Below are 225673 nucleotides of genomic sequence, written 5' to 3'. Positions count from 1 at the left end.
TCGGTGGTGCGGTCGAGCGTCCCCTGCCCGGCCACGAGCGCGGCGTCGACGTTGACCTCGCTCATGTCGTTGACCACCACCGCCACCCTGCGCTGCTCGCGGTTGGCGAGCACGTGGTTGAGCAACGTCGTCTTGCCGGCGCCGAGGAACCCCGACAGCACCGTCACGGGCGTGCGCATCAGAGCTCCGCCTCCTCGTGCCACTCGCCGAACGGGTCCACGAAGTCGAGCTCGTCCGCCAGCGCGAGCTCCTCGTCCGTGACCACCGCGGCCGTCAGCGCGGCGGTGATCCGCACCGGGTCCTTCGTGGTGATCACGACGAGTTCCTGACCCCTGTCCCGCGGCCAGGCCCCGAGGTTCCCCACCCGCAACCCGCCACCGGCCGACTCCAGCCACAGCGCCTCGTCGGGCTGGCTCACCACCCACACCCGCCCGCGCGTGCGCACCACCCCGTCGAGCAGCACGTCCACCGCCTTGTGCAACCGCATCGGGTGGAACGGCCGCGCCTCGCTGAAGCACACCACCGACACCCCGTGCGCGGCGTGCAGCGGCGGCGCCCCGTAGAGCAACGACCCGAACCCGTCGTCGAACCCACCCCGCCGCGCCGTCGCGGGAATGGCGGCGAGCAACGCCGGCACGTCAATCCCGTCGAGCTGCTGCCGCGGCGCCAACGGGTTGAGCCGCTCCAGCACCGCCGCCGTCGCCGGGTCTGGTGCCGCGGTGAGCACCAGCGCGTCGGCGAACTCCGCCTGCCCGACGACGACCTGCGCCACCGTCCGCTCGTCCTCCGCCGCCGCACCCATGCCGCGCTCGGCCAGCGTGTCACCGCCGGTGGCGTCGGCCAGCCACCGCGCCGGGTCGACGACGGTGAGCACCGCCTCCACCTCGACCTCGGTCGCGCTGAGGGCGAAGCACACCGCCTCCGGCTCCAACGCCGGGTCGAGGTGCACGACCACACGGGCGTCGAGCCCCTCCAGCAACGGGACCAGGTCCAGCCGCAACGTGCACGACACGCACCCGTGCGCCAGCTCCAGCACCGTCAACCGGCCGTCGACCCACCTGCGCACCACCCCGTCGGCCAGGCGGCTGAGGTCGTGCCGGACCAGCACCGAGTCCGGCGACGCCCGCCACACCTCGTCCGCCACGTCGTGCTGCGTGAACCCGGCTACCAATACGACCCTCGCTGCCATGGGTGGCAGCGTACATGACAATGATTATCGTTAGCACGAATGGGTGGGGTGGGAGAGTGGTTGGGGCCGACGTGGGGTGGTTGGCTGCGCGGGCGAGTTGGGTGGTGTGGGGTGGGCGATGCGGTGGGCTGGGCGGTGCGGGTCGGCTGAGGAAGGCGAGCTGGTCTGGGAGGCGCGGGCCTGCCGGGGAGCGCAGGCCAGCGCAAGCCGCCTGGCAGCGCAGGTCGGTCTGGCGGCGCGTGCCAGCTGGGCAGGGCAGCCGGACGGCGGATCGGCTGGGCGGCGCATGCCAGCGGGCGTCACGGTCGATTGGGCAGCGCGGGTCGGCTGGGCAGCGCGGGTCGGCTGGGCAGCGCGGGTCGGCTGGGCAGCGCGGGTCGGCTGGGCAGCGCGGGTCGGCTGGGCAGCGCAGGCCCGCTGGGCAGCGCGGGTCGGGGGCGACGCAGGTTCGCTGGACGGCGCGGGTCGGCGCGTGCCAACTAGGCAACGTGAGCCCACGATCCGACGCGCGTCGGATCGGCGAGGCGGCGCGGGTCCGGCGGACACCATGAGCCCGCAGGGCAACACAGGCCGCTTGGCCAGCGCGACCGCGCAGACCAAAGCCGACCGGGCTCAGCCCAGCCGCATGATCGTCTCCTCCACCTCCTCACGCCGCCCGGTGGCGTACTCGACGTCGGTCCCCACCACCTCGAAGCCCACCTTCTCCAGCACCCGCCTCGACCCGGCGTTGTCGCTCGCCGCCCGCCCGTACACCGGCCGGACGGGCACGAGCTCCAGCAGCAGCGTTAACGCACGGCTGGCCACGCCCTGCCCCCAGAGGCTGCGGTCGATCCAGTACGTGACCTCGGTGTCGCCCTCCAGCACGAAACTCGCGACGGTGCCCGCGAACCGGCCGTCGGCCAGCACGGCGCGGTTCGTGACGTCGGGGCGCGCCAGGATGCGCTGCCAGTGCGCGTCGAAGGCCGCGCGGTCGTCCGGGTCGTCGGCGACGAAAGCGGCCATGCGCACCGACTCGGGATCGCGCATCAGCTCGAACAGCGCGTCCAGGTCGGACTCTTCGATCTCTCGCAACGTGACGTGGGGCATGGGATGACCGTAGCGACGAGCACCGACGAAAAACTCACGGCACGACCAGCACCGGCCAGTGGCCCGTGCGGATCAGCCTGGTCGCCACCGAGCCCGCGAAGCGGTGTCCCGCCTGCTGCGAGGCGCCGACCACCACCATGTCCGCCTGGCAGCGGTCGGCGCAGTCGCGCAGGGTGGTGAACGGGTCGCCGAAGGTCTTCACGAACGTCACCGGCACGTCCAGCTCCTCGGCGGCCGCCCGCACCTGGCCGCGCAGTTCGGCGTACAGGCCGGCCGTGGCCTCGTGTTCGAACACCGATGCCGCGCCAGGGCTCAGCGAGGCCAGCGTCGAGTGGCAGGCGACGAACGTGACGACCAGGCGGGCGCACTGGCGGCGGGCCGAGCCGAAGGCGAAGGCGGCGGCCCGCATGGCCGTGTCGGAGCCGTCCACGCCGACGAGGATGGTCCGCGCGGACGGCACCGGGCGGGGGCCGAAGTCGTCCTTGGTGGCTTCGAAGGTGTTGAGCGAACGGTCCACGATGTCACCTCACGACAGCGGTGTCGGCGTCCTTCTTCTCGAGGTCGATGGTCGTGCGCAAGGTGATCGGCTTCAGCAGCAGCGCCGCGACCACACCGACCACGGCCACGGCCGCGGAGATCAGGAAGATGTGGGCGGTCGCGTCGCCGTACACGGTGTGCACGACGGTCTGCACCTGCGGCGGCAGCGCCTGCAGGTTCAGGGCGCTGGTCTCGCCGGTCGACTGGCCCGCGGGCACGTGCAGCGCGGCGGACAGGTCGGCGGTGACCCGGTTGGCCAGCACGGCGCCCAGCACGGACACGCCGATCGTGCCGCCCAGCGAGCGGAAGAACGTGACCGTGGCGCTCGCGGCGCCCAGCTCCCGCAGCGGTACGGTGTTCTGCACCGCCAGCACGAGGTTCTGCATGGTCATGCCGACACCGATGCCGACCACGGCCATCGCGGTGCCGACGATCCACAGCGCGGTCGCGTGGTCGACGAACCCGAGGCCCAGGAAGCCGAGCACCAGGATGACCGTGCCGGACACGATGTACGGCTTGACCTTGCCGGATCGGCTGATCATGCGGCCGGAGACGGTCGAGGAGACGAGCACGCCCGCCATCATCGGAATGGTCAGCAGGCCGGCCTCCGTGGGGGAGTAGCCGCGGCCGATCTGGAAGTACTGGCCGAGGAACACCGCGCCGCCGAACATCGCCATGCCGACCGCGAGGCTCGCGATGATCGCCAGCGCCGGGGTGCGCTGGGTGACGATGTGCAGCGGCACCACGGGTTCGGGCACGCGCAGCTCCACGGCCACGGCGGCACCGAGCAGCACCAGCCCGCCGCCCACCATCGCCGCGGTCTGCCAGGACAGCCAGTCGAACGAGTTGCCGACGAACGACACCCAGATCAGCAGCACGCTGACACCGGCGGCGATCAGGGCGGCGCCGAGGTAGTCGATCTTCACGTTCTGCCTGCGCACGGTCTCCAGCTTCAGCGTGGCCTGCAGCACGACGAACGCGAGCGCGGCGATCGGCACGGCCACCCAGAAGCACCAGCGCCAGCCCAGCCACGACACGTCCACGATCAGGCCGCCGAGCAGCGGGCCGCCGACCGTGGCGACCGCCATGACCGCGCCGAGGTAGCCGTTGTACCGGCCGCGCTCGCGGGGCGGGATGATCGCGGCGATCACGACCTGGACCAGCGCCTGCAGACCGCCGACGCCGAGGCCCTGGAACGCGCGGGCGGCGATCAGCTGACCGGTGTCCTGTGCGAAGCCGGACAGCAGCGACCCGATCACGAAGATCACGATCGCGGCCTGGACCAGCGTCTTCTTGTTGAACAGGTCAGCGAGCTTGCCCCAGACCGGGGTCGTGGCCGTCGCGGTGAGCAGGGTGGCGGTGACCACCCACGTGTACTGGGTCTGCGTGCCGTTCAGCGAGCCGATGATCCGCGGCAGCGCGGTGGACACCACCGTGGAGCTGACCATGGCCACGAACAGCGCGAGCAGCAGTCCGGACAACGACTCGAGCACCTGCCGGTGCCCCATCGCGCCGCTCTCTTGCGTCTTCACCCCGAGTCCCTTCGTCCCCTCAATTCTTGCGCGTCGTGCAAATTTGCACAATGGGCAACTTACTCCACGGCTAGTCTGGGTGCATGGAGACCCTCACCACGCTCCGCGCGCAGAAGAAGGCGGTGACGAGGCGGTCGCTGGCCGCGGCGGCGTTGCGGCTGGCCATGGAGCGCGGTCTGGACGGTGTGACGGTCGAGGACATCGCGGACGCGGCGGGGGTCTCCCGGCGCACCTTCTCGAACTACTTCGCCGGCAAGGAAGACGCCGTCCTGGAGGCCGAGCGCGAACGGACCAGGGCACTGGTCGCCCTGGTCGCGGCACGGCCGGCGGAGGAGGAGCCGTGGCCGGCCCTGCGCGCGGCGACGGCCCGGCTGTACGCCACGTGGCCCGTGCCCGACCTGGAGTGGATGGCCCAGCTGCGGATGCTGCGCAGGCACCCGTCGCTGCTCGCGCGGCAGGTGGGCGACCAGGTGGCGGTCGAACGGGACCTGACGGAGGTGCTGGTGGCGCGCGGCCCCGACCCGGAGCTGGCGCGGCTGACGGCGGCGACGTTCTTCGCGGTCCTGCGCACCGGCGTCGCGCTGTGGCTGGAGGGCGCGGACGAACCGCTGCCCGACCTGGTGGACCGGCTGCTCGGTCGGTGCGGGATCAGCTGCTGAGCGGGAGGCCGCAGGCCGGAACGGCAGCGCTGGACGGGCCCGAACCGGCGCTGCCGTGCCTGCCGGTCATCTGGATGGCGAAGACCCGCATTCGACTGAACCGCCGGTGGGACGGACGGGACAGGGGGCGATCCCGTCCGTCCCACCGGCGGTCACGGCATCAGTCGAGGTCCAGTTCGTACAGCTCGCTCAGAGAAGTGGCCCATGCGCCGGCGTCGCCGCCGTTGCCGCCGTGGCCGGTGTCGCCGCCGTTCGTGACGCTCGTGTTGACCGCGTCGCCGGTGTCACCGGTGGTGGTGTTGCCGGAGTGGCCGGAGCTCACGTCGGCGATGCAGTTCGCCTTGTGGCACATCACGATCGCGCTGTTGTCGCCGGTGTCACCGGAGTCACCGGAGTGCCCGGAGTTGCCCGAGACGGCGATGTTCTGGCTCTCGGCGTCGCCGCCCTCACCGGACGGGGCGCCGTGACCGCCCACGGCAACCGCGGTGGCGTCCGAGTCGTTCGCCGAGCCGTGGTCGTCGTCCTCCGACCCGGTCGCGGTCGCGCTCTCCGCGATGGCCCCGGCGTCGCCGCCGTTGCCGCCGTTGCCCGTGTCGCCGCCGTTGGTGGCGCTGAGGTTCACGGCGTCGCCGGTGTCACCGCTGCCGGTGTCGCCCGAGTCGCCGGAGGACACGTCCGCCGCGCAGTCGGCCTGCACGCACATGATGATCGCGCTGTTGTCGCCGGTGTCACCGGAGTCGCCGGAGTCACCGGAGTGACCGGAGAGGGCGATGTTCTGGCTCTCGGCGTCGCCGCCCTCACCGGACGGGGCGCCGTGACCGCCCACGGCGAGCGCGGTGGCGTCCGAGTCGGCCTGGCCGGTGTGGTGGTGACCGTGGCCGTGCGGGTGGTGCCCGTCCTCGTCCTCGGCGTCCTCGTCGTCCTCAGCGGCCACAGTGGACGGTGAAGCGTGGTGCAGCAGCATCTCCCCGGCCAGCGGGTGTGCGCCGCCGCCGAACCAGTACGGGTGGAACGCGGCGACGTCCGCGGAGGCGGGCCCGCTCGCGAGCACGAGCCCACCGGCCACGGCGGCGGCCAGCAGACCGCCCTTGAGTTTCTTGCGCATTGTCTTCCTTCCTTGACGACAACTGCCTTGGAACGTGATGTCGTTTCGGATGTGCGGGACACAGCATGGGAACCACGTCCGCGCAGAGCCCTCCTCTCGACGGAGCACCGTGACTCCCGGGGTGGGAATAACCGTGCCGGAGGGCGGAAAACATGCTGGTCAAGCGATAGCTGAACGGGCGACACGCGCTGATCGTGCGTTGATGTACCGGCCACCTGAAGGGGTGTTAGACCTCGTGCGGGGTAACTGGATCGGCTGACCGCGTCACCAGCCGTCCTCGTCGTTGCGCTCGCCGGGTGCGTGCACCCGCCACCGCACGCTGGTGACCGACGGCTCCAGCGACAGGCGGCTGACCGCCGACTCCATCTGCTTGTCGTCGCGCTGTTCGGCGCTCAACGCCGCCCGCACCTCGACCAGGCCGTCGCGGCCGGCGTTGGTGCTCTCGATCGACTGCAGCGCGAAGTCGGTGCGCGACAGGGCCTGCACGAGCAGCGTGCGCACGTGGGCCTCGTCGTCGTCCCTCGTGACCGCGAGGAAGGTGTAGGTGGCCGGTGTCTCCTCACCGGTGTCCGGGCGCCGGTCCAGCACCCGGCCGAGCGGGCGGAACACCAGGTGGACGGCGACCACGGCAACGGTTCCGGCCACCGCCATGAGGTGCAGGCCGGCACCCGCGAGCGCTCCGACCGCGGCCGAGCACCAGAGCGTGGCGGCGGTGTTCAGTCCGCGCACGGTGAGGCCCTCGCGCAGGATGACACCGCCGCCGAGGAACCCGATGCCGGACACGATCTGCGCGGCGACCCTGGTGGGGTCGGCGGTGCCGCCGGTGAAGCCGTGCGCGGACAGCAGCACGAACAACGTCGCACCGGCGGCGACGAGCGCATTGGTGCGCAGCCCGGCCATGCGGGCGCGGTACTGGCGCTCGATGCCGATCAGCGCACCCAGCCCCACACCCGTGCCCAGGCGCAGCAGCATTTCCGCGGTGGTCATCGTGCGGCCTTCCTCCGGTCGCGGCCAAGGCCACCGGAGTATCCGATGTGGACGCTCCACGCGGCCACCCCTCCTGCCCGATGCGCCACCAAGGGATGATCTTGAACGCCGCCGGGAACTTTCCGGCGGCCCGCGGGTCCCGTGCGGTGGGACCGCTACCGGTGCAGCGCCGGCAACGCCTCCGCGAGCTGTCGCAGGGCTTCCGGCTCGGACGCGGCGAGGACGTGCAGCACCTCTGTCCAGTTCGGAGCGGTGAGCAGGGCGGCGAGCTCGCGGCGGGACGGGGGAGCGGGCACGTCCGGGGTGCCGGTCAACGCGTGCCGCAGGACATCGAGCGCGGCGGGCACACCGTTACGAGGATGCCAACCGCCGCAGGACCTCCGCCAGGGTGTCCGGGCTCGTCGCGAAGTTCAGCCGCACGAACGCCGAGGTGTCCACGCCGGTGCCCGCGCTGAACTCCGCGCCCTCGCTGAGCTTCACCCCCGGCGCGGCCGTGCCCTCGAACCACGCCAGGTAGGTGGCCTCCGGCGGGTGGTAGCGCCGGTCGGGCCCCAGCCACGCGGTCACGGTGTCCCGGTTGCGCCGCAACGTCTCCAGCAGCTCCGCGAGCCACGGGTCGCCGTCCTGCCACGCCGCCACGGTGGCCGCCCGCCCCAGCGTGTTCGGCGTGCCGAAGTAGTCGAGCGGTGCCGCGTCGAGCGCCCTGCGCAGGGCCGGAACGCCGATGTGCGCCACCGCGCAGCGCAGGGCGGCGATGTTGAACGCCTTGGTGGCCGACGTGGCGGTCACCGTGCGCCGGGCCGTCTCCGCGCTCAGCGACGCGAACGGGAGGTGCCGGTGGCCGGGGTGGGTGAGGTCGGCGTGGATCTCGTCGGACAGCACGACGAGGTCCAGTTCCTCTGCCAGTGCGGCGATCCCGATCAGCTCCGCGCGGGTGAAGACCCGGCCGGTCGGGTTCTGCGGGTTGACGAGCACGAGCAACCGGCACCCCGTCCCGCGCAGCACCTCCGCGTCGAACCGCCACCCGTCCCCGGTGTGCCGCAGGGGGATCGGCACGACCCGGCGACCGGCGCGCCGGATGCTCGCGAGGAACGGCGGGTACGTCGGCACGTGCAGCGCGACGCCGTCACCGGGTGCGGTGGTGTGCTCGATGACGACCTGCAGCACCTGGATGAGGTCGCTGAACACCCTGGTGTGGCCCGCCGACGGCGTCCAGCCGTAGCGCGTGTGCATCCGCTGTTCGAACGCCGCGACCACCGGGTCGCCGGTGGGCCAGTGCGGGTAGCCGAAGTCCTCGCGCTCGACCTCGTGCCACAGCCGGGCCTTCACCGCGGGCGGGAGGCCGAAGTCCATGTCCGCGACCCACGCGCCGATCGTGCCCGTGGGCAGTGAACCCCACTTCACGCCCGAACCCGACCGCAGCCGGGACTCGTCGATCCGGTCGAAGCTCACGCGGTGCCCCGTTCGACAACGGCCCGCAGCATGTCCACGTGACCGCGGTGCTGGGCGAGCTCCTCGTACACGTGCAGCAGGGCGGCGCCCTGGTCGAGCGGGAGGCCGGGGCCGAGGAAGTTCGAGTCGGGCTCGGCCTTCAGCGGCGCGCGGAAGTCGGCCTGCCGCACAGCGCGTTCCAGCGCGGCCTTCGTGCGGCCGACGCGGGCGAGCAGCGGCTCGACCGGTCCGGTGGCGACGAACTCGGAGTCGCGGTCGCGGTGCGCCGGTCGGCCGGTGACGAGCTCACCCGCCCAGTAGTCGACCACGCCGCAGCAGTGCGTGAGCAGGGCGTACGGGCTGCTCACGCCGGGAATGGGCGTGCGGTTCGCGCGCTCGGCTCCGAGGTCGCGCACGGTCGCGGCCATGTCGTCGAGGGCCTGGCCGGTGAAGTGGAGGTACTGCTCGACAGTGATCATCAGTTCGCGTCACCTTCTCAGATGGTGACGCGAACGTTGCCGGGCACCCGCGTCACCTGTCAAGATGGTGACGTGAGTTTCGCGTTCGTCAGCGGCAACCTGGCACTGGACTTCCTGGGCACCCTGAAGTGGCGCGGCGGCGACGACGAGGAGCTGCTGACCGGCCCGCGGGACGTGGGTGCGTGGGCGGTGGCGGCCGGGCTGGTCACGGAGCAGCCGGAGGTGACCGCGGCCCAGCTCACCGCGCTCGTCGACCTGCGGGAGTCGGTGTACCGGCTGGTCAGGGCCACGCTCGCGGGCAGCGGCCGGCCGGAGGACGACCTGCTGCGGGTGAACTCCTACGCGGACGCCCCGGCGCCGTCGTTCACGCTGACGGAAACCGGGGTGCGCAGGCACGGCACCGCGCGTGCGGTGGGCGGCGAGATCGCGCGTGCGGCAGCGGCCCTGCTGGAGCGCGCGGACGAGCTGGTGATCAGGGAGTGCGGGCGCGCCGAGTGCACGCGGATCTTCATCGACCGCTCGCGCACCGGCAACCGGCGCTGGTGCGACATGGAGGAGTGCGGCAACCGGATCAAGGCGGCCCAGTACCGCGCCCGCCGCAGGAGCGGCTAGGACTCCAGCTGCCGGTACTGCTCCCGGTCCATGTCGTAGACCTCCAGCGTCACCTGCGTGGGCAGGCCCTCCACCGGCTTGAGGTGCTCACTGGCGAGCCCGACGACCGTGCGGCCGACCTCCTGCTTCAGCTCGGCCGGACGGCCGGAGAGCAGGCCGACCCGGACGTGGACCATCGCGGCCGGCGCACCCTCGCCGATCACCGACTCCTCGATCTGCCGGAACCGCGTCTTGAACGCGGCCACCTCGGAGGAGACCAGCGGTGACACGGCCCGGTGCAGTGCGAGGGCGAACCCGCGGCGGTCGAACGCGCCGGCCAGTTCGGCGGAGTACTCGACGGTGATCTGTGGCATGAGGTCAACCTACTGGGTGCTCAGGTGAGCTCGGCCGAGTCGGTGAGCTGCAGCTTGCGCCGTGCCCGCTGGTAGAACGTGGTCATCCCCAGCCGCACCACCTTCGCGGCGGCGGGCCGCCCGCGCAACGACACCCGCTCACCCGGCTCGACGTAGCCCGCGACCTGCCCGTCCACCTCGACGGCCAGCCGCCCGCTCGACGGCAGCAGGTCGAGGTCCACCTCGTCGGCCACCGACAGCACCACCCCGCGGCTGTAGGCCGAGTGCGGCGCGGCCGGCGTGACCAGCAACGCCTCCACCGACGGGCTGGTGATCGGGCCACCGGCCGAGAAGCTGTACGCGGTCGACCCGGTCGGCGTCGCGACGATCACCGCGTCCGCCGCGTAGCTCACGAACGGCTGCCGCGCGACCCGCACCGCCACCCGCGCACTGCCCTGACCGGGCGTGCGCACGACCGCGACGTCGTTGAACGCGGTCACCTCCTGATCGCCGAACGTCGCGTCGACCGCCAGCCGCGGCTCGACGGTGAACTCGTGCGCGTCGATGGCCGACAGAGCAGCGGGCAGGTCCGGCACGTCGACCTCGGCGAGGAACCCGAGCTTGCCCAGGTTCACGCCCAGCACCGGCGCCTTCTCCCCGTCGGCCAGCCGCATCGCGCGCAGCATCGTGCCGTCACCGCCCAGGCTCACCACCAGGTCGGCCCGCCGCCCCAGCTCCACCGCCGACACCGGGGTGGCGGCGCAGCGCAGGCGTTGGATCTCGTCGTCGATGCCGAGGATCTCGACACCGCGGTTGGCCGCCCAGCCGAGCACGGCCTCGACCGCGGCGGCGGAGTCACGGCGCGGGTGCAGCACCAGTCCTGCGGCGTGCACGTCAGCGGGTCCTCACGTCTTGGGTCACGGACGCCAGTCTGCCCTCGTCCGGCGGGAAGCGTGCGGTACGGGGGACGTACCGGGCCTCCCGCCACGGCCGGCACCCCGTTCGGGGAAGGTCACGATCCGCAGAGCGGGGTGTGCCCGACGCCGGGGAAGTGCCGGTCGTGCTCCTGCGGTGACAACGGTGGTGACGCGGTGGCGCAGACCCGTTGCGCGGCATGCTCTTCGTCGGCCTCCCAGGTCCGGACGGTGTGGTCGCCGCTCGCGCTGAGCACCGTGTGCGCGTCCGGGTGGGCCAGCCCGTACACCCGTTCGGTGTGCCCGCTGAGCACCGCGAACGGGGTGTGGTCGGACAGGCGCCACAACCGCACGTCGTGGTCGGCGCTCGCACTGGCCAACGTCGTGCCGTCCGGGGAGAACGCGACGGCGTGGACGGTGTCGGTGTGCCCGGTCAGCTCCGCCGTGCGGGCGCCGGTCGCCGCGTCCCAGACGCGGACGGCGAAGTCGGTGGTCCCGGTGGCGATCCGGGTGCCGTCGGGGCTGAACGCGACCGACTTCACCACGTGCCCCTGGCCGGGCAGGTGGGTCGTGACCCGGTGGGTGTCCACGTCCCAGATCCGCACGCCGAAGTCGCCGCCGCCGCTCGCGAGCCTGCGGCTGTCCGGGCTGAACGCCAGTGCCTGCACCGACTCCGCGTGCCCGGTCAGGGTGCCCAGGGACGTGCCGGTGGCGGTGTCCCACAGCACGATCGTGCGGTCGGTGCTGCCGGTGGCGAGCACCTTGCCGTCCGGGCTGACGGCCATGGCGTTCACCGCGTCGGTGTGCCCGGTCAGCGGCGGCAGCGGTTGTGGCTGCCGGGGATCGCCGATGTCCCAGCGGTGCACGCGCTGGTCGGCGCTCGCGGCGTAGAGGGTGCGGCGGTCGGCGGAGAACGCCACCGAGTTCACCGCGCCGGCCGGTCCGGTGAGCACCGCGGCCGTCCGGCCGTTCGCCAGCAGCCGGACCGTGCGGTCGTAGCCGCCGGAGGCGACGAGGGGGCCGGAGGAGGCCACCGAGTACACCGAGTCGTTGTGGCTCAACGGCAACGGCAGGTCCCACAGCCGGACGGTGTGGTCGTCGCTCGCGGTCACCAGCGTGCCGCCCGCGACCACCGTGCCGACGACCGCGGCGGTGTGGCCGGTCAGCACCAGCGGGTCACCGGGGTGGTCGAGGTCCCAGACGCGGGCCGTGCGGTCGACGCCGGTGCTCACCAGCCGGGAGCCCTCGAAGGCCAGCCCGCGCACGGCGTCCGTGTGCCCGGTCAGCACGCGCGGCTCGCCGCCCTCGACCGGCCAGACCCGGACCACCCGGTCCTGGCCCGCCGTGGCGACCAGGGCGCCGTCCCGGCTGACCGCGACCGCCTGGACCGCGCCGGTGTGCCCGGTCAACGGCCGTGCCCGGCGGGTGCCGAGGTCCCAGAGCAGCGCCGAGCCGTCCCACGACCCCGTCACGAGGTGCCGGTCGCCCAGGTCGAGCGCCACCACCGGTGCCGGGTGCGGGAGAACGGCGACCTCGCGGGGTGAGCGCAGGTCCGTGAGGTCCCACAACCGCACGGAGTTGTCCGATCCGGCGGTCGCGAGCAGGCGGTCGTCACGGCTGAACGCGACGGCGTTGACCGGCCCGGTGTGACCGGTCAGCGTCGCGAGAACGGCGCCGGAGCTGGTCTCCCACAAGCGTGCCGTGCGGTCCCAACCGGCCGTGGCGAGCACGTTGCCCGTGGAGTTGAACGCGACGTGCGGGACGTTGTCGGTGTGGGCGGTCAGCGTGCGCACCTCACGGGGGTGGTGCGGGTCGGCGATGTCGGTGAGCCGCACCGTGCGGTCGTGGCTCGCACTGGCCAGCAGGTGCCGCGCCGGGCTGTGGGCGACCGCGTTGACGGCGTCGGTGTGGCCGGTCAGCAGGGTGGCGTAGGACGGGGTGAACGAGCCCAGCAACGCGCTGCGCGCCTCGACGGTGGGGGACAGGCGGAACGCGGCCAGCGCGAGCTGGGCGGCGAGCGCGGGGTCGGTGCCGCGCAGGCGGTGCACGTCCTGGGCGACCTTCTGCGAAAGCGCGTTGTTGCGTTGCCGGGTGGCCTCGGAACCCGCGTCGACCGCCGTGACGGCACCGATGGCCGTGGCCACGAGCAGCACCGACAGCAGCGCGGTGAGCAGGCCGAGCCGGCGCCGGTCGGAGCGGGCCTTCGCGAGCTCCGCGGACTCGGCGGCCAGGCTCGCGGTGAGGAAGTCGCGTTCACGGGCGGTCAGCGGGTGCGGCGGCTCGTCGAGCCACGACCGGAACGCCGCGAGCCGCGCACCCCGCACCAGCGCGCCGGGGTCGCGGTCGAGCGACTCCCAGACACCGGCGGACTCGGTGAGGTCGCGGTGGGCGCGCAGGCCGTCGCGGTCGGCGGTGAGCCACTCGCGCAGCCGGGGCCAGCAGCGGATCAGCGCCTCGTGGGTGAGCTCCACCCGGTCGTGGTCCACCGTGACCAGCCGCTGCGCGGTGAACGCCTCCAGCACCAGCCGCGTGTCCGGTTCGTCGTCCAGCTCGGCGCGGGCGACCCGGCGCCGGGTGTCCTCGGTGCCGTCGCCGACCGCGGTGAGCCGGAGGAACAACGACCGCGCGCGCTCCCGCTGTGCCCCGGTCAGCTCGCCGAACACCGACTCCGCCGTCCTGGACAGCGCGCCCTCGAACCCGCCGGCGGCCTGGAACCCCTGCAACGTCAGCGTGTTGCCCTTGCGGCGGTGCCACGTCTCCAGCAGCGCGTGCGACAGCAGCGGCAGCGCGCCCGCGTGGCCGGTCCCGTTCGCGACCAGCTCGGCGACCAGCGCGGTCTCGACGGCGCACCCGACGCCGCGGGCGGGCTGGACGATCGCGGCGCGCAGCTCGTCGGTGCTCATCGGCCCGACGGTGACCTGGCCGGACCCCATCGCCTCGACCAGCACCGGGAAGTCGGCACAGTGGCCGTAGAAGTCGGCGCGCACCCCCAGCACGACCCGGTGAGCGGTGATCTTCTCGACGAACCGGCGCCGGGTCTCGCGGTCGGCGCAGAGGGTGAAGACCTCCTCGAACTGGTCGACCACCAGGACGGCGTTCTCACGTGCGTGTGCTCGGTACTCCTCCAGCGGCTGCGCACCGGGCGTGAACAGCACGGCGTTGCCCAGGCGCGGCAGCAGCCCGGCCCGCAGCAGCGACGACTTGCCCGCACCGGACGCCCCGACGACCACGACGACGCGCTGCTCCTCCGTGCGTTCGACCAGCTGCTCGACGAGCCGGTCGCGGCCGAAGAACCGGTCGGCGTCCTCCGCCTGGAAGGCCGCGAGCCCCGCGTACGGCGCGCTCCGGTCGTCGACGTCGGCGGGCCGCTGGCCTGCGGACGTCTCCTGCCAGCGCTGCCGCCACTCGTCCTCGTCACCGCCGCACGCCCGCACGTACGCCAGCGCGACCTGCAGCGTCGGCAGCTTGCGCCCGGCCGCGGCCTGCGACAACGCCGCCTCCGAGTAGTGCGTGCGCGCACTCAGCTCGCGGTAGGTCGGGCTCCCCGCCCGCTCCCGCAACGCCCTCAGCTCGCGCGCGAACGCGAGCACCGCGCCGTCGCCCGCGTCGAGCGGTCGTTCCCTGCGTGGCATCCCCGAATCCCCCTGCCCTCGCGTACCGAGCAAGGTAGCGGGCGCCGCTCAGCCGCAGAACCGGATGATCATCGCCGTCAGCCGGTCGCTCCTCGCGGGTTGGCGCTCGTGCCCTCGGTGCCGAGCAGGACGACGACGGACGTGGAGTCGAGCCCGAGGTCCCCGTGTGGTGCCGCCCGCAGCCCGGCAAGCGGGGCGGCACCACACGGTCCGGAGTGGACGTTGCGCGCGTGCAGATCCGCTGCTGCCTTGGTGCATTCGGCGTCGGAGACGGTGACGGCGGCGTCCAGGCCGTTGCGCAGGAACGGCCACGCGGTGGTCGACGGCGTCCCGCAGTTCAGCCCGGCCATGACGGTGTCGCTCGTGCCGATGGTGACCGGTTCGCCGGCGATGAGGCTGGCCGTGACGCACGCGGCGGTCTCCGGTTCCACGGCGAGGACGCAGGGCGCGGCCGTCGTGCTGCGGTAGTGCGTGATCACGGCCTGCGCGAGCGACCCCACCCCGACCGGCACCACGACCAGGTCCGGTGCCCGCCCGAGCTGCTCGTCGACCTCGGCGCACAGCGTGGCGTACCCCTCGACGACCCACGTCGGCACCTCCTCGTAACCGGGCCACCCCACGTCCTGCACCAGAACCCCGTCGGCCTCCGCGGCCGCACGGACCGCGTCGCCGTACGACCCGCGCACGACCGTGACCCGCGCACCCTCGCCGGCGATCGCCCGCACCACCTGCGGGTGCACGGCCTCCGGCACGAACACGTGCGCCGCCCGCCCCCGCAGCCGAGCCATCCGCGCCACCGCCCGCCCGTGGTTGCCCTCGGTGGCGGCGACGAGAGTGACCGGCGCGGTGACCCGTTCGAGGAGGCGGTGCACGGCCCACGACGCCCCGAGCGCCTTGAACGCGGGCAGCCCCAGCCGGTCCGACTCGTCCTTCACCAGCAACCGCCCGACCCCGAGCTCCGCCGCGAGGTCCGGCAGCTCGACGAGCGGCGTCGGCGCGTAACCCGGCAGCCCCGCGTGGAAGGCGCGCACCTCGCGCGGCGCCGGTGCACACCGCCACTGCCGGGCACCCGGCCGCGTGAACCACATCATGGTGCCCAGCCTGGGGCCTGGCCGAGCCGTCGGTCCAGCGCGCGTTCGCGACGCCTGCTCGTCAGGTTCGCCCACCGGTTCTCCACTAGGCTGGACCGCGGTGGGAGGAGGCGCCGTGACCGATGACGAGCTGGTCGTCGAGTTCGCCCTGACCCGCCTCGACCACCCCGGCCTCGACCTGGAGGAGGTCGCCGCGCTCGTGGTCCGCCGCGTGGGACCCGACCGGATGGTGGAGTTCGCCGGCCAGACCCTGGCCCACCGCGACGAGCTGCGCGGGGCGGTGTTCCCGGCTGCTGTGGAGCACGTGCTGCGGGTGGTGCTGACGTTGCGCGGTCCTCGGGACTAGCACCGGGGCGGTCGCCGTTCGTGATGCCGCGGCGCAGGTGCTGTAACACGCGGGGCGAATCGTCGATGATCTTTCGTGGCGACTCGTGCGTGGCCGGTCGGGCCTCGACCCGACCAGGAAGAGGAGCGGTCCGTGCCTGAAGACCGGCTCGCGTGGAGCCGTGCCGACGGTGCCGCTGCGGAGCAGCTGTGGGAGACGCTGAACGACAGCGCCAAAGCCCTCTTCTCGGAGTTGATGACAGAGCCGGGGAGGAAGTTCAGCGGTGACGAGCTGAGCCGACTGCTCGACCTGCCCAAGGGCAAGAGCAGTGTGGCGGGCGTCCTCGGCACGGCAGGCAAGCGCTGCTACCAGCTCGGCCGCGCGTTGGTGTGGTGTTGGGGGTATCCCGGTGGCAAGACCGCCCACTACTGGATGACCGAAGAGGTCGCCGCTCTCTTCAAGCGGACGAGTGCGCGCTGACCCGCGCTGAGGGCGGGCATCAGGTCAGAGCAGGACGCCGTTCCAGCGCCGTCAATCGCACCGTCGCCGGCGCCTCCTCACCGCCCGGCGCGCGCAGCTCCCGTGCGATCGTCAGCGACTCCCGGCCCCGCCCGACCTGGCTCAGCAGCGCCGAACAGGTCTTGAGCGCGCACCGCAGGTCGGCCGCCACCGCCGGTGAGGTCCGGCCGAGGTCGCGGTAGATGCGGACGGCGGCCTCGGCGGCGCGGACGGCGTCGTCCAGTTCGAGGCTGGAGTGCATGCGGACCCAGGCGAAGGCGTGCAGTGCCGCGGCGACCTGGGGGGTGCGGCCGGTGCCGATGCCGGCGACGGCCCAGCGGGTTGCCTTGAGGGCCTGGTCGCGGCGGCCGTACTCGGCGAGGCGGGTGCCGAGCGAGGCCAGGCACGTCGCGAAGTCGGCGCGGTGGGCGTGGTCGAGGTCGGCCAGGCGCTGGTAGGAGTCGGCGGCCTGCTCGGCCGCGGTGAGGGCCTCCGCCTGCTTGCCGAGGTCGGCGTGGCGGGCGCTGAGGTTGCCCAGCGACCGGGCGAGCAGGGCCTCCATCGTCACCAGCGCGGCGGCGGACGGGGTGAGGTGGTCCGACCAGCGCGGGTGCACGGCGCACACGGCGGCGGTGAGGCGGTGGGCGATGGCCGAGCGGGCCGCGAGGTTGTCGGTGGACTGCATGAAACCGGGGCGCGGGAAGTTGAAGATCTCGTCCACCCGCCGTTGCAGGTCGCTGTCGGACGACGCGCGCGGGGTGCCGGGCAGCGCGATGCCGAGCTGCGTCAGCACGGAGTTGAGGCGCAGCTCGTGGGCGTGCAGGTGGACCTCGAACACGCTCGACCTGATCACCACGGCCTTGCGGGTCGCGGCCAGCGCGCCGACCTGCTCACCGGCGCGGGCCAGGTGCACGCCGTGGTTGTGCAGGGACGTGGCCAGCTCGGCGTCGTAGACCGCCGGGTTCACGGTCGCGAGCGTGCGGTGCAGGTCGACGGCCTGCGCGCTCCACTCCCGCCCCTCGGGCGCGCGGCCCAGCTCCAGGCAGATCGCGGCCAGCTCCCGCAACGACAGCGCGAGACCGGGCTCGAACAGCGCCGGGTTCGTGATCGCCAGCCGGCGGCGGATCGCGACGGCCTGCTCGGTGGCCCGCAGCGCCTCCTCCCAGCCGCCGAGGTGGGAGCAGTGCAGGCCGAAGTTGTGCAGCGCGCCCGCGAGGTCCGGGTCGAACACGGCCGGGTTGACCGCGGCGAGCCTGCGGTGCAGGTCGACCGAGTGCCGGGCCGCCTCCAGCGCCTCGTGCCGGCGGCCCACGCCCGCGAGGTGCATGCCGAGGTTGTTCAGCGCCACCGCGAGCAGCGGTTCCTGCGGCTGGCGCAGGCGGCGCAGGATCGCCACGCACGTGCGGGTCGCGCCGAGCGCCTGGCCGCGCAGGCCCAGCGCCGACAGGTCCATCGCGAGGTTGTTCAACGACGACGCGAGCTCCGCCGACGCCGGTGTGAGCCGCTGGCGCAGCTCCACCGCGCGGGCCGTGGCGTCCAGCGCCCGCTGGCCGAGTCCCGCGCCGGACAGGTGCGTGCCCAGGTGGTGCAGCGCCTCGGCCAGCACGAGCGGGTACCTGTCCGGCTGCCGCTGCGCCAGGCCCTCGTAGATCTGCACCGCGGGCTCGCTCGCCTTCACCGCCTCGTCGAACGCGCCCGCGTTGGCCAGCCTGCGGGCGAGCACCATCAGCAGCCGTGCGCGTTCGGCGGGGTGGTGGGTCTGCTCCAGCCGGTGCTCGGTCAGCCGCTGGGTCAGCCGGGCTGCGGGGAAGTCCAGGTCCACGTGCCGTTCCGGCAGCTGCGGCTCGATCGCGGCCAGCAGGTCCGTCCCCGCTGTGTCGACGACCGCCATCAACGCGCTGCCACCCGCGGCGATCACGCGGCACGGGTCCTCGCGCACCACCGCGTCGAGGTGCTCGCCGACGTGCGGCCACCGCTTGCCCGTCTCGGCGAGGACCGTGATCACCTGGCTGAGCGCGCCCGTCGTCAGCAGCGCGCGCACCATGTCCCGGCAGCGCGGATCGGTCTTCAGGCCCCGTGCGACGAGGTCCTCGCCCAACCGGTCGGGTGCGAGCGGGGCCAGCACGGTGCCGTCGTCGGCGGGCGGGTAGCAGGCCTGGTGGTCGTCGAGCAGTCGGTCGGCCTCCTCCCGCGACCGCGCGAGCCCGGTGACCCGCAGCGCCAGGCAGCCCTCGCGGTAGGACATCGGGCCGGTCAGCGTCGCGAGGAACACCACCCGCCCCAGCACGTCCGTGCTCGCCCCGACGCTGCCACCGGCCCGCATCCCGGCCCAGTGGTCGGTCTCCCGGTCGAGCAGGTAGCAGGCGAGCGCGCCGGGGTGACCGGGCGGCACCCGGTTGCGGTCGCACGCGTCCACGGCGGCGAGCGCGGCCATGAGGATCGTCAGCACGGACTGGTAGGCGGGGTCGGCCAACGACCCCGCGGGCGTCGCGTCCCGCGCGTCCGTGCCCAGCACGGTGCTGAAGCTGTCCCGCGCGGAGTCGAACACCGCCTGCCGCGCGTCCACGTCGGCGGCGAGGTCGGTCAGCCGTTCCGACTCGGCCGCCACACCGCGCTTGAGCAGCGGGTAGCGCAGCAGGTCCCACCACCGCGCGCCCGAGCGGGCGAGCAGCAGCACCCTGGTGGGACCGGCGTGGTGGATCAGCCGGTCCTCGAACAACGCCAGCAGATCGGCACGCGGCCACCTTTCCGCGTAGTCCACTATGACGAGAATTCCCGTGTTCGGCTCGGTGACCGTGAGCTGTTCGGCGAAGGCCTCCGAAGAATCGCCGCCGTGGTGCGCGACCAGCACCGAGTAGCCCGCCCACATCGATTCCGCCGCGAATTCCGTGGCCAGTCTGGTCTTGCCCTGGCCGCCCGGACCGTGCACGAGCATCGCGCTGATCCGGCCCTCGCCGCGCCGCCACTCGTCGAGCCGGGCGAGCTCGTTCTCCCGGCCGGTGAAGGGCACGACCTGGTTGCCGGCGAGCAGCAGTTGGCTGGGCTGTCTGCGCAGCTCAGCGGGGTCCGGTGGGACGGGGCTGGTGAACGGGCGCAGGTCGTAGCGGCGTCTGCGGGAATGGATGTTGACGTTTCCACCAATGTGCCCGACCTGCACGACCGGACCGGTCGCGAGCCCGGTGAAGTCGTTGCGCACGTCGGATTCGAGACCGTCTCGTCTCCGGTTTTCGTGGGCCCGCATCCGTTCCGCTCCTGAACGCCCTGGGGAAAGCGGAAAGCGTAGCGGCACGAGCAAGTCCGTGATCGCCTGGCCAGCATTTGTCCACTTTTCCGGGGAGTTCGCCGAATCAATTGATCTTGGCAAGACCGAACACGTTCGGTGCGGACGGCGTCGCGGCCACGACCCTCGGCGGTGACGGGCCTGGAGATGCTCACGCACGGGCTGTTCGCCGACGACAGGTTCCTGCGGGCGTTCACGGAGGTCCGGAGTGGACACCGCTGAGCACGTGGCGCCGGCACGCGAACCAGTATCCGGAGTCGCATGTGGATCGGGTGGCCGCGGGAGCGGGCTCGACGAGGACTCAAGCGGGCCTCCACCAGGAACGAGCCGATGTTGTCGGTCCCCCCGAGTAACGTCTGGCCCATGAACGCTGGGGACCGGATTCAGGAGCTCGCCGCCCGCCTCTTCGAGCTGCGCGACGCGTACTACCAGGGCGCGCCACTGGTGGCCGACGCCGAGTACGACGCACTGGAGGACGAGTTCCGGGCGCTGCTCACCGAGCACCCCGAGCTGACGCCGGAGGACAACCCGCTCGACTCGGTGGGGGCGCCCACCGTGCTGCACGCCCCGGTGCGGCACTCGCGGCCGATGCTGTCGCTGGAGAAGGCGAACCGGCCCGAGCAGGTCGAGGCGTTCTTCGGGCGGTTCCCCGGCCAGCAGGTGGTGGTGATGCCGAAGCTCGACGGGCTGTCGCTGGCGCTGGTGTACGAGAACGGCAGGCTGGCGCGCGCGGTCACGCGGGGCGACGGCACGACGGGCGACGACGTCACGTACCTGACGCGCGCGCTGACCGACGGCGTGCCCGACCGGGTGGACGCGCCGGGGCGGGTCGAGGTGCGCGGCGAGTGCGTGATGCTGCGGTCCACCTTCGACGCTTACAACAGGAAGAACCCGGACAAGCCGCTGATCAACCCGCGCAACGCGGCGGCGGGCACGTTGCGCGCCAAGGACCCCAAGGCGGTCGAGGGCCGGCGCATGCAGTTCTTCGCGTTCGACCTGACGACCGAGCCGGAGAGCGCGGACTCCGACCTGGACGCCGGTCTGCGCAAGCTCGGCTTCAGCGTTGCCGAGATGCGGCACTGCGGCACCGCGGCGGAGGCGCAGGAGGTCATCGCTTCGATCGAGGAGCAGCGCAACTCCCTCGACTACGACCTCGACGGCGCCGTGCTGCGCCTGGCCGACCGCGACGCGTTCGCCGCCGCCGGCACCCGGTCCAGCTCACCGCGCGGCGCGATCGCCTACAAGTTCGCCGCCGAGGAGAAGACGACGGTGCTCGCCGACGTGGTGTGGGACGTCGGCAAGACCGGCAAGATCGCCCCCGTCGCGTGGCTGGAGCCGGTGTTCGTGGGCGGCACGACCGTGACCCGCGCGACCCTGGCCAACCAGGAGGTCATCCGCGCCCGCAACATCAAGATCGGTGACACGGTCCTGATCCGCCGCGCCGGCGACGTGATCCCGTTCGTGGCGGGCGTGCTCGACGCCTCGAAGCGCACCGGCGAGGAGCGCGAGATCGTGCCCCCGACCGAGTGCCCCTCGTGCGCGCAGCCGCTGACCGAGCAGGGCAACAGCCGGGAACTGTTCTGCACCAACGCCGCCTGCCCCGCGCAGACCGTGCGCCGCCTCATCCACTGGTCCTCCCGCGCGGCGGCGGACATCGACGCCATCGGCCAGGTGTGGATCGAACGCCTCGCCGAGACCGGCGACCTGGTGAACCCGTCCGACTTCTACACCCTCACCAAGGAACGCCTGCTGGAGTTCGACCGCGTCGGCGAGGTCTCCGCGACCCGCATGATCGAGTCGATCGACCGCAGTCGCGCCGTCGGCCTGCGCCGCGCCCTCATCGGCCTCGCCATCCCGATGGCCTCCGAGGGCACCGCCGCCCGCCTGTGCCGCGCCGGCTTCGGCTCCCTCGAAGAGGTGGCCGACGCGGGCGTCGAGGCCCTGGTCGCCGTCGACGACATCGGCGCGAAGGTCGCCGAGTCCCTCATCCACCACCTCACCCGCCTGCGCCCCGAGATCGAACGCCTCCGCGCCCGCGGCGTGAACCTCGACGTCCGCGACGAGGACCTCCCACCCGTGGTCGCCGCCGGCGCCCCGCTCGAAGGCAAGTCCGTCGTCATCACCGGCTCCATCAGCGACCCCCGCTCCGGCGAGAAGGTCGCCCGCCCCACCTTCCAGCGCATGTGCGAGAAAGCCGGCGCCACCGCCGCCTCCTCGGTCTCGGCGACCACGGACATGCTCATCACGGGCGCGGACGTCGGCGCGAGCAAGCTGACCAAGGCGGAGAAGCTCGGCGTCGAGGTGGTGGACCAGGGCGAGATCTGGTCGAAGCTGATCGCGGCGGGCATCGCCTGACCGGCGCCCGCCTCCGGTGCCGCCTCCGCGGCGGCCGCCCTCACCCACAGCGTCGTCATCTGCCCTGCCGCGTCTCCACGCGCAACCGCTTGCCCTGCAACGGCGAGCGGCACCCGTTGTGGCAACGGGCTGAAGTCGGCGAGCAGGGTCCGCGTCACGGGCGCTGCGGCGTGACGAGGCCCGACTCGTAGGCGAGGACCACGAGCTGGGCGCGGTCGCGGGCGTGCAGCTTGGTCATGGCGCGGTTGACGTGGGTCTTGGCGGTGAGCGGGCTGATCACCATGCGGGCGGCGACCTCGTCGTTCGACAGGCCCTGGGCCACGAGCACGACGGCTTCCTGTTCGCGGTTGGTCAGCTCGCTCAGGCCGTGCCGGTTGAGCTGCGGCTGGCTCACGTACCGGTCGATGAGCCTGCGGGTGATCGACGGCGCGAGCAGGGCGTCGCCGCGGGCCGCCACCCGCACCGAGTGCAGGAAGTCCTCCGGGTGCACGTCCTTGACGAGGAACCCGGCCGCGCCCGCCCGCAACGCCTCGAACACGTACTCGTCCAGGCCGTAGTTGGTGAGGATGACGACGTGCACGCCCGCCAGCGCCGGGTCGGCGGCGATCCGGCGGGTGGCCTCGATGCCGTCGACCTCGGGCATCTGGACGTCGACGAGCGCGATGTCCGGCAGGTGGGCACGGGCCTGCTCGACGCACTCGGCGCCGTTCGCCGCCTCCGCCACGACCGCGATGTCGTCCTCGGCCTGCAGCAGCGCGCGGAACCCGCTGCGGATCAACGGCTGGTCGTCGGCCAGCAGCACCCGGATCACGGCTGTGCCACCGGCAGCTCGGCGTGGACGCGGAAGCCGCCCCCGGTGCGCGGCGCGGCGTCCAGGCGCCCGCCGAGCGCGGTGACCCGTTCGCGCATCCCCCGCAGGCCGACACCGGGAGTGCCGTTCGGGGTGGCGGTGCCGTCGTCGTCGACCCGGATGACGAGCGCGTCCTCGCGGTGGTCGATGTGGACGCTGGCGGACGCGGCCCGCGCGTGCCGCGCGATGTTGGTGAGCGACTCCTGCACGATCCGGTACGCGGTCCGGTCGACGGCCGCGGGGAGGTCCGCGCGGTCGCCCTCGATCGTGAGCCGGGCGTCGAGGCCGGTGGTCCGCGCGCGGTCGACGAGGTCGGGCACGTCGCCCAGGCCGTGGTACTCGGTGTCGTCGCGCAGGGCCTCCAGCGTGGCGCGGAGCTCCCTGGTCGCCTCGCGGCTGGCGTCGCGGATGGCGATGAGCGCGTCCGGAACGTCCTCCCGCCGCTTCCGCGCGAGGTGGACGGCGACCTCGGCCTGCAGCTTGATCACCGAGATCTGGTGGGTGAGCGAGTCGTGCAGCTCGCGGGCGATGTGGAGGCGTTCCTCGTTCGCCCGGCGCAGCGCGGTCTCCTCGCGGGTGCGCTCGGCCTCGTCCGCCCTCCTCTCCGCCTGCCGCAACGCTTCTCCCGCCGCCGCGGCCGCGACGAGCCAGGCGATCTGGAGCACGTCCCGGCTCTGCGTGAACGCCTCGGCGGTGGTCAGGTCGCGCGGCGACAGCACGACGGCGAGCGGCAGCGCGGCCAGCATCAGCACCGACCCGGCGACCGTGACGACGTGGTGACCGGCGCGCATCGCGGCGTAGACGGCGAACAGGAACGCGATCACCGGCACGTCGAACCCGGCGGCCTGGTAGCCGAGCGCGGTGAGCCCGGTGGCGGCGAGGACGGCACGCGGGTGGCTGCGCCGCGCGACCAACGCCAGTCCGCTCGCCGCCAGCAGTGCGAAACCGAGCGGTTCGAGCGTCGTGACCGGCCGGGAGGCACCGGCGACCACGAGGCTCGCCGCCACCCCGGCCGCGATCGCCCAGTCCGTCCACCGCCTGCTCATGCGTGCACCCTAACCGGATGTTCACGCTGGTAGATCCTGCACGGGGAGGACCTTCCGGCTACCGCGGACGCAGTAGACGGGTGTCTGTGCGCGCACGACGACGCGGACGGTCTGCGCGGCCACGCTGGGGCCATCCGTTGAAAGGGGAAAGTCGTGGTTCTCGCACAGATCGCCGACACGTACGGGATGACGGCGGGCCGCACGTGGTCGCTCGTCGGTGCCGCACTCGGCCTGGCCGGGCTGGTGCTCGCGTTCGCCGGGCGCCGGTTCGCGGTGGTCGCTCTCGCCGCGGGTGCCGCCGGCGCGGTGGCCGGGGTGCTGGTGGTGGCGTTCGCGAAGGGCGGTCCCGGTACCGGCCACGGCATCGTCGGCGGCTACGTGTCACTGGTCGTGGGCCTGGCCGCGGTGGTCACCGCCGTGCTCAGGCGTAGAGGCGCTCGGGCTGCTGGACCGTCCGCCGGGTGATGAGCCCCGCCGCACCCCGCACGACCGCGAACTCGCCGAGCGGCGACGCGACCAGCCGCGTGTGCCGCTCACCGCCCGCCAGCACCCGGTTGTCCATTTCGGACCGGATCGCGGCGCTCAAGTGGTCGTGCAGGACGGCATAGCTGCCGCCGAGCACGACGGTCGGCACGTCGAAGAGGTTCATCAACGTCGCCAGCCCCACTCCGAGCGCCCGTCCGGCCTCGCTGACGGCGTGCCGTGCGCGTTCATCGGTCTTCAGGGCTTCCGTGAGCTCGTCGAGGTGCTTGCGTCCCGCATCCCGCAGCATGACGTCAAGCCCCGCATACCGTTCCACGCACCCACGGCTGCCACACGTGCACTGCACACCATCGCGCTCGATGACCACGTGCCCGAGCTCGCCGGCGAACCCGCTCACCCCGCGGTACACCTCGCCGCCGAGCACCACCCCAGCGCCGATGCCGACGTCCGCCGAGACGTGCACGAAGTCCTCGCCCGCCAGGTGCTTCGGCCACAGGTGGGCGAGGGCGGCGAGGTTGGCCTCGTTGTCGAGCTCGACGTCCAGCCCGAGCCGCGCGGTCAGGTGCGCGGTGAGGTCGTGGCCGACGAGGTGCGGCAGGTTCGGCGCACGGACGACCGTTCCGTTGTGGACCACGCCGGGCACCGCGAGCCCGACACCGAGGACGGTTCTCGTGGTCTTCGCACTCTCGACGAGGTCGGCGACGCGGGCGAGCACCTGCTCGGCGGTGGCGTGCCGGTTGTCGGCGGGCACCCGGTGCCGGTGCACGGTCTCGCCGTCGAGCCCCAGCACCTCGACGGCGAGGTGCTCGACGTTGACCTCCACGCCGATCGAGACCGGCCCCTCCGGGTGGAACCGGAGCGGCTTCGACGGCCGTCCGACCCCGGTCAGGGTCGCGGGCTCCTCGACCAGGACACCGTTGGCCAGCAACGGTTCGGTCAGGTTCGACAGGGTCGCCTTGGTGAGACCGGTGCGGGCGGCCAGTTCGGCGCGCGAGCCGGGTTTGTCGACCAGGGCGAGCAGGACTGTGCGCAGGTTGCCGAGGCGTACCTGCCGCAGGTGGTCGACGGTGGTCATCGCCATCAGTATCGCCGTGCGGGGGCGGAGGGGTGCGCGTGGATGCCGGTTGGTGGGCCGACGCGGGTGGGCGGGGGAGCGGCGAGTCGCGTGGTGGTGGCACATGCGCCCACACCGCACCCCACACACAACCCGGCCGGCGTGCGCACGACTCCCACCGCGCGCACGCCGCCCAAGCCCACTCCCAAGCCCCCGGTCACACCATCACCGGCTCAGGTACTTCTGTGCCGCCTCGCCATACCGGGCCCGGACCTCCGCAACAGCGGCGGCCTCGAACACCTCCGCCGCCCCGCGCGACCACACGGGCGGCTGCGCACCACCGGCGAGCACCCACGCGGCTTGCCGGGCCGCACCGTCGGCCACGTACTCGCCGGGCGACGGCACGGTCACCGGCACGCCGAACACGGTCGGCGCGATCCGGCGGACCGCGGGTGAGGCAGCCGCGCCGCCGACCAGTTGCACGCCGGTCACGTCGGCGCCCTGGGCGGCGAGTGCGTCGAGGCCGACGGCCAGGCCGCACAGCATGCCCTCGACGGCGGCCCTGGCGATGTTCGCCGGGGTGGCGTTCGACAGGGTCAGGCCGTGCAGGGCGCCGGTCGCGTCCGGGAGGTTCGGGGTGCGTTCGCCCTCCAGGTACGGCACCAGCACCACGCCCTCCGCGCCGGCCGGGGCCGACAGGGCGAGCGTGCTCAGCCGGTCGAGGTCCACGCCCAGCATGCGGGCGGTCGCGTCCAGCACGCGGGCGGCGTTCAGGGTGCACGCGAGTGGCAGGTAGCGGCCGGTGGCGTCGGCGAAGCCCGCCACGATGCCGGACGGGTCCGTCGCGCGGACCTCGCTCGTCGCGGTCACCACGCCGGAGGTGCCCAGGGACACCACGACGTCGTTGCCCGACGAGACGCCCAGCATCGCCGCCGCGTTGTCGCCGGCGCCGGGACCGAGGCGCAGGTGGCCCGCGGTGACCGACTCGGCAGGGCCGAGCACGCGGGGGAGCTGCACGTCGGCGCGGCCGAGGCCGCGTTCGAGCAGGCTCGGGACGTACTCGTCGGCCACCGAGTCGAAGTAGCCGGTGCCGGAGGCGTCCGAGCGGTCCGTCACCAGGTCGGCGAGGTCGCCGGTGCCGCGCAGCCGCCACGTCAGCCAGTCGTGCGGCAGGCAGACGGCGGCGGTGCGCTTGGCGTTCTCCGGTTCGTGCTGCTGCAGCCAGCGCAGCTTGGTGATCGTGAACGACGCGACCGGCACCAGGCCGATCCGCGCCGCCCACACGTCCGCGCCGAGCTCGGCGGTCAGGTCCGCGGCGGCTGCCGCGGACCTGGTGTCGTTCCACAGCAGGGCGTCCCGCACGACCTCGCCGTCGTCGTCGAGGCACACCATGCCGTGCTGCTGCCCCGCGACGCTGAGCGCGGCCACGTCGTCGAGCCCGCCCGCCTGGGCGGCGGCCTCCTCGTACGCCCGCCACCAGTGCGACGGGTGCACCGACGTGCCGTCGGGGTGCGCGGCCCGGCCCTCGCGCACGAGCTCGCCGGTGTCCGCGTCCCTGATGACGACCTTGCACGACTGCGTAGACGAGTCGACCCCCGCCACGAGCGTCATGTCAGCGCGCTCCCATGAGGTGCTCGAGGGCCAGCTGGTTGAGGCGAACGAACCCGAACCCGCGCTCGGCGGCCTTGTCCGGGTCGAACGACTCGGCCAGCAGCTCGTCGTAGCCCTCGCCGTCGTTCAGCGTCGGCTGGCTCAGCTCCGGCACACCGGCGGTGGCCAGCGCCTCCTGCACCTCGGGGTCGGCCCTGAACGCCGCCGCACGCTCCTTGAGCAGCAGGTACGTCCGCATGTTCGCCTTGACCGACTCCCACACGCCGGTGAAGTCCTCGGTGCGCGACGGCTTGTAGTCGAAGTGCCGCGGCCCCTCGTAGCCCGCCGTCTCCAGCAGGTCGACCAGCGCGAACGCGTTCATCAGGTCGCCGTGGCCGAACACCAGGTCCTGGTCGTACTTGATGCTGCGCTGACCGTTGAGGTCGATGTGGAACAGCTTGCCGTGCCACAACGCCTGCGCGATGCCGTGCACGAAGTTGAGGCCCGCCATCTGCTCGTGCCCGACCTCGGGGTTGAGGCCGACCAGCTCCGGCTTGTCCAGCGAGGTGATGAACGCCAGCGCGTGACCGATCGTGGGCAGCAGGATGTCGCCCCGCGGCTCGTTCGGCTTGGGCTCGATGGCGAACTTGATGTCGTAACCGCGGTCGGTGACGAACTGCGTGAGCAGGTTCAGGCCCTCGCGGTAGCGGTCCAGTGCCGCCCGCACGTCCTTCGCGGTGTCGTACTCGGAGCCCTCGCGGCCGCCCCACAGCACGTACGTCTTCGCACCGAGCTCGGCCGCGAGCTCGACGTTGCGCAGCACCTTGTGCAGCGCGTACCGGCGCACGCCCCGGTCGTTGCTGGTGAAACCGCCGTCCTTGAACACCGGGTGGGTGAACAGGTTCGTGGTGACCATCGGGATGGTCAGCCCGGTCTCCTCCAGCGCCCCCTTCAACCGCCCGACCTGCTGGTCGCGGTTGGAGGAGTCGAAGAGGTCGTCGTCGTGGAACGACATGCCCCACGCGCCGAGCTCGGCCAGCTTGTGCACGGCCTCGACCACGTCCAGTGCGGGTCGCGTGGCCTCGCCGAACGGGTCACGACCCGGCCAGCCGATGGTCCACAGGCCGAAGGAGAACTTGTCCGCCGGAGTGGGCGCGCTCATGATCCACCCTTTCGTTCAAAGCTTGAACTTAGTGCAGACCGTACGACGCCGAGCCCGTGATCGCAATAATCCGGTTCCACGTCCGCAACGCGCCTCGTAGACTTCTGATCACCATCACCGAGCGAGGGGAGTACGGCCGTGCGCGTCCGCACCGCTCCCCGCTTCGACGTGATCCTCGTGTCCTCGCACCCCGGCTGCCCGCTGCGCGCCGGGCACCGGTAGTCCGCGAAGACCCCTCTTCTCCCGGCACGTGACCTGTCGTGCCGTCCGGGTCTCGTCGGCCGCATCGCGCCGACCGCACCACCAGAGACCACCCGAAAGGCACCGCGCCATGCGCGCCATCCGCAACATCGGCATCCTCGCCCACGTCGACGCCGGCAAGACCACCCTCACCGAACGCGTCCTCTTCGTCACCGGCACCACCCACCGGCGCGGCGAGGTCCACGACGGCACGACCGTCACCGACTTCGACCCGCAGGAGCGCGACCGCGGCATCACGATCTTCGCCGCCGCCGTGAGCTGCACGTGGGACGACCACCGCATCAACCTCATCGACACGCCGGGCCACGTCGACTTCGCCGACGAGGTCGAACGGGCGCTGCGCGTGCTCGACGGCGCGGTCGTGGCGTTCGACGGGGTGGCCGGGGTCGAGCCGCAGAGCGAGTCGGTGTGGCGGCAGGCCGACCGGTACGGCGTGCCGCGGATCGCGTTCGTCAACAAGCTCGACCGGGCCGGCGCCGACCTCGACCGGGCCGTCGAGTCGATCAGGACCCGGCTGCGCACCACGCCGCTGGTCGTCCAGCTGCCCATCGGCCGGGAGGACGGCTTCCGCGGGGTCGTCGACCTGGTCGCGATGCGCGCGTACGTCTGGACCGACGAATGCGCGGAAACCGCTGTGCCGCAAGAAGCACACGCCCGCAGGAGAAGGCTGGAGGAAGCGGTCGCCGAGCTGCACCCCGGTGCGCTGGAGGAGTTCTGCGCGAAGGACGAGCTCACCGACGACACGCTCAGGAACGCCTTGCGCGACCTCACGCACGCGAACAAGGCGACAGTCGTTCTGTGCGGCAGCGCGTACCGCAACCGCGGCGTCGAACCGTTGCTGGACGCGGTCGTGGCGTACCTGCCGTCCCCTGTGGACGTACGGCCGATCGAGAGCGTGGACGGGCAACGACGACGGGCGGATCCGGAGGAACCGTTCGCCGCGCTGGCGTTCAAGGTGAACTCGACCGCGACGGGCCGGGTGACCTCCGTGCGCGTCTACTCGGGCACCCTCCACAAGGGAGACACGGTGCTCGTGAACGGCCGAACGGAACGCGTCGCGCGGATCCTGCGGGTCCAGGCCGACCGGCACACGCCGGTCGACACCGCGACGGCCGGTGACATCGTGGCCGTGGTGGGGCTGAAGAACACGCGCACCGGGGCGACCCTGTGCGCGCCCGACGCCCCGCTGCTGCTCGAAGAACCGGTCACGCAGGACCCGGTCGTCTCGGTGGCGGTGGAGGCCAGGTCCGCCGCCGACACCGAACGGCTGGTCCAGGCGCTGGCCCACCTCACAGAGGAGGACCCGTCGCTGAAGGTCACGACCGACCGGGAGACCGATCAGCTGCTGCTCGCCGGCCTCGGTGAGCTGCACCTGGAGGTGGCGGTGGAGAAGGTGCGCCAGACCCACCGCGTCGAGGTCGTGACGGGACGGCCGAGGGTCGCCTACCGCGAGACGGTCGAACGGGGTGTGTCCGGATTCGTCTACCGGCACGTGAAGCAGGACGGAGGTGCGGGGCAGTTCGCCCACGTGGTGATCGACACCGAACCGGCCGACGCCTTCGAGTTCCGCTCGGCGGTCACCGGCGGGCGGGTGCCGCAGGAGTTCGTCAGGGCGGTCGAACAGGGCTGCCGCGACGCGCTCGCCGAGGGCCCGCTCGGGTTCCCGGTGGCCGGTGTGCGGGTGACGCTCACCGACGGCTCCACGCACGTCAAGGACTCCAGTGAGATGGCCTTCCGGACGGCGGGCCGCCTCGGGCTCCGCGACGCGCTGCGCCAGGGCGTCATGACCAGGCTCGAACCGGTGACCGAGGTCACGGTCACCGTGCCGGAGGAGTTCGCCGGCGGCGTGTTCGGCGACCTGGCGGCCCGGCGTGGCCGCATCCTCGGCTCCACCACCAGGGCGGACGTGGCGGTGGTGACGGCGAGCGTGCCGCTGGCGGAGATGTTCGGCTACGTGACGAGGTTGCGCAGCCGGACGCAGGGCCGCGGCACGTTCACCAGCCGCCCCACCGGTTATGCGCCCGCATAGCACGGAACGGGCCCGCCCGCGCACCGGCGCGGGCGGGCCTATGCTCGATCGAATGGTGATCGGACCGGCTCCCCACGACCGACTGCACGTGATGTCGTTCAACCTGCGCTTCGCCTCGAACGTGGAGCCGAACTCCTGGGCCACGAGACGACCGGTGGTGGCCCGGCTGCTCAACGCGGAGCAACCCACCGTCCTGGGCACTCAAGAAGGCCTGTACGGACAGGTCAAGGACGTCGCGACCGACCTGCCGGACCGCTACGACTGGATCGGCGTCGGCCGCGCGGGCGGCAGCCACGACGAGTTCGTCGCCGTCTTCTTCGACACCGCGCGGCTCGACCCGCTCGCGTTCGACCACCACTGGCTCTCCGACACCCCGAACGTGATCGGCTCGCGGACGTGGGGCAACAACGTGGTCCGGATCGTCACGTGGGTCCGCTTCGCCGACAAGCACACCGGTGCCCAGTTCGTCTTCGTGAACACCCACTTCGACCACGAGTCGGAGCTCGCGCGGCTGCGCAGCGCCGAGGCCATCCGCGACCGCCTCAACGCCCAGACGCTGCCGGTCGTGCTCACCGGCGACTTCAACGACGTGCCGGGGTCGAAGGCCTACCGCGTCCTCGGCCTGGAGGACACCTGGAACGGCTCCCGCCTCACGCCCGCGTACGGCACGTTCCACGGCTACGCGCCGCTGGTGCCGGACGGCCCGCGGATCGACTGGATCATGACCCGCGGCGCCACCACCGAGGCCGCCGCGATCAACACCTACGCCGAGGGCACCCAGTACCCGTCCGACCACCTCCCGATCCAGGCGCTGCTCCGGCTCCACTGATCCATCGGTACCGGAACCCGTCTCAGCTCGACCGCGCAGTGGTCTGAACCATTAGGTTGGCTGCATGCGCCTGAAAACAGTGATCGCGTCCGTGCTGGTGGCGGTCTCGCTCGGCTCCGGAGCGGCGGCGGCGGCCGCTCCGGCCCGCCACGAGTGCGCCACCCCGTCCATCGACCGCTACCAGCAGTGGCTGGCCAGCGGTGAGGGCACCACCGAGCCCGCGACCGGCAGCACCCTCGTCCCCGACGGGCGGCACCGGTACGCGGCGAAGATCAAGTTCCTCAACCCCGAGTGGCACGTCATGGTGCTCTGGCTCGGGAACCGGTTCGAGGCAGAGGCGGACCTGTCGCGCTCGCGCGGGTTCCTGATGACCTACAGCGCCACCGACGACCTGTACGTCCAGCTGCGGCCCGCGTCCGACTGGAGCGGCGGGGCCAAGTGGGTCACCAAGATCCCGTCGACCCGCGGCAAGGTCGTCTCGCGGTTCTTCAGCTTCGCGCCGGACAAGTGGACGACCTTGGCGGAGCTCGGTGCGCCGAACTACCCCTTGGCGGACGCGCTCGACGACGCCCGCGGCCTGGTCTTCGTCGGCAAGACGCCCAACGACCTGACGTTCAAGGGGCTGAAGGTGGACGGGTACCGGCCACCCTGCGTTTACTGACAGCGTTGTCGCGACCGGGTACGTTCCGGCGCGTGAGAGCGCTCTCGATCACCCTGGTCGCTGTCCTCACCGCCGCGCTGGCGGCTCCCGCGAGCGCGGCGGTGCGGGACGACACGTCCTCCGTCGACCCGCTGATCGGCTCGGCGGGTGGTGGCAACACCTATCCGGGCGCGGTGCGGCCGTTCGGGATGATCTCCTGGAGCCCGACGTCGACCCGTGGCGACCAGACGAACACCGGTGCCGCCAACGGGTACGCCTACGACGCCACGCGGGTGCGCGGGTTCAGCCTGACACACGTCAACGGCGCCGGCTGCCACCCCGGCGCGGCGGGGGACGTGCCGATCATGCCGCACGTCGGCGCCATCACCACGTCACCGACCGCGGACATCGGGGACCAGGTCTTCGCGAGCGACTTCTCCCACGCCGACGAGGTCGCCGAACCCGGCCGGTACCGGGTGGGGCTCAAGTCCGGTGCGAGCGCCGACCTCTCCGTGACGACCCGCGCGGGCATCGGCGAGTTCGGCTTCCCCGCCGACCAGCCGGCGTCGCTGCTGTTCCGCGTCTCGAACTCGTTGAACGGCAGCGAGGACGCCGAGGTCACCATCGACCCGGCCGCGCGGACGGTCTCCGGTTCCGTGCTGACCGGCGCCTTCTGCGGCCGGCGGGCGAACGGCGGCACGAACAACCAGAGGTCCTACTACCGCCTGTACTTCACCGCCTCCTTCGACCAGGCGTTCAGCGGTTTCGGCACGTGGGTCGACGCTTCGCTCAAGCCCGGTGCCACCACCGCGACCGGCGGCGAGGGCTACCTGACCGGCAACGCCCGTGCCGGCAGGGGTTCCGGCGGCTACGTGTCCTTCGCGGACACCAAGGTGCGCATGCGCGTCGGCATCTCCTACACCAGCCTCGAAGCCGCACAGCGCAACCTGAAGGCCGAGATCTCGAAGCGGGACACCGTCGAGTCGGTGGCCGGGGACGCCCGGCGCGAGTGGGCGGGGCAGCTGCGCGCCGTGGAGGTCGACGGCGGCACCGCTGACCGGCGCACGGTCTTCTACACCGCGCTCTACCACGCCTTCCTGCAGCCGAACGTGGCCAGCGACGTCGACGGCACCTACCTCGGCAGCGACCGCCTCGTGCACCGCCTGGCACCCGGCCAGCGGGTCCAGTACGGCAACTTCTCCGGCTGGGACCAGTACCGCGCCCACACCCAGCTGCTGGCGCTGCTCGAACCGCGCGTCGCCGGTGACTACGCCCAGTCCCTGCTGAACCTGGCACGGCAGAACGGCGGGGTGTGGGACCGCTGGGTGCACGTCAACGGCCCCACCCACGTGATGACCGGCGACCCGTCCGCGCCCGCTGTCGCCGGCATGCACGCCATGGGGGCCAAGAACTTCGACGTCCGCGGCGCGTTCGACTCGTTGCTGCGCCAGGCCACCGTCCCGCACCCGGACGGCCTGTCCGACAAGGGCTGTCCCGGCCAGTGCGAGGGCCAGCGCCCCAACCTCGCCGAGCACCTGCGCCTCGGCTACGCCCCGCAGGACACCTGCCACTGCTGGGGCGGTGCCGCCGAGACCCTGGAGGACGCGGTCGCCGACCAGGCGCTCGCGGACCTCGCCGACCGCCTCGGCCGCCCGTCCGCCGAGCTGCGCGCCCGCGCGGGCTGGTGGCGCAACACCTTCAACCCGGCCACCGGGTACCAGCAGGCCCGCCGCGCCGACGGGTCGTGGGTGACGCCGTTCAGCCCGTCCTCCGACCTCGGGTTCGCGCAGGGGTCCAGCGCCACCTACACGTGGATGGTCCCGCACGACGCCGCCGGTCTGGCCGCCGCGATGGGCGGTGACGACGCCGCGGTGGCCCGCCTCGACGCGTTCTTCCACCGCGCCGACGGCTCGTGGGCCACCGGCGGCGACCCGGCGCGCTACGACCCGACCAACGAGCCCGGCATCCACACCCCGTGGCTCTACAGCGAGTTCGGCCGCCCCGACAAGGCGCAGGAGACCGTGCGCTCCCTGGCGTCGCTGGTCTACCGCACCGGCCCGGCCGGCCTGCCCGGCAACGACGACCTCGGCACCATGTCCGCCTGGTACGTCTTCGCCGCGCTCGGCCTGTACCCGCGCACGCCCAGCAGCGCGGAGCTGCACGTGACCAACCCGATGTTCGCGAAGGCCCGCATCGCCGGCCGCGGCATCACGGTGCTGGCGCCGCGGTCGGCGCTGACCCACGTCGACGGCGTGCGGTGGAACGGCCGGCGGGTGGAGCAGCCGTGGCTGCCGGAGTCGTTCGTGCGGCGCGGCGGAGTCCTCGTGGTCACCGGACGCTGACCCGCACCGGCTCACCACCCCAGGTGCTGCCGGATGGCCTGCTCTTTGACCAGTTCGGCGTAGGCCGCCTGTCCCGCCGCGTTGGGGTGGTAGCTGCTGCCCAGCTCCGGGACCTGCGGTCCGTAGAAGTAGGGCCAGTCGCGGGTGGAGCACAGCTCGTGGCCCTCGAACAGCGGTGCGGGGTCGAGGTAGTGGAACTTCGTGCCGCGCGCGCCGACCCGGTCGCGGATGGTGTCGTTGAGCGCGGTCACCAATGTGCGGGCGCCGGCCTGGTCGGTCTCGTCGATGTCGACGTCGAGGGGGCCCAGGTACCGGCACGGGGTGAAGTCGGCGTCGCCGGCGATCAGCTGGGGGTAGCCCAGCACCCACACCTCCGCGTCCCGGGCCCTCAGGGCGATCTTGGCGTAGAGGTCGTCGAGCAGACCGGGCAGCACGAAGTCCACGAGCGCCTTGGACTCGCGGTACCGCGCGGAGTCGACACCGCACGACCCGGACACGCAGGCCTTGGCGAAGTCGGAGAACTTCACGTCGTTGCCGCCGATGGTCAGCGTGACGAGCCGGGTGTCGTCGCCCAGCGCGCTCAGCTGCGCCGGTTCTCCGTTCGCGGGCACCTGCACGGTGGCGGTCGTGGCGCCGGAGCAGGCCCGGAAGTCGGTGGTGAAGTCCAGGGTCCGGTCCTGGTCGACCAGCTCGGCGTAGGCGAGCGCGCTGCGGTGGCAGCCGTTGGCGTCCGAGGGCGCGGTGTAGGGCTTGACCGCTTCGCCGGAGGAGAACGAGTCGCCCAGCGCGACGTGCCGCAACGGCCCGGTGCCGCGGCCGGACTGGCCGAGCAGGTCTCCGCGCGGGTAGTCGATGCTCGCGCCCTTGAACGGCAACCGCCACAGCGTCAGCGGCGGCGTGGGGCCGTTGTTCATGCGCCCGAGGTTGCAGTGCTCGGGTTGCACGCAGGTGACCAGCAGGACCGCGTCCTGGGTCAGCGCGAGGCCTTCGCCGTGGTGCGGGGTGCCGATCGTGTCGCGTGCGACCGTGGGCTGGGCGCCGGTGTTGTGGACGGCGAGGAGCCGACCGCGCCGGTCGGTCTGCCGCACCTCGACGTGCTCGTCACCGGACCCGGTGTAGGTGAGGAACCGGGCGACGTAGACGTTGCCGTCGAGGTCGACCTGCGGCGCCGTCACGTGCTGGACCACCGCACCGGTCACCGGCGCGAACGCGGAGGAAGTCTCACCCGACGCGGACACGGTGATCATCGGGTCGGTGTGGCGGCCGTAGGTGCTCAGCACCACGCCGCCGTCCGGGGTGGCGCGCATCCCCCGCGTGGCGGTGCACCAGCCGACCGCGTTCGTCAGGCCGTGCACGCGGCTCGTGCCGTCGAGGTCGACCCGCTGGACGTGCCGCACGCAGCTCGAACCCTGGTTGTCGAGCTGGTCGACCGCGACGAACGCGTCACCGGCGGCATTGACGGAGAACCCGGTGATGACGGTGTCGTAGCCGCGCACGACCTCCGCGGCGTCCGGCCGGACGGTGCCGTCGTGGTCGACGTGGCGCACGGAGCTGCCGTCCAGCACGGTCACACCGGTGCGGTGCGGCGACATCAGCGGGAACGACCCGAGGTAGCCGTACTGCGAGACCGCGGCGTTGGCGGACAGCGGGCGGTCGAACCGCACGGCGCCCGTGGTGCGGTCGAGGCTGAGCAGCCGGACGTTCTCCGAACGGCAGTCGTGGTTGTAGACCAGCGCGTACAGGTTCCCGTCCGCGCCGATCGCGAGCGAGTGCACCTGCGTCCAGTAGCGGTAGCTGGAGCAGGACGTCCGGACCGGCGTGTGCCACAGCCGCGTGCCGGTGGGGTCGAACCCGCCGATCTGCACGACGTCATCGGTGTTGTGGTCGACGTACGGGGCGAAGTACCGGTTCTGCCCGTCGACGGCGGTGTTCGTCGAACATCCGCTCAGCGCACGCCACCCCTGCGCGGGAGCGCTGATGCGCATCCGCTCGGTGCCACCGGGCGCGAGACCGACCGCGCTGACCGGGGCGCGCTCGGAGTTGCACGTCGTGACGGCCCCGCCGTCCACGGTCCCCAGCACTCCGGCGGCCCACACGCCGCTGAGGTCGGCCGGCATGGAGTACGGGTAGCCGGACGCTGCCCAGGCCGCACCGGGCGGCACGAGGCCCTGGGTCAGCAGCACCACGACGACCAGCAGAAGCGCCCGAGCGGGACGCTGAACGGTGAACGGCACGACAGCTACATCGCGCCCGCACGTCCCGGATTACGCATTCCTCCCTGATGCACTCGAAGGAACTAGTTCGCTGCCGCGATCAACGCCTGCGGTGCCGCCTGCTTGATCCGCGTCGTCAGCCACGACAGCTGCCGCTTGGTCTCCTTCTCGCAGGAGCTCACGACGTCGAGCAGCTCGCGGTCCCGCAGCCCCTGCGCGGCCTGCCCGACGACGGTCCACGTGATGTCCGTGAACGACGCCAGCGCGTACAGGTCCTGCAGGTCGCGCAACAGCCCGACGCCACCGCCGCGGGTCTCGGTGACCTCGGCCGCGTGCAGGCGTTCCGGTTCGTCCTCGCGGTGCTCGCCGTAGCGCTGCACGAACGGCCAGAGGTGGCCGGCCTGGCTGTCGGTCCGGCCGGCCAGCACCTCGCACATGTGCTGCACGTCGGGTTCGTCGCCGTGCCCGGCGGCGATCTCGCGGAACGCGGCGGCGAGCGTGCCCAGCGAGGTGTGCAGGAGACCGAGGTAAGTCGAGAGGTGCACCGGTCACACCTTCCTGATCCGCACGGCACTGATCTTGAACGTCGGTTGCTTCGAGACCGGGTCCCACTGGGTGCGGGTGAGCTCGTTCGCGGCCTGGAAACCGTAGTGGAACGGCACGAACACCACCCCCGGCCGGCACCGCCCGATGCGGACCGGGACCTCGATCGCGCCGCGCGGCGACTCCACGCGCACCAGGTCGCCGTGGGCCAGGCCCAGCTCTTCGGCGTCGGTGGGGGAGACCTCCACCCACGGGTTGGGCGCGGCCTGCTGCAGCTCCGGTGCGCGGGCGGTCTTGGTGCGGGTGTGGAAGTGGTAGACCGACCGCCCGGTCGTGCACAGCAGCGGGTAGTCCTCGCTCGGCTGCTCCGGCGGCGGGGTGTGCTCGACGGCCTTGAGGAACGCGCGGCCGTCGGGGCGCCGCGCCTTGTACTCGGTCGGAGTGACCGACGCGCCGGTCAGCAGGTCGTGGCCGAAGTCCTCGCAGTAGTCGGCTGCGGTGGGGAAGTGGCCGTCGGCGTAGAGCCGTTCCGCGCCGCCCCAGGGGATTCCGCCGCCGCGCAGCTTCTCGTAGGACAGGTCGGTGTAGTCGCACGGCCGGCCACGGCTGCACTCACGCCACGCGTCGAACGCGCCCTCGGCGTCCTTCCACTTGATCAGCGGGGCGCCGTCGCGGTCGCGCAGGTCCATGCGGCGCGCGTAGTCCAGGAAGATGTCCAGGTCGCTGCGGGCCTCGCCGGGCGGCTGCACGGCCTGCTCGGACAGGTGCACGACACGGGTGGCGTTGGTGAACGTGCCCTGCTTCTCGCCCCACAGCGCGGCGGGCAGCACGACGTCGGCCAGCTCGGTCGTCTCGGTCGGAAAACCGTCCTGCACCACGACGAACAGGTCCTCGCGCCGCAGGACGTCCCTGATCCTCGCCAGGTCCGGCAGCGACACCGCCGGGTTCGTCGCGGAGATCCACAGGAACCGGATCGTGCCCTGCTCGGCGTACCGCCAGATCTGCATCGCGTGCGTCGGCGGCGCCCAGTGCGGGATGGTCAGCGGGTCGACGTTCCACAGCCGCGCGAGCTCGTCGACGTGGTCGGGGTTGTCCCAGTTGCGGAAACCGGGCAGGTCGCCGTTCGCGCCGGACTCGCGGGTGTTCTGCGCGGTCGGCTGGCCGTTCATCTGCAGCACGCCGCTGCCCGGCCGCCCGATCAGGCCGCGCAGCAGGTGCAGGTTGTTGACCTGGCAGGACGCCGCGGTGGCCTGGTGGGACTGGTAGAAGCCCTGCAACACCGTCGACAGCACGCGCCCGGTGGTGCCGAAGATCTCCGCGGCCCTGAGCAGGTCGACGGGGGAGATGCGGCAGATCTCGGCGACGTGCTCGGGCGTGTACGGCTCGACGACCGCCTTGAGGTCCTCGAACCCGAGGGTGTGCGCGGCGACGTAGTCGTGGTCGACCCAGTCGTTCGCGATCACCGCGCGCACCAGGCCGTTCATCAGCGCCTGGTTGGTACCGGGCAACGGCGCCAGGTGCACGTCCGCGCGTTCGGCCACGGGCGTGCGGCGCGGGTCCACGACGACGAGCCGCGGCCGGTCGGGGCCCTCCAGCCGGTCCAGCACCCGCGCCCACAGCACGGTCTGCGTCGCGGCCATGTTGTGCCCGTAGAGGAACATCGCGTCGGTCAGGTCCACGTCGGCGTGGCACGCGGGCTGCCCGTCGGCCCCGAAGGTCTCCTTGAGCGCCGCCGCGGCCGTCGCCGTGCACAACCGGGTGTTGCCGTCCATGTGCGGTGTGCCGAGACCGGCCTTCCCGATCACGCCGAGCGTGTAGTACTCCTCCAGGAACAGCTGCCCGCTCGTGTAGAACCCGTGCGACAACGGCCCGTGCTCGGCCAGCAGCGCCTTCGACCGGCGCACGACCTCGCCCATCGCGGTGTCCCAGTCGGTCTCGACCAGCTCGCCACCGCGGCGGACGCGCGGCTTGGTGAGGCGGTCGGTGCGATGGGCCTGCCAGGAGCCGTAGAGCCCCTTGGGGCCGAGCCGGCCATGGTTGACCATGTCGCCGGAGCGACCGCGGACGCCCACCATCCTGCCGTCCTTGACGGCGATGTCGCAGCCGCAGCCGTTGCTGCACAGCACGCAGGCCGACGGCACCCACCGGTCCACATTGGACTCGGTGACGCCGTCCGCGAGCTCGAGGTCCACCCGTACCGGCCAGCGCGCGTCGCGAGCGTGCGGAGTGCGCGGTCCCCAGATGTCGTCGATGCGGTTCACCAGGAAGCGGTACCCCCCGCTGACCTGCTGAAACTGCGGACATCGCGCGCAAATCGGACGAGCCTTACCCGGGGTGCGCCCGCCGCAAACACCCGTCCGGGCGTGTTTGTGCCGCTCCGGCACGGGAACCAGCCTGGAAACGAGGAGGGCCGATGAAGGCTGTTGTGTGGCACGGCGTGGGCGACATCCGCTTGGACGACGTGGATGCCCCGCGCATCCAGGAACCGACCGACGCGGTCATCCGGATCACCCGCAGCGCGATCTGCGGCACCGACCTGCACATGGTCCGCGGCACGATGCCGGGCATGGTGGAGGGCACGGTCCTCGGCCACGAGGCCGTCGGCGTCGTCGAGGAGGTCGGGTCCGCGGTGCGCGGGTTCACGCCCGGTGACCGGGTGGTGGTGACCTCGACGGTCGGCTGCGGCACCTGCTCCTACTGCCGGGCCGGGTACTTCGCCCAGTGCGACACCGCCAACCCGAACGGCCCGGAAGCCGGCACCTGCTTCTTCGGTGGCCCCCAGCCGACCGGACCGGTGGACGGGCTGCAGGCCGAGTACGCCCGCATCCCGTACGCCATGACGACGCTGGTGCGCATACCCGACGCGGTGAGCGACGACCAGGCGATCCTGCTCTCCGACATCTTCCCCACGGCGTGGTTCGGCGCCCGGCTGGCCGAGGTCGGCTCCGGTGACACCGTGCTCGTGCTGGGCGCGGGCGTGGTCGGTCAGTTCGCGGTCGCGTCGGCCAAGCGGCAGGGCGCGGGACGGGTGATCGTCGTCGACGGCATCGAGTCCCGGCTGGACAAGGCCCGCGAGCAGAACGCCGAGACGGTGAACTTCAACGTTGAAGACCCCGCCGAGGTGGTGAAGGAGCTGACCGGCGGCATCGGCGTCGACCGGGTGATCGAGGCGGTCGGTGTCGACGCCGAGAAGCCCGGTGGCGAGAGGGGGGAGCAGTGGAAGCCCGGTGACGCGCCGGACCTCGCGCTCAAGTGGGCGGTGGAGATGGTCGCGAAGGCCGGTTCCATCGGGATCATCGGCGTCTACCCGCCGGGCTTCGAGCAGTTCCCGATCGGCGAGGCGATGAACAAGAACCTCACCCTGCGCATGGGCAACTGCAACCACCGCCGCTACCTCCCGCGGCTGCTCGACCTCGTCGTCTCCGGTGTCGTGGACCCGACGGCGTTCATCACGAAGCACGAGGAGCCCGCCGCCGCGATCGACGCGTACAAGTCGTTCGACCTGCGCGAGGACGGCTGGTTGAAGACGGTCCTCGATGTCGCCTGAAAGGGTCGTCGTCACCGGGGGTGCGGGGTTCCTCGGCTCGCACGTGTGCGAAGCGCTGCTGCGGGACGGTGCGCAGGTCGTGTGCATCGACGACTTCCGCACCGGCTCGCGGGCCAACGTGCCGGAAGGCGTCGGCGTGGTCACCGCGGACGTGTCCCGTCCGCTCGACCTGCTCGGCCCGGTCGACCTGGTGCTGCACCTGGCGTGCCCGGCCTCGCCCGCGGACTACCTGCGGATGCCCGTGGACACGTTGCGCGCCGGTGGTTTCGGCACCTACCACGCGCTGGAGCTGGCCCGCCGCAAGGGGGCCAGGGTCGTCGTGGCCTCCACGAGCGAGGTGTACGGCGACCCGCTGGAACACCCGCAGCGCGAGTCCTACTGGGGCCACGTCAACCCGATCGGGCCGCGCAGCGTCTACGACGAGGCCAAGCGCTTCGGCGAGGCGATGACGATGGCGTTCCGGCAGGAGCACGGCGTGGACGCGGGCATCGTGCGGATCTTCAACACCTACGGCCCGCGGATGCGCGCGCACGACGGTCGGATGATCCCCACGTTCCTGCGGCAGGCGCTGGCCGGAGAACCGCTGACCGTGCACGGCGACGGCCGGCAGACCCGGTCGCTGTGCTATGTCTCTGACCTCGTGCGCGGGCTGCTCGCGATGGCCCGCACCGACCAGGCAGGCCCGATCAACCTCGGCAACCCGGCCGAGGTGACCGTGTTGGACGTGGCGCACAAGACGATCGAGGTCACCGGCAGCTCGTCGGAGATCCGCCACGTCGAGCCGATGACCGACGACCCGCGCCGCCGCCGCCCCGACATCGCGCTGGCACGGCAGGTGCTCGGCTGGCAGCCACGCGTTCCGCTGGAAGAGGGGCTGCGCTCGTTTGCCCGGCACTTCGCCGGGTAGCCGCTGACCATGCGAGTCCTCGGGATCAACGCGGTGTTCCACGACCCGGCCGCCGCTCTCGTGATCGACGGCAAGACCGTTGCGGCAGCGGAGGAAGAACGCTTCTCCCGCCGCAAGCACGGCAAGCGCCCGGTGCCGTTCTCCGCGTGGGAGCAGCCGGAGCTGGCCGCGCGCTGGTGCCTGGAGCAGGCGGGGCTGACGGCGGCGGACCTCGACGCCGTCGCCTACTCCTACGACCCGGACCTGGTCGACGCGCAGTACGCGCCGTGGGAGGACCTGCGCACGCAGTACGTGCGGCGCGCGCCGCAGTTCCTCTCCACCGTCCTGCCGGGGCTGGACCCCGACATCGTCCAGTTCGTACCGCACCACGTCGCCCACGCCGCCTCCACCGGCCTGGCCGCACCGTTCGCGGGCAACTGCGCCGTGCTGGTCGCCGACGGGCGCGGCGAGTGCGGGTCGCACCTGGCCGGCCGGTACGTCGACCAGGAGCTGACCACGCTGGCGGCGCAGCGGTTGCCGCACTCGCTCGGGTTGTTCTACGAGGACCTGACCGAGCACCTGGGGTTCCTGCGGTCCAGCGACGAGTACAAGGTCATGGCGCTGGCCTCGCACGCGAAGCCGGTGCACCTGGACCTGATGCGCGAGCACGTGGTGGTCCGCGACGGCGGCTTCGAGATCACGCCGTTCGACTGGAACACCCTGGCCAAGCAGCGGGCCGACGACGAGGAGCTGACCTCCGAGCACGCGGAGCTGGCCGCGTCCGTGCAGGTCCGCGTCGAGGAGGTGCTGCTGGAGCTGGCCGGGTGGCTGCACGAGCACACCGGCGAACGGCGGCTCGCGATGGCCGGTGGCGTGGCGCTGAACTGCGTGGCGAACAGCCGGATCTTCGCCGAGGGGCCGTTCGACGAGGTGTGGGTCCAGCCCGCCGCCGGTGACGCCGGGACCGCTCTCGGCGCCGCGCTGCACGCGAGCACCGACGTGGTCGAGCCGATGCCGACCGCGGCGCTGGGCCGGGGTTTCTCCGACGCCGAGATCGAGTCGGTGCTCAAGACCGCGGCCGTGCCCTACGAACGCCCCGCCGACGTGGCCGCCGAGGTCGCGCGGGCGTTGGCGGACAACAAGATCGTGGCCTGGTTCCAGGGCCGCAGCGAGTACGGCCCGCGCGCACTCGGCCGCAGGTCGCTGCTCGCGAACCCGTGCTTCCCGGAGAACCTGAACCGGTTGAACGACGTGAAGGGCCGGGAGCAGTTCCGCCCGGTGGCGCCGATGGTGCTGCTCGAACGGGCCGCCACGATCTTCACCCGCGGCCCGATCCCCAGCCCCTACATGCTGTTCGTGCACGACGTCCGTCCGGAGTGGAGGGACCGCATCCCGGCCGTGGTGCACGTCGACGGCACCGCGCGGGCCCAGACCGTGGCCGGTGACCCGCTGCTCGAACGGATGCTGCGCGGCTTCGAGGAGCTCACCGGCGTGCCGGTCGTGGTCAACACGAGCCTCAACACCGCGGGCCGCCCGATGGTCGACACCCCGCGCGACGCGCTGGAGTGCTTCGGCTCGTCCCCGGTGGACCTGCTCGCCATCGGCCCCTTCGTGGTGCGCCGATGAAGTACTCCGTCGTGATCCCCACCGTCGGCCGCGCGTCCCTGGACGCGCTGCTCGACGTGCTCGAGAACGGCCCCGGCCCGGAGCCGCTGGAGGTCGTCGTCGTCGACGACAGCGAGACCCGCCTGGGCCCGGCCGCCGCCCGCAACACCGGCTGGCGCACCGCGTCCGGCGACTGGGTGGCCTTCGTCGACGACGACGTGGTGCTGCCGCGGGACTGGAAGACCCAGCTGGCCGCGGACCTGGAAGGCCTCGCGGACGACGTGGCCGCCACCCAGGCGCGGATCGTGGTGCCGCTGCCACACGACCGCAGGCCGACCGACGCCGAACGCGGCACCGCCGGCCTCGCCGACGCCCTGTGGATCACCGCCGACATGGCCTACCGCCGTTCCGCGCTGGCGGAGTGCGGCGGGTTCGACGAACGGTTCCCGCGCGCCTACCGCGAGGACGCCGAGCTCGCGCTGCGCGTGCAGGACCGCGGGTACCGGATCGTGCGCGGGGAACGGGTCACGACACACCCGGTCAAGCCCGCGACGTTCTTCACCAGCGTGCAGCAGCAACGCGGCAACGCCGACGACGCCCTGATGCGCCGCCTGCTCGGCCCCGGCTGGCGGTCGCGCATCGGTGGCCGGCGGGGGCGGTTGAGGGTGCACGCCCTGACCACCGCTGCCGGGGTGGGCGCGGTGCTGTGCGGGCTGACGGGCCGGCGGCGGGCCGGTGCGGTGCTGGCGGCGGTGTGGGCGGGGCTGACCGGGTGGTTCGCCTGGGCGCGGATCGCGCCGGGGCCGCGTGACGTGCGGGAGGTCGCCGAGATGGTGGTGACCAGTGCGGCGATCCCGCCGGTGGCGTGCTGGCACCGGGTGCGCGGGGAGTGGCGGCACCGGCGGGTCGCTCGGGTGCCGCAGGAGGGCGGCGAGGTGCCGGTTCCGCAGGGTGGCCGGCCGCGGAGCGGTGGAGTGGGCGAGCCGCAGGCTGTGCCGCCGAATGGGCAGCGCTCTGGCGAGGTGGGCGATCGGCTGGCTGCCGGGCTGAGCGACCGTCGGACAGCCGACTTGGACGACCGTCAGGCCACCGACCTGGACGACCGTCAGGCCACCCACCCAGGCGACCGTCAGGCCACCCACCCAGGCGACCGTCAGGCCACCAACCTGGGCGACCGCCAGGCCACCGACCTGGGCGACCGCCGGGACGTTCAGCCCGACCGGCTGCCGGCCGACGAGCTGCGACCGCGGCGGGCCGGCCGATGAGGGTCCTCGTCCTGCGCGCCCTCGGCCTCGGCGACCTCCTGACCGCCGTACCGGCCCTGCGCGGCCTGAGAGCCGCTTTCCCGGACGCGGAGATCACCCTGGCGGCTCCGGAGTGGCTGCGGGACGTCGTGGACCGGATCGACGCGGTCGACCGCCTGCTGCCCACCGAGGAGCTGGCGCCGATCGCGTTCGACCGGCCCGACCTCGCCGTGAACCTGCACGGTCGCGGGCCGCAGAGCGTGGAGCTGCTGCGGGCGACCCGGCCGCAGCGGCTGATCACGCACGAGTACTGGCGCGAGGACCACCACGAGGTGGTCCGGTGGTGCGACCTGCTGGAGCGCAACGGCATCCCGTGCGACCCGGCCGACCTGCACCTGCCGCCGGTCGGGCCGCGCACGAACCGGATGGTGGTCCACCCCGGCGCCAGCACCGGGGCGCGGCGCTGGCCGGCTGACCGGTACGCGACGGTGGTGCGCGCGCTGGGCAGCGATGTCGTCGTCACCGCCGGGCCCGGTGAACGCGAGCTCGCCCGCAGGGTCTCGCCGACGCCGTTCTCGGGCAGCCTGGCCGAGCTGCTGGACCTCGTCGCCACCGCGCGGCTGGTCATCTGCGGCGACACCGGCGTCGCGCACGTCGCCACCGCCTACGGCACCCCGTCGGTGCTGTTGTTCGGGCCGGTGCCGCCTCAGCTCTGGGGGCCGCGGCACGGGCCGCACCTCGTGCTCTGGCACGGCTCCACCGGCGACACGTTCGCCGCCGAACCCGACCCCGGCCTGCTGCGGATCACCGTGGACGAGGTCCTCGAAGCTGCAGGAGGTGTGCTGTGCGACCCCAGCGGATCGGTGTTGTCGGCGCGGGTTACGTCGGCCTGACCACGGCCGCGTGCTTCGCGCACCTCGGCCACGACGTGGTGTGCGCGGACGTCGACGAGGCCAAGGTCGCCGCCCTCGCCGCGGGTGAGGTCGGGCTGCACGAGCCGGGGTTGCGCGAGCTCGTCGTGCGCAACGCCGAGCGGTTGCGGTTCGTGGCCGGCAACCGGGAGGCGCTGTCCGACGTGGACTTCACGTTCGTCTGCGTGCCGACCCCCACCGGACCCGACGGCGCGGCCGACCTCACGGCGGTGGAGGCGGTCATCGCCGAGGCACCGCGGGGGTGCCGGCTGGTGCTGAAGTCCACCGTGCCGGTGGGAACGGCCGCGCGGTACCCGGGGGTGGTGTCGAACCCCGAGTTCCTGCGCGAGGGCCACGCGGTCGAGGACTTCCTGCGGCCGCAACGGGTCGTCGTCGGCGCCCGCGACGAGCGGCACGCGCTGGAGGTGGCCGCGCTGTACGAACCGACCGGCGCGCCCACCGTCATCACCGACAACACGAGCGCGGAGCTGGTGAAGTACGCCAGCAACTGCTTCCTGGCGCTGAAGCTCTCCTACGTCAACACCCTGGCAGAGCTGTGCGAGCAGGTCGACGCCGACATCGACGGCGTCACCGAGGGCATGCGGCTCGACGACCGGATCGGCGCGTCCTGCCTGGAACCCGGACCGGGCTGGGGTGGTTCGTGCCTGCCCAAGGACACCCTCGCGCTGCTGGCCACCGCACGGCAGGCCGGCGTCGACTTCCCCACGCTGGAGGGGGCCGTCACGACCAACCGGCACCAGCCGCACCGCGTCGTCGACCGCATCCGCGCGGAGACCGGTCCGCTGCGGGACAAGAGGATCGGCCTGCTCGGGCTCACGTTCAAGGCAGGCACCAACGACCTGCGCGACTCGCCGGCACTCGCCGTCGCGGAGCTGCTCACCCGGGAGGGTGCCCGGCTGACCGGCTACGACCCGTGCGTCACCGGCGACCTCGACGGCATCGCCGTGCACGCCACCCCCGCCGACGCGGCGCGGGACGTGGACATGCTGGTGGTGCTCACGGAGTGGCCGGAGTTCGCCGAGCTGGACTGGCCGGAGCTCGCCCGCCACACGGCCACCCCGCGCATCCTCGACACCCGCAACGTGGTGCCGCGCGACAAGGTGGCCGAGGCGGGCTTCCTGCTGGTCACGACCGGCCGCTGACCCCGAGGTGCACCACCTTCACGGTGGTCATCTCGTCCAGCAGCTCCGGCCCGTACCCGAACCCGGTGCCCGACGCCCCGCGCGGCTGGGCCGCACCGCCGGGGGCACCGCCGAAGACGTTGTTCACCTTCACCGTGCCCACCGGCAACGCACGCCACGCGCGGGTGGCGTGCTCCATCGACCCGGTCAGCACGGTCGCCGCGAGCCCGTAGTCGCCGGAGCACGCCTCGGCCAGCCCGTCGTCGAACGTCGGCACCGCCTGCACCGGGGCGACCGGGCCGAACGTCTCCTCGCACATGACCTGCATCGCCGAGGTGCAGTCGGCCAGCACGGTCGCGGGGTAGAAGGCGCCGCGACCGGGCGGGACCTCCCCGCCGACGAGGGCCCGCGCCCCGGCGGTGACGGCCGCGGCGACCTGGCCGTGCACGAACTCCCGGTGCCGCACGTCGACCAGCGGCTGCGGCTGCTCGTTCCACCGGCGGGCCAGCGCGCACAGCTCCTCCAGGAACGGTGCGGCGATCGTCTTGTGCACGTAGATCCGCTCGACCGACACGCAGAGCTGGCCCGCGTTCGTGAACGCGCCCAGCGCCGCCTGCGCCGCCGCCCACCTCGGGTCGACGTCGTCGTCGATGAGCAACGGGTCGTTGCCCCCGTTCTCCAGCAACACCTTCGCGCGGGTGGACGCGGCGATGGCGCGTCCGGTCGCGGTGCTGCCGACGTGCGCGACGACGTCCACGTCACCGCTCACCAGCGCCGCACCGACCGGGCCCGCGCCGGTGAGCGTCTGCAGCACGCCGGAGGGGAAGAACGGGCGCAGGACCGCGTCGAGCAGCAGACCGGTGTGCGGGCAGCGCTCGCTCGGCTTGTGCACCACGGTGTTCCCGGTGACCAGTGCCGCCCCCAGCAGCCCGCACGCCACCGCCACCGGGTCGTTCCACGGCGTCAGCGCCACGACCACCCCGCGCGGCTGCGGGATCATGAAGTCGACCGCGGTGCCGTGCAACGACCGTCCACGGTGGACCGGACCGAGCTCGGAGTACTGCACCAGCGTCGAGGCGCCCGCGAGCACGCCCTCCCGCGCGGAGGCGAGCGGCCGCCCGGTCTCGGTCTCGATCACCGCGGCCAGGTCGCCGGCCCGCGCCCTGAGCTCGGCCGCCGCCGCGGCGACCGCCGCTCCGCGTTCCGCCGCCGGTGTCGCCGCCCACTCCGCCTGAGCGGTCCGCGCGGTGGCCAGCGCGGCGGTCACGTCGTCCTCGCCGGCTACGGGGAGCAAGCCGACCGGCTGGTCGTCCAGGGGGCTGCGGACGTCGATGGCGTGCATGGTGGTCATGTCCGCCGGGTAGCCCTTCTGAGCAGGGAGAAACACCTGGGAGGAGAACCATGCCCGGACGCGAGGAACTGCCCAGCACGGTGGCCCGGTCGTCGAAGAAGGCCCAGCGCACGTGGATCAAGGCGCACGACTCGGCCGTCGAGTCCTACGGCGAGGGGGAGCGGGCGCACCGCACCGCGTTCTCCGCGCTCAAGCACAGCTTCGAGAAGGTGGGCGACCACTGGGAGGCCAAGGACGAGAAGGGGCCGTCGGACCCGCAGGCCGAGCGCAGCACCCCGCAGCAGGGCGAGACCGCCGGCGGCGTGGACGCGAACGCGACCAAGCAGCACCTCTACGACCTGGCCAAGCGGCTGGGCGTCGAGGGCAGGTCGCAGATGACCAAGGACGAGCTGGTCGACGCGATCGACAGGGCCAACACCCGCGCGACGGCTCGGGCGCGCTCGTGAAGGTCGTCGTCACCGGCGCGACCGGCAACGTCGGCACCGCCCTGCTGCGCAGGCTCGCCGACGAGCCCGACATCGAGGTGCACGGCATCTCCCGCCGCCGTCCCGCGAACGCCGCGCCCTACCAGGGGATCACCTGGACGCCCGTCGACATCGGCCGGCCGGGCGCGGAGGAGGTGCTGGCCACCGCGTTCGAGAACGCCGACGCCGTCGTGCACCTGGCGTGGCTGATCCAGCCGTCGCACGACGAACGCGCGCTGTACCGCACGAACATCGCCGGTTCGGCACGCGTGTTCACCGCCGCGGTCGACGCGGGCGTGGGGCACCTGGTGCACATGTCGTCGGTCGGCGCGTACTCGCCGGCAACGAAGGACCGCAGGGTGGACGAGTCGTGGCCGGTCAAGGGCGTGCGGTCGTCGTTCTACAGCAGGCACAAGGCCGCGGTGGAGCACCTGCTGGGCCAGTTCGAGTCGCAGCTGCTCATCTCCCGCCCGCGACCGGGCCTGATCCTGCAGTCCGACGCCGGGTCCGAGATCCGCGACTACTTCCTCGGCAGCCTCGTGCCGAAGTGGCTGTTCCGGCACCGCATCCCGGTGCTGCCGCTGCCGCGCCACCTGGTGCTGCAGTTCGTCCACGCCGACGACGTGGCCGACGGTCTGGTGCGCATCCTGCGGCACCGCCCGCACGGCGCGGTGAACCTCGTCGCCGAACCCGTCGTCACTCCCCGTGTTCTCGCCGACGTCCTCGGTGGCCGCCACGTTCCCGTGCCGGCGCGGCTGATGCGGTTCTTGGCGCACGCGTCCTGGTTGTTGCGGCTTCAACCGACTCCGCCGGGCTGGGTGGACCTCGCACTGGCATCGCCGCTGCTCAGCGCGTCGCGGGCGCGGTCGGAACTGGGCTGGGAGCCCACTTTCGGGTCACAGGAAGCTCTTCGTGCTCTTGTTCGGGGCATCGGCGCCGGTCAGGAGGTCGACGCCAGCCCGGTGCTGTGAGACGGGGAGAACCGCTTCGCCGAGTAGCGTTTCAAGCCGCTTTTCTCGGCTAAATCTCCTCTATGGACGGGACTTTCGACGCGGTCCTCTTCGACCGCGACGGCACGCTCATCCGGGACGTCCCGTACAACGGCGACCCGAGTGCCGTGACACCCATGCCGGGCGCCCGCGAGGTGTTGCACGGCCTGCGTGCCCACGGCCTGCTCACCGGCGTGGTGACCAACCAGTCGGGGATCGGCCGTGGCCTGCTCACGAAGACGCAGGTCACGGCCGTGAACGCACGGGTCGACGAGCTGCTCGGCCGGTTCGGCACCTGGCAGATCTGCCCGCACGCGCCCGAGGACGGCTGCGCGTGCCGCAAACCGGCTCCCGGGATGGTCCTGGCCGCGTGCGAAGCCCTCGGGGTGAGTCCGCACCGCACGCTCTTCGTGGGGGACATCGGCTCCGACGTCGAGGCCGCGCAGGCCGCGGGCGCGGTGCCGTTGCTCGTGCCGACCGAGGTGACCAGGCCGGACGAGGTCGCCGGTGCACCGCACACCGCACCCGACCTGTTCGGCGTGCTGGAGATGGTCCGATGAGGACGTTGGTCGCCCGCCTCGACAGCGACGGTGACGTGCTGCTGGCCGGTCCGGCGGTGCGCGCGGCCGCGACGGCGGGCGAGGTCGTGCTGTTGTGCGGCCCCAACGGTGTCCGCGCCGCCGAGCTGCTGCCGGGCGTCAGCCGGATCGTCGAGTGGGAGTGCCCGTGGATCGTCAACCCGGCCTCCGACGTGCGCCCGGTCGACATCGAGGCCGTCATCGCGCTGGTGCACGGGATTCGCGCCGACGTGGCATTGGTGCTGACGTCGTTCCACCAGAGCCCGCTGCCCACGGCGTTGCTGCTGCGGCTGGCGGGCGTGCCCAAGATCGTGGCTCGCTCGACCGACTACCCGGGGTCGCTGCTGGACGTGCGGCTGCGCGACGACCCGGACATCCCCGAGGCGGAGCGGGCCCTGCAGGTCGCGCGCGCCGCGGGGTTCGAGCTGCCGGAGGGCGACGACGGCCGGCTCGCCGTCACCGACCCGCCGGAGGCGGACCTGAGCGGTCCGTACGTGGTGGTGCACCCCGGTGCGACGGCGCCCGCCCGCACCTGGTCGCCGGACCGCTGGGCGAAGGCGGTGGTCGCGCTGACCTCCGCCGGGCACCGGGTGGTCGTGACCGGCGGACCGGCCGAGGCCGAGCTGACCGGGCACGTTGCCGGCGCGTGCGGGCTCGACCTGGGCGGGCGCACCGGCTTCCGCGAGCTGGCCGGGGTGCTGAAGGGTGCTGCCGCGGTCGTCGTCGGCAACACCGGGCCCGCCCACCTCGCGGTCGCGGTCGGCACCCCGGTCGTGTCGCTGTTCGCGCCGGTGGTGCCCGCCGTCCGGTGGGCGCCGTACGGCAGGCACGTGCTGCTCGGTGACCAGAACGCGCCGTGCCGGGGCAGCAGGGCGCGCGAGTGCCCGGTGCCCGGACATCCGTGTCTCGACCTGGTGGACCCGGCCGCGGTCGTCGCGGCGGTCGCGGAGGTGACAGCGTGAGGATCCTGTTGTGGCACGTCCACGGTTCGTGGACGCACTCGTTCGTCCAAGGTGGACACGAGTACCTGGTGCCCGGTCCGCCGGACGGCATCGGGCTCGCCGGGCGGCCGTGGCCCGCGGCGCGCGAGATCAAACTGTCCGATGTGGACCCCGACGTGGCCGTGGTGCAACGGGTCGAGGAGCTGTCGCTGGTACCGCGCGGCATCCCGGTCGTGTACCTGGAGCACAACACGCCCGCCGCGCCCGGCCAGCGGCACCCGATGGCGGACTGGGACGGGACCCTGGTCCACGTCACGCACTTCAACGACCTGATGTGGGACTGCGGCAGGACCCGCACGATCGTCGTCGAGCACGGGGTCGTCGACCCCGGCCCGCTCTACACCGGTGAGCTGCCCAGGGCGGCGGCAGTGATCAACGAACCGGTGCGGCGCGGCCGGATCGTGGGCACCGACCTGCTGCCGCGGTTCGACCCGGTCGACGTGTTCGGCATGGGCACCGAGCAGATCGGCGGCATGGGGGACCACGACCTGGAGTCGTTGCACCGCGAGCTCGCGCGCCGCCGCGTCTACGTGCACACACCGCGCTGGACGTCGCTCGGGCTGTCGTTGCTGGAGGCCATGCACATCGGGATGCCCGTGGTCGCGCTGGCGTGCACGGAGGCCATGCGCGCGGTGCCACCCGAGGCCGGTGCGATCTCGACGGACGTGGAGGAGCTGGTGTCGGCGGTGCGGGAGCTGATCGCAGATCCGGCTCTCGCACAAGAGAAAGGGAAACGGGCGCGTGAGTTCGCGTTGGCCCGCTACGGGCTCGAAGCGTTCCTGCGGAGCTGGGACGTGGTGCTGAAGGAGGTGTGGGTCGGATGAGGATCGCAATGGTGTCGGAGCACGCAAGTCCGCTTGCCGTGCTGGGCGGCGCGGACGCGGGCGGTCAGAACGTGCACGTCGCGTCGCTCGCGGCCGCACTGGTGCGGCGCGGTCACGACGTCGTGGTCCACACCCGCCGCGACGGCGAGGCACTGCCCGGCCGCGTGACGACGCCCGACGGGTACGAGGTCGTCCACGTGCCGGCCGGGCCGCCCGCGGAGGTGCCGAAGGACGAGCTGCTGCCGCACATGGCCGAGTTCGGCCGGTTCCTGCACGAGCAGTGGCAGGAGAAGGCACCCGACGTCGTGCACAGCCACTTCTGGATGTCCGGTCTCGCCTCCGTGCTGGCCGCCCGCCGCTCCCGCGTGCCGATCGTGCACACCTACCACGCGCTCGGCACCGTGAAGCGCCGCCACCAGGGCGCGGACGACACCAGCCCGCCGCAGCGCGTCGCGGTCGAGCGCCTGGTCGGGCAGGAGGCGACCGTCATCGCCGCGACCTGCGCCGACGAGGTGCGGGAGCTGGTCGCCATGGGCCTGCGGCGGGACAAGACCGTCGTCGTGCCCTGCGGCGTGGACACCGACCTGTTCGGCGTGGCCGGCCCGGTGGTGCCGCGGTCGGCGCCCCGGCGGATCGTGTCGGTGGGCAGGTTGTTGCCGCGCAAGGGGTTCGCCGACCTCATCGCCGCGTTGCCGATGGTGCCCGACACCGAGCTGGTGATCGTGGGCGGACCACCGGACCTCACCGCGGACCCGGAGGCACGACGGCTGCTGGCCGTGGCGCAGTCGCTCGGCGTCGCCGACCGCGTGCAGCTCGCCGGCCAGGTCGCGCGCACGGACATGCCCGCGTTGCTGCGTTCCGCGGACGTCGTGGCGTGCGTGCCCTGGTACGAACCGTTCGGCATCGTGCCGCTGGAGGCCATGGCCTGCGGCGTGCCCGTCGTGGCGTCCGAGGTGGGCGGCCTGACCGACACCGTGGTCGACGGTGTGACCGGTGTGCTGACCGCACCCCGCGACCCGCGTGCCCTCGGCCGGGCGCTGCGCACGCTGCTGGCCGACCCGTCCCGCGGCACGGCCTACGGCATCGCCGGCCGCGACCGCGTCGAGGCCATGTACTCGTGGGACGAGGTGGCGGCCCGCACCGAGCTGGTCTACCGCGGCCTCGCGGCCGGCCGCCTCGTACCGACCGACCGGCTGGCGGTGGCCCGGTGACCCTCGAAAGCCACCTCGAAGGCCTGAACCACACGCTGTCCGGCCTGCAGTCCCAGGCCTCCCTCGTGCACCGCTGGGGTGCCCGCCTGGCCCACCTGCTCTCCACGGGCGGCCGCCTGCTCGCCGCGGGCAACGGCGGTTCCGCCGCCGAGGCCCAGCACCTCACCGCGGAGCTCGTCGGCCGCTACCGCCACGACCGCCGTCCGTTCGCGGCGCTGGCGCTGAACGCCGAGACCTCCAGCATCACCGCCATCGCCAACGACTACGGCTACGACCAGGTGTTCGCCCGCCAAGTCCTCGCCCACGCCCGCCCCGACGACGTGGTGCTGCTCATCTCGACCAGCGGCTCCAGCCCCAACCTCCTGGAGGCCGCACGGGCCGGTCGGGTGGCGGAGGCGAGCGTGTGGGCCCTGACCGGCGCCCTGCCGAACCCGCTGGCCGCGCTGGCCGACGACGTGCTCGCGCTGCCGGGCGATCCGTGCCACGTGCAGGAGGCGCAGCTGGTCGTGGTGCACGCGCTGTGCGAGGCGTTCGAGGCCGCGCTGCCGGTCGTGGGGCGGAGGGTGTCGTGACCGCGGCCGGGACGTCGCGGGCTGCGGTGCGGGATGGGCGACGCGGTACGGCGCGTGCGCGGTGCGACGTGGCAGTGCCGACAGCCTGGCGTGCGGCGCCCGCCCGCCCACCGCACGCAGCAGAGCGGAGGTCGGCATGAAGCTCGTCGTCGTCGGTGACGCGCTGCTCGACATCGACATCTGCGGCACCGTCACCCGCGTGTGCCCGGACGCGCCCGCCCCCGTCCTGGACGTCGCCGACGAGCACGCCCGTGCCGGCGGTGCCGCGCTGGCCGCCACCATGGCGGCGCGGGACGGTCTTGACGTCACGCTGGTGACCGCCCTGTCCGATGACGAGGCCGGACAGCGGCTGCGCGGGTTGTTCGAGGTGCCCGCCGTCGTGGGGCAGTCGGGACCGGTGCCGGTGAAGACCCGGCTGCGCAGCGGCGGCACGTCGCTGGCACGGGTGGACCGCGGCGGGGGCGGCCCGGCACCGCAGGTCACCGACGAGATGCTCGACGCGGTGCTGACCGCGGACTTCGTGCTGGCGTCGGACTACGGGCGTGGGCTGCTGGCCGACGAACGGCTGCGGTCGGTGCTCACGCGCGTCCCGGTCGTGTGGGACCCGCACCCGCGCGGACCGCGACCGGTGCCCGGCGCGCGGCTCGTCACGCCCAACCTGTCCGAGGCCACCGCGTTCAGCGGCACCGCCGACCCGGAGGAAGCGGCGCGCACACTGAGGGAGACCTGGCAGGCGCGTGCCGTCGTGGTCACGATGGGCAAGTCCGGTGCGTTGCTCCACTGTGGAGGGACACCCGTCGCCGTTCCGGCGCCCGTCATCCCGGCCGTGGACCCGTGCGGTGCCGGCGACCGGTTCGCCGTCGCCGTCACCGCGAGGCTGGCCCGGGGCGCGGCACCGGACGACGCCGTGGCCGACGCGGTCGCGCGCGCGGCGGAGTTCCTGCAGCAGGGCGGTGTCTCCGGCATGCGGGCGGAGCCCGGCTCCACCGTGGACGAGGTGCGCAGGCGCGGCGGGGTCGTGGTCGCCACCGGCGGTTGCTTCGACGTGCTGCACCCCGGGCACGTGCGGATGCTCGCGGCGGCACGGGCGCTGGGCGACTGCCTCGTCGTGTGCCTGAACTCCGACCATTCGGTGCGCCGGCTCAAGGGCGAGCACCGGCCGGTCAACGGGCAGGCCGAGCGGATCGAGGTGCTCAAGGCGCTGGAGTCCGTGGACGACGTGGTCGTGTTCGGCGAGGACACCCCCGAGCACGTCCTGGGCCGGCTGCGGCCGGACATCTGGGTGAAGGGCGGCGACTACACCGCCGAGCTGCTGCCGGAGACCGCGGTGGTCCGGCGGTGGGGCGGGCGCACCGTCGTGGTGCCGTACCACCGCGGGCATTCGACGACCGAGATCCTGTCGAGGAGGGCTTGATGAAGGTGCTGGTGACCGGTGGCGCGTCCGGGTTGGGCGCGGCCGTCGCGGACGCGGTGCGCGAAGCGGGCGGAATCCCGCTGGTGCTGGACAAGTCGGCGCCGGAGGGCGTGCACGACTTCGAGCTGGTCGACCTCGCGGACGGACGGGCCGCCGAGCAGGCGGTGCGCACGCTCGCCGAGCGCAACGAAGGACTCGACGCGGTGGTGACCGCGGCGGGCATCGACCGGTGCGGCACGCTCGCGGAGGTGCCCGCCGACGAGTGGGAGAACGTCGTGCGGGTCAACCTGTTCGGCACCGCGGCCGTCGTCCGGGCGGCACTGCCGTACCTGGAGGGCGGCCGGGTGGTCACCGTCGCGTCCACCCTCGGGCTCAAGGCCGTCAGCGACGCCACAGCGTACTGCGCGTCGAAGTTCGGCGTCGTCGGCTTCACCCGCGCACTGGCGGCCGAGACCGCGGGCCGCACCGGTGTCACGCTGGTCGTGCCCGGCGGCATGCGGACGAAGTTCTTCGACGACCGCACCGAGCAGTACCGGCCGAAGGACCTCGACCAGCTCAACCCGCCGGACCGGGTGGCGGCCGCGATCCTGTTCGCGCTCAACCAACCCGAGGGGTGCGAGGTCCGCGAGCTCGTGATCGCCCACGCACAGGAGCCGTCCTGGCCGTGAACGAACTCGACGAGGACTCCCAGTTCGACAGCGGTTTCCTGCCGGCCAGACGACCACACCCGGTGATCGTCGCGGCCGGCCTGAGCGCGCGCGGTGGCCTGCTGTGGTTGCCGGTGGCGGGTGTCATCGCCGCGACGGGCAGGAAGCGGACCGCCCGGCACGCGCTGCTCGCGGCCGTGGCCGCCATGCCGCTGGGCCACCTGGTGAGCCTGGTGGTGCACCGGCGCAGACCGCACTCGGTGCTGCCCGCGCGCAAGGCGTTGCCGGAGCACCCGGACTCGTCGTCGTTCCCCTCCAAGCACGCGGTGACGGCCGCTGCCTTCGGCACCGTCACCGCGGTGGAGGACCCGGTGGCCGGCGCGTTCGTCACGCCGCTGGTCCTGCTCGTCGCCTACAGCCGGCTGCGCACCCGCGTGCACTGGCCGACCGACGTCATCGGCGGTCTGGCGCTCGGTGCGGTGATCGGCTTGGCCGTGCGCGCCGGGACCAGGCGCTGATCCCGGCGCGCACGCGGGTCAGGGCCGCCTCCACCCCTCGTCGCCGAGGAGCGGGCTCGCCTGCGGTCCCATCAGCGACATCCCGCCGTCCACGACGAACGACGCGCCCGTCACGTACCCGGCGGCGGGGGTCGTCAGGAACGCCACGACCGCGGCGACCTCGGCGGCGTGACCGGGCCGTCCGAGCGGGACGCCTGGCCGCGGCTCCGTGCGCGGGTCCACGTCCTCCTGGCCGGTCATCGGCGTCGAGATCTCGCCGGGGGCAACGGAGTTCACGGTGATGTCATGTTCGGACAGCTCCAGCGCGAGGACCTGGGTCAGCGCACCGAGTCCGGCCTTGGCGGCGCAGTACGGTGCGGCACCGACGCGGGGGAGGTGCTCGTGGACGGACGTGATGTTCACGATCCGGCCGCCGCGACCACCGGCGATCATGTGCCGCGCGGCCCGCTGGCAGCACAGGAACGCGCCGTCGAGGTCGACCGAGAGCACCTCCCGCCACTTCTCGTACGACATCTCCAGCGCCTTCTCGCTGCTGCCGGTGCCCGCGCAGTTCACCAGCACGTCGAGGCCGCCCAGCTCCTCGGCCAGCTCGTCGACGACGGAGGCGGCACCGGGCAGGTCGGTGAGGTCGAGGCGGCGCACGGCACACCGGCCGCCCGCCGTGCGGACCTCCTCGGCGGTGCGTTCGGCGCCGTCGGCGTCGTCGTGGAACGTGATGCCCACGTCGACGCCGCCGCCGGCCAGTGCGACCGCGACGGCCTTGCCGATGCCGGAGTCGGCGCCGGTCACGACGGCGCGCAGCGGCGCGCCGGCGCGGTCCTGGGGCAGGGGTGCGGTGGTCATGGGACGCGAGTACCCGCCGCGGTCGCGGGCATGCGGAGGGTGAAGTGGTTCAACGTCCTGGGCAGCGGCTCACCCAGCACACCGGAGAACGCCAGGTGTTCGCTGAGCGCGTCGAGCACCGCCCCGGCCGTGACCAGCACCAGATCGCGGCCGGGGCACTCGCCGGGACCGCCGCTGAACGGCACGATCGCCGGGTCGCGCGGCCCGTCCCACAGCTCCGGCGCGTACCGGTCGGCGAACGGCAACCGGTCCGGGTCGCGGTGGAAGAACGGCGTGAACACCACGAACTCGGTGTTCTCCGGCAGCCACGTGCCGTGCCAGCGGGTCGCGATCGTGCTCTCCCGCAGGATGATCGGCGTCGTCGGCCACAGCCGCGCCGACTCCAGCACACCGCGCACACCGGTGCCGCCCACCGCCAGCGCCCGCATCGTGACGATCCCGGCCGCGTCGAACGCGAAGAGCCAGTGCGGCACCTGGCCGGACAGGTCGCCGGGGAACGCGGCGAGGCTGCCGGGCTCGCGCCGTGCGAGGTGCTCGTCGAGCCGGTGCTGGAAGCGTTCGCGCAGACTCTCCTGCCGCGGGTGCAGGAACGCCCAGTTCGCGTTCTGCCGCAACGCCTTCAGGTCGTCGGTGAGCTGGTCGTCGTCACGTGCGCCGTTGCCGAGCACGATCCTGCGCACGATGCGCCACCACACCTGGCTGAACCCCTGCCAGGTCAGCTCGCCGTTGCTCATCACGTGCCGCACCAGCAGGTCCACCTCGTCGCGCACGACGTCCTCGACCGGCACGTTCTCCGGCCGCAGCGCGCGTTCGTTGAGCTCGCGCAGCCGGTCGCGCTCCGGTTCGTCCGAGATGAGCACGCCGTGCGGCTGGAAGTGCCGCAGCGCCGCTTTCTTCTCCCTGGTTGCCAACGCGAACGGCTCCGGCGACTCGCGCAGCAACCGTCCCACATCGGCCGGGTCGACCAGCACGGCGACGCTGCGGCCGGTGACGCGCAGGCGGACCGGTTCGGGCCCGTACCGGTCCCGCAGGTGCCGCATCGTGTCGATGGCGGTGGAGTCGGACTGGACCTTGTCGGCGAGCGCCATCACGCCCGGCCTGCGGACGATGACGCCTTTCGCCAGCGTGGGCAGCAACACCGTCGCGAAGACACGCGTGGTGTCGAGTCGTGAAGAGATGGCCATGCACCGGACTACCCGCTCGTGTGCGTGTGAACCGGCACGACCGGGGGTATTCGGCCAGCGGGAGGTCATCATGCCACGCGGATCGAACGCCAAACGTGAACGCCAGTACGAGCACATCGAGGACTCGGCCCGCAGCCGTGGTGAGTCACCCGCGCGGGCGAAGGAGATCGCCGCGCGCACGGTGAACAAGAACCGCGCCCAGGCCGGTGAGTCCAAGACCGCCAGCCGATCGTCCACGAAGGACAAGTCGCCGCAGCAGCGCGGCGGGCAGCGGTCCCACAGCGGCGCCCAGGGCCCCACGCGCGACCAGCTCTACAACGAGGCCAGGCAGCGCGGGATCAAGGGCCGCTCGTCCATGACGAAGAAGGAGCTCGCCCACGCCCTCGGACGCTGACGTGCCACCCACCACCACTGTCGAGGACAAGGGCTCCACGCTCACGATCCTCACCACCGAGCACTACACGCTGCAGATGGTGCGCAGCGCGACGATCGCCGACGCGTCCAGCCGGGCGGGCCACCTGCTCACCACGATCTCCGCGTCGATGATCGCGCTGGGGTTCGTGGCCCAGGTCGTGCCGCTGCCGGTGCTGCTGACGCTGATGCTGGTGATCTTCACAGGCCTGTTCCTGATCGGCCTCGCCACGCTCTTCCGCACGGTCGAGCTCGGCGTCGAGGACGTCCAGGCCGGCCTGGGGATCAACCGCATCCGGCACATGTACGGCGACATCGAACCCTGCACCAGGGACGTGTTCGTCCGGCAGGTGCACGACGACACGGTCGGCGTCGAGGTCGACTCCGGCCAGACCGCCTGGCGCAACGCCCGGCGGCCGCGGCTCATCGGCACCGCGCTGAGCGTGGCCGGTCTGGTGAACCTCGTGAACGGCCTCGTCGCCGGCGCCATCGCGGGCGCAGCGGCCGGACTGCTGCACGCCGGCCTCACCTGGTCGATCGTCATCGGCCTCTGCGTGGCCACCGTCGTGATCACCGCCTTCGGGGTGGCGCTCGGCCGCATCGGCCGCCGCGGCGTCGCACCGATCAACACCCGCTTTCCCAGGAACTGACCAACGAGGAGAACCACCGTGCAGTACGACGTCGTCGACCTGATCATGCAGGACCACCGCGAGGTCGAGCGCCTGTTCGACGAGCTGAAGAACCACCCGGAGAAGCGACCGCTGCTCACGCCCGTCCTGTGTGGACTGCTCGTCGCGCACAGCCGGGCCGAGGAAGCCGAGGTGTACCCCGTGGCCCAGCAGGAAGCCGGCGAGTCCGACGAGGTCGAGCACAGCCAGGAGGAGCACGCCGAGGCGGAGCAGCTCCTCGCGAAGCTGCTCGACGCCGAGATGGACTCCCCGCAGTACGAGCAGATGCTGCAGAAGGTCATCGACTCCATCACCCACCACGTGGAGGAGGAGGAGAAGACCGTGCTGCCCGGCATGCGCAAGCGCCTCAGCGCCGAGCGCCGCTACGAGCTGGGGGAGAAGTTCGCGCGCAGCCGCGCCGACCACCTTGGTGAGATGCCCGGCCAGGCCACCCGCGAGGAGCTGCTGCTGCAGGCGAAGAACATGGGTGTTCCCAACGCCTCCAGCATGAGCAAGGAGCAGCTGAAGAAGGAGCTGCAGAAGGCCGCCTCCTGATCGCCGTCGTCCGGCCGGGAAGTTCACCCGACCGGACGACAACCCGGCCCCCGTCCGCTTCCGTCTTCATCGGCGGAACCAGACGGGGGCCGGAATGTGAAGAAGGCGCTGCTGCTCGTTGCGTTGACCGTGGCCGTGGCCTCGTGCGGCCAGAACAGCTCGGGTGAGCTCCGCTCGGCGCAGCCCACCACCGCGGTGAACGACCCGGTGGTGTCGGCCGCCGCGGACGTCGTCCAACCGGTGCTGGCATCGAGGTACGCCACCACCTACGCGGGTCTGGAGGTCCGCGGCGACACGCTGGTGGTCCACCGCAAGCCTGATCCGGCGCTCGACGCCGAGATCGCGGGACTCGCACCGCATGCGCGCATCCTGTTCCAGGACGCCCGGTACACCAAGTCGGAGATGCAGGCCGCGGTCACGCGGGTGATGGACGACCGCGAGCACTGGAAGAGCCGGGGCGCGGACGTGAACGTCGCCGGCCCGAAGACGGACGGGTCCGGTGTCGAGGTGGGCACGGCCGAGGAACCACCGGCGGACCTCGCGGCACAGCTGCAGGACCGCTATCCGGGCATGACCTTCAGCGTGCGCAGGCAGGGCACGGTCGTGTTCCCGGTGTACACGGGACCGGTGCCCGTGCTGCCGAGCTCACCGGTGCGGAGCAGGTGAACGGCTAGGCCGACCTGCGCGAAGGGTGCGCCCCGGCGCCCGCGACCGCACGGCGGCGACTCGGCCGGCGCAGCGGGACCACAACCCCGCGGCAGAGCACCCGACCCGCCGCCTCACGACCGGCCACAGTGGACTGCGGCAGCGGCTCCGGCGTCGGCGGGATGGGGTCGGGGTCCGGGCCCGCCGGACGCGGCTGGTCGGGGCCGGGCTGCGGCGGCTCCGGCTGCGGCGGAACGGGCTGGCTCGCGGCAGGCTGGCGCGCAGAGGGCTCGATCATGACCGCCGTATACCCACAACTCCCGTGTTTTCACACCCCTGAGCTCATCGCGTGGATTCGTGGTCGGCACGAATTCCGTCGTTCCGGCTAATGAGCACCTCCCTTGACCCGACAATCCGCTGGGTGCCGGTCCCGTTTGGGACCAGCGGAACGGGAGGGCGCCGATGGTGACGGCCAAGGACTGGTTCGTCGGGGAGGACCAGGCCGACGGACTGCACTTCCTGGGTGCGGTCGAGCTCGTCGCGTTGCTGGACCGGCTCTCGCGGCGGCCGCGCTGGCCCGCGCGGGACGTGCCGCTGCCGATCGTGTTCCTGCGCAGGCCTCCCGGCGCGGCCGGTCCGCTCGAACCGCTCGCGAGCAGGCCGGAGACCGCGCGCGGCAAGCGGATCGCGTGCGCGCGGGTCGACGGCACCGACCCGGTGACGCCCGAGTCGCGGCGGGCGGTCCTCGACGACGCGATCGGCCAGCTCGCCGGCAAGGTGCCCGGCGCGGCGCGGCTGCGGTTCCCGCACTACGCGCTCGTCGGGTGGTTGCTGGCGCTGACCCTGCCCGAGGACGGCGACGCCGAGGACGAGGAACGGCACATCGCCCGCGCGTTCCGCGCCCACGTCCGCGGCCGGATGCGGATGAACATCGGGCCCGACGGGTCGCAGGACCTGGCCCAGGACTTCCCGTGGTGGATCCGGCTCGTCATCACCCTGGCGCCGCGGCTCGGACTGGCGCTGACGGCGCTGCTGTGGCGCCCGGCGACGTGGGTGGGGGAGCAGCCGGTCGGCGGCCGGTCGCGGGGCGGGCTCTACCGGCTGGCCCGCGCGTTCGTGAAGGAACACCTCGCCGAGCGGCACGCGGACGAGGTCGGCGACCTGCTGGTGCGCGCGTTCCTGGAGGACCTGCGGCGCTCGCACCGGCGGTGGTCGCTGTGGGGGACGGGACGGCGGCGCACCGGCTACCCGTGGCTGCTGGTGGAGAACGCCGGTCCCGCCGGTGGCGACAGCACCGGCCGGTGGCTGCTCGACTCGATCGGCCGCGCCCGCAACACCGTCACGGTCCACAAGGGACAGTCCTGGCGGGCGAACTCGCTGAGCCGGCCCGATCCGCTGCTGGTGATCGCTGCGGGCGAGTCCGCGCAGGCGCCGGCGAGGCACGCGGCCGACGCGTCGGCGGGCTACCGCAGGTGGCTCGTGCAGCTGGCCCGGTCGGACAACTGGCTGCTGGAGCTGCAGACCGACGCCTCCGAACCGGCACCGGGCGTCAGCGGCGCGTTGTCGGACATGGGGCCCATGCGGCTCCGCCGTGCCGTGGCCGCACCGCTGGCGATGGTGGTGCTCGCCGCTCTCGTGGCCGCCGTGCCGTTCGTCAACCACGCCCGGTGCGAGCCGTGGTGGTCCCCGTCGGTGCGCGCGCCGCTGGAGCGGGTCGGCGAGGAGTGCATCGGCGTGTCCGCTGACCCGTTGCGCCACTTCATGCCGCCGTCCGTGCCGGAGGAGGTGCGGCCCTCGCTGCAGGACGTCTACGGCCGGATCATGGCCGAGAACGACAAGGCCGCCACCCGGCCGGACGCCATCACGATCGTGTTCCTGAGCGTGCTGACCCCGAGCACCGCCAACAGCTACACGGCCCTCGTCGAGGAGCTGCGCGGCGTGTGGGTGGCGCAGAAGACCAGTGACGTGCCCATCCGGATGCTGCTGGCCAACGGCGGCGAGGGACCGGGTGGCCGCGGTCTGGCGTCGGGCGACCTGGCGGCGGACAAGATCATCGAGCTGGCGGCGCGCGATCGCAGCGTGGTCGCGGTGACCGGGTTGTCGATCAGCACCGACACGGCCAAGTCGGTGGTGAAGCGGCTGGGCAGCAGCGCGTTGCCGGTGATCGGTTCGCTGACCTCGGCCGACGACATGGCGACGATCAACGAGTACTACTACCAGATCGGACCCAACAACCTGCGCGAGGCGGCCGTGGCGGCGTTCTACGCCAAGTGGCGGCTGGGCGTGTCGAACGTGGCGATCTTCTACTCCGGCGATCCCACCGACCGCTACAGCCAGAACCTCGCCGACGACGCGAAGACCGCGTTCGCGCTGCTCGGCATCGCGGTCGACCAGTACAAGTCCTACCGGGTCGCCAACGACGACGAAGGCCTCGCACCAGCGAGCCTCGGCCAGGGCGCCTGCCCGTCCGCCGGGAAACCGGGCTACGCGGTGTTCTACGCGGGCCGGGCCCAGTTCCTCGCGGAGTTCCTGCGCGGCATGAACAGCAGGTGCCAGGGCAGCACACCGCCGGTGCTCGCGAGCGACTCGTCGACCCGGTTCATCCTCGAGGGCACGATGGCGCAGTTCCCCAACGTGCGGCTGGACTACCTGTCGTTCGCGAGCCCCGCGGCGTGGTCGGACTGCGCGATGGTGCCGTTCTACAAGAACTACCTCGACGTGTTCCGCCAGACGTGCCAGCAGCTCGGCGACGGCCGGTCCGCCGCCTCCTACGACGCCATGCAGGTGCTGGCGGAGGGCATCCGGCAGGTGCGCCGCACGGATCCGGGCGCGCGGGTGCGGGAGGGACTGCTCGCGGGCATCGGCAGCATCCGGCCGGACAACGCGATCCAGGGCGCCACCGGCAAGATCGGGTTCGGTGCCGCGACCCGCCTGCCGGTGGACAAGGCCGTGCTCGTGCTGCGCGCCAACACCGACACGACCTCGACACCGCTGCTGCTGTGCGGCGAACTGCCGTTCCGCGGCGGGCTGGCCGCAGGCCTGGAACCGGACGAGGGCTGCCCCCGCGACCCCTGACCCCCTGCCGGCATCTGCAAGTACCACCAACTCTTGCAGATGCCCGGGCAGCAAGGAGGGGAGGAGGTGGTCAGCGTTCGTCGGTCAGGACCGGCTTCACGTCGACCACCGGTGTGCCGTCGAGTGCCTCCAGGCCGCTCACCCGGAACTTCTGGCCCTCGACGCCGGTGACCAGCACCCGGTGCAGGCCGATCGGGTTCGGCCGGTCCGGCGACCGGGTGCTGAACACGCCGGTCTCCGGCCGGTCCTCGTCACCGCGCGGGTGCACGGCGAGCACCGCGCGGTCTGCCCGGTCCAGCCAGGTCAGCAGCAGGACCTCCTGGCCTGCCTGCAGTTCCGCCATCGCCCGCGCGTACTGGGGCACGACGACGACCCACGCCTCCGGTGCGCCCTCGTCACCCTGGCGGGGTGCGGAAGCGCGGTCGGTGAGCGGTGACTCGACGTGCCCGATCGGGAACAGGTTCATGTGCCACAGAATGTCTGGTAGCTCTCGCTGAAGTCGCGCGGGGCCGGTTCCGCGTACCGCTCCAGCCCCTCGCGCTCGTCGTAGGGCCGGCGCACCGCGTCCAGCAGCCGCTCGAACGGCCCCAGGTCACCCCCGGTCGCCGCCGCGAGCGCCTCCTCGACCAGGTGGTTGCGCGGCACGTAGACCGGGTTGACCGCCGTCATCGCCGCCGTGTCCGGGCCCTCCGCACGCCACCGCGCGAGCCACGCGTCGACGCCGGCCAGGTCCAGGACGAGGTCGCGCGGGTTGCCCCTGGTCAGGTGGTGGAAGAACGACGTGTGGTCCACGTGGTTCTCGTGCAGCAGCTTGAGCAGGTCCCCGATCAGCTGGTCGTCACCGGCACCGCCCAGCTTGGCCCGCATGCCCTCCTGCCACGCCGTCAGGTACCGGCCCTCGAACTCCTCCAGCACACCGACGGCCTTCTTGACCGCCGCGTCCTCGTCCTCGTCGAAGAGCGGCAGCAACGCCTCCGCGAGCCGTGCGAGGTTCCACTGCCCGATGCCCGGCTGGTTGCCGTACGCGTACCGGCCGCGGTGGTCGATCGAGCTGTACACCGTCGCCGGGTCGTACGCCTCCATGAACGCGCACGGCCCGTAGTCGATCGTCTCGCCCGAGATCGTCATGTTGTCGGTGTTCATCACGCCGTGGATGAACCCGAGGTGCATCCACTGGGCGATGAGCCTCGCCTGCCTGCCGACCACCTCGCGGAAGAACTCCAGGTAGGAACGGCCGGGGTAGTGGCGTGCGATCGCGTGGTCCGCCAGCCGCCGCAGCAGGTCCAGGTCACCGGTGTTGCGCGCGTACTGGAAGCTCCCGACCCGCAGGTGGCTCGCCGCCACCCGTGCCAGCACCGCACCCGGCAACGGCGTCTCGCGGTGCACGGTGGCGCCCGTGCCCACGACCGCGAGCGACCGGGTGGTCGGCACGCCCAGCGCGTGCATCGCCTCGCTGACGACGAACTCGCGCAGCATCGGCCCGACCGCCGCCAGCCCGTCACCACCGCGGGCGAACGGCGTCCGGCCAGAGCCCTTGAGGTGCAGGTCCCGCAGCTGCCCGTCGACCTCGATCTCGCCGAGCAGCAGCGCACGGCCGTCACCCAGCCTGGGGGAGTAGCCGCCGAACTGGTGGCCCGCGTAGGCCTGGGCGACGCCCTCCGCCGCGTTGCCGGTGAGGAACCGCAGGCCGTCGCCGGTGCGCAGCCAGGCGGGGTCGAGGCCGAGCTCGCCGGCCAGCGGCTCGTTGAGGGCCAGCAGGGTCGGGTCCCCGACCTCCGCCGCCTCCCAGGCGACGGCCATCTCCGGGACGGCGGTGGCGAACTGGGTGCCGAGAGTGGTGCTCACGTCCTTCACGGTACGGGGGTGCCCGTCACGACAGCGCCCATGCCCGTTCCACCCCCGGCGCGATCCTCACCAGGGTGACCGTTACGCGCGTTCCGGCGGCGACCCGCTCGGAACCGGCCGAGACGCGCGCCACGGGTCGTCGGCGGGCAGCCACACGCCGGGCCGGTGCAGCCCCAGGTCGCCCACGCCCCGCGTGATCGCCTCGGCCGCGGCCAGCACGGTCGGCCGCACCTCGTCGGCCCGCCGCACCAGCGACCACGTCCACAGCACCTCCGGCTCGACGACCGGGCGCGCCACCAGGTCCGGCGGCAGCGGCGTGGTCTGGCCCTTGGGCGAGTTCAGCACCGGTGTGACGCAGCGCCGCACGTGGTCGAAGAACGCGGGCCCGGTGATCGCGCCGTTGTCGATCCGCACGACCCTCCCGCCGGAGAACTCCGCGAGCTCCTCGGCGTACTCGTTCCACGACCGCCACGAGGTCACGTCGTCGTCGACCAGCACCGCCAGGTCCCGCGCGCGCACCGGGCTCGTGTCGGTGCCGGGGGAGACCGCGTAGAGCCGGTCGGCGCCGAGCAGGTCGGCGGCGAGCCCGAGCCGGTCGAGGTCGGCCGCCCGCACCCAGCACACCGCGAGGTCGAGGCTGCCGTCGGCGACCCGCGCGGCCTGCGCGTGCGACGGCACCACCCAGGCGTCGACGTAGAGCGGTGCAACCCCGGCGGTGCGCAGCGACAGGTCCGGCGGCACCCAGTTCACGTAGCCGATCCGCACCGGCGACGACCCGGACAGCTGCTGCGCCTGCTTGCGCAGCTCGTCGGCCCGGTCGAGCAGCGCCCGCACCTCGGGCAGCAACGCCGCCCCGGCCGCCGTCAGCGCCACCGTGCGGCGGTCCCGGTCGAACAGCGCCACGCCCAGCGACCGTTCCAGCGCCTTGACCTGTTGCGACAACGACGGCCCCGCGATCAGCAGCCGCGCGGCCGCCCGGCCGAAGTGCAGCTCCTCGGCGACGGTCACGAAGTACCTGAGTTGACGCAGCTCCACGGTCTCATCGTAGGAGGCTGCGCCTTCCACCAGAGAGATGGACGGTCGTGGAGATCACGGGTGTGCGAACGCACGATGGGAGCATGGAAGTCGAACTCGTCGTGCAGTCCGAAGTGGACCCTTTGTGGCGTCGGGTGGTCCGACGGTGAGTGCCCGCGCCGCCGTTGCCCTCGCGGCGGGCATGGGCCTCGGCCGGTTCGCCTACACGCCGATCCTGCCGCTGATGACCGCCCAGGCCGGGCTCACCGCGTCGGCAGGCGCCGGTCTGGCCACGGCCAACTACCTCGGCTACTTCGCGGGGGCGGTGGCCGCGACGGCCGCGCGGCTGCACACGCGGGCGGTGCACCGGGCGGCGCTGGTGGTGCTCACGCTGTCGCTGGCGGGCATGCCGCTGACCCACGGCGTCGTGGCGTGGTCCGCGCTGCGGTTCATCGCGGGAGCGGCCAGCGCGCTGGTCTTCGTGCTCGCCGTCAGCACCCGGCCCGGCTGGGGGATGAGCGGTGTCGGCGCCGGCATCGCGCTGTCCGGGGTGGTCGTCCTCGCCGACAGCCGCTGGCAGGTCTCGTGGTGGCTGGTCGCGGGCCTGTCCGCGCTGTTCACCGCCCTGGCCTGGCAGTTGCGCCCGGTCCCGCGCCCTCGTGCCGCGACCGCGCGCGGCGGCCCGTTCGCCCGGCTGTTCGCGGGGTACGCGCTCGAAGGCGTCGGCTACATCATCGCCGGGACGTTCCTGGTCGCCGCCGCCGGTCCGCTGGGCAGCGGCGCGTGGGTCCTGACCGGCCTGGCCGCCGCCGCGTCACCGTTCCTGCTCGCCCGCCTCGACCAGCGGCGCGCGTTGACCGGCGCCCTCGTGGTGCAGGCCGCCGGCATCGCACTGCCCGCGCTGAGCACGGACCCGGTCGTCGTGGTCCTGGCCTTCGTCCTGTTCGGCGCCACGTTCCTCGGCATCGCCCTCACCGCGCTGAACCTCGGCGCCGGCCTGCACCCGAACTCCGCCGCCCTGCTGACAGCCGGCTACTCCGCGGGCCAGGTCGCGGGCCCGCTGCTGGCGTCCCCGCTGCTCAGCCGCGGCTACCAGCCGGCCCTGCTGCTCGGCGCGGCCGTCGTGCTCACCGCCGCCGGGGTGATCGCGCTTCCACGCCCAGATCCGCCGCGCCCGTCCAGGAGGAGGAGCAGTGAAAAGTCAGTCACAGCAACAGGAAGCACCGGCTGATGAGCAGTCCTGCGTCCACGCCTGACCCTCCGGTACCGGCACCCCGGGTGTATCCGCGGTGTATCGGCCGTGGATGGGATGCGGCAAGGCTCCTGACCGCGACACAGCAGGTCATGCGAAGAGGGGATTCTCCGATGCGTTTCACCACAGTGACGGCCGCGGTCGTCGGCGTACTGGGCGCGGCTCTGATCAGCACCGCCGCCCCCGCCAACGCCACCGAGCAGTACACCGGCACCAGCGCGGTCGAGGTCGCGGCGCCGTGGCTCGAGGACACCGCGTCCGTGCCGGCGGCCGAGGGCGACTTCACGATCCAGCAGACGGCGGCCGGTGCCGTCAACTGGATGTCCAGCCGCCGCGGCAGCACCGCCTACGAGGGCTACTGCGAACGCGCCGTGCGGCTCGCGTGGGACCGCGCCACGCACCACGCCTCGGCGATCGACCACTGGCGGTCCTCCGACGGCACCCGCCGCACCACGGGCACGCCGCCCAAGGGCGCGTTCGTCTTCTGGAACATCAGCCAGTACGGCCACGTGGGCATCGCCGACGGCAACGGCGGCTTCTGGTCGACCAGCGTCGGCGGCAAGATCGGCCACGCCGGCTCGGTCGGCTACTTCAGCAACTACCTCGGCTGGAAGCCCGGCAACAGCAACTGACCGAGTGCACCCGCCGCGCGCGCCAGCGTGCGCAGCGCGGCGGGTTCGCCCTCCCGGTTGCCGGTGCGGCGGTAGGTCTCCAGCGCCTGCTGCACCAGGTCGTGCGCGGCCTCCGGGCAGCCGTTCGACAGCAGCGCCTCGGCCAGCTCCACCTGCGCGAACGCCGTGCACCGCTCGTCGGTGAGGTCCTGCAGGATCGACACGGCCCTGCGCGCGGAGACGAGCTCGGCGTCGTGCTCGCCCAGGGAGCGGTGCAGGGCGGAGAGCCGGACCAGCACCAACGCCTCCCGGTGCGCGTCACCGAGGTCCGCCGCGAGCCTGCGGCCGCTCATCAGCCACACGCGCGCCGACTCCTGGTCGCCCAGCGAACCGTGCACCCCGCCGACCGACGCCCGCAGGTGGGCGACGGAGTGCAGGTCACCGGCCGTCTCCAGCAGCTCCAGCGCCTCGGTGTAGCAGGCCATCGCCCGCTCGTGCTCGCCGCGCAGCCGCCAGACCGTGCCCACGCCCGCGATCGAGATGCCCTGGCCGCGCGGGTCGCCGGCCACGCGGTAGAGGTCCCGCGCCGCGAGCATGCCGCGTTCGGCGTCGTCGAACTCGTCGCGGTAGATGTGCACCTGCGCGATGCCCCGCAGCAACGCCGCCCTGCCCTCGGCGGACCTCGTGACCGCCAGCGCCCGCCGGTGGGTGCGCGCCCAGTCGTCGTAATGGCTGTGCAGGTCGAAGTACGGCACGCACGCCGCCGCCAGCTGCCACGCCACGTCGTCGAGCCCGGCCGCCGCGGCCAGCTCGACCGCGCCGCACAGCGTGCGCCGTTCCGCCTCGAACCACCCGACCGGTTCGGCCAGCAGGTGCTCGGGCGCCCGCACCGCGGCGACCGGGGCGATGGTCGTGCCGAACGTGACCGGCAGCCGCCGTGCCGCCGTGACGGCGAGCCACAACCACGTGCGCAGCGTGCGGTCGAGCGTCTCCGCCCGGTCCGGGAGCGCGTCGGCCAGCTCCAGGGCGTGGCACCGCAGCAGGTCGTGCAACCGGTAGCGGGGCTGCCCGAGGCGGTCGGTCCCGCACGCCTCCAGCAGGTGCGCGTCGACCAGCCCGTCGAGCAGGTGCTCGCTGCCCGGCCGGTCCAGCAGCGCGTCCACGACCCAGCCGGGGAAGTCGTGCGGCCCCAGCAGCGCCAGCCGCACGAACGCGGCCGCCTCGTCGGCAGGCAGCTGCCGCACGCTCAGGTCGAAGCTCGCCCGCACCGCCAGCTCACCGGAGGACAGCTCGCGCAGCCGCGTCGACTCGTCCACCAGCCGCGCCCGCAGCACCCGCAACGGCCACCCGCCCCGACCGGCCAGCCGCGCGCCCGCGACCCTGATCGCGAGCGGCAGGTGCCCGCAGGCCGCCGTGATCGCCGCCGCCTCGTCCGGCTCGGCTTCCACCCGATCGCGTCCGGCGATCCCGGTCAGCAGCTCCGCTGCCTCCGCCGGTGCGAACGGCAGCAGCTCCACCTGCCGCGCACCGGGCAGCTCCGACAGCCGCCGCCTGCTCGTGAAGAGCACCCCGCACCCCGCCGCACCCGGCAGCAACGGCTGCACCTGCCGCACCGACGCCGCGTCGTCGAGCACCACCAGCACCCGCCGCCCCGCGAGCTTCGAGCGGAACAACGCCGCCCGCCCCGCCTCCCGCGACGGCAGCCCCGCACCGGTGACCCCCAGCGCGTGCAGCAGTTCGGTGAGCACGTCGGCCGGGTCGCGCGGTCGTTCGGCCGTGCCGCCGAGGTCGACGTAGAGCTGCCCGTCCGGGAAGTGCGCGGCGACCTCGTGCGCCACCCTGACCGCGAGCGTCGACTTGCCCACGCCCGGAGCACCGGTCACGCCCGCGACCGCCACCTTGCCGCTGTCGCGCAACGCTTCGGCGAGCTCGGCGATCTCCGTGGCGCGTCCGCAGAAGTCGGCGACCGACGGCGGTAGCTGCCGGATCGGCGGTGCGTTGTCTTCTTCTTCGCCGCGCAGCACGGCGAGGTGCGCCTCTTTCAGCACAGGGCCGGGTTCGAGTCCCAGGTCGTCCGCGAGCCGTGCGCGCATGTCCGTGTAGACCTTCAACGCCTCGACGCGCTGGTTCGTGCGCTTCAACGCGATCATCAGCTGATAGCAGATGCTCTCGCGATAGGGGTGCACTTCGAGGAGCGCGCGCATCTCCGCGATGACCTCGTCGCCCTGTCCTCGTGCCACCTGCAACGCCAGCCGCTGCTCGGTCGCCGTCAGCCGCGCTTCCTCCAACCGGGTGATCACGGGCTGCCACGCGTCGTTCTCCGGCAGGTCCTCGACCGGCCGGCCGCGCCACAACCCCTCCGCGGTCCGCAGCAGGTCGAGTGCGTCGCCGCTGGTGCGCGCCTCGGTGACCAGGTGCTCGAACCGCAGCGCGTCGAGCTCGTCGGGCGTCAACGCCAGCACGTAACCCGTGCCGTTCGTGCGCAGGCATTCGCCGAGGACCTGCCGCAACTGCCACACGTACGTGCGGACGTTCGCGACCACGGACCGCGGCTTGCTCTTCGGCCAGAGGACCTCGACGATCTGGTCGAGGGACACGGCGCTGTTCGCGTTCAACGCGAGATGAGCGAGCAACGCCCGCTGCTTCACCCCGCCCAGGCCCATCCGGCTGCCGTCCCGCCACACCTCCAGCGGCCCCAGCACGTTCACCCTGGTGATGGCCCCTCCTCTGGCGTGTTCCCGCTGACAGCAGCCCGCGCACGCGGCAGGATAGCGGCGGCAGCCCGCCGCCAAGACCCATTCGCCAGAAGATGTGGTAGCTCGTCAACCATGCACAAGCGTCACCTCGTCGCACTCGCGCTGCTGCTGAGCGCCTGCGGCTCCGAGACGTCGGTTCCCGCGATCGCGCCGACGTCCGCCCCCGAGCAGACCGTCTCGCCGCTGGCCGACCAGCACGCCCGCCTCGACGCCATCGGCACCCTCCTCACCTCCTGCGTCACCCGCCTGCGCGGCGAGCCCGTCGACCCCGCCGACAACTGCGCGAAGGTCATGCCGGACGTGTCCGAGGTGATCGACGAGGTGGAGAAGAAGGGCGACCGGCTCTCGCCCACGACCCGCAGCGCCGTCGCGGACGTGCGCAAGCAGCTCGGGGAGATCCAGTCGTGCGAACCGTGGTTCGCCGCGGGCGGTCAGACCGCCGATCCCCGGTTGGACCAGCGGTGCCGTGACGCGTGGGACGCACTCTTCAGGAGCTACTCCGCCATCCGCAACGCCGCCTAGGGCTGCTCGAACCGCGTCGTGAGCACCGACGAGATCTCGTGGTGCCGCAACAGGAACGCCTTCTCGTCCAGCTTCTTGCGCCGCAACCACCCGGTGACCTCGGCATTGCACTTGCTGGCGTTGCACGACCCGCACGCGGGCACGACGTTGCCCAGCGTGTACCGGCCACCGCGCGACAACGCCTGCACGCAGTCCTTCTGCAACGAGCCGGCCGCGGAACCGCAGTAGGCGCAGCCGCCCCACGAGGACTTCAGCGCGTCCCACTGCGCGTCGGAGAGGTCGTGGGCGACGCGCGCCATCCGCTTGCGGCGTTTGCGTGCCGCGCGCACCTGTTTGCTACCGCCGGTCGCCACAGGGTGGAAGCGTACGCATCGCGATGGTCAACAGGTCGGAGGCGGGGCCGCGGGGTGCCCTGCCCCTGGTCCACACGGCGCGCAGCGCGCGGTCGAGGTTGAGGTCGGTCACCTCGACGCGGACCAGCGCGCGGGTCGCCAGGTCGGTGGCGACCGCGTGGGCGCTGAGCACGGCCGGGCCGATGCCGCCGGTGGCCGCCGCCTTGATCGCGGTGGTCGAGGACATCTCCAGCAACGGGTCCGCGGTGATCTCCAGGTCGATCCCGCGCAGCGCCGACCGCAGCGCCTGCCGGGTGCCGGAGCCCTGTTCGCGCGACACCAGCGGCGTGGCGGCCAGCGTGGCAGCGGTGATCCTGCGGCGGCGGGCCCACGGGTGGCCGGGCGCGACGACCAGCACCAGCTCGTCGTGGCCGACGACGCGGCTGTCGAGACCGGCGGGCACGTCGGTGCTCTCGATGAAACCCAGGTCGGCGCGGTCGGCGAGCACCTGGTCGGCGACGTGCGCGGAGTTGCCCGCCGTCAGGACGGTCGCGGTGTCCGGGCTGACCGTGCGCAACGCGATCAGCCACGCCGGCAGCAGGTACTCGGCCACGGTCAGGCTCGCGGCGACCTTCAGGTGGCTCTGCCGGTCGGCGCGCAGGCTCGTCAGACCGGCGTCGAGGTCCGCCGCCTTCGCGAGCACCGGTGCCGCCCAACCGGCGACGAGCTGCCCCGCCGTGGTGAGCGTCGCGCCGCGCGAGGTGCGTTCGAGCAGCGCCACGCCGACGCGGGCCTCCAGCACCCGGAGGCGTTCGCTCGCCGACGGCTGGGACATGCCGTGGGCCTTCGCGGCACGGCCGATGCTGCCGAGCTCCGCGACGCTCAGCAGCAGCTCGTAGCTGACGAGGTCGGTGACGCGTCCCGGCAAAGGCATAGGGGCAGCCTATGTCGTCATCGGAGATCGGTGCCTACCGAGGTGGGCGCGCGCAGGGCACCTTGGTGTCGTGACCGCTCTCGCACCTCACCCACACACCGTGCCCCATGAGGTGCGACGAGCGGCGCCCTTCGGCCCCAACCTGTTCGCGTCCGTGATGGGCACCGGCATCGTCGCCACGGCGGCCGCCTCGCTCCCGCTGCACGTCCCCGGTCTGCGCACCGCGGCGACGTTCGTGTGGCTGCTGGACGCGGCACTGCTGGTGTTCCTCACGGTTGCCGCAGTGCGCAGCTGGACGTGGGCGACCGTGCGCGCGCAGCTGCGCGACCCGGTGATGGCGCACTTCTGGGGCGCGCCCGCGATGGGGTTGATGACGGTCGGCACCGGCGCGCTGCTGCTGGGCGCCGACCTCGTCGGCCTGACCGCGGCGCTCGCGATCGACTGGACGCTGTGGACGCTCGGCACCGTGCTGGGCCTGGTGACGTCGGTCGTGGTGCCGCTGCGGATGTTCGGCAGCGGTGAGCTGCCGTTCGCCGGCTGGCTGATGCCGGTCGTGCCGCCGATGGTGTCCGCGGCGTCCGGCGCGCTGCTCGCCGCGCACCTGCCGCCCGGCCAGTTCCAGCAGACGATGGTCCTGCTCTGCTACGCGTTGTTCGGCGTGAGCCTCTTCGCGACGGTCTGCCTGGTGCCGCAGATCTGGCACCGGCTGGTGCAGCACGGCCCCGGCGGTGCGGTGCCGACGCTGTGGATCGTGCTCGGCCCGCTCGGCCAGTCGATCACCGCCGCGAACCTGCTCGCCGGCGTCGCGGTGCTGCCCGGCCAGACCGCGTTCGCCGTGCTGTACGGCGCGACCACGTGGGGCTTCGCCCTGCTGTGGGTGGCCATCGCGACCGCGGCGACCGTGCGCGCGGCACGGGCCGGGATGTCGTTCGCGTTGACGTGGTGGAGCTTCGTCTTCCCGCTCGGCACGCTGGTGACCGGCACGAGCGCGCTGGCCGCGAAGGTCCACTCGCCGATGTTCGTCGTCGCGGCCGTCGTGCTCTACGTGGCCCTGGTGCTGTCGTGGGCGACCGTGGCGGTGCGCACGATCACCAGTTTCGTGAGTCCCCGCGTGCGTTAGGCGCGGCTGGACCACGTCGAGCCGCGGTGCGGCGGAGGCGGTCTGCGCGGCGTGCGCGACCACCTGCGCGTCGCGTGGAGCAAGTCAGCGGCGACAGATCGAAGTTGGTCGTCGTGATGCATGAAGTGCGGGAATCAGCTCGGTGAGGACGTAGCGCTGCCGTGCAGTGGCAACCATTCGAGACTTGCTGACGGACGTCATACCGCTGGGCAGACAGATCGCGCGGGCGTACCGATTGAGCCTTCCTCCCCGCCCTCTCGGGACGTCCGATCCCTCAACGATCTTGTCCGGGCGGACTCGCCTTTCTAGTCCCTTGGCAGCTGCACGATGAGTACCGGTGTCCCGGTGACCGTGAGGCTGTCGCCTGCGTGCACTGGCCGGCTGGTGCCGTCGAGGGTGCGCACCTCTGTGGCGTCTGGTGGGAGGGCTGTCGTCGCGGTGTGCTCGTGGGTCCAGCGGATCGTGAGCAGCTGACCGTCGTCCGCGGTGAACTCGCATTGCCACACGGTGGCAGGCAGGCCGACGGCGAGCCCTTGACCGCATCCCCGGGTCCTGGTGCGGGTCAGCCACCGTTGCAGCTCCTCCACCGCGAGTGCGGCGCTCGTGGGTGGGCTGCCGACGGTCTGCAGCGTGATGGGCAGGCCGCCACCGCCCCAGTTGTAGAAGTAGGTTCGTTCGAGGTTGAAGCGGGAGCCGTGGATCGCGACCAGGTAGAAGCGTGCGGCGTAGTCGATCGCACGCTGCTCGTCCAGCCGTTCGTCGCGCACGTATTCATAGGTGACACCGGTGTTCCACAGGCGTGGGTGCACGCCCGCGTCGTGCAGGGCACCGTCGATCTGTTGCAGGAGGTCGATCATGGTTTCCGGCGGGTCAGCCGCGCGTTGCTGATGCAGTTTGAGTCCTGCGACGTCGCAGTGGTCGTAGCCGCGCAGCTCGGTGAATTCGCGCAGTACGGAGCGGCCCTCGTCCGTCCACAGCCGATCGATCGAGGGGCACACCACGACCGCTTGCGGGTCGGCGGCCTTGATGGCGCGCCCGGCAAGCTTGGTCATCTCGACCAGAGTGGCCGTCGTACCGGAGAAGTAGCGCTGGTCGTTGGCGTGGACCCAGACCTCATAGGCGTCGATCCGGCCGTGGTAACGGGTTGCCACTGCGCTGACGAACTGTTCCCACACGGTCAGGTCGTCGGGCGGCGCGCTACGCGAACCGTCTCCGTACGGTGCCTTCGGCCCGGCGGGCGCGGCCCACTCCGGTGTGCCGCCGAACACCAGCGTGGCCGGCAGATCTGCCTTCCGCGCGCCGACGACGAGGCGGTCGAGGACGGTCCAGTCATAGGTGTCGCGCCGCGGCTGCAGCCTCGCCCACCGCGTACCACTGTCCCAGAACCGCAGACTGCCGACCCGGAACGACGGCATCACCCCGCTCGACGAGGATGCCGTCACGCCGAACAGCGACGGAGCCAGCGGCTGCTCGCGCTGCCAGGACGGACCGGTGATCTGCCGCTGCGCGGCAACGGGTCCGACGTCCGTGCCGCTGGCTGCCAGCGACACCAGGACGAGCGCGAGCATGAGCACGACGCACACCCGGGACAGGGCGCGCGTGCGCGGCAGAGACCGAGGAAGTGCACGAGGTTCCGGTGCTCGATCCGCGGTGTGCGGCATCACCGGTCGGCCTGTCGCCGCCCTCCACTGCGCGAGCAGTTCGACCAGTTCCACGTCATCGGCTGAACAGGCCGTGGCAATTCCGACTACGGTCTGGTAGTCGGGCGGGACTGTTTTTCCAGAGCAATACCTGTGCAGGGTGGAACTGCTGACGTGTGCTTTTCTGCCCAACTCGGAATAGCTCAGTCCGCTCCGCTGCTTGAGCTTCGCAAGGTGGCACGCGAGTTCTTCGTTCCCTTCCGGCACACCTACCGCCCTCCCCAAGCTCAGGTGTCACGGGCCAGTATGGCAGTCATCCCATGCTCGGAGGTAGAGCCTGGTCAGGGCATGTCGCGCCATGTCGGGATGGTGGCGTGTTGTCCGGGTGCAGGTGCGTCGGCATCGTGTGGCGTGGCCGTGCGGTCACGAACATCGCGCGAAAACACAGGAAGTCCATTCACAGCCCAAGGGGATGATTTGTTAAACCGAAGTATGCTGTGCCGTCGTTCGGTGAACGCCGCAGTGGTTGCGCTGATGCTGCTTTCCGGCAGTGTCGTCGCGGTTGCGCCGACTCCGGCAGAGGCCGCCGCAGTACTGACTGCAGGCATGACCGGTCCTCGCCCATCGGCGACCCGGATTCCATTCTCGATCTCCGACAAGGTGTCCGCGTCGGTCGACGTCGGTACCGGCAATCTGCTGGTCACGACCTCCGACCTGGCGCTGCCCGGCATCCAGGGCGATCTTCAGCTGGGTCTGACCTACAACAGCCTGCGTCTGGGCACGGGCGCCGCGCTGCCGTCCGGATCGGCCGGCGCAGGATGGGCGATGAGGGTCGGCCAGGACACCAAGGTGGTCCTGAACTCCGACAACTCCGTGCTCTACCTCGCGCCCGAAGGCCGCGAGGGCCTGTTCCAGCCCTCCGGTGCGACGGCGTACACGGCACCTGCCGGTTTCAAGGTCGCGATGGTGAAGACCGCCTCGGGCTGGACGATCACCGACCACGACAGCAACTCGGTGTCGGCGTTCGACTCGACCGGACGGCTGGTGTCGATCAGGGACCGCAACGCCCAGACCTCCACGTTCACCTACACCTCCGGCAAGCTGACCCAGATCGTGTCGACCCGCGGCGGTACCGGTGCCCGGACGGCGAACCTCACCTGGTCGGGCAACCTCACCACCATCGCCCAGACCGGCGACGAAGGCACTCCCCGCAGCGTCGTCTACACCTACACCTCAGGCAAGCTGACCAAGATCACTGACCCGACCTCGCGGGACACCCGCTTCGGCTACGACGCGACCACCGGCGATCTGACCACGATCACCAACGGCGCCGGCAAGCAGACGGCCATCCAGTACGACACCTCGCACCGGGTCAAGAAAGTGACCCAGGAGAACCCGGCCGGCGGCGCGGCAACCCGATTCACCTACTACTCCGCCGGGGAGACGCTGGTCGCGAGCCCGAACAACACCGAGGCCACTCCCGCCAACGGCCCGCAGACCGACTACTTCCTCAACGCCCAGGAACTCGTGACGTCCGTGACCGACCCGCTCGGCCGGGGACGGGCCAAGACCTACACCCCGTTCCACGACGTCGCGACCTCGACCAGCGGCACCGGAGGCGTCACCGTCTTCGGGCACGACCCGGCCGTGAACGCCGGTGAGTCGCTGACCAGCATCACGTCGCCGACCGGGGCGAAGTCCACCGCCACCTACGCCAACACCGGAGCGGCGAGGTACCTGCCGTCCGGCGGTACCGATGAACAGGGCAACAACAAGCTGCTCACCTACGACGGCGCCGGCAACCCGCTCAGTTCGACCAACGCCACCGCGAGCGCGACTTCGAAGGTCGACTACAACGCCGACGGCACCCTCAACACCTCCACCGACCCGCGCGACAACCTCACCGACTACACCGCCAACACCGATCACCAGGTCACCGACATCACCCCGCCGGCCGGCTCGAGCCTGGCACCGACGGTGATCTCCTACGACGGGTTCGGACGGCTGCACGCAGTCCGCGACGGTCGCGGACTGCGCACGATCTACGCCTACGACCGCGCCGATCGGGTCAAGACCATCCAGTACTCCGACACCACGCCCGACGTGGCCTTCACCTACGACGATGCCGGGAACGTGCTCACCCGGACCGACGCCTCGGGCACGACGACGTTCACCTACGACGCTCAGAACCGGGTCACCTCGCGCACCGCGACCTCCGGCGGCGGCACACTGTCCTACGGCTACGACAAGGCAGGCAACCTGACGTCGAAGACCGACGCCCGCGGTACCACCGGCTACGTGTACGACGCGGCCAACCAAGTCACCGAGATGACCCTGCCGAACGGGCAGAAGACCGCTTTCGCCTATGACGACAACGGCAAGCGCACCGACACCTGGTTCAACGCCAACGCCTCCCGAACCACCTTCGCAGCCCACACGAAAACCGTCTTCGACAAGGCCGGTCGGATCTCACGGACCTGGACCTCACGCGCGTCCAACGACGCGACCAAGACGTTCGACACGGGGTTCTGCTACTCGCCCCACGTCGCCGGGCAAGCGTGCCCGTCGGCATCGGCCGGCACCGACACAGGTCTGATCAAGTGGTCGACCGACAACTTGAACTCCGCGCTGTCTCTCTACAGCTATGACACCTCCAACCGGCTCACCGCGGTCTCGAACCTCGGCGGTCACGACTACGCCTACACCTACGACAAGGCCGGCAACAGGCTCACTGCGAAGGTCGACGGCACCACCGCGCAGACCCTGACCTACAACACGGGCAACCAGATCTCGAACACCGGCTACAGCCATGACGCCGCCGGGAACCGCACCGCCGACCCGACCCGGGGCAACTTCACCTACAACGCGGCAGGCCAAACCACCGCCCGTACTCAAGGATCGTCTTCGAGCACCTACACATGGGGCGGTGGCGACCAGAACGAGCTCGTCTCCTCCACCACCGGGGGGAGCACAACGAGCTACGTCTACGGACGCAACGACACCAACGGTGTCCCGATGCTGCAGTCGATCACCAAAGACGGTCAAACCAGCTACATCGACACCGACCCCACCGGTTCCCCCATCGCCTTGCACACCCCTGCCGGAGTCCACTACTACGCGCTCGACAACCAGGGCAGCCCGGTCAACCTGATCACCAACGCCGGAGCCGTGTCCGCCACCTACACCTACGACCCCGCCGGAAAACAGCTCAGCGCCACCGGAACCGCAGCCTCGTCCAACCCCATTCGTCACACCCGAGGTCTGCTCGACGAGAACACCGGTTGGCTCAAACACGGCGTCCGCTGGCACGACTCGGCCACCGGCAACTGGACTGCTCTCGACCCCATCAGCCTGATCCTCGAGCCCGACATCGCCAGCCGGTACGCCTACGTCGGCGGCAACCCCGTCAACCGCGTCGACCCCACTGGCCTGTACGCCGATACCTCAAGGGCGTGTCTCGCCGGCGCCGTGGGTGCTGCCATCTACGCGTGGCCCGCCGGCCCTGGAGCTGTGACCGCCGCTGCTGCCGGAGCGTGCTTGACCGGCGTCATCACGAACTGGATATCGAACGGGCTCGGCGATTGATCCCACAACGAGGCCGTCCCTCAACACGCCGTATCGACAGGTGCTGAGGAAGTAGCCGCGGCACCCGCACAAATATCAGGGGTCATCGCGAGAAAGGTGGTCACCTGGTTTCGGCCAGGAGCGTGGTCGGGCGCTCGGCTGGGGTGTCCCAGTCGAGCGCTTTGCGTGGGCGGTGGTCCGGTTGTGCGGCATGACTTCCGGCAGACCTGCAAGAACCGCCATCACATGTGTCTTCGATGCGACCGCGGTGATGCGCCGCCGCCGCAGGCAGGCTCGGTCGGCTTTGGAGGAGTGGGCCTTGTCCGCGGCCACCGCACGGGAACGAGTCCGGAGTTGACCAGCTTGTTCGTCCCAGCCCCCGAGGAGAAGCTGCCTGCGCACGGACGGCTGCGGGTTCCGAGCCCCACTTCGGCACGAAGGTGTCGGGACACACCGCGAGACGCCGCCGCAGAGCGGGCAAACTGCGTCGGGCAAGCGTGCCGAGCCGGTATGCCTGTTCATGGCCGAAATCGCGGTTGCCGAGCAGGTAGGTCACGTGATCCTGGCCCGGAACCCATCTCCTTCAGCAGAAGCGCCGAGGAGGATTCCCGGTTCGCCAGGACGATGGCCGCATCGAGGGGTGTCGAGCGAATCAACGTCGTAGGCCCGCACGTTGAGCCGGCGCTTCTCCTGGCGTCGTGCTACCTCCCGTTCGGGAGCCTTCGGCCACGCGGCCAGAACGACCTGAACGCAGATGATCTCTCCTGGGGCCTCGCCGTTCGGACCGGTGAGCCTCTTCGGGTACTCGCTGTCGCCCTTGCCCTGGGTGGTCTTTTACGCCGAAAGCTCCCGTGCGCTCGTGCCGGCCGGCACGAAGGTGGTCTGCTCCTCGGCGACAACGACGCCGTCGAACCCGCCGGTGGACGTTCCGGAACCACCGGGCATGTGCAAGCGTGGTCGTGCCCAGCCCAGGTCGCGTGTCGGCTGCGGTGGACCGGAACACGTGACGAATCCCGCGTTGTCAGGTGGCCCGCTGTTACCGCGTTCACGATCTTGATGGTCGCGCTCTCACTGGCGAACATAGGCCGGTTGGCGGTAATTGGGGTGATCTGACAACGTTGTCATTCGCCTGTAACTGCAACCAACTCAGTGTGGTGGCAGCGTGAGAGCGTTTCTGCGCGCCGACGACGCGCAGCGCTTTCGCGACAGCGCCCTGACCTGCCAAAACAGGTTGGAAAAGGCTCGCTGCTCCCGCGATCATGACTTCCTGTGTTCAGATGAACACGGGATCAGTCCCGGGTTTGCGTGTTGGAGTTCCCCTTCCAGAGTGACCCAGTCGACTGCGCCGCCGAACACCGGGCTGCCGGGTTCGAGCAGTCGTCCTGCTGCAAGAGCGCCTACCGGCACCGGGTCGAACCCGATGTCCGCCAGGAACTCCGCCACCAGCGCGAGAGCGGCCGGGTCGTCGCCGGCGACGCCGAGTGCGCGGTCGGCGGGTGGTCAGTGGTTCATCGCGTCCACGACGACCTTGCCTGCGAACGGCGCCGGGTCGAGCTCGCCGAACCGGTGCCACGGGATCGCGAGGATCACGAGCCCGACGTCCGTGACCGATCGGTCCGCTCGCATGTGCGGACTGCGTGGAGATAGTCCACGGACGGGGGTGTTTGGATCGCGACCAGAATGGTGAGGTGAATGCGGCCGCAGCATGTATCCGCAGCTCAACGCCCGGTTCCGGGTCATTGTCGAATCCCGAAAGGGAAGGCTAGCCTAATTATCGTTCGAATTGCGGGCCGTGGTGAGCGGTGGCATCGTCCGAATCACCGGACCACATTCCCACCACGGATCACAGGAGCGGACATGACCACCCTCGAGAACCCGGCGATGCCCGCCGTCCACGAGTGCACCGTGAGCGGCTGCTCCTACAACCACGACGGCTGCCACGCCTTCGCGATCACCGTGCGCGGTGACAACGGGGCTGCCGACTGCGGCACGTTCATCCCGCTGAGCACCAAGGGCGGCCTGGACAAGGTGATGGCCCAGGTGGGCGCCTGCACCCGGACCGACTGCGTGCACAACGCGTCGCTGGAGTGCACCGCGCAGAGCGTGCGGGTCGGGCAGGGCGAAGGCGACCACATGGCCAACTGCCTGACCTACCAGCCGCGTTGAGCTCGTAGCGCTCGAACAGCACCGCGGTCACGCATCCGGCGTGGCCGCGGTGCCGTCGTTCAAGCAGGGGCAGACGGCGTGCCGCGCACCGCCGCTAGTGCTCCAGGCCGAGGGCCAGCGTCAGCTCCAGCACCCGCTGCGGTGACCCGAGGTCCGGGAACAGGTCCCGCAGCTGCTGCATCCGGTACCGCACCGTCTGCGGGTGCACGAACAACGCCGTCGCCACCTCTTCCCGCCGCCCCTGGTGCAGCAGCCACGCCCGCAACGTCTCCTCCAGCCGGCGCGCCGAGTTCTCCGGCAGCGCGCGCAAGGGGGCCAACGCGCGTGCGCGCAGGTCGGCGTACGCGTCGGCATCGGCGGTCAGCACCAGTTCGACCAAGTGCTGCTCGGTGTCACGGATGTCCGCCGACACCGCACGCGCGCGCAACGCCCGTGCGTATGAGGCTGACGCACGCACCCAAGGTCGCGCGGGACCGACAACGGCGCTGCGGTCGGTCAGCTGGCGCAACAGGTGCGCGCGGTCGGCGTCGGGCACCAGCAGGACGCCGGTCGCGTCCGGCAGGTCGTCCAGCACCAGCGTGCCGGGGTCGAGCGCGCGGAACGCCGGGCGGGCCTGCGCGGCGGGCAGCAGCACCACGGTCACCGTCGTGGGCGGTGGCCAGCCGGCCCGGTTCGCCGAGGCCAGCAGCGCCTCGGCGCCCGCGCCGGTCAGCAGGTCGCGGGCGAGCTGTTCCAGGTGCCGCTCGTGGGCCATGCCGCGTGCGGCCAGCTCGTCGGCGTGACCGGCGGCCGACGCGGCGGACAGCTCGTCGATGTAGGCGAAGGTCAGCTCCGCGAACTTCGCCACCTCCTCGGCGGGCAGACCGGCCGCCACGGCGCCTTCGGCGAGCCCGCGCCAGGCCACGCGCGCACCGACGCGGTAGGCGCTGAGCAGGGCGTCCATCGAACGGCCGTCGCGGACCTCGCCGCGGCCGAGCTCGTAGGCGGCGTCGCTCGCGTCCCCACCGGTGGCCACGCCACCCGCGAGGTCCAGGTAATGTCCGAGCGCCGTGCGCACCGCACGCCGTATCGTGCCGCCCATCCGGCCCGACAGGGCACCGGCGTAGCTCGGCACCTCGTCGATGATGGCCTGCACCACCTCGTCGGCCGTGGTCTTCAGGGCCGCCCGCAGCGCGGTGACCGTCGTCTCGTCCAGGGCCAATTCGGTGGCCCGCCGCATTGCCTGAGTCACGATTTGTTCCCTGCGAACAATCTGGTCGAGCAAATTCACGTCCTGCGGACAGGACTTTACGCCCTGTGGCGCATCAAGCTGGAGTCATGACGAGTGCCGCCCTACGCAGCAGGGCGTGGAAACTGCTTGAGCTGGTCACGACGCCACTGCTGCCGTCCGACTACCTCGACCTGGTGAGCCCGCTGCGCGCGGGCGCTGACCTGCGTGGTCGCATCGAGGCCGTCCACCCCGAGACGGGGGACGCCGCGACCATCGTGATCAGGCCGGGCAGAGGCTGGCGCGGTCACGTCGCCGGCCAGTACATCCGCGTCGGTGTCGACGTCGACGGCGTGCGCCTGTGGCGCGCGTACTCGGTGACGTCACCGACGAACCGCGCCGACGGCCGCATCACGATCACCGTCAAGGCCATCCCGGACGGCAAGGTGAGCAACCACCTGGTCCGCAAGGCCAAGCCGGGCATGGTGATCCACCTCGACCAGGCCACCGGCGAGTTCGTGCTGCCCGCCGCGAAGCCCGCCAAGGTCCTCTACCTCACCGCCGGCAGCGGCATCACGCCCGCGATGGGCATGCTGCGCGACACCCGGCTCGACGACGTGGTGATGATCCACTCCGCGCCACGCGAAGAGGACGTCATCTTCCGCAACGACCTGCACGACCTCGTCGCCGACAAGGCGCTGCGGCTGCTGGAGCTGCACACCGACACCCACGGCATGCTCGACGTCGCCCGGCTCGAGGACCTCGTGCCCGACTGGGCCGAGCGCGAGACCTGGGCCTGCGGTCCCGCGGGCCTGCTCGACGCCGCCGAAGCGCACTGGGCCCGGCACGGCATCCCCGAGCGCCTGCACACCGAGCGGTTCCGCCCGACCGTCGTCGTCGCCGGCGAGGGTGGCGAGGTCACGTTCGGCACCACGGGCAAGACCGTCGAGGCCGACGGCGCCACCCCGCTGCTGGACGTCGGCGAGAGCGCCGGCGTGCTGATGCCCTCCGGGTGCCGCATGGGCATCTGCTTCGGCTGCGTCACGCCGCTCAAGTCCGGTGCCGTCCGCGACCTGCGCACCGGCGAGATCACCGAGGCAGAGCCGGGCGTGCTCGTGCAGACCTGCGTGTCCGCTGCCGCGGGTCCGTGCGAGCTCGAACGCTGACCCGCACCCCACCACAGACATCCTTCCCCCGCGAAGCGGCCCACCTCCAGCCGCCGAACCCCTCGAAAGCGAGCTCCATGACCGCCATCGACCCCACCGCCCACCTCACCGACGAGCAGATCGAGGAGCTCGGCCGCGAGCTCGACGCCATCCGCGACGAGGTGATCGCGAGCCGCGGTGAGAAGGACGCCGCCTACATCCGCAAGGTGATCTCGGTGCAGCGCAAGCTGGAGCTGACCAGCCGCGGCATCCTGCTGTTCTCGATCTTCCCGCCCGCGTGGCTCATCGGCACCGCCGGCCTGTCCGTGGCGAAGATCCTGGAGAACATGGAGATCGGTCACAACGTCCTGCACGGGCAGTGGGACTGGATGCGCGACCCGAAGATCCACTCCACCACCTGGGAGTGGGACCACGTCTCGCCGGCCGACCAGTGGAAGCACTCGCACAACGAGCTGCACCACACGTACACCAACGTGATCGGCAAGGACAACGACCTCGGCTACGGCATCATGCGCGTCGACGAGGACCAGAAGTGGCACCCGATGCACCTGGGCCAGCCGCTGTGGAACTTCATCAACGCCTGCTTCTTCGAGTACGGCATCGCCGCCTACGACCTGGAGCTCGGCAAGAACCTGCACAAGCGCCGCCGCAACAACCCCGAGTTCCGCGCCCGCGCCAAGGCGGTCGGCCGCAAGATCCGCAAGCAGGTGCTCAAGGACTACGTGATCCACCCGCTGCTGTCGGGTCCGTCGTTCCTCACCACGCTCGCCGCGACGTTCACCGCGAACCTGGTCCGCAACCTGTGGTCGCACTCGGTGATCATGTGCGGTCACTTCCCCGAGGGCGTGCAGGTCTTCGAGCGCCGCTCGATCAGGGGCGAGACCCGCGGCCAGTGGTACCTGCGCCAGATGATGGGCTCGGCGAACATCAGCGGCAGCAAGGCCATGCACATCATGACCGGCAACCTGTCGCACCAGATCGAGCACCACCTGTTCCCGGACCTGCCGAGCAACCGGTACGCCGAGGTCGCGGTCAAGGTGAAGGCCCTGTTCGAGAAGTACGAGCTGGACTACGTCAGCGGACCGCTGCCCAAGCAGGTGTTCTCCGCGTGGCACAAGGTCTTCCGGCTCTCGCTGCCGAACAAGAAGGTCAAGCAGACGACGAAGAAGTCCGAGAAGGAACTGGTCGCCGCCTGAGCACCTGGCCAAAAGCTTTGTCCGCCCCCTCGTTGCTGCTCAGGCGTCTGCAAGTACGACTTGGGGCGTCAAAGGCACGACAGCTGGCAACCTGCTCAGAAGGTGCCGTGTCTTCCGGCGCCGTCCGTGAACCGGGCGGCGCCGGCCGCACCCTCACGGGCCACGACCGGCACACCGGCCGCGCCTTCCGCGCGCAACGCCTCCGCGAGCGGCAGGTCGAGCCCCGCGTAGGTGGACGCCCGGTCCGCGAGCACGCACTCGAGCGGGAACCCGGCGATCTGCTCGGCCAGCTCCAGCGCCGCCGCGACCGCCTGACCGGGTTCGACGACCCGGTTGGCCAGTCCCATCGCGAGCGCCTCGTCGGCGGCGACCGGGCGGCCGGTGAGGATCAGGTCCAGCGCCCGGCCCAGGCCGACGACCCTGGGCAGCCGGACCGTGCCGCCGTCGATCAGCGGCACGCCCCAGCGCCGGCAGAACACCCCGAACACCGCGTCGCTCTCCACGACCCGCAGGTCCGCGAGCAGCGCCAGCTCCAGCCCGCCCGCCACGGCGTGCCCGCTGACGGCCGCGATCAGCGGCTTGCTCAGCCGCAACCGGGTCGGCCCCATCGGACCGCCACCGCCGCCCGCGGGGTCGAGCTCGTTGCGCCGCGCGGGATCGCCGACCGACGTCAGGTCCGCGCCCGCGCAGAACGTGCCGCCCGCACCGGCCAGCACCGCCACCCGTTGCGCGGGGTCGGCCTCGAACGCCCGGAACGCCTCCAGCAGCTGCGCGGCCATCGGGCCGTCGACCGCGTTGCGCCGGTCCGGGCGGTCCAGCCAGATCAGCGTGGTGGTGCCGGACACCTCGACGCGGACGTCCTCCACGAACCCTCCCTCAGCGCGGAACGGACTGGGTGAAGGCGAACACCCCGTCCGGGTCGTACCTGCGCGCGACGTCCCGCAACCGGGCCAGGTTGTCGCCGTAGTACGCCTCGGCCCATCGTGGCAGCTGCGGGTCGATGTAGTTGACGTAACCGGAGTCGCCGACCAGCTCGCCGAGCCCGTCGCGCACCTGGCCCATCGCCTGCGCGGTCGCGGTGGCGTCGGTCGGCGGTGTCTTGAAGTAGACCTGCGCGCAGGCCAGCGCGGTGCGGTGGGGGAACGCGGTGGCGGCCGGCGCGACATCGGACACCGCGCCTCCCAGGCCGTCGAAGATCAGGTACGACTCGCTGGACTGGCCGTTCATCAGCGCCACGGCCCGCGCGGGGTCGCTGATCGGCTTCTGCACGATCCGCGACGACGCCACGAACGACTCGTGCTGGATCCCGGTGCCCGCGAAGTACTGCGTGGCCTCGGGGTAGCTCTGCGGCTGGACGAACCGGGACGCGGGCGCGGGCAGCGCCGCCAGCAGCGAGGTCAGCTCGCCGGGGGTGCCGACGAAGCAGCCGCCGACCCGGCAGGTCGGCTCGGCGGCACCGCGCACCACGACGTTGGACCACAGCTCGTTCGGCGCCTGCGCGATCCAGCCCTGCCACGCGCCGAGCACGTCGGCGACACCGGCGTTGTACTGCAACGAGAAGACGGTGACCTGCGGCGCGGGCACCGTGCCGAACACGAGCTCGGTGACGATCGCGAAGTTCCCGCCGCCACCGCCGCGCAACGCCCAGAACAGGTCTGGCTCCTGCTCGGCCGAGGCGGTGACGACCCGGCCGTCGGCGGTGACCGCCGTGGCCGAGACCAGGTGGTCGCAGGTCAGCCCGTACTTGCGGGCGAGGACGCCGATCCCGCCGCCGAGCGTGAGACCGGCGACGCCGACGGTCGGGCACGTGCCGGTGGGCAGGCACCGGCCGGACGCGGCGAGCACCCGCGCCACCTCGCCGAGCTGGGCGCCGGCCCCGACGCGGACCCGGTCACCGGGCAGCACCTCCACCGCGGCGAGCTCGCGCAGGTCGACCTGCAGGCCGTCCTCCGGCGAGGAGTAACCCGCGTAGCTGTGGCCACCGCCGTGGGCGGCGATCGGCACCCGCCGCCGGGCCGCCTCGACGCACGCCCGCACGTCGTCGGCCGACGCACAGCGCGCGACGGCGGCGGGGGTGCGCTGGTTCCACACCGGGTTGAAACCCTGGTAGGTGAACCCCTCCTGGTCGGGCAGCAGCAGCTGACCGGACAGCCGCGCCCGCAGCGCCGCCCAGTCCGGCGGTCCACTCGGAACGGACGAACTGGACGGTGCGGCCGCTGCCGGCGTCGGGGTCGAGGTCGGCGTCGGGGGAGGGGCGCCGGTGCAGGCGGCCAGCGCGGTGGCGGCGCCCGTCAGCCCGGCGGCCAGGAGGAAGCTGCGTCGATCGACTGCCACGCGGCCATCGTGGCACGACGTGATCATCACGGCATGTCGTGATCACCCGTGGCGTTCGGCGAGCGGGTGTCGTCTACTTGTGCCCATGGCAATCGTCTCTCCTGGCTTCTCCGGGCGGCGCCGGTCCTCCGACGTGCAGCTCCCGCCAGGGCAGTACCTGGCAGAGGACTTCCCGGTCCTCACCGCGGGCCCGACGCCGCGGGTGCCGACCGACCGGTGGGAGCTGACCATCAGCACCGAGGCCGGGCACAGGCACGTCTGGTCGTGGCAGCAGCTGATGGAGCTGCCGGCCGAGAAGATCACGACGGACATCCACTGCGTCACCAAGTGGTCGAAGCTCGGCACGCGGTGGAAGGGCGTCTCGCTCGACGTGCTGCTGGAGGAGGTCGAGACGGCGGCGGACTTCGCGCTCGTCCAGTCCTACGGCGGCTACACGACGAACCTGCCGCTGGAGGACCTGCTCGACGGGCAGGCCTGGATCGCCTACCGCTACGACGGCGACGAGATCACGCCCGAGCACGGCGGTCCGGCCCGGTTGCTGGTGCCGCACCTGTACTTCTGGAAGTCGGCGAAGTGGGTCCGCGGGATCCAGTTGCTGCTGGAGGACGAACCGGGGTTCTGGGAAACCGCCGGTTATCACGACTACGGAGATCCATGGCGCGAACAGCGGTATCAGGGCGACTGACCTGGCGGGTGGCCTCGGTCGCCGAGAACAGGGCCATCACCGCGAGCGCGCGCAGCCTCGTGCTCGACGTGCCGGACTGGCCGGGTCACCTGGCCGGCCAGCACGTCGACGTGCGGCTGACCGCCGAGGACGGCTACTCGGTGCAGCGCAGCTACTCCATCGCCTCCGCACCCGACGGCAACCGGGTCGAGCTGGCCGTGCAGCGGGTGGCCGACGGCGAGGTCTCGCCGTACCTGTGCGACGTGCTCTCCCCAGGCGACCAGGTGGAGCTGCGCGGCCCGGTGGGCGGCTGGTTCGTCTGGCGCGCGACCGATCCGGCACCGGTGCTGCTCGTCGCGGGCGGCTCCGGCATCGCGCCGCTGATGGCGATGGTCCGCGCGCGGGCCGAGCAGGGCAGCCGCGTGCCGTTCCGGCTGGTGTACTCGGTGCGCACGCCCGAGGACGTGTACTTCGCCGACGAGCTGCGCCGGCGTGCCCGCGAGGACGCCGGTCTGGACGTGCACCTCGTGCACACGCGGCGGGTCCCGGACGGCGCGCCGGAACCGAAGCGGATCGGCGTGGCCACGTTGAACACGCACGGCTGGCCACCGGACTTCACCCCGAACTGCTTCGTGTGCGGGCCCACCGGCTTCGTCGAGACGGTGGCCGACATCCTGGTGGCACTGGGCCACGACCCCCGACGTGTGCGCACCGAGCGCTTCGGCTGACAGGAGACCACCGATGAGCGACGACCACGTCGACGGCAACGCGCTCGCGGGCGACCTGCGGGAGATCTTCGCCGTGGACCTGACCGCGGCGACCGGCCGGTGCGCCGGCTGCGGCCACCGGGGCTCGGTGGCGGCGCTGCGGGTCTACCGCAACGCGCCGGGCCTGGTGGCGCGCTGCCCCGAGTGCGAGGAGGTCGTGCTGCGGCTGGTGCGCGGGCCGGACCGGGCGTGGCTGGACCTGCGCGGCACGGTGAGCCTGGAGATCCCGCTGGGCTCGTGACCCGCGGCTTCGGCCGGGGCCTGCGGCCGGCCTGTGACTGCGGCTTCGGCCGTGACCCGTGGCTCAGCCCGGAGGTGCCCCGGCCTTGTCGCGGGACGCGTGGCTTAGGCGCGTGACCGGTTCGCGACGACCGCGGCGAGGCCGAGGAACGCCGCGAACATCCCGTACGCGAACACGAGGTCGCCGGCCGACACGAGGGCACCGCCGACGGCACGGCCGAGCAGACCGCCGAACGCCTCGGCGGTGATCACCGCGGTGGCCAGCTCGGTCGCGCCGAACCGCGCACCGGTCGTGCACCGCAGGTACAGGCCGGGGTAGGCCAGGCCGACCCCGGCGCCACCCAGCGTCCACGCCACCACAGCCGTGGTGAAGACCGGTGCTCCCACCGCGAGCACGCCCACCCCCGCGGCGGTGAGCGCGAGGCCGAGTGCCGGGGGTGGCTCCCGGCCGGCGCGGCGCAGCCGGGGCACGGTCAGGCTGGTCAACGCCCACGCCAGCGGAGCCGCGCTGAGGACCACGGCCGCGCGCGCCATCGTCGAGCCGTAGCCGTCGGTCAGCAGGATGGTGACCAGGCTGTCCGCGCCGAAGTAGCCGACCGCGAACAACGTCATCGCCACCAGCGCCGCCGGTGCGCCCCGGCGTGCGCGCAGCGTGCCCGCGGGCATGATCGACGCGACACCGGCCAGGGCGACCGCGATGCCGGCGGCCCCGAGCCACCACCGGTTGCCGAACACGACCACGCCCACCCCGAGCGGGACGAGCAGGGTGCGCCACAGCGGCCGGTCCGCGCCGCGGTCGACCGGGCCGGACGCCGCCCGCAGGACCAGCACCCGCCCGGCGACCACGACCGGTACCGGCGCGAGCAACGTCCACCGCCACCCGACCAGGTGCTCCAGCGCGAGGGTGGCCGCCGGCCCGGCGAGCGCGGGCAGGACCCACATCGCCGACGACGCCGCGATCACCCGCACCCGCCACTGGTCGTCGAGGTGCTGGATGGCGGCGCTGATGCCGAACACCGCCAGCAGCCCGCTCGCGCACCCGGCGGCGAACTGCCCCGCCGCGAACACCCAGGCCGACATCGCGGTCGCCGCCGTCGCGGTGCCGGCGGGGTAGGCGAGCACGCCGATGGCGAGCGTGCCGCGCGCGCCCGTCAGGCCGAGGACGCGGGTGGCCAGCGGCAGCGCCACGAACAGGCCCAGCGTGGCACCCGAGATCAGCAGCTCCACCGAGGTGCGCGCGTCGAGGTCGCGCACGACCGCCGGCAGCAGCGTGGAGGACACGAAGGTCGCCACGGCGGCCGCGAACTCCAGCGAGACGATGCCGATGGCCAGCGTCAGCGCAGGCGTCCGTGGCGTCGTCACGTGCAGAGCTCGCGGTCCAGCGCGTTGACCTGCACCCACACCCCGTCCGGATCGCGCACCCGCAGCGACCGCCCGTGGCTCTCGTCCAGCACCGGCCCCGGCGCGAACCCCGCCAGCCGCAGCCGCCGCGCCACGTCCTCCAGCGGCTCGTCGGTCTCGAACGCCAGCTCGCACGTTCCCGCCGCGACGTCCTTCGCGTCGTGCAGCGCGACCATCCCGGAGGCGGCCGGCAGCTCGACCCAGGCGCCCGGCCGGGACTCCGCACCCGGTCGCAGGCCCAGTGCCAGGTAGAAGCGCCGTGCCGCGGCGACGTCCGCCGTGTAGCGGATGGGCACCACTCTCATCGCCGTCCTCCCTCGTCCAGCTGGCGCAGGTAGCTCTCCAGTGCCAGCTCCACGAACGCCGACAGCGACACGTCCGCGTCGACCGAGGCGTGCTTGACCCGTCTCACCAGTGCGGCGGGGAGGTAGATGTTGAACTGCTGCTTCTCTCCGGCCATGGCTACTATGCTAGCAAACTAGCTCCACCGGTGTCACTCGTCGTCTCTTTCTGTCCACATTGGACTGTCTCAACGCGACACATCCTCTGCGGCTGAAGAAGACCTGGGGGTCCGTCACAGGTTTGGGATCGGCGATCTGCGGGCAACCGCGCTTTGCGCTAGGTTCGAAATCGGGTTCAGCATGCAGCCCTTTGCGTACGGTCTATTCCGTTCGGAAAGGATGGCTTCACGCCATGAGGATTGCGATGCTCACCGTCCAGGACGCGCCTGGCTGGCGCGAGGTGCACGTCACCGGGTTGTCCGGGGCGTTGACCGCGCTGGGGCACGACGTGACCGTCCACCACCAGCCGCCCGACCTGCCGGAGACCCAGCTGGGCCGGTACGTCGACGAGCTGCGGTCCGAATGGGAGAGCGCACGGCCCGAGGTCGTGCACGCGCACTTCTGGCGCCCTGGTCTGGCGGCCGTGCTGGCCGCACAACCCTCCGGTGTGCCCGTCGTCCAGTCCTTCCACGGCCTCGGCGGCGGTCGCGATCAGCGCGCCGGAGTCGAACGGCTGGTGGGCAGGGAGGCGGCGCTGGTCGTCGCTACCTGCGAGCAGGAGATGCTCGACCTGGCCGCCGCGGGAATTCCACGCCGGCGGATCGCGCTCGCGTCCCGCGGTGTCGACGTCGGCCTGTTCGAGTCGCACGGCACCACCGCGGAACGATCGGAGCTGCAGCGGATCGTCACCGTCGCGGACCCGCTGGCGGACAACGGGCTGACCGACCTGGTCACGGCGTTGCCGCGGCTGCCGCGGGTCGAGCTGGTGATCGCGGGTGCGCTGTCGGCAGGGGAGGCCGACCGGGTGCGGCGGTGGGCGCACCGGCTGGGAGTCGAGAAGCGGGTACAGCTGGCCGGGTCGGTCGGCCGCGCGGAGCTGCCCGCGTTGTTGCGGTCGGCGGACGTCGTGGCGTGCGTGCCGGCGCAGGCGACGTGGGACGCGCTGCCGTTGGAGGCGATGGCCTGCGGTGTGCCCGTGGTGGCGACCGCGGTCGGCGGGCTCACCGATGCCGTGATCGACGGCGTCACCGGCGTCCTGGTGCCACCGCACGACGTGAAGCAGCTGGTCAGAAAGCTGCGGATGGTCCTGGACGACGAGACGTTCCGCATCACCTGCGGCATCGCCGGTGTGGACCGGGTCCACGCCCGCCACACCTGGCCGGACGCCGCACGCGGCGTCGAACGGCTCTACCGGCAGCTGCTCGCCACTCCCGTGCCGAGCCGCCGCTGACCTCGCAGCGGGGGTGACCCGCCGTGCGACCCGAGGAGACCGGGCACGACGTCACCGGTGCCGCCGATGCCGTCCGGCGGGTGTTCGAGTTGTTGCCGTTCGTCGCCCACCGCGGTGAGCTGGGCCCGCGACGATCACCCTGACGAGTTGTCCCGCCCGTTGTGCAGACCTCCGACCAGCCCCATACGGTCGTCCACAGGGAGGCGGACGGATGCGAAGCCAGTACGAGTACCTCGCGGTGCTGGGGGTGTGCCTGCTGATCACCCTGCCGCTGGAGTGGATGGGCCGCGGTGTCTACCGCCGGTGGCCGGAGCTGGCCCGCGCGGTCGCTCCGGTGCTGCTCGTCCTCGCCGCCTGGGACGTCGTGGCGATCTTGCGCGGTCACTGGAGCTTCCACCCGCGGGCGACCACGGGGATCGAGCTGGCCGGGGTCCTGCCGATCGAGGAGGTGCTCTTCTTCGTCGTCATCCCGACCTGCGCGGTGCTGACCTACGAGGCGGTGCGCGGCCTGGCCGGCCGGTGGTTGCCCGATGGTTGAGGAGTACCTGCTCGCCGCGGTCGCCGCGGCGGTGCTCGTGGTGCTGCTGGAGCTGCTCGTGCTGCGGACGGGGCTGTTCGCCCTGCCGGCGTACTGGGTGACGATGGCGATCGTGCTGGGGTTCCAGGTCCCGGTGGACGGGTGGCTGACGAAGCTGGACGCACCGGTGGTGCTGTACGCGGACTGGGCGATCAGCGGGATCAGGGTGCCGTGGGACATCCCGGTGGAGGACTTCCTCTACGGCTTCGCGATGGTGACGGCGGTGCTGATGGTGTGGGAACGGGGAAGGCAGGCACGTGAACAAGCTTGAGGTGCCGGGGAAGTTCGACCGGGCGGCCCGCGGGTACGACCTGCTGGTGGGGCTGAACCCGGGCTACCACCAGGCGTTGCGCCGCTCGGCCCGCGCGCTCGGGCTGCGGCCGGGCATGCGCGTGCTCGACCTCGGCTGCGGCACGGGCGCCTCGACCGCGGCACTGGTCACCGCGGCGCCGGGCGTGGAGGTCGTCGCCGTGGACGCGTCGGCCGGGATGCTCGCGCAGGCGCGGCGGAAGCGCTGGCCGAGCACCGTGCGGTTCGTGCACAGCCGTGCCGAGGACGTCGACGAGGGCGAGTTCGACGCGGTGTTCGCCGCGTACCTGCTGCGCAACCTGCCCGACCCGGACTCCACGTTGCGGCACATCGGAAAGTTGTTGCGGCCCGGCGGCCGGCTGGTGCTGCACGAGTACTCGGTGCGCGACTCGCTGGTGAGCCGCGCGGTGTGGACGGCGCTGTGCGGCGTCGTCGTCCCGGCCGGCTGGCTGGTCACCGGCGACCGGTCGCTCTACACCTACCTGTGGCGCAGCGTGGTCGACTTCGACGGCGCCACCGCCCTGCGGGACCGGTTGCGGCGCAACGGGTACACCGGCGTGTGCAGCTCGCCGGTGCCCGGTCTGCAGCTCGGTGTCGTGCACACCTTCCTCGGTCACGCGCCGGGAGGGCAGCGGTGAGGGACCGCAGGGCCGTGCGGGTCCCGGCACCGGCCGGGCGCCCGCAGTTCGACGGCGACGCACCCGTCGTGGCCGTGGTGGGCGGCGGCATCGCGGGACTCGCCGCGTCGACGCTGCTCGCCGAACGGGGCGCGCGGGTCGTGCTGTGCGAACGGGAGGACTACCTCGGTGGCCGCGTCGGCGGGTGGAGCACGCGGCTCGCCGACGGCAGCGAGGCCACCATGACCCGCGGCTTCCACGCGTTCTTCCGGCAGTACTACAACCTGCGGGCGCTGTTGAAGCGCGTCGACCCGGCGGGCTGCGCGCTCACCGCCCTGCCGGACTACCCGCTGCAGCACGCCTCCGGGCACCGCGACAGCTTCGCGGGGCTGCCGACGACCGTGCCGTGGAACGCGCTGGCGTTCCTGCGCAGCAGCCCCACGTTCCGCTGGCGCGATCTGCCCGGCATCAACGCACGGGCGGCGCTGTCGCTGCTGGACGTGTCGGTGCCGCGTGTCTACGAGGAGCTCGACGGCCTCGACGCCGCGACCTACCTGGAGCGCATCCGGTTCCCCCGCGCCGCGCACGCGCTGGCGTTCGAGGTGTTCTCCCGCAGCTTCTTCGCCCACCCGACCCGGATGTCGGCCGCGGAGCTCGCGGTCATGTTCCACATCTACTTCCTCGGCTCCGACGAGGGCCTGCTGTTCGACGTGGCCGCCGACCCGTTCCCGCACGGCCTGTGGGACCCGCTGGGCCGGCACCTGGCGTCGCTGGGCGCCACCCTGTGCACGGGCGCCGAGGTGCGGTCGGTGCAGCCGGGTGAGAACCGGCGGTACTCCGTGACCATCGGCGGCGGCGCGATCGAAGCGGACGCCGTGGTGCTCGCCGCCGACGTCCCCGGCCTGCGCTCGGTCGTCGAGGCGTCGCCCTCCCTCGGTGACGCGGCCTGGCGCGAACGGGTCGCCGGCCTGCGCACCGCACCGCGGTTCCTGGTCTCCCGCTACTGGCTGGACCGCCCGGTGGACGCCGACCGGCCGGGCTTCCTCGGCACCGGCGGGCACGACCTGCTCGACAACATCAGCGTGCTCGACCACTACGAGCACGAGGCACGGGCGTGGGCCGCCCGCACCGGCGGGTCGGTCGTGGAGCTGCACGGCTACGCACTTCCGTCCGACGTGGACGAAGCCGACGCCAGGAAGCGGTTGTGGGACCAGCTGACCGAGGTGTACCCGGAGACGAAGAGCGCCGTCGTGGTGGACGAACGGCACGAGCTGCGCGAGGACTGCCCGCTGTTCCCCGCAGGCGGCTACGCGCGCCGGCCGGGAGTGCGGACCCCCGACGAGTTCCTGGTCCTCGCCGGTGACCTGGTGCGGATCGACCTGCCGGTGGCGCTCATGGAACGCGCGGCCACCACCGGGTTCGCGGCGGCCAACCGGCTGCTGAGCCGGTGGGGGGTGGCCGGGACGGAGCTGTGGACGGTACCGCGGGAAGGGCGGGTTCCGCTGCTGCGCGGTGCGGCGCGCCGGTGGAGGACGGCGTGACCGTGCCCGCTGTGCCGGTACTGGCTGGAACCGCACCGACGCCCGTTGCCCGTTCTCGGACGCCCGTCGTCCGTTCCCCTTGGAGGCCATCGTGATCGTCGTCGTGGGCGCCGGCCTGGCCGGTCTGAGCGCCGCACTGGAGCTGACCGCCGCCGGTCACGAGGTCACCGTCCTGGAGGCCGGCGACGAGGTCGGCGGGCGGGTGCGCACGGACGTCGTGGACGGTGTGCGGTTCGACCGGGGCTTCCAGATCATGCTGCCCGCCTACCCGGAGCTCGAACGGCTCGACCTCGGGCCGTTCCCGCTGCGGCACCTGCGGCCCGGTGTGTTCGTGCACGACGAGGGCCGGCACGACCTGCTCGCCGACCCGCGCAGCGGTGCGTCGGCGTTCGACGGCTTGCTGCGCCAGCACGTGCTCGGTGCGCGGGACCTCGCGGCGCTGGCCCGGTTCTCCGCACCGGACGCGTTCGGGCCCGTGCGGCCGTTGCTCGCCGCACCGGACCGCACGACGTACGACGAGCTGCGGCGGCTCGGGGTGACCGAACGGGGGGTGGAGGCGGTGTTCCGGCCGTTCCTGTCCGGGGTGTTCCTGGAGCGGGAGCTGCGGACCTCGTCGCGGTTCTTCCACCTGGTGTGGCGCAGCTTCGCACGCGGGGGAGCAGCGGTGCCGGCGCTCGGCATGGGGGAGCTGCCCAGGGCGCTGGCGGCCCGGTTGCCCGAGGGGACCGTGCAGCTGGAGACCGCGGTGCGGGCCGTGCACGACGACCGGGTCGACCTGGCCGAGGGCGGTCGGGTCCCGGCGGACGCGGTGGTCGTGGCCACGGACGGCTCGACGGCGGCGCGGTTGCTGCCGGGGCTGGTCGAACCGCGCTGGAACGGTGTCACCACCTGGTACTTCGGCCCGCCGCGGTCGCCGTTGCGCGACGGGTGCCTGGTGGTCGACGCGAACGGCGGGCCGGTCGTGAACACGGCGGTGATGTCGGAGGTGTCGCGGCCGTACTCGCCGCGGACCCCGCTGGTGCAGGCCACCGTGCTCGGCGCAGCGTCCGAACAGGACGTCCGCCACCACCTGAACCGCCTGTACGACACCGACACCCGCGACTGGGAGGTGCTGCGCCGCTACGACATCCCGCGGGCGCTGCCGTCGATGGCCGCACCGCACCGGCTCAAGCAGTCCGTGCGGGCGGGCGAACGCCGGTACGTCTGCGGCGACCACCGCGACACCAGCTCGATCCAGGGCGCGCTGCACTCCGGCCGCAGGGCCGCGCACGCCGTGCTGGCCGACCTGCGCGGTGGCCGGTGACCGGCGAGAAGGCGCTGCTGCTGTTCGGTGACCAGCTCGGTCCGCACTGCCGTCGTGGTGGTCGGAGCTGCGGCCGGCCAGCGTGCGGGCGGTCTGCCTGCGCGCCGCGCTGAAGGGCGTGCGCGACCACGGCTGAACTTCGCCGGCGTCTGCAAGTACCACCAACTCAACATCAACAGGCACTTTTCTACTGCCAACAGCGCCGCCGGCCGTCCGCGGACCTGGAACCTGGTTCGACAGGTGGTGACCGTGTTGGTGGTAGTCAGCGACGGTTTGATCATGTGTTGGTGGTACTTGCAGACGCCTGGGCAGCAAGGAGGGGAGAGGGCGGACAAGACTTCCTAGCCCGCGTCCTGGCCGCGGTGAGAGGGACGCGGGTCAGCCGCGGACGCGGTGGAGCACCAGGTCGATGGCCTCGCTCAACGTGCCGGGCGCCCGCACGAACGATGGCAGCGCCACCTCGGCCCAGCCGGGCCCGGCGACCGCGACCAGGGCGCTCGACCGCTCGGCGAGCTTCGCAAGCGGCACCTGCCGGGCGAGGTCGGGGCGGTGCGCCCACACCAGCACGACGGCCGGGCGCAGGCGCACCACCGCGTCGTACAGCGCCTGGGCGGGTACGCGGGCGCCGAGGTTGCGCCACAGCACGTCCTCCTCGGACAGCGCGGCACCGAGGGCCTCCAGCGCCAGGCCGTGCTGTTCCTCCGGGGCGCACGAGAGCAGCGCGGCCAGCACGCCGGGGCTGCTCGCCACCGGGACGCCGCGCAGCGCGTGCAGCAGGCTGGAGCTCGCCAGGTGCTCGACCTCCACGCCCCGGCCGCGTTCGGTGACCATGTGGCCCAGTTCCACCAGGCACGGCGCGAAGACCTGCTCCCACGCGGCCACCACGCCGTGGGCGGTGAGGAGCTTGCCGGCGAGGTCGAGCATCAGCGGTTCGTCGAGGCGTTTCGCGGCGGTGATGAAACCGCGGCGGACCGACTCGGCCTCGTCGGCGCCGAGCAGGGCGCGCGGGGTGCCGCGCCGGTCAGCCGGTCCGCGTTGCGCCAGCTCGGCCGCGGCCGCGGGGGTGACGCCCTGGCCGGTCAGCGCGACCATCCGGCGCAGCACCTCGACGTCGGCCTCCTCGTACCGCCGGTGGCCGCCCTCGGTGCGCCCGGAGGGGCCCAGCCCGTAGCGCTGGTCCCACGTCCTCAACGTGACAGGGGAGACGCCGAGCATCGCGGCGACAGCGCGGGGTGCGTAGGTCACCGCCGGCGGGAGCGCTCGGAGAGGATCGCCCTCAGCTCGCTCTCGCCGAGGCCGCCCCAGATGCCGAACGTCTCCTGCACCTCCAACGCGTGCGACCGGCACTTCTCCATCACCGGGCAGCGCTGGCAGATCGCCTTGGCCGCGGCTTCGCGCTGGTCGCGCGCGGAGCCGCGCTCGTTGGGCGTGTGGAAGAAGTAGGCGCTGTCCATGCCGCGGCACAGGCCGGAGAGCTGCCAGTCCCACGAGTCGGTGACAGGCCTGGGCAAACGAGACAGTTCGGGCATGGCGCACGTCCTCTTCGGGGTCTGACCGTGCTGACGCCTCCTAGCCTAAATTCGATTCAAAATCGGTGCAAGTCGACTCGCTCAGTCGGGGAACCGCCCGTTTCGCCGAAGGGCGTACCGGCGTTCGGCGTAGGCCAGGTCGTCGCGCCACAACCGGGCCGCCGCCCAGCGCATCATCGGGCGCAGCGCACCGGCCACCGGCCGCGCCAGCGCGAAACCGGGCCGGTCGGAGTGCGCGATGGTCGCCTCCACGACCGCGGTGCGGCCCTCGCGGATCGGGGTCGCGTGCGTCTCGACGACGCTGCCCTCGCCCTCGCCCTCGACGATGTGCATCACCACCGTCCGCGGCTCCGGGCAGGTGAACGCCGCGACCACCGGCACCCCGACACGGCCGGCGAGCCGGAATGTCACCTCGACGAGGAACCTGTCGTCCTCCTCGGTCGGCGTCTCGACGACCTTGAGGTTCGCGAACGAGTACGGGTGGAACCACGCGCCGTGCCACGGGTCGAGCCGGTTCGCGACCACGTCCTCCGGGTCGCAGCGGCCGATCAGCGTGGCCACGGCGTCGATCGCACCGGCCGGCGGGCGCTGCGGCAGCACCGGCGCCGGCAGCGGCTCCTCGCCACCGGCCTCGTCCAGCCGCACCCACACCAGCACGCCGTCGTCGTGCGCCGGGTAGGGCGTCCACGCGCCGAACTTCTTGCCCTCCAGCGCGAGACCGTGCCAGCGGCAGATCAGCCTGCCCTCGGCCACGGCACCGTCGCACAGCGGCGCACCCAGGTGCGGGCACGACCCGGAACCCGCCATCAGCACGCCCCGCGGCCCGCGCCAGAGCACGACCTCCTGCCCGGCGATCGTGCGGCCACAGGCCTTGCCGCGCTCGACGTCCCCGCTCGCCCCCGCGACGAACCAGTTGCCCGACGGGCGGGCGGTGGCGCGCTTGAGCGCCGCCTCGATCAGCGCGGGCTTGGCGTCCTGCCACGTCGGGCGCTGCTCGCGCCACGGCGGGCTCGAGTAAACGCGCAGTGGAATCCGGTCGCGCATGGCTTTCCCTCCATCAGGCCGCACGGGCGAACACCGCCCTGGCCAGCGCCGGGAGCGCGACGGCGAGCCGCCTGCCGTTGGACACCACGACGCGCCGGGACAGCACGTCGCAGTCCGCCTCCTCCACCAGGTCGAGGATGCGGCCGTAGAGCCGATACGCCGTCAACACACACGGGCGCGAACGCGGCGCGAGCATCGCAATACCCGGCCACGCCTCCGTGTACACCCGCTTCGCCCGCTGCACCTGGTCGCGCAACGCCGCCCGCACCTGCTCGTCGGCCTTGCCGGTCTTGCGCGCGTGCACCAGCCGCTCGCGGTCGACGCCGAACGCCGCGAGCTCGTCCGCGGGCAGGTAGACCCGGCCGCGGTCGAGGTCCTCGCCGACGTCGCGGATGAAGTTCGTCAGCTGGAACGCGACGCCGAGCGCGGCGGCGGCGGGTTCCGCCTCCGCGCGCGGCACGCTCGTGCCGAGCACCGGCAGCACCTGCAGGCCGATCACCGCGGCGGAACCGTGCACGTACGTCTTTAGATCGGAGAAGGTGGGGTAGTCGGTGGTGGTCAGGTCCATGCGCATGGACGTCATGAAGTCGCGGAAGTGGACGTGCGGGATCTCGTAGCGGTGTGCGGTGTCGAGCAGGGCGGACATCACCGGGTCAGTGGAGGCGCCGTCGCGCAGGGCGGCCTCCAGGTTCCGCTCGGCCTCGGCGAGGGCGGCCTGCTTCCGGTCGAGTCCACTGTGGAGGTCGTCGACGATGTCGTCGACCCAGCGTGCGAACCCGTACAGCGCGTGGACGGCGGGGCGTTGCTCCGGACTGAGCAACCGTGTTGCGAGGTAGTAGGTGCGGCCGTGTTCCGCGTTCAGCGCACGGCAACGCCGGTACGCCTCACGCAGGGCAGGTGTGGTGATGCCGGCGGCGTCGAGCTCCCGGTCTGCGGACATGTGCCCACGCTAGAACCGGCTGTGTCGCCGTGCACAACGACCACGCTCATCATGCGAAGCCGCTGCGGCGCTGATTAGCTCCATTCACCTGACCAGGACCGACCGCCGAGAGGGGCGACGATGTCGCTGCTGACCAGCGTGGACACCCGCATGTCGCGGGTGGACGACTTCGCCGCCCTGTTCGACGCGGCTTTGCACGACTTCCTCGCCGACCGCCCGGACGTGGTGCCGGAGCTCGCCGGCGAGCTGCACGCGATGCTCGCCGCGGGAGGGAAGAGGATCCGGCCGCGGTTCGCCTGGGAGGGCTGGCGCGCCGCGGGGGGAGGGGAGCGGGACGCCGTCGTGCGCGCCCTGGTTTGCCTGGAGTTGCTGCAATGTTGCGCTCTGGCGCACGACGACGTGATGGACCGCTCCACGATGCGACGCGGCCGGCCGTCGGTGCACGAGCTGTTCGCACTGCGGCACCGCCGGTCGCGCTGGGCCGGAAGTGCCCGCCAGTACGGCGACTCGGCCGCGGTGCTCGTGGGCGACCTCGCCCTCGCCTGGGCCGACGACGCGCTCGTGACCGCGGGGCTCTCCCCGGCGGCGCTGCAGCGCGCGTGGGTGCCGTGGCAGGCGATGCGCACCGAGATGATGGCGGGCCAGCACCTCGACCTGCTCGGTGTCGCGCGCCGGGAGGAGTCGCTGGAGCAGGCGCTGCGGGTCGCGGCGCTCAAGACCGCCGCCTACACCGTGGAACGGCCGCTGCAGCTCGGTGCGGCGATCGCCGGCGCCGGTCCGGACACCGTGGCGTGCCTGCGCGAGTTCGGCCGCGACATCGGCATCGCGTTCCAGCTGCGTGACGACCTCATCGGCGTGTTCGGCGACCCGGCGGTCACCGGCAAGCCGGTGGGCGAGGACCTGCGCGAGGGCAAGCGGACGGCGTTGATGGCGATCGCGCTGTCCCGTGCCACGAACGGGTCGGCGGCGGTGCTGCGGCGCAGCCTCACCGGGCCGGTGAACGACACTTTGGTGGAACGGGTGTGCGAGCTGCTGGTCGAGCTCGGTGCCGTCGACGCGGTGGAGGAGCACATCGACGTGCTGTCGGCGAACGCGCTGATGGCGCTCGACCGGGCGGGCATCGACCCCGATGCGAAACGCGAGTTGATCAGGCTGGCCGGCAAGGCCACCGTGCGGAAGGCGTGACCGGGCAGTGGTGAACGTGGTGAAGGGCCGCACCGACCGGGTGGTCGTGGTCGGTGCCGGGCTCTCCGGGTTGTCGGCAGCGCTGCACCTGCGCGGTGCGGGGCACGAGGTGACGGTCCTGGAACGCCTGCCGCACCCCGGCGGGCTCGCGGGGCGGCTCGACGTGGACGGGCACCGGATCGACACCGGGCCGACGGTGCTGACGATGCCGGAGCTGCTCGACGACGCGTTCGCCGCCGTGGGCCAGCGGCGGGAGGACCACCTCGAACTGCTGCCGCTGCACCCGGCCTACCGGGCGTCGTTCTCCGACGGGTCGGCGCTGGACGTGCACACCGACGGCGAGCAGATGGAGCAGGCGGTCCGCGACTTCGCGGGCGGCCGCGAGGCGCAGGGCTACCGCGACCTGCGGGCGTGGCTCAAGGAGCTGTACGAGGTCGAGCGGGACAACTTCATCGGTTCGAGCTTCGACTCCCCGCTCGACCTGGTGGGGCCGGAGCTGCTGCGGCTCACCCGGCTCGGTGGCTTCGGGTCGCTCGACCGGGCGGTGGGCAAGTTCCTGCACGACGAACGGCTGAAGCGGGTCTTCACGTTCCAGGCGCTCTACGCCGGTGTCGCGCCCAAGGACGCCTTGGCCGCGTACGCCGTCATCGCCTACATGGACACCATCGCCGGCGTGTGGTTCCCGAAGGGCGGCATGCGCGCCATGCCCCAGGCGCTCGCGGACGCCGCGGCACGCGCGGGCGTGGAGTTCCACTACGGCGTCGAGGTGACGCAGCTCGACCGCACCGGTCACCGGGTGCAGGCGGTGCGCACGGCCGACGCGCGGTTCCCGTGCGACGCGGTGGTGCTCGCGACCGGCCCGGCGCAGAGCACGCGCCTGCTGCGCGGCGAACCGCGCCGGGTGGTGCCGTTGCGCTGGTCGCCGTCGGCGGTCGTGGTGCACCTGAGCGCCCGCCGCATCGCCGACGACCTCGCCCACCACACGATCTCGTTCGGCGACCGGTGGAACGAGACGTTCGACGAGATCATCCGGCGCGGCCGGCTGATGAGCGACCCGTCGCTGCTGCTGACCACCCCGTCGCTGACCGACCCGGACCTCGCACCGCAGGGGCGGCACCTGCAGTACCTGCTGGCGCCGTGCCCGAACCTCGACGCGGCGCCGATCCGCTGGGACGCGATGGCCGAGCGCTACGCCGAGGAGCTGGTCGCCGAGATGACCGCGCGCAAGCTCGTCGTGGACGCCGAACCGCTCGCCGTCATCACGCCGGACGACTGGGCCAGGGACGGCCAGGCGGCGGGCACGCCGTTCTCCGCCGCTCACACGTTCGGGCAGACCGGCCCGTTCCGGCCGAGCAACCTGCCGTTCCGCGACGGCAACGTGGTGCTCGCCGGCAGCGGCACCACGCCCGGCGTCGGCATCCCGCCGGTGCTGATCTCCGGCCGGCTCGCGGCTCAGCGGCTGTCGGCGTAGCGGAACCGGGGACTGAGGTAGAACGCCGGGGTGGTCGCGGCGAGCACGGCGAGCAGCAGCATCGCCGGGGTGAGCCCGACCGCCCCGGCGAGCGCCGTCCCGAGCACGGCACCCAGCGGCACCGTGGCGACGGTGACGGCGCCGACCAGCGAGCCCACCCGGCCGAGCAGCTCCGGCGCGGTCCGGCGTTGCCGCAGGGTCAGCAGGATGACCGCCCACGCGGTCGCGGCGGCGCCGAAGACGAACTGGTAGACCGTCAGCACCGGGAACGCCAGGCCCAGCGCCGCGGCCGGGATCAGGAAGAGCGCGGCCGCCGCGACGGCCGCGCACACCGCGCAGGCGAGACCGGCGGTCAGCCTGCGCGTCACCCACGCCGACCCGGTCGCGCCCAGCACGGCGCCGAGGCTGAACGCGGACATCGTCAGGCCGACCTCGTCCGGGCCGAGCCGCAGCTGCTGGTAGGCGTACACGAAGAACAGCGCGCCGATGCCGCTGCCCGCGAGGTTCATGGTCGCCGTGCCGAGGACCGCCCGGCGCAGCACCAGGTCGCCGCGCAGGTACCGGACGCCGTCGCGCAGCTGGTCGGCCAGGGACGGACCGTCCGCCGCGGGCGAGCGCCGGGTCAGCAGCGTCGCGGAGGTGGCTCCGACGAGCACCACCGCCGAGGCGAAGAACGTGCCGGCGGTGACGAGCAGGGCGAGCTCGGAGGCGGCCACCGCGATGATCAGGCCGCCCAGTCCGGGACCGGCGACGCGGACCAGGTTGAGCAGCCCCGACCGGGTGGCGTTCGCGCGGTCCAGCCGGTCGGGCGCCACCAGACCGGGGATCGCGGCCTCGGCGGCGGCGTCGAACACCGCGCCCGCCACACCCAGGACCGCGGCCAGCACGTACAGCACCCAGATGTCCCGCAGCCCGGACGCGACGACCAGCGCGACCACGGCCGGGGCGGCGGTGCGGACGAGGTCCATGGCCACGAGCACGGTGCGCGGCCTCAGCCGGTCGATCAGCACGCCCGCGAACGGCCCGAGCAGCGCCGCCGGCAGGAACTCGGCGACCAGCAGCAGCGTCGCCGAGCCGATGCCGGAGCCGAACGCGAGGATGGCGACGGCGGGGATCAGCACGACGGTGACCTGCGTGCCCGTCGTGCTGATGCCCTGCGCGACGAGCAGCAGCCACCAGTCGCGCTCGACCTTCCCCCGCACGGTCACAGCCTTCCCGCGTTCTCGTGCAACGCGCGCACGGCGGGGGTGAACGCCGCTCCGCTCAGGTCCGTCGTGACGCCGTCGACGTTCATCGTGCCCCTGCTGGTGACCGCGAAGACCGTCCCCTGCCCGGTCGCCGCGTCGAAGTCGCGCAACCACGGCCCACCGCTCGTCCCCCGGCCAGGTCGCAGTCCGTCCGCCACTCCGCCATGACGGAGTTGACCCGCAACGACGCCGGTCGCACGCACTCGACCAGCGCCTCGCCCCGGTTCAGCGCCGAGACCGGGTAGCCCAGCAGCGTGGCGCCGACCGGTGAGCCGGCCTCGTCGAACGACACCCGCTGCGCACCCGCCACGTCCCGGACGTGCCGGCCGCCCACCGGGTCGAGCGCGACCACGGCGTAGTCGTCCTCTGCGCTCGACGGCCCGCGGTAGGTGTCCGGCCAGGCGAACGCGCGTGCCGCGAACACCGGGCCCGCTCCGTGGTCGTAGCCGGGGACGAACACCACGGCGCCGATCGTGATCGGCCGGTCCAGCCGGTCCGTGCCGCCGTGGACGCAGTGCCCGGCCGTGAGCACGACGTCCTCGCTCGCGCTCGGCACGACCGTCGCCGAGCAGGAGCGGTCCTCACCCCGGGAGCTCGACGTGAACAACCGCCCCACCCCCGCGGGCGCCGTCCCCGCGTACGGCCTGCCGATCGTCTCGGCCGGTGGGACCTCGCCCTCTCCGACGGCCTTCATGCGCTCCGGTGTCCAGTGCTCCAGCGCGGCTGTCCGGTCGGCTTCCGGTACCCGCGTGACCACCTGGCCGGCGGCGTGGGCGGGGGTCACGAGGGTCGCGCAGAGGACCGCGGTCGCGCCGAGTGCTTTCCACGTCATGATCGGCTGACGTGCGGCGGTGGCGCGGCGTTGCTCCCGGCACGTCCGGATCAGACCAGGGGATGACCTCAGGCGGGTTCCCAGGCGGCCAGCCGGTCGAAGATCCGCGCGTCGCCCTCCAACTCCAGCGCCTGCGCCGGGACACGGCCGTAGAACGCCAGCACCAGCTCGCTCGCCGTGCCCGTCGCGGTCAGGTCGGCCGGGCCCTCGCCGGTGATCACGCGGGCCCCTTCCGCGGAGAGCCGCACCCGCCACGACCGGCCCTCGGTGGCGCGGTAGTCGACCACCGCGGGCTCGTGGGGCCACGGGCTCGTCGTCGCCACGCAGGTGCGCTGGAACTCGTCGACACCGTCGAGCGCCACGTCGGAGGGCAACGGCTGCGGTGCGCCGATGGTGAGCTGCGCGTCGTAGGTGTGCACGGCGAGCTGCTGGAGCTGGTGCCGCGCAACGGCTCCGCAGGTCGCCGGCGACTGCGAGCCGGTCCACCACACCCAGCACCCGCGGTCGGGACCCGCTTCCCGCAGCGCGGCCAGCAGCAGCTCGGTCGACTCGGCGAGCCACGCGTCCAGCTCGGCGCGGTCCCGCGGCGCCACCCCGTCCGCGGGTGACCTCCCCGCAGCACCGGGGCCCGCGGCGACGGTGGCGGCCCAGGCGCGCCGGCCCTCGCCGATGTGCTGGGCCAGGTCGTGCAGTGTCCACTCAGGACAGCTCGGTACCTGCGCGTCGAGGTCGGGTGCGGCGGCGACCGCGGAGCGGAAGGCGGTGGAGCGTTCGTCCATCGACCGCAGCAGTTCGGGGAACGCCGGAGGATTCTGCACGGCGGCTGTCTACCACCGCGCCACGCCACGCGACAGCGAATTTCACGAGCGCCGCACGAGCCCGTTCATGTGCGCGTAGGCGACGGCGTGCACGCGGTCCCGCAGCCCCAGCTTTGCCAGCACCCGCGACACGTGCGTCTTCACCGTCTCGTCGCCGACGTGCAGCCGGGCCGCGATCTCGGCGTTGCTGTGCGCCGCCGCGACGAGTTGCAGCACCTCGCGTTCCCGCGCGGTCAGCAGCGCCAGCTCCGGCGGCGTCGGGGGAGGGGCGAGGCTCACGGCGAACCGCGCGATCAGCCGCTGCGTCACCGACGGGTCGATCAACGCGTCCCCGCGCGCCGCCACCCGCACCGCGGAGATCAGCTCCTCCGGCGGCAGCGACTTCAGCAAGAAACCGCTCGCACCGGCGTTCAGCGCCCGGTAGACGTACTCGTCGGAGTCGTAGGTGGTCAGCAGCAGCACCTTCGTGCGGTTGCCGGGGTCGGCCAGGATCTGCTCGGTCGCGCCGAGGCCGTCGAGCTTCGGCATGCGGATGTCGAGCACGGCCACGTCCGGGCGCAGCCGCGCCACCTCGGCCACCGCAGCCCTGCCGTCGGCGACCTCGCCGACGCACCGCAGGTCGGCCTGCGTCTCGAAGATCGCGCGCATGCCGGAGCGCAGCATCGCGTGGTCGTCGGCGACCAGCACCGACAGGGTCATGACGCCTCCAGGGGGAACGTGACGGCGGTGCGCCAGGTCCGGCCGTCCGGTTCCAGACCTGACTGGGTGGTGCCCGCGAACATGCCCGCGCGGTTGCGGATGCCGACCAGGCCGCGGCGCACGGAGCCGGAGTGGCCGGTGCCGAAGCCGGCGGTGTTCTCGGCGGTCACGGTCAGCGCGCGCGGCGCGTACTCCAGGGTCACCGTCACCCCGGACGCGTCGCCGTGCCGCAGCGCGTTGGTGAGCATCTCCTGGATGATCCGGTACACGGTGACGTCCAACGACTCCGGGATCTCCCGGTGCTGGCCGCGCACCAGCAACCGCGCGGGCGTGCCGGCCGCGCGCACGCCGTCGAACAGCTCGTCGAGGTTGTCCAGCCCCGGCTGGCGCGCGCCCTCCGCGTTGGTGCCGTGTAAAAGGTCGAGCAGGTGGCGCAGGTCCACCATGGCCGCGCGGCTGGCCGTCTCGACCGAGAGCAGCGACGTGGCGAGCTTCGGGTTGCTGCCGACGGTGCCCAGCCGGGCGGCGCCCGCGTGCAGGTTGATGGCGCTGACGTGGTGCACGATCACGTCGTGCAGGTCGCGGGCGATCGCGCTGCGCTCCTCGGTGATCGCCTTCGTCACCGCCGCCTGCGCGTCCAGCTCCTCCACCTCGCGCTGCTTCTCCAGCTCGGCCAGGTAGGCGCGCCGGGCCGTGGTGTAGCGGCCGACGAGCCACGGCAGCACCGCCGCCTTGGTCGCGACCAGCACCGCGATCGTCACGCCGTACTCGTTCACCAGCGGGGCCGTCATGAGACTGGCCGACAGCACGCCGAGCGACGCCCACGCCGGTGCGCCGCGCAGCCACGCCCCCGCGCGGTACCCGGCGATCAGCATGCCCGCGTCGTTGTGGTCGATGCCCCTGCCCATGGTGAGGAGGATGACCACCGGAACCGCCGCCTGCGCCAGCGCCACCCAGCCGGACAGCCGCGCGGGGCCGGCCAGCATCGCGTCCACGGCCAGGGTCATGGCGAGCACCACGGCCAGCTGCCCGGCAGAGCAGGCGTCGTACACCACGAACCCGGCATCCGCGACCATGCAGACGAGCGCGACCAGTCGCGACTGGTGCTTCAGGGGCAGTTTGATCGAGTCCATCGCAGTGGATCCTGCCGCATCGCCGCCCTGAGCTCCTCCCGCTGTGCAGGGGTCGGAAATCCCCCGTGCGGGGGACCCGGTTTCCGACCCCGCAGTGACGCGGCCCGCGGGTCATGATCGCTATCTTCGGTCACGATGAAGCGAAGTGGTGCGATCCTGCTGCTGGTGCTGGGGGCGGTCTTCTCGGTCGCGGCCCCCGCGCTGGCCGACGGTGCCCAGTCGGGCAGCGACCTGCACGTCGCGCAGAGCCTGGGCGACCGCGAGCTGACCGTGATCATCCGGCGGGTCGCGGAGGTGCCCGGACCGGTGCACGTCGACGTGGTCACCCACGCCGGCACACCGCCGGGCGAGCTCACGCTGACCGCGCGGGCCGCCGGTGCCCGGTCGAGCACGGCGAAGGTGGTCCTCGGTGCCACGCCTGGCTTCCACTCCGGTGTCGTGGAGGTCGACCGGCCCGGCCCGTGGGAGCTGGTGGTCGACGAGGCGACGATCCCGTTCGTCGTGCCGGCCAACGTCGCACCACCGTGGGAGAACGCGACCTACGGCGGGTTCATCGCGGCCGGCGTGCTGCTGTTCGCCGCGCTGGTGCTGGCGGTGCTGGGAATGCCCTCGCTGGCCCTCGTACCGGCCGGCGGGATGGTCGCGGCCGTGGCCGTCGCGGTGACGGCGGCGCTGCTCGCACCGAGCATCCCCCCGGCACCGGCACCCGGCGCGCAGCTCGACCCCACCTACGACACCGTGCTCGACCCGTGGCAACGAACGTCCACAACGGACTTCTCCCGGCCGCCGGTGAACCTGGTGCCGCGCATGGACGGCGCGGACCTCGTGCTGGACCTGACCGACGGCTCGTCCGGCCGGCCGGTGGACGACCTGCTGGTGCACGACAACGCGTTCGTGCACCTCGTCGTGGTGTCGCCCACCGGGGCGCTGCGGCACCTGCACCCGGTCCGCACCGGGCCGGGCGAGTACCGCACCCGGCTGTCCGGCGCGGAACGGGGCGTGCACGCGCTCGCCGCGGAGATCGCCCGGCGCGGCGGGGGAGTGCAGCTGCTGCGCTCCCGCATCGACGTCGCCGGCACCGGTTCTCCCGTTGCCCACGACGGGAAGGCCGACGTGGCGGCGGACCTCCGGGAAGCGGGCCGGCCCAGCACGCTCACCGCCCGCTTCGGCGAGCGCGACCTGCAACCGTGGCTGGGCATGCTCGGCCACATGATCGTCGTCGGTCCGGTCGGCGACGGTCCCGTCACCGGTGGTGTGGCCGAGGCACCGATCTGGGCGCACGTGCACTCGATGATCCCGCCGGTGCCGGGCATGCCGGACCAGCCCGACGAGAGCGTCGCGGCCTACGGACCGGACGTGCCGTTCACCTACTCGTTCCCGTTGCCCGGCCGCTACCTCGTGTGGATCCAGGTCGAACGGGACTACTCGATCGTCACCGTGCCGAAGGTCGTGGACGTGCCCGCGGCGAAGGGGGTCGCCACCAAGTGAAACGCACCAGGGGCACCTACGTCGTGGCCGTGCTGGCCGGAGTCGCCGCACTGGTGGGCGTGCTCGTCGTGCTGTGGCCGCGCACCGTCGAGGCGCAGTCGCACCTCGCCGAGACCGACCGGCTGCGGTTCGTCCTCACGCCCACGAGCACGCGGACCGGCACCAACTCGTTCGACCTGCGCATCACCGACCGGTCCGGCAGCCCCGCCCACGGCGAGGTGGTGGTCGAGCCGGCGATGCCGCAGATGGGCCACGCGGTCGCCCCGGTCACCGCGGCCCCGCTCGAACCCGGCCACTACCGGGTCGGCGCCGTCGACCTGTTCATGGCCGGGCAGTGGGAGATCACCGTGTCACTCAGCGAGCAGCGGGTCGTCATCCCGCTGCTGCTCACCTGAAGGGGGAGGAACGATGGACATCACGGCGTCGACGGTGGCCGCACCGTCAGCCAGGACCGTCCCGAAGGGGGTGGTGCCGGCGGGTCTCGTGGTCGGCGGCACCCTGATCTCGTTGATCGGCTTGACCTGGGACATCCAGTGGCACACCGACGTCGGGCCCGACACGTTCTTCACGATGCCGCACCTGTTCCTGTACGCGGGCAGCGCGATCTCGGGCCTGGCGAGCCTCGCCGTCGTGCTGATGACGACGGCCGCCGCGAAGCGCGACCGGCACGTCGACCCGATCGTCGGCGGCCGCGCTGTCGGCGTCTTCGGCCGCACGTTCTCCGCACCCGTCGGCTACCTGATCTCCGGCATCGGCGCGGCGCTGTTCCTCGTCTACGGGCTGTGGGACCAGTGGTGGCACAGCCTGTACGGCTTCGACGCGGTGATCGCCTCGCCGCCGCACATCGGCCTGCTGCTGTCGATCTCGATCACGATGGTCGGCGCGGTGATGGTGTTCGCCGTCGCCCGTGACCGGCCGTGGGGCGCCTACGGCGTGGTCGGCGCCTCGGCGGTGCTGCTCGCGTTCAGCATGGTGACCGTCATCGGCCTGCAGGCGCTGCCGAACGGGGTCGTGAACTCGATCAACGTCGGCGCCGCGTTCTTCTCCGTGCTGATCCTGTTCATGGCGGGCAACGCGCTGAACCGCCGCGGTGGGGCGCTCGCCGTCGCGGTGGTGGTCGCGGCGCTGCAGGCGGTGTTCTGGTGGTTCTCGCCGTGGGCGACCGAGGTCTACGCCTCCGCCACCGGGCTGCCGCTGCGCGACTACACCGACGGCGTTCCCGCGCTGCCCAACATGATCCCGATGGCGCTGGTCCTCGTCGGGGTCGCCGCCGAGCTGCTGCACCGGCTGCCCGCGTGGGTCCCCGGCGCGCTCGGCGGCGTGCTCATCACGGCCTGCGCGCCGGTGCAGCGCATCCTCGTCTTCGGCGACGGCCGGTTCCCCGCGACCGACCGCTACCTCGCCACCATCGCCGCCGGCGCGGTCTTCGGCGCCCTCGCCGGCCTGGCCGGCCGCCGCTTCGGCCGCACGCTGCGCCACCTGGCGCCGGCAAAGGAGAACAGCCATGCGTAAGACGGTGCTGGGACTGGCCGGTGCGGCCGCCCTGCTGTTCGGTCTCGCCGCCCCGGCGCTGGCCTTCGAACCGGTGAACGTCGTGCACACCGAGAAGGTCAAGGCCGGCCCGTACGACCTGACCGTCGGGTTCAGCACCTGGCCGCTCAAGGCCATGCAGTCGCTGGACTTCACGTTCGCGCCCGAGGACGGCATCACCGGCAAGCAGGGCACGCTGACGCTGGTGCACGCCGACAAGGTGGTCGGCGACGACCCGCTGGCCCGCCACCCCCGCAAGCGCGAGGTGTGGGGACTGGACGTGCAGGCGCTGCCCGTGCCGGGGACGTGGGCGATGCGGTTCGACATCACCGGACCGGCCGGCACCGGCACCGGTGAGCTGAAGAACCTCCAGGTGATGGAACAGCCCGGCCCGCCGATGGGCCTGTCCTGGGCGATCAGCACGATCCCCCTGTTCGGCCTGATCGCGTTGATCGTGGTCGCGGTCCGGCGCACCAGGGACACCGCCGCCTGACTGCCGCGGCGCACGAGAGCTGACCTGGCACAATGCCGGGCGTGCTGCTGGAGGCGAGGCTCCTCGCGACGGTGTCCCGCCTCGCGGGTCCCGTCCGCGGCGCCGGTGTCGTCCTGATCAGCCTCTTCGGCGCGCTGTCCGCGGGCTCCGCGGCGGGCTGGACGCTGTTCGCGTTCGTCGTGCTCACCTCCGCCGCCGACTTCCGCCTGCCCGGTGTGGCCCTGCCGGTGGCGTTCGCGCGGGTGGTGGTGCTGTTCGTCGTGCTGGGCGGCACCGCCGAGCAGTGGACGCTCACCGTCCTCACCACCACCCTGATCACCTGGCAGTGGCAGCACCCGCCGCGGGTCACCGTGCCCGCGACGGCGTTGCTGCTGGTCGTGGCGGTGACGGCGGCCGGACCGGACGTCCTGGTGCGCGCGGTGCTGGAGTCGGTGCTGGCCCGGCTCGCCTACGAGCTCCTGCGCCGCTCCAGCCGCCGCGTCGACGTTCTGCGCGAACGCGCCGCCTCGCAGAACCGGGCGGCGGCCGTGGCGCTGGACCGCAGCCGGCGGGAACGCGAGTACCTGGCGTTGCTGCACGACACGGCGGCGGCGACCTTCCTCATGGCGGCGCATGGCGGTGAGCCCTCGGCCGTGGCCGCGCAGGCCCGGCGGGACCTGGTGGTGCTGGCCGAGCGGGACAACGCCCAGGGGACGGTCGACCTCGGTGCGGCGCTCGTGGCGGTGGGGCGGGACCGGGCCGGGGTGCGGGTTGCGGCCGGGTCGGCGGTGGCCGGGGGCCAGGTCGACGCGCGGGTCGCGGTTGCGCCGGTGGAGGCCGTGCCGGTGCCCGCCGTGGTGGCGCTGGCGTTCGTGCGGTCCGTGCGGGAGCTGCTGACGAACGTGGCCCGGCACGCACCCGGCGCGACCGCGGACGTGGTCGTGTCGCGGGTGGACGGTGGCGCCACCGTGGTGGTGCGCGACGACGGCCCGGGGTTCGTGCCGGCGGACGTCGCGCCGCACCGGCGCGGGGTGCGGGAGTCCGTCGTGGAACGGGTGCGCGCCGTCGGCGGGTCGGTGGAGATCGACTCGGTGCCGGGAGCGGGGACGACGGTTCGGCTGGCGTGGACCGCCGGCAAAAGCCCGGCCGACCACGCGGCAGCCCTCGACCGCCCCGCAACCCTCGACCCGCCCGGAACCCCCGACCACTCCGCAGCCCCCGACCGGGCCGGTGGGCGATGACCGATCTCGCCGTCGTCACCACCACCCGCCAGGTCCTGCTGGTCGTCGTCACCGCCATCCAACTGGTCCTCACCCTTCCGTCCCTGGCCATCGGCCCCGGCTCCACCACCGCGTGGACCGCGTACACCCTCCTGACCGCGGTCCTCGCGATCGTCGCCGGCCACGTCGCCGCCGGTCGCGCCCAGCTCGGCACCGCGGTGGCCGCGGGGCTCACCGCCGTGGTCCTGGTGGCGTCGGTCCTCGCCACCACCGCCCAGGCCGCCGGCACGCCGCTCGGGTCGCGGGACTGGGCGTTCGGGCTCATCGGCTGGTACCTGCTGCTCGTCCTCGTCGAACGGCCCCGGCCCCTCGTCGCCGCCCTCGGCGCCCACCTCGCCCTGTCGGTCGGGTGGTTCCTGCACGCCGGCAACGGCGACGGGGGTACCGCGGGGGTCGTCATCCTCAGCGGCACGAGCTTCCAGGTCGGCGTCATGGTGATCACGAGGGTGCTCCTGCGGGACGGGCGGCTCGCCGCGGAGGCGGCCGCCGAGCACGACGCGGCGCGCACGCGGGAGGAGTTGGCGCGGCAGCGGGAGCAGGACCTGCGGGCCGGGTTCGAGGGGCAGCTGGGGGCGGTGCTGCCGCTGCTGGCGGACCTCGCCGACGAGGTCGTGAGCGTCGCGGACGAGCCGACGCGGGTGCGGTGCTCGGTGGCGGCGGTGCAGCTGCGGCGGTTGTTCGCGGAGAACGACGACGTGCCGGACCCGTTGCTGCACGAGCTGACGGCCTGTGTGGACGTCGCGGAACGGCGCGGGGTGGTGGTGTCGCTCGCGGTCAGCGGCACGGCCACGCCGGTGCCCACGGAGGTGCGGCGGGAGCTGGTCGCGCCGATGGCCCGTGCGCTCGCCGTGGCCGGTGGGCGTGCGAAGGTGAGTCTGCTCCGGACGGCCACGGAGGTGCGGGTGGCGGTGGTGGCGGACGCGCCGGGAGAGCTGCCGCACCACGACGGCGTGCCGGAGGTGGTCGCGGTCGAGACGAGCGTCCACAGCGGACTGGTGAGGAGCGAGGCGCGATGGCGGGCGACGTGACGGCGGTCGTGGTGGACGACCACCCCGTGGTGCGGGCGGGGGTCGCGCACTGGCTGTCCACAGCGGAGCCACCGATCGTGCTCGTGGGCAGCGGGGAGGACGTCGAGGTCGCCTGGGCCGCGCCGCAGGACGCCGTGGTCGTGCTCGACCTGCACCTGGGCGGTGTCACGCCCGCGACGGCGGAGCTGCGCAGGCTGGCCGAGGACGGTCGCCGGGTCGTCGTGTATTCCATGCGCGCCGACGACGAGATCGCCCTGCAGTGCCTGGAGCTCGGCGCGCTCAGCTACCTGACGAAGGCCGAGGGCGCCGAGCACCTCGTGCAGGCCGTGCGCGCGGCGGCGGACGGGCAGTCCTACACTCCGCCGGCACTCGCGGGCGCGCTGGCGGGGGACCGGTCGGAGACGCGGCCCGCGCTGTCGCCGCGCGAGACCGAGGTGCTGGTCGAGTGGTTCCAGTCGGAGTCGAAGGAGTTCGTGGCGCAACGGCTCAACATCGCGCTCAGCACGGTGAACTCGCACCTGGAGCGGATCAGGGTGAAGTACGCGGCGATCGGCCGGCAGGCGCCCACGAAGGCGGCGCTCGTGGCACGGGCCATCCAGGACGGTCTGATCGGGCTCGACGACCTGTGAGTCGCGTGTGGTGCGAACGACCGATACCGGACCGTCCACCCGCGACCTAGCCTGCTGGGCAGCCCCAGGTTCCGCAGCGAGGAGTTCCGCAGTGACGCACGCCCGACGTTCCCTGATCATCGTCGCCGCGGCGGGCTTGCTCCTGTCGGCGTGCGGCTCCGAGACCAGCGGCTCTCCCACGCCCGCCGAGACCACGACCGCGGCGGAGACGACGAGCAGCACCACCTCGAAGCCCAGCTCCACCTCGAACGCCCCGATCGCCGCCGGCGGCGAGGTCACCGCGCCCGGTTCGAAGCTCAAGGTCGGCTCCCGCGCGGTCATCCCCTTCACGCTCGGCGACAAGAGCGGCACCGTGGCCGTCACCCTCACCGCCATCGAGCAGGGCGCGAAGGAGGACCTCGCGAAGTTCGGCGACAAGGCCAAGGGCATCACGCCGTTCTACCTGCGGGTGAAGGTCGAGAACCTGAGCGGTACCGACCTGCGCTACATCTCGATCTCCCTGCGCGGTCTCGGCGCCGACGGCAAGGGCACCGGCGTGATCATCAGCGGCGACACCCCGAACTGCGACTCCACCAGCGCCCCGAAGACGTTCACCGCCGCCGGCGAGACGTACGAGACCTGCGTGCTGACCGCGGCCACGGACGGCTCCAAGGTCGTCGCGGGCGAGTACAACCGCGGCGACGACTACGTGAAGTCGCCGATCGTCTGGGAGAGCTGACACCCGTCGTGATCACGACCATGGCTCTGCTCAAGGCACACCGCGGGTTCACCCGAGCCGAGTTCGTCGACTACTACGAGCACCACCACGTGCCGCTCGTCCTCAGCGTCGCGCCACCGCCGGACTACTACGCCCGCAACTACCTGCCGGAGTCCGCCGACGTGGAGTTCGACGTCCTCACCCACATGAGGTTCGCCGACGAGCCCACCCGGCAGCGGTGGCTCGCGCTCGTGCTCGCCGAGGGGTCCGGGGTGGCCGCCGACGAGGCGTTGTTCCTGGACCGGTCGCGGACGCGGTCGTGGGTCGTGGAGGAGCACGTCAGCTAGAGCGGCCGAACCCCGGCCCCACCCGATGAGGGCGAAGGCCGGGGTGGCGCGGGTCGCGGCGCTGCGACCCATGACCGGGTTACGAGTGCGGGCAGGTGTCGCGGTACTCCTCGATCAGGGTGCTGCGGCCCGGTGCCGGGCAGAGGAACTGCTCGTAGCGGGTGTCGTTGTCGATGAACCGCTTGAGCCACGAGATGCTGTACTTCGCGATCGTCGTGTTGTTCGAGTTCGGCGCGAAGTGGTTCGCGTTGTTGAGCTCCAGGTACGCCTTGTCGAGCGTGGACGGCAGCGACGTGTAGAACGGCTCCGAGTGCGACGCGACCGGTGCGATCGAGTCGTCCTCCGCGCCGACCACGAGCGTCGGCACGCGCACCGACGACCAGTTCTTCGTGGTGTGCCAGCCGGTCAGCGGGATCGCCGCCTGCAGGGCGGGGCGCTGGCTGGCGGCGCGCAACGTGCCGCCGCCGCCCATCGAGTGGCCCATGACACCGAGCCGGGTGGTGTCGATGCGGGACCGGACGCTGCTCTGCTGGGTCAGGTAGTCCAGCGCGGCGAGCAGCTGGGAGGCGCGGCTGTCGGGCTGGTCGTAGATCGTGTTCGTGTCGATGGTGAACACCACGAAGCCCTGGGACGCGAGGCGCGGGCCCAGCCACGAGATGCTGGACTGCGTGCCGGTGTAGCCGGGGGAGATCGCGACGGCGCCGAACGTGCCGGAGGCGGTGCTCGTCGGGTAGTAGATCGTGCCGCCGCCGAAACCGCCGACCAGGGAGGACACCGAGGTCTCCGACACGGCGAACGGCCCGCGGAGCGCCTCGATGCTCGCGTTCGTCGGGGCGGGACCGCGTTCGTAGGGGTTGGCCGCGTGTGCGGTACCGGTGCCGGTGACGAGCACCAGCGTGAGCGCCAGGGGGAGCAGGGAGCGGAGTTGCACGGCGTTGTACACCTCATTCGGCAGGGGAAGTGCGAGGACCTCTCGACCCTGCAACCGCCGCGCACGGGTCCGCATCGGTGCAACCACCGGTCTCGCGAAGAACTTCAGCGGTAAAACTAACGCTGGTAGTTGAATTTGTCCCAGACCCCTTCCGCTGGGCCTCCACCGCGGTGAAACTGGCCCGATGTTGCGTGGCCGTGACCGGCAGCGCGTCGCCGTGGACGCGTTGCTCCGACGTGCGCGAGCCGGCCACGGCGGGGTGCTCGTCGTGTGCGGCGAACCGGGCAGTGGCCGGACCGCCCTGCTCGACCACGCCCGCCGTTCGCACGAGGCGGTGCTGTGCCTCGACGACGTGCGCGAGCTCGACGACGACCTGCGCCGGCTCGCCGCCGACGTGACCGGGACGCGGGCGGCGCTGCTCATCGCCACCGAGGGGGAGGCGTTCGGGCTGCCGCACGTGGTGCTCGACCCGCTGGACCGGGCCGAGAGCCTGCTCGTGCTGCACGACCTGCTGCCGGGCCTCCCACCCGCGCTGGCGGTCGACCTCGCCGACCTGGCGTGCGGCAACCCGCTCGCGCTGGTGGAGCTGGCGGGGGCGCTCACGTCGGACCAGCTCGGCGGCATCGCGCCGCCACCGGACGGGTTGCCGCAGGCCAGCTCGTTGCGGGCGCGGCTGCTGGCGCGGTTCGCGGGGCTGTCGGAACGAGCGCGGACCGCGGTGGCGCTGGCCGCCGTGGACGAGGAGCTGACCGCGGACGACCTGGCGCGGCTCACCGGGGACTTGGAGGCGGTGACGGAGGCGGGAACGCTGCTGGACCCGCGGCGGCTGGTGCGGTCGACGCTGGCCGCGGGCCTGTCGCCGGCCGCGCGGTTCCGGGCGCACGCGGAACTGGCCGAGCTGCTGCCCGCGGGCCCGCGGCGCACGTGGCACGCCGCCCGCGCCGGCCGGGCCGGTGACGACGGGCCCGCCGACCTGCTCACCGCCAGCGCCGAGCACGCCCGCCGGTGCGGCGACTTCGCCACCGCCGCCCGCGACCACGACCGCGCCGCCCAGCTCACCGCGGACACCGAGCAGAAGGCCCGCCGCCTCCTCAACGCCGCCGCCGACCACTGGGCCCGCGGCGCACCGCACCAGGCGCGGGCGGTGCTGCGCTGCGCGGTCCGGCTCACCGACACCCCCGAGCTCAAGGCGCTGATGGACCTCGTCGCCGGCGGCATCGACCTGGGCGAGAGCCTCCCGGACGTCGCCGCCGACCGGCTCATGCGGGCCGCGCGCAGCCTCGTCGGCACCCGGCGCGGACTGGCCGTCGCGGCACTCGGGTTCGCGGGCGAGGCGGCGAGCATCGCGGGTGACCACCGCCGCTACAGCGCCGTCGCCGAGTTCGCCAGGGAGATCCGGCTGCCCGACGAACCACCGGCCACCCGGCTCACGCTCGGCCACCTGGCCGGGATGGCCGCCACCTTCGACGGCCGCCACGACGAGGCGCTGCCCGCGTTGCGCGAGGTCGTCGAGCTCGCCCACCGGGTGCCGGGCGCGCAGCCGCGGATCTGGGCCAGCCAGGCCGCCTACGTGCTCGGTGACGCCGTCGGGTCGCACGAGATGGCCACCAGCGCGGTGACCGCGGCGCGCGAGAGCGGGTACACCGCGCTGGTGCCGTGGGCGCTGGTCTACCGCGCGTTGTCGGCGCTCCTGCTCGACCAGCACGCGGCCGCCCTCACCGCGGCCACCGAGGGCGTGCACGCGGCGACGGCGGTCGGGCAGCACAACGCCGTGGTCGACCACCTGACGATCCTCGCCCTGCTGGCGGCGTTGCGCGGGGACTCGGACACGGCACTGCACCGCATCGACACCGCCACCGAGCACATCACGCAGCGCGGGCTCACCCGGCCGGGCACGTTCGGCGCGTGGGCGTTCGCGTGCGTCGACCTGGCCAGGGACCGGCCCGCCGACGCGCTCGACCGGCTGCGCCTGCACCCCGGCCACGCCGGCATCAAGGTCATGGCCGCACCGCAGGTCGTGGAGGCGGCCGTCGCGTGCGGGCAGCCCGGTGCGGGGGACCGGGCGCTGCGGCGGTTCGAACGCTGGGCGGAGGCGACGGGCAGCTCGGCCCGCCTCGCGCTGAGCCACCGCTGCCGCGGGCTGCTCGGAGGCGGCAGCGGCGCCGCCGACGAGCACTTCGAGGAGGCCATCCGCCTGCACCGGGCCAGCGGCACCGCGATGGAGCTCGCGAAGACCGAGCTGCTGTACGGCACCCGGCTGCGCAGGAGCCGCAAACCCAAGCTGGCGCGCGACCACCTGCGCGACGCGGTGCGGATCTTCCAGTCCTACCAGGCCGACCACTGGGTCGCCCGCGCCAGCGCGGAGCTGCGCGCCGCCGGCGACAGCACCGGTGAACCCGGTGACCGGCCCGAGCTGACGCCGCAGCAGGCGCAGATCGCGCGGCTGGTCGCCGAGGGCGCCACGAACCGCGAGATCGCCGCGCGGTTGTTCCTGAGCCACCGCACCGTCGAGCACCACCTGCGCAACATCTTCGCGCGGCTCGGCGTGCGGTCGAGGGTCGAGCTGACCAGGAGGCTCGACTGACAGTGCCAGAACCAGAGCAAAGTCCGAACAGAGCAAAGGTGGTCGTGTGCGCGAGCAGTACCGGCACTGGCAGCGGATTCCGACCCGATGGGCGGACAACGACGTCTACGGACACGTGAACAACGTCGTCCACTACGCGTTCATGGACACCGTGATCAACACGTGGCTGATCGCGGCGGGCCTCGACATCCACGAGGGCGCCGAGATCGGCCTGTGCGTGGAGTCCCACTGCAACTACCGCGCCTCGGTGGCGTTCCCGGACGCGCTGGACGCGGGCCTGCGCGTCGGGCACCTCGGCCGGTCGAGCGTGCGCTACGAGGTCGGGTTCTTCCTCGAAGGCAGCGCGGACGTCGTGGCGGAGGGCCACTTCGTGCACGTGTTCGTCGACCGCACGACCCGCAAGCCCGTCGAGATCCCCGCGGGCCTGCGCACCCGGATGGAAGGGCTGGTGGTCGCGTGAAGACGCGCGGCGCGGTGCTCACGGCCGTCGGCGGCCCGCTGGAGGTCGTCGACCTCGACCTCGACCCGCCCGGTCCCGGCGAGCTGCTGGTGCGCGTGCGCGCCACCGGCCTGTGCCACTCCGACCTGTCCGTGATCGACGGTTCCCGCCTGCGGCCGTTGCCGATGGTGCTCGGCCACGAGGCGGCGGGCGAGGTCGTCGAGGCGGGCCCGAGCTCCGAGTTCGCGCCCGGCGACCACGTCGTGCTGTCGTTCGTGCCCGCCTGCGGTGCGTGCCGCCGGTGCGCGTCCGGCCGCCAGGCGCTGTGCGAACCGGGTGCCGCCGCCAACCGCGAGGGCACCCTGCTGAGCGGTCACCGCCGGTGGACCCTCCCGGACGGCACCCGGCCGCACCACCACCTCGGCGTGTCCGGGTTCGCCGAGTACACCGTGGTCTCCGACCGGTCGGCCACACGCGTGCCTTCCGACCTGCCACCCGAGATCGCTGCGCTCTTCGGGTGCGCGGTGCTCACCGGCGCGGGGGCCGCGTTCTACAGCGCCGAGGTCGTGCCGGGGGACCGGGTCGCCGTGTTCGGTCTGGGCGGTGTCGGTCTCGCGGCCGTCCTGGCGGCGGTCACGGCCGGTGCCACGCAGGTCGTCGCGGTGGACGTCGTCGAGCACAAGCGGCAGCTGGCCCGCACCCTCGGCGCCACGCACGACGTGGCGGGCGGCCCGGACGTCGTGGCGCACCTGCGCGACCTCACCGGCGGCGGCGCGGACAAGGTCATCGACACCACCGGCGTCGCGGCCGTGCTGGAGCAGGCCTACGCCGCCACCGCGATCGGCGGCACCACCGTCACCGTCGGCCTGCCGCACCCCGACCGGACCGTCACCCTGCCCGCGCTGAACCTGGTCGCCGAGGAGCGCACGCTCAAGGGCAGCTACCTCGGTTCGTGCGTGCCGCGCCGGGACGTGCCGCGCTTCGTCGACCTCTACCGCGCCGGTCGGCTGCCGGTCGACGGCCTGCTCTCCGGCCGGCTGACGCTGCCGGAGATCAACGACGGCTTCGCGCGGCTGGCGTCCGGCGAGGCGGTGCGCCAGGTGGTGATGATGACCTGATTGCCCGGTTGGGACCGTTCGGTCAGGAATCGGGCAGGACAGGAGCTTTGTCAGCGGTTGACCGGCCGGTGTCGGCTGCGTCACTGTGAGAGCGCTCTCATGTTCGCGCCTTCCGCAACGGGGCGGGAGGCGACCCCTGACGGACAAGGAGAAGAGCGTGCGTCTCAGCGTGTCCAGAATCGTGCCCGCGCTGGCCCTCGTGCTGGTCGGGTCCACCTTCACCGCTCCCGCCCAGGCCTCGGCGCAGGAGCTGTCGCCCGGCCTGCTGTCGGCGATGAGCTCGGCGTTCGGGCTGACCGAACAGCAGGCGCGGCTGCGCCTGGAGAAGGAACACCGCGCGTCGGTGCTCGCACCGCGCGCCGAGGCCGAGGCCGGCACCGCCCACGCGGGCAGCTGGTTCGAGGACAACCGCCTCGTCGTCGCCGTCACCGACCGGGCGGCGGCCGGCCGGGTCGAGGCCACCGGCGCCGTGGCGAAGCTCGTCACCCGGTCCGCCGGGTCGATGAACGCCCACAAGAACCGGCTCGACGCCCTGTCCGCGACCGGTGCCGTGCCGGCCGCGGTCGCGAGCTGGCACCCGGACCCCAGGACCGGCACGGTCGTCGTCAACGTTGAAGCCGGCAAGCAGACCGCCGAGGTCGCCGCGTTCCTCGACAGGGCCAGGCAGTTCGGCGCCATCAGCGTCAACACCGACGGCGTGCGGCAGCCGCAGCCGTTCGCGGCCGGCACCGTCGGCGGCGACCCGTACTACACCGGCAACGTCCGCTGCTCCATCGGCTTCTCGGTGCACGGCGGCTACGTCACCGCCGGCCACTGCGGCGGCAACGGCGCGGCGGTGTACGGCTGGGACCGCTCCTTCCAGGGCAACTTCGCCGGCTCCTCCTTCCCCGGCAACGACTACGCCTGGGTCCGCACCGGCGGCGGCTGGTGGACCGTGCCCGTCGTGCTCGGCTGGGGCCGGGTGAGCGACGTGCTGGTCCGCGGCTCGTGGGAGGCGCCGGTCGGCACCTCCGTGTGCCGCTCGGGCTCGACGACGAAGTGGCACTGCGGCGCGATCCAGAGCCGCAACGAGACGATCCGGTACGCCCAGGGCGACGTGCACCAGATGGCGGGCACCAGCGTGTGCGCCGAGGGCGGCGACTCCGGCGGCTCGTTCATCACCGGTGACCAGGCCCAGGGCGTGACGTCCGGCGGCTACGGCAACTGCTCCAGCGGTGGCCGCACCTGGTTCCAGCCGATCAACGAGATCCTGAACGTCTACGGGCTGCGGCTGCACACCGCCTGATCCCGTGCCGACCGGCTGCCCACCGCGAGTCAGCGGTGGGCAGCCGGTCCCGGCGACAGCACGCGGACGGGTCCACGCACATGTGGCACGGCCTATTCAGCAGGGCTGAAAGTAGCGACCAGCTTCGCCAGGCCGTGCTCGAACCGCTCGTCGAACGACTCCTCGGTCAGGAACGGGAGCACGCGCCGCAACGCGGGCCGTTCACCCAGCACCAGACCATCCGCGGAGCGTCCCGGCAGTGCCTGCTCCTCCTGCGTGAGCCCGAGGACGAAGTAGATGACGTCCCACAACGTCCACGCGGCGTCCCGTTCGGACAGCCCGCCCTCCAGCAGTGCCGCGCACAGCGCCTCCGCGACGTCCAAAGTGGCCGGTTCGGCGGCGTAGGTGCCGGCCACGACCACGGCCCCGTCGCGGTGGGCGAGCAGGGCCCGGCGGTAGCGGCGCGCGATCTCGGCGGCCCGCTCGCGCCAGTCGGCCGGCAGGCCGGTGAGCGACACGCCCGCCACGATCGCGTCGGCCATCAGCTCCTCCAGCCGGGCCTTGGTCTTCACGTGCCACAGGACGGTGTTCATCCGCACGTCCAGGCGCTGGGCGATGGCGCGCAGCGAGACCGCGCCCGCGCCGTGCTCGTCGAGGATCTCCAGGGCGGTGCGCACCACGTCCGCTTGACTCTTGGTCACTGACCTAGTCTACTCACGGCACCGAGTGTTGGTCAGTGACCAAGAGGAGTGGGTTGATGCTGGACGTCGTCATCGTCGGCGCGGGGCCGACCGGGTTGTGGCTGGCGGGGGAGCTGAGGCTGGGCGGTGCCTCGGTCGTGGTGCTGGAGGCGCGGCTGGAGCGGGACCGGAACTCGAAGGCGCTCACGATCCACCCGCGCACGGTCGAGGTGCTCGACTGCCGCGGGGTGGTGGAGCCGTTCCTGGCCGAGGGCCTGCGCATCCCGAACGGGCACTTCGGCGGGCTGCCGGACCGGCTGGACTTCGCCGTCCTCGACACGCCCTACCCGTTCACGCTGGCGTTGCCGCAGGTCAGGACGGAGGAGCTGCTCGAAGAGCGAGCGGTCGGGCTGGGGGCGGTGGTGCGGCGCGGCTGCCGGGTCACCGGGCTGACCGAGGGCGGTGTGGTGCTGGACGACGGCGAGGTCGTCGGCGCGCGCTACGTGGTGGGGTGCGACGGGACCCGCAGCACCGTCCGCGCCGCCGCGGGCGTCGACTTCCCCGGCACCGACGCCACGACCTGGGGCTGGCTGGGCGACGTGGTGCTCGACGACCCGCCCTCGCGCGGGTTCACCAGCGCCACCGGGGCCGACGGCGGCCTGATGGTCGTGCCGTTGCCGGGTGGGGTGCACCGGATCGTGGGCGGTGATCCCGCGAGCAACCGGCCGGAGTGGCCCGGCGAGCTCACCCTCGACGAGCTGCGCGCGGTGGTGAAGGCCATCGCGGGCACCGACTTCGGGATGCGCGACCCGCGGTGGCTGTCCCGGTTCGGCAACGCCACCCGGCAGGCCGCCGCCTACCGCGCGGGCACGGTGCTGCTCGCCGGCGACGCCGCCCACATGCACTTCCCGACCGGCGGGGTCGGAATGAACGTCGGCATCCAGGACGCCCACAACCTCGGCTGGAAGCTCGCGGCCGTCGTCACCGGGCGCGCGGACGAGGCGTTGCTCGACACCTACCACGAGGAACGCCACCCCGTCGGCGCCGCGCTGCTCACCCACACCAGGGCGCAGACCGCGTTGATGACGGCCTACACGCCGGAGGGGCAGGCGCTGCGGGCGTTGCTGAGCGGCCTGATCGCGTCGGCGCCGGACATGTCCCGCGAGCTGGCGGAACGGCTGTCCGGCCTGGACGTGGCGTACGCGACCGGCCGCAGGGTGTCGGACCAGGTGCTACCCGACGGCGGGCGGTTGTTCGAACGGCTGCGCGGGGGTGGGCACGTGCGAACGGCGGCCGGGGTGGTGCGGCCGGACGGGCACCTCGCCTGAACGCGGTGCACGCCGGGCGGTGTCAGCCTTTGCCGGGCCCGCCCTTGCCCTTGCGGTCCTCCCGCTTGCGCTCGTCGCCCTTGCGGTCCTCCGGCTTGCGGTCGGCCGGCTTCACGTCCTCGCGCTCGGGACGGTCGACCTTCCCGCCGGCCTGGACGGGCACGGCCGGAGCGGTCGTGGTGGTCGCCGGCGGCACCGAGGCGGCTACGGGTACGGCCGACGTCGCCGGAGCAGTGGTGGTGGTCGGCGGCGCGGACTCGGCCGGCGGTGTGGACGCGGTCAGCGCCGCGGTGACACCGGCCGTGGCGACCGCTGCGAACGCCCCCGCGGCCAGGAGCATCCGCACCGGGTGGCGGGCCTGCAGCGGGATGCCGGGCCTGGTCGCCGGCTGGACGTGCCGCAACGCCCGCGCGCACTCCGCGGCGGTGGGGCGGCGCCGGGGCGTCAGCGAGGTCATCGTGTCGAGCAGGCGGCGCAGGTCGGTGGGCAGGTGGCGCGGGATCTCCGGGCGGCGGTGCAGGCGGGCGACGGCGGCCTCGACCTCGCTGCCCTGGTACTCGCGCCGCCCGGTGAGGCACTCCAGCAGCAGGAGCCCGAGCGAGTAGATGTCGACCGCGCAGGTGAGGGCCTCGCCGCGGACCTGCTCCGGCGAGAGGTAGGCGGCGGTGCCCACCAGCTGGTCGGGCCGGGTGAGCCGGGTCGCGTCGACCAGCGTGGCCAGGCCGAAGTCGGCGAGGTGGGCGTTGCCGTCGCGGTCGAGCAGGATGTTCGACGGCTTGATGTCGCGGTGCATCACACCCCTGGCGTGCACGTAGTCCAGCACGTCGGCGAGCTCCGCGCCCAGCCGCCGCACCTCGCCGACCTCCAGCGGCCCGTCGGCGATGCGCTCGAACAGCGTCTGCCCGTCGACCATCTGCAACACGACGAACGGCGTGCCGCCGGTGGTCCCGGCGTCGTGCACCTGGACGAGGCCGGGGTGCGACAACGCGGCCAGGGTCTTGACCTCGTTGTCGAACCGGACCGCGTCCGCGAGGTCGGAGCCGACGCGGAAGAGCTTCACCGCGACGTGGCGGTGCAGCCGGGTGTCCCACGCGCGGTGCACGTCGGCCATGCCGCCCGAGCCCAGCAGGTCGTCGAGCTCGTAGCGGTCAGCGAGCAACCGCTCGTGCGCGGACACGGACATGGCGGCCTTCCCCTCGGCGATCAGCTCCCACCCGTATTCCCGCTCGTGGCGATCACCAACCCTCAGCGGGCCAGCAGATCGCGCACCGCGCCCACGACGACCCCCGGTGCCTCCTCGGCCATGAAATGTCCACAGGAGACGGTGCGGTGGTCGAGGTCGGAGGCCCAGGCCCGCCACAGCTTCTCAGCCTCGAACCCGAGCGCGGAACCCCAGTCCTGCTGCAGCACGGTGACGGGCATCCCCAGCCGGTTGCCCGCGCGGAGGTCGGCGGTGTCGTGCTCGACGTCGACCGTCGCCATCGCCCGGTAGTCGGCGACGATCGACGTGACCGCCTCGCGGGAGGCGCGCAGGTACTCGGCGCGGACCTCCGCCGGGAACGACGACCCGCCCCAGACGTCGAGGAAGTGGCCGAAGAACGCGTCCGGGCGGGCCCCGATCAGCTCCTCGGCCAGACCGGGCGGCTGCGCCATCAGGAACAGGTGGAAGCCGACGACGCCGGACGTCCCGCGCATGACGTCCCACGTGTCCAGCGTGGGCAGGACGTCGAGCGAGGCCAGGTGCGTGACGTGCGCGGGGTGGTCGAGCCCGGCGCGGAACGCGACGTGCGCGCCCCGGTCGTGGCCGACGAGCGCGAACCGGTCGTGGCCCAGGTGCCGTGCGACGGCCACGACGTCAGCGGCCATGGCGCGCTTCGAGTAGGTGGAACCGGTGTCGGCGGGCTTGTCGCTGTCGCCGTAGCCGCGCAGGTCGGGCATGATCACGGTGTGGTCGGCGGCCAGGTCGGCGGCGACGTGCCGCCACATCAGATGCGTCTGCGGGAAGCCGTGCAGCAGCACGACCGGGGTGCCGGAGCCGGTGGTGGCGACGTGCAGCTCGACGCCGTCGGAGACCTGGACGCGCTGGTGGTCGAAGTTCGTGAGGTTCACGCCGACACCTTGCGCGCGCCCGATCAGCAACCGATCAGTGCCGGGGTCAGCGGGTGGTGACGTTCGGGGTGCTCGGCCCGCTGACCGCGGGCGCGGCCCGGCTCGGCGGCCCGAAGCAACGCGCCGTGCTCGCCCGGCTGCTGGTGGCGCGGCGGCGTGTCGTGCCGGTGCGCACGCTCGTCGCGGACCTGTGGGAAGACCCGCCGGACGGGGCGGTCGGCACCGTGCAGACGTTCGTGGGCGCGCTGCGCAAGGCGCTCGAACCGGACCGTCCACCCCGGACCCCGTCGACCCTGCTCGTCACCGAGGGCGCCGGGTACGTCCTGCGCGCGCAGGACGTGGACGCGTGGCGGTTCGAGAAGATGCTGGGCGGCGACCTGCCGGTGCTGGACGCGGCGCTGGCGTTGTGGCGCGGCCCCGCCTACGCCGAGTTCGCCGACGAGCACTGGGCGCGCGCGGAGGTCGACCGGCTGGAGGAGCTGCGCCTGGTCGCCGTCGAACGCCGGGCCGAGGCGGCGCTGGCGGCCGGTCGTGCCGCGGAGGTCGTGGCCGACCTGCGCGCGCAGGTCACCGCGCACCCGTGGCGGGAGAAGGCGTGGAGCCTGCTCGCGCTGGCGCTGTACCGGGAGGGCCGGCAGGGCGACGCGCTGGCGGCGGTGCGCTCGGCCCGCACCGCCCTGGCGGAGCACCTGGGCGTCGACCCCGGCCCGGAGCTGCGGGCGCTGGAGTCGGACGTCCTCGCGCAGTCGCCCCGCCTGACGCCGTCGCCGCCGATCGGCCTGGTCGGGAGGTCCGCAGAGCTGGCCGTGCTGGCGGACGCCGTGCCCGCGGCGGGCCTGGGGATCGCGGTGGTGACGGGCGAGGCGGGCGTGGGCAAGACGGCGCTGGCGGAGGCGTTCAGCGCGGTGCTCGCCGGCCGCGGCTGGCGGACGGTGTGGGCCCGGTGCCCGGAGGACGCGCCGGTGGCGTGGCCGTGGCAGCAGGTGGTGGAGGCGCTGGGCCTGGAGCTGGCGGCGGACGACCGCTTCCGGCTGCGCCGGTCCGTGGTGGCGGCGGTGTCGTCGGCGGCACCGGTGCTGGTCGTGCTGGACGACCTGCACCAGGCCGACGAGGAGACGCTGGCGGTGCTGGCGGCGTTCACGGTGGCGCCGCTGCCCGGCCGGGTGCTGGTGGTGGCGACGTCACGGGTGCCGGTGGCCTCCGAGGCGCTGGCCCGCGCGGAACCGGTCCGCGTGGAGCTCACCGGCCTGGGCGAGGAGGCGGTCGGCGCGCTCGTGCGGTCGATCGCGGCCGGCGCCGACGTGCGGCTCATCGCCGAACGCAGCGGCGGGAACCCGTTCTACGTCAAGGAACTGGCCCGGCTGAGCGCGGCGGGCGGTGATCCGGGCGCGGTGCCGGCGGGGGTGCGGGACGTGCTGCGGCACCGGTTGGCGGGGCTGCCCGCCGGGGTGCGCACGGTGCTGCGGCAGGCGTCGGTGCTCGGCCGTGAGGTGGACGTGGACCTGCTGGCCGCGGTGGCGGGCGGGGACGTGCTCGACGCGCTGGACGTGGCGTTGGACGCGGGGTTCGTGGTGGACGTGGCGCCGGGGCGGGCGCGGTTCACGCACGTGCTGGTGCGGGACACGCTGTACGAGGAGGTGTCGCTGACGCGGCGGGCGCGGTGGCACGGGGTGGTGGCGCAGGCCCTGGAGTCCCGGATGGGTGACGCGGTGGCGGGGGCGAGCGGTGCGGCACGGCCGGGCGAGGTGGAGTTGCTGGCGCACCACTACCTTGCGGCCGGTGCGCGCGGGGAGGCGGCGATCAGGGCGTTGGCCACGGCGGCGGGGGTGACGCGGTCGCCGCGGGACGCCGTGCGGTTGTGGCGGGCGGCCATCGCGGCGGCGGACGGGGTGCGGGTGGACCTGCTGACCGGACTGGCGCGGGCGCTGGCGGTGAGCGGGGACCTGGAGGGCGCGCGGGAGCAGCGGTCGGTGGCGTTGCGCGCGGCAGGCGGGGGAGGACCGCAGCGGCTTGCGGACCCGCCGACTGCCCCTCCACTGGTGCCCGCGGACCCGCCACCCGCCGATCCGCAAGCCGTGGCCGACGTCATCGGCTCCTTCGACGTCCCCGGGATCTGGACCACCAACGACGACCCGGCCCACTCCGCCGAGCTCGTCGCGGCCGCCGAACGCGTCCTGCCCGCGTTCCCCGGCCCGACCGCCACCCGCGCCCGCCTGCTCGCCACCATCGCCATGGAGGACCGCGGCACCGGCGCACGCCTGCCGGAAGCGGAGGAGGCCGAGGCCATCGCCCGCGAACTGGACGATCCGGGGCTGCGGGCGTTCGCGCTCAACGCCCGGTTCATGCACACCTTCCACCGCACCGGGCTGGCCCCGCACCGCGCCGCGATCGGTGCGGAGATCGTCGCCCACGCCGCCGAGCACCGCCTGGTCACCCACGAGGTCCTCGGCCACCTGGTCCTGGTCCAGGCGCACGCCGCACTCGACCGGCTCGGCACCGCCGACCGGCACGCCGAGGAGGCCGACGACCTCGCCCGCCGGTACGACCTGCCGCTGGTCGGGGTGTTCACCGGCTGGTACGCGGCGCTCAAGCTCGCCGCCGCCGGAGACGTACCCGCCGCCGACCGCGCCTACCGGGCCGCCGCCGCCCGTGTGGAGGGCACCGGCATGTGGGGCATGGAGCGCGGGCTCCTGCCGCTGGCGCTGCTGAGCCTGCACGGTCCGTCGGTGGTGGACCTGGACGACGACTGGGGCCCGCACCGCGACTGGGTGCGCCCCCTCGTGCTGCCGCACGACGAGGCGCTCGCCGCGGCGAGGGACCTCCCGGCCGGGCCCGCGGACCTGCTCACCGAGACGCGGGCCTGCCTGCTCGCGATGGCGGCGATCCGCCTGGGCGACCGGGGGCTGGGAGAACGGGCCCGCACGACACTGGCACCGGCGAAGGACGAACAGGCCGCCGGCACCGGCCTGTTCACCTTCGGACCGATCAGCCGCTTTCTGGCCGCGCTGAGCTGACCAGCGGCATCCGGCGCAACGCCGGTTTGAGCACCTTCCCCGAACCCGTGCGCGGCAGCTCGGCGACCACCTCGACGTGCACCGGGATCTTGTACTTCGCCAGGCGCGGAAGCAGGAACTCGCGCAGTGACGGTGCGTCCAGCGAAGCACCGTCGCGGGGCCGCACGAACGCGCGGCCCACCTCACCCCACCGGTCGTCCGGCACGCCGACCACCGCCACCTCGGCGACGTCCGGGTGGTCGGCGATCGCGTTCTCCACCTCCGCCGGGTACACGTTCTCCCCGCCGGAGATGTACATGTCCTTCAGGCGGTCGACGACGTGCAGGTGGCCGTCGGTGTCCAGGCGGCCGATGTCGCCGGTGCGGAACCAGCCGTCCGGGGTGAACGCGGCCGCGGTGGCGACCGGGTCGTTCCAGTAGCCGGGCGTCACGTTCGGGCCCTGCACCTCGATCTCGCCGGTATCGGCCAGCCGCAGGTCGCCGAGGAACACCGGCGGGCCGGCCGAGCCCGCCTTGCGCACGCTGTCGGCCGCCTCCAGGAACGTGGCGCCCGGCGCGGTCTCGGTGAGGCCGTAGCCCTGGCAGAACACCAGCCCGCGATCCTGGTAGGTGTGGATCAGCGCGTCCGGTATCGCCGCACCGCCGCAGAGCAGCACCCGCACCGACGACAGGTCCGCCGTGTGCCAGTGCGGTGACGCGGCCAGGTCGGCGTACATCGTGGACACGCCGAACAGCCACGTCACACCGTGCCGCTCGATCAGCGACACGCACTCGTCGACGTCCCAGCGCGGGGTCAGCACGCTGTGGCCGCCCTTGACGAACGTGGGCAGCAGCGTCTGCGTCAGCGCGGCGACGTGGAACAGCGGCGCGGCCACCAGCGCCACCTCGTCGGCGGCGATGTCGACGCCGACCATCAGGTTGAACGTGTTCCACAGCAGGTTGGCGTGGGTGAGCACCGCGCCCTTGGGCCGCCCGGTCGTGCCGGAGGTGTAGAGGATCAACGCGGGGTCGTCGACCGCCACCGGCACGTCGAGCGGGTCCGCCGAGCCCCCGGCCAGCCATTCCTCGTAGCCGTCCAGCGAGATGGCGTGTTCGTGCGTGACGCGGTGCGAGGCCGCGTGCACGAGCACGCGGGCCCCGCTGTCGTCGAGCTGGTAGTCGACCTCCGCCGGGGTGAGCCGGAAGTTCAGCGGCACGAACACCGCGCCGAGCAGGTGCGCGGCGAACATCGTCTCGGCGAACGACGGGTGGTTGGGCCCGAGGTAGGCGACCCGGTCGCCGTGCCGCACCCCGAGCTCCTCCAGCCGCCGCGCGAGCCTCGTCGTGCGCTCGTCCAGCTCTCCGTAGGTCGTGGTGATCCCCTGGTGGGTCAGCGCGTCACGCTTCGGCGCCATGCGCGCGCGGCGGTGCGGCCAGCTGCCCAGACCCGAGTTCCGCATCCCTGTCTCCCGTCAGGCTGGTGTGGCTGGTCTCCCGCAACACGACCGTGCAGACCACGGTCAGCAGGCAGAAGGCCGCGAGGATGAACGGGATCGCGCCCGTCCCCGCGCTGTTCTGCACCTGCGCGAACAGCAGCGGGGCGAGGCCCGCGCCGAGTCCGGCGAGCTGGTAGCCCAGCGACGCGCCGGTGTAGCGGCTGCCGGTGGTGAACAGCTCGCTGTAGAGCGCGGCGAGCGGCCCGTACATCATCGGGTGGACCACCGCCTGGCCGAGCACCAGCGCGAGGACGACGTACCCGTTGTCCACCAACGGGAACAGCACGAACCCGAACACGGCCATCAGCACGGCCCCGGCGAGCACCACCGGCCGGCGCCCGAACCGGTCCGAGGCCGCGGACCAGCCGAGGATGCCCAGCACTGCGAGCGCCGACGACAGCGTGAGCGCGTTGAGGATCGCCTGCCGACTGTTCCCGGCCTGCACGCCGTACGCGAGGATGAACGTCGTCAGCGTCGACTGCGCGACGAACGCCGACAGGCCGACCCCGACACTCAGCAGCAGCGTGCGCGGGTGGTTGCGCAGCACGTCGACCAGCGGCGTGGACGTCTTCTTGCGCTCGGCCCGGAACACCGGCGTCTCCTCGACCCGCATCCGCACGAACAGGCCGACCGCCAGCAGCGCGAGGCTCAGCAGGAACGGCACCCGCCAGCCCCACGACAGGAACGCCTGCTCGCCCACCAGCGCCGCGGTACCGGTCAGCGCGGCGGTCGACAGGACCATGCCGCACGGCGCACCCGCGTTGGTGAAGCTCGCCCACAGCCCGCGCCGCGAGGTGGCGTGCTCGGCGGACATGAGCACCGCGCCGCCCCACTCGCCGCCAACGGAGATGCCCTGCACGACCCGCAGCAGCACCAGCCCGGCCGGTGCCAGCCAGCCGATCTGCGCGTAGGTGGGCAGCAGGCCGATCAGGAAGCTCGCCACACCCATCAGCGTCATGGTCAGCACGAGCATCTTCTTGCGGCCCAGCAGGTCGCCGTAATGTCCGAAGAGGACACCACCGAGCGGGCGGGCCAGGTAGCCGGTGGCGAACGTGCCGAAGCTCGCGATCGTGCCGACCAGCGGGTCGAGCGAGGAGAAGAAGACCTTGTTGAACACGACCGCGGAGGCCGTGGCGTAGAGCAGGAAGTCGTAGTACTCGATCACACTGCCGAGGAAGCTGGACGAGACCGCACGGCGTAACTGCGTTGTTGTCGCCATGACCTCACCTCACGCGTAGTGGCGGTAGACGGCGCGTGCGACGCACGCGGGCTTTTCGGAGCCCTCGATCTCGACGGTGAAGTCGACGGTCAGCTGCACGCCGTCGCCCGTGACGTCCTCGACGGACGCGACGCGGCCGGCCAGCCGGATCTTGGCGCCGACCGGGACGGGTGCGGGGAAGCGGACCTTCTCCAGCCCGTAGTTGAGGCTCATCCGCACGCCGGAGACGGTCAGCAGCTGCCCCATGAGCGGGATGAGCAGTGCCAGCGTCAGGTAGCCGTGCGCGATCGTGGTGCCGAACGGGCCGGTCGCGGCGCGTTCGGGGTCGACGTGGATCCACTGGTGGTCGTCGGTGGCGTCGGCGAAGGTGTCGACGCGCTCCTGGGTGACCTGCAGCCAGTCGGTGTGGCCGAGGTCGGCCCCCGCCAGCGCCTTGAGCTCGGAGATCCCTTGCACGGCGGTGGTCATGCGTCCTCCTTGACGAGTCCGAGCAGGCGTGCGGCGTTGTGCTTGAGGATCTTCGGGCGGACCTCGTCCTTGATCTCCAGCGCGGCGAAGTCGGCGAGCCAGCGGTCCGGGGTGATCACCGGGTGGTCCGAGCCGAACAGCACCTTGTCCTGCAGCACGGTGTTGGCATACCGCACCAGCTGTGGCGGGAAGTACTTCGGTGACCAGCCGGACAGGTCGATGTGCACGAACGGCTTGTGCGTCGCGACCGCGAGCGCCTCGTCCTGCCAGGGGAACGACGGGTGCGCGAGGATGATCCGCAGGTGCGGGAAGTCGACGGCGACGTCGTCGACGAGCATCGGGTTGGAGTGCTTCAACCGGATTCCGCCGCCACCGGGCACGCCGGCGCCGATCCCGGTCTGCCCGCTGTGGAACAGGGCGGGGACGCCGAGCTCCTCGATCGCCTCGTAGAGCGGGTAGGCCATCCGGTCGTCGGGGGAGAAGTCCTGCAGGCTCGGGTGGAACTTGAACCCGCGCACGCCGTGCTCCTCCACGAGCCGGCGCGCCTCGCGGACCGCGGCCCTGCCCTTCCACGGGTCGACGCTCGCGAACGGGATGAGCACGTCGGCGTGCTCGGCGCAGGACGCCGCGACCTCCTCGTTGGCGATGCGCGGGTGGCCGGTGGCGTGCTCGGCGTCCACGGTGAAGATCACCGCGGCCATCCTGCGCTCGCGGTAGATCGCGGCGGTCTCGGCGATGGTGGGCTGGCGGTGAGCGGCCTTGAAGTACTTGGCGGACGCCTCGACCAGATCGGGGCTGAGCGAGCTGTGGCCGTCCTTCGAGATCTCCGCGTGCGTGTGGACGTCGATGGCGACGATCTCGTCCAGGTCGATGCCGGTCATGGTGCCACCGGAGCCGGGATGCCGTAGGTCTCGGGTTCGAGCTCGCCGAACCGCTCGGCGATCGCGGCCGCCGACCAGCCGCCGTCGGCGAACAGCACCTGCTTCTCCGCGGGGTGCGCCCACAGCGCGAGCCGGTCGCCGCCGATGCCGATGGCCTGTCCGGTGATGCCCTTCGCGGCGTCGCTCGCCAGGAACACGACCAGCTCGGCGGCGTCCTCGACGGTGCCCATGCCCTCGTCGCGGCGCACCCAGTCCGGCAGCGGCGTGCCGGTGCGTTCGGACTCCTCGATCAACGGCGCGAACGCGGGGATCGTCCTGGTCATCTCGGTGGCCGCGACCGGCACGACAGCGTTGACCGCGACGTCGGCCCTGGCGAGCTCCAGCGCCCAGGTCCGCGCCATGGCGGCGATCCCGGCCTTGGCGGCGGCGTAGTTGGTCTGCCCGAAGTTGCCGCGCTGCCCTGCCGGTGACGACACCAGCACGAGCCGGCCGCCGGTGCCCTGCTCCCGCATCCGGACCGCCGCCGCGCGAGCGCACGTGAAGGTGCCGCGCAGGTGCACGTCGATGACGGCGTCGAACTCGTCGTCGGTCATCTTCCACAGCACCCGGTCGCGGAGGATGCCCGCGTTGGTGACCAGCACGTCGAGCCGCCCGAACGCGGCCACGGCGGTGTCGACGAGCCGTTGCGCGGTCTCCGCCGGCCCCACCGGTGCGACGACCGCCGTGCCGCCGATGGCCGCGGCGACCTCCTCCGCGCTCTCGTCCACGTCGTTCACCACGACCGCGGCCCCGTTGCGCGCCAGGGCTTCCGCGTAGGCCCGTCCCAGTCCGCGACCGGCGCCGGTGACGATCGCGACCTTGCCAGACAGCTCCATCCGACGAGTCCTCTCCGTTGGGATCGCGACCAAAAGTAAGGCATATTCGTGACGCTCGTCTAGATGTTGCCCAACATGTATCGTGAGCAGCGTGACGCCCCAGTCCTTGCTGCTCAACTTCCTCGGCCTGTACGTGCTGGGCCGGGACATCGCGGTCTACTCGGGCAGCGTGATCGACGTCTTCGCGCGCGTGGACGTCTCCGAGGAGGCCGTGCGGTCGACGCTGACCCGGATGACCTCCCGCGGCCTGCTCACCAAGCACCGCAACGGCCGCAAGGTCTACTTCGGACTCACCCCGCGCGCGAACGACGTGCTGCACGACGGTGAGCGCCGCATCTGGCAGCGCGGCGCCGTGAACAGGGACTGGGACGGCACCTGGACGCTCGTCGGGTTCTCCCTGCCGGAGGGCCGCCGTTCCACCCGCCACGACCTGCGCACGCAGCTGCAGTGGGCGGGCTTCGGCCCGGTGCAGAACGGCCTGTGGATCACGCCGGGCACCCACGACGTGACCGAGATCGTCGCGGGCCTGGGCCTGGCCGACCACATCACCGTGTTCACCGCCCAGCACGCCAAGCCGACGGAGGCCGCCGACCTGGCCGCGCGCGCCTTCGACATGGCCGCGATCGCCGCGCGTTACCAGGACTTCCTGGCCCGGTGGCGCACGCCGGACGACACGTTGCCCGACGACCTGGCCCGGCAGCTGGTGCTGCACGGCGACTGGCTCGACCTCGTGCGGCAGGACCCGCACCTGCCGGCGGAGCTGCTGGCGCACGACTGGCCGGCGATCGCGGCGGAGCAGCTGTTCCGCAAGCTCGCCACCCGGTACGCCCAGACGGCGGCCCCACTGGCAGCCGCGGCAATCGAGTCACTCGCTCTCTAACCCCTGCTGCTCCCGCATCTGCAAGTACCACCAACTCAAGGTCACCCAGCACTTTTCTACTGCCAACTGCCTCGGGGGCGGCCCGCAGCCGGACGCGCGCTTCGGCGTGCGGCGAAGCGGTTGGTGGTGGTCAGCGGCGGTTTGATCAAGGGTTGGTGGTACTTGCAGATGCCTGGGCAGCAGGGGGCGTGGTCAACTGGGGGCGTGCGGGTGGTTGTCGTTTCCGGTGGCGATCCGGGGCATGTCGTTCCGGCGATCGCGTTGTGCCTGCGGTTCAGGGAGGCCGGGGACGCCCCGGTCTTGCTGACCGGCGACCGTTGGGTGGACGCGGCGGTGCGGGAGGGCGTGCCGGCCGCGCGGGTCACCGGGCTGGCGTTGCGCGACCTGCGCGACGAGGCCGACCTCGGGAAGGCGTTGCACGACCAGGCGGCGGAGCTGGCCCTCGCGCTCGGGCCCCAGCTCGCCGAGTCAGAGCCTGACCTGGTCGTGTGCGACGTCCTGGCGCTGGGTGCGGGCATGGCCGCGGAACGGGCAGGCGTCCCGTGGGTGCAGCTGTCGCCGCACCCGCTCTACGCGCCGTCGAAGCACCTGCCGCCGATGGGCAGCGGACTGGCGGCCGGGGTCGGGGTACGCGGGAAGCTGCGGGACGCGGTGCTGCGCGCGCTGACCGCCCGTTCGCTGAAGCAGGGCGAACGGCAGCTGGTCGCGGCACGGCGGCGGGTCGGGCTGAGCGGCAGGGGAGCGGGCCCGGTCGCACGGCTGGTCGCGACGTTGCCCGCGCTGGAGGTGCCGCGACCGGACTGGCCGGCCGACGCGCACGTGGTCGGGCCGCTGCTGTGGGAGGCGAGCCGGGAGCTCATGACCCCGCCACCGGGCACCGCGCCGCTCGTCCTGATCGCTCCGTCGACGGCGTGGACCGGGGCGGCCGGCATGGCCGAGATGACGCTGGCGGCGCTGGACGGCCTGGGCGTGAGGGCCGTGGTGTCCACGTTCGCGCCGCCGCCCGGGACGTTGCCGGACTGGGCCAGGTCAGGACCGGGACGGCAGGACGAGCTGCTGCACGACGCGGCGGTCCTGGTCTGCGGCGGCGGGCACGGGATGCTGGTCAAGGCGCTGCGGGCGGCCGTTCCGGTGGTCGTGGTGCCCGGCGGCGGTGACCAGTGGGAGATGGCGAACCGGGTCGCGCGGCAGGGCAGCGGAGTGCTCGTGCGGCCGTCCACCGTGGACTCGCTGCGGGCAGCCGTCACGCGCGTGCTGGACGATCCGTCGTTCGCCGCCGCGGCGGCCTTGGCGGCGGCGGGTGTGCACGAGGTCCGCGATCCCGTCGAGGTGTGCCGCACCGCCCTGGCGTGACGGGAGCGGTCCGGTCAGCCGGAGGTCGCGCTCACCCTCGCCCGCCTGCGGCGGTCGACCAGGGAGGTGCCCAGCAGCACCACCGCGAACAGCGCCCAGCACAGCCACATCGGCGGTCCCGCGAGCAGCGTCACGAGCAGCACGGTCACCCCGCACAACGCCGTGACGACACGCGCGCGCACCCCGTCCGCCAGCTTGGCGAACGCCGCCGCGCCCACGCCGTAGAGCACGAAGTAGATCCCGCCCGACACCACGAAGAGCGCCTCGAACGACACCAGCCCCAGTGCGCCGAGCACCGCGATCACGGTCAGCACCAGCCCGACCACGACCACGGACGTCACCGGGTTCGCGTCACGGGTCCGCACCCGGCTCAGCGCGGCGGGCAGGTAGCCGCTGCGGGCCATGCCGAACACCAGACGGGACAGGGCGAGCACCGAGGCGCAGACGTTCGCCGTGATCGTGACGATCACCAGCAGCAGCGTCATCGGCCGGCCGACGCCGCCGAGCGCCCGTTCGGCGAGGAGCAGCAGCGGTGCCGAGTTCAGCGCCGGGTCGCCGGAGTCGACCACGGCGAAGATCCCCAGCAGCAGCAACGCGTACAGCGCCACCACGACGAGGTAGGAGGTGACGAAGATGCGCGGGATCGCGTCCGAGCTCTTGTGCTCCTCGAACGTGAAGGCGACCGTCTCCCAGCCGGTGAACGCCACGTAGACCGCGGTGAGCGCGGTGCCGAGCGCGGAGAACTCCGGCAGGCGCGTGCTCGGGACGGCCGGGCCGTGCGAGCCGATCGCGATCACCGCCGTGACCACGACGAGGGCGAACAACGCCAGCAGCAGGGTGACCTGCAGCCGGCCCGAGACGTTCGCGCCCAGCAGCGCCACGGCGGTCGCGGCCGCGAGCACGACCACGGGGAACGCCCAGGTCAGCGCGGCGGCACCGGAGAACTCGGCGAGGTAGCGGCCACCGGTGATCGCGGTCGCGGGAATGCCGGTGACCAGCGCGAACGTGGCGAGCATGCCGGAGGTGCGGCCGGTCGACCGGCCGAGCGCGACCTCGGCGTAGTGGGCGACACCGGACGCGGCCGGGTACCGCCGGCCCAGCCAGGCGTAGCAGTACAGCAGCGGCACCACCGACAACGCCGCGACCGCCCACGGCATCCACGCCGACAGGCCGAGCTGGTAGTAGCTCGTGCCGGGCAGCACCATCATGCCCGCGCCCAGGATCGTGGACAGCGCCACGAAGGTGCCGACGAAGACGCCCGTCGACTTGCGGAGCTCGCTCATTCAGGGGTTCCTCAACGCCGACACGACCGAATCGACCGCCTCGCGGAGCACCTCCGGCGGGGTTCCGTCGAGCATGTGACCCCCTTCGGCTTCGACGAGGCGGAATTGACCTGATACCCGATCACGCCAGCGGGCACACATCTCCGTTCCGATGAAATTGTCGCCCCGGGTCGCCACCACGTGCAATTGGTCGATGTCCGCTTCCTGGTTCACCCATTCGGCGAGCCGATCGGCGACCTCTGCATCGGCGCGGACACCGGCGGCGATCTCGGCCAGCAATTCCGGGTCCTCGAGAACGTCCGGCGGAAATCCGTCGGCGGCCAGCACGTCCGCTATCTCGGCGTCCGTCGAGTGCGACATCGTCGGGATGCGGCCGGCGGCGTCCGGGTACGGCGTGTTCACCAGCAGCACCCCCACGGGCACCCCCAGCGCGGAGCGCAGCGCACCGCGCAACCGGAGTGCGGACAGCCCGCCCATGCTGTGCCCGACCAGCACGACGTGCTCCGCGGCGGACTGCCGGGCCGCCCGCACGACCTCGGCGACCGTGTCGTGCTCCCACCGGCCCGACAGCAGCTCGCCGACCCCCGCCGCGTTGCCGCACGCGACGTGGTCCGCGCCGGACAGCCAGCGCAGCCCGCGACCGGCACCGGCGGCGGGGAACGACACGATCATGCGCCCGGCTTCCCCGCCTCGACGACCTCGACCTGCAGCTCGGTGAGGCCCAGCATGAAGTTCGACCGCAGCCGCTGCGGCGGGGCGACCACGGCGAACGCCTTGTCCCACGCGGCCAGCTCCTCGACGAACATCTGGACCTCCAGCGTCGCCACGGGAGCACCGATGCAGCGGTGCACGCCCGCGCCGAACGCGATCTGCCGGTTGTCCTGGCGGTCGACCAGGAACTCGTCCGGGCGGTCGAAGACGGCCCGGTCCCGGTTGGCCGACATGTTCCACAGCGTCACGAAGCTGCCTTCGGGAACGACCTCGTCACCGACGGGGAAGTCCTGCACCGCGAGGCGTTGCACGTAGCTGTTCGTCGAGGTCCAGCGCAGGAGCTCGGCGGTGGCGACAGCGGAGGACACCTCTCCGGCGGTGACCCTGGCCCACTGCGCGGGCTCGCGGTTGATCGTGTCGATGGTCAGGCTGGCGGTGTGCGGGGTCGTCTCGTTGCCGCCCACGGCGACGTTCAACCCGTTGAGCAGCGCGACGTCGCGCGGCATCTCCCCGGACGCGACGAGCTGCGCGAGCACGCCGATCATGTCGTCGGCCGCGCCGTCGGCGATGCGCTTGTCCACCAGCTCGTTCATGAAGTCGAGCACCTCGATCTGCGCGTCGACCAGCGCGTCGAGCGGTGCGGTGCCGGTGTAGGCCTGGTCGCGGTAGCCGATCATGATCCGGGTGGCCTCCAGCAACGAGGCCGCGTCCTGCCGGCCGATGCCGAAGAGGATCTCCAGCACGCCCTTGGGCAGTTCGGGCGCGACGACCGTCGTGAAGTCGACCCGGTCGCCGACGGACAGCGAGCCGAACACCTCGCGGACGTTGCGGCGGACCGTCTCGCCGATCCGCGCGACCATCTCCCTGCTGAACCCGCTGGTCTTGATCGGCCTCTTGAGCGCGCCGTGCGCGGGCTCGTCCGCGACGATCAGCATGCGGCCCGACGCCGAGTCCTTCTCCGGCCGGTACGAGCCGTCGATCATCGTGCCGTAGGCCGAGCTCAGGCGGTCGTGGTCGACGTAGGCCGCGTACACGTCGTCGTAGCGCGTCAGCGCGTAGAACTCGTAGCCGTCGGAGCGGCGGTGGCGGGACACGGGGTTGTTCTCCCGCAAGTCGGCCAGGTAGGCCCACGGGTCGTCCTCGGCGAAGAAGTCGGCCGAGTAGAGCGGGCTGTTCTCAACGACCAGCATCGCCGGCTCCGATCAGGTCGGCGATCCCCGCGGGGGTGCGCCCGCCGAAGAAGACGTGTCCGGGCACCTTGACCCCGGTCTGCTCCTTGAGCAGCGCCCGGCACCGCAGCACGGCCAGCGAGTCGAACCCGGCCGCGAAGATGTCGGTGTCCGCCGCTATGTCCTTGTTCGAAATCGTCCGCACGCACTCGACGATCATGGCGGTCGTGATCTCACTCATTCAGACTCCCGTTGTGCGCAGGTGGCGGCCCAGCAGCGCGGCGGTGTCGACCTTCCCGCCGGGCTTGACCGGAAAGCTGTCCACGAGGTCCACGGCGATCGCCGCGGAGCAGCCGCGGACCAGTGCCTCGACCGGGGCGCGCACCTCGTCGCCGGGCACACCGGGTTCGAGCTGGACGAACGCGATCGTGTGCCGTTCGTGCTGGGCGACCCGGCAGGCCGTGACACCGGGCAGCCCGGCCACCGCGTGCTCCAGCGCGGCGGCGTCGACCCGCGTCCCGTTGACCTTGATCCGGCTGTCCGAGCGCCCGGCGAAGACCAGGTCGCCGCCGCCGTCGGTCCACACGAGGTCGCCCGTGCGGTACCGGCCGTCGAACCGGGTCGCGAGCACGCCCCGGTCGAGGTAGCCCAGGCAGACGAACGGGCCCTCCACGACCAGCTCCTGCCGGTCGCCGGCGGCCTGCAACCGCTCCACGCACCCGTCGAGCGGCCGGCCGATCGGGACGGTGTCGCGGTCGAAGCGGTCGGGCAGCACGTACCGGTGGGTGGCGAACGTGGCCTCGGTCGGCCCGTAGAGGTTGACGAACCGGCTCGTGAGGCCGGCCTCCCTCGCACGCCGGTAGGTCGAGACGTGGAACTGCTCGCCGCCGCTGAACAGCCACGGCACACCGGCGATCGCCTCGGGCAGCACGTCGAGCAGCGTGGCGACCACGGCGGCGGGCAGCAGCAGCCGGTCGACGCCGTGCCGGCGCACGAGGTCCGGCCACTCGAACACGTCCTCGTTGACGTCCGGCAGGCACACCACCTTGCCGCCCGCGGCGACCGCGCACCACGTGTCGAACCACCAGCCGTCGAACGCCGGGGTGGCGAAGCTGCCCGCGGTCAGCCGGTGGTCCACCGGCACCCGCAGGCCGCGGCAGGCGAACAGCGCCAGCAGGTTGCCCCTCGACACGGCGACGGCCTTGCGGCTGCCCGTGCTGCCGGAGGTGAAGTTGACCGACACCATGTCCTCCGGCAGCGCGCCGTCCGGTGCCGCGGTGTCCGTGTTCGCAGTCACCGTCACGTCGCCGTGGACCGACAACGTCAGGCCGGGGCGCACGCGGTCGAGCTCGTCCGGGCTCAGCGTGCCGTCGTCGGTGACGGCGGCGCACCCGGCCCGCCACACCCCGAGCTGGCCCGCGAAGAAACCGAGCTTGCTGCCGGCGCGGATCAGCACGACCCGCGCTGTGCCGTGCGCTCGGACCGCCCGTTCGACCGAGGCGGCGAGGGCGTCGACCTCGCGCCGGCTGTGTTCCTCGTCGTCCTCCACCCACACCGGGTCGTCCGACCGCCAGTGGTCGCCGTGGATCAGGTCGTGCCAGGTCCTGTTCATCACCGAAGCCCCAGTCCGTCCATCGCCCTGCCGCTTTTCCGGTCCCGACGAGGAATCAACCCGAATACCGCCCAGTCACGCATCGCTGGTTATCCAGCTCTATCTCGGGGCAATCCGACAAAACGACCGACCACTCGGATGGCGCAACGGTTAACACTTTTTCGAATGGTGAATTCCCAGCTCGTGAGACCGGAAGTTGCGTGCAGATGAATCGCGGAAACTTATGCGCACTCGCACGGAATCAACCGGTCGCGTGAATTGCCCGGCCCCTCAGGGGCGGACGGTCACGAGCCCCGGCTCTGCGAGGTCCTCCGGCAGTCGCTGGGGCGCGTGCAACGGCACCAGCTCGGACTGCAGCACCATGGCCGCGGCGCCGATCGCGGGCGCGGTGGCCGCGGTGTGGGAGAGGCGGACGTCCACGGGGTGCGCGCCGCGCGCGTAGAAGCTCCTGGCCAGCTCCTCGCGCACGACCGGCAGGTACACCGAGCCCGCGATGGCGAAGCTCGGGCCGGTGAGCACGACGAACTCGACGTCCATGACGTTGGCCAGCGTCCGCGCGGCCACGGCGATGTAGCGGGCGGAGCGTTCGAGCAGGGCGAGGGCGGCGGGGTCGCCACGCCGGGCCGCACGGCCGACGGCCGCGAAGCCGGCTGCGGGAGAAGCCGGCGCCCGGTCGCCGTCCGCGCCGGGATCGCCGGTCAACCCGATCCGTTCCGCCAGGGCCCGATCGGCCCGCGCCGCGGCCACCACGGCCTCGGGCCCGGCGAGCACCTCCACGCACCCCCGCGCGCCGCACCAGCACTCCGGCCCGTCCACGTCCAGGCACACGTGCCCGATCTCCCCGGCGTTGCCGCTGGTCCCGCGGTAGGTGATGCCGCCGATCACCAGGCCGGCGCCGATGCCGGTGCCCATGTAGAGCGCGGCCGAGGTGGAGGCGCTGCCCATGCCGCGCGACCAGTGCTCGCCCAGCGCCGCGGCGGTGGCGTCGTTGTCGACCACCACCGGCAGGCCCGCGGCGGCGGCGAGCTCGCGGTCGACCGGGTAGCCCGCCCAGCGGCGCATCACGGGCGGGGCGATGGCCGCCGTGGTCCTGGCGCCCAGCGGGCCGGGGGAGACGAGACCCAGGCCCAGGACCCGGTCGTGGTCGACGCCGACGCTCGCGATCAGGGTCTTCGCCTCGGCCGCCATGCGGTCGACGACCTCGGCCGGTGCCCGGGTGCCCGCGCCGGGTTTGGTGATCCGCGCGACCACGCCGCCGGCCAGGTCGGTCAGCACGTAGGTGATGCCGCTGTGGTCGAGGTGCACGCCCAGCGCGAACCGGGACGTGGGGTTGAGCTGCAGCAGCACCCTGCGCTTGCCGCCGGTGGACTCGGCGTGGCCGGTCTCGGCGACCAGGCCCTCGTCGAGGAGCTTGCGCACGGCGGTCGAGATCGTGGCGCCGGTGAGGCCGGTGGCGTTGATCAGGCCGACGCGGCTGATCGTGCCCGCGGCGCGGATGACGTCCAGCACCGCTGCCTTGCTGCTCGCGTGGGGGGTGCCCCGGACAGGGCCGCTCACGGGGCCTCCTCTCGCCGCACGAAGGTTAGCCGTCGGAGTAACGGCGGTGCTACGCGCAGATGTTGACTTACTTTCTTAAGTTACTTAAGAATGTCCTCCGTTGGTGTGATCCAGCCCACTGAAGGCCTGCGAGAGGATCCACGATGAACCCGAAGTCCCTGCGCGTCGCCGCCGCGGTCGCGGCGTTAGCCCTGACGGCCACCGCCTGCGGACCGTCCGGCGGGAGCTCGGCCGACGCGGCCACGCTGGTCGCCTTCACCGGCCAGAACGGTGACTACCAGGGCAACTTCAACCCCTACTCGCCCACGGCGAACGAGGGCATCGGCACCATCTTCGAGCCGCTGTTCTTCTTCAACGCCATGCAGCGCGACGCCAAGCCCCGGCCCCGGCTGGGCAGGGAGTTCTCCTGGAACGCCGACGGCACCGAGCTGTCGGTCGTCCTGCGCGACGACGTGAAGTGGTCCGACGGGAAGGAGTTCACCGCCCGCGACGTCGTCTTCACCTTCGACATGGTGCGCAAGAACGGCACGATGAACTCGACCGGCTTCAAGGGCACGACAACCGCTGTCGACAACACCCACGTGGTGGTGAAGTTCGACGAGCCGTCGTTCATGGAGGGCCCGCAGGTGCTCGGCCGGCTGTGGATCGTGCCCGAACACCTCTGGAAGGACCTCGCCACCCCGGCGACCGACCCGGTGAAGAACCCGGTCGGCACCGGGCCGTTCCAGTTGGAGGAGTTCAAGCCGCAGGCGATCACGCTCAAGGCCAACCCCGGCTACCACGGCGGCGAGCCCGCGGTGAAGAAGGTCCGCTACCTGTCGCTCGCGGGCAACCAGGGCGGTGCCGACGCGCTCAAGGCCGGCAAGGTCGACTGGCAGACCGGTCCGGTGCCCGACATCAAGAACGTCGAGAAGACCTACCCCGGCTACCGCGCGGTCACCGTGCCGCAGAACCAGATCGCGCTGTTCACCTGCTCCAGCGCCGAGCTCGGCTGCACCGGTCCGCAGACCGACCCCGCCGTGCGCAAGGCGATCCACCACGCCATGAACCGCTCACAGCTCAACGCGCTCGCGTTCCAGGACACCGGCAGCCCGATCTCGCCCGGGTTTGCCCTGCTCCAGCGCGACGAGCCGTACATCGCGGGCACGCTCGAGGAGAAGTCCGCTGCGATGAGCCCGGACACCGCGAAGGCGGCCCAGCTGCTGGAGGCCGCCGGGTACCGCAAGGGCGCCGACGGCATCTACGCCAAGGACGGCAAGCCGTTGTCGCTCACCGTCAAGGTGGTGACCGGGTGGACCGACTACATCACCGCCGTGAACACCCTGGCCCAGCAGCTCCAGCAGGCGGGCATCAAGGTCACGCCGCAGCAGCTGTCGTGGAACGAGTGGGCCGACGCGCGCAGCCAGGGCGGGTACGAGCTGCTGATCGACTCGGTCTACCAGGGCCCGGCGGCCGACCCGTACTACACGTTCAGCTACTTCTTCGCCGGTTACACCACCGCACCGGTCGGGCAGGCCGCGAACCCGAACTTCGGCCGCATGAAGGACCCGCAGGTCGACGCCGCACTCGCCGCGCTCAAGCGGATCAACCCGGAGGACGCCGCGGCCCGCAAGCCGCACTTCGACGTGATCCAGCAGCGGGTGGAGGAGGTCATGCCGTACATCCCGGTGCTCACCGGCGGCACGACGAGCGAGTACAACGCGAAGAAGTTCACCGGCTGGCCCACCACCGACGACCTCTACGCGTTCCCCGCCGTCTGGTCGCGGCCGGAGAGCTCCGAGGTCCTCATGAAGCTCAAGCCCGCGGGCAGCTGATGCGGTACTACGCGCGCAAGATCGCCTTCTACCTGGTCGCGCTGTGGGCGGCGGTGACGCTGAACTTCGTGATCCCGCGGCTCATGCCGGGCAACCCGGTCGACGTGCTGATCGCCCGGCTGCAGCAGCGCGGCGGCTCGGTCGACCCGGCCGTGCGCCGCTCCTACGAGCTGCTGCTCGGCACCGGCGGCGACCGGTCGGTGCTCGGCGAGTACTTCTCCTACCTGGGCAACCTCGCCCGCGGCGACCTCGGCGTCTCGGTCAGCGCGTTCCCGGCGCCGGTGTCGGAGGTGATCACGGCGTCGCTGTGGTGGACGATCGTGCTGGTCGGCATCGCGACGCTGGTGTCGTTCCTGCTCGGCGTCGCACTCGGTGCCGTGGTCGGCTGGCGGCGCGGCACCTGGCTCGACACGCTGGTGCCCTCGACGACCGTCCTCGCCGCGGTGCCGTACTTCTGGCTCGCACTGCTGCTCGTGGCACTGCTGTCGTCGGCGCTGGGCTGGTTCCCGTTGCTCGGCGGCTACGACGTGGTCCTGTCGCCGGGTTGGAACGCCGAGTTCATCGGCTCCGCGCTCTACCACGGCACGCTGCCCGCGCTGACGATCGTGATCTCGTCGGTCGGCGGCTGGCTGCTGGGCATGCGCAACATGATGGTGTCGGCGATGTCCGAGGACTACGTGCTCACCGCCCGCGCCAAGGGACTGCGCGACAGCCGGGTCATGATCCGCTACGCCGCGCGCAACGCCGTGCTGCCGTCGGTGGCCGGGTTCGCCATCTCGCTCGGGTTCGTGGTGGCCGGCTCGATCGTCACCGAGCAGGTCTTCTCCTACCCCGGCATCGGCGGCCGGCTGCTGCAAGCGGTGCAGAACAACGACTACGCGCTCATGCAGGGGATCTTCCTGGTGATCACCACCGCGGTGCTCGGGGCCAACCTCGCGGTCGACCTGCTGCACGCGATCGTCGACCCGCGCACCCGCGCGACCGGCTGAGAGGAGCAGACCATGAGCAACTCCGGCACGGGCTGGGGCGCGCTGTTGCCGCGCTGGTCGCCGAAGCTCGGCTTCGGCCTCGGCCTGATCGCGGTCATCACGTTGTTCGGCCTGGTGGGGCCGTTGCTGACCGGCGACCCGAACGCGGTGCGCGACATCGGCCTGACCCCGCCCGGCGGCGAGCACCTGCTGGGCACCACGCAGACCGGGGAGGACGTGCTGGCCCAGCTCACGCACGCCACCCGCGGGTCGTTGCGGATCGGGCTGCTGGTGGGCGTGCTCGCCACCGCGCTGTCCGCGTTCTTCGGCGTGCTCGGCGCGTACGCCGGCGGTGTCACCGACGAGCTGTTCTCGTTGTTCTCCAACGTGGTGCTGGTGATCCCCGGCCTGCCGCTGGTGATCGTCGTGGCCGGGTTCGTGCCGGCCGACCAGCGCGGCGCGTGGACGATCGCGGTGGTGCTGGCGCTGACCGGCTGGGCGGCCTCGGCACGGGTGCTGCGCGCGCAGACGCTGTCGGTGCGCAACCGCGACTACGTGGCGGCGGCGCGGGTCGCGGGTGAGAAGCCGTGGCGGGTGATCACCGTGGAGATCCTGCCGAACCTGCTGCCGCTGGTGGCCTCGCAGTTCGTGTTCGCGGTCATCGCGGCGATCCTCGGCGAGGCCGGGCTGTCGTTCCTCGGCCTGGGCGCGTCGAACTCGCTCACGCTCGGCACGATGCTGTTCTACGCGCAGAACGGGTTCGCGCTGCAACTCGACGCGTGGTGGTGGTTCGTCCCGCCGGGGCTGGTGATCGCGTTGTTCGGGTGCGGGCTCGCGCTGGTGAACTTCAGCATCGACGAGATCATCAACCCGAAGCTGCGCAGCGAACCGCGCCGTGCGCCCGACGCCGTGGTGCCGCGGGCCGAGGCCGTCGAACGGCCGGACGCGGACGCGGTGCTGACGGTGCGGGACCTCTCCGTCGTGTACCAGGGCGCCGAGCCGGTGCTCGCGGTGGACGACGTGTCTTTCACGCTGCGGCGCGGCGAGGTGCTCGGCATCGCGGGGGAGTCCGGGTGCGGCAAGACCACGCTGGCCCACGCGGTCAACCGGCTGCACCGCCCACCCGCGCAGGTGACGTCCGGCTCGGTCGTGTTCCACGACGCCGACGGCACCGACGTGGACGTGCTGGCGCTGGGACCGGAGGAGCTGCGGGCGTTCCGCTGGACCAAGCTGTCCATGGTGTTCCAGGGCGCGATGAACGCGCTGAACCCGGTGACCACCATCGGCGCGCAGCTCGACGACGTGCTCACCACCCACCGTCCCGCCATGGCGAGGGAGGACCGGCGGCAGCGGTGCGCCGAGGTGCTGGAGCTGGTCGGGGTCGACCCGCGCCGGCTGGGGTCGTTCGCGCACGAGCTGTCCGGTGGCATGCGGCAACGCGTGATGATCGCGATGGCGCTGCTGCTCGAACCGCAGGTCATGATCATGGACGAACCGACGACGGCGCTCGACGTGGTGGTGCAGCGCGGCATCCTCCAGGAGATCCTGCGGTTCCGCGACGAGCTCGGGTTCGCGGTCGTGCTGATCACCCACGACCTGCCGCTGCTGCTGGAGATCAGCGACCGGGTGGCCGTGATGCGGGGCGGCCGGGTCGTGGAGCACGGCACCGCCGAGCAGGTCCACCGGGCCGCCACCCACCCGTACACCCGCGAGCTGCTCGGGTCGTTCCCGAGCCTGGAGGGCGAACGCGGCGCGTTCGGCCGGGAAGGGGCGCTGCGATGACCACCCTGCGCGCTGACGAGCTCGTGAAGGACTTCCCGGTGCGGACCGGGCTGCGACGCACGTCGTTCCGCGCGGTCGACCGGGTCTCGTTCACCCTCGACCCCGGCCGCACCGTGGCGCTCGTCGGCGAGTCCGGCTCGGGCAAGTCGACGATCGCGCGGATGATCGCGCGGCTCGAGAAACCCAGCGGCGGCACCATCACCGTCACCGGACCGACCGGCGCGCCGGTGCCGGACCGGGAGTACCGCAACCGGGTGCAGATGGTGTTCCAGGACCCGTTCGCCTCGCTCAACCCGTTCCACACCGTCGAGCACCACCTGACCCGCCCGCTGCTGCTGCACGGCAAGGCCCGCGACCAGGACGAGGCGGTGGAGCTGGCACGGGAGCTGCTCGACCGCGTGACCCTGCCGCGCGACTTCGCCCGGCGCCGGCCGCACGAGCTGTCCGGCGGCCAGCGGCAACGCGTCGCGATCGCCCGCGCCCTCGCACCGGGAGCTCAGGTCGTGGTGGCCGACGAACCGGTGTCCATGCTCGACGTGTCGATCCGGCTCGGCGTCCTGAGGCTGCTGGCACGCTTGCAGGCCGAGGAACGGCTGGCCGTCCTCTACATCACGCACGACCTCGCGACGGCCCGGCACTTCTCCGACGAGATCCTCGTGCTGCACCGCGGCCGGGTGGTGGAACGGGGACCGTCCGACGCGGTCATCCTCGACGCCCACCACCCGTACACGAAGCTGCTCGCCGCCGCCTCGCCGAACCCCGACGCCCGCGGCCGCGTGCTCGACGTGCGCCGCGACGTCGTGGCGCGGGCGGGTGCGGCCGCGGCGTACGACCACCACACCGGGCAATGGGCCGACGCGGCACCGGTTTCCGGCTGACGCTGGGGAATGGGGACATGATGGAGCGCCAGACGTTGCACGACGGGTGGCAGCTGAGCGTGGTCGCGGGACCCGCGCCCGACTCGTTGCGGGGCGTGCGGGTGCCGGCCGCCGTGCCCGGCAGCACGCACCTCGACCTGCTCGCCGCCGGGCTGATCGAGGACCCGTTCCTCGACCGCGCCGAGGAGTCGCTGCGGTGGATGCACCGCACAGAATGGCGCTACGACACCGAGTTCGAGGCGTCGGCCGTCGCCGGCGAACGCGCCGACCTGGTGTTCGAGGGCCTCGACACGATCGCCGCTGTGCAGCTCAACGGCGTCCTGGTCGGCACCGCCGCGAACATGCACCGCACGCACCGGTTCGACGTGCGGCCGTTCCTCGCCGACGGCACCAACGAGCTGGTGGTGACGTTCTCCTCCGCGCTGACGCGGGCGGAGGAGGTGGAGGGCCGGCTGGGACGGCGCGACCACGCCTACCCGCACCCGTTCAACATGATCCGCAAGATGGCCTGCTCCTTCGGCTGGGACTGGGGACCGGACCTGCAGACCGCGGGCATCTGGAAGCCGGTGCGGCTGGAGCGCTGGCACACCGCGCGGCTGGCGTCGGTCCGTCCACTCGTGACGGTCGACGCCGACGGCACCGGCCGGGTCGAGGTGCACGCCGACGTCGAGCACGCGGACCCCGCGGCACCGAAGGCCCTGCGGCTGCGCGTCGAGGTGAACGGCGAGACGTTCGAGGCGAACTGCGAGGGCGACCGGGGCGTGGTCACCGCGCTGGTGCCGGACGCCGAGCTGTGGTGGCCGGTCGGGTACGGCGAGCAGCCGCGCTACGACGTGACCGTGTCGCTGCTGGGCCCGGACGGGCTCCTCGACGGGGGGCAGCACCGGGTCGGGTTCCGTACGGTCACCGTGGACGTCGAACCGGACGAGGTGGGCACGCCGTTCACGTTCGTCGTCAACGGCCGGCGGGTGTTCGCCAAGGGCGCCAACTGGATTCCCGACGACCACTTCCTCACCCGCGTCACCCGCGACCGGCTCGCGCGCCGGGTGGACCAGGCCGTCGAGGCGAACCTGAACATGCTGCGGGTCTGGGGTGGCGGCATCTACGAGTCCGACGACTTCTACGACGTCTGCGACGAGCGCGGTGTGCTGGTGTGGCAGGACTTCCTGTTCGCCTGCGGCGCCTACCCGGAGGAGGAGCCGCTGTGGAGCGAGGTGGAGGCCGAGGCGCGCGAGCAGGTCGCGCGGCTGGCCGGGCGCCCGTCGCTCGCGCTGTGGAACGGCAACAACGAGAACCAGTGGGGTTTCGCCGACTGGGGCTGGCCGGAGCAGCTCGGCGGCCGGACCTGGGGCCTGCGCTACTACACCGAGCTGCTGCCCGCGGTCGTCGCCGAGCTCGACCCGACCCGGCACTACTCACCCGGCAGCCCGCACAGCCCCGGTGAGCGCCACCCCAACGACGCCGACCACGGCACCCGGCACGAGTGGGAGGTGTGGAACCGGGTCGACTACACCCGCTACCGCGACCACGTGCCGCGGTTCTGCTCGGAGTTCGGCTTCCAGGGACCGCCGACGTGGACGACGCTGACCCACTGGGTTCACGACGAACCGCTGACGTCCACCTCGCCCGCGTTCCTCGCGCACCAGAAGGCGGAGGACGGCAACGGCAAGCTGGACCGCGGTCTCGCGCCGCACCTGCCGGTGCCCGAGGAGTTCGCGGACTGGCACTGGGCCACGCAGCTCAACCAGGCCCGCGCGGTGGCGTTCGGGATCGAGCACTTCCGGTCGTGGTGGCCGCGCACGACCGGTGCGCTGGTGTGGCAGCTCAACGACTGCTGGCCCGCCACGTCGTGGGCCGCGGTCGACAGCGGGGAGCGCCGCAAACCGCTCTGGTACGCGTTGCGGAGGGCGTTCGCGCCGCGATTGCTCACCGTGCAGCCCCGCGACGGCCGGTCGGCGCTGGTCGTGGTGAACGACCACGACGAGCCGTGGAGCGGTGAGCTGCGGGTGGAGCGGCAGGCGGTCGGGGGAGCGGTGCTGGAGAAGGTGTCGCTGCCGTTCGCCGTCGCCGCCCGGTCCGCCGCGGCGGTCGAGCTGCCCGATTCCGTTGTGGTGCCGGGAGATCCGGTGCGGGAGGTGCTCGTGGCGACCGCCGACGCCGAACGGGTCGTGCGGCCGTTCGCCGAGGACGTGGACCTCGACCTCGACCCGGCACCGCTCACCGCGGAGGTGGTGGCGGTCGAGGGCGGATACCGTGTCGACGTGCGCGCCCGTTCCTACGCCGGGGACGTGGTGCTGCTGGCCGACCGGGTCGCCCCGGACGCCGTCGTGGAGGAGATGCTGGTGCCGATGCTCGCCGGGGAGACGCGCTCGTTCGTGGTGCGGACCGCGGTCCGGCTGCCCGACCCGGACGCGCTGACCGGTCCCGCGGTGCTGCGCTGCGCCAACGACCTCGGCCGGGCGGGGGCCTGATGGGCACCCCGTCCTCGGGTGCGGTCGGGCTGGTGCTCGCCCGCCCGGCCCGGCTGCTCGGCACCGAGCCGTTCTTCATGGAGTTCATCGCGGGCATCGAGGAACGCCTCACGCCGCACGACCTGTCGTTGCTGCTGCACGTCGTGCCCGCGCACGACGCCGAGATCACCGCCTACCGCCGGTGGGCGAGCGGTGGCCTGGTCGACGCCGTGCTGCTGGTGAACCGGACCGTCGTCGACCCCAGACCCGCCGTGCTGCGGGAGATCGGGCTGCCGACCGTGGTCGTCGGCGAACCGGCGCCGGAGCTCGCCGCACCCGCCGTGCGCACCGACGACGCCGGCCCGATCGAGCAGGTGCTCGCCCACCTGCTCGCGCTCGGCCACACCCGGATCGCCCGGATCACCGGTCCCGCCGGCCTGCTGCACACCGCGGCCAGGACGACGGCGCTGGTCGACGGCTGCCGCGCGGCCGGTCTGGTCCCGACGATCGTGGAGGGCGACTACTCCGAGGAGGCGGGCGCCAAGCTGACCGCGGCGCTGCTGAACCGGCAGGAGCCGCCGACCGCGATCCTCTACGACAACGACGTGATGGCCGTCGCCGGGCTGACCACCGCGAAGGAGCTGGGCGTCGCGGTGCCCGGCGAGCTGAGCCTGGTCGCCTGGGACGACTCCACGCTGTGCCGGCTCGCGACGCCCGCGCTCACCACGATGAGCGTCGACGTGCACCAGTTCGGCGTCTCGGTCGCGGAGTCGGTGCTGGAGCTGATCGGCGGCGGCCCGGTCACCCCGCGCTGGTCGCCCACCGCCGTGCTCGTCCCGCGCGACAGCTCGGCGGCCGCTCACTGATCTCCCGTCGCCCTGCACGGGTTGTTTCGGCGCGCCCATTTCTGGGAGCGCTCCCAGTCGGACCGCAAGAGAGGACCGCACCGTGAAACGACTGTTGTCGCTGATGAGCACAGTGCTCGTCGGCCTGTCCCTGCTCACCACACCCGCGGTCGCGCAGGCCGCCACCGGCTTCCACGTCAGCGGTGGCCGCCTGTACGACGCCACCGGCGCGGAGTTCGTCATGCGCGGGGTGAACCACGCGCACACCTGGTACACCTCGCGCACCACGCGGGCGCTCGCCGACCTGAAGGCGTTGCGCTCCAACACCGTTCGCGTCGTGCTCTCCAGCGGCGACCGGTGGACCCGCAACGACGCGGCCGACGTCGCGAACGTCATCGGCCAGTGCAAGGCCAACCGGCTCATCTGCGTGCTGGAGGTGCACGACACCACCGGCTACGGCGAGCAGAGCGGTGCCGTGAGCCTCGCCAAGGCCGTCGACTACTGGATCAGCGTGCAGAGCGCGATGACCGGTCAGGAGGCCTACGTCATCCTCAACATCGGCAACGAGCCGTGGGGCAACACCGGTGCCTCCGGCTGGACCGCCGACACGAAGTCCGCGATCAGCAGGCTGCGCGCCGCCGGCTTCACCCACACGATCATGGTGGACGCCCCGAACTGGGGCCAGGACTGGTCGTTCACGATGAGGGACAACGCGGCGTCGGTCTTCGCCGCCGACCCGCAGCGCAACACCGTGTTCTCCGTCCACATGTACGGCGTGTTCGACACGGCGGCCGAGATCACCGACTACCTGGGCCGCTTCGTGGCCGCCGGGCTGCCGATCGTGGTGGGGGAGTTCGGCCACAACCACTCCGACGGCGACCCGGACGAGAACACGATCTTCTCCTACACCCAGTCCCAGCGCCTGGGGTACCTCGGCTGGTCGTGGAGCGGCAACGGCGGCGGCGTCGAGTACCTCGACATGGCCACCGACTTCGACGCCTCCCGGCTCACCGCCTGGGGCCAGCGGATCTTCACCGGCGCGGGCGGGATCGCGGCGACCTCGCGGGAGGCGGCGGTGTTCGGCGGCGGCCAGGACACCACGGCACCCACGACCCCCGGCGCCCCCGCGGCCTCCAACATCACCGGAACCGGTGCGGCACTGGCGTGGGCGGCGTCGACCGACGCGGTCGGCGTCACCTCCTACCAGGTCGTGCGCGTCGTCGACGGCACCGAGTCCCCGTTGACGTCCACCACCGGCCCGTCGGCGACGCTGACCGGCCTCACGCCCGCCACGGCCTACGCGATCGCGGTCTACGCCCTTGACGCGGCCGGCAACCGTTCGTCCCGGTCGCCGGTCACGACGTTCACCACCGGCACCGCGCCCACCGGCTCGTGCGCGGTCGCGTACCGCGTGACCGGCCAGTGGCAGAGCGGGTTCCAGGGCGAGGTGAAGGTGCAGAACACCGGCACGGCCGCCGTGAACGGCTGGGCGCTGCGCTGGACGTTCGGCAACGGCCAGACGGTGACCCAGATGTGGAACGCCGTCGCCGCCCAGTCCGGTGCGGCGGTGACCGCGACCAACGCCTCCTACAACGCGGCGATCCCCGGCGGCGGGTCGGTGAGCCTCGGGTTCACCGGCACGTGGACCGGGTCCAACTCGGTGCCGGGCGCGTTCACGCTGAACGGGGCGGCCTGCTCGGTGGTGTGAGCGGATCGTGCCGGGCGCCCTCAGGTGCCCGGCACGAGCTCCCGGTGGAAGACCAGGAAGTCGCACGGGCAGGCCAGTTCCGGCACCAGGTGCGGGTGGTCGTCGGTCAGGTCGCCCCTGTGCACGACCTCGTAGCCCATGCGGGTGTACCAGCTCCGCAGGAACTCCTTCACCGGGTGCTCCCAGTTCTGCGGCACCAGGAGCTCCAGCTGCATGCGGGAGAGGCCCTCGTCCCGCGCCCACTCCTCGGCGTGGGCGACGAGGTCGCGGCCGAGCCCGGTGCCGCGCACCTCCGGCGCGGCGACGAGCATGCCGAACTCGCCGGTGCGGTCGTCGAGCTGCCGCAGCCGCACCGCGCCGATCACGCGGTCCTCGTGCAGCGCGACCACCACCTGTCCGGCCTCGACGAGCCCCGCGACCTCGGCCTCGCTGGTGCGGGTGGCGCCGTCGCGCCACAACCCGGCCTCCGCCTCGGCGTAGACGCGGTTGACCAGGGCGGTGATGTCCGCGACCTGCGCGGGAACGGCTGCGGTCAGGACCTGCGCCTTCCGGGTCCTGAGCTGGCCCGATGCGGCCTCGTGGCCGGTGCTGAGGCTGGCCTCTTCCGTGCTCACCCAGGGGTCTCCGTCCGTTGCGCGACGCGCGGAACCCTACCCGGCCACGCCGGGTGGACCTCATCAGGTTTTTTCATTGACACTGTCATCGTGACAGTGTCACTATCATGGGGTGTGGACGCTTGACGAGCTGCTGGAACGTGTCTCCGCCGCGCTGACGGCGGAATACCAGGGCGCGCCCAACGGCCGGGTCCGCGACGTGCCCGACCGGCGGGCGGTCCGCTGGTACGCGACGACGGGGCTGGTCGACCGGCCCTCGGCGATGCGCGGCCGCACCGCGCTGTACGACCGGCGCCACCTGCTCCAGCTGGTGGCGGTCAAGAGGCTGCAGTCGGAGGGGAGGACGCTGGCCGACATCCAGGCCGAGCTCGCCGGTGCGACCGACCAGGCGCTGCTGGCGATCGCCCGCGTGCCCGACGGGTTGCTGGAGGTGGCGGAGGACGCGCCGGCGGGGGAGGTGCGGCCGCGGTTCTGGGCCGTGCCGGCAGCACCACCGGCACCACCCGCGCCACCGCCGCTGCCCGCACCGCCGCCCACGCCTCCGCCGCCGCCAGCGGGCACGCCTTGGCCAGCGGTCGCACCGCTGGCTGCGCTGCCCGCGGGTGTCGTGCCGCCGTCCGCGCCCGCGCCGCCTGCGGGTGCTGCGCCGCCGCCGTCGCCCATGCCGCCTGCGGGTGCCGTGCCGCAGCCCTCGCCCGTGTCGCCCGCGGGTGCCGCTCCTCCGCCCGTACCCGCCACACCACCGAGCCCGCCCGAACCCGCCGCCCGATCCGGCCCACCCGCCCCGCCCGCCCCCGACGCACCGGCACCACCCGCACTCCTCACCGGCATCCCCCTCACCGGCGGCGCCGTCCTCCTCACCCCCGGCACCCCGACCCCCGCCGACCTCGCCGACATCGCGGCCGCCGCGCGGCCACTGCTCGACCTGCTCGCCGCCCGCGGCCTGCTCACCGACGAAAGGGAAACGCCATGACCATCACCGTCACCCCGTTGCAGCCGGCCGAGGTGGACCGCGTCGGCCGGACGACCGAGGACGCGGGGGTCGGCGCGCTGCTCACCGAGCGCGGAAACCTGCCGTTGGAGAGCGTCGACGTGCGGGCGGTGGTCACCGGGCTCCTGGGTCGCGTGGTGTTCACGACCGGGTTCGTGAACACGCACGACGCCGCTCTCGAAGCCACCTACGTCTTCCCGTTGCCCGACCGCGCCGCCGTCACCGGCATGAAGATGACCGCAGGCGACCGGACCGTCGTGGCCGACCTGCAAGAGCGCGGTCAGGCACGCGAGGCCTACGACCAGGCGATCGCGGCGGGGCGAAGAGCGTCCATCGTGGAGGAGGAACGGCCGGACGTGTTCACCATGCGGGTGGGCAACATCCCCGCGGGCGAACGGGTCACCGTCGAGCTGAGCGTCGTCGGGCCGCTGGTGTTCGAGGACGGCGCGGCCACGTTCCGGTTCCCGCTCGTCGTGGCGCCGCGGTACGTGCCGGGTGCGCCGCTCGACGGTCCGTCGGTCGGGGACGGGCACGCGCAGGACACCGACCTCGTGCCCGACGCCTCCCGGATCACGCCGCCGGTGCTGCTGCCCGGCTTCCCGAACCCGGTGCGCCTGGGCATCAGCGTGCAGGTCGACCCGGCCGGGCTGGAGCTCGGGGAGGTGCGGTCGAGCCTGCACGCCGTCACCGCCGAGGGCAACACCGTCACGGTCGTTCCCGGTGAACGCGTCGACCGCGACTTCGTGCTGCGGCTGGCTTACACGGGCACCAGCTCCGCGGTGGTGTGCGTGCCCGACGCCGACGGCGAGGAGGGCACCTACCAGCTCACGGTCCTGCCACCGCAGCCGCGGGCGGCGGTGCGGCCGCGTGACGTCGTGCTGCTGCTCGACCGGTCCGGCAGCATGTCGGGCTGGAAGATGGTCGCGGCACGGCGTGCGGCGGCGCGGATCGTCGACACGTTGACGGCGGACGACAGGTTCGCGGTGCTCACGTTCGACGACCGCGTGGAACACCCCGCCGAGCTCGGCACCGGCCTGGTCGCGGGTACCGACCGCCACCGGTTCCGCGCGGTCGAGCACCTGGCGAAGGTGCAGGCGCGCGGCGGCACCGAGATGTTCCAGCCGGTGCGCGACGGGCTGACCCTGCTCGCGCAGGCCGAGGCGGACCGCGACCCGGTGCTCGTGCTCGTCACGGACGGCCAGGTCGGCAACGAGGACCAGCTGCTGCGCGACATCGCACCGGTCCTCGGCCGCACGCGGGTGCACGCCGTCGGCATCGACTCCGCCGTCAACGCGGGCTTCCTCGGCCGCCTGGCCGCGCGCGGCGCCGGGCGGTGCGAGCTCGTCGAGAGCGAGGACCGGCTCGACGAGGCGATGACGCACATCCAGCGCCGCATCGGCGCGCCGGTGGTCACCGACGTGGTCGTGACACCGTCGTCCGACCTGCCGAAGCTGCCCACCGCGATCTACCCCGGCGTGCCGCTGGTGGCGTTCGGCCGGTACCGGGGTGCCGCGCCGGAGTCGTTCACCGTCCGCGGCCGCACCCGCGAGGGTGGCGCCTGGGAGGAGGCGGTGCCCGTCTTGGAGCACACCGAGCCCGCGGTCCGGTCGCAGTGGGCCCGTGCCGCGCTGCGCGACCTCGAAGACCGCTACGCGACCGGCGAGCGCGCCGTGGAAGCGGAGATCGTGCGGACCTCGCTGCGGTTCGGGGTGCTGTGCCGGTTCACCGCGTTCGTGGCGGTGGACGAACGGGTCGTGGGCGACGGCGAGGTGCACCGCGTGGTGCAGCCGGTCGAGCTGCCGTCGGGCTGGGACCCCGCGCCGCCGCCCATGCCGCGCGCCGGTGGCGGATATGGCGGTGGTTATGGCGGTGGGGCGGTGGGCTTCGCCGGACCGGCGCCGTTCCCGCTGGCTGCACCGATGGCGGGCGCGCCGATGCCCGCCGCTCCGATGCCCGCTGCTCCCGCCAGGTCGGCCGGCGCACCTGCCCCGGTCGGCGTCCCGATCCCGCCGGGGGCACCCGTCCCGCTCGGCGCTCCGACTCCGGACGGTGCCCCGGTTCCGCCCGGCGCACCTGCCCCGCCCGACGCCCCGAAGCCGCCCGCACCTCCAGCACCGCAGAGCCCTCCGGTGCCGCCTGGAGCCCCGGTCCCGCCCGGCGCCCCGGTGCCACCGCCCACCCGCGGCCGAGCCCGGATCTCGGCCACCCTGCGCGGCTCGGCCCGTCCGGCACCGCCCCAGGACGCCACGGCCGAACTGCGCGAGATCGCCGCGCTGGAAGCCGACCGCCTGGACCAGGCCACCGGTCTGCCGGAGTGGGAACGCCGCGACCTGCTCGCCGACCTCGCCAGCCGGCTCGGCACGTTGATCGCCGGTGAGCAGGGGCAGGCGTTCGAACCGTTGCGGCGCTTGCAGGACGAGCTCACCGCGGGCGGTGACGTCGACCGGCTCTGGGCCCGCGCGCGGGAACTGCTGCGCCAGTTCGCCCAGCAGGAGGCGAAGGAGCGCCGCCGGTCGTTCTGGCGCTGAGCGGGCCAGCGCGCCACCTGCGCCGCGACCGGTGACCCGACGGCGGTTCAGCGGTCGCCGCGCAGGTAGCGCGTCACCATCCCGACGAGCTCGTTCTCGAACTTCTCGACGGTGGTGTTCCGCGGAAAGGCCATGAGCCGGTGCGTGTTCACCTCGACGGTGAACACGATGAGCTCCGCCGCGGTGTCGAGGTCGGCCACGCCGACGTCGGGGTGGCGGGCGAACAGGTCGCGGACCTGGGCGACCCGCTGCTCGCCGTGCCGGGCCACGGCCTCGGCCAGCTCCCGGGAGTGCTGCGCCTCCTGGATCATGATCCGCAGCAGCCGCGGGTCCTCGTCGTGGTTGTCGATCGCGTCGCGGACCAGCGCCCGCACCGTCTGCGCCAGCGAGCCGGGGGCGAGGTCGAGCTGTTCGGCCTGCGCCCACCGGCCGCGGTCGACGTGCCGCACCAGCAGGGCGGCCAGGACCGCGTCCTTGTTCGGGAAGTACTGGTACAGCGAGCCGATCGAGACGCGGGCGTGCTCGGCGATGCGGTTGGTGGTGCCCGCGGCGTACCCGTGCTCGACGAAAACGTGAGCAGCCGCCGTCAGAATCCGGTCGCGGGTGAGCTCCGCGCGCACCTGACGCGGTCGGCGACGTGGGGCGAGACGATCGTCCGGTGACGGCACGGCGGTCCTTCCAAAAGCGAGTACCCAAGAGCTGAGCAAAACCTCACAATAGTGTCATGAGCTGGGAAAACAAGCCCGTCATGATCGACGAAGCCCATCGGTTGCGGACGGTGGCCGAGGTGGAGGCCGTCGTCGGGCGGCCCGCGTCCATGATCGTGCTGAAGCAGGTCGGCGCGCTCGACGAGGGCTGCGCGGCCGTGCTCGCGCGCAGTCCGATCGCGGGCTTCGGCCACCGCGCCGCCGACGGCACGAGCCGGACCGCTGTCGTCGGCGGCCGGCCGGGTTTCGCGCGCCTCCTGTCACCGACCCGGCTCACCTTCGCCCTCGACGGCACCGCTGCCGGACCGGCGTCGCTGGTGTTCCTGCTGCCGGGCGTGGGGGAGACGCTGCGGGTCAACGGGATCGCGTCCGGCACCGGCGAGGTCGTGTTCGACGTCGAGCAGGTCTACGTGCACTGCGCCCAGTCCGTGCTGCGGTCCGGCCTGTGGCAGCCGCCGGTACCGGCCGGACCCGCCGCCGCGCAGGTCGGCGAGGGCCCGCTGGCCGCGCCCGGCGTGGCCGACTTCCTCGCCGCGGCACCGTTCCTCGCACTGTCCACATGGGACTCGAAGGGCGGTGCCGACACGAGCCCGCGCGGGGAGGCCGGACCGGTCGCACGTGTACTGGACGGCCACACGCTCGTGATCGCCGACCGCAGGGGCAACCGGCGCGCGGACACCCTGCACAACCTGCTGGAGGACGACCGCCTCTCGTTCGCCGCACTCGTCCCCGGCCGCACCGGCGTCCTGCACGGGCGCGGCCGCGCTGTGATCACCGTCGACCCGGCCGTGCTGGAACCGCTGGCGTTGAAGGGAGTTCCGCCGCACGCGGCGCTGCTCGTCCACGTCGAGGCCGCGGAGCTGAGCACGAGCGACGCCGTGACCCGCGCCCGCCTCTGGACCTCGGCGCCGGTCGACGACACCCCCGACCTGATCGCGCTGGCGAGCGGGCACCTCACCGCCAACACCGCGAGCCGGCCGCGCCGTGCACTGCTGAGGGTGGCGGGCCTGGTACCGGCCAGGTGGCTGCGACCGGTGCTGGACCTCGCCTACCGCTCCGGCCTGCGCAAGGAGGGCTATGCGATCGCCCCTGCCGGTACCGCCGCGCCCGCACCGGACCCGCTGCGCGAGGTCGGGGTCGTCGAGGTGCGCGCGGAGACCCCCTGTGCGGTCACGGTCGTGCTGGCCGACGGCGCGCCGTTCGACTTCCGGCCGGGCCAGTTCTTCACGCTCGTCGCCGACCTCGACGGCGAGCAGGTGCGCCGGCCCTACTCGGCGTCCTCCGCGCCCGGCACCACCCGGTTGGAGCTCACCGTCAAGCGGGTGGCGGGCGGCCGGTTCTCGGCGCACGTCCACGAGCGCCTCGCCGTCGGCGACCGGGTGGCCGTGCGCGGCCCGTCCGGTTCCTTCCGGCTCGTCCAGGGGCACGAGGTCGTGGCGATCACGGCCGGGAGCGGCATCACACCGGTGATGAGCATGGTCCGCGCGCTGCTCGCCGAGCCGGCCGGACCCCGGATCGCCCTGCTGCACTGCGACCGCAGCGAGGAGGAGGCGATCTTCGCCGCCGAGCTCGCCGAACTGGGGGAGCGCCACCCCGGCCGGCTCGCCGTCACGCACGTGGTGACCGCCCGCGCCGGACGCCTCGACGGCCCCGGTGTCCGGCGGTGGGTCGGGAGTCTCGCGCCGTCGCCGGACGCGCGGTACTACCTGTGCGGCCCGGAGGCGTTCATGGACGTGGTGCGCCAGGCGCTCGACGTGCCGCCTGAGCACGTCCACCAGGAGCGCTACACCAGCGGACCGGTCAGGGCACCGGGATCGGCGACGCCGCAACGGGTGGTCGTCGAGGGGCTCGGCACCGCGGTCGCCGAACCCGGCCAGACGCTGCTCGACGCCGGGCTCGCGGCCGGCCTGCCCCTGCCGTACTCCTGCACGGTCGGCAGCTGCGGCGAGTGCGTGGCGCAGCTGGTCGGCGGCGAGGTGTCCCGGCAGGAAACCGGTTGCCTGACCGCGGAGCAGAAGGCCACCGGCCGGGTCCTGACCTGTACCAGCGCACCGCTCACGGATGTCACGCTGCGCATCGGGCGGTGATCACGGGGTGAGGTTGTGTCCCGGTCCGAAGAGGCATAGCGTGGACTGGAGTACCTGAAAACCGATTCACTCATTGTGAGGTCATCTACAGGTTCTCCGGGTTGGGCTGCTGCAGTCGGCGCTTCGCACGGTTTGCCGATGGGAGCGCGGGCCATGAGCCAGCAAGCCGGCGGCGCGGTCGTGCAGACCGCCCGCACAGTCCACCACCACGGGATAGCCGTCGTCGTCGTGTCCGGCGAGATCGACCGGATGACCGACGACCCCGCCCTCAACCAGGCCGTCGAGGCCGTGCGCGGTGCGCCCACCGGTCTGGTCCTGGACCTCGGCGGGGTGAGCTTCTTCGGCTCCGCGGGCATCAACATGGTCGTCGCCGTCCGGCGGGAGGCCCAGCGGGCGAAGGTGCCGTTCCGGGTCGTCGCGGCGAGCAAGACCGTGCTGCGCCCGCTGGAGCTGTCCGGTGTCAACGTGCTGCTGACGGTGCACCCGAACCTGGCGGAGGCCCTGTCCGGTCTGGGGACGCTGCCCCGGCAACGCCGCGTCTGAGCGTTCTCTCGACGATCTTCCAGCGGGGTTCAGCAGGTCTCCGGGCACGGCACGACCGCCCACACGGTCTTGCCGGCGTTCCGCGACAGCACACCCCACTTCGCGGACAGCTGGTCCACGAGCACGAGCCCGCGGCCCCGTACCGAGTCGGGTGAGGACGGCCTGAGCTGGGGCGGCGTCGTCGAGGCGTCCTCCACCACGACCTCCACGCCGTCGTCACCGCCGCGGCGGTGCAGCCGCAGGCGCGCCGGGAACCGGCCGTGGTCGTACACGTTGGAGACGAGCTCGGTCACGACCAGCTGCACGTCGAGCAGGTCGTCCTCGTGCAGTCCGGGCAGCGCGGACTCCGCCCACCGCCGGACCCCGGGGATGTCGGCCACATCACCGTTCAGCTCCAGGACGTGCGGGGTATGAGGAGGGTCGCCGCCGGTCGTCAAGGGGTGCCTCTCTGTCCAAGTTGTGCAGGGGTGACTTACCTCGGGCGGGAGCACCCTAAACGCAGCGACCACCTGAAGGTTCGACCGCGCCCACGACTACTGTCTGCAGGGTTGTACCACCGCCTGAGGAGGCATGAGTGACTGCAGACGCAGGACACGCCCCGCGCTTGACGGAGCTGCTGCGGACCAACGCCGACCCCTTGATCGACAAGTGGGTGGGCGCCGTGGCGGCCCTGCTGCGCGGGCGGTCGACGCGGGCGGAGCTGGAGACCGACTTCCGCGAGTTCTTCGCGGCACTGCTGCCCCTGGTCGGCAACGACGGCAGGAACGTGAGCGGGCCGGAGTTCGGCGAGATCAAGGCTCAGCTGGAGGAGTACTCGCGGTCCAGGGTGCGCGCGGGCTTCACGCCGTCGGAGACCGCGTCGAGCGTGTTCTCCCTCAAGCGCGAGGTGTTCTCCCTGGTGGAGAACGACGAGGACCCGGAGATCCACCGCCAGGTCATGGCGTTCTCCGGCCTGCTGGACGCGCTCGGCCTGCTGACGTTCGAGTCGTACGCGCGGGCGCGCGAGGAGATCATCCGCGAGCAGTCCGAGCAGCTGCTGGAGCTGACCACGCCGGTTGTCAAGATCTGGGAGGGCGTCCTCGCCGTGCCGCTGGTGGGCACGCTGGACTCCGCGCGCACCCAGGTGGTGATGGAGAAGCTGCTGGAGATGCTGGTCGAGACCGGCTCCGAGCACGCGATCATCGACATCACCGGGGTGTTCGCCGTCGACACGCAGGTCGCGCAGCACCTGCTCAAGACCGTGGTCGCGGCCCGGCTGATGGGTGCGGAGTGCATCGTGTCCGGCATCCGCCCGCAGATCGCGCAGACGATCGTCGCACTGGGCATCGAGTTCGGCGACATCGTCACCAAGGCCTCGCTCGCCGACGCCCTGAGGCACGCCCTGCGTCGTGAGGGCGTCGACGTCGTGCGCCGCGAGGTCGGCTGATGGAACGCGTCCCGATCCTGAAGATCGGCGGCGTCCTGCTGGTCTCCATCCAGATCGACCTGCAGGACCAGAGCGTGCTCGCGCTGCAGGAGGACCTGGCCGAGAAGATCAGCTCGACCGGCGCCCACGGTGTCGTCATCGACATCTCCGCCGTCGAGATCGTCGACTCGTTCATCGGCCGGATGTTCGCCACGATCGCGTCCATCTCCCGGCTGTTCGACGCCGACACCGTCGTGGTCGGCATGCGCCCGGCCGTGGCGATCACGCTCGTCGAGCTGGGCCTCACGCTCGGCGGCGTGCGCACCGCGCTCGACCTCGAACGCGGCATGAAGATCCTGGGACAGCTCGGCCGGCAGCGCCGGGGTGTGGTCGCGCACTCCGACTTCGAGCGGGACGACTGATGCCGCCCCGGTCCGGCGGGCCGGAAGAGGTCGCCATCAGCGGTGACGACGACGTCGTCCGCGTGCGCCAGCTGGTGCGCGCGTACGCGCAGCAGACCAAGCTCTCGCTGGTCGACCAGACGAAGCTCGTCACCGCGGCCAGCGAGCTGGCCCGCAACACGCTGATCTACGGCGGCGGCGGCTTCGCCAGGGTCGAGGAGGTCGACGACGGGCGCCGGCTCGGCGTGCGCGCGTCGTTCCACGACGAGGGACCGGGCATCCCGGACCTCACGCTCGCACTGGCCGACGGCTGGAGCAGCGGCAGCGGCCTCGGACTCGGCCTGAGCGGCGCCCGCCGCCTGGTGGACCAGTTCGACCTCGACACCGAGGTCGGCAGGGGCACGGTCGTGACGGTGGTCAAGTGGAAGAGATGACCGCGGCGGACTGCCTCCCGCACGTGCGGGACGAGGCCTGGCTGCCGGTCGAGGAGACCGCCCAGGTCGGCAGGGCGCGCCGCACCGCGACCGCGCTGGCCGAACGGCTCGGCTTCGGGGCGACCCGCATCGCCGAGATCGGGCTCGCGGTCACCGAGATCGGGTCGAACCTGCACAAGCACGCCCGGCAGGGCGTCGTCGTGATCCGGTCGGTGCGCGGCGAACGGGACGCGGCCGTCGAGGTCGTCGCCGTGGACCGCGGACCGGGCATCAGCGACATCGCGCTCGCCTGGCAGGACGGCCAGTCCACGACCGGCACCCTCGGCGTCGGGCTGGGCGCCGTGGCGAGGCTCGCGACCACCTGCGCCATGACCTCCCGCGTCGGCCTGGGCACCGCACTGGTCGCCCGGTTCGCCCCTTCCGCCGACTGGGCACCCGAGTGGGGCGCGGAGAGCGCGGCCGGCCTGACGAGGCCGATCGGCGGCGAGGACGTCTGCGGTGACGCCTACGCGGTGTGCCGGCGCGCCGGTCGGCTGACGCTGCTGATGTGCGACGGGTCCGGACACGGCCCGCTGGCGGCAGCGGCCTCCGACGCCGCCGTGCGGCTCTTCCGCGACCTCCCGCACATGCCGCCCGAACAGGTGGTCACCCGGCTGCACGCCGCGTTGCGGGGCACCCGCGGTGGCGCGGTGGCGGTCGCCGACGTCGACCTCGTCGCGCGGACAGTGCGGTTCTCCGGGCTGGGCAACATCGCCGCCGCGGTCCTCACGCCCGACCGCAAGCAGGGAATGATCTCGGTGCCCGGTGTCGCCGGCCACCACGCCCGCACGATCAGGGCGTTCGACTACCTGCTGCCGGACGGGGCGGTGGTGGTGCTGCACTCCGACGGCCTGACCGAGCGCTGGGGCCCCGGCCACGGCAGCGACCTCACCACCGACCCGCCGGTGCTGATCGCCGCGACCCTGCTGCGCGAGGCCGGCGTGCGCAAGGACGACGCCTGCGTGCTCGTGGCCAGACCGGCATGACCACGACCGAACTGCTGCGCCTCGTGGTCGGCGACGAGCGGGACGTGTTCCTGCTGCGTCAGCGCGGCCGCCAGGTCGCGGCCGCCGCCGGGCTCGACGGGCAGAACCAGGTCCGGCTGGCCACCGCGCTCAGCGACGTCGGCCGGGAGCTGGTGCGGCAGGACGTGGCCGCGACCGCGGTCTTCCGGCTGCACCGCGACCCGGTGCCGGTGCTGCTGGTCGAGCTGACCTGGCAGGCCGGCGGTGCGGGTGTCAGCGACGCGGGACCGGGCTGGGACACCGCGCGCAGGCTGATGGACGAGCTGCGGGTGAGCCCCACCGGCGTGACGCTCGCGAAGAACGTGCAGCACGCGGTCGTGCTCGACGAGCGCCTGCTGCGGGATCTGCGCGAGACCGCCGGTGCCAGCGCGCTGGACGAGCTGCGCGCGCAGAACCAGGAGCTGCTGGAGACGCTGGAGCACCTGGAGGCCAAGAGCAAGGAGCTGGAACGGGTCAACGCCGAGCTGGAGGAGACCAACCGCGGCGTCGTGGCGCTCTACCAGGAGCTCTCCGACGAGCTGGAGCAGACCAACCAGGGCGTGGTGGCCCTCTACGCCGAGCTCGACGCCAAGTCCGCCGAGCTGCGCGACGCGGCTGCCGCCCGCATCCGGTTCTGGTCGAACATCAGCCACGAGCTGCGCGCGCCGATCAACTCCGTGGTCGGCCTGACCCGCCTGCTCAACGCACCCGGCGGCGACCCGATGACCGACGACCAGCGCCACCACGTGGACCTCATCAACGAGTCGGCCGCCACCCTGCTCGCGCTGGTCAACGAGCTGCTCGACACCGCGAAGGCCGAGTCGGGCAGCCTGCAGCCGCGGCCGGCGCCGGTCGCGCTCGACTACGTGCTCACCCAGCTGCGTTCGGCGGTGCGGCCGTTGCTGCGCACCGGCGACGTGAGCCTGGTGGTCGAACCGACGCCGGAGCTGCCGTCGCTGGTGACCGACGAGACGATGCTCGTGCGGATCCTGCGCAACGTGCTGTCGAACGCGGTGAAGTTCACCCAGCGCGGCGAGATCCGCTTCACCACCGAGCCGGGACCGGGTCCCGACGAGGTCCGGTTCGTGGTCACCGACACCGGCATCGGCATCCCGCTCGAAGAGCAGGACCGGGTGTTCGAGGAGTTCTACCAGGTGCCGAACGCGCTGCAGGCGGGCGTGAGCGGCACCGGCCTCGGCCTGTCCTACGCCCGCAAGCTCGCGGAGCTGCTCGGCGGCACGCTGGCGCTGACCAGCACGCCCGGTGTCGGCACCGAGGTCGTGCTGACCTTGCCGACCGCGAAGGACGAGCTCGTCCAGCCGGCCCCGGTGGCGTGCGCGCTGGTCGCGGACGGCGACGAGAAGGCCCGCCGGCAGCTGCGGGACGCGCTGGCGGGCATCGCGGCCGAGGTGGTCGAGGCCTCGGACGGCCGGTCCGCGCTGAACCTCGCCAAGGCCCGGCAGCCCGACCTGGTGCTCGTGAACGCCAGCGCGCCGCTGATGAGCGGCAGCGCGGTGCTGTCGGTGCTGCGGCTGGACCCCGACCTCCGGTGCGTGCCGGTCGTGATCGTGTGCGGCGACGACCCCGGCGGTCTCGCCCGCAGCGTGCACGGCCTCGGTGCGGTGATGCTGCACGAGGAGCGGATCTCCCCGGAAACGGTGGGCAGGGCGGTCAGGGACGCCCAGCTCACGGCGCGCAGAACGGAGGACCGATGAACCCGACGGCCATGGGCGGTGGGCCGGCCAGGGTCCTCGTGGTCGACGACCTGGAGGCCAGCCGGTTCATCGCGTGCAGCTGGCTGCGCCGCAGCGGGCACACCGTCGTCGAGGCGGCCACGGCGGCGCAGGCGCTGACCGAGCTGGACGACGGGTTGTTCGACCTGGTCCTGCTCGACGTGCACCTGCCGGACATGAGCGGCTACGACGTCACCGAGCGGATCAAGGCCGACCCCCGGACGAGCTCGATCCCGGTCGTCATGCTCTCGGCGACCTACATCGAGCCCGAGGACAAGGTCACCGGCCTGACCCGCGGCGCGGACGCCTACCTGACCGAACCGCTCGACCCCGGCGAGCTGCTCGCCAACGTCGAGGCCGCCCTGCGCTACCACCGGGCCCGCGCACTGGCCGAGCACCTCGCCGCCCGGCTCACCCGGCTCACCACCGCCACGTTCGCGATCAACGCGGCGCCGACGTTCGACGCGCTGGCCGAGGCCGCGGCGGTCGGTGCGGCCGAGGTGCTCGACGCCGAGGCGAGCGCGGTCCTGACCGCCCCCTCCGGCGAGGTCTCCGTGGCCACGGCACGGTCCAGCCAGCCGGAGGTCCTGCCGCGGCCCGACATCGCCGACGTCGAGCGGTGGACGTCGGCACTGGGCACCGGCGTCGGCGTGACGCTGGCCGAGGCCCGCGACGTGCCGTGGCGGCCAGGTGCCCCGGTGACGGCGGCGCTGGCCCGCACCAAGCCGCGCCGGCCGCCGATCTGCATCGCGGTGCCGCCGGAGTCCGTCGTGGACGACGCCGACCGCAACCTGCTGCGGCAGCTGGCACAGGCCACCGCGCTGGCCGCGGAGGGGCTGCACACCTTCGCCGAGGAGCACTCGCTCGCGCTCACGTTGCAGCGCAGCCTGTTGCCGCGGGTGCTGCCGCAGCACCCCGAGCTGCCGATGACGGCCAGGTACCTGCCCGCGTCGAGCAACGCCGAGATCGGCGGTGACTTCTACGACGTGGTCGAGATCGACGGCCGGATGCTGATCGCCATCGGCGACGTGTGCGGGCACTCGATCCAGGCCGCGACGGTGATGGCCGAGGTGCGGCACACGCTGCGCGCCTACGCCGTGGAGGGGCACCGGCCGGCCGAGATCCTGCGTCGGGTCGACACCCTGCTGGAACGCTTCCACCCCTCCGGCGGTCTCACGACCATGTGCCTGCTGCTGGTGGACCTCGAGGAGGGGACCATGGCCGTCGCGAACGCTGGCCACGTGCCGCCGCTGCTGGTCGACGACCAGGGCGCCCGGTACGCCGACGTCAGGGGCCCGTTGCTGGGCGTCGGGCTGGAGCGGCCGGAGGCCACCGAGCTGCCGCTGCCGCGCGCCACCCTCGTGCTGCTGACCACCGACGGCCTCGTCGAACGCCGCGGCGTCGACCTGGACGAGGGCATGGAACGGCTGCGCACCGCCGTGTCGCACACCGCCGACATGGACGAGCTCGCCGACCGGCTGCTGGCCGAGCTGGGCGAGGGCAAGCAGGACGACATCGCCCTGGTGCTGCTGCGGCGGTGCCCGTGACCGCACTCGTGGTGGACCTCCCCGTCGCACCCGGTCTCGCGCTGTCCGCGCTGCGGCGCGAGGTCACCGCCGCCCTGCACGTCCTCGACGAGGACCACCTCTACGACGTGCAGCTCGTGGTCACCGAGCTCGTCACGAACGTCCTGGACCACACCCCCGGCACCGGCCGGCTGCGGATCCTGCACCGGACCGACCCGTGCTCGATCACCGTCGAGGTGGACGACGAGTCGCCGTTCGAACCGGTCTACGGACGCTCCCGCCTGGGCGAGCACCGCGGGCGCGGGATCGTCGTGGTGGACCGCATCTCCCGCCAGTGGGGTCACCGCCCGCGCGAGGGCGGCAAGACGGTGTTCGCGCTCGTGGACTGCGCCGCGCCGGAGTGACCGGTCAGGGCCGGGTGCCGTGCTCCAGCCCGGACAGGTGCAGGATGCGGGCCGGTGCGCTGCCGGCCGCCGCCAGCAGGGTCAGCGCCCGCCCGTGCGCGGCCGCGGATGCCTTGGCGTGCAACAACAACGCGATGCCCGAGCTGCTGAGGTAGTCGAGGTCGGTGAGGTCGACCTGGACCGGCCGGTCGTCCGCGGCGCCGACCCGCGCGAGCAGCGGGGTGCGCAGGTCCTCGACCGTGGCGATGTCGAGGTCACCGGTCAGCGCGATCCGCTGCACGTCGCCGTCCGCGTGCTCGGTCAGCCCGGTCACGGCCGGGGGCGGTGCGTGGTGCGGTCTCGCGCCGGGCTTCACGTCCGGTGTGGACTCCAGCGGCACGAGCGGCACGTGGAAGCGGATGGTCGTGCCCTCCTCTCCGGCGGAGAGGTCGACGGTGTCGCTGAGCTTGCGGATCATGTCGAGGCCGCGGCCCCGGTGGCCGCGGTCGGCCGGCTGCGGGCGCCAGCGGCCCCGGTCGGTCACCGTCACCCGCACGCCGCGGCCGGTGGACTCCAGCCGGGTCTCGAACGTGCCGCCGCCCTCGGGGTAGGCGTGGTCGACGACGTTCGCCGCGGCCTCGCCGATCGCGAGCTCCAGGTCGTAGACGGAGTCCTCGGACAGCCCGACGACCTCGGCCCACCTCGTGGCGGTGTGCCGCAGACCGGCCAGCTCCGCCGGCACCGCGGGCACGGTGAGCCGCAGCGGTGCGGGCAGGTGCCGTGCGACGACGAGCGCCACGTCGTCGTCCTGGCCCTTGGCGAGCAGTGCGTCGATGATCAGCTGGACCAGCGCGTCCGGTGCGAGGTCCGCCGCCGTCTCGGTGGCCGAGACGAGCCGGTGGACGCCCTCGTCGAGCACCTCGTCACGGCGTTCGACCAGCCCGTCGGTGTACAGCACGACCGAGGCGCCCGGTGGCAGCGGAGCCGAGTGCTGCGGGACGGGGCTGGTCCCGGCGCCCAGCACCGCACCGACCCCGTCCGTCAGAGGCCGGGCGCCGGAGCGGTCGACCACCACGGGCGGCGGGTGGCCCGCCGAGGCCCAGCAGAGCTCGCCCGCCTGCCAGTCGAAGACGATGCACACGCACGTGCTGCCCGCCGCACCGTTGACGCGCGCCGCGAAGACGTCCAGGCGCCGCAACGACTCCGCGGGGGAGTGCCCGTCGAGCAGGAACCCGGTCAGCGCGCTGCGCAGCTGTCCCATGACCGCGGCGGCGGCCGGTCCCTTGCCCACGACGTCGCCGACGGTGAGCCCGACGCGCGACTCGCCGAGCGGCACGACCTCGTACCAGTCGCCGCCGATCTGCGAGTGCTGCGCGGCCGGCAGGTACCGCGCGGCCGTGGCGAGCCGGGGCAGCGCCGGCAGTTGCCGCGGCAGCAGGCTCTCCTGCAACGCCGCCGCGATCTCGTGCTCGCGGTGCAGCAGCAGCTCGCGCTCGGCCTCCGCGCGACGGCGTTCGGTGACGTCCCTGCCGATCGCCTGCAGCCCGGTCGGGGTGGCCTGGACGCTCAGCTCCAGCACGATCTCGGTGCCGTCGGCGTGCCGCAGGGTTACGACCTCGGACCCGGACAGGTCGGCGGGCAGGCCGTCGACGAGCAGGTCCGTGATCGGCGTGCCGAGCAGGTCCTCCGGCCGGTGGCCGAGCAGGTGCCCGGTCGCGGGGTTGGCCGACACGAACCGCATCTCCTGGTCCAGCAACCAGATCGCGTCCGTGGCCCGCTCCACGAGCTTGCGGTGCCGCCGTTCGCTGTCCCGCAACGCCCGGTCGGCGTGCACGCGCTGCATCGACTCCCAGCACCGGTTCACCACGACCGACACGAGGTCGATCTCGTCGCGCGTCCAATGCCGCACATGGGCCTGGTGCACCGCCATCGCCGCCACGAACCGTCCACCGCGCAACAACGGCAGGCAGATCACCGCACGTATGCCCGTGACGCGGTAAGCGGCAAGGTCGTCGCTTTCGATCCGTGTGTCGTTGAACGCGTCGTGCACGACCCACGGCTCACCCGCGCGCATGGCCGCTAACGCACCGGCGCCGAACCCACGCATGGCGAACCGCCCAGGCAAAGGCGGCAACCCAGTGGCGTGGTCACCACTCATGACGAAGTGGTTCTCGTCAGCCTCTGCGCGCGCGTAGGCACACCGATCGACACTCATGTGCTCGCCGAGCATCCTGGTCGCCAACGCCATGAGCTCCTCGGCGTCGTCAAGCCGCTGCAACTCGCGGTCGAGGTCGTCGAGGAACCGCTGCCGCTCCGCCTCGGCCTGCCGCGCCGTGACGTCGACGAGCACCCCGCTGCGAACCGGCCCGCGCACCCGCGCCTGCTCCATGACCCACATGAACTCGCCCGCGGCCGTGCGCACCCGGTAGACCGTCTCGTAGTCGGTCTCCGCACCCCAGCGCTGCCGTTCGCTCTCCTCGCGGTCGTCGGGGTGCGTGACCTGCCCCCAGAACCCGGGGTCCTCGCGCCACCGCCGCGCCGGGTACCCGAGCAGCCGTTCGACGTTGCCGGACAAGAAGGTGACCGCGCGGCCACTCGCGTCGCCCTGCCACACGACCACCGGCAGGTCGTCCACCAGCGCGGAGAGCCCGAGCTCCCGATCACTCATCTTGCACAGCCTCCACAGGCGCGGTCCTGACGCCCGCCCACCGCATCGTACGGCGCCCGCCTGGCCGACGAAGGTCGCGAAGCTCGCGATGGCTTCAGTGCCGGTCAAAATCCAGCTGCCGGGGTAGACGGGCGGGAACCAGAAGCCCGGTGGACGGACGAGCGGCGCCCGGAGCCGGCCGGGTGCCCGCTCCGGTCCGAGGCGGGCACCCGCTCCCGGTCAGCCGCGTGCCTTGCCCAGCCGCAGCGCCGACACCAGGTAGAAGACCCCGCCGATCCCCGCGTACCCCGCGAGGGTGGTCAACGTCGCCCCGTCGCTGCCGGCCTGGACGATGAACGACGTACCGGCGAGCGTGGAGATCGCACCGCTGAGGATCATCGGCCACTGCCCGCCGAGACCGCGGCGCACCACGGCGACGACGAGCTGGGTCACGCCGGACACGACGGCCCACGCGCCCCACACCGTCAGCACCGCCGGGATGCCGGAGGTCACCGCGACAACCAGCCCGGCCGCGGCGATCGTGCTGACGGCGATGTTCGCGTACAGGCCCCACGACGCGCGTCCGGTGCGGGACGTGCGGCTGTCCACCACGACCGCCGCCACGTCGAAAAGCGGGTACAGGACCAGCAGGGTGCCGCTGACCGGTCCGATCGTCGTGGCGGTGAGCATCAGCAGCACCGCCCACACCAGCGCGAAGCCGAAGCGGGCGAAGTACAGCGTGCGGAGTGCGGGGGCGAGGGTGGCCGGTGACGCGGTGCTGGTGCTCACGGGATCGTCCTTGAGGTAGGGAGAACGTTCTTTCTACTTTTCGAAGACTGGCAGGACCGGCACGCAGTTGTCAAGAACGAACGTTCTCTCTGTTAGCGTCGGGAGCATGACCCGCGTGTCTGATGCCCGCACCCGCCTGCTCGGGACCGCCGGCCGGCTGTTCTACGCCGAGGGGCTGCACTCGGTCGGCGTGGACCGCGTGCTGGCCGAGGCGAAGGTGACCCGCGCGACGATGTACCGGCACTTCGCCGGCAAGGACGACCTGCTGGTCGCCTACCTCGGTGAGGCGGACCGGGCGACGCGGCAGCAGCTCGAAGCCGGTGTGGCCGCTGCGGCCGACGACGTCGAGGCGGTGCGGGCGGTGGCGCGGGGGATTGCCGCGCACATCCGCTCCGAGGGGTTCCGCGGGTGTGCGTTCCTCAACGCCGCGGCCGAGTACCCCGACCCCGCGCACCCCGTGCACGTCGCGGTGCTGAACCACCGCCAGTGGTTCCACGACACCGTCGCGGAGCTGCTGTCCCGGGTCGGCGACTCGCCGGTCGAGCTCGACGCGCGGCACCTCGTCATGCTGCGCGACGGTGCGATGGCGGCGGGGTGCCTCACCGATCCCGGGCCGGTCGGGGAGACGTTCGTCGAGGCGGTCGAGGGAATCCTGCGGGCGCGGCTCAGCCGCTGACCTGTGCGGACAGCACGGCCAGTGCTCGGAGGAACGCCTCGCGGTCGGCGGGTGGGAGCTGGGCGAGCACGCGGTCCTCGTTGCGCTGGATGTCCGCCTGCGCGGCGTGGTGCTTGCGGCGCCCCTCGTCGGTGATCGCGACGAAGCGTGCGCGCCGGTCTGCCGGGTCGCGAGTGCGTTCCAGCAGGCCTGCCGCCTCCAGGTCGTCCAGCACGGCGATGATGCGGCTCTTGTCCGCGCCGATGAACTCCGCCAGCGCAGCCTGCGTGCGCACCGCTTGGCCGTCGAGGGCGTCGAGCACGACGTAGCCCCACATGCTCAGCCCGTGCGCGCTCAGCACCGGCTGCTCGGCGGCGATCAGCGCGCGTTGCAGCGGGGCGATCATCGCCGCGAGGTCCCGCCGACCGGTCATGATCGACATCATAGCCTTGCGCATATGATAAGCGTCTGCATATCGTATGCGTGTGCTTACTGATTTGCTCGAACTCCACCGGACCGCCGTGCTGGACAGCGTCCGAACCGTCGACCAGGTCCAGGACGACGACCTGGAGCGGCCGACGCCGTGTGCCGGGTGGACGGTCGCCGACCTGCTCGCCCACATGACCGCGCAACACCGCGGGTTCGCCGCCGCCGCGCGAGGCGGGGGAGGGGACCGCACGGCGTGGGAGGCCCGCCTCGCGAGCCCGTCCGACCACGCCGCCGCCGCACGCGACCTCCTCGCCGCCTTCGCCGACCCGGTGGAGGAGTTCGAGCTGCCGGAGTTCGCCCCGGTGACGAGGTTTCCGGCCGTGCAGGCGATCGGGTTCCACCTGATCGACTACGTCGTGCACGGCTGGGACGTGGCGCGCTCGCTCGGGCTCGGCCACCGGCTCGCACCGGAACTGGCCGAACCCGCGCTGCGGATCGCGCTCGCCGTGCCGGACGGGGAGGGCCGGCTCCAGCCCGGTGCGGCCTTCGCGCCCGCGCTGGTCACCCGGGACACCGACCCGATGCGCCGCGTCCTCGCCCTGCTGGGCCGCTCGCCCGACTGGACGCCCTGATCAGGACGAGGTCAGGCGGCGACCACGATCTCGGTCGCGGGGTCGTGCGGCAGCTCCGGGGTCCCGTTCACGACGACCGCGGCCCTGAGCCAGGGCTGTTCGCGCTCCAGGAACGGCACTTCCTCGGCCAGCCACGCGGCAACGTGCCGCTGCTGCTCGGGCGAGTCGCCGTCGCGCGCCACGAGGCGGCGTTCCTGCTCGTCGAGGTCGCCCTGCACCCAGACCGAGGCGTCGAGCCACGGCCCGAGCTCCGCCCGGACGACGCCCGTGCCCTCCACCCACACCACGTCGGCCCCGGCGGGGACCACGACCGCGCCCGGCCGGTCGTGCGCGACCCAGGCCGGTGGGCGGAACTCCACCGCCTCGCCGCGGTGCAGGGGCCGCAGGACGTTCTCGGTCAACAGTCCGGCCCAGTCGAAGTACGCCTGGTTCCAGGCGATGTCGTCGGTGTGCACCACCCACGACCGCGGCACGGCGTGGTGCAGCCGCTCGGCCAGGGCGGACTTCCCGGCGCCACCGCGGCCGTCGATGCCGACGATCACGGGCCGCGGGACGAGGCCGGGCTGGTGAGCGCCGGAGGGGCCGTCAGCGGTCGGTCGCACACCGACCTCCACCGCCGACCCGCCGCCCCCGACCAGTCGCCGGACCACCTCACCGAGCGGCACGACCCGCCAGCCGGCCGCCTCCACCTCACCCGGCCGCAGGCGCATCCTCACGCTCCCGTTCCACCGGGACCTCCACGCGGTCCGAATCCCGCACGCCCCGCGTGCGCGCCGCGTGCTCGTGCCAGCCGCGCTGGTCGCGGCGGAACACCGGGAACACGAACGTCCCGACGACCACCAGCGCCACCACGACCAGGTCGAACCGGCCGGCACCGAGCCACGGCGACACCACGGTCGCGTAGGTCACGAGACCGGTCACGCCGAGCAGTTCGCGGATGGCGATCTGCAGCGGGTTCGCGCGGGTGCCGTCCTCGCGGCGGGTGCGGTAGCGCAGCAGCCAGCTGCCGGGGGTGGCACCGCCGGTCGCCGCCGGCAGCACGACGCGCAGGGCCACCAGGGCCAGCACCGCCCAGCGCGGGTCCGGGAGCACGAGCTTCGCGAGCAGCAGCACCGGGAGCAGGTCGACGACGAGGGCCAGCAGCCGGCGCGGGACGGTCACCGTGCCGGTGGGGGCCGCGGAGTCCTCCGAACCGGGCACCGTCGGCACCACCAGTGCGACGGGGGCGAGCATCCAGCCCACCAGCGCACCGGCCGTGTTCGAGATCAGGTCGTCCACGTCGGAGATGCGGTACGGGCAGGGGTAGTAGCCGAAGTTGCCCGTGTACTGCACGACCTCGACGGCCAGCGAGATGCCCATGCCGATCGCGATCACGGCCAGCGGGCCCCTGCGGTACGCCTTGCGCAGCACCACGCCCAGCGGCACGAACAGCGCGACGTTGAACATCTGCTGCATGAACGCCTGCGACGTCACCATCGCGACGATGCCGGAGCGCCCGTTGGCCGACAGGTTGTTGTTCATGTCGGTGACCCACTGGAACGGCACCAGCGAGAGCATCTGCTCGCCCTGGCAGACCTCCACGCGGTTCGCGGGGAACGGCAGGAAGATCAGCGCCAGAGCGACGAGACCGTAGGCCAGCAGGCCGTAGAGCACGAACGCACGGCGCGGCTCCACACGCCCGAAACGCAGGTAGTGCAACAAAACCAGGGGAGCGAGCACCAGCAGGCCGACGCCCACGAACGCGGTGAACCCCGTTCGAGCGGTCTCCCAGTACGACGCCATCATGTTCTTCACCGCTCCGGGATCGATCCGCACACAGGTGCTCTCCAGTGCCCGGTGGCGTCACCCGTTCAAACCCCGGTTCGGGAAGATCCATCAGACGGCCCAGCGCCCTGCCGCCGATCAGTCCCCGACGGTCCAAGGGCGCGCTCATGTGCCGCCGGAGCCCACTACACTCGGCACTCGGGCACGGGGAGTGCCGGCTCAGCGGAGAGCGAAGGGAACGGCGGGTTCCGGCATGATCGGCGAACTCGTGCAGGCGAGCACACCGGTGCTGACGACCGCAGCGTTGACGACCACCGGGCAGCACCCGGTCACCGTCCCGCTGACCGAGCGGGGCCTGCTCATCGGACGCGGACCCCACTGCGACATCGTCCTCGACGACATGACCGTCTCACGGCGGCACGCGCAGGTGCGGTGGGAGGACGGCGTGGTCGTCCTCGAAGACCTGGGCTCGCTCAACGGCACCTACATCAACCGCAGCCCTGTGCAGGAGGCCGTGCTGCGGGACGGCGACTCCATCTGGATCGGCGAGCACCGGCTCGCGTTCAGCGCGGCGGCCGAGCGGCCCGTGGGTGGCTGCACCGTCCACTCCGGACCGCAGGCCGGGCGTGCCGCCGACCGGGTCACCCGGCCGACCTGGCGCTCCGGCCAGCGGAAAGGGCTTGCTCCACGTCCGGGTACAGCGCCAGCAGCTGATCCACTCCGGATGCCGTGATGGGCCGCAGCACGATCCGGTGAGCGGCGGCGACCCGCAGGGGAACGCCCGCGGCCCGCGCGGCGCGGTGCTGGACCACGAGCTCGTTGATGCCGGCCGAGCCGAAGAACGTGACCCGGCTCAGGTCGACCACGACCGGGAACGGTGCCGTCGCCATCGCGAGGGCGATCTGGAGCTCGTTGTGCAGCGTCTCGACCGTGTCCTGGTCCAGGTCCCCGTCGGCGCGTACGACGATCGCGAGCCCGTTGACCTCTCTTTGCACGTGCAGCGGGCAATGGAAAGTGTTCGCCATGACAGAGCCTCCTCGCCGTGGAGCGACCTCCTGCTGGAGGAAGGACGCAGCTGCAGGCTCAACCGCTTCCTTGGACTGTAGTCCTCGTTTCAGGTTTTTCGCACGGCGAAAGTTCCTGATCACAATGTGGGAGCACCGGGAATGCCTGCCGTGGACGGTCGGCGCGGGCTCAGACCGGGGTCGTGGCCGCTGCCGCGCCGCCCTTCTGCTGCCGCCTGCGGTCCAGCAGCCACATCACCGGCGACGCCGACAGCCCGTGCACGAGAACGGAACCGATGACCACCAGCCCGGCGATTCGCCAGATCGTGTCGTGCCCGGTGAAGTTCCCCTCCTGCAAGGCGTAGGTGATGTAGAACAGCGAGCCGACACCGCGCACGCCGAAGAACGCGATGACGGTCCGCTCGCGCGAACCCGTCTTGCCGCCGAGCAGGCCTATCCACCCCGCCAGCGGCCTGACCAGCACCAGGGTCACCGCGGCGACCGCGATCTCGCGCCAGTCGAGGCCCGCGAGCAGCCCGCTGACCGCGGCACCGCCGAGCAGGAAGACGATCACGACCGTCAGCATCCGCTCGGCCTGCTCGACGTAGCGGTGCAGCACCTGGTGGTAGCCGTGGTGGCGTTCCGCGGCCCTGATCGTGCAGGCGCACACGAAGACCGCGACGAACCCGTAACCCTCGGCCAGCTCGGTGACGCCGTAGGCGAGGAACGTGGCGGCGAGCGCCACGAACCCCTCCGCGTGCTCGGCGAGGCGCAGCTTCTCCGACGGCACCGAGAAGAACAGCTTGCCCAGCAACCAGCCCACGGCGACGCCGACGGCCAGACCGCACGCGAGCCGCCACAGCACGTCCACGGCGAGCCAGTGCCCCAGCCACGCCGAGGGCGCGGCACCCGCGATGCTGATCGCGACGGCGGCGTAGGTGAACGGGAACGCCAGACCGTCGTTGAGCCCCGCCTCCGAGGTGAGCGCGAACCGCGCCTCGTCCTCGCCGGTGTCGTCCTCCGGGTTCTCGGCCGGTTCCGCGACCTGCACCTCGCTGGCCAGCACCGGGTCGGTCGGCGCCAGCGCGGCCGCCAGCAGCACCGACGACGCGACACCCAGCCCGAGCGCACCCCAGCCGAGCAGCCCGACGGCGAGCATCGACAACGGCATCGTGATCGCGAGCAGCCGCCAGGTCGTCGCCCACCCGCGCAGGCTCACCGCCCGGTTGAGCGCGAGCCCCGCGCCCATCAACGAGATGATCACGCAGATCTCGGTGAGGTGCAGCAGCACCGTGGCGTGCTCGTCGGGATCGGGGTTCGGCAACGTGTCCACGACGGAGAACGTGAGCGCACCCGCCCCGAGGAACAGCATCGGCATCGAGACCGGTGCGCGGGCGAGCAACCGCGGCAGCAGCGCGGCGGCCAGTGTCGCGAGCCCCGCTCCGGTGTACAGCAGGGAGCTGGGTTCCACTGTGTGCCCTCCGATCGCCGAAAGGCTCGTCCTACCCGGTGGCCCCACCCGCAAACCCCGACGCGAATGAGGCATACCGCGCGTTTCGCGCTGCTCCGCCGATGAAAGACCTGGTCAGAGTCGTGCAGGAGCTCGTCAGGCGGCCAGTGCCGGCCCGAGCAGCAACCCGCCGTCGACGACGAACTCCGCACCGGTCGTGAACGACGCCTCGTCCGAGGTCAGGTGCAGCAGCACGGCGGTGATCTCCGCGGGCTCGGCCAGCCGCGGCACGGCGTAGCCGGCGGGGGAGAAGAGGTCGCCGATCGCGGGCTGACCGGGTGCGACGGGCTCGGTGATGAGCGGGGTGGCCACGACACCGGGGTGGATCGAGTTGACCCTGATCCGGTCGCGGCCCAGTTCCAATGCGGCGGTGCGGGTGAGACCGCGCAACGCCCACTTGCTGGCCGCGTACGGCGCGTAATAGGGCGATCCGACGTTGGCCATCGTCGAGGCGATGATGGCGATCGACCCGCCGCCCGCGCGCCGGATGGACGGCGCGACGTGCTTGACACCCAGGAACTGGCCGGTCAGGTTGACGTCGAGCGTGCGCTGCCAGACCGCGCGGTCGGTGTCCTCGACCAACGCCGCCGGGTGCTGCACCCCCGCGTTGCCGACCAGGACGTCGACCGGCCCGAACCGCTCCTCCGCCGCCCGCACCGCCGCCTGCCACGCCTGCTCGTCGGTGACGTCGAGGCGCACGGACAGGGCGCGCTCACCCAGTTCGGCCGCGAGCGCGTCGCCGTTGCGCGCGGCGACCACGACGTTCGCGCCCTCGGCGTGGTAGCCGAGCACGTGGCTGCGCCCCATCCCGCCGGTCGCCCCGGTGATGAACACGGTCTTGCCCTGGAAACGCATCGGTACCTCCGTTAATGGTGAGTCGAGTGACTCACCTCGGAACGGTAGGCTGCGGTCCGGTGGTGAGTCAAGTGACTCACCTCGTGGCACAATGGCGAGGTGTCGACCTACCACCAGCGGATGGCCGAGCAGAAGCGGGCGGCGATCGTCGACGCCGCCACCGCGCTGTTCCTGGAGTCCGGCTACGACAAGACCTCCCTGGCGCGCATCGCCGACGCGGCCGGGGTGTCGAAGGCGACGCTGTTCAAGCAGTTCCCGACCAAGGCCGAGCTCTTCGACGCGATCGTCACCGACTACTGGCGGAGCGACGACGGCGCGCTCACACCACCGCCCGGCGACCCGGGAGCCGGGCTGACCGCCCTGGGCAACCGGTACGTGGCGCTGCTGACCCGGCCGGGCATGGTCGCGCTCTTCCGGATCGTCATCGCGGAGGCGCCGCGGTTCCCCGAGCTCGGCCAGACCCAGTTCCGGCTGGGCAAGCAGCCGTTCTTCGACGCCGTGCGCGACTACCTGGCCGCCGAGTCCGGGGCGGGCACCCTCACCGTGCCCGACCCGGTCCTCGCCGCCACCCAGTTCCTCGGCATGATCTCGAACTTCGCCTTCTGGCCGCGCATGCTGCTGGTGAACTGGGCGCCGACCGCGAAGGCGATGGCGCACTCGGTGGACGAGGCGGTGCGGACGGTCCTCGCCCGCTACGCCCCGTCCTGACCGGGCCGCGCGGGGCGGTTCACAACGCGCCGATCGCCTCGCACGCCTTGCGCACGCCCTCGCCGTACGCGGGATCGGCCTGGCCGCAGTGGAAGACGTGCCGTTCGACGGTCTCCCTGCGCGCGCCCTTGATCGCCCGCGCGGTGTTGTCGAACAACCGCTGCTGCTCCTCGCCGGTCATCAGACGGAACAGGTCGCCGGGCTGCTCGAAGTAGTTGTCGTCGTCCGCGCGGAAGTCGAACCGGTCCGCGGTGGCGCCGACGGCCTGGGCCGGCTCGGCGTAGGCGGGCTGCTCGGACCAGCGGCCGTGGTTGTTCGGCTGGATGCCGGGCACGCCGCCCTGGTTGCCGTCGACCCGCATGGCGCCGTCGCGGTGGTAGGTGTTCACGAGCCGCGCGCCGTTGGGGTGGTTGACCGGGATCTGGTGGTGGTTCACGCCGAGCCGGTACCGCGCCGCGTCGCCGTAGGAGAACAGCCTGCCCTGCAACATCCTGTCCGGGCTCAGCGAGATGCCGGGCACGACGTTCGCCGGGGTGAACGCGACCTGCTCGACGTCGGCGAAGTAGTTGTCCGGGTTGCGGTCCAGGCGCAGCTCGCCCGCCTCGATGAGCGGGTAGTCCTTCTTGCTCCACACCTTGGTGAGGTCGAAGGGGTGGAAGCGGTAGCTCGCGGCGTCGGCCTCCGGCATCACCTGGAGGTAGAGCGTCCAGGCCGGGTGCTCGCCCCGTTCGATGGCGTCGTACAGGTCGCGCTGGTGCGACTCGCGGTCCCGGCCGATCAGCTCACCGGCCTGCTGGTCGGTCAGGTTCTCGATGCCCTGCCGGGTGCGGAAGTGGAACTTGACCCAGTGCCGCACGCCGTCGGCGTTGACCATGCTGTAGGTGTGCGAGCCGAAACCGTGCATGTGCCGGTAGGAACGCGGGATGCCGCGGTCGCTCATCACGATCGTCACCTGGTGCAGCGCCTCGGGCAGGTTCGTCCAGAAGCCCCAGTTGTTCTCGGGGTCGCGCAGGTTGGTCCGCGGGTCCCGCTTCACGGCGCGCGCGAGGTCGGGGAACTTGAGCGGGTCGCGGAAGAAGAACACCGGCGTGTTGTTGCCGACCACGTCCCAGTTGCCCTCCGCGGTGTAGAAGCGGGTGGCGAAGCCGCGGATGTCGCGTTCGGCGTCGGCGGCGCCGCGTTCGCCCGCCACCGTGGAGAACCGCAGGAACGTCTCACACCGGTTGCCGACCGCGCTGAACAACGCGGCGCTGGTGTAGGCGGTCAGGTCGGCGGTGACGGTGAACGTGCCGAACGCGCCGGAGCCCTTCGCGTGCATCCGCCGCTCCGGGATCACCTCGCGGTCGAAGTGCGCGAGCTTCTCCAGCAGCCACAGGTCCTGCAGCAGCACCGGGCCGCGCGGACCCGCGGTGAGGCTGTTCTGGTTGTCGGCGACCGGTGCGCCGGCGGCGGTGGTCAGCGGGTCGGTGTTGTCCTCGAACGCCATCAGGGAAACCTTCTCGGGTCAGGGGTTCTGGGCTGCGAGGTGGCACGGGGAGCACAGCCCCCGGTGCACGACCTCGGTCTCGTCGACGCGGAAACCGTGCGTCTGCGGGAACTGCGGTGGAGCCGGGTGCTCGCCGCGCTCGACGTCGGCCACCGCGCCGCAACCGCGGCACACCAGGTGGTCGTGGTCGTGACCGCGCAGCTCGAAGCGGGCCGGCACGCCGGTGTCCAGCCGGCGCACCAACCGTGCGTCGGTCAACGCCGTGAGCACGTCGTAGAGCGCTTGGGTGGACACCGATCCGATGTCCGCGCGGACGGCCCGGCCCAGCTGCTCGACGTCGGCGTGCGGATGGCTGCCGAGCGCGGACAGCACGGCGAGCCGTTGTTTCGTGACCCTCAACGAGGCTCCGCGCAACGCGGCGACCAGGTCGTCAGCGGTCAAGGCGGGCTCCTCATCGACAACGAATAGTTAGGACTCCTAGCAAGATTGTGGCATGCTCGGCCCGCTTCGATCAACCAGTCCGGATCAGTTCAAGAAAACGGGGGAGACCCGATGAGCGACGCTCACGTGGTGGTCGTGTCCACCGGAGTCGTGCGGGAGCTGCCGTGGCGGGGGCGTGCGGTGACCACCGCCATCGCGAAAACGCCCACGCCCCACCGGGTGGAGGTCGGCCGCCTCGGTCTGGCGGGGGACGAGCAGGGGGACGTGGAGAACCACGGCGGGCCGAACAAGGCGGTCCTGCTGTACTCCGCCGAGCACTACACCACCTGGAGCGAGGAGATCGGTGAGCTCGCGATGCCCGCGTTCGGTGAGAACCTCACGACGTCGGGACTGCTGGAGAGCGACGCGGTGATCGGTGCGGTGTACTCCGTCGGATCGGTGCTGCTGCAGGTGTCCCAGCCCCGGCGGCCCTGCTTCAAGCTCGCCGCCCGGCACGGGGTGGACGACCTGGCGGTGCGCGCGCAACGCAGTGGCCGCACCGGTTTCTACTGCCGGGTGCTCCAGCCGGGACACCTCGTGCACGGCGACCGGCTGGTCCCGGTGAGCACGCCGATGCACGGCATCACCGCCGCGGAGGTGCACCGCGTCGTCAATCTCGACCGAGGTGACCGGGAGGGTGCCCAGCACCTGCTCCGGCACGCCGGGGTGCTGCCCGAGTCGTGGGCGGGGATGCTGCGGCGGCGGCTCGACGGGCGGCTCGACTCGCAGTCCGAACGCCTGCACGGCTGAGCCGACCGGCTCGGACCGCAGGCTCAGGGTGCGGTGGTGCGCTGCCTGCGCCGGACCGCCGGCGTCTTGGCCGGTTCCGCCTCGTGCTCCGGGCAGTCCGTGCGCAACCCGGCCAGTGGCAACGGCATGCGCAGCAGGTGGCAGTGGTGCGGCGCGTCCGGCTCGGGGTGTTCGTTCGGCCCGAAGAAACGGCATGTCGTGCATGTGCGCGACACGGTCACCACGCCCGTGCGCTGCAGGTCCGCGATCACCCGCAGCAACGTGTGCAGCGTGGTCGCGCGGTCCGCGTCGGGCAGTGCGCCGAGCGCGGCCGTCAGCGGGTCGTCCCAAGAGGACAGTCGACGCGCGACCTCCTCGCCGCCGGGGGTCAGCGCCAGCGACCGCCTGCGCCCGTCCGTGCCGGGGGAGCGGGTCACGAACTCCTTGCGCTCCAACGCGGCCACCGCGTCGGACATCGTCGGCGTGGTGACGTCGAACTCCTGCGCCAGTGCGGCCACCTCGCGCCGTGCCTGCGGTTGCTGCGCCAGTGCCAGCACCGCCTGCTGCTGCAACGGCGTCAGCCCGTGCTCCCGCGCGGTGCGCTGGGCCAGCGACCGCATGCCGTGCCCGATCCGCTCGATGGCGTCGGCGAGCCGCCGGTCGAGGCTGGCCGTGCCGTCGGTGTCAGTCATGCGATCCGCCCTGTGACTAGTGCTTTCCCGGCGATCGTACGCACCGGGCGCAAATCGCCCCGGCTGAGACGTGGATCACCTGAGCGAAGAACTAGGTAGGAGTCCTACCTAGTTTGTGACAGACTGACGTTCACCTCCTCCAAGACCGCTCCGGTCCCGGAACCTCGCCCCACTGGGGACGAGCGGACTTCTCCGTCCTCGCGAAGGAAAGCGACATGATCACTCCTGAACCCGTACCGGGCTACACCCACGACGACCCCGGTCTGGCCCCGTCCCCGGTCACCCCGGCCGATCTGGAGCTGCTGCTGGCCACCGTCCTGTTCGGACCGGAGGACCAGGAGGCCCTGCTACTGGCCGGTGAAGTCCTCAGTGGACAGATCGAGCAGGTCCTGGACGTCTGGTACGGGTTCGTCGGCTCGCACCCGCACCTCGTGGCCTACTTCGCCACGCCGGACGGCACGCCGATCCCCGAGTACCTCGCACGGGTCCGCGCCCGGTTCGCCCGCTGGATCACCGACACCTGCACCCGCCCGTACGACGAGCGCTGGCTCGCCTACCAGCAGGAGATCGCGCTGCGGCACACCGTGCCGAAGAAGAACGAGACCGACCACGCCGACTCGGTGCCGCACATCCCGTTGCGCTACATCATCGCGTTCGTCTACCCGATCACCGCGACGATCCGGCCGTTCCTCGCGGCGGGCGGCCACGACGAGCAGCAGGTCGACGCCATGCACCAGGCCTGGTTCAAGGCGGTCACCCTCCAGGTCGCGCTGTGGTCGCAGCCCTACGCCGGGCGGTCGTGGTGAGCCCGCTGCCGGCACCCGCGTCCGATCCGCTCACGCAGGCGCCGCCGTGGGAGACCACCGAGTGGTTCAACAGCGAGCCGCTCGACCTGGCCGGCCTGCGCGGCCGCGTGGTCGTGCTGGAGGCGTTCCAGATGCTCTGCCCCGGCTGCGTGAGCCACGCGCTGCCGCAGGCCGTGCGCCTGGAGAAGACCTTCGGCGACGACCTCGCCGTCATCGGCCTGCACACCGTGTTCGAACACCACGGCGCGATGACCCCGGTGAGCCTCAAGGCGTTCCTGCACGAGTACCGCATCCCGTTCCCGGTCGGCGTCGACGCGGCGAGCGGCGACCACCCGGCGCCGGTCACGTTCAGCCGCTACCGCATGCGGGGCACGCCCACCACCGTGCTCATCGACCGCGACGGCGTGCTGCGCGGCCACCAGCTCGGCCAGGTCGACGACATGTCGCTGGCCTCGGCCGTGACGCGCCTGCTCGACGGCGCCGTCCCACCCGCCGTGGACGGCACCACTCCACCCGCCGTCTGCTCCGTCGACGGCACCTGCACCTGATCCCGTTCCACAACATCAAGGAGAGAACCATGTCCCGCATCGAGCTCACCAATCCCGACCAGATCACCGACGAGCGCGCCGAGACCCTGGCACAGATCAAGGGCGCCTTCGGCCTGGTGCCGAACATGTTCCGCGCGGTCGCCAACTCCCCGGCCGCACTGCGGAGCATGTGGGCCCAGTTCGGCGCACTGGGCGGCGGCGTGCTCGGCGCCAAGCTCGGCGAGATGGTCGCCGTGGCCGTCGCCGACCGCAACCGCTGCGACTACTGCCTCTCGGCGCACACGATGCTCGGCAAGAAGGCCGGCGCCACCACCGCCGAGATGACCAGCGCGCAGAGCGGCCAGTCCGACGACCCGCGCGCCGCCGCCGTGCTCGCCCTGGCCGTGACCCTGGTCGACAAGCGCGGCCAGATCGCGGACTCCGACGTGCAGGCCGCGCGTGACGCCGGGCTGAGCCAGGAGGAGATCGTGGAGACGGTGGCGCACGTGGCGCTGAACGTGTTCACCAACTACATCAACGTGGCGCTGGACGTGCCGGTGGACTTCACCCGCGTGTCGCTGACCCGTTGACGGACACCGGAGGCCGGGGAGCGGTGCCAGGCTCCCCGGCTCCCGGTCACGGGTGCAGCCCCGGCCCCGGTTCGGCGCTCGGCGCGATCGGCGTCGGGCTCAACGCCGTGTCGTCCTCGCCCTCCTCCAGCAACGTCGCCGCAGCGCCGACGACCCGGACGTCGGGCGTCCCGACGGCATCGACGTCCTTGTCGGCGTAGTCGAACCGCGCCAGCACGCTGCGCATCGCCTCGATCCGCGCGCGCTTCTTGTCGTTGCTCTTCACCACGGTCCACGGCGCGATCTCGGTGTCCGTGGACCGGAACATCGCGACCTTGGCCTCGGTGTAGTCGTCCCAGCGGTCCAGCGACTTGATGTCGTTGGGGCTGAGCTTCCACTGCCGCACCGGGTCGATCTGCCGGATCACGAACCGGGTGCGCTGTTCGTTGCGCGACACCGAGAACCACAGCTTCACCAGCAGCACGCCGTCCTCGACGAGCATCCGCTCGAACTCCGGCGCCTGCTTCATGAACAGGTCGTACTCGTCCTTCGTGCAGTAACCCATGACGTGCTCGACGACGGCCCGGTTGTACCAGGACCGGTCGAACAGCACGATCTCGCCCGCGGTCGGCAGCTCGCGGACGTAACGCTGGAAGTACCACTCGCCGCGCTCGCGCTCACTCGGCTTGCCGAGTGCCACGGTGCGCAGGCCGCGCGGGTCGAGGTGTTCGCTGAAGCGCTTGATGGTGCCGCCCTTGCCGGCGGCGTCACGGCCCTCGAAGAGGATCACGAGCCGTTGCCCGGTCTCGGTCACCCAGTGCTGCAGCTTCAGCAGCTCGATCTGCAGCAGCCGCTTGACCCGTTCGTACTCCGGGCGCGACATCCGCTCGGTGAACGGGTAGTTCTCCCGCCACGTCAGCACTTCGCGCCCGCTGGCGTCGCGCAGGATCGGTTCGTCCGCGTCCGAGTCGGGGAACTCGGCGGTGTATCCCTCGGCGAGCAGGTCCGCTGAGTCGACAGTCAGGTCCGTCACGAAATCGTACATACCCGGCGGAACGGAAAAGAAACCGCCATTCATGTTCTGGCGGGGCCCAAGGATGTCTTAGCTCACTATAAGTTCAGTGCAGGCTGAAATAAAACGTAGACCGCAGTTCCGGCAACACCGAATGCCACCATCACCACACCGGCCTGGACCGAGTCCGGCGGCGCGACCAACCAGCTGTCGGTGAAGAACGTGACGGCGAACGCCGCGCACGGCAGCGGCCAGGCCAGGTGCCCGCCGAAGAACGCGGCGCCCAGCGCGGCAAGTCCGGCCATGCCGATGCACCCCCGCAGCACGAACGGCAGCGGCGCGGTGCCGGCGACGAGCACCACTGCCACGACGGTGATCGCGGCGACGTGGCCCAGCCGGTACAGCGGCCACGGCCAGGCCGCCGTCCGGTCGAGGTCCGCGTCCTGGCCGGACAGGCCGGTGGCCAGGGCGCAGACGGCGGCGGTGATGGCCAGCGCGGGCCACCTCGGGTCGGGCGCAGACGGGGTCACGACCCGGACGAGCAGGCAGCACACCACCGCTGCCAGTGCGGACGCGGGCACCTGCCGGCTGCGCGCGTAGAGCAGGAGGGCTCTCACAGCACCCCGCCGGTGAGCGCGGTGAGCTGGTCGCCTCGGCACGACAGCCCGACCGCGCGGGCCGCGCTCACCTGACGCAGCTGCTGCTCCGGCGGGAGGGCGCGGAGCAGGTCCCAGGCCTGGCGGGCGGGTTCGGCGGCGGCTTCGCGCAGGAAGCGATAGTTGTGCAGGTCGGTGAGCCGGCCGGTGAACCAGGCCGCGGTGGCGGTCCTGGCCGCCGTCTCGCGGACGGTGGCGCGGTCGCTGTCGAGGTCGGTGAAGCAGGTGGGGGTACCCGCGCCGGCCACCAGCTCGGTGCGCCAGTCAGCGGGTTCGAAGTACTCGAACGCGCCGCCGGTCAGGTGGATCAGCACGACGTCCGGGGTGCGCGGGACGGTGTGCAGCGACCGGCTCGGCTGTGCGGCGTCGCGCACGGACGTGGGCGGGTCGGGGAGTTTCCGCAGCAGGCGCAGGGCTTCCTCGGCCGCCGGTGCGAGCTCGTCCAAAGAGGACTGATCGAGCCGCGCCACGCACGCGGGCCCGCGGCACACCAGTGCGGACACGGCCTCGTTGCGCACGAAGGTGCGGGCGGGCAGCACCGGCAACGCGACCGCCGCCCCGACGACGACGGGTACGAGCGCCGCCACCCGCAGCCGCGCGGACGGGGCGACGAGCAGCCAGAAGCCGGTCAGCGCCAGCCCCGTCAGCCAGATCGCCTGACCGAGGTGGACCGCGCCGGAGACGGTGGCGTAGACGTTGCGCACCGCCCACAGCGCCGGTGACAGCAGCACGACCTGGTTCGGCAGGACCTGCTCCGGTTGTGTTCCCGGGTCCTGCGAGATGGTGAGGAACACCAGCGCCACCATCGCGCTCACGGCGAGCAGCGGCGGTGTGAGGACGGACGGGAACACGCGGGCGAGGCCCATGCCCAGCCATCCGCCCGCGACGACGGCCAGCGCGCCGACGGCGGTGGTCGGCAGCCAGGCGAGGTGGAAGATCCCGCCGTGCCACACGGCCTGGGCCGCGCCGAGTGCGAAGACCGCCAGGTAGCCGAGCGCCAGGCAGATCGCGAGGGCACCGGCGGTGGCCGCGCCGCGGTGCCAGGTGGGGCGGGCGGTGGTGGCGAGGAGGTCCCGGGTGCCCTCGCGGTGGTCGCGCAGGCCCGCGACGGCGCCCGCTCCCACGGTCAGCGGCCACAGGAAGACCAGCAGGAACCGCAGCCACTCGGCGGCGGTGTGCCACTGCGCGTCCCACGCCTCGCGGCCCTTCCACCACGGGGCGCTGAGGCTGTAGAGGACGGCCACCGCGCCGGCGACGAGCAGCAGGCCGGCCCAGGGGGCGAGGGAGCGCCGGAGCTCCAGGCGCAGGGCCCTCACCGCCGCCACCGCCGGGGTGAGGGCCTCACCACGTCCCACGCTGCCGCGGCGAGGCGAGCAACGCGCTGTAGCCGCGTTCGATCGGGCTGTCCCCGGCGTGTCCGGCGGTCCCCGCCGCCGCGAGCTGCGCCGGCGTGCCCTGGAACACGAGCCTGCCCTCGGCGAGCAGCACGACGTCGGTGCACGCGGCGGCGACGTCCTCGACCAGGTGGGTGGACACGACGACGCACGCGTCGGTGCCCAGCTCGGTGAGCAGGTCGCGGAACCGCAGGCGCTGGGCCGGGTCGAGCCCCGCGGTGGGTTCGTCGAGCAGCAGGACCTCCGGGTCGTTGACGATGGCCTGCGCGATGCCGGCGCGGCGGACCATGCCGCCGGACAGCGTCTTGAGGCGGTCGTCGGCGCGGTCGGCGAGCCCGGCCCGCTCGACGGCGCGCTGCACGGCGGCCGGGATCTCGGGGCCGGGCACCTCCTTGAGCCACGCCATGTACTCGACGAACTCGCGGACGGTGAACCGGCGGTAGTGGCCGAACTCCTGCGGCAGGTAGCCGATGCGCCGCCGCAGCGAGCGCAGGTCGGGGTCGCCGAGCAGGGACAGCGTGCCGGAGGCGGGGCGCAGCACGGTGGCCAGTGCGCGGATGAGGGTGGTCTTGCCGGCGCCGTTGGGGCCGAGCAGGCCGTGGACGCCGCGGCCCATGGTGAGCGTGACGCCGTCGACGGCGGTGCGGCGGCGGCCGACCTTGACCACGAGGTCGCGCGCCTCGATCTCCCAGGCGTAGGTGGTGGGTGCGGTCATCGGTGGGCCTCCAGGCGCGTGAAAGCGGTCCTGCGCAGGGCGATCAGGAGCAGTCCGAGTGCGAGCACGGCGACCCAGACCGGGGTGACGGCGGGGTCGAGGACGGGGGTGCGGCTGAGCGCCACGGTCGGTGCGGCGATCACGGCGGCCCACAGCACCACCAGGGCGGTGGCGGCGCGGGTGACGCCGATCAGCCCGCCCAGGGCGAGCGTGCCGGTCGTGAAGGCGAGGCACGGCAGCAGCCACTGGGCCGGCGAGGCGCCGGTGAGCCACCCGGCGACGGCCAGGCCGGGCAGGACGACCACGAGCACGCCCGCGGTGCGCCTGAGCACCAGCGGCAGACCGGCGCGCGGCGTGGCGGCGACGAGCTCGTAGGCCGGGTCGAGAGCACGCCCCCACGCCGCCGCCACGCCCAGCACGGGCAGAACGGGGGCGATGAGCAGCACCAGCGAGATGTCGTCGGGTGAGGCCGCCCCGAGCTGGTCGAGCAGGACCGAGGCGAGCGTGACCAGCATGATCATCGCGAGCCACGGACCGGCGACGGGGGAGGTCCACGTGGTGAGGCGGCGGCGCCACATCCGCGCGCGCGGCATCTGCGGGGTGTGGTCGAGCAGCGGGGCCAGCTGGGCCCACGCCGCGTCGGCCACGGGGTCGGGAGCGAGGCGGCCGCGGCACGGCGCGCAGGTCTCCAGGTGCGACTCGACCGCCCACAGCTGGTCGGCGGGGAGGTCCTGGGCACCGCGGGCGTACCGGCGCAGCAGCTGCTCCGCGGGGTGGTGGGCGGTCATGACAGTGCCTCCCGCATAGCGATCCTCGCCCGCCTCGCGCGGGTCTTGACGGTGCCCTCCGGCAGCCCGAGCAGCACCGAGGTCTCGCGCACCGACAGCCCGTCGAGCACCATCGCCTGCAGCACCTGCCGCAGCTCCGGCGCCAGGGTGCGCAGCGCGTCGCCGACCTCGTCGCCGACCACCCCGTCGAGCGCCTCGTCCTCCGCGGCGCGCACGACCGGCTCGACCGCGGCGGCGGTGGGCGGCTGGGCGTGGTGGGCGCGACGGCGGAAGGCGTCGACCAGCCGCCGGGCCGCGATGGTCCACAGCCAGCCGACCGCGCTGCCCCCGGTGGCGGCACCGGCGAAAGCGTCGGCGGCCCGCCAGACCGCCAGGTAGGTCTCCTGCAGCACCTCGGCGACGATCTGGTCGTCGGAGCACCGCCGGCGCAGCCGGATCGTGAGCCACGGCGCGGTGCGGCGGTAGAGCTCCTCGAACGCACGGCGGTCACCCCGTGCGACTCGGCGCACGAGGTGTTCCTCGTCGAGGACGGCGGGCTCACCCCGGATTGCTCTCACACTCCGCAAGACGTCGGGATCGCGGAACAGGTTCTCACGCTGGTGTGGTCTGCGTCACAAATCAGGCCGTGGAGAACCGGTCGCGGTGCCGCCGTCGTCTGGCCGCACAAATCCCGGCGAAGACGAAGCAGGTGCGATGACGGTGTCTCCAACGTCCCCAGTGTCCCGAGCGGAGGTCCGCGGGGCGGTGTCGTCACACGAACTGGTGAAGACCTACGGCAGCGGTCCGGCGGCGGTGCGCGCACTCGACGGCGTGAGCGTCGCGTTCCGCGCCGGCGAGCTGACCGCAATCATGGGCCCGTCCGGGTCGGGCAAGTCCACGCTGCTGCACTGCCTGGCCGGCCTGGACCGGGCCGACGCCGGCACCGTCCACATCGGAGATGCCGAGCTGACGGCGTTGTCCGACAACGGGTTGACCCGGTTGCGGCGCGACCGGGTCGGGTTCGTGTTCCAGTCGTTCAACCTGCTTCCGACGCTGTCCGCGCGGGACAACATCCTGCTCGCGCTGCGGCTGGCCGGTCGCGAGGTGGACCGCGAGTGGTTCGCGGCGGTCGTGGACACCCTCGGCCTGGGCGACCGGCTGCGGCACAAGCCCGCCGAGCTCTCCGGCGGCCAGCAGCAACGCGTGGCCTGCGCGCGGGCGCTGGTGGGCAAGCCGGACGTGGTGTTCGCCGACGAACCGACCGGCAACCTCGACTCCCGCACCGGCGCCGGCGTGCTGGAGTTCCTGCGCACCTCGGTGCGGGAGCTGGGACAGACCGTGGTGATGGTGACGCACGACCCGGTCGCCGCGTCCTACGGCGGCCGCGTGGTGCTGCTGGCCGACGGCCGGGTCGCGGGCGAGATCCACGACCCGACACCGGAGTCCGTGCTGGGCGTGCTCTCCAGGCTGGGGGCGTGATGCTGCGGACCACCCTGGCCGGGCTGCGCGCCCGGTTCGCGCGGCTGGTGCTGTCGTCGCTCGCGATCGTCGTCGGCGTCGCGTTCGTGTCGGGCACGGCGGTGCTGGCCGACGCGCTGCGGGCGGAGATGAGCGACGAGTTCGCCCGTTCGGCCCGCGGTGTCGACGCCGTCGTGGAACCGGTCGAGCGCGCGTTGCCGGACGTCGCCGCCGTGCGCGCCGTCGACGGTGTCGCCTCCGCCGAGCTGCGGCGCACGGTGCCCGTGCCGATCGTCGGCGCGTCCGGCCGTGCGGACGAGGCCGGCCTCGTGCCCCTCGCCGCCGACCCGGCACTGCGGCCGCAGGAGGTCGTGCGGGGCGCGCTGCCCGGCGCCGGGCAGGTCGCGGTCAGCGAGCAGACCGCCCGCGACCGCGGCCTCGCGGTCGGAGCCGAGGTCACGCTGCTCGGCACCGACTCGGCGCCGGTGCGGTTCACCGTGAGCGGTGTCTACGACAGCGGCACCGCCGAACGCCCCGGCAGCGCCCAGGTCCTGCTGCCCGACGTCACGCCGTTCGTCGACCCGGCGCGACCGCCCTACGACGCCCTGGTCGTGGTGCGCTCGGCCGGAGCCGGCCAGGGCGAGCTCGTCGAGCGGCTGCGGGCCGCGCTGGGCGAGGAGTTCACCGTCTCCAGCGGCGCCGCCTACACCGAACGGCTGCTCGACCGCAGCGGCGGCAACGACGAGGTGGCGCTGGCGATGAGCCTCTTCGCGGTGGTCGCGCTCGTGGTGGCGGCGATGGTCGTCATGAACACGTTCACGATCCTCGTCGCCCAGCGCACCCGTGAGCTCGGCCTGCTGCGCAGCATCGGTGCCGGCCGCGGCCAGGTCTTCCGCTCGGTGCTGCTGGAGTCCGCCGTGCTCGGGCTGGTCGCCTCGGTGCTCGGCCTCGCAGCCGGGATCGGCCTGGCGGCGGCACTGCAGGCGGTGCTCGGGTCGTCGCCGGTGCGGCTGCCGGTCGGTGGTGCGGCGGTCGCCGGGGCGTTCGCCGTCGGGCTCGGCGTCACGCTGGTGGCCGCGCTGGCGCCGGCCCGGCGCGCGACCCGGATCTCCCCGATGGAGGTGCTGCGCACCCAGGCCGACAGCCGCGAGGAGGTCGCGCGCACCGGTCGGGCCCGCACCGTCGTGGCGGTCGTGCTGGCGGTCCTCGCCGCGCTGTGCGCCGGGCTGGCGCTGACCCAGGCCTCGGGGCCGAAGCTCGCCATGGTCCTCGCGGTCGCCGCCGGCATCGCCCTGCTCGCCGCGGTCGTGACCGCGGGCCCGCTGATCATCGGGCCGGTGCTGCGGGTGCTGGGCGCCCTGCCGCGGTCGCTGTTCGGCGTCCCGGCCGCGCTGGCGACGGCCAACGCCACCCGCAACCCGCGCCGCACCGCGGCCACCACGGCCGCGCTGCTGGTCGGCGTGGCGGTCGTGACGATGCTGACCGTGGTCGCGACCAGCGTGCAGAAGACCAGGGACACCGAATTGGCCGAGCGGTTCCCCGCCGACTACGAGGTCCGCAGCGCCGTGAGCGACCGCCCGCTGCCGTCGGCGTTGCTGGAGCGGATCAGCACCGCACCCGGTGTCGAGGCGGCCGGCGGCCAGACCTGGCTCCCGTTCACCTTCGGGCCGGGGGAGACCGGCCGGTGGGCCAACATGACCGCCGTGACCCCGGAAGCGCTCGGCACGCTGATCCGCCCCGAGGTCGTCCGCGGCGACCTGGGCTCGATGCGCGGCAACGGGATCGTGCTCACCGAGGAGACGGCCCGGAGGATCGGCGCGGACGTCGGCAGCGAGGTCACCGGCACCGTCGAGGGGACCTCCCGAGTCCTGCGCGTGGTCGCGGTGGTGAAACCGGCTGGCGGCGCCGACGCCTACACCGACCGTGCCGCCTGGCCCGGTACCGGCGTGGACACGATCGCGGTCAAGACGGCACCCGGCACCGACGGCAGGGCCGTGCTGGCCGCGGCGACCCAGTCCGTGCCGACCGCGCAGGTCGTGAGCTTCGCCGACGTCAGGGCCGGCTTCACCGCGCAGGTCGACCGGCTGCTGGCGTTCGTCTGGGCGATGATCGGGCTGGCGGTGCTGACGGCGTTGCTCGGCATCGCGAGCACCATGACGCTGTCGGTGCTGGAACGGCGCTGGGAGTCGGCCCTGCTGCGCGCGCTGGGGTTCACCCGCGCGGAGCTGCGCAAGGTGCTGCTGGTCGAGTCGAGCCTCATCGCCCTCGCCGGTGCCGTGCTGGGCGCCCTCGTCGGGGGCACGGCCGCGGTGCTGCTCGTGGTGGCGCTGTCGCGGGACGACGAGCTGCGGATGGTCGTGTCCGTGCCGTTCGGGCAGCTGGTGGCGTTGTTCCTCGCGGTCGGCGTCGCGGGTGTGCTCGCGGCGGTGCTGCCGGCCCGCCGGGCGGCCTCCACGTCGATCGTGGCCGGTCTGTCCGACCACTGAGCCGGACCGGGGCCCGGCCCGCGTGCTGCTCCGGGTCGGCGCCTGATCGTGTTCGGCGGCGACGAGCAGTTGCGGGCCTTCACGCCGGTCAGCCCGATGTGCGCGGACCGGCGGGTGGCATCACCCGGTGTGCTGCGGAACCCGGTTCGCCACCGGGGTCCGCAGCGCCACCAGCAGCGGCAGCACCATCACGGCGGCGGCAGCCGCGCCCAGTGCGGCCGGTTCGGTGTCGAGGACGAGGCCGCCGACGGTCGCACCGCCCGCCACGGCCGCGTTCCAGGAGGCGATCGTCAGCGACTGCGCCGAGTCCGCCGTGCGGCCCGCGACCAGTGCCGTGACCGCCTGGAACGCGGTCGGCGCACCTCCGAATGCGAAGCCCCACAACGCCATCGCGAGCAGCAGGGGCGCGGAGCCGTCGGCGAGCGGCACCAGCGCGATGGCCACCGCCGCCGCGGCCGGGCACGCCACCAGCACCCCGCGCGGGAACCGGTCCAGCGCACTGCCCACGGCCAGGAGGCCCATGACCGCGGCGAGACCGAACACCAGCAATGCCGTGCTGAGCAACCACTCCCTGCCCACCTGCTCCAGCGCGGGACCCAGGTACGTGTAGAACATGTTGTGCGCCAACGAGAACGTGAGCACCATCAGCACGACCGGGACCATGCCGGGCACGCGCAACGCGGCGGGGATGCTGACCCGCACCGGTTCGGGCGCCACCGGGGGCACCGCCGCCGACACCCACCCGAGCAACGGCACGGCGATCACGCCCATCAGCACGAACGCCCACCGCCACCCCACCAGCTCACCCAGCACGGTGCCCGCCGGCACGCCGACGGCGAAGCCCAGCGGGGTACCGGCCATGGCGACCGCGAGTGCGCGCCCGGACAGGTGCGGTGGCGCGAGCCGCATCGCGTACACCGCGACCAGCCCCCACATCACGCCGGTGATCGCGCCGGAGGCGATCCGCATCGCCAGGACGAGGCCGTACCAGGGGGAGACGGCGATGACGAGGTTGGTCAGGCCGAAGCCGAACACGAGCCCGAGCAGCACGGGCTTGCGCCGCAACCGGGAGGTGAGCGCGGTCAGCGGCACCGCGGCCAGCGCGGTGGTGAGGGCGTAGCCGGTGACCAGGTGACCGGTGGTCGAGGGCGGCACGCCGAAGTCGGCGGACATGCCCAGCAGCAACCCGGCGGGCAGCACCTCGGTCAGGCAGCCGAGCAGGACGATCACGGACAGCGCGAGCAGCGCGCGGTACGGGAGCACGGCCGGCTCCTTTCGCAGGGAAACGCGGCGGCAGGGGCGCCGCGGTGGCCGGGTGGGCGAACGGCCGGCGCCCTGGCACGAGGGCGCCGGCCGGCCGCGTCAGCCCTTGGCGAGCTGGGCGTCGATCCACGACCGCAGCGCGGCCTCGCCGCGGTACCCGACGTTGCGCGAGCCGGGGAGCTCCGCCGCGTTGCGCATCGGGACGAGCGTGGGCAGGTACTGGATGCGGTACTTGGAGGACAGGTCGCGGCTGACGTCGACGTCGACCTCACCGAGCAGGAACCGGCCGTCGTACTCGGCGGCGAGCCGTTCGATGACCGGCTTCATCTGCCGGCACGGACCGCACCAGGTGGCCCCGAAGTCGAGGACGACCAGCTTGGTCCGGGAGATCTCCAGGATCTCGGCGTGGTTGGCGGAGGTGACCTTGACGACGTTCCCGTCGGCCGTGACCGACGGGGCCGCGGAGGCGGGTGCGGCCACCAGCAGGGTGGCGGCGACCGCGACGAGGGCGACGCCGACGTGGCGCAGCCGGGTGAGCAGGGACATGGGTGAACTCCTCGGGTGTGGCAGGGTGAGGCGGCGGAACGTCTCGGGAGCGCTCAGGCGCTGGAGGTGTCCGAAGTGGACGTCGGCAGGCCGGCACCGACCCAGTCCTCGATGCCGCCGCGGTACTTGCGCACGTGGGCGTACCCGAGCTGGGCCAGCCGGGCGCCGACGAAGTCGCTGTTGCGGCACGGGGCGTTGGCGCAGTAGACGACGATGTCCGCGGACTTGTCGGGCAGCACGTCGGGGGCGTGCCGGTCGGTGAACGCCGCCGCGTCGTCGTAGGGATAGCCGGGGATGTTCACCGCACCCGGCAGGTGCTCCCTTTCGTAGTACGCCACGGGCATGGTGTCGACCACGACGAGCGTGCCCGTGTCGATGCCATTCCTGAGCTCGTCGCGGGTGATCAGCGGCAGCATGGCAGAAGTCCCTTTCCGGCTCCTCGGCGCAATTGCGGCGGTCCACCGAGTGTGTCCACGCCGTGCCACCGCGCCCACTGCCGCTCGGCTATGCCGTGCCGTTATCCGCCTCCAGCCACGCGCGGTAGACCGCGTTGTCGCGGGCGAGTTTCCGGTAGGAGCTCACCGCGGCGGCGTGCACTTCCTCGAATTGCGCGGCCAACGGGTGGTCGGTGCGCCACAACAGCAGGTGCTGCACCGTCATCGGCGTTCCCGTCAACGGCCGCAGCACCATTCCCGGCGTTTCCGGCGTGGTCGGCTGGACCAGGCACACCCCGTGCCCGCCGGCGACCAGGCGGAACCGCAGCGTGTCCACGTCGTGCGCGATGCGCGGGGTGAACCCGTGCGCCAGGCACATCTCCCTGAACACGATCCGGCAGCCGTCGCCGCAGCTCGACACGATCCACCGCTCGTCGGCGAGGTCCGCGAGGTCGACCGCGGCCGCGCCGGTGAGCCGGTGCCACGACGGCAGCGCCACGAACGACGGCTCGGTCACGACCCGCGCGACTCGCACCGCACCGGGCACCGCCAGCGTCCGCGGCCCGCAGACCAGCACCAGCGCCAGGTCCACGCACCGGTTCACCACCTGCTGCACCAGCCGGCTGTGCGACATGTCCGCCCTGGTCGTCAGCTCGTGACCGGGCATCAGGTCGAGCACGCAGCGGAACACGTCCGGTGCCAGCGCGCTGTCGTTCCAGCCCACCCTGACCCCCGTGGCGGCCTGCTGGTGGGCGCGGAAGTCGCGGTCCAGCTCGTCGAACGCGGGGATGATCGCCTCCGCGCGGGCCAGCACGAGCGCGCCGATGCGGGTCGGTCGCACCCCGCGCGGGTCGCGGTCGAACAACCGGTCGCCGACGAGTTGTTCGATGCGCCGCAGCTGGTGGCTGACGGCGGGCTGCGGGAGGCGGAGCTCGCCCGCCGCCCGGTTGAGGCTGCCCGCGCGTGCGATGGCGAGCAGCACGCGCAAATGCCGGACCTGGAGTTCCATGCACCTCATTACGCTCGGTCCGCGGCGCCCTGTCACCAGACCGTTCAGCTCAATCCTGGACAGCGCATAAGGCTGCGGCATGACCGTTCGGCATTACCTGCCGGGTGGACTGCTCCGCATAGTGGTCGGAATCCGGACTTTCCGGTTTCCCTGCACCCCTGTGAAATTCCTCGGAGCCAACGGTGTTGCTGACAACCCCGCTGACCGAGCACTGCGCGCGGCCGTTGCGAAGCGGCCGGCACGTGTGCGTCGGCGTCAGCCCGTTCAACAGCTACTTCTCGGTCGAGCGCATCACCGCGCTGGCCCGCTGGGCGATCGCCGAGTTCGAGCGCTTCCACTTCTTCATCCCCGACCACGCGGCGGCCTTCACCCTGGAGGCACTGGGCTACGACCCCGCACGCGCCAGGACGAAGGCACGCCGCCAGGGCCAGTACGTGGTCAACAAGGTGTGCCGCGCGCTGTGGGACGTCGGTGTCGCCCGCCCGGAGGACCACGTGCTCGACGGCACGACCCTGGCCGAGAACCCGTGCTACCTGCGGCTGCTGACGAACGGCCACGACCTGTTCGACCACGACGAGGAGTTCGCCGGCCACTGCCTGGACGCCACCCGCTGGGTGCTCGACCGCAAGCTGCCCGACGGCGAGGTGCCCACGGAGGTCCAGCTGCGCAGCGCCGTGCGGTACTTCCTGGCCGAGCTGCCCCTGTTCGTCGACACGCCCGCCATCACCGGGACCGAGAGCTCGGTGTTCGCCTACCACCAGCGGGTCAAGTTCCTCGAGCTGCTCTACGCCCGCGAGCTGACCTGGCAGCCGCACCCGAACCAGGGCTTCGTGCTGCTGCAGTCCGACGACGAGGAGAGCTGACCCCGTGCACGACGACTACTCGCTGCGCCGGCTGCCCGACTCGGCGCGCTGCTCCTGGGTTTCCGTGGCGGTGCAGCGGTTCGGGCAGGTCTCCTCGTTCCACCAGTTCCTGCTCGGCGCGGTCCTGGGCTTCGGCATGACGTTCCAGGACGCCGTGCTGGCCATCACGCTCGGCGCGGTGATGCTGGAGGTCGTGACCGTGCTGATGGGCGTGGCCGGCATGCGGGAGGGCGTCTCCACGTCCGTGCTCGCCCGCTGGGCCGGGTTCGGCGGCCGCGGCTCCGGCCTGGTCGGTCTGCTCGTCACGCTGAGCCTCGCCGGGTGGTTCGGCGTGCAGAACGACGTGTTCGCCCACGGCCTGCACTCGTTGATGGGCGGCCCGCCGGTGTGGGTGTGGGCGGTGTTCGGCGGGATCGTGGTGACCGGCATCGTCGTCGCCGGCTTCCACACCATGGCCTGGACCGCGTACCTGACGGTGCCGGCGTTCCTGCTGCTCGCCGGGTACGCGATCACGCAGGAGCTGCGCCGCCACGACCTCGCCGACCTGGTCGCCATGCCGCCGCCGGGCCCGGCGCTGTCCGTCGCCCAGGGCACGACCCTGGTCGCGGGCGCGTTCATCATGGGCGCGGTGATGACGCCGGACATGACCCGGTTCAACCGGCGCGTGAGCGACGTCGTCAAGCAGACGCTGATCAGCGTGACGCTGGGGGAGTACCTCATCGGCCTGACCGGGGTGCTGCTCGCGCACGCCGCCCGCAGCGCCGACGTGGTCGCCGCCGTCACCTCGACCTCCGGTGTCCTCGGCACGCTCATCCTGGTCACCGCGATCATGAAGATCAACGACTGGAACCTGTACTCGGCCTCGCTCGGCCTGGTCAACACCGCGGACGTGCTGCTGGGCCGCACGCTCACCCGCACGAGGGCCACGCTGGCGCTGGGCGCGCTGGGCACCCTGCTGTCCGCGCTGGGCATCCTCGACCACTTCACCACGTTCCTGACGTGGATCGGGATCATCACGCCACCGGTCGCGGGCATCGTGATCGCCGAGTACTTCGTGGTCCGCACGTGGCGGCGCGAGCTGGCCGAGTGGGGCGCGGTCGGCGAGCTGCCACCGGCCCCGCCGGACTGGGTGCCCGCCTCCCTGGTGTGCTGGGCGGTCGGTGCGGCGGTGGGCGCGTTCGTGCCCGTGGGCATTCCGACGATCAACTCCGTCGTGGTGGCGTTCGCGCTCTACGCTGCGATCGGGAGGACCGCCGGCATCCTGCGACCGCCCGGCCCCCGCGTCACCACCCCCGGCTGACCCGGCATCTGCAAGTACCACCGTAACCAGCAGGGGATCAGGGAACGGAAGAAACACGTAGAGGTGTGGACGGGGTGTGACGGCATGGAGCTCGACGTCCACCACCTCCGGCTCGTGCGGGCGATCGGTCAGACCGGCAGCCTGTCCGAGGCGGCGGTGGTGCTCGGCATCAGCCAGCCCGCGGTGAGCGGCAAGCTCAAGCGGCTGGAGAACGCGCTGGGACAACGCCTGTTCGACCGCGGCCGCGCGACGGCGGTGACCCCGACCCCGACCGGTGAGCTGCTGATCAGCCGGATCGCCGCCGTCCTGCCGCTGATGGAGGGGCTGGTGCACGACATCGAGTCGCGCATCGGCCCCGGTTCGTCGCGGGTGCGGGTGGGCGGGGCGTGTTCCCCGATCCTCGCCCACCTGCCGGCGATCGCCGCGGCCCGGCTGCCCCGCGGCGAGGGCGCGTCGCTGCTCGACAGCGAGTGCCGCGACCTCGTGGTGGACCTGGTGGCCCAGCGGCGGCTGGAGATCGGCGTGGTCAAGGACTACCCGGGGTTCGAGGCGGCGGTGCCTGCCTGCGTGGACACCGCGGTGATCGCGCTGGACCCGACGATGGTGGTGCTGCCGGAGGACCACCCGCTGGCACGCCACAAGGTCGTGCGGCTCGACCAGCTGGCGCAGGAGGAGTGGGTGCTGCCGCCACCGGACTCGGCGCGGTTCCACGAGTACTTCCGCGCCACCTGCCGGGCCGCCGGGTTCACGCCCAGGGTCCGGCACGTCGCGGAGAACTACTCGACGACCGTCGCCGCGGTCCGCACCGGCGCGGTCGGGTTGTCGCAGGCCATTTGCGAGGGGCACCAGCAGGTGGCGGTGCGGCTGCTCGCCGACGACGCGTTGGAACGGCGGTTCCTGCTGCTGTGGCACCGGGAAGGCGTCGTGGCCGAGCACGCGCGCCCGGTGCTCGCCGACGCCGCGGCGGCCTACCGGGCCGAGTGCCACGCCTCGCCCGTCTACTCGCGCTACCTGGCCTGACGCCAGGTGTGAGCCGGCCGGTCTCGGGGATCCGGCCGGCTCACGGTTCCCCGGGCCGGGGTCGTGTGGTCAGCCCGGGAAGCCGGTGGGCGCGGTCGTGCCGTCGACCCAGGCCGCGAAGAACGGCTCCAGGTCCATGTCGGCCACCGCCGCCGTGTAGAGCTCCCAGTCGTGCCAGCCCTGGTTCCAGTTGTCGTTGATCTCCGGGAACTCCCGCAGCACGGCGAAGAACTTCTCGTCACCGATATGCTTGCGCAGCGCGTGCACCATCAGCACGCCCTTGTCCGACACCGAGAACTCGCGGCCCCTGCCCGGATCGGACAGCTTGCGCGCCCAGAACGCCGCACCCGCCCGGTCGACCGCGGCCCGGTAGCGCTGCTCGACGTCGACACCGTGCCGCTGCTCGTCCCACAGCCACCCGAGGTAGCGCGCGAACGACTCCGGCAGCGGCTGGTCCTTCCACATCTTGATGGCGAGCTTGTTGCCCCACCACTGCGCCGCGACGGCCCGCACGAGCGCGGACTCGTCGGCACCCGCCCCGAACACCGCGCGGCCCTGCGCCGGGTGCGCGTACCCCAGCCGGTCCGGCACGTACAGCCCACCGGTCGACGCGTACGGGAACGGACCCAGGTAGGTGGTCAGGAACTCCACCACCGCGGGCAGCTTCGCCGCCGGCTCCGTCGCGTTCGCACCGGGCGCGAAGGCGTCGAGGACCGGTGTCCGCCCGGCGACCGACTCCCGCACGGTGTACCGGTCGATGCCGATCATCGTGGCGGACGGGGCGATCGGGGTGTTCTCCGCCCACGTGACGGTGGACCCGGAAACCGACTCGCGCACGCCGTTGGACACCGCGGTCCACCCGCCGGGAACGGTCGCGGTGACGCGGAACGTGGCCTTGTCCGCGGTGGTGTCGTTGACCGGGAACCACGTCGTGGCCGAATGCGGCGCACCGGCCGCGAACGCGCCACCGGTCACCGAGGTCCGCCACCCGGTCCAGCCGCGCGGGGTGAGCTCGGCCTGCGGGCGTCCGCAGTAGACGACGGTGACGGTGAACTCGGCGCCCTCGGTGAGCACCTCCTTCGGCGTCACGACCAGCTCGTGCTCCCCGGTCCGGCTGAACGCCGCCGCGACGCCGTTCACCTGCACCCCGCTCACGGTCAGGCCGCGCAGGTCGAGGTTGAACCGGCTGAGCCGCTGCGTCGCGACCGCCCGCACGGTGGTCCTGGCGGTGAGGAAGCGGATCGCCGGGTCGTAGGTCAGGGTGACGTCGTAGTGCGCCACGTCGTACCCGCCGTTGCCGTCGGTCGGGTAGTACGGGTCGACGCCGAGCACGGTGCCGTTGGGAGCGACGTGGACGTAGCCGTCCGTGCCGATCGTGTCGTCCTGCGCCGCGGCGGTCGCCGGGCACACGGTCAGGCCGCACAACAGCAGGGTGACCGGCGACGCGAGCCGCCGGATGCGCACAGCCATGGGAAACCTCTCGGGATCGGGTTCGGATCCCCGTCAGTCTCTGCGGCCGTGGTCCCGCCGCCCACTGCCGTTCACCCATGCCGCCGCGTTATCCCGACCCGCCATGCTCAGGCTGCCGCCGGAGGCCCGCAACCGGTGCCCCGTCCGAAAGTACTAGATCCGAACCCGTTGTGCTGCAACCCTTTCCGCCACGTCCTACGGTCGTGATCATGACTACTGCAACGGGCAGGACCACGCCGCCGGGCACCATCACCGCGGCGTTCGCGGGGTTCCTCGTGTCCAGCGTCTCCGCTGTCGCGGCCGTGGGCATGTTGGTGGGCACGCACGACGAACTCGTCGAGGCGCTGCGGGCCGCACAGCCGTCCCTCACCGAGGACCAGCTGCAGAGCACCGCCACCGCCACCCAGGTCGTGTTCGCGAGCATCGCGCTGGTGATCGCGCTGGTGCAGCTGTGGCTCGCGTTCAAGGTCAGGTCGGGGCGCAACTGGGCCAGGGTCGTGCTGACCGTCTTCACCGTGTTCCAGGTGGCGGCCGTGCTGTTCGGCGAGGGCACGACGCTGCCGGCCTACGGGGGTGCGCTGGCGGCAGCGGCGGCGGTGGTGGCGAGCTACCTGCCGGCGTCCAACGCCTACGTCGACGCGGTCAAGCGGGCGGGGTAGCGGGATCACCGCCGGGGGACGGGGCCAGAATGCCGGTATGACCGCAGGCGTACCGACGGCACGGCGGAGCGTGTTCGTGGCGGAGGTCGGCGCGCTGCTCGCGGCGCAGGCCGTGGACGCGGTGCTGGTGGTGCAGGCGGACGCCGTTCCGCGTGGGATCACCGGGTCGCTGCTCACGGTGGTGCTGCCGTACGCGGGCTCGGCCACGGCCGTCCTCGCCGTGCTGCGGCGCCGGTTCCCGCGCAGGGTCGAGCTGCTCGCGGGCGCGGTGGTGGGGCTGTCGCTGCTCGGCACCGCGGTCGCGGGCCTGGCACCGCGGGCTCCGCTGCAACCGGTGGTGACCGAGGTGCTGGCGGTGCTGCTGGTCGCGGCGGCGGGGTGCCGGCGGCTGCCGGTGTGGCGGGCCGCCGCGCTCGCCGTCGTCGCCGGTGCCACAGCGGTGCTCGCACCGAGCGTGCGCTACGGCCTGGACTACCCGGCGGCGCTGTTCCCGGTGGCCGCCGCGCTGGCGTGGGGAGCGGCGCTCGCGCTCGGCCTGATCCTGCGGGACGCGGACGCCCGGCACCGGCGGGAGCTGGAGCGCATCCGCACCGAGGACCGCCTGCAGCTCGCGCGGGACCTGCACGACCTCGTCGCGCACCACGTGACCGGGATCGTGGTGCGCACCCGCGCCGCTCAGGCGCTGGCCCAGCATCCCGTCGAGGTGTTCGACGAGATCGAGCACGCCGCCGCCGAAGCGCTGACCGCCACCCGCGGCCTGGTCGGCGTGCTGCGCAGCGACGACCCGCTGCCGTCACCGAGCCTCGTGCTGGGCGACGTGGTGCGGGCGGCGGCGGGCACGGACGCGGCGGTGCACGTGGCCACCGACGTGGAGGCGCTGCTCGTGCCGGCACAGGTTTCCGTGGCGCTGCACCGGGTGTTGCTGGAGGCGCTGACGAACGTGCGCCGGCACGCGAGCGCCACCGAGGTGCGCGTCACGGCCAGGTCCGACGGGGACGAGCTGGTGCTGGAGGTCGAGAACGACGGCGTGACCGGGGAAGCAGCGGACGGCGGGCACGGTGTGCTCGGGATGGGAGAACGGGTGGCCGCGCTGGGCGGGGAGCTGGTCGCGGGTCCACGGGGGAGTGACCGCTGGGTGGTCACCGCACGGGTGCCGCTCGCGTTCGACACCCTGCCGAGGGGGGTCTGATGACCATCCGCGTGCTCATCGCCGACGACCAGACGTTGGTGCGCACCGGTTTCCGGCTGGTCCTCGACGCCGAACCGGGCATCAAGGTGATCAGCGAGGCCGCCGACGGCGAGGCGGCCGTGCGGATGGCCCGGCAGCTGCGCCCGGACGTGACGCTGATGGACATCCGCATGCCGAAGCTCGACGGCCTGCGGGCGACCGAGCTGCTGGCCGGTCCCGGCGTCGAGGACCCGTTGCGCGTCCTGGTGGTCACGACCTACGACCTCGACGAGAACGTCCACGCCGCCCTGCTCGCCGGCGCCTGCGGCTTCCTGCTGAAGGACGCCCGCCCTCGGCTGCTGGTGGAAGCCGTGCACGCGGCCGTCAGGGGAGAGGCCCTGGTCTCGCCCGCCGTGACGGTCCGGCTGCTCGCCCACTTCACCGGCACCGGCGGCCGCGAGCAACCTCCGACCCCGCTGACCGGCCGCGAGCTCGACGTGGTGCTCGCCGTGGCCCGCGGCTGGACCAACGCCGAGATCGCCGACCGCCTCAGCGTCTCGCTGTCGACGGTGAAGTCGCACCTCACCAACGTGCAGGCCAAGCTCGGCGCCCGCAACCGCACCGAGATCGCGATCTGGGCCTGGCGCACCGGCCTGCTCAGGTGACCGCCCGCACCACCACGGTCCCGGCCACCACGTCGCCGAGCCGCTGGTGCCGCGGCGTCACGGCGATCAGCACCGCCCCGACCAGGCCGAAGAACATCCCGTCCACGGCCATCAGCACCCACCGCACCAGGTAGTCCCGCAGCGACGGCTGCCCGCCGCGCAGCGTTGTGATCCGCAACCCCAGCCACCGCATGGCCGGGGTTGCGCCGCCGTGCCGGTGCGGGTACCAGATCTCCACCCACAGCACGCCCAGCAGCGACACCGTCACGAGCACGCCCGTCGGCAGCACGAAGAACACCTCTCCGGGCGCGCCGAGCTTGATGAGCGCCATCGCCAGCAGCAGGCCGAGCACCATGCCCAGCAGGCCCGCCACCACCAGCAGCGCGAACTCGATGAGGTGCTGCCAGTACCTGCGCAGGACGATCGACCGGGACTCGGCGTCGGTGAGCACCCGGAGATGGTGCCAGGGGCGAGTTCTCGGTGGTGCGGTGCCTGGCGCCGGTGCGGTCGTGGCGTTCGGAGGGGTTACCCGGGCCGGGCCGTCAGCCGGTCGAGCGGTCATCGGCGGCCGCGGTCTGGGTGAGCACGGCAACGGTCTCCTCGAGCCCGCGCTGCACCTCGTCGCCCTTCGCCTCCCGCACGCTGTGCAGGCTGACGGTGATGCGCGACCTCCCCGGCGCGACCTCCTCGACGTGCAGCTCGCCGTGGTAGTCGTCGGGGCCCTCGGCACCCCATTCCAGCCGCCGCTGCTCGGTGTCGGGCCGCACCCACGCCTCGCCCTCGACGTGGTGGCCGTGCACCTCGGCCTCGACGTGGACCTGCTCGCCGCCCTCGGGCTCCGCCGCGGTCATTTGCGGGAAGTAGCGGGGGAGGTTCGTGGGGTCGGCGAGGAAGCTGAACAGGGTGTCGGCGGGGATGTCGGCTTCGGCGGTGTGCGTGTAGGTCGTCATGGCAGCGGGGGTACCCGCTGACCCGCTCGTCTGCACGTCGTCACGCTCCGGCAACGTGAACCACCTTCGGGGGAAGAGGTGTCACTGGATGGGCGGTATCCCGGGACCTGCCACCGGTGGCGGGGTACCTCGCGATCGCAGAGACGCCAGCGACGCGAGAGGAAGAACGATGATCGATCGGACCCAGCTCGAGGCCCTGTACGACTGTGACGTCATCGACAACAAGGGCGAGCGGATCGGCTCGGTGAAGCAGTTGTGGCTCGACGACGAGGACGGCCAGCCGACCTGGGCCCAGGTCCACACCGGACTGTTCGGGCTGCGCGAGAGCTTCGTGCCGATCCAGCAGGCGCGGGTCAGCGCGGGCGCGATCACGGTGCCGGTGGACAAGGAACTGGTCAAGGAGGCGCCGAAGATCGACGTCGACGGTGACAAGATGTCCGACGCCCAGCAGGAGGAGCTCTACCGGTACTACGGCATGATCCCGAGCGCCAAGACCGGGGAGCACGACCGGCTCAGCCACGAGACCCGCGGCACGCGCGACAGCGGCATGAGGGACAGCGGCACGAACGACAGCCGCACGAGGAGCGGCCGCGAGGGCGACGGCATGTCCGTCACGCGGTCCGAGGAGCACCTCGAGGTCGGCAAGCGGCAGGTCGAGGCGGGACGGGTGCGGCTGGTCAAGCACGTCGTCACCGAGCAGCGCAACGTCACCGTGCCCGTGTCGCACGAGGAGGTGCGCGTGGTGCGGGAGCCGGTGGACGGCCCCGTGAAGGACGCGTTCGAGGAGGAGGCGGCCGAGGTGACGCTGCACCGCGAGGAGCCGGTGGTGCAGAAGCGCGCCGAGGCCGTGGAGCGGGTGCGGCTGGAGAAGGACGCCGTCACCGAGCAGCGGCAGGTCAGCGGTGAGGTGCGCAAGGAACGCGTCGACGTCGAGCGCGACGACCAGAACCGCCGCTGAGGAGCAGCACCGGAGCGGACATCAGCCGCGCGCGTGGAGCACGGCCAGTGCGTGCTCCCGCGCCGGTGCGCTCAGCGTGGTGTTCAGCTCCTCGAACAACGCCTCCGCGGTCACGCCGTTCCACCCCGGCGGCAACAGGGCCAGGGGAAGGCCGGGATCGCTGTAGGGCAGGCGGCGCCACTGGGTCAGCATCGGCACGTAGGTCCGGAACGCCCCCAGGGCTCCGGCCGGCGGTGTGTCGAGCACGGGCCGGTGGCGCCGCACGAAGTCGGCGTACAGGTCGGCCAGCTCGTCGAGGTCCCACCACGACCGCACCTTCGAGCGCAGGTCGCCGAACGCGAAGTGCCGGCCCGCGAAGATGTCCACGTACTCGGACAGGCCACGGCGCTCCAGGGTCCTGCGGGTCTCCACGGCGAGGTTGCCCGGCGCCACCCACACGCCCGGCGAGGCGGTGCCGAAACCCAGCTGGGTCAGGCTGGTGCGCAGCGCGTGGCGCTTGTCGCGTTCGGACTCCGGCACGGAGAACACCACCACCAGCCAGCCGTCGTCGGTGGTGGCGCGCCTGCGTTCGAAGATCCGGGCGTCGCCCTCGGCGAGCGCCTCCAGGGTCGGTTCGGCCAAGGCGTAGCCGGCGGCGCCGTCGCGGCGGTCGCTGCGGACCACGCCGCGGCGCTTCAGCCGGGAGATCGACGACCGCACGGCCTGGCCCTCCACGCCGAGGTCCGCCATGAGCTGCACGACCGACGCGACGGACAGCCAGTTGTCCTCGCCGCGCGCGTAGAGGCCGAAGATCGTGACGATGAGCGGGCCGAGCCGGTCACGACCGGCGGGTGCCACGTCCGCGTCACTGTTCACCGCGAGGTTCAGCGCCCTCTCCTTCCCGGCTGAGATCCGTGAGGGTGACAGTGTTGCGCAGCTCGCCGAGACCGCTCGCACGTGTCACCACCAGGTCGCCGTCGCACAGGAAGAGCTGCGGGTCACGGGCGCTGCCGATGCCGCTGGGGGTGCCGGTGAGGACCACGTCCCCTGCGCGCAGGGTCATGCCGCGGCTCAGCTCGGCGATGATCCGCGCGAACGAGAACGCCATCTGCGCGCTGGAGGCGTTCTGCAGCAGCTGCCCGTTGACCTCGCACTGCACCTGCATGGCCGTGAGGTCCACGGAGTCGGTCCTCGTCACCCACGGGCCGAGCGGCATCGTGCGGTCGATGCTCTTGCCCTTGAGCCACTGGCCGCCGTGCGCGCGTTGCAGGTCACGCTGGGAGACGTCGTTGGCGACGAGGAAGCCGAAGACGTGGTCGAGGGCCTTCTCCTCCGGGATGTTCCGGCCGTCGCGGCCGATGACCAGCGCGATCTCGGCCTCGTAGTCCCACTGCACCGACAACGCCGGGTCGTAGGCGATCGGGTCGGTGGGGCCGATCACCGTGTCCGGGCCCTTGGTGAAGAACGTCGGCCGCTCGGGCACCGCGACCGGGTCCTGCCCCTCCCGCCTGCCCCGCGACTCCAGGAAGTGGTCGAGGTAGTTCCAGCCGGTGCACAGGACGTCGCGGTTGAAGCGGTGCAGCGGCGACTCCAGCCGCACCTCGGACAGCGGCAGGACCTCCCCGCGCTCACCCGGCGGTGCGCCGCGCACGACGTCGTCGACCGCGGTGGCCAGCAGCGTGATCGACCGCTCGGTCTCGCCGACGAGACCGGCCCTGCGGACACCGTCCACGGTCACTGATGCGAGCTTCACTATCGCGTCTCCATTTCGCTGATCATGGAAACGCTATTTCTGAATCGGCGTGACCAGGCGGTCTTCGGGGATCACCGCGACACCGAGGATCTCGATCATGGCCTCCGGTTGCCACAGCGCGGTGCAGCCGATGCCGGCCATGGCGGGGTAGACCGGGCCGGCGAGCTCGCGCCACACCGCGCCGATCTCCTTGCCGTTGGCCTGGTAGTCGGGGACGTCGGTGAGGTAGATCGTGATGCTGACCAGGTCCTCCGGCACGCCGCCCGCGGCGCGGAGGGTGGTCAGCACGTTGCCGAACGCCTGGCGGAACTGCGCGACGATGCCGCCCGGCACGATCTTCATCCCGGCGTCGGTGGCCGTCTGCCCGCCCAGGTGCAGCGTCGTGCCCGCCAGGGTTCCGTGGGAGTAGCCGCTCGGCCGGGGGAGCTCGGCGGGGTTCACCGCTAGAGGCCTCATGCGTATTGACAATATCTGACGGCGGTGAAGAATGCGATATATGGAGCCCGACCTGAGCAGGTACCAGCTCGAAGGCGACAACTCGACGTACCGACTGCCCAGCGGCCTGGTCGCGCCGGTGGTGACGCGGGGCGGCAGCGAGAACCCGGACACCGCGAACTCCGGCGGCGCGATCCGCATCTCCGGCGTGAGCATCCAGCACACCCCGGCCACCCGGCTGTGGTTCGGCAAGGTCACCAACGAGCCTGGCTACCGCTCGGTCACCCACCACCACGGCGAGGCCGAGACCGGCGGGTACGTGCTGTCTGGCCGGGCGCGGATCTACTTCGGCGACAGGTTCGAGGACTACGTCGACATGGAGGAGGGCGACTGGGTCTTCGTGCCGCCGTTCATGCCGCACATCGAGTGCAACCTCTCCCGCAACACCCCGCTGACGTGGATGACGACGCGGACCCCGGAGAACATCGTCGTCAACCTCGACGACGTGCCCGACGAGGACCTGCGCGACTGGCTGACCCGATGACCGCGGGCACCTCCGCGTTCTTCACCTCGGCGATCACGCTGGAGCGGGCCGAGCCGGAGCACTTCGACCTGGCGTTCACCGCCGTCACGCAGCCCTGCCCGTGGCCCAAGGCCTACGGCGGCGACCTGGTGGCGGCGGCGGTGGCCGCGGCCGTGCGGTCGGTGACCGACGGCAAGGTGCTGCACTCGATGCACAGCTACTTCCTGCGCCCGGCCGACATCGGTGCCGAGGTGCGCTACGAGGTGGAGCTGCTGCGCGACGGCCGGGGCTACAGCACCCGGCAGGTCCGCGGCTACCAGAACGGCAAGCCGCTCTACGCGTGCCTCGCGAACTTCGCCGCGGGGGAGACGGGCGGCACGTTCGCGGCCGGGCTCACCGACGACCTGCCCGGCCCTGAGGAGCTGCCCAGTTCGGCGGCCTACCTCGCGGACCGCGCCGGCGGCACCATGACCGAGGAGTCGAAGCACTACTGGTCAGCCGGTCGCAGCTTCGACGTGCGGCACGTGCCCGGCCCCGTCTACCTCGCCGTCGAGGGCGACCGGGTGCCGCACCAGGCCGTGTGGCTCAAGCCGTTCGACCCGCTGCGCCCGGTCGAGGGGCTCACCGACGCCCAGCGCGATGTCGCCGCATTGGCCTACATGTGCGACTACACGATCCTGGAGCCCGTCCTGCGGGTGCTCGACCTGCCGTGGGCCCGGCCGGGACTGGTCACCGCGAGCCTCGACCACGCCATGTGGTTCCACCGCACCGGCCCGGTCGACGACTGGCTGCTCTACGTCCAGGAGGCCGTCGCCGCCGACGACGGCCGCGGCCTGGGCTCCGGCCGCTTCTTCACCCGCGACCGCAGGCACCTCGCCACCGTCGCCCAGGAGGGCATGATCCGCGCCGCTTGACCCCGCCGCCGCCGGAAGGACCCGCCATGGACACCTTCGCCCGCGACCACCTCCCGCCGCCGGCGCTGTGGCCGACCATCGAGTTCACGACGCCCGAGCTGGCCTACCCCGACCGGCTCAACGCCGCCGCGGAGCTGGTCGACGTCGCCGCCGCGCGGTTCGGGCCCGGCCGCCCGGCGCTGCGCACCCCGGCGGGCGAGGTGTGGTCCTACGGCGAGCTGCGGACCCGTGCGAACCAGGTCGCCCACGTGCTCGTCGACGACCTGGACCTCGTTGCCGGGCAACGGGTCCTGCTGCGGTCGCCGAACAACCCGTGGACGGTGGCCGCGTGGCTCGGGGTGCTCAAGGCGGGCGGTGTCGTGGTCACCGCCATGGCCGCGTTGCGCACCCGTGAGCTCACGCCGGTCGTCGAGCGGACGCGTCCGTCGATCGCGCTGACCGATCCCCGGTTCGCCGCGGACGTGCGGGCCCTGCCGGGGCTGACCGTGGTGACCCACGACGACCTCGCGGCCCGCGCCGAGCGCAAGCCGGCGGAGTTCACCGCCGTGGACACCGCCGCCGACGACGTGGCCCTGCTGGCGCCGACCTCGGGCAGCACCGGCTCACCCAAGATCACCGCGCACTTCCACCGCGACGTGCTCTCCATCGACAACACCTTCGGCCGGCACGTGCTGCGGCTGGTGCCGGACGACCTCGTGGCGTGCACGGCGCCGTTCGCGTTCACCTTCGGCCTGGGCATGCTCGTCGTGTTCCCGTTGCGCGCCGGTGCCTGCGCCCTGCTGACCGAGACCGCGACACCGCCGCAGGTCGCGGACCTCGTCGCGGAGCACGGCGTCACGGTGCTCGCGACGGCACCGACCGCGTACAAGGCGATCCTGCGCGACGGCGCCGAGCAGAAGCTCGCGGGCCTGCGGGTGGCGGTGTCGGCCGGTGAGCACCTCCCGCGGGAGACCTGGCAGCGGCTTCAGGACCGGCTGGGGCTGCGCGTGATCGACGGCATCGGCGCCACGGAGCTGTTGCACATCTTCATCTCCGCGGCCGGGGACGACATCCGCCCCGGTTCCACCGGCAGACCCGTGCCCGGCTACCGCGCCACCGTCCTGGGGCTCGACGGCGAGGAGCTCGGCCCTGGCGAACCCGGCCGGCTGGGCGTCATCGGCCCGGTCGGCTGCCGTTACCTCGACGACCCGCGGCAGGAGGACTACGTGGTGGGTGGCTGGAACGTCACCGGCGACGTCTTCCACCGCGACGAGGACGGCTACTTCCACTACCACGCCCGCAGCGACCACATGATCGTCTCCTCCGGCTACAACATCGGCGGCCCCGAGGTGGAGGAGGCCATCGACACCCACCCGGACGTGCTGGAGTCCGCCGTCGTCGCCAAGCCCGACGAGGAACGCGGCTCGATCGTGTGCGCGTTCGTGGTGCTGCGCGAGGGCGTCGAGGCGGGTGCGGCGAAGGCCCGTGAGATCCAGGACCACGTCAAGCGGACGATCGCGCCGTACAAGTACCCGCGCGAGGTCCGGTTCCGCACCTCGTTGCCCCGCAACGCGAGCGGCAAGCTCCAGCGGTTCGCGCTCCGCAGGATCGTCGAGCAGGAGGTGCCGGCGTGAGGATCGCTGTCGTCGGTGGTGGGCCCGGCGGGCTGTACTTCGCCGCGCTGATGAAGCAGCTCGACCCCGCCCACGACGTCACCGTGTGGGAACGCGACGCGGCCGGCGTCACGTTCGGCTTCGGTGTGGTGTTCTCCGACGAGACGCTCGGCGGGATCGAGAACGCCGACCCGGAGTTCGCCGGCGCGATGGCCAGCCGGTTCGCGCGCTGGACGGACATCGACATCCACTACCGGGGCGAGAGCCACACGGTGGGAGGTCAGGGGTTCGCGGCGATGAGCCGCAAGGAGCTGCTCAGCCTGCTCCAGCGGCGGTGCCACGACCTGGGGGTGGCCGTGCACTTCTCGGCGCCCGCGCCCGACGTCCGGCTCCTGCGCGCGGACCACGACCTGGTCGTCGGCGCGGACGGGGTGAACTCGCTGGTGCGCCAGACCGCCGGGGACGTCTTCGGCTCCACTGTGGACCACCGGCGCAACAGGTACATGTGGCTCGGCACCGACCGCGTCTTCGAGGCGTTCCAGTTCTTCATCAGGGACACCGAGTGGGGCACCGTGCAGGTGCACGGCTATCCCTACTCCGACAGCGGTTCCACGTTCATCGTCGAGATGCACGAGGACGTCTGGCGCCGCGCCGGGTTCGACACCGGCGAGCAGTTCGCGCCGGGTGCGTCCGACGACCGCGCCGTCGACCGGATCCGCGAGCTGTTCGCCGAGGAGCTGGGCGGCCACGAGGTGTTCGCCAACAACTCCAAGTGGCTCAGCTTCGCGACCGTGCGCAACGAGCGCTGGCACGACGGCAACCTCGTCCTCGTCGGCGACGCCGCGCACACCGCCCACTTCTCGATCGGCTCCGGCACCAAGCTCGCGATGGAGGACTCCCTCGCGCTGGCCGCCTGTCTGCACGAGCACCCGGACGTCGGGACCGCGCTGGCCGCGTACGAGGCCGAACGCCGTCCCGTCGTGGAGTCCACCCAGCGCGCCGCACAGGCGTCGCTGGAGTGGTTCGAGAACATCGGCATGTACACCGGCCAGGAGCCGACGCGGTTCTGCTTCAACCTGCTGACCCGCTCGCGCCGCATCACCCACGACAACCTCCGCACCCGCGACCCGGAGTTCGCCGATCGCGTGGACGCCGCGTTCGCCGCCGCCCAGGGCCTCCCGGCCACCGCGCCGGCGATGTTCCAGCCGTTCCGGCTGGGCGGGCTGGAGCTGAAGAACCGGGTCGTCGTCTCACCGATGGACATGTACTCGGCTGTCGACGGCGTGCCCGGCGACTTCCACCTCGTGCACCTGGGCTCCAAGGCGATGGGCGGCGCTGGCCTGGTGATGACCGAGATGGTGTGCGTGTCGCCGCAGGGCCGCATCACGCCGGGCTGCACCGGTCTGTGGAACGACGAGCAACGCGACTCGTGGGCGCGCATCGTGTCGTTCGTGCACTCGCGCAGCACCGCGCGCATCGGGTTGCAGCTCGGCCATTCCGGCCGCAAGGGCTCGACCCGGCTGATGTGGGAGGGCATGGACGACCCGTTGCCGGAGGGCGGCTGGGAGACGGTCGGGCCCTCGCCGCTGCCGTACGGTCCCGCCTCACCCGTTCCGCGCGAACTCACCCGCGCCGACCTGGACGAGCTCACCCAGTCGTTCACCGAGGCCGCCCTGCGCGGTGCCGAAGCGGGTTTCGACCTGCTCGAACTGCACTGCGCGCACGGCTACCTGCTGTCGTCGTTCCTGTCGCCGCTCGCGAACCGGCGCACCGACGCCTACGGCGGCTCGCTCGCGAACCGGTTGCGGTACCCGCTGGAGGTCTTCGGCGCCGTCCGCGCGGTGTGGCCGGCCGGGCGCCCGATGATCGTGCGCATCTCCGCCACCGACTGGGCCGACGGCGGCACCACCGAACACGACGCCGTGGAGATCGCCCGCGCCTTCATCGCCCACGGCGCGGACGCGATCGACGTCTCCTCCGGCCAGGTCACCGCGGACGAACGCCCGGCGTACGGCCGCTCCTACCAGACCCCGCTCGCCGACCGGATCCGCCACGAGGCCGCCGCCGCCACCGGCACGGCCGTCATCGCCGTCGGCGCCATCGCGTCCCACGACGACGTGAACTCCATCCTGCTGGCCGGTCGCGCCGACCTGTGCGCACTCGGCCGCACCCACCTGTACGACCCGCACTGGACGCTGCACGCGGCCGCAGAGCAGGACCACCGCGTCGACTGGCCGGTGCAGTTCCAGGCCGGCAGCCGGAAACCACCGTCGGCGCGCACCGACGCGGTCCGCCCGCGGCTGTCGCTGCTGCGGGCGGACCCGCCGGAGCGCACCGTGCACCTGCGGTGGACACCGCGCAGCGCACCGGAGCGGGTCCGGGACGAGCCTCCGGCCACCGGCACCCGCGTCTGACCGGCGTCAGCCCGCTACCTGCCGCCGACGGGTCCTGCGGTGTCGCAGCCGTCGCTCACCACTCGGTCGCGGCGGCGAACTCCGCGAAGGTCCGCGCAGGCCGCCCGAGCGCCCGCTGCACGCCGTCGGAGAGGTACGCGTCGGTGCCGTTGCGCAGCGGCTCGACCATGTCCGCGAACGCCCGCGCGTCCTCGGGTGCGAAGCCCTGCGCGGTGAGCTCGGCGATGTGGTCGTCGACGTCCAACGGCACGTAACGGATCTCGCGACCGGCGTGAGCGGAGATCGTGGCCACCGCCTCGGCGAGCGTCACGACCGCGGGCCCGGACAGCTCGTAGACCTGCCCGTCGTGCCCGTCCTCGGTGAGCGCGGCGCCGACCACGGCGGCGATGTCCTCGGCGTCGACGAAGCTCGCCGCACCCTCACCCGCGGGCAGCCGCAGCTCACCGGCCTCGACCGCGGCCGAGAAGAACCCCTCGCTGAAGTTCTGCGCGAACCAGCCCGGCCGGGTGATCGTCCACTCCAGACCGCTGGTGCGCACCGCGTCCTCGCTGTCCAGCAACCCGTCGAGGACCCCGCCGCTGTCCGTCGCGTAGTCCGGGTCGTCGATGCCGCGACCGGACGCCAGCACGACCCTGCGCACACCGAGCTCCTGCGCCCGTCGCACGAACGGGCGCACGAGCCTGGTCCCGTCGACCTGCACGACGTAGACGGCGCTCACCCCGTCGAACGCCGCGTCCCACGTCTGCTGGTCGGTCCAGTCGAACACGTGCTCCCCGCGCCGTGACGCCGCGCGGACCCGCATCCCCTGGGCCCGCAACCGCCGCACCACGCGCCTGCCCGTCTTGCCGGTCGCACCGGTGACGAGAACTTGATCAGTCATGGGCCCAGCCAACCTCGGTCCGGTGAGACGATCCATGGCTCTGGCACTCTTCTGGATGTTCGATCGTCTACGGTGGGGCTCGTGGATGTCGTCTCGCAGCTGCTGGCGGACGTGCGAGCGCGTGGCGCTGTGTTCCGGCAGGCGGCCCTGACCCCGCCGTGGGCGCTGCGGATGTCGAGCGGCGCCCCGCTGACGCTGGCCGTCGTGCTGCGCGGTGAGGCGTGGATCGTGCCCGACGGCGCCGACGCGGTGCTGCTCGAACCGGGCGCCGTGGCCCTGGTCCGCGGCGACGTGCCCCACACCGTCGCCTCCACACCGTCCGCCACGCCGACGCACGACGTGACCGCCGCCGACTACTGCCCACCTGGCCCGGAACCGGCCACCTGCGGAACCCCTGACAACAGCGCCGCCGTGCTGCTCAGCGGCGCGTTCGAACGCCGGGGTCAGCTGAGCGAACGCCTGCTGCACGCGTTGCCGCCGGTTCTCGTGGTGCCCTTCGGATCGCCGCCGGCTGTCGCGGAGGCGATGGCCGCCGAGATCGCCGGCGGACGCCCCGGCCACCACCTGGTGCTCGACCGCATGCTGGACCTGCTGCTCGTGTCCGCCCTGCGCACCTGGTTCGCCGACCCGGCCGCGAACCCTCCCGCGTGGTGCCGTGCGCTGGACGAGCCGGTGGTGGGCGACGCGCTGCGGTTGATGCACGCCACGCCGGCCCGGTCGTGGACCGTGGCGGTGCTGGCGGCCGAGCTGGGCGTGTCGCGGGCGGCGTTCGCGCGGCGGTTCAGCGCCTCCGTCGGGGAGCCGCCGATGAGCTACCTCACGCGGTGGCGGATCACGTTGGCGGCGGACCTGTTGCGGGGCGGTGGGGAGACCGTGGGTGCCGTTGCGCGGAAGGTGGGGTATTCGGACGCGTTCGCGTTGAGCGTGGCGTTCAAGCGGGTGCTGGGAGTGCGACCGAGTGACCACCGCACCCGGTCGGCCGGCGGGTGAAGTGCTGTTATTCCGGGCCGTGGAAGACGTCACCGTCGCGGTAGATGAGCTTGATGCCGAGCGACCACAGCAGGTCGACGACGCTGGACGACGGCCTCGACGGCAGGAGGACCGCCTGCACCGCGTCGCGCCGCAGGTGGTGCCGGTAGTCGAACAGCTGACCGATCGCCATGCGCACGTGTTCGCGCGAGGCCGACTTCTTGGCCTCGATGATCATCGGCACGTCCTCGTCGAACACGTCGCACACGAGCTGCTCCCCGGAGGGCAGCCGGACGGTGAGGCAGCGCAGCTCTCGGCCGAGGTACTCGCCGTACTGCCGGATGAGCTTGGCCTCGTCGAAAGTCACGGTCCGGGGACCTGAACCGCTGTTCTTCGCCGTGGTCGTCTCGGGCACGGCGTTGACGGGCCTCGAGGTCACCACGGGTTCGGACGACGACGGCCGGCTGGTCCTGCCGTGCCGGGCCAGTGCGTTGAGCAGGTCCCACTCGGCGGAGCTGAGCGGGAACGGGTTCGTGCCGCCGGGCATCCGCATGATCAACGAGTCGGCGAACTCCTCCACGGGCGCCAGGCGGTGCCTCGTGATCGGTGCCTCGAAGAGGTAGCGGTTGAACCTGAGGTCGACGACCTGCGCCGAGCTCGGGCGCGGGGCCTTCCAGAACGAGTCGAACTCGGTGGTCGGGTAGGCCGCCGAGGCGAGCCGGCCCATCGCGTAGACCCCGGCTGCCGGCCCGGAGACCCAGAACGCGAAGTCGTCGCCCGGCCGCAGGTCCCGGTGGTAGCGGCCCACGGTCCAGGGCACCTGGTCGGTGGTGCCGTCCTCCCACCACGACCAGACGTCCCACACCTCCGGGTTGCACTGCAGCAGCCAGTGCCGGGGTGCTTCGGCCGGTTCCGCCCCAGCGCCGGAGATCCGGGCGTGGTCCGCCGCGGACACCAGCGTGATGCTCCGCAACGGCGTCGACATGCCCAGGGGAGTCAGGATCCGCTCGGCGGGCACCGGGGTGTCGTACTCCTCGACGTCGCCGAGCGCCATCATGTGCTCCCACGTGGCGCCGTCCTCGTCCACACCCCACACCGCTCGCGCCGCGGCGGAGTTGCGGAACACGTGCAGGATCGTCGCCTCGGCGATGAAAGCCTTCTCCGCGTAGAACATCACCTTGTCGCCGGCCCTGCGGTCGCGCAGTGCCACGGACTTCGCGTTGTTCCTGCCCGGTGCAGCCGGTGTGGAGCCCCACAGCCGGGCGATGCCGTCGGGGTAGAGCGCCTCGAGCGCGGGGAGGTCGGCTCCCAGCTCCGCGGCGATGCCCGAAAGCGGCACGCCCCGCCTGATCGACAGCTCGAAGTTCTCCGGCCCCTTGAGCTCACGCCTGCCGCGGGGCTGCAGCACGAGCTGGACGTCGTTCATGATCGTGAGGATAGCCATGGCCACCGCGGACGGCGTGATTTCCGACCAAACAAGTGGAGCAGGTTGAACACCTCGGCGTTCGACCTGTGACAAGGGTCGTTGCTCGTCGATGGTTGAGGTTCGTCCCAGTGGGCACCCCGGTGTCACAACAACGCAGGGAACCCAGCTGTCGGGGAGGACCACATGGGCACCGACGACAAGATCGACCACAAGGCCGACGAGCTCAAGGGCAAGGTCAAGGAAGGCGTCGGCGACGTGACCGACGACCCCGGCCTGGAGACCGAGGGCAAGGTCGACCAGGCGAAGGGCAACCTCGGCCAGGCGGCGGAGAAGGTCAAGGACGCCTTCAAGAAGGACTGACGAAGCCGCGAGGACCGACCAAGGGGCGCGCACCCAACACGAGGTGCGCGCCCCTTGGCGTGCAGGAACGTCAGGACACGGAGTCGGTGCGCCCGAACTGGTGCGACTCGTTGCGCCGCATCACGCGGTCGAGCAGCTCGGCGTCCTCGCCGCCCTCGTCACCGGAGGACGTGAGGGCCAGCAGGAAGATGATGACCACGCTGACACCGGCACCGCCGATGATCAGGGACGTGATCAGCTCCGACGAGTTGTCGACGACCAGCGGGGCGTTCGGGGTGAGCATGACGTGCATGGCGTGCATGCCGGTGTAGTGCATGCCGGTGACCGCCACGCCCATCACCAGCGCGGCGCCGGCGACGGCGAGCCAGCCGCGGACGTTGGCGGTGGCCCAGAGGGCGGCTGTCGCGGCGGCGACGGCGATCACGACGGAGAGCACCACCAGGCCGGGGTGGTAGGTGACGTCGGCGCCGATCACGATGCTCGCCATGCCGGTGTAGTGCATGCCGGCCACGCCGAGGCCGGTGATCAGGCCGCCCGCCAGGAACGGCCAGAGCCGGGTGTTGTCGCCGCGGCGGACCACGAGCAGGCCGAGGGCGACGACCACGATGGCGACCACCATGCTCGCCAGGGTGATGGGGATGTCGTAGGCGACCTTCGCGCCCATCCAGGTGCCGAGCATCGCGGTGAAGTGCATGCCCCAGATCCCGAGCCCGCCGATGGACACCGCGGCGATCGCCAGCCACCCGTTGCGTGACGCTCCGGTCGCCGTCCGTGCGCGTTCGGCGGACAGGAGACCGAGTGCGGAGCCGACGCACGCGACGAGGTACGCGGTGATCAGAGTGGAGGTCCCCATGTCCATGGGCCGAATGCAAACATTCTTCACCTATATGTGCAAGGAAACCTCCGGTGTCACATGGGCAACGAATGTCCACTGCGGACAGAGGGCCATCGGCCGGTCACCGAGCGCACTGCCGTCCGCAGAAGTGCTGCGTGTCGTGCCAGGTCGGCGACGCTGCGTCAGTGCGACTCCAGGACGCTCGCGGCCAGTGCGTCGGCCGCGGCACGGGTGCCGATGTCGACGACGGCGCGCAGCACGGCGGGGCGGCGTTCGGTGCGGCCGACGCGCAGGCTGCCGAGCGGCGGGCGGATCTGCAGGCACGCGGGGTGGGAGGCGAGCACGGCCTCCTCGACGAGCCGGTCGTCCTTGCGGCGCAGGAAGGTCTCGACGACGCCCGGTGCGTGGCGGGCGAACCAGCGCCGCAGCACCAGCCGTTCGCTGCGGGTCGGCGGCATCGGCACCTCGTCGGAGCGGACCGTGCGCAGGACGACCAGGTGCGTGGCCTTCTGGGCCAGCGCGGTGCGCACCGGGACCATCTCGCTCATGCCGGCGTCGACGTACGGACGGCCGTCGATCACCACCGGCGGGCCGGCCAGCAGCGGCATCGCGGTCGAGGCCCGCAGCGCGGCCTGCAGGCTCGGCACGTCGTGGATCCGCTCGTGCAGGTCGGTGGACTCGCCGGTGAGGGCGTCGGTGGTCATCGGGTGGAACTCGACGGGGTTGTCCAGGATGTCCTGGAAGCCCATCGGCACGACCTGGGTGTAGATGGTGTGCACGAGGTGCTGGGTGTCCACGACGGGCAACCGGCGCAGCGCGCGCATCGGGTTGATGGTCGTCCGCATGACCGCGGGGTCCCACCAGGCGTGTTTGCTGCTGTCGGCACGCCCGCACAACAGCCACGCACCGTTCAACGAGCCCGCCGAGCTGCCGTAGACCGCGTCGAACGCCGGCAGCAGCCCGAGCTGTTCGATCGCGACGGTCATGCCGCTCGAGTACGCGCCGCGCGAGCTCCCGCCCTCGATCAGCAGCACGAGGCGTGCGTCGTCCGCGCGGTTGCCCGGTGTGCTCCCTTGCCGCTTGCGGTCGCGCAGCAGCTGGAGGACGGACTCGGTCACCTTCCACCCCTTTCCCGGCACGGGTACACCACCGATGATCCACGAACACCGGACCGGCGGCCCGGCCGCGGCGACATGCGGGATGAAGATCCGCGCATATCCGCAACGACCGCCCTCCGCGGGCACTACGGTGGCGGTCGGTGGATCAGCGAGGTGTGAGGGGTTCGGGGACATGACGTCGTGGGCCGAGGTCGTCAGCTACGTGCGGCTGCGCTACGAGGTGCTGGAGGAGCAGGACGCGTGGCTGCGGTTCCGCCTCGACACCGAGGACGGCCGGTCCCAGCAGGTCACGGTGCACCACCTGCCCGACCTCGACGGCGCGCAGTGGCTGGAGATCTCCTCCGCCGTCGGCCGCGCGGACGAGATCGACCTGCGGCGGCTGCTCGAGCTGGCCGGCGGGGTGGACGTCGGCGGCGCGGCCGTGGTGGACGGGGTGGCGCTGCTCAAGCACACGATCCCGCTGGAGCACCTCAGCGTGCAGGAGGAGTTCGGCCGGCCGCTGACCCTCCTGGTCGCCCGCGCCGACGCCTTCGAGCACGAGCTGACGAGCACCGACCACTTCTGACACCCGACCGCTCCCGTTGTGCCGCAACGGGACTCGTCACGGCACCGCGGGTGGCGCGCTCACACCGCGGTAGGTCATGGTCTGGCTGTAGACGATGCTGGTGGTGGTGCTGCCGAACGCCATCAGCTCGTCGACCACCCGCTCCAGGTGCGGCATCGACGTGGCGGCGACCTTGAGGGTGTAGCAGTCCTCGCCGGTGGTGCGCAGGCACTCCAGCACCTCCGGCCGCTCGGCGAGGAACCGGTGCAGCGGCTGGTGCCGGCTGCCGGGGTACTTCAGGCGCACCACGGCCAGCACACCGTAGCCCGTGCTGGCGAGGTCGACGGTGGCCCGGTAGCCGGTGATGACCCCGGCGCCCTCCAGCCGCTTCACGCGTTCGGTCGTGGCCGAGGCGCTGAGGCTGACGCGGCGCCCGAGCTCGGTGATCGGCACGCGGCCGTCGCGCTGCAGCTCGGCGAGGATCGCCCAGTCGGTCGCGTCGAGCGTCTCGGTCATCCGGCGAATGTAGCGGGAAATCCACGGCCGGACCGCGCAGATGCCGTGAAGATCCCCTTCAGCGGACTCGGTCCGACGGCCTAGCCTTGATCACGTGTTGATCGGCGTGAACGTCCCCAACTTCGGCCCCGGCACCAGCCCGGCCGTGCTGCGCGACTGGGCGCGGACGGTGGAGGGCCTGGGCTTCGACCTGCTCATGGTGTCCGACCACGTGGCGGTGACGCCGGACGTGGCCGAGCAGTACCCGGCGCCGTTCTACGAGCCGTTCACCACCCTGTCCTGGCTCGCCGGGGTGACCGAGCGGATCACCCTCGGCACGACCGTGCTCATCGCGCCCTACCGGCACCCGCTGCTGGTCGCGCGGATGGCGGCGAACCTCGCCGACCTCAGCGGCGGGCGGCTCGTGCTCGGCGTCGGGATCGGCTGGGCGCGCCAGGAGTTCGCGGCGCTGGGCGTCGAGTTCGGGCGCAGGGGCGAGCTCACCGACGAGCTGATCACGGCCGTGCGCGCGGCGTGGGAGGACGACGGCTACCGCGCAGGGCACATCCCGATCTGGGTGGGCGGGCACAGCGACGGGGCGTTGCGCCGCGTGGTCCGGCTCGGTGACGCGTGGCACCCGCTGCGGCAGACACCGGACGGGTGGCAGGAGTCGTTGGCGCGGTTGAAGAAGACGGCTGCCGAGCAGGACCGGCCGGTGCCCGGTCTGGCGCCGCGGGTCCTGCTCCGGCTGACCGACGACCCGCCGGCGGAACGGCGGCTGGGGGAGGGCACCGTCGAGCAGGTCGTCGCGGACCTGGAAAGGCTGCGGGCCGACGGCGCGCACGCGGTGGTCCTCGACCCGTTCATCGGCGACCCCGAGGAGACGCGGCGGCCCGAGGCCGCGTGGCACGCACTGGCAGCGGTACGGAAGGAGTTCCGGTGAACGAGGAGCATCTGCGGCGGGCGCTCGCACTGGCGGCCGAGGCACGGGCGGGCGGCAACCCGCCGTTCGGGTCGCTGCTGGTCGGCCCGGACGGGTCGGTGCTCGCCGAGGAGCGCAACACCTGCCTGACCGACGACGACATCACCGCGCACCCCGAGCTCAAGCTGGCCAGGTGGGCCGCGCGGTCGCTCGACGCGGACACGGCGGCCGGGACCACGATGTACACCTCCTGCGAGCCGTGCGGGATGTGCGCGGGGGCGCTGGCCCGCTCGGGCATCGGGAACGTCGTGTTCGCGCTGTCCACCGAGCAGCTCAACGGGCTGAAGACGACGGGCGGGTTCGCCGCCGTGCCGAACGACGGCCCGCACCTCTACGACGAGGCGAAGATGCCGGTGGAGGGCTACTACCCGTAGCCGATGCCCCGTGGGCATCGAGGTGGTTGGCTGGACGGTGTGGAGTTGCGACAACTGCGGTACGTCGTGGCGGTCGCCGAGCACCGCCACTTCCGGCGCGCGGCGCACGCGCTCGGGATGACCCAGCCCTCGCTGTCGCGGCAGGTGGGCGCGGTCGAACGCGAGCTCGGCACGGCTTTGTTCGAACGGACCGCCCGCGGCGTGGTGCCGACCGCCGCGGGCGAGGTCTACGTCGTGCACGCCCGGCAGGTGCTGGAGCAGGTCGAGGCCGGGGCGACCGAGGCGCGGCGGGCTGCCCGCGGCCAGACCGGGTCGCTGCGGCTCGGGTTCGTGGGGGAGGCGTTGGTCGAGCTGCTGCCCTCGCTGCTGGCGCGGTTCCGGTCGGTGCACCCCGGAGTGGGCCTGGAGTGCCGTGAGCTGTCGACGGCGCAGGGCGCGGCTGCGTTGCGCGCGGGTGAGGTCGACCTGGCGTTCTGCCGCGGTGCGCCGGCCGGGGACGGCGCCGAGCTGCTGACCTCCGTGCCGGTCGCCGGCGACCACCTCGTGCTGGTGTGCCACCGGGGCCACCCGTTCGCCGGGCTGCCCGCCGTCTCCGCAGAGCAGCTGCGCGGTCAGCCGCTCATCGCGTCGTCGGCCGCCGACGAACCCGCCGCGGCGCGGGTGCTGGCACCGCTGCTCGGCGCCTCCTGCGGGGTCACCGCGACGCGGGACGTGCACACCGTCATCGGCCTGGCCGCCTGCGGGCTGGGGGTGGGGCTGCTGCCGTCGAGCGCGCGGCGCCTGGCCCGGCCGGAGACCGTCGTCGTGGAGGTCGACCCGGTGCTGCGGCTGCCCGACCTCACCATGGCGTTCCGCTCCACCGACGGGTCACCGCCGCTGGCCGCGTTCCTCGCCGTGACGAGGGAGCACTGCCCCGGAACCGGGAAGCTGCTGGCCAGGGTGATGCCCCGCAGGCATCGCCGGTCGGGTTGACGGGCATCACGCGCGCCGGGGGCCGCCGCCGGGGGTGACATGGGTGCATGTCGATCACTTCACAAGCGGTGCGGTACGGGGTCACGTTGGCCGGTACGGGCGGGGACGACCTGGTGGCGGCCGCCGTGGACGAGGCTCGCGAGGCCGCCGGGTTCGGCGCCGACTCGGTGTGGCTGGGGCAGCGGCTCGACTACGACGCCATCGGCCTGGCCGGGCTGGTGGGCGTGCAGGTGCCGGGCATCGACGTCGGGGTCTCCGCGGTGCCGGTGTTCGCACGGCACCCGCTGCTGGTGGGCAGCCAGGCCCAGACCGCGCAGGCGGCCACCCGCGGCCGCTTCCACCTCGCGGTCGCACTGGGCGCGCCGCCGATCGTCGAGCAGGCGTTCGGGTTGCCGTGGGAACGGCCGGTGACCCGGCTGCGCGAGTTCCTGACCGCACTCGGCCCGTTGCTGCGCGGCGAACCCACCCAGCACGAGGGCGAGCTGCTCACCGCGCGGTCGCTGCTGCCGACCCACGTCCCCGGTGCGACGCGGACCCCGTTGCTCGTGGCCGCCATGGCACCGCGGGCCCTGCGCGTCACCGGCGAGCTGGCCGACGGGACCGTGCCGTACCTCGCGGGGCCCAAGGTGCTCGCCGAGCACATCGTGCCCGCCGTCACCGCCGCCGCGGCAGCGGCGGGCAGGCCGGCTCCCCGCGTCGTGGCGCTCGTCCCCGCCGCCGTCACCACCGACCGGCGGGACCTCCGCACCATGGCTGACGGCCTGTCCTTCTACCCGCAGTTCGCCTCTTACCGCCGCGTTCTCGAGCTGAACGGCACCGAACGACCGGAGGAGCTGGCACTGCTCGGCGACGAGGACACCGTCGCAGAGGGGCTGCGCCGCTACGTCGAAGCCGGCGCCACCGAGGTCGTCCTCACCGCGCACCACGACCTCAGCCCCGCGGTGCAGACCAGGACGCGCCGGTTGGCGGGAGCGCTTGCACGGGCTGCGAAGGAGAGTGTGATCAGCGGCTAAACCTGGTGGTAGTTGATTTTGAACCGGTTTGCGATGATCAGACCGGGTCGGCTCGCCGCACGACTCCGCCAGACGTGGGAAACTGTCCGTCGCACTGCGAGACGGAGGTGGGATGGCGGAGGACAGGACGTCGTTGCGGATGCGCGTCCTCGACGCCATCACCGACGGAGCGCTCAAGGAGCTCGACCTCGACAAGGTCCTGCACGTCCTGCTGGACCGCACCCGCGAGCTGCTCTCGGCCGACACCACCACCGTGCTGCTCGTGGACCGCAGCGGCACCCAGCTGGTGGCGCGGGCTAGCTCCGGTCTGGACGAGGAGGTCTTCCAGGGCGCGCGCGTTGCGGTCGGCAGGGGTTTCGCCGGTCGCGTCGCCCAGTCCCGGCTGCCGCTGCAGATCGAGCACGTCGACCCGTCCACTGTGGTCAACCCGCTGCTGTGGGAGCACGGCCTGCAGGTCATGCTCGGCGTCGCGATGATCGCCGAGGGCGAGCTGACCGGCGTCGTGCACGTCGGCCGCACCACCGCCGACACCTTCTCGGAGGAGGAGGTCGACGCCCTGCAGCTGATCGCCGACCGCCTCGCCGTGGCCGTCTACGTGAACCGCTTCCGGTCCGAACGCGCCGCCGCGACACTGCTGCAGGAAAGCCTTCTCCCGGCTCGGCTGCCGAGCACCGAGGGCTGGGAGCTGGCCGCACGGTACGTCCCGGGCGCGGAGAGCGGCGTCGGCGGCGACTGGTACGACGTGTTCGACCTGCCCGGCGGGCGGATGGGCGTGGTGATCGGCGACGTCGTCGGCAACGGCCTGAAGGCGGCCGTCGTGATGGGACGGTTGCGCAGCGCGTTGCGCGCCTACGCGCTGGAGTACGCCGATCCCGCGGTCGTGCTGGCCAAGCTCGACCGGAAGGCGAGCCACTTCGAGCACGAGACCATGGCCACCGTCGCCTACGCCGTCATCGACACGGCGACGCACCACATGAGCCTCGCCGTGGCCGGCCACCTGCCCCCGGTGATCGCGCAGCCGGGTGCGGAGGCCCGCTTCGCCGACGTCCCGGTGGGACCGCCGGTCGGCTTCGACCTGGGCAGCTCCGGCCGCCGCGCCACCGAGGTGGAGCTGGCGCCGGGGTCGCTGGTCGTGCTCTACACCGACGGGCTCGTCGAGCGGCGCGACCAGGACCTCGACGACGGTCTGGAGCGGCTGCGCGGCGTCGTGACACCGCTGGAGCCGGAAGAGCTGTGCATCCAGGTGATGGCGACGATGGTCGGTGACCAGCCGGCGACCGACGACATCGCGCTGGTGGCGATCCGGCACAGCCCCTGACGCACGTTCATCCGCGCCGGGACCGGGTAGCCGAGCGGTATGACCACTGAACGGCGTGACAACGCGGAGCAGGACTACGACAACGCCAGCCGGACCTCGTTGCAGGAGGCGGGGACGGACGTGGTGGACGAGGCGGAGACCGTGCCGGGCCGCAGCGGCTCCGGGTCGGCGCACCCGGAGCCGAACCCGACCGGGAACGTCGGTCTCTCCGACTACTCGGTGAGCGACGACCCGGACCGGGGCTGACCGGTGACCGGCTCGCTGCACTTCATCGGCAACGCCACGACGGTGCTGCGGCTGGGGCCGTTCACGCTGCTGACCGACCCCAACTTCCTCCACAAGGGACAGTGGACGCACATCGGGCAGGGCGTGGTGTCGCGCCGGCTCACCGACCCGGCCGTCGAGATCGCCGACCTGCCCGAGCTGGACGCCGTGGTGCTGTCGCACCTGCACGGCGACCACTTCGACCGGGTGGCGAGCCGGGAGCTGGCCCGCGACCTGCCGGTGCTCACCACACCACACGCGGCGAAACGCCTGGCACGGCGAGGTTTCCGCGAGGCGCAGCCGTTGCGCACGTGGGAGACGACGACGCTGACCCGCGGCACGGCGCGGCTGACCATCACCTCGTTGCCCGGCCGGCACGCGCTGGGAGCGGTGGGCCACCTGCTGCCTCCGGTCATGGGAACCATGCTGGAGTACCAGGAGGCCGGCGGGCGGCCGTTCCGCGTGTACCTCAGCGGCGACACGCTCGTGCACTCCTCACTGCGGCAGATCCGCGACCGCTTCGCCGACATCGACCTGGCGGTCGTGCACCTGGGCGGCACCAAGGTCCTCGGCGTGCTGCTCACCATGGACGGCGAGCAGGGCGCCGACCTGGTGGAGCTGCTCTCGCCGCGCACCACCGTCCCCGTGCACTACGAGGAGTACGGGGTGATGAAGTCGCCGCTGTCCGACTTCACCGCGGAGATCGCCCGGCGCGGCACCGGCCTGGACGTGCGGGTGGTGCCCCGCGGCGACACGGTCCCGCTGCCGGTGCGGCGGTGAGATCGGGCACCACCGCGCCGCACGGGGAATGCCCGCGCGCCGGTGCACGTTCCCGTGGCACAGGCGGAAGCCCGCCGTGCACCGGCTACCGGACGGAAGTGTTGGGCAGGACATGAAGAAGATCGGTTTTCTGTCGTTCGGGCACTGGTCGGACAGCCCGCACTCGCAGACGAGGTCCGCGGCGGACACGCTGCTGCAGTCGATCGACCTCGCGGTGGCGGCCGAGGAGCTGGGTGCCGACGGCGCCTACTTCCGCGTGCACCACTTCGCGCAGCAGCTCGCGTCGCCGTTCCCGCTGCTCGCGGCGATCGGCGCCAAGACCGAGCGCATCGAGATCGGCACCGGCGTGATCGACATGCGCTACGAGAACCCCATGTACATGGTGGAGGACGCGGGCGCCGCCGACCTGATCTCCGGCGGCAGGCTGCAGCTCGGCATCTCCCGCGGATCGCCCGAGCAGGTCGTGGACGGCTGGCGGTACTTCGGCTACCAGCCCGCCGAGGGCGAGACCGAGGCCGACATGGCCCGCAAGCACGCCGAGGTGTTCCTCAAGGTGCTGGAGGGCGAGGGCTTCGCACGCCCCAACCCGCGCCCGATGTTCCCGAACCCGCCCGGCCTGCTGCGCCTGGAACCGCACTCGCCGGGCCTGCGCGACCGCATCTGGTGGGGCGCCGGCTCGAACGGCACCGCGGTGTGGGCGGCCGAGCAGGGCATGAACCTGATGAGCTCGACCCTGAAGTTCGACGAGGGCGGCGCACCGTTCCACGTGCAGCAGGCCGACCAGATCCGCGCGTTCCGCAAGGCGTGGACCGAGGCCGGCTGGGACCGCGAACCCCGCGTCTCGGTGTCGCGCAGCATCTTCGCGCTCACCACCGACCTCGACCACATGTACTTCGGTGACGACGGCGAGAGCCGCGACCAGATCGGCTTCATCGACGGCCCGAACAAGGCCATCTTCGGCCGCTCGTACGCCGCCGAGCCGGACGTGCTCGCGAAGCAGCTGGCCGAGGACGAGGCCATCGCCGAGGCCGACACGCTGCTGCTGACCGTGCCGAACCAGCTGGGCGTGGACTACAGCGCGCACGTGGTGGAGAACATCCTGCTGCACGTGGCGCCGGAGCTCGGCTGGCGGTGATCCCGGCGGTCCGGTGGCGTGTTCCGCGCCACCGGACCGGCGCGTCACGTGCAGTACCAGGAATACGGGTTGTTGTAGCTCGTGTAGCCCGCCGTGCTGTTCGACCCGTAAGTGCGGCGGCACGCCGCGTTCATGTCGACGGATTGACGGCCGCCCGGGTCCTGGCCGTACTGGCAGGCCCAGCCGAAGACGTGGAAATGGACGAGTTCCGCGTGCCACGGGTTCTGGAAGGTGGCCACGCACCACCCGTTGATGTCGACGCCACCGCCCGCTGCGGCTGGTGCGGCGGTTCCGGCGAGGGTTCCCCCGACCAGCAGCACCGCTGCGACTATTCGTTGAATTCTTCTCACGGTTCTCCCGACTCGGTTTCGCTGAGCTGTCGTCCCATCGGTACCGGGTGTCGATCAGCGAGGTCAACCGGACCGTCGGAAATTGCCGCAATCTGCCGGTTCCGGTGCTGATTTCGTCAATTCACTGGCCGATTCCTGTCCAATTCGCGGAAGTGGGCGGTCGTGAATCCGCCGGGCCGGATCGGGCTGCTGCGCCGGTGCGTCGGTGCGAGGATGGCCGCGTGCCTTCCCTGGTCGGTCCCGCCCGGTCCGCGGGCTCCCTGCGCGCCCTCGCTCAACCGCACCTCGACCTCGACGACGGCCTGGTGCTGCGCCCGTGGCTGGCCGCTGACGCCGACGTCGTGAAAAGGGCGTTCGACTGCCCGGACGTCCAGCGGTGGCACGTGCGGCGGATGGACGGGCTCGCCGAGGCCCGCGCGTGGGTCGGGGAGTGGGCGCGGCGGTGGGAGGCCGAGACCGACGGCAGCTGGGCGGTGGCCGGCCGGGCCGACGACCGACCGGTCGGGCAGGTCGGCTTGCGCATGATCTCGCTGGGTGTCGCGTCGGCGCACCTGTCGTACTGGGTGGTGCCCGAAGCGCGCGGTGCCGGGGTCGCGGTGCGCGCGACGCGGGCGGTGGCGCGGTGGTCGTTCGACGTGCTCGGCCTGCACCGGCTGGTGCTGCAGCACTCGACGGCCAACTCCGCGTCGTGCCGGGTGGCCGCGAAGCTGGGGTTCGCCGTCGAGGGAACGGAACGCGGAGCCGCCCGGCACGCGGACGGCTGGCACGACATGCACGTGCACGGCCGTCTGCGCACCGATCCGCCGTTCTAGGGGGTCGCGGCACCGACCGCGGG

General features: G+C 72.5%; 219 protein-coding genes and 3 pseudogenes (2 of these 222 running past the window's edge). 118 read left to right on the top strand and 104 right to left on the bottom strand.

Features of this window, described 5'->3' with window-relative positions:
* From AB0A63_RS02850 to AB0A63_RS02830, 5 genes are all read right to left on the bottom strand, one after another.
* On the bottom strand, positions 1-179 hold the 5' portion of the coding sequence (locus AB0A63_RS02850) for a GTP-binding protein (protein ID WP_360384596.1). Its footprint begins 946 nt before the window's first position; the window shows 179 of its 1125 coding nt (coding positions 1-179); its start codon is at positions 177-179; its stop codon lies off the left edge, out of view.
* Positions 179-1189 (bottom strand): GTP-binding protein, encoded by a 1011-nt coding sequence (locus AB0A63_RS02845; protein ID WP_360384594.1) that lies wholly within the window; start codon positions 1187-1189, stop codon positions 179-181. Before AB0A63_RS02845 ends, AB0A63_RS02850 begins: the two co-directional genes overlap by 1 nt.
* A gap of 612 nt (positions 1190-1801) precedes the next feature.
* The gene (locus AB0A63_RS02840; protein WP_360384592.1) at positions 1802-2275 is read right to left on the bottom strand and encodes a GNAT family N-acetyltransferase; all 474 of its coding nucleotides are present in this window, start codon (positions 2273-2275) and stop codon (positions 1802-1804) included.
* 34 nt (positions 2276-2309) lie between these two features.
* On the bottom strand, positions 2310-2792 hold the full coding sequence (locus AB0A63_RS02835) for a universal stress protein (protein WP_360384590.1): 483 nt from the start codon (positions 2790-2792) through the stop codon (positions 2310-2312).
* A 4-nt stretch (positions 2793-2796) separates the two neighbouring features.
* Entirely contained in the window at positions 2797-4320 is a 1524-nt protein-coding gene (locus AB0A63_RS02830; RefSeq protein WP_360384984.1) for an MDR family MFS transporter, read from the bottom strand.
* Positions 4321-4427: 107 nt separating this feature from the next.
* Between AB0A63_RS02830 and AB0A63_RS02825 the strand changes: the two genes are divergently transcribed.
* On the top strand, positions 4428-5003 hold the full coding sequence (locus AB0A63_RS02825) for a TetR/AcrR family transcriptional regulator (protein WP_360384588.1): 576 nt from the start codon (positions 4428-4430) through the stop codon (positions 5001-5003).
* Positions 5004-5163: 160 nt separating this feature from the next.
* Here the strand turns inward: AB0A63_RS02825 and AB0A63_RS02820 are convergent, their stop codons facing one another.
* From AB0A63_RS02820 to AB0A63_RS02800, 5 genes are all read right to left on the bottom strand, one after another.
* Positions 5164-6108, bottom strand: a complete 945-nt coding sequence (locus tag AB0A63_RS02820) for a hypothetical protein (RefSeq protein ID WP_360384586.1) — start codon at positions 6106-6108, stop codon at positions 5164-5166.
* Between the two features lie 264 nt (positions 6109-6372).
* Complete coding sequence (locus tag AB0A63_RS02815) at positions 6373-7095, bottom strand: MgtC/SapB family protein (RefSeq protein WP_360384584.1); 723 nt, start codon at positions 7093-7095, stop codon at positions 6373-6375.
* 155 nt (positions 7096-7250) lie between these two features.
* Entirely contained in the window at positions 7251-7442 is a 192-nt protein-coding gene (locus AB0A63_RS02810; RefSeq protein ID WP_360384582.1) for a hypothetical protein, read from the bottom strand.
* Positions 7443-7446: 4 nt separating this feature from the next.
* Positions 7447-8547: an aminotransferase class I/II-fold pyridoxal phosphate-dependent enzyme gene (locus AB0A63_RS02805; RefSeq protein ID WP_360384580.1), complete on the bottom strand. Its 1101-nt coding sequence runs from the start codon at positions 8545-8547 to the stop codon at positions 7447-7449.
* On the bottom strand, positions 8544-9005 hold the full coding sequence (locus AB0A63_RS02800; protein WP_360384578.1) for a DUF664 domain-containing protein: 462 nt from the start codon (positions 9003-9005) through the stop codon (positions 8544-8546). The genes AB0A63_RS02805 and AB0A63_RS02800 overlap by 4 nt, the downstream gene beginning before the upstream one ends.
* A 72-nt stretch (positions 9006-9077) precedes the next feature.
* Here AB0A63_RS02800 and AB0A63_RS02795 point away from each other — a divergent pair, with 72 nt between their 5' ends.
* Positions 9078-9617: an ABATE domain-containing protein gene (locus AB0A63_RS02795; RefSeq protein ID WP_360384575.1), complete on the top strand. Its 540-nt coding sequence runs from the start codon at positions 9078-9080 to the stop codon at positions 9615-9617.
* On the opposite strand, the gene AB0A63_RS02790 is transcribed toward AB0A63_RS02795, so the two are convergent.
* The 4 genes from AB0A63_RS02790 to AB0A63_RS02775 form a co-directional block, all read right to left on the bottom strand.
* Positions 9614-9970 carry a hypothetical protein gene (locus tag AB0A63_RS02790; RefSeq protein ID WP_360384573.1) on the bottom strand — a complete coding sequence of 119 codons (357 nt, stop codon included), beginning with the start codon at positions 9968-9970 and terminating at the stop codon, positions 9614-9616. The genes AB0A63_RS02795 and AB0A63_RS02790 overlap by 4 nt on opposite strands.
* A 20-nt stretch (positions 9971-9990) precedes the next feature.
* A complete protein-coding gene (locus AB0A63_RS02785) occupies positions 9991-10842 on the bottom strand; it encodes an NAD(+)/NADH kinase (RefSeq protein WP_360384571.1) in 852 nt (283 codons plus the stop codon).
* A 119-nt stretch (positions 10843-10961) separates the two neighbouring features.
* Entirely contained in the window at positions 10962-14495 is a 3534-nt protein-coding gene (locus AB0A63_RS02780) for a helix-turn-helix domain-containing protein (protein ID WP_360384569.1), read from the bottom strand.
* A 77-nt stretch (positions 14496-14572) separates the two neighbouring features.
* Positions 14573-15586, bottom strand: a complete 1014-nt coding sequence (locus tag AB0A63_RS02775; protein WP_360384567.1) for a pyridoxal-phosphate dependent enzyme — start codon at positions 15584-15586, stop codon at positions 14573-14575.
* Positions 15587-15701: 115 nt separating this feature from the next.
* Between AB0A63_RS02775 and AB0A63_RS02770 the strand changes: the two genes are divergently transcribed.
* Both AB0A63_RS02770 and AB0A63_RS02765 read left to right on the top strand, forming a co-directional pair.
* Positions 15702-15932, top strand: coding sequence for a hypothetical protein (locus AB0A63_RS02770; RefSeq protein ID WP_360384565.1), 231 nt, complete (start codon positions 15702-15704; stop codon positions 15930-15932).
* 132 nt (positions 15933-16064) lie between these two features.
* A complete protein-coding gene (locus AB0A63_RS02765) occupies positions 16065-16391 on the top strand; it encodes a DUF6416 domain-containing protein (protein WP_360384563.1) in 327 nt (108 codons plus the stop codon).
* A 19-nt stretch (positions 16392-16410) separates the two neighbouring features.
* Here AB0A63_RS02765 and AB0A63_RS02760 read toward each other — a convergent pair whose 3' ends face one another.
* Positions 16411-19650, bottom strand: coding sequence for a tetratricopeptide repeat protein (locus AB0A63_RS02760; protein WP_360384561.1), 3240 nt, complete (start codon positions 19648-19650; stop codon positions 16411-16413).
* Between the two features lie 402 nt (positions 19651-20052).
* On the opposite strand from AB0A63_RS02760, the gene ligA reads away from it, so the two are divergent.
* Positions 20053-22044: an NAD-dependent DNA ligase LigA gene (ligA, locus tag AB0A63_RS02755; RefSeq protein ID WP_360384559.1), complete on the top strand. Its 1992-nt coding sequence runs from the start codon at positions 20053-20055 to the stop codon at positions 22042-22044.
* Between the two features lie 154 nt (positions 22045-22198).
* Here the strand turns inward: ligA and AB0A63_RS02750 are convergent, their stop codons facing one another.
* Positions 22199-22855 carry a response regulator transcription factor gene (locus AB0A63_RS02750; protein WP_360384557.1) on the bottom strand — a complete coding sequence of 219 codons (657 nt, stop codon included), beginning with the start codon at positions 22853-22855 and terminating at the stop codon, positions 22199-22201.
* Entirely contained in the window at positions 22852-23940 is a 1089-nt protein-coding gene (locus tag AB0A63_RS02745; RefSeq protein ID WP_360384555.1) for a histidine kinase, read from the bottom strand. The genes AB0A63_RS02750 and AB0A63_RS02745 overlap by 4 nt, the downstream gene beginning before the upstream one ends.
* 153 nt (positions 23941-24093) lie before the next feature.
* Here AB0A63_RS02745 and AB0A63_RS02740 point away from each other — a divergent pair, with 153 nt between their 5' ends.
* Positions 24094-24405 carry a DUF6223 family protein gene (locus AB0A63_RS02740; protein ID WP_360384553.1) on the top strand — a complete coding sequence of 104 codons (312 nt, stop codon included), beginning with the start codon at positions 24094-24096 and terminating at the stop codon, positions 24403-24405.
* Here AB0A63_RS02740 and AB0A63_RS02735 read toward each other — a convergent pair.
* The 3 genes from AB0A63_RS02735 to xylA all read right to left on the bottom strand — a co-directional run bounded on the left by AB0A63_RS02735 (position 24362) and on the right by xylA (position 28229).
* Positions 24362-25498, bottom strand: coding sequence for an ROK family protein (locus AB0A63_RS02735; protein ID WP_360384551.1), 1137 nt, complete (start codon positions 25496-25498; stop codon positions 24362-24364). The two genes, AB0A63_RS02740 and AB0A63_RS02735, sit on opposite strands and share 44 nt — an antisense overlap.
* A gap of 204 nt (positions 25499-25702) precedes the next feature.
* On the bottom strand, positions 25703-27088 hold the full coding sequence (locus AB0A63_RS02730; protein WP_360384549.1) for an FGGY family carbohydrate kinase: 1386 nt from the start codon (positions 27086-27088) through the stop codon (positions 25703-25705).
* Position 27089: 1 nt separating this feature from the next.
* Positions 27090-28229 (bottom strand): xylose isomerase, encoded by a 1140-nt coding sequence (gene xylA, locus AB0A63_RS02725; protein ID WP_360384547.1) that lies wholly within the window; start codon positions 28227-28229, stop codon positions 27090-27092.
* Between the two features lie 331 nt (positions 28230-28560).
* On the opposite strand from xylA, the gene fusA reads away from it, so the two are divergent.
* The 4 genes from fusA to AB0A63_RS02705 all read left to right on the top strand — a co-directional run bounded on the left by fusA (position 28561) and on the right by AB0A63_RS02705 (position 34330).
* Complete coding sequence (gene fusA / locus AB0A63_RS02720) at positions 28561-30519, top strand: elongation factor G (RefSeq protein ID WP_360384545.1); 1959 nt, start codon at positions 28561-28563, stop codon at positions 30517-30519.
* A 52-nt stretch (positions 30520-30571) separates the two neighbouring features.
* Positions 30572-31348 carry an endonuclease/exonuclease/phosphatase family protein gene (locus AB0A63_RS02715; protein WP_360384543.1) on the top strand — a complete coding sequence of 259 codons (777 nt, stop codon included), beginning with the start codon at positions 30572-30574 and terminating at the stop codon, positions 31346-31348.
* A 64-nt stretch (positions 31349-31412) separates the two neighbouring features.
* Complete coding sequence (locus AB0A63_RS02710; RefSeq protein WP_360384541.1) at positions 31413-32009, top strand: hypothetical protein; 597 nt, start codon at positions 31413-31415, stop codon at positions 32007-32009.
* A gap of 32 nt (positions 32010-32041) precedes the next feature.
* A complete protein-coding gene (locus AB0A63_RS02705; protein ID WP_360384539.1) occupies positions 32042-34330 on the top strand; it encodes a GH92 family glycosyl hydrolase in 2289 nt (762 codons plus the stop codon).
* An 11-nt stretch (positions 34331-34341) separates the two neighbouring features.
* Here the strand turns inward: AB0A63_RS02705 and AB0A63_RS02700 are convergent, their stop codons facing one another.
* From AB0A63_RS02700 to AB0A63_RS02690, 3 genes are all read right to left on the bottom strand, one after another.
* Complete coding sequence (locus AB0A63_RS02700; RefSeq protein ID WP_360384537.1) at positions 34342-36564, bottom strand: SGNH/GDSL hydrolase family protein; 2223 nt, start codon at positions 36562-36564, stop codon at positions 34342-34344.
* A 62-nt stretch (positions 36565-36626) separates the two neighbouring features.
* Positions 36627-37088: a hypothetical protein gene (locus AB0A63_RS02695; RefSeq protein ID WP_360384535.1), complete on the bottom strand. Its 462-nt coding sequence runs from the start codon at positions 37086-37088 to the stop codon at positions 36627-36629.
* A 3-nt stretch (positions 37089-37091) separates the two neighbouring features.
* A complete protein-coding gene (locus tag AB0A63_RS02690; protein ID WP_360384982.1) occupies positions 37092-39350 on the bottom strand; it encodes a nitrate reductase in 2259 nt (752 codons plus the stop codon).
* Between the two features lie 149 nt (positions 39351-39499).
* Here AB0A63_RS02690 and AB0A63_RS02685 point away from each other — a divergent pair, with 149 nt between their 5' ends.
* Genes AB0A63_RS02685 through AB0A63_RS02660 form a run of 6 tightly spaced genes read left to right on the top strand, consistent with a single transcriptional unit; the run spans position 39500 to position 46442 of the window.
* Entirely contained in the window at positions 39500-40633 is a 1134-nt protein-coding gene (locus AB0A63_RS02685; RefSeq protein WP_360384533.1) for a zinc-dependent alcohol dehydrogenase, read from the top strand.
* Complete coding sequence (locus AB0A63_RS02680) at positions 40623-41540, top strand: UDP-glucuronic acid decarboxylase family protein (protein ID WP_360384531.1); 918 nt, start codon at positions 40623-40625, stop codon at positions 41538-41540. The genes AB0A63_RS02685 and AB0A63_RS02680 overlap by 11 nt, the downstream gene beginning before the upstream one ends.
* Positions 41541-41549: 9 nt before the next feature.
* Positions 41550-43145 carry a carbamoyltransferase C-terminal domain-containing protein gene (locus AB0A63_RS02675; RefSeq protein WP_360384529.1) on the top strand — a complete coding sequence of 532 codons (1596 nt, stop codon included), beginning with the start codon at positions 41550-41552 and terminating at the stop codon, positions 43143-43145.
* Positions 43142-44389: a glycosyltransferase gene (locus AB0A63_RS02670; protein ID WP_360384527.1), complete on the top strand. Its 1248-nt coding sequence runs from the start codon at positions 43142-43144 to the stop codon at positions 44387-44389. The genes AB0A63_RS02675 and AB0A63_RS02670 overlap by 4 nt, the downstream gene beginning before the upstream one ends.
* A complete protein-coding gene (locus tag AB0A63_RS02665) occupies positions 44386-45261 on the top strand; it encodes a glycosyltransferase family 9 protein (RefSeq protein WP_360384525.1) in 876 nt (291 codons plus the stop codon). The genes AB0A63_RS02670 and AB0A63_RS02665 overlap by 4 nt, the downstream gene beginning before the upstream one ends.
* Complete coding sequence (locus tag AB0A63_RS02660; RefSeq protein WP_360384523.1) at positions 45213-46442, top strand: UDP-glucose/GDP-mannose dehydrogenase family protein; 1230 nt, start codon at positions 45213-45215, stop codon at positions 46440-46442. Before AB0A63_RS02665 ends, AB0A63_RS02660 begins: the two co-directional genes overlap by 49 nt.
* Here the strand turns inward: AB0A63_RS02660 and AB0A63_RS02655 are convergent.
* Entirely contained in the window at positions 46426-47772 is a 1347-nt protein-coding gene (locus tag AB0A63_RS02655; RefSeq protein ID WP_360384521.1) for an aldehyde dehydrogenase family protein, read from the bottom strand. The genes AB0A63_RS02660 and AB0A63_RS02655 overlap by 17 nt on opposite strands.
* Before the next feature lie 50 nt (positions 47773-47822).
* Between AB0A63_RS02655 and AB0A63_RS02650 the strand changes: the two genes are divergently transcribed.
* From AB0A63_RS02650 to AB0A63_RS02605, 10 genes are all read left to right on the top strand, one after another.
* A complete protein-coding gene (locus AB0A63_RS02650) occupies positions 47823-48218 on the top strand; it encodes a ChaB family protein (RefSeq protein ID WP_360384519.1) in 396 nt (131 codons plus the stop codon).
* The gene (locus tag AB0A63_RS02645; protein WP_360384517.1) at positions 48215-49207 is read left to right on the top strand and encodes an NAD-dependent epimerase/dehydratase family protein; all 993 of its coding nucleotides are present in this window, start codon (positions 48215-48217) and stop codon (positions 49205-49207) included. Before AB0A63_RS02650 ends, AB0A63_RS02645 begins: the two co-directional genes overlap by 4 nt.
* A 62-nt stretch (positions 49208-49269) precedes the next feature.
* Entirely contained in the window at positions 49270-49785 is a 516-nt protein-coding gene (locus AB0A63_RS02640; protein ID WP_360384515.1) for an HAD family hydrolase, read from the top strand.
* Positions 49782-50765, top strand: a complete 984-nt coding sequence (locus AB0A63_RS02635; protein WP_360384513.1) for a glycosyltransferase family 9 protein — start codon at positions 49782-49784, stop codon at positions 50763-50765. Before AB0A63_RS02640 ends, AB0A63_RS02635 begins: the two co-directional genes overlap by 4 nt.
* Positions 50762-51628 carry a glycosyltransferase gene (locus AB0A63_RS02630; protein WP_360384511.1) on the top strand — a complete coding sequence of 289 codons (867 nt, stop codon included), beginning with the start codon at positions 50762-50764 and terminating at the stop codon, positions 51626-51628. The genes AB0A63_RS02635 and AB0A63_RS02630 overlap by 4 nt, the downstream gene beginning before the upstream one ends.
* On the top strand, positions 51625-52839 hold the full coding sequence (locus tag AB0A63_RS02625; RefSeq protein ID WP_360384509.1) for a glycosyltransferase: 1215 nt from the start codon (positions 51625-51627) through the stop codon (positions 52837-52839). Before AB0A63_RS02630 ends, AB0A63_RS02625 begins: the two co-directional genes overlap by 4 nt.
* A complete protein-coding gene (locus AB0A63_RS02620; protein WP_360384507.1) occupies positions 52836-53411 on the top strand; it encodes an SIS domain-containing protein in 576 nt (191 codons plus the stop codon). Before AB0A63_RS02625 ends, AB0A63_RS02620 begins: the two co-directional genes overlap by 4 nt.
* A 136-nt stretch (positions 53412-53547) precedes the next feature.
* Positions 53548-54825, top strand: coding sequence for a D-glycero-beta-D-manno-heptose 1-phosphate adenylyltransferase (rfaE2, locus tag AB0A63_RS02615; protein WP_360384505.1), 1278 nt, complete (start codon positions 53548-53550; stop codon positions 54823-54825).
* Positions 54825-55493 (top strand): SDR family oxidoreductase, encoded by a 669-nt coding sequence (locus AB0A63_RS02610; RefSeq protein WP_360384503.1) that lies wholly within the window; start codon positions 54825-54827, stop codon positions 55491-55493. The genes rfaE2 and AB0A63_RS02610 overlap by 1 nt, the downstream gene beginning before the upstream one ends.
* The gene (locus AB0A63_RS02605; RefSeq protein WP_360384501.1) at positions 55490-55990 is read left to right on the top strand and encodes a phosphatase PAP2 family protein; all 501 of its coding nucleotides are present in this window, start codon (positions 55490-55492) and stop codon (positions 55988-55990) included. Before AB0A63_RS02610 ends, AB0A63_RS02605 begins: the two co-directional genes overlap by 4 nt.
* An 18-nt stretch (positions 55991-56008) precedes the next feature.
* On the opposite strand, the gene AB0A63_RS02600 is transcribed toward AB0A63_RS02605, so the two are convergent.
* A complete protein-coding gene (locus AB0A63_RS02600; RefSeq protein ID WP_360384499.1) occupies positions 56009-56833 on the bottom strand; it encodes an SDR family oxidoreductase in 825 nt (274 codons plus the stop codon).
* The gene (locus AB0A63_RS02595) at positions 56830-58017 is read right to left on the bottom strand and encodes a cytochrome P450 (RefSeq protein ID WP_360384497.1); all 1188 of its coding nucleotides are present in this window, start codon (positions 58015-58017) and stop codon (positions 56830-56832) included. The genes AB0A63_RS02600 and AB0A63_RS02595 overlap by 4 nt, the downstream gene beginning before the upstream one ends.
* Before the next feature lie 70 nt (positions 58018-58087).
* Here AB0A63_RS02595 and AB0A63_RS02590 point away from each other — a divergent pair, with 70 nt between their 5' ends.
* The 4 genes from AB0A63_RS02590 (at position 58088) to AB0A63_RS02575 (ending at position 60317) form a co-directional block, all read left to right on the top strand.
* Positions 58088-58411 (top strand): plasmid stabilization protein, encoded by a 324-nt coding sequence (locus tag AB0A63_RS02590; RefSeq protein ID WP_360384495.1) that lies wholly within the window; start codon positions 58088-58090, stop codon positions 58409-58411.
* Position 58412: 1 nt separating this feature from the next.
* Positions 58413-59078, top strand: a complete 666-nt coding sequence (locus AB0A63_RS02585) for a hypothetical protein (protein WP_360384493.1) — start codon at positions 58413-58415, stop codon at positions 59076-59078.
* Positions 59079-59096: 18 nt separating this feature from the next.
* A complete protein-coding gene (locus tag AB0A63_RS02580; protein WP_360384491.1) occupies positions 59097-59651 on the top strand; it encodes a hemerythrin domain-containing protein in 555 nt (184 codons plus the stop codon).
* A gap of 96 nt (positions 59652-59747) precedes the next feature.
* Positions 59748-60317 (top strand): hypothetical protein, encoded by a 570-nt coding sequence (locus tag AB0A63_RS02575; RefSeq protein ID WP_360384489.1) that lies wholly within the window; start codon positions 59748-59750, stop codon positions 60315-60317.
* Positions 60318-60321: 4 nt separating this feature from the next.
* On the opposite strand, the gene AB0A63_RS02570 is transcribed toward AB0A63_RS02575, so the two are convergent.
* Positions 60322-60594, bottom strand: a complete 273-nt coding sequence (locus tag AB0A63_RS02570; RefSeq protein ID WP_360384487.1) for a hypothetical protein — start codon at positions 60592-60594, stop codon at positions 60322-60324.
* Between the two features lie 164 nt (positions 60595-60758).
* On the opposite strand from AB0A63_RS02570, the gene AB0A63_RS02565 reads away from it, so the two are divergent.
* Positions 60759-63371 carry a hypothetical protein gene (locus AB0A63_RS02565; RefSeq protein WP_360384485.1) on the top strand — a complete coding sequence of 871 codons (2613 nt, stop codon included), beginning with the start codon at positions 60759-60761 and terminating at the stop codon, positions 63369-63371.
* 70 nt (positions 63372-63441) lie between these two features.
* Here AB0A63_RS02565 and tsaA read toward each other — a convergent pair whose 3' ends face one another.
* From tsaA to AB0A63_RS02550, 3 genes are all read right to left on the bottom strand, one after another.
* The gene (tsaA, locus tag AB0A63_RS02560) at positions 63442-63837 is read right to left on the bottom strand and encodes a tRNA (N6-threonylcarbamoyladenosine(37)-N6)-methyltransferase TrmO (RefSeq protein WP_360384483.1); all 396 of its coding nucleotides are present in this window, start codon (positions 63835-63837) and stop codon (positions 63442-63444) included.
* The gene (locus tag AB0A63_RS02555) at positions 63834-65216 is read right to left on the bottom strand and encodes a protein adenylyltransferase SelO (protein ID WP_360384481.1); all 1383 of its coding nucleotides are present in this window, start codon (positions 65214-65216) and stop codon (positions 63834-63836) included. Before AB0A63_RS02555 ends, tsaA begins: the two co-directional genes overlap by 4 nt.
* 81 nt (positions 65217-65297) lie before the next feature.
* Positions 65298-66251 (bottom strand): LysR family transcriptional regulator, encoded by a 954-nt coding sequence (locus AB0A63_RS02550; RefSeq protein WP_360384479.1) that lies wholly within the window; start codon positions 66249-66251, stop codon positions 65298-65300.
* Between the two features lie 145 nt (positions 66252-66396).
* On the opposite strand from AB0A63_RS02550, the gene AB0A63_RS02545 reads away from it, so the two are divergent.
* Entirely contained in the window at positions 66397-67461 is a 1065-nt protein-coding gene (locus AB0A63_RS02545; protein ID WP_360384477.1) for a YbfB/YjiJ family MFS transporter, read from the top strand.
* A 134-nt stretch (positions 67462-67595) separates the two neighbouring features.
* A complete protein-coding gene (locus AB0A63_RS02540) occupies positions 67596-68114 on the top strand; it encodes a hypothetical protein (RefSeq protein WP_360384475.1) in 519 nt (172 codons plus the stop codon).
* Here the strand turns inward: AB0A63_RS02540 and AB0A63_RS02535 are convergent.
* Entirely contained in the window at positions 68081-70801 is a 2721-nt protein-coding gene (locus AB0A63_RS02535) for a BTAD domain-containing putative transcriptional regulator (protein WP_360384473.1), read from the bottom strand. The genes AB0A63_RS02540 and AB0A63_RS02535 overlap by 34 nt on opposite strands.
* Positions 70802-70921: 120 nt before the next feature.
* On the opposite strand from AB0A63_RS02535, the gene AB0A63_RS02530 reads away from it, so the two are divergent.
* Positions 70922-71371, top strand: a complete 450-nt coding sequence (locus AB0A63_RS02530) for a hypothetical protein (protein WP_360384471.1) — start codon at positions 70922-70924, stop codon at positions 71369-71371.
* On the opposite strand, the gene AB0A63_RS02525 is transcribed toward AB0A63_RS02530, so the two are convergent.
* Entirely contained in the window at positions 71368-71724 is a 357-nt protein-coding gene (locus AB0A63_RS02525; RefSeq protein ID WP_360384469.1) for an HNH endonuclease signature motif containing protein, read from the bottom strand. The genes AB0A63_RS02530 and AB0A63_RS02525 overlap by 4 nt on opposite strands.
* Positions 71708-72637 carry a LysR family transcriptional regulator gene (locus AB0A63_RS02520; RefSeq protein ID WP_360384467.1) on the bottom strand — a complete coding sequence of 310 codons (930 nt, stop codon included), beginning with the start codon at positions 72635-72637 and terminating at the stop codon, positions 71708-71710. The genes AB0A63_RS02525 and AB0A63_RS02520 overlap by 17 nt, the downstream gene beginning before the upstream one ends.
* 112 nt (positions 72638-72749) lie before the next feature.
* On the opposite strand from AB0A63_RS02520, the gene AB0A63_RS02515 reads away from it, so the two are divergent.
* Positions 72750-73757, top strand: a complete 1008-nt coding sequence (locus tag AB0A63_RS02515; protein ID WP_360384465.1) for a TDT family transporter — start codon at positions 72750-72752, stop codon at positions 73755-73757.
* Positions 73758-74062: 305 nt separating this feature from the next.
* Here the strand turns inward: AB0A63_RS02515 and AB0A63_RS02510 are convergent, their stop codons facing one another.
* Together AB0A63_RS02510 and AB0A63_RS02505 are read right to left on the bottom strand one after the other, a co-directional pair.
* Positions 74063-75331: a hypothetical protein gene (locus tag AB0A63_RS02510; RefSeq protein ID WP_360385000.1), complete on the bottom strand. Its 1269-nt coding sequence runs from the start codon at positions 75329-75331 to the stop codon at positions 74063-74065.
* Positions 75332-75466: 135 nt separating this feature from the next.
* Positions 75467-75664: pseudogene (locus AB0A63_RS02505) on the bottom strand (helix-turn-helix transcriptional regulator); the annotation flags it as partial.
* Positions 75665-75745: 81 nt separating this feature from the next.
* On the opposite strand from AB0A63_RS02505, the gene AB0A63_RS02500 reads away from it, so the two are divergent.
* Complete coding sequence (locus AB0A63_RS02500) at positions 75746-78982, top strand: RHS repeat-associated core domain-containing protein (protein ID WP_360384463.1); 3237 nt, start codon at positions 75746-75748, stop codon at positions 78980-78982.
* 240 nt (positions 78983-79222) lie between these two features.
* On the opposite strand, the pseudogene AB0A63_RS02495 reads toward AB0A63_RS02500, so the two are convergent.
* Together AB0A63_RS02495 and AB0A63_RS02490 are read right to left on the bottom strand one after the other, a co-directional pair.
* Positions 79223-79324 (bottom strand): annotated as a pseudogene (locus tag AB0A63_RS02495) (IS5/IS1182 family transposase); the annotation flags it as partial.
* 1137 nt (positions 79325-80461) lie between these two features.
* The gene (locus AB0A63_RS02490; RefSeq protein ID WP_360384461.1) at positions 80462-80587 is read right to left on the bottom strand and encodes a hypothetical protein; all 126 of its coding nucleotides are present in this window, start codon (positions 80585-80587) and stop codon (positions 80462-80464) included.
* 231 nt (positions 80588-80818) lie between these two features.
* Between AB0A63_RS02490 and AB0A63_RS02485 the strand changes: the two genes are divergently transcribed.
* Positions 80819-81127, top strand: coding sequence for a DUF1540 domain-containing protein (locus AB0A63_RS02485; RefSeq protein WP_360384459.1), 309 nt, complete (start codon positions 80819-80821; stop codon positions 81125-81127).
* 94 nt (positions 81128-81221) lie between these two features.
* Here the strand turns inward: AB0A63_RS02485 and AB0A63_RS02480 are convergent, their stop codons facing one another.
* Positions 81222-82358 carry a helix-turn-helix domain-containing protein gene (locus AB0A63_RS02480; RefSeq protein ID WP_360384457.1) on the bottom strand — a complete coding sequence of 379 codons (1137 nt, stop codon included), beginning with the start codon at positions 82356-82358 and terminating at the stop codon, positions 81222-81224.
* An 86-nt stretch (positions 82359-82444) separates the two neighbouring features.
* Between AB0A63_RS02480 and AB0A63_RS02475 the strand changes: the two genes are divergently transcribed.
* Positions 82445-83500 (top strand): ferredoxin reductase, encoded by a 1056-nt coding sequence (locus AB0A63_RS02475; protein ID WP_360384455.1) that lies wholly within the window; start codon positions 82445-82447, stop codon positions 83498-83500.
* Positions 83501-83577: 77 nt separating this feature from the next.
* A complete protein-coding gene (locus AB0A63_RS02470; RefSeq protein WP_360384453.1) occupies positions 83578-84696 on the top strand; it encodes an acyl-CoA desaturase in 1119 nt (372 codons plus the stop codon).
* Between the two features lie 95 nt (positions 84697-84791).
* On the opposite strand, the gene AB0A63_RS02465 is transcribed toward AB0A63_RS02470, so the two are convergent.
* Together AB0A63_RS02465 and AB0A63_RS02460 are read right to left on the bottom strand one after the other, a co-directional pair.
* On the bottom strand, positions 84792-85562 hold the full coding sequence (locus AB0A63_RS02465; protein ID WP_360384451.1) for a crotonase/enoyl-CoA hydratase family protein: 771 nt from the start codon (positions 85560-85562) through the stop codon (positions 84792-84794).
* Positions 85563-85572: 10 nt separating this feature from the next.
* Positions 85573-87030, bottom strand: coding sequence for an FAD-binding oxidoreductase (locus AB0A63_RS02460; protein ID WP_360384449.1), 1458 nt, complete (start codon positions 87028-87030; stop codon positions 85573-85575).
* Positions 87031-87115: 85 nt separating this feature from the next.
* Here AB0A63_RS02460 and AB0A63_RS02455 point away from each other — a divergent pair, with 85 nt between their 5' ends.
* Genes AB0A63_RS02455 through AB0A63_RS02445 form a run of 3 tightly spaced genes read left to right on the top strand, consistent with a single transcriptional unit; the run spans position 87116 to position 88702 of the window.
* Entirely contained in the window at positions 87116-87715 is a 600-nt protein-coding gene (locus AB0A63_RS02455) for a sulfite oxidase-like oxidoreductase (protein WP_360384447.1), read from the top strand.
* Positions 87685-88422: a ferredoxin reductase gene (locus AB0A63_RS02450; protein WP_360384445.1), complete on the top strand. Its 738-nt coding sequence runs from the start codon at positions 87685-87687 to the stop codon at positions 88420-88422. Before AB0A63_RS02455 ends, AB0A63_RS02450 begins: the two co-directional genes overlap by 31 nt.
* 13 nt (positions 88423-88435) lie before the next feature.
* The gene (locus AB0A63_RS02445; RefSeq protein ID WP_360384443.1) at positions 88436-88702 is read left to right on the top strand and encodes a DUF6510 family protein; all 267 of its coding nucleotides are present in this window, start codon (positions 88436-88438) and stop codon (positions 88700-88702) included.
* A gap of 104 nt (positions 88703-88806) precedes the next feature.
* Here the strand turns inward: AB0A63_RS02445 and AB0A63_RS02440 are convergent, their stop codons facing one another.
* The 3 genes from AB0A63_RS02440 to AB0A63_RS02430 are packed head-to-tail and all read right to left on the bottom strand — an operon-like array spanning position 88807 to position 90562.
* Entirely contained in the window at positions 88807-90063 is a 1257-nt protein-coding gene (locus AB0A63_RS02440) for an MFS transporter (protein ID WP_360384441.1), read from the bottom strand.
* Positions 90060-90407, bottom strand: coding sequence for a VOC family protein (locus AB0A63_RS02435; protein WP_360384439.1), 348 nt, complete (start codon positions 90405-90407; stop codon positions 90060-90062). Before AB0A63_RS02435 ends, AB0A63_RS02440 begins: the two co-directional genes overlap by 4 nt.
* The gene (locus tag AB0A63_RS02430; protein ID WP_360384437.1) at positions 90404-90562 is read right to left on the bottom strand and encodes a CopG family transcriptional regulator; all 159 of its coding nucleotides are present in this window, start codon (positions 90560-90562) and stop codon (positions 90404-90406) included. The genes AB0A63_RS02435 and AB0A63_RS02430 overlap by 4 nt, the downstream gene beginning before the upstream one ends.
* Before the next feature lie 233 nt (positions 90563-90795).
* On the opposite strand from AB0A63_RS02430, the gene AB0A63_RS02425 reads away from it, so the two are divergent.
* The 6 genes from AB0A63_RS02425 (at position 90796) to AB0A63_RS02400 (ending at position 96180) form a co-directional block, all read left to right on the top strand.
* Positions 90796-91833 (top strand): glycosyltransferase, encoded by a 1038-nt coding sequence (locus AB0A63_RS02425; protein ID WP_360384435.1) that lies wholly within the window; start codon positions 90796-90798, stop codon positions 91831-91833.
* A gap of 211 nt (positions 91834-92044) precedes the next feature.
* A complete protein-coding gene (locus AB0A63_RS02420; protein WP_360384433.1) occupies positions 92045-92371 on the top strand; it encodes a lycopene cyclase domain-containing protein in 327 nt (108 codons plus the stop codon).
* Positions 92364-92681 (top strand): lycopene cyclase domain-containing protein, encoded by a 318-nt coding sequence (locus AB0A63_RS02415; protein ID WP_360384431.1) that lies wholly within the window; start codon positions 92364-92366, stop codon positions 92679-92681. Before AB0A63_RS02420 ends, AB0A63_RS02415 begins: the two co-directional genes overlap by 8 nt.
* A complete protein-coding gene (locus AB0A63_RS02410) occupies positions 92668-93357 on the top strand; it encodes a class I SAM-dependent methyltransferase (protein ID WP_360384429.1) in 690 nt (229 codons plus the stop codon). The genes AB0A63_RS02415 and AB0A63_RS02410 overlap by 14 nt, the downstream gene beginning before the upstream one ends.
* The gene (locus tag AB0A63_RS02405) at positions 93354-94877 is read left to right on the top strand and encodes an FAD-dependent oxidoreductase (protein ID WP_360384427.1); all 1524 of its coding nucleotides are present in this window, start codon (positions 93354-93356) and stop codon (positions 94875-94877) included. The genes AB0A63_RS02410 and AB0A63_RS02405 overlap by 4 nt, the downstream gene beginning before the upstream one ends.
* Before the next feature lie 91 nt (positions 94878-94968).
* A complete protein-coding gene (locus AB0A63_RS02400) occupies positions 94969-96180 on the top strand; it encodes an NAD(P)/FAD-dependent oxidoreductase (RefSeq protein ID WP_360384425.1) in 1212 nt (403 codons plus the stop codon).
* Between the two features lie 378 nt (positions 96181-96558).
* Here the strand turns inward: AB0A63_RS02400 and AB0A63_RS02395 are convergent, their stop codons facing one another.
* The 4 genes from AB0A63_RS02395 to AB0A63_RS02380 form a co-directional block, all read right to left on the bottom strand.
* The gene (locus AB0A63_RS02395) at positions 96559-97425 is read right to left on the bottom strand and encodes a MerR family transcriptional regulator (RefSeq protein ID WP_360384423.1); all 867 of its coding nucleotides are present in this window, start codon (positions 97423-97425) and stop codon (positions 96559-96561) included.
* Positions 97422-97709 (bottom strand): WhiB family transcriptional regulator, encoded by a 288-nt coding sequence (locus tag AB0A63_RS02390; protein WP_360384421.1) that lies wholly within the window; start codon positions 97707-97709, stop codon positions 97422-97424. The genes AB0A63_RS02395 and AB0A63_RS02390 overlap by 4 nt, the downstream gene beginning before the upstream one ends.
* Positions 97710-97790: 81 nt before the next feature.
* Positions 97791-98753, bottom strand: a complete 963-nt coding sequence (locus tag AB0A63_RS02385; RefSeq protein WP_360384419.1) for a DUF5914 domain-containing protein — start codon at positions 98751-98753, stop codon at positions 97791-97793.
* A gap of 13 nt (positions 98754-98766) precedes the next feature.
* On the bottom strand, positions 98767-99693 hold the full coding sequence (locus AB0A63_RS02380) for a phytoene/squalene synthase family protein (RefSeq protein ID WP_360384417.1): 927 nt from the start codon (positions 99691-99693) through the stop codon (positions 98767-98769).
* Positions 99694-99813: 120 nt separating this feature from the next.
* Between AB0A63_RS02380 and AB0A63_RS02375 the strand changes: the two genes are divergently transcribed.
* Both AB0A63_RS02375 and crtI read left to right on the top strand, forming a co-directional pair.
* Positions 99814-100878, top strand: a complete 1065-nt coding sequence (locus AB0A63_RS02375; RefSeq protein WP_360384415.1) for a polyprenyl synthetase family protein — start codon at positions 99814-99816, stop codon at positions 100876-100878.
* 10 nt (positions 100879-100888) lie between these two features.
* Positions 100889-102349, top strand: coding sequence for a phytoene desaturase family protein (crtI, locus tag AB0A63_RS02370; protein WP_360384980.1), 1461 nt, complete (start codon positions 100889-100891; stop codon positions 102347-102349).
* On the opposite strand, the gene AB0A63_RS02365 is transcribed toward crtI, so the two are convergent.
* The 5 genes from AB0A63_RS02365 to AB0A63_RS02345 all read right to left on the bottom strand — a co-directional run bounded on the left by AB0A63_RS02365 (position 102331) and on the right by AB0A63_RS02345 (position 107078).
* On the bottom strand, positions 102331-103551 hold the full coding sequence (locus AB0A63_RS02365; RefSeq protein ID WP_360384413.1) for an MFS transporter: 1221 nt from the start codon (positions 103549-103551) through the stop codon (positions 102331-102333). The two genes, crtI and AB0A63_RS02365, sit on opposite strands and share 19 nt — an antisense overlap.
* A gap of 88 nt (positions 103552-103639) precedes the next feature.
* Positions 103640-104428 carry a hypothetical protein gene (locus AB0A63_RS02360; RefSeq protein WP_360384411.1) on the bottom strand — a complete coding sequence of 263 codons (789 nt, stop codon included), beginning with the start codon at positions 104426-104428 and terminating at the stop codon, positions 103640-103642.
* A 68-nt stretch (positions 104429-104496) separates the two neighbouring features.
* Positions 104497-105246 (bottom strand): maleylpyruvate isomerase family mycothiol-dependent enzyme, encoded by a 750-nt coding sequence (locus tag AB0A63_RS02355; RefSeq protein ID WP_360384409.1) that lies wholly within the window; start codon positions 105244-105246, stop codon positions 104497-104499.
* A gap of 42 nt (positions 105247-105288) precedes the next feature.
* Entirely contained in the window at positions 105289-105945 is a 657-nt protein-coding gene (locus AB0A63_RS02350) for a response regulator transcription factor (protein WP_360384407.1), read from the bottom strand.
* Positions 105942-107078 (bottom strand): histidine kinase, encoded by a 1137-nt coding sequence (locus AB0A63_RS02345; RefSeq protein ID WP_360384405.1) that lies wholly within the window; start codon positions 107076-107078, stop codon positions 105942-105944. The genes AB0A63_RS02350 and AB0A63_RS02345 overlap by 4 nt, the downstream gene beginning before the upstream one ends.
* 135 nt (positions 107079-107213) lie before the next feature.
* Here AB0A63_RS02345 and AB0A63_RS02340 point away from each other — a divergent pair, with 135 nt between their 5' ends.
* From AB0A63_RS02340 to AB0A63_RS02300, 9 genes are all read left to right on the top strand, one after another.
* Positions 107214-108566 (top strand): hypothetical protein, encoded by a 1353-nt coding sequence (locus AB0A63_RS02340; protein WP_360384403.1) that lies wholly within the window; start codon positions 107214-107216, stop codon positions 108564-108566.
* Entirely contained in the window at positions 108563-108961 is a 399-nt protein-coding gene (locus AB0A63_RS02335) for a FixH family protein (protein WP_360384401.1), read from the top strand. The genes AB0A63_RS02340 and AB0A63_RS02335 overlap by 4 nt, the downstream gene beginning before the upstream one ends.
* A gap of 13 nt (positions 108962-108974) precedes the next feature.
* Entirely contained in the window at positions 108975-110078 is a 1104-nt protein-coding gene (locus AB0A63_RS02330; protein WP_360384399.1) for a hypothetical protein, read from the top strand.
* Complete coding sequence (locus AB0A63_RS02325) at positions 110071-110589, top strand: hypothetical protein (RefSeq protein ID WP_360384397.1); 519 nt, start codon at positions 110071-110073, stop codon at positions 110587-110589. Before AB0A63_RS02330 ends, AB0A63_RS02325 begins: the two co-directional genes overlap by 8 nt.
* Before the next feature lie 32 nt (positions 110590-110621).
* Positions 110622-111809: an ATP-binding protein gene (locus AB0A63_RS02320; protein ID WP_360384395.1), complete on the top strand. Its 1188-nt coding sequence runs from the start codon at positions 110622-110624 to the stop codon at positions 111807-111809.
* Positions 111806-112876, top strand: a complete 1071-nt coding sequence (locus AB0A63_RS02315; protein ID WP_360384393.1) for a hypothetical protein — start codon at positions 111806-111808, stop codon at positions 112874-112876. The genes AB0A63_RS02320 and AB0A63_RS02315 overlap by 4 nt, the downstream gene beginning before the upstream one ends.
* Positions 112861-113505, top strand: coding sequence for a response regulator transcription factor (locus AB0A63_RS02310; RefSeq protein ID WP_360384391.1), 645 nt, complete (start codon positions 112861-112863; stop codon positions 113503-113505). Before AB0A63_RS02315 ends, AB0A63_RS02310 begins: the two co-directional genes overlap by 16 nt.
* Before the next feature lie 91 nt (positions 113506-113596).
* Positions 113597-114223: a hypothetical protein gene (locus AB0A63_RS02305; protein WP_360384389.1), complete on the top strand. Its 627-nt coding sequence runs from the start codon at positions 113597-113599 to the stop codon at positions 114221-114223.
* A gap of 8 nt (positions 114224-114231) precedes the next feature.
* The gene (locus AB0A63_RS02300) at positions 114232-114549 is read left to right on the top strand and encodes an EthD domain-containing protein (RefSeq protein ID WP_360384387.1); all 318 of its coding nucleotides are present in this window, start codon (positions 114232-114234) and stop codon (positions 114547-114549) included.
* Between the two features lie 79 nt (positions 114550-114628).
* Here AB0A63_RS02300 and AB0A63_RS02295 read toward each other — a convergent pair whose 3' ends face one another.
* Complete coding sequence (locus AB0A63_RS02295) at positions 114629-115465, bottom strand: dienelactone hydrolase family protein (RefSeq protein ID WP_360384978.1); 837 nt, start codon at positions 115463-115465, stop codon at positions 114629-114631.
* A 199-nt stretch (positions 115466-115664) separates the two neighbouring features.
* Here AB0A63_RS02295 and AB0A63_RS02290 point away from each other — a divergent pair, with 199 nt between their 5' ends.
* The 4 genes from AB0A63_RS02290 to AB0A63_RS02275 all read left to right on the top strand — a co-directional run bounded on the left by AB0A63_RS02290 (position 115665) and on the right by AB0A63_RS02275 (position 120906).
* Entirely contained in the window at positions 115665-118064 is a 2400-nt protein-coding gene (locus AB0A63_RS02290; protein WP_360384384.1) for a LuxR family transcriptional regulator, read from the top strand.
* Positions 118065-118110: 46 nt separating this feature from the next.
* Complete coding sequence (locus AB0A63_RS02285) at positions 118111-118524, top strand: thioesterase family protein (protein WP_360384382.1); 414 nt, start codon at positions 118111-118113, stop codon at positions 118522-118524.
* Complete coding sequence (locus AB0A63_RS02280; protein ID WP_360384380.1) at positions 118521-119621, top strand: zinc-binding dehydrogenase; 1101 nt, start codon at positions 118521-118523, stop codon at positions 119619-119621. The genes AB0A63_RS02285 and AB0A63_RS02280 overlap by 4 nt, the downstream gene beginning before the upstream one ends.
* 190 nt (positions 119622-119811) lie before the next feature.
* Entirely contained in the window at positions 119812-120906 is a 1095-nt protein-coding gene (locus AB0A63_RS02275) for a S1 family peptidase (RefSeq protein WP_360384976.1), read from the top strand.
* Between the two features lie 92 nt (positions 120907-120998).
* On the opposite strand, the gene AB0A63_RS02270 is transcribed toward AB0A63_RS02275, so the two are convergent.
* Positions 120999-121586, bottom strand: coding sequence for a TetR/AcrR family transcriptional regulator C-terminal domain-containing protein (locus AB0A63_RS02270; protein ID WP_360384378.1), 588 nt, complete (start codon positions 121584-121586; stop codon positions 120999-121001).
* Positions 121587-121642: 56 nt separating this feature from the next.
* Here AB0A63_RS02270 and AB0A63_RS02265 point away from each other — a divergent pair, with 56 nt between their 5' ends.
* Positions 121643-122893 (top strand): FAD-dependent monooxygenase, encoded by a 1251-nt coding sequence (locus tag AB0A63_RS02265; protein WP_360384377.1) that lies wholly within the window; start codon positions 121643-121645, stop codon positions 122891-122893.
* A 22-nt stretch (positions 122894-122915) separates the two neighbouring features.
* Here the strand turns inward: AB0A63_RS02265 and AB0A63_RS02260 are convergent, their stop codons facing one another.
* Entirely contained in the window at positions 122916-124076 is a 1161-nt protein-coding gene (locus tag AB0A63_RS02260; protein ID WP_360384375.1) for a serine/threonine-protein kinase, read from the bottom strand.
* A gap of 62 nt (positions 124077-124138) precedes the next feature.
* Positions 124139-125002, bottom strand: a complete 864-nt coding sequence (locus AB0A63_RS02255; protein ID WP_360384373.1) for an alpha/beta hydrolase — start codon at positions 125000-125002, stop codon at positions 124139-124141.
* Between the two features lie 53 nt (positions 125003-125055).
* On the opposite strand from AB0A63_RS02255, the gene AB0A63_RS02250 reads away from it, so the two are divergent.
* The gene (locus AB0A63_RS02250; RefSeq protein ID WP_360384371.1) at positions 125056-128016 is read left to right on the top strand and encodes a BTAD domain-containing putative transcriptional regulator; all 2961 of its coding nucleotides are present in this window, start codon (positions 125056-125058) and stop codon (positions 128014-128016) included.
* Here the strand turns inward: AB0A63_RS02250 and AB0A63_RS02245 are convergent.
* From AB0A63_RS02245 to AB0A63_RS02225, 5 genes are read right to left on the bottom strand one after another with little or no spacing between them, the layout of a single operon-like run.
* Positions 127988-129454, bottom strand: a complete 1467-nt coding sequence (locus tag AB0A63_RS02245) for a long-chain fatty acid--CoA ligase (RefSeq protein ID WP_360384369.1) — start codon at positions 129452-129454, stop codon at positions 127988-127990. The two genes, AB0A63_RS02250 and AB0A63_RS02245, sit on opposite strands and share 29 nt — an antisense overlap.
* A complete protein-coding gene (locus tag AB0A63_RS02240; protein WP_360384367.1) occupies positions 129393-130709 on the bottom strand; it encodes an MFS transporter in 1317 nt (438 codons plus the stop codon). The genes AB0A63_RS02245 and AB0A63_RS02240 overlap by 62 nt, the downstream gene beginning before the upstream one ends.
* A gap of 9 nt (positions 130710-130718) precedes the next feature.
* Positions 130719-131177: a MaoC family dehydratase gene (locus tag AB0A63_RS02235; protein WP_360384365.1), complete on the bottom strand. Its 459-nt coding sequence runs from the start codon at positions 131175-131177 to the stop codon at positions 130719-130721.
* The gene (locus AB0A63_RS02230) at positions 131174-132049 is read right to left on the bottom strand and encodes an amidohydrolase family protein (RefSeq protein ID WP_360384974.1); all 876 of its coding nucleotides are present in this window, start codon (positions 132047-132049) and stop codon (positions 131174-131176) included. The genes AB0A63_RS02235 and AB0A63_RS02230 overlap by 4 nt, the downstream gene beginning before the upstream one ends.
* A gap of 5 nt (positions 132050-132054) precedes the next feature.
* Positions 132055-132933 (bottom strand): SDR family oxidoreductase, encoded by an 879-nt coding sequence (locus AB0A63_RS02225; protein ID WP_360384363.1) that lies wholly within the window; start codon positions 132931-132933, stop codon positions 132055-132057.
* A 91-nt stretch (positions 132934-133024) separates the two neighbouring features.
* Here AB0A63_RS02225 and AB0A63_RS02220 point away from each other — a divergent pair, with 91 nt between their 5' ends.
* Positions 133025-133813: a PaaX family transcriptional regulator C-terminal domain-containing protein gene (locus AB0A63_RS02220; protein WP_360384361.1), complete on the top strand. Its 789-nt coding sequence runs from the start codon at positions 133025-133027 to the stop codon at positions 133811-133813.
* 204 nt (positions 133814-134017) lie between these two features.
* Complete coding sequence (locus AB0A63_RS02215; RefSeq protein WP_360384359.1) at positions 134018-135166, top strand: nucleotide disphospho-sugar-binding domain-containing protein; 1149 nt, start codon at positions 134018-134020, stop codon at positions 135164-135166.
* A 14-nt stretch (positions 135167-135180) separates the two neighbouring features.
* Here AB0A63_RS02215 and AB0A63_RS02210 read toward each other — a convergent pair whose 3' ends face one another.
* The 6 genes from AB0A63_RS02210 to AB0A63_RS02185 all read right to left on the bottom strand — a co-directional run bounded on the left by AB0A63_RS02210 (position 135181) and on the right by AB0A63_RS02185 (position 141498).
* Entirely contained in the window at positions 135181-136449 is a 1269-nt protein-coding gene (locus tag AB0A63_RS02210; RefSeq protein ID WP_360384357.1) for an APC family permease, read from the bottom strand.
* Complete coding sequence (locus AB0A63_RS02205; protein ID WP_360384355.1) at positions 136450-137121, bottom strand: alpha/beta fold hydrolase; 672 nt, start codon at positions 137119-137121, stop codon at positions 136450-136452.
* Positions 137118-138350 (bottom strand): cytochrome P450, encoded by a 1233-nt coding sequence (locus AB0A63_RS02200; protein ID WP_360384353.1) that lies wholly within the window; start codon positions 138348-138350, stop codon positions 137118-137120. The genes AB0A63_RS02205 and AB0A63_RS02200 overlap by 4 nt, the downstream gene beginning before the upstream one ends.
* Positions 138337-138570, bottom strand: coding sequence for an acyl carrier protein (locus tag AB0A63_RS02195; RefSeq protein ID WP_360384351.1), 234 nt, complete (start codon positions 138568-138570; stop codon positions 138337-138339). The genes AB0A63_RS02200 and AB0A63_RS02195 overlap by 14 nt, the downstream gene beginning before the upstream one ends.
* Positions 138571-139941: an AMP-binding protein gene (locus tag AB0A63_RS02190; protein WP_360384349.1), complete on the bottom strand. Its 1371-nt coding sequence runs from the start codon at positions 139939-139941 to the stop codon at positions 138571-138573.
* 270 nt (positions 139942-140211) lie between these two features.
* Complete coding sequence (locus tag AB0A63_RS02185; protein ID WP_360384347.1) at positions 140212-141498, bottom strand: ROK family transcriptional regulator; 1287 nt, start codon at positions 141496-141498, stop codon at positions 140212-140214.
* A gap of 143 nt (positions 141499-141641) precedes the next feature.
* On the opposite strand from AB0A63_RS02185, the gene AB0A63_RS02180 reads away from it, so the two are divergent.
* The 7 genes from AB0A63_RS02180 (at position 141642) to AB0A63_RS02150 (ending at position 151943) form a co-directional block, all read left to right on the top strand.
* Positions 141642-143312 (top strand): ABC transporter substrate-binding protein, encoded by a 1671-nt coding sequence (locus tag AB0A63_RS02180; protein WP_360384345.1) that lies wholly within the window; start codon positions 141642-141644, stop codon positions 143310-143312.
* Positions 143312-144301 carry an ABC transporter permease gene (locus tag AB0A63_RS02175; protein WP_360384343.1) on the top strand — a complete coding sequence of 330 codons (990 nt, stop codon included), beginning with the start codon at positions 143312-143314 and terminating at the stop codon, positions 144299-144301. Before AB0A63_RS02180 ends, AB0A63_RS02175 begins: the two co-directional genes overlap by 1 nt.
* Positions 144302-144313: 12 nt before the next feature.
* A complete protein-coding gene (locus AB0A63_RS02170) occupies positions 144314-146062 on the top strand; it encodes a dipeptide/oligopeptide/nickel ABC transporter permease/ATP-binding protein (protein WP_360384341.1) in 1749 nt (582 codons plus the stop codon).
* The gene (locus AB0A63_RS02165) at positions 146059-146940 is read left to right on the top strand and encodes an ATP-binding cassette domain-containing protein (protein ID WP_360384339.1); all 882 of its coding nucleotides are present in this window, start codon (positions 146059-146061) and stop codon (positions 146938-146940) included. Before AB0A63_RS02170 ends, AB0A63_RS02165 begins: the two co-directional genes overlap by 4 nt.
* 17 nt (positions 146941-146957) lie before the next feature.
* The gene (locus AB0A63_RS02160; RefSeq protein ID WP_360384337.1) at positions 146958-149411 is read left to right on the top strand and encodes a glycoside hydrolase family 2 protein; all 2454 of its coding nucleotides are present in this window, start codon (positions 146958-146960) and stop codon (positions 149409-149411) included.
* Positions 149411-150256 (top strand): substrate-binding domain-containing protein, encoded by an 846-nt coding sequence (locus tag AB0A63_RS02155; protein ID WP_360384335.1) that lies wholly within the window; start codon positions 149411-149413, stop codon positions 150254-150256. The genes AB0A63_RS02160 and AB0A63_RS02155 overlap by 1 nt, the downstream gene beginning before the upstream one ends.
* An 82-nt stretch (positions 150257-150338) precedes the next feature.
* A complete protein-coding gene (locus AB0A63_RS02150) occupies positions 150339-151943 on the top strand; it encodes a cellulase family glycosylhydrolase (protein WP_360384333.1) in 1605 nt (534 codons plus the stop codon).
* 20 nt (positions 151944-151963) lie between these two features.
* On the opposite strand, the gene AB0A63_RS02145 is transcribed toward AB0A63_RS02150, so the two are convergent.
* Positions 151964-152557 (bottom strand): GNAT family N-acetyltransferase, encoded by a 594-nt coding sequence (locus AB0A63_RS02145; protein ID WP_360384331.1) that lies wholly within the window; start codon positions 152555-152557, stop codon positions 151964-151966.
* Positions 152558-152669: 112 nt separating this feature from the next.
* Here AB0A63_RS02145 and AB0A63_RS02140 point away from each other — a divergent pair, with 112 nt between their 5' ends.
* Entirely contained in the window at positions 152670-153530 is an 861-nt protein-coding gene (locus AB0A63_RS02140) for a MerR family transcriptional regulator (protein WP_360384329.1), read from the top strand.
* On the top strand, positions 153527-156076 hold the full coding sequence (locus AB0A63_RS02135; protein WP_360384327.1) for a VIT domain-containing protein: 2550 nt from the start codon (positions 153527-153529) through the stop codon (positions 156074-156076). The genes AB0A63_RS02140 and AB0A63_RS02135 overlap by 4 nt, the downstream gene beginning before the upstream one ends.
* 47 nt (positions 156077-156123) lie before the next feature.
* On the opposite strand, the gene AB0A63_RS02130 is transcribed toward AB0A63_RS02135, so the two are convergent.
* A complete protein-coding gene (locus tag AB0A63_RS02130) occupies positions 156124-156696 on the bottom strand; it encodes a TetR/AcrR family transcriptional regulator (protein ID WP_360384325.1) in 573 nt (190 codons plus the stop codon).
* Between the two features lie 104 nt (positions 156697-156800).
* Between AB0A63_RS02130 and AB0A63_RS02125 the strand changes: the two genes are divergently transcribed.
* Both AB0A63_RS02125 and AB0A63_RS02120 read left to right on the top strand, forming a co-directional pair.
* Entirely contained in the window at positions 156801-158870 is a 2070-nt protein-coding gene (locus AB0A63_RS02125; protein ID WP_360384323.1) for an FAD-binding oxidoreductase, read from the top strand.
* 153 nt (positions 158871-159023) lie between these two features.
* Positions 159024-159413 carry an STAS domain-containing protein gene (locus AB0A63_RS02120; protein ID WP_360384321.1) on the top strand — a complete coding sequence of 130 codons (390 nt, stop codon included), beginning with the start codon at positions 159024-159026 and terminating at the stop codon, positions 159411-159413.
* A 29-nt stretch (positions 159414-159442) separates the two neighbouring features.
* On the opposite strand, the gene AB0A63_RS02115 is transcribed toward AB0A63_RS02120, so the two are convergent.
* The gene (locus AB0A63_RS02115; RefSeq protein WP_360384319.1) at positions 159443-159850 is read right to left on the bottom strand and encodes an ATP-binding protein; all 408 of its coding nucleotides are present in this window, start codon (positions 159848-159850) and stop codon (positions 159443-159445) included.
* A 137-nt stretch (positions 159851-159987) separates the two neighbouring features.
* Between AB0A63_RS02115 and AB0A63_RS02110 the strand changes: the two genes are divergently transcribed.
* From AB0A63_RS02110 to AB0A63_RS02080, 7 genes are read left to right on the top strand one after another with little or no spacing between them, the layout of a single operon-like run.
* Positions 159988-160839: an STAS domain-containing protein gene (locus AB0A63_RS02110; protein ID WP_360384317.1), complete on the top strand. Its 852-nt coding sequence runs from the start codon at positions 159988-159990 to the stop codon at positions 160837-160839.
* Positions 160839-161240 (top strand): STAS domain-containing protein, encoded by a 402-nt coding sequence (locus AB0A63_RS02105; RefSeq protein WP_360384315.1) that lies wholly within the window; start codon positions 160839-160841, stop codon positions 161238-161240. Before AB0A63_RS02110 ends, AB0A63_RS02105 begins: the two co-directional genes overlap by 1 nt.
* Positions 161240-161653: an ATP-binding protein gene (locus tag AB0A63_RS02100; protein ID WP_360384313.1), complete on the top strand. Its 414-nt coding sequence runs from the start codon at positions 161240-161242 to the stop codon at positions 161651-161653. Before AB0A63_RS02105 ends, AB0A63_RS02100 begins: the two co-directional genes overlap by 1 nt.
* A complete protein-coding gene (locus tag AB0A63_RS02095; protein WP_360384972.1) occupies positions 161650-162678 on the top strand; it encodes an ATP-binding SpoIIE family protein phosphatase in 1029 nt (342 codons plus the stop codon). The genes AB0A63_RS02100 and AB0A63_RS02095 overlap by 4 nt, the downstream gene beginning before the upstream one ends.
* A complete protein-coding gene (locus tag AB0A63_RS02090) occupies positions 162675-164411 on the top strand; it encodes an ATP-binding protein (protein WP_360384311.1) in 1737 nt (578 codons plus the stop codon). The genes AB0A63_RS02095 and AB0A63_RS02090 overlap by 4 nt, the downstream gene beginning before the upstream one ends.
* A complete protein-coding gene (locus tag AB0A63_RS02085; protein WP_360384309.1) occupies positions 164408-165976 on the top strand; it encodes a fused response regulator/phosphatase in 1569 nt (522 codons plus the stop codon). The genes AB0A63_RS02090 and AB0A63_RS02085 overlap by 4 nt, the downstream gene beginning before the upstream one ends.
* On the top strand, positions 165973-166359 hold the full coding sequence (locus AB0A63_RS02080) for an ATP-binding protein (RefSeq protein ID WP_360384307.1): 387 nt from the start codon (positions 165973-165975) through the stop codon (positions 166357-166359). Before AB0A63_RS02085 ends, AB0A63_RS02080 begins: the two co-directional genes overlap by 4 nt.
* Before the next feature lie 4 nt (positions 166360-166363).
* Here the strand turns inward: AB0A63_RS02080 and AB0A63_RS02075 are convergent, their stop codons facing one another.
* The gene (locus AB0A63_RS02075; RefSeq protein ID WP_360384305.1) at positions 166364-169006 is read right to left on the bottom strand and encodes a SpoIIE family protein phosphatase; all 2643 of its coding nucleotides are present in this window, start codon (positions 169004-169006) and stop codon (positions 166364-166366) included.
* Positions 169007-169225: 219 nt separating this feature from the next.
* Complete coding sequence (locus AB0A63_RS02070) at positions 169226-169774, bottom strand: hypothetical protein (protein WP_360384303.1); 549 nt, start codon at positions 169772-169774, stop codon at positions 169226-169228.
* Between the two features lie 115 nt (positions 169775-169889).
* On the opposite strand from AB0A63_RS02070, the gene AB0A63_RS02065 reads away from it, so the two are divergent.
* A complete protein-coding gene (locus AB0A63_RS02065; protein WP_360384970.1) occupies positions 169890-170450 on the top strand; it encodes a TetR/AcrR family transcriptional regulator in 561 nt (186 codons plus the stop codon).
* Here the strand turns inward: AB0A63_RS02065 and AB0A63_RS02060 are convergent.
* The gene (locus AB0A63_RS02060) at positions 170440-170862 is read right to left on the bottom strand and encodes a MarR family transcriptional regulator (protein ID WP_360384301.1); all 423 of its coding nucleotides are present in this window, start codon (positions 170860-170862) and stop codon (positions 170440-170442) included. The genes AB0A63_RS02065 and AB0A63_RS02060 overlap by 11 nt on opposite strands.
* A 52-nt stretch (positions 170863-170914) precedes the next feature.
* On the opposite strand from AB0A63_RS02060, the gene AB0A63_RS02055 reads away from it, so the two are divergent.
* On the top strand, positions 170915-171490 hold the full coding sequence (locus tag AB0A63_RS02055) for a TIGR03086 family metal-binding protein (RefSeq protein ID WP_360384299.1): 576 nt from the start codon (positions 170915-170917) through the stop codon (positions 171488-171490).
* A gap of 11 nt (positions 171491-171501) precedes the next feature.
* Here AB0A63_RS02055 and AB0A63_RS02050 read toward each other — a convergent pair whose 3' ends face one another.
* The gene (locus AB0A63_RS02050; RefSeq protein WP_360384297.1) at positions 171502-172200 is read right to left on the bottom strand and encodes a hypothetical protein; all 699 of its coding nucleotides are present in this window, start codon (positions 172198-172200) and stop codon (positions 171502-171504) included.
* Positions 172181-173305 carry a VanZ family protein gene (locus AB0A63_RS02045; RefSeq protein ID WP_360384294.1) on the bottom strand — a complete coding sequence of 375 codons (1125 nt, stop codon included), beginning with the start codon at positions 173303-173305 and terminating at the stop codon, positions 172181-172183. Before AB0A63_RS02045 ends, AB0A63_RS02050 begins: the two co-directional genes overlap by 20 nt.
* On the opposite strand from AB0A63_RS02045, the pseudogene AB0A63_RS02040 reads away from it, so the two are divergent.
* Positions 173274-173819 (top strand): annotated as a pseudogene (locus AB0A63_RS02040) (FHA domain-containing protein); the annotation flags it as partial. The gene AB0A63_RS02045 and the pseudogene AB0A63_RS02040 sit on opposite strands and share 32 nt — an antisense overlap.
* A 76-nt stretch (positions 173820-173895) precedes the next feature.
* Here the strand turns inward: AB0A63_RS02040 and AB0A63_RS02035 are convergent.
* The 3 genes from AB0A63_RS02035 to AB0A63_RS02025 form a co-directional block, all read right to left on the bottom strand.
* Positions 173896-174279 (bottom strand): STAS domain-containing protein, encoded by a 384-nt coding sequence (locus tag AB0A63_RS02035; RefSeq protein WP_360384292.1) that lies wholly within the window; start codon positions 174277-174279, stop codon positions 173896-173898.
* A gap of 169 nt (positions 174280-174448) precedes the next feature.
* The gene (locus AB0A63_RS02030) at positions 174449-175729 is read right to left on the bottom strand and encodes a cation:proton antiporter (RefSeq protein ID WP_360384290.1); all 1281 of its coding nucleotides are present in this window, start codon (positions 175727-175729) and stop codon (positions 174449-174451) included.
* Between the two features lie 135 nt (positions 175730-175864).
* The gene (locus AB0A63_RS02025) at positions 175865-176623 is read right to left on the bottom strand and encodes an SDR family oxidoreductase (protein ID WP_360384288.1); all 759 of its coding nucleotides are present in this window, start codon (positions 176621-176623) and stop codon (positions 175865-175867) included.
* A 99-nt stretch (positions 176624-176722) separates the two neighbouring features.
* Between AB0A63_RS02025 and AB0A63_RS02020 the strand changes: the two genes are divergently transcribed.
* Positions 176723-177331, top strand: coding sequence for a TetR/AcrR family transcriptional regulator (locus AB0A63_RS02020; RefSeq protein ID WP_360384286.1), 609 nt, complete (start codon positions 176723-176725; stop codon positions 177329-177331).
* Positions 177332-177350: 19 nt separating this feature from the next.
* Here the strand turns inward: AB0A63_RS02020 and AB0A63_RS02015 are convergent, their stop codons facing one another.
* Both AB0A63_RS02015 and AB0A63_RS02010 read right to left on the bottom strand, forming a co-directional pair.
* A complete protein-coding gene (locus tag AB0A63_RS02015) occupies positions 177351-178817 on the bottom strand; it encodes a catalase (RefSeq protein ID WP_360384284.1) in 1467 nt (488 codons plus the stop codon).
* Between the two features lie 18 nt (positions 178818-178835).
* A complete protein-coding gene (locus AB0A63_RS02010) occupies positions 178836-179258 on the bottom strand; it encodes a Fur family transcriptional regulator (RefSeq protein ID WP_360384282.1) in 423 nt (140 codons plus the stop codon).
* 111 nt (positions 179259-179369) lie between these two features.
* On the opposite strand from AB0A63_RS02010, the gene AB0A63_RS02005 reads away from it, so the two are divergent.
* The gene (locus AB0A63_RS02005; protein WP_360384280.1) at positions 179370-180047 is read left to right on the top strand and encodes an MOSC domain-containing protein; all 678 of its coding nucleotides are present in this window, start codon (positions 179370-179372) and stop codon (positions 180045-180047) included.
* 23 nt (positions 180048-180070) lie between these two features.
* Here AB0A63_RS02005 and AB0A63_RS02000 read toward each other — a convergent pair whose 3' ends face one another.
* A complete protein-coding gene (locus AB0A63_RS02000; protein WP_360384278.1) occupies positions 180071-180718 on the bottom strand; it encodes a MarR family winged helix-turn-helix transcriptional regulator in 648 nt (215 codons plus the stop codon).
* A gap of 215 nt (positions 180719-180933) precedes the next feature.
* On the opposite strand from AB0A63_RS02000, the gene AB0A63_RS01995 reads away from it, so the two are divergent.
* Genes AB0A63_RS01995 through AB0A63_RS01985 form a run of 3 tightly spaced genes read left to right on the top strand, consistent with a single transcriptional unit; the run spans position 180934 to position 182641 of the window.
* Positions 180934-181524 carry a protoglobin domain-containing protein gene (locus AB0A63_RS01995; protein ID WP_360384276.1) on the top strand — a complete coding sequence of 197 codons (591 nt, stop codon included), beginning with the start codon at positions 180934-180936 and terminating at the stop codon, positions 181522-181524.
* Entirely contained in the window at positions 181518-182072 is a 555-nt protein-coding gene (locus AB0A63_RS01990; RefSeq protein ID WP_360384274.1) for a redoxin domain-containing protein, read from the top strand. The genes AB0A63_RS01995 and AB0A63_RS01990 overlap by 7 nt, the downstream gene beginning before the upstream one ends.
* A 29-nt stretch (positions 182073-182101) precedes the next feature.
* The gene (locus AB0A63_RS01985; protein WP_360384272.1) at positions 182102-182641 is read left to right on the top strand and encodes a peroxidase-related enzyme; all 540 of its coding nucleotides are present in this window, start codon (positions 182102-182104) and stop codon (positions 182639-182641) included.
* Positions 182642-182687: 46 nt separating this feature from the next.
* On the opposite strand, the gene ppk2 is transcribed toward AB0A63_RS01985, so the two are convergent.
* The 6 genes from ppk2 to AB0A63_RS01955 form a co-directional block, all read right to left on the bottom strand.
* Entirely contained in the window at positions 182688-183653 is a 966-nt protein-coding gene (gene ppk2, locus AB0A63_RS01980; RefSeq protein ID WP_360384270.1) for a polyphosphate kinase 2, read from the bottom strand.
* Between the two features lie 77 nt (positions 183654-183730).
* The gene (locus AB0A63_RS01975; protein WP_360384268.1) at positions 183731-184249 is read right to left on the bottom strand and encodes a hypothetical protein; all 519 of its coding nucleotides are present in this window, start codon (positions 184247-184249) and stop codon (positions 183731-183733) included.
* Positions 184246-185604: a hypothetical protein gene (locus tag AB0A63_RS01970; RefSeq protein ID WP_360384266.1), complete on the bottom strand. Its 1359-nt coding sequence runs from the start codon at positions 185602-185604 to the stop codon at positions 184246-184248. Before AB0A63_RS01970 ends, AB0A63_RS01975 begins: the two co-directional genes overlap by 4 nt.
* 25 nt (positions 185605-185629) lie before the next feature.
* Positions 185630-186397 (bottom strand): ABC transporter ATP-binding protein, encoded by a 768-nt coding sequence (locus AB0A63_RS01965; RefSeq protein WP_360384264.1) that lies wholly within the window; start codon positions 186395-186397, stop codon positions 185630-185632.
* Positions 186394-187185, bottom strand: coding sequence for a zf-HC2 domain-containing protein (locus AB0A63_RS01960; RefSeq protein ID WP_360384262.1), 792 nt, complete (start codon positions 187183-187185; stop codon positions 186394-186396). The genes AB0A63_RS01965 and AB0A63_RS01960 overlap by 4 nt, the downstream gene beginning before the upstream one ends.
* Positions 187182-187733, bottom strand: a complete 552-nt coding sequence (locus tag AB0A63_RS01955; protein WP_360384968.1) for an RNA polymerase sigma factor — start codon at positions 187731-187733, stop codon at positions 187182-187184. The genes AB0A63_RS01960 and AB0A63_RS01955 overlap by 4 nt, the downstream gene beginning before the upstream one ends.
* Positions 187734-187878: 145 nt before the next feature.
* Here AB0A63_RS01955 and AB0A63_RS01950 point away from each other — a divergent pair, with 145 nt between their 5' ends.
* Positions 187879-188643 (top strand): ABC transporter ATP-binding protein, encoded by a 765-nt coding sequence (locus tag AB0A63_RS01950; RefSeq protein WP_360384260.1) that lies wholly within the window; start codon positions 187879-187881, stop codon positions 188641-188643.
* Positions 188643-191108, top strand: a complete 2466-nt coding sequence (locus tag AB0A63_RS01945; RefSeq protein ID WP_360384966.1) for an FtsX-like permease family protein — start codon at positions 188643-188645, stop codon at positions 191106-191108. Before AB0A63_RS01950 ends, AB0A63_RS01945 begins: the two co-directional genes overlap by 1 nt.
* A 120-nt stretch (positions 191109-191228) precedes the next feature.
* Here AB0A63_RS01945 and AB0A63_RS01940 read toward each other — a convergent pair whose 3' ends face one another.
* The 4 genes from AB0A63_RS01940 to AB0A63_RS01925 form a co-directional block, all read right to left on the bottom strand.
* A complete protein-coding gene (locus tag AB0A63_RS01940; protein ID WP_360384258.1) occupies positions 191229-192371 on the bottom strand; it encodes an MFS transporter in 1143 nt (380 codons plus the stop codon).
* A 99-nt stretch (positions 192372-192470) separates the two neighbouring features.
* The gene (locus AB0A63_RS01935; protein WP_360384256.1) at positions 192471-192917 is read right to left on the bottom strand and encodes a thioredoxin family protein; all 447 of its coding nucleotides are present in this window, start codon (positions 192915-192917) and stop codon (positions 192471-192473) included.
* 53 nt (positions 192918-192970) lie between these two features.
* On the bottom strand, positions 192971-193333 hold the full coding sequence (locus AB0A63_RS01930) for a rhodanese-like domain-containing protein (RefSeq protein WP_360384254.1): 363 nt from the start codon (positions 193331-193333) through the stop codon (positions 192971-192973).
* Positions 193334-193421: 88 nt separating this feature from the next.
* On the bottom strand, positions 193422-194360 hold the full coding sequence (locus AB0A63_RS01925; RefSeq protein ID WP_360384252.1) for a LysR family transcriptional regulator: 939 nt from the start codon (positions 194358-194360) through the stop codon (positions 193422-193424).
* Positions 194361-194542: 182 nt separating this feature from the next.
* Between AB0A63_RS01925 and AB0A63_RS01920 the strand changes: the two genes are divergently transcribed.
* From AB0A63_RS01920 to AB0A63_RS01910, 3 genes are all read left to right on the top strand, one after another.
* Positions 194543-195223 (top strand): tRNA-dependent cyclodipeptide synthase, encoded by a 681-nt coding sequence (locus AB0A63_RS01920; protein WP_360384250.1) that lies wholly within the window; start codon positions 194543-194545, stop codon positions 195221-195223.
* Positions 195224-195227: 4 nt separating this feature from the next.
* Positions 195228-196523, top strand: a complete 1296-nt coding sequence (locus AB0A63_RS01915) for a cytosine permease (protein WP_360384248.1) — start codon at positions 195228-195230, stop codon at positions 196521-196523.
* An 84-nt stretch (positions 196524-196607) separates the two neighbouring features.
* Complete coding sequence (locus AB0A63_RS01910; protein WP_360384246.1) at positions 196608-197543, top strand: LysR family transcriptional regulator; 936 nt, start codon at positions 196608-196610, stop codon at positions 197541-197543.
* Between the two features lie 69 nt (positions 197544-197612).
* On the opposite strand, the gene AB0A63_RS01905 is transcribed toward AB0A63_RS01910, so the two are convergent.
* Complete coding sequence (locus AB0A63_RS01905) at positions 197613-199013, bottom strand: M1 family metallopeptidase (RefSeq protein WP_360384244.1); 1401 nt, start codon at positions 199011-199013, stop codon at positions 197613-197615.
* A gap of 209 nt (positions 199014-199222) precedes the next feature.
* Between AB0A63_RS01905 and AB0A63_RS01900 the strand changes: the two genes are divergently transcribed.
* Genes AB0A63_RS01900 through AB0A63_RS01890 form a run of 3 tightly spaced genes read left to right on the top strand, consistent with a single transcriptional unit; the run spans position 199223 to position 201505 of the window.
* Positions 199223-199672 carry a hypothetical protein gene (locus tag AB0A63_RS01900; protein ID WP_360384242.1) on the top strand — a complete coding sequence of 150 codons (450 nt, stop codon included), beginning with the start codon at positions 199223-199225 and terminating at the stop codon, positions 199670-199672.
* Positions 199673-199709: 37 nt separating this feature from the next.
* Positions 199710-200861 carry a histidine kinase gene (locus tag AB0A63_RS01895; RefSeq protein ID WP_360384240.1) on the top strand — a complete coding sequence of 384 codons (1152 nt, stop codon included), beginning with the start codon at positions 199710-199712 and terminating at the stop codon, positions 200859-200861.
* Positions 200861-201505, top strand: coding sequence for a response regulator transcription factor (locus tag AB0A63_RS01890; protein ID WP_360384238.1), 645 nt, complete (start codon positions 200861-200863; stop codon positions 201503-201505). The genes AB0A63_RS01895 and AB0A63_RS01890 overlap by 1 nt, the downstream gene beginning before the upstream one ends.
* Here AB0A63_RS01890 and AB0A63_RS01885 read toward each other — a convergent pair.
* Together AB0A63_RS01885 and AB0A63_RS01880 are read right to left on the bottom strand one after the other, a co-directional pair.
* Positions 201498-201956 carry an RDD family protein gene (locus tag AB0A63_RS01885; RefSeq protein WP_360384236.1) on the bottom strand — a complete coding sequence of 153 codons (459 nt, stop codon included), beginning with the start codon at positions 201954-201956 and terminating at the stop codon, positions 201498-201500. The two genes, AB0A63_RS01890 and AB0A63_RS01885, sit on opposite strands and share 8 nt — an antisense overlap.
* Positions 201957-202047: 91 nt before the next feature.
* Positions 202048-202455 carry an SRPBCC family protein gene (locus tag AB0A63_RS01880; protein WP_360384234.1) on the bottom strand — a complete coding sequence of 136 codons (408 nt, stop codon included), beginning with the start codon at positions 202453-202455 and terminating at the stop codon, positions 202048-202050.
* A 169-nt stretch (positions 202456-202624) separates the two neighbouring features.
* On the opposite strand from AB0A63_RS01880, the gene AB0A63_RS01875 reads away from it, so the two are divergent.
* On the top strand, positions 202625-203413 hold the full coding sequence (locus AB0A63_RS01875; protein WP_360384232.1) for a PRC and DUF2382 domain-containing protein: 789 nt from the start codon (positions 202625-202627) through the stop codon (positions 203411-203413).
* A 21-nt stretch (positions 203414-203434) separates the two neighbouring features.
* On the opposite strand, the gene AB0A63_RS01870 is transcribed toward AB0A63_RS01875, so the two are convergent.
* Genes AB0A63_RS01870 through AB0A63_RS01860 form a run of 3 tightly spaced genes read right to left on the bottom strand, consistent with a single transcriptional unit; the run spans position 203435 to position 205601 of the window.
* Positions 203435-204268, bottom strand: coding sequence for a PaaX family transcriptional regulator C-terminal domain-containing protein (locus AB0A63_RS01870; RefSeq protein ID WP_360384230.1), 834 nt, complete (start codon positions 204266-204268; stop codon positions 203435-203437).
* On the bottom strand, positions 204258-205145 hold the full coding sequence (locus AB0A63_RS01865) for a fumarylacetoacetate hydrolase family protein (RefSeq protein ID WP_360384228.1): 888 nt from the start codon (positions 205143-205145) through the stop codon (positions 204258-204260). The genes AB0A63_RS01870 and AB0A63_RS01865 overlap by 11 nt, the downstream gene beginning before the upstream one ends.
* Positions 205146-205178: 33 nt before the next feature.
* The gene (locus tag AB0A63_RS01860) at positions 205179-205601 is read right to left on the bottom strand and encodes a RidA family protein (RefSeq protein ID WP_360384226.1); all 423 of its coding nucleotides are present in this window, start codon (positions 205599-205601) and stop codon (positions 205179-205181) included.
* A 40-nt stretch (positions 205602-205641) separates the two neighbouring features.
* Here AB0A63_RS01860 and AB0A63_RS01855 point away from each other — a divergent pair, with 40 nt between their 5' ends.
* Genes AB0A63_RS01855 through AB0A63_RS01840 form a run of 4 tightly spaced genes read left to right on the top strand, consistent with a single transcriptional unit; the run spans position 205642 to position 211023 of the window.
* A complete protein-coding gene (locus AB0A63_RS01855; RefSeq protein WP_360384224.1) occupies positions 205642-206124 on the top strand; it encodes a cupin domain-containing protein in 483 nt (160 codons plus the stop codon).
* Entirely contained in the window at positions 206121-207017 is an 897-nt protein-coding gene (locus AB0A63_RS01850; protein ID WP_360384222.1) for an acyl-CoA thioesterase domain-containing protein, read from the top strand. The genes AB0A63_RS01855 and AB0A63_RS01850 overlap by 4 nt, the downstream gene beginning before the upstream one ends.
* Before the next feature lie 26 nt (positions 207018-207043).
* Positions 207044-208630, top strand: coding sequence for an AMP-binding protein (locus AB0A63_RS01845; protein ID WP_360384220.1), 1587 nt, complete (start codon positions 207044-207046; stop codon positions 208628-208630).
* On the top strand, positions 208627-211023 hold the full coding sequence (locus tag AB0A63_RS01840) for a bifunctional salicylyl-CoA 5-hydroxylase/oxidoreductase (protein ID WP_360384218.1): 2397 nt from the start codon (positions 208627-208629) through the stop codon (positions 211021-211023). Before AB0A63_RS01845 ends, AB0A63_RS01840 begins: the two co-directional genes overlap by 4 nt.
* 55 nt (positions 211024-211078) lie before the next feature.
* On the opposite strand, the gene AB0A63_RS01835 is transcribed toward AB0A63_RS01840, so the two are convergent.
* The gene (locus AB0A63_RS01835) at positions 211079-211903 is read right to left on the bottom strand and encodes an NAD(P)H-binding protein (RefSeq protein WP_360384216.1); all 825 of its coding nucleotides are present in this window, start codon (positions 211901-211903) and stop codon (positions 211079-211081) included.
* Positions 211904-211984: 81 nt separating this feature from the next.
* Between AB0A63_RS01835 and AB0A63_RS01830 the strand changes: the two genes are divergently transcribed.
* The gene (locus AB0A63_RS01830; RefSeq protein ID WP_360384214.1) at positions 211985-212893 is read left to right on the top strand and encodes an AraC family transcriptional regulator; all 909 of its coding nucleotides are present in this window, start codon (positions 211985-211987) and stop codon (positions 212891-212893) included.
* Between the two features lie 7 nt (positions 212894-212900).
* Here the strand turns inward: AB0A63_RS01830 and AB0A63_RS01825 are convergent, their stop codons facing one another.
* A complete protein-coding gene (locus AB0A63_RS01825) occupies positions 212901-214298 on the bottom strand; it encodes an EVE domain-containing protein (protein ID WP_360384212.1) in 1398 nt (465 codons plus the stop codon).
* A 183-nt stretch (positions 214299-214481) separates the two neighbouring features.
* On the opposite strand from AB0A63_RS01825, the gene AB0A63_RS01820 reads away from it, so the two are divergent.
* Positions 214482-214658 (top strand): CsbD family protein, encoded by a 177-nt coding sequence (locus AB0A63_RS01820; RefSeq protein WP_360384210.1) that lies wholly within the window; start codon positions 214482-214484, stop codon positions 214656-214658.
* A 70-nt stretch (positions 214659-214728) separates the two neighbouring features.
* Here AB0A63_RS01820 and AB0A63_RS01815 read toward each other — a convergent pair whose 3' ends face one another.
* Positions 214729-215517, bottom strand: coding sequence for an MHYT domain-containing protein (locus AB0A63_RS01815; protein WP_360384208.1), 789 nt, complete (start codon positions 215515-215517; stop codon positions 214729-214731).
* Between the two features lie 158 nt (positions 215518-215675).
* Positions 215676-216611 (bottom strand): patatin family protein, encoded by a 936-nt coding sequence (locus tag AB0A63_RS01810; protein ID WP_360384206.1) that lies wholly within the window; start codon positions 216609-216611, stop codon positions 215676-215678.
* Positions 216612-216783: 172 nt separating this feature from the next.
* Between AB0A63_RS01810 and AB0A63_RS01805 the strand changes: the two genes are divergently transcribed.
* Positions 216784-217176 carry a hypothetical protein gene (locus AB0A63_RS01805; protein ID WP_360384204.1) on the top strand — a complete coding sequence of 131 codons (393 nt, stop codon included), beginning with the start codon at positions 216784-216786 and terminating at the stop codon, positions 217174-217176.
* 36 nt (positions 217177-217212) lie between these two features.
* Here AB0A63_RS01805 and AB0A63_RS01800 read toward each other — a convergent pair whose 3' ends face one another.
* The gene (locus tag AB0A63_RS01800; protein ID WP_360384202.1) at positions 217213-217671 is read right to left on the bottom strand and encodes an Lrp/AsnC family transcriptional regulator; all 459 of its coding nucleotides are present in this window, start codon (positions 217669-217671) and stop codon (positions 217213-217215) included.
* Between the two features lie 94 nt (positions 217672-217765).
* On the opposite strand from AB0A63_RS01800, the gene AB0A63_RS01795 reads away from it, so the two are divergent.
* From AB0A63_RS01795 to AB0A63_RS01760, 8 genes are all read left to right on the top strand, one after another.
* Positions 217766-218593 carry an LLM class flavin-dependent oxidoreductase gene (locus tag AB0A63_RS01795; RefSeq protein WP_360384200.1) on the top strand — a complete coding sequence of 276 codons (828 nt, stop codon included), beginning with the start codon at positions 217766-217768 and terminating at the stop codon, positions 218591-218593.
* Positions 218590-219006, top strand: a complete 417-nt coding sequence (locus AB0A63_RS01790) for a nucleoside deaminase (protein WP_360384198.1) — start codon at positions 218590-218592, stop codon at positions 219004-219006. Before AB0A63_RS01795 ends, AB0A63_RS01790 begins: the two co-directional genes overlap by 4 nt.
* Positions 219007-219045: 39 nt before the next feature.
* Positions 219046-219978: a LysR substrate-binding domain-containing protein gene (locus tag AB0A63_RS01785; RefSeq protein ID WP_360384196.1), complete on the top strand. Its 933-nt coding sequence runs from the start codon at positions 219046-219048 to the stop codon at positions 219976-219978.
* Between the two features lie 47 nt (positions 219979-220025).
* Positions 220026-220991 (top strand): TIGR03564 family F420-dependent LLM class oxidoreductase, encoded by a 966-nt coding sequence (locus AB0A63_RS01780; RefSeq protein WP_360384194.1) that lies wholly within the window; start codon positions 220026-220028, stop codon positions 220989-220991.
* A 112-nt stretch (positions 220992-221103) separates the two neighbouring features.
* Complete coding sequence (locus tag AB0A63_RS01775) at positions 221104-222309, top strand: GAF domain-containing SpoIIE family protein phosphatase (RefSeq protein WP_360384192.1); 1206 nt, start codon at positions 221104-221106, stop codon at positions 222307-222309.
* A gap of 39 nt (positions 222310-222348) precedes the next feature.
* Positions 222349-222555 (top strand): hypothetical protein, encoded by a 207-nt coding sequence (locus AB0A63_RS01770; RefSeq protein WP_360384190.1) that lies wholly within the window; start codon positions 222349-222351, stop codon positions 222553-222555.
* Between the two features lie 3 nt (positions 222556-222558).
* On the top strand, positions 222559-223353 hold the full coding sequence (locus tag AB0A63_RS01765; RefSeq protein ID WP_360384188.1) for an MBL fold metallo-hydrolase: 795 nt from the start codon (positions 222559-222561) through the stop codon (positions 223351-223353).
* A 112-nt stretch (positions 223354-223465) separates the two neighbouring features.
* Positions 223466-224488 (top strand): LLM class flavin-dependent oxidoreductase, encoded by a 1023-nt coding sequence (locus AB0A63_RS01760; protein WP_360384186.1) that lies wholly within the window; start codon positions 223466-223468, stop codon positions 224486-224488.
* 44 nt (positions 224489-224532) lie between these two features.
* On the opposite strand, the gene AB0A63_RS01755 is transcribed toward AB0A63_RS01760, so the two are convergent.
* Positions 224533-224808: a hypothetical protein gene (locus AB0A63_RS01755; RefSeq protein ID WP_360384184.1), complete on the bottom strand. Its 276-nt coding sequence runs from the start codon at positions 224806-224808 to the stop codon at positions 224533-224535.
* Between the two features lie 251 nt (positions 224809-225059).
* Between AB0A63_RS01755 and AB0A63_RS01750 the strand changes: the two genes are divergently transcribed.
* Positions 225060-225650 (top strand): GNAT family N-acetyltransferase, encoded by a 591-nt coding sequence (locus AB0A63_RS01750; RefSeq protein ID WP_360384182.1) that lies wholly within the window; start codon positions 225060-225062, stop codon positions 225648-225650.
* Here the strand turns inward: AB0A63_RS01750 and AB0A63_RS01745 are convergent.
* On the bottom strand, positions 225647-225673 hold the 3' portion of the coding sequence (locus tag AB0A63_RS01745; protein WP_360384180.1) for an EamA family transporter. Its footprint extends 954 nt past the window's final position; only the last 27 of its 981 coding nucleotides appear in the window; its start codon lies off the right edge, out of view; the stop codon is at positions 225647-225649. The two genes, AB0A63_RS01750 and AB0A63_RS01745, sit on opposite strands and share 4 nt — an antisense overlap.

Source organism: Lentzea sp. NPDC042327 (assembly GCF_040647275.1).
In the GTDB taxonomy this organism is placed as follows: Bacteria; Actinomycetota; Actinomycetes; order Mycobacteriales; family Pseudonocardiaceae; genus Lentzea.
This window is presented reverse-complemented; position numbering and strand designations above follow the sequence as displayed.

Bases quoted from the DNA above. Each gene is read 5' to 3' on its own strand.
- AB0A63_RS02845 (WP_360384594.1), bottom strand. From the start codon at position 1,189: ATGGCAGCGAGGGTCGTATTGGTAGCCGGGTTCACGCAGCACGACGTG.
- AB0A63_RS02840 (WP_360384592.1), bottom strand. From the start codon at position 2,275: ATGCCCCACGTCACGTTGCGAGAGATCGAAGAGTCCGACCTGGACGCG.
- AB0A63_RS02830 (WP_360384984.1), bottom strand. From the start codon at position 4,320: ATGGGGCACCGGCAGGTGCTCGAGTCGTTGTCCGGACTGCTGCTCGCG.
- AB0A63_RS02825 (WP_360384588.1), top strand. From the start codon at position 4,428: ATGGAGACCCTCACCACGCTCCGCGCGCAGAAGAAGGCGGTGACGAGG.
- AB0A63_RS02820 (WP_360384586.1), bottom strand. From the start codon at position 6,108: ATGCGCAAGAAACTCAAGGGCGGTCTGCTGGCCGCCGCCGTGGCCGGT.
- AB0A63_RS02815 (WP_360384584.1), bottom strand. From the start codon at position 7,095: ATGACCACCGCGGAAATGCTGCTGCGCCTGGGCACGGGTGTGGGGCTG.
- AB0A63_RS02800 (WP_360384578.1), bottom strand. From the start codon at position 9,005: ATGATCACTGTCGAGCAGTACCTCCACTTCACCGGCCAGGCCCTCGAC.
- AB0A63_RS02790 (WP_360384573.1), bottom strand. From the start codon at position 9,970: ATGCCACAGATCACCGTCGAGTACTCCGCCGAACTGGCCGGCGCGTTC.
- AB0A63_RS02780 (WP_360384569.1), bottom strand. From the start codon at position 14,495: ATGCCACGCAGGGAACGACCGCTCGACGCGGGCGACGGCGCGGTGCTC.
- AB0A63_RS02775 (WP_360384567.1), bottom strand. From the start codon at position 15,586: ATGATGTGGTTCACGCGGCCGGGTGCCCGGCAGTGGCGGTGTGCACCG.
- AB0A63_RS02760 (WP_360384561.1), bottom strand. From the start codon at position 19,650: ATGCGGGCCCACGAAAACCGGAGACGAGACGGTCTCGAATCCGACGTG.
- ligA (WP_360384559.1), top strand. From the start codon at position 20,053: ATGAACGCTGGGGACCGGATTCAGGAGCTCGCCGCCCGCCTCTTCGAG.
- AB0A63_RS02745 (WP_360384555.1), bottom strand. From the start codon at position 23,940: ATGAGCAGGCGGTGGACGGACTGGGCGATCGCGGCCGGGGTGGCGGCG.
- AB0A63_RS02735 (WP_360384551.1), bottom strand. From the start codon at position 25,498: ATGACCACCGTCGACCACCTGCGGCAGGTACGCCTCGGCAACCTGCGC.
- AB0A63_RS02730 (WP_360384549.1), bottom strand. From the start codon at position 27,088: ATGACGCTCGTGGCGGGGGTCGACTCGTCTACGCAGTCGTGCAAGGTC.
- xylA (WP_360384547.1), bottom strand. From the start codon at position 28,229: ATGAGCGCGCCCACTCCGGCGGACAAGTTCTCCTTCGGCCTGTGGACC.
- fusA (WP_360384545.1), top strand. From the start codon at position 28,561: ATGCGCGCCATCCGCAACATCGGCATCCTCGCCCACGTCGACGCCGGC.
- AB0A63_RS02715 (WP_360384543.1), top strand. From the start codon at position 30,572: ATGGTGATCGGACCGGCTCCCCACGACCGACTGCACGTGATGTCGTTC.
- AB0A63_RS02710 (WP_360384541.1), top strand. From the start codon at position 31,413: ATGCGCCTGAAAACAGTGATCGCGTCCGTGCTGGTGGCGGTCTCGCTC.
- AB0A63_RS02685 (WP_360384533.1), top strand. From the start codon at position 39,500: ATGAAGGCTGTTGTGTGGCACGGCGTGGGCGACATCCGCTTGGACGAC.
- AB0A63_RS02680 (WP_360384531.1), top strand. From the start codon at position 40,623: ATGTCGCCTGAAAGGGTCGTCGTCACCGGGGGTGCGGGGTTCCTCGGC.
- AB0A63_RS02675 (WP_360384529.1), top strand. From the start codon at position 41,550: ATGCGAGTCCTCGGGATCAACGCGGTGTTCCACGACCCGGCCGCCGCT.
- AB0A63_RS02670 (WP_360384527.1), top strand. From the start codon at position 43,142: ATGAAGTACTCCGTCGTGATCCCCACCGTCGGCCGCGCGTCCCTGGAC.
- AB0A63_RS02665 (WP_360384525.1), top strand. From the start codon at position 44,386: ATGAGGGTCCTCGTCCTGCGCGCCCTCGGCCTCGGCGACCTCCTGACC.
- AB0A63_RS02655 (WP_360384521.1), bottom strand. From the start codon at position 47,772: ATGACCACCATGCACGCCATCGACGTCCGCAGCCCCCTGGACGACCAG.
- AB0A63_RS02650 (WP_360384519.1), top strand. From the start codon at position 47,823: ATGCCCGGACGCGAGGAACTGCCCAGCACGGTGGCCCGGTCGTCGAAG.
- AB0A63_RS02640 (WP_360384515.1), top strand. From the start codon at position 49,270: ATGGACGGGACTTTCGACGCGGTCCTCTTCGACCGCGACGGCACGCTC.
- AB0A63_RS02635 (WP_360384513.1), top strand. From the start codon at position 49,782: ATGAGGACGTTGGTCGCCCGCCTCGACAGCGACGGTGACGTGCTGCTG.
- AB0A63_RS02625 (WP_360384509.1), top strand. From the start codon at position 51,625: ATGAGGATCGCAATGGTGTCGGAGCACGCAAGTCCGCTTGCCGTGCTG.
- rfaE2 (WP_360384505.1), top strand. From the start codon at position 53,548: ATGAAGCTCGTCGTCGTCGGTGACGCGCTGCTCGACATCGACATCTGC.
- AB0A63_RS02610 (WP_360384503.1), top strand. From the start codon at position 54,825: ATGAAGGTGCTGGTGACCGGTGGCGCGTCCGGGTTGGGCGCGGCCGTC.
- AB0A63_RS02600 (WP_360384499.1), bottom strand. From the start codon at position 56,833: ATGACCACCGCACCCCTGCCCCAGGACCGCGCCGGCGCGCCGCTGCGC.
- AB0A63_RS02595 (WP_360384497.1), bottom strand. From the start codon at position 58,017: ATGGCCATCTCTTCACGACTCGACACCACGCGTGTCTTCGCGACGGTG.
- AB0A63_RS02590 (WP_360384495.1), top strand. From the start codon at position 58,088: ATGCCACGCGGATCGAACGCCAAACGTGAACGCCAGTACGAGCACATC.
- AB0A63_RS02570 (WP_360384487.1), bottom strand. From the start codon at position 60,594: ATGATCGAGCCCTCTGCGCGCCAGCCTGCCGCGAGCCAGCCCGTTCCG.
- AB0A63_RS02565 (WP_360384485.1), top strand. From the start codon at position 60,759: ATGGTGACGGCCAAGGACTGGTTCGTCGGGGAGGACCAGGCCGACGGA.
- tsaA (WP_360384483.1), bottom strand. From the start codon at position 63,837: ATGAACCTGTTCCCGATCGGGCACGTCGAGTCACCGCTCACCGACCGC.
- AB0A63_RS02540 (WP_360384475.1), top strand. From the start codon at position 67,596: ATGCGTTTCACCACAGTGACGGCCGCGGTCGTCGGCGTACTGGGCGCG.
- AB0A63_RS02530 (WP_360384471.1), top strand. From the start codon at position 70,922: ATGCACAAGCGTCACCTCGTCGCACTCGCGCTGCTGCTGAGCGCCTGC.
- AB0A63_RS02520 (WP_360384467.1), bottom strand. From the start codon at position 72,637: ATGCCTTTGCCGGGACGCGTCACCGACCTCGTCAGCTACGAGCTGCTG.
- AB0A63_RS02500 (WP_360384463.1), top strand. From the start codon at position 75,746: ATGTCGCGCCATGTCGGGATGGTGGCGTGTTGTCCGGGTGCAGGTGCG.
- AB0A63_RS02490 (WP_360384461.1), bottom strand. From the start codon at position 80,587: ATGCGAGCGGACCGATCGGTCACGGACGTCGGGCTCGTGATCCTCGCG.
- AB0A63_RS02485 (WP_360384459.1), top strand. From the start codon at position 80,819: ATGACCACCCTCGAGAACCCGGCGATGCCCGCCGTCCACGAGTGCACC.
- AB0A63_RS02475 (WP_360384455.1), top strand. From the start codon at position 82,445: ATGACGAGTGCCGCCCTACGCAGCAGGGCGTGGAAACTGCTTGAGCTG.
- AB0A63_RS02470 (WP_360384453.1), top strand. From the start codon at position 83,578: ATGACCGCCATCGACCCCACCGCCCACCTCACCGACGAGCAGATCGAG.
- AB0A63_RS02455 (WP_360384447.1), top strand. From the start codon at position 87,116: ATGGCAATCGTCTCTCCTGGCTTCTCCGGGCGGCGCCGGTCCTCCGAC.
- AB0A63_RS02450 (WP_360384445.1), top strand. From the start codon at position 87,685: ATGGCGCGAACAGCGGTATCAGGGCGACTGACCTGGCGGGTGGCCTCG.
- AB0A63_RS02445 (WP_360384443.1), top strand. From the start codon at position 88,436: ATGAGCGACGACCACGTCGACGGCAACGCGCTCGCGGGCGACCTGCGG.
- AB0A63_RS02435 (WP_360384439.1), bottom strand. From the start codon at position 90,407: ATGAGAGTGGTGCCCATCCGCTACACGGCGGACGTCGCCGCGGCACGG.
- AB0A63_RS02430 (WP_360384437.1), bottom strand. From the start codon at position 90,562: ATGGCCGGAGAGAAGCAGCAGTTCAACATCTACCTCCCCGCCGCACTG.
- AB0A63_RS02425 (WP_360384435.1), top strand. From the start codon at position 90,796: ATGAGGATTGCGATGCTCACCGTCCAGGACGCGCCTGGCTGGCGCGAG.
- AB0A63_RS02420 (WP_360384433.1), top strand. From the start codon at position 92,045: ATGCGAAGCCAGTACGAGTACCTCGCGGTGCTGGGGGTGTGCCTGCTG.
- AB0A63_RS02415 (WP_360384431.1), top strand. From the start codon at position 92,364: ATGGTTGAGGAGTACCTGCTCGCCGCGGTCGCCGCGGCGGTGCTCGTG.
- AB0A63_RS02390 (WP_360384421.1), bottom strand. From the start codon at position 97,709: ATGCCCGAACTGTCTCGTTTGCCCAGGCCTGTCACCGACTCGTGGGAC.
- AB0A63_RS02385 (WP_360384419.1), bottom strand. From the start codon at position 98,753: ATGCGCGACCGGATTCCACTGCGCGTTTACTCGAGCCCGCCGTGGCGC.
- AB0A63_RS02380 (WP_360384417.1), bottom strand. From the start codon at position 99,693: ATGTCCGCAGACCGGGAGCTCGACGCCGCCGGCATCACCACACCTGCC.
- AB0A63_RS02375 (WP_360384415.1), top strand. From the start codon at position 99,814: ATGTCGCTGCTGACCAGCGTGGACACCCGCATGTCGCGGGTGGACGAC.
- AB0A63_RS02360 (WP_360384411.1), bottom strand. From the start codon at position 104,428: ATGACGTGGAAAGCACTCGGCGCGACCGCGGTCCTCTGCGCGACCCTC.
- AB0A63_RS02350 (WP_360384407.1), bottom strand. From the start codon at position 105,945: ATGACCCTGTCGGTGCTGGTCGCCGACGACCACGCGATGCTGCGCTCC.
- AB0A63_RS02345 (WP_360384405.1), bottom strand. From the start codon at position 107,078: ATGGACTCGATCAAACTGCCCCTGAAGCACCAGTCGCGACTGGTCGCG.
- AB0A63_RS02340 (WP_360384403.1), top strand. From the start codon at position 107,214: ATGAAGCGAAGTGGTGCGATCCTGCTGCTGGTGCTGGGGGCGGTCTTC.
- AB0A63_RS02330 (WP_360384399.1), top strand. From the start codon at position 108,975: ATGGACATCACGGCGTCGACGGTGGCCGCACCGTCAGCCAGGACCGTC.
- AB0A63_RS02325 (WP_360384397.1), top strand. From the start codon at position 110,071: ATGCGTAAGACGGTGCTGGGACTGGCCGGTGCGGCCGCCCTGCTGTTC.
- AB0A63_RS02320 (WP_360384395.1), top strand. From the start codon at position 110,622: ATGCCGGGCGTGCTGCTGGAGGCGAGGCTCCTCGCGACGGTGTCCCGC.
- AB0A63_RS02315 (WP_360384393.1), top strand. From the start codon at position 111,806: ATGACCGATCTCGCCGTCGTCACCACCACCCGCCAGGTCCTGCTGGTC.
- AB0A63_RS02310 (WP_360384391.1), top strand. From the start codon at position 112,861: ATGGCGGGCGACGTGACGGCGGTCGTGGTGGACGACCACCCCGTGGTG.
- AB0A63_RS02290 (WP_360384384.1), top strand. From the start codon at position 115,665: ATGTTGCGTGGCCGTGACCGGCAGCGCGTCGCCGTGGACGCGTTGCTC.
- AB0A63_RS02265 (WP_360384377.1), top strand. From the start codon at position 121,643: ATGCTGGACGTCGTCATCGTCGGCGCGGGGCCGACCGGGTTGTGGCTG.
- AB0A63_RS02260 (WP_360384375.1), bottom strand. From the start codon at position 124,076: ATGTCCGTGTCCGCGCACGAGCGGTTGCTCGCTGACCGCTACGAGCTC.
- AB0A63_RS02245 (WP_360384369.1), bottom strand. From the start codon at position 129,454: ATGCGGAACTCGGGTCTGGGCAGCTGGCCGCACCGCCGCGCGCGCATG.
- AB0A63_RS02240 (WP_360384367.1), bottom strand. From the start codon at position 130,709: ATGGCGACAACAACGCAGTTACGCCGTGCGGTCTCGTCCAGCTTCCTC.
- AB0A63_RS02235 (WP_360384365.1), bottom strand. From the start codon at position 131,177: ATGACCACCGCCGTGCAAGGGATCTCCGAGCTCAAGGCGCTGGCGGGG.
- AB0A63_RS02225 (WP_360384363.1), bottom strand. From the start codon at position 132,933: ATGGAGCTGTCTGGCAAGGTCGCGATCGTCACCGGCGCCGGTCGCGGA.
- AB0A63_RS02210 (WP_360384357.1), bottom strand. From the start codon at position 136,449: ATGAGCGAGCTCCGCAAGTCGACGGGCGTCTTCGTCGGCACCTTCGTG.
- AB0A63_RS02205 (WP_360384355.1), bottom strand. From the start codon at position 137,121: ATGATCGTGTCGTTCCCCGCCGCCGGTGCCGGTCGCGGGCTGCGCTGG.
- AB0A63_RS02200 (WP_360384353.1), bottom strand. From the start codon at position 138,350: ATGCTGGTCGTTGAGAACAGCCCGCTCTACTCGGCCGACTTCTTCGCC.
- AB0A63_RS02195 (WP_360384351.1), bottom strand. From the start codon at position 138,570: ATGAGTGAGATCACGACCGCCATGATCGTCGAGTGCGTGCGGACGATT.
- AB0A63_RS02190 (WP_360384349.1), bottom strand. From the start codon at position 139,941: ATGAACAGGACCTGGCACGACCTGATCCACGGCGACCACTGGCGGTCG.
- AB0A63_RS02180 (WP_360384345.1), top strand. From the start codon at position 141,642: ATGAACCCGAAGTCCCTGCGCGTCGCCGCCGCGGTCGCGGCGTTAGCC.
- AB0A63_RS02175 (WP_360384343.1), top strand. From the start codon at position 143,312: ATGCGGTACTACGCGCGCAAGATCGCCTTCTACCTGGTCGCGCTGTGG.
- AB0A63_RS02170 (WP_360384341.1), top strand. From the start codon at position 144,314: ATGAGCAACTCCGGCACGGGCTGGGGCGCGCTGTTGCCGCGCTGGTCG.
- AB0A63_RS02165 (WP_360384339.1), top strand. From the start codon at position 146,059: ATGACCACCCTGCGCGCTGACGAGCTCGTGAAGGACTTCCCGGTGCGG.
- AB0A63_RS02160 (WP_360384337.1), top strand. From the start codon at position 146,958: ATGATGGAGCGCCAGACGTTGCACGACGGGTGGCAGCTGAGCGTGGTC.
- AB0A63_RS02155 (WP_360384335.1), top strand. From the start codon at position 149,411: ATGGGCACCCCGTCCTCGGGTGCGGTCGGGCTGGTGCTCGCCCGCCCG.
- AB0A63_RS02135 (WP_360384327.1), top strand. From the start codon at position 153,527: ATGACCATCACCGTCACCCCGTTGCAGCCGGCCGAGGTGGACCGCGTC.
- AB0A63_RS02125 (WP_360384323.1), top strand. From the start codon at position 156,801: ATGAGCTGGGAAAACAAGCCCGTCATGATCGACGAAGCCCATCGGTTG.
- AB0A63_RS02120 (WP_360384321.1), top strand. From the start codon at position 159,024: ATGAGCCAGCAAGCCGGCGGCGCGGTCGTGCAGACCGCCCGCACAGTC.
- AB0A63_RS02105 (WP_360384315.1), top strand. From the start codon at position 160,839: ATGGAACGCGTCCCGATCCTGAAGATCGGCGGCGTCCTGCTGGTCTCC.
- AB0A63_RS02100 (WP_360384313.1), top strand. From the start codon at position 161,240: ATGCCGCCCCGGTCCGGCGGGCCGGAAGAGGTCGCCATCAGCGGTGAC.
- AB0A63_RS02095 (WP_360384972.1), top strand. From the start codon at position 161,650: ATGACCGCGGCGGACTGCCTCCCGCACGTGCGGGACGAGGCCTGGCTG.
- AB0A63_RS02090 (WP_360384311.1), top strand. From the start codon at position 162,675: ATGACCACGACCGAACTGCTGCGCCTCGTGGTCGGCGACGAGCGGGAC.
- AB0A63_RS02085 (WP_360384309.1), top strand. From the start codon at position 164,408: ATGAACCCGACGGCCATGGGCGGTGGGCCGGCCAGGGTCCTCGTGGTC.
- AB0A63_RS02075 (WP_360384305.1), bottom strand. From the start codon at position 169,006: ATGAGTGATCGGGAGCTCGGGCTCTCCGCGCTGGTGGACGACCTGCCG.
- AB0A63_RS02060 (WP_360384301.1), bottom strand. From the start codon at position 170,862: ATGACCGGTCGGCGGGACCTCGCGGCGATGATCGCCCCGCTGCAACGC.
- AB0A63_RS02050 (WP_360384297.1), bottom strand. From the start codon at position 172,200: ATGCGCCTGCGGCCGGGTGAGGTGGAGGCGGCCGGCTGGCGGGTCGTG.
- AB0A63_RS02035 (WP_360384292.1), bottom strand. From the start codon at position 174,279: ATGGCGAACACTTTCCATTGCCCGCTGCACGTGCAAAGAGAGGTCAAC.
- AB0A63_RS02025 (WP_360384288.1), bottom strand. From the start codon at position 176,623: ATGCGTTTCCAGGGCAAGACCGTGTTCATCACCGGGGCGACCGGCGGG.
- AB0A63_RS02015 (WP_360384284.1), bottom strand. From the start codon at position 178,817: ATGGCGTTCGAGGACAACACCGACCCGCTGACCACCGCCGCCGGCGCA.
- AB0A63_RS02005 (WP_360384280.1), top strand. From the start codon at position 179,370: ATGAGCGACGCTCACGTGGTGGTCGTGTCCACCGGAGTCGTGCGGGAG.
- AB0A63_RS02000 (WP_360384278.1), bottom strand. From the start codon at position 180,718: ATGACTGACACCGACGGCACGGCCAGCCTCGACCGGCGGCTCGCCGAC.
- AB0A63_RS01995 (WP_360384276.1), top strand. From the start codon at position 180,934: ATGATCACTCCTGAACCCGTACCGGGCTACACCCACGACGACCCCGGT.
- AB0A63_RS01985 (WP_360384272.1), top strand. From the start codon at position 182,102: ATGTCCCGCATCGAGCTCACCAATCCCGACCAGATCACCGACGAGCGC.
- AB0A63_RS01965 (WP_360384264.1), bottom strand. From the start codon at position 186,397: ATGACCGCACCCACCACCTACGCCTGGGAGATCGAGGCGCGCGACCTC.
- AB0A63_RS01960 (WP_360384262.1), bottom strand. From the start codon at position 187,185: ATGACCGCCCACCACCCCGCGGAGCAGCTGCTGCGCCGGTACGCCCGC.
- AB0A63_RS01950 (WP_360384260.1), top strand. From the start codon at position 187,879: ATGACGGTGTCTCCAACGTCCCCAGTGTCCCGAGCGGAGGTCCGCGGG.
- AB0A63_RS01945 (WP_360384966.1), top strand. From the start codon at position 188,643: ATGCTGCGGACCACCCTGGCCGGGCTGCGCGCCCGGTTCGCGCGGCTG.
- AB0A63_RS01935 (WP_360384256.1), bottom strand. From the start codon at position 192,917: ATGTCCCTGCTCACCCGGCTGCGCCACGTCGGCGTCGCCCTCGTCGCG.
- AB0A63_RS01930 (WP_360384254.1), bottom strand. From the start codon at position 193,333: ATGCTGCCGCTGATCACCCGCGACGAGCTCAGGAATGGCATCGACACG.
- AB0A63_RS01925 (WP_360384252.1), bottom strand. From the start codon at position 194,360: ATGGAACTCCAGGTCCGGCATTTGCGCGTGCTGCTCGCCATCGCACGC.
- AB0A63_RS01910 (WP_360384246.1), top strand. From the start codon at position 196,608: ATGGAGCTCGACGTCCACCACCTCCGGCTCGTGCGGGCGATCGGTCAG.
- AB0A63_RS01905 (WP_360384244.1), bottom strand. From the start codon at position 199,013: ATGGCTGTGCGCATCCGGCGGCTCGCGTCGCCGGTCACCCTGCTGTTG.
- AB0A63_RS01900 (WP_360384242.1), top strand. From the start codon at position 199,223: ATGACTACTGCAACGGGCAGGACCACGCCGCCGGGCACCATCACCGCG.
- AB0A63_RS01895 (WP_360384240.1), top strand. From the start codon at position 199,710: ATGACCGCAGGCGTACCGACGGCACGGCGGAGCGTGTTCGTGGCGGAG.
- AB0A63_RS01890 (WP_360384238.1), top strand. From the start codon at position 200,861: ATGACCATCCGCGTGCTCATCGCCGACGACCAGACGTTGGTGCGCACC.
- AB0A63_RS01880 (WP_360384234.1), bottom strand. From the start codon at position 202,455: ATGACGACCTACACGCACACCGCCGAAGCCGACATCCCCGCCGACACC.
- AB0A63_RS01875 (WP_360384232.1), top strand. From the start codon at position 202,625: ATGATCGATCGGACCCAGCTCGAGGCCCTGTACGACTGTGACGTCATC.
- AB0A63_RS01860 (WP_360384226.1), bottom strand. From the start codon at position 205,601: ATGAGGCCTCTAGCGGTGAACCCCGCCGAGCTCCCCCGGCCGAGCGGC.
- AB0A63_RS01855 (WP_360384224.1), top strand. From the start codon at position 205,642: ATGGAGCCCGACCTGAGCAGGTACCAGCTCGAAGGCGACAACTCGACG.
- AB0A63_RS01850 (WP_360384222.1), top strand. From the start codon at position 206,121: ATGACCGCGGGCACCTCCGCGTTCTTCACCTCGGCGATCACGCTGGAG.
- AB0A63_RS01845 (WP_360384220.1), top strand. From the start codon at position 207,044: ATGGACACCTTCGCCCGCGACCACCTCCCGCCGCCGGCGCTGTGGCCG.
- AB0A63_RS01835 (WP_360384216.1), bottom strand. From the start codon at position 211,903: ATGACTGATCAAGTTCTCGTCACCGGTGCGACCGGCAAGACGGGCAGG.
- AB0A63_RS01825 (WP_360384212.1), bottom strand. From the start codon at position 214,298: ATGAACGACGTCCAGCTCGTGCTGCAGCCCCGCGGCAGGCGTGAGCTC.
- AB0A63_RS01820 (WP_360384210.1), top strand. From the start codon at position 214,482: ATGGGCACCGACGACAAGATCGACCACAAGGCCGACGAGCTCAAGGGC.
- AB0A63_RS01815 (WP_360384208.1), bottom strand. From the start codon at position 215,517: ATGGACATGGGGACCTCCACTCTGATCACCGCGTACCTCGTCGCGTGC.
- AB0A63_RS01805 (WP_360384204.1), top strand. From the start codon at position 216,784: ATGACGTCGTGGGCCGAGGTCGTCAGCTACGTGCGGCTGCGCTACGAG.
- AB0A63_RS01800 (WP_360384202.1), bottom strand. From the start codon at position 217,671: ATGACCGAGACGCTCGACGCGACCGACTGGGCGATCCTCGCCGAGCTG.
- AB0A63_RS01780 (WP_360384194.1), top strand. From the start codon at position 220,026: ATGTCGATCACTTCACAAGCGGTGCGGTACGGGGTCACGTTGGCCGGT.
- AB0A63_RS01775 (WP_360384192.1), top strand. From the start codon at position 221,104: ATGGCGGAGGACAGGACGTCGTTGCGGATGCGCGTCCTCGACGCCATC.
- AB0A63_RS01770 (WP_360384190.1), top strand. From the start codon at position 222,349: ATGACCACTGAACGGCGTGACAACGCGGAGCAGGACTACGACAACGCC.
- AB0A63_RS01760 (WP_360384186.1), top strand. From the start codon at position 223,466: ATGAAGAAGATCGGTTTTCTGTCGTTCGGGCACTGGTCGGACAGCCCG.